A 228414-nucleotide genomic window follows, 5' to 3' on the forward strand; every position below is an offset into this window, starting at 1 on the left:
TGGTTCCTGGGATCCCCTTCGGAAGACAACCAGTATTTCTGGCGCTACCCGGTTCGACAGAGTAATAAGCCGGTTTTGGCGCAGGGGGCAAAGCTCACGTGTTAAAGGAACAGTTAGAGATCATTCCAGACGGGGCGATAGAGAAAATACCGATTACGGAATCCTCGGATAAGATCGACAGCCTGTTCGCGCGGGCTGTCAGGGAACTGGAGGCCAAAAGGCGGACGTTCGCCAGGCTTCAGGAGGATCCCGAACTGATACTGAAAGAGCTTTTCGACCCGGCGCGGGATAGGCCGTACTATGCTTTCCCGTTTCTGGTGTTCGAGAGGTGCCGCGAACTGGGGCTGCCAGGATGTGAATATCACTGGCTCCAGGATTACCTTGTGGGGGTGATTTCCCGACATTTGCAAGGAATCGATCCGGACATAGAAGTTGTGGCCCAGGGTCAACTACCCCGTCCTGAAGGACGGGGCTTGCAGGCGGGGGCGTACTGTCTGTGAGTTTCCCTTTTAGGGAGGTAGTTGAACGCGGGTGTACCGCTGCGGGACCTGACGTTTCAGGGCGACACTCCCAGCTCTGAGAGACACCGGTGCAATCCCGGGGCCTGACGCGTGGTGCGGCGGTACGCCTCAGGGAGACCCACCACCTTTTGGTGCCCGGATCACAGGGCTCCTTGTGGGAGGTATCCATATGGTGATATTTACTGTAGACAGGAATGGGAACCCCGGTCATCCGACCAGGAGATTTGACATGATCCGGAAGCTGAGGAAGCGGAAGAGGGTAAGGATTATCGGCGGTGGGAAATCGGGCAAGCCGCCGGTTGCAGTCTTTCTGGACAGGGAATTTGACTATTCGCGCACTGTAGGGAGAAAGCTGGTCATAGTCCTAGACCCTGGTTACCGCTATATAGGTTTTGCCGTATGCGAACCGAGGGGTGGAAAGCTGATTGTTTACTGCCGCGGTGTCCTCCGTACGCGGATTCCTGAGATCAAAGGGCTGATGTCCGATAGGAGGTCCTTCCGCCGGTTCAGGAGGTATCTGTCGCGGTACAAGAAGAAGCGCCTTTCTGCGAGGCAGTGCAGGGTGCTGACCAAGTTCAAGGCACCGAGGGACGTGAGGTCGAAGGACAGGAGCAATGCCACCCTCAGGCACGGCGTAGAGACGCACCTGAACCTTTACCGGAAGCTGCGCAGGTTTTTCCCTTTTCCGGCGCACCAGGTAGAGTTTGTCATGGAGGACAACGTATTCGACGTCAGGGCCATGACCTGGGGCAAGGTATACGGAGCTGATTACCAGGTATCGCCCCGCGCTCCTGAGGGTGAAAGAAAATGCATTCTGTGTGGTTCGCAAGAGGACCTTCACCGGCACCATCTTGTTCCGCGGAAGAGCGGGGGCACAGAAGTCAGGGAGAACAAGGTGTACCTCTGCGCGGGCTGTCATGAAGAGGTCCACGCCGGCAGGGTGTTTCTTCCGGTCAGGGGCATCAAGCAGTGGCGCGAGCTGGGGACGATGAACGCTGTTATGGGGGTACTGCGTGAGGTGCCGTATATCAGCTTTGTGCCTGCGCCCGAGGTGGTCCTCAAGAGGAGGGAGTTGGGCCTAGGGAAGGACCATGCTGATGACGCTCTTGCGGCAGCGGCCGCTTTCTGCGGCTGTACTGGTTTTGACGCCTCTGTGGAACGCCGTCTCATGCTGGTCAAATTCAGGAGGCACGCCAGGGCGAGGGTACACGCTCAGAAGGACAGGCTCTACAAGGTAGACGGAGTGATCATAGCGAGGAATAGGCGGAAGAGGGGGGACCAGAATGATCCTTCCTTTGCCGATGTGTTTCCTCTTTCTCCAGAGCAGCAGAGAGGCCTGAAGGTATACCCGGGAACCAAAATACTCAACCCGTTCAGGAACGATGTTTTAACCATCGGAGGCGACGTGTGGGTTCATATTCCGACCGGCAGGCGTTTTGTAGCGACCGGTGTGATATCGGAGAAGTACCTGTACTCCCCGATGCTAGAGGAAATTACAGGAAAGCCATACATTCACCCCGATCAATGCCGACGGGTGATCCGCAGTGAAGGGATAGTAGTATGGAGCTAGCCGCCTTTCATCTCCGCCCTGAAGGGCGGAGTCTTCCCGGCGGCAAAGATAAAGCAGGAAAACGTTCTGGCAAAAGGGGTGGTAGTAATGTTTTGGTGGCGTTTTCCCTGGTGCCGGGGAGGCTTTGGCCGCGGTTGGCGGCACATGTATTGGGCCACGGGCTTGCCGGGCTGGCTGCGTTTCGGGTGGAGCCCATTGTTTGCCGCTGGTGGGGCAGTCTCAGCTTGGCGACGTGATCTGTACGCGGAATGGCTGAGGGGATATGCTGGGTTCTTGGAAAGCCAGCTCGATGCGCTCAGGGCGCAAATTGGGGCTTTACAAGGAAACAGTAAGGAACAGCAATAAGCACAAAAATAAGGCGTACGCGCGTACCAAGTATGCGGGTGATGTCCTGCATGATGAGGAGAAGCTGTGGTACGGCAGAGCGTACCAGCGAACGTATCGGAGAGTAGCGGCCCTACCAGTTTGGAGTGGTAGGGCTTGTTTTTGTGTATTTAACTGAAACTGTCCGTTAAGGTTTCATCTTCGGGTTTTCCTTTTGAGAAGGTTCACAAAAGAGAAGGGTCTGCGTAGGTTGCGGCTGTGGCCAATCTTTTTCCGCGACCGGCGGGTAAAGGTGTCTGCGTGGTGGCTATTGCGAGCGGAAAATAGTAAGGTTACCATTTACCATAATGGGGTGAAATAGATGCGGGTAATCAGGCCGTATGTATGCGTTCCGGCCGGGGTCGACGGCGAAGCAATACTCCGCCGCATCGAGCGCGTCGGCCGGGTCTGCTACAAAAGCGAAGACAGGATTACTGAGGGCAGCGCTCGCCAGTTCGTGGCCTCCCTGATCCGCCGGGGCCACGAGTCCGTACTCGAGCACGAGAAGCTGACGGTTAGAATCGTCTGCGACCGCGGAGTAAGCCATGAGCTGGTAAGGCACCGTATAGCTTCTTACAGCCAGGAATCGACTCGCTTTTGTTCTTATGCCAGCGAACGGTTCAAGGAGGAGATCACGGTTGTGGCCCCCTGCCTTTCCGGGGGTCCCGAGGCGTACGCAGCGTGGCACAACGCCTGCCTGGCGGCCGAGCAGGCGTACCTTTCGCTGGTCCGCATGGGGGTGCCTGCCGAGCAGGCCCGCTCCGTGCTGCCCCACTCCCTTAAGACAGAAGTGGTGGTAACAGCTAACCTGCGGGAGTGGAGGCACATTTTCAGGCTCCGGGCCGACCGCCACGCCCACATAGAGATGCGGCGGATAATGGTGCCGCTGCTTCTGCACTTCCGGAGGGTCATACCAATCGTTTTTGACGATGTCGGGTACGACGAATCGCTTCCACACGAGCTGTACGCAGAAGTTTTCGAAGAAGCATGGTAGGGAAAGCATACAAGGGAGGCTTTGCTGTGCCGAGAATTAGAAACAAAGCAGATAAAGTTATCGTCGACTACTGCCGCCCTTCCGGGGGTGAAAGGCGGTCATTTGCCCTCTGTCTTACACACCTGAACGGGTATGAAGCCGCTTTTACACTCGTCGCGGAAAGGCGGCCTTCAGGCGCCTGGAAGCCGCTCCGGGCGGCAGTTGACGTTGATGAAACGGATGCGGACCCGGACGAGGTCGCGCGGGACCTGGCAGACCTGCGGTGGTACATATTCCCTGCCAGGGAGCGCGGGCGCGTCCTGCCCCCGGTTATCGCCGTGTGGGAAGAAGGGGATTTGGTGGTGGCGGCGTGCCTGTCGGACAGGTACGGCGGGAAGCGGCTGCCTTACGCGGAGCAGGAGCGGTGGTCCGGGAGCGACGCTGAAGGAGAAGCTCCAGACCCCGGGAGGTTCCTGTGCTGGTGGCCGGACCCAGAGGCATGGGACGCTTCGAAAGAAGCGGCTGAACACCTCAAGCTGGTGCCCGTAAAAGAAATAGCGGTAAACTTCTTCCCGTTCGGCGAGTGGTTCAAGCGCGCGGACGTGATCCGGGAAATGGAGGAGTACCGGACAGAACTGGAGGAGGCAGAAGACGACCCGGAATTGCTCGCTGAAGTGCTGGCAGACATAAGAGCGGAAGAGTACGCGCGGTACCTTCGCCGGGTGCGTACCATGCTGCTTTACTGTCGGGAAAGGAATATCTCTGCAAAGGTAGTCGTTGGCGACGTCCGGCGGGCGGAGGCGTTTTTTAAGGAAAAAGGGCTTGACGCGCTGGAGCCCCCAGCCTGGGCAGCCGCTTCTGCCGTATTTGAGCCGATGCCCGATTTTCTGATCGAGGAGTTGGGCTTCTGCGGCCCGCTGGGCGTGGCGGCCTCGGGGCAGAAGCTCAAGGCCGCGCTGTCCCTCATCAGCCACCTGCCGGGCGTGGCCCCCGCGCCGGATGCGGTCGGCGCGGTCGTGCACGCAGGTACCAGGCACGTTGCCAGCCTTGTAGCCTGGGTCAACCCTTTAGGCGGGTGGGAGGCCGTTGAGGGGGCCGTGGACGCGCTCGTCGAAGAGCTCTCCCGGCGGGGCGTAAAAGAGATGACGATGATAGACGGGCTTCTCCCGTTTGAGGCGTGCCCCTGCTGTGGGAGGCTAAGCCTGCGCGTGCCTGACGACTGGTTGAGGCCGGAACCGGTCAGGGCGAAAAAAGTCGGGCGCAACGAGCCGTGCCCGTGCGGGAGCGGGCTGAAGTACAAAAAGTGTTGCGGAAGGTCTTTTTGAGGATTTTGACTGGAACAGGAGCGAACGTAAATGGCCGGTGTCGGCTGGGTGCTAATATTGCTGTCGCTGTTTGCGTGGGTCTTCATCGGCAGGGGAGACAGCCCCGTCTTTGTTGCCCTTACCTGGCATGCCGCGGTACTTGGGGGGTTCCTGGTTGGAAGGGGCTGGCGGGAACGGCGGCTGTCTCGACAGAAGCAGAAGTGTGTAGGGTCGGAAATGTTGGGAGAATGATAGTTGCCCTGGGTTTCGTCTTATGGAATGGAGTGGCGTTGGCTTCTATAGTCCGTTTTCTTAATTTGTTTTAATGAAGAAGTGAGGCGGGTGTATTACAATGAAACCAGTAAAGATTTAAGGAGCCACAACGGAAGGAGGTGTATAATTTGCGCAGGAGCAGGAAAGTTTTAGCCATAATGGTGGTGTTTGCTCTTTTGGTGCTGGTCGGGGCGGGCACAGCGGCAGCCGCTACCGGTATTGGCTCGGTTGCAAAGGGTTCCCTGTACCAGACTTTTATTTCTCAGTTGGCGGCCAACCTGGGTATTGACCAGGCTAAGGTTGAGCAGGCGTTAAAGCAGGCTGCCGTAGAAACAGTGGATGAAGCTGTCAAGCAGGGGATCATCCCGCAAGACAGGGCGTCTAAACTGAAGGAGGCCATAGAAAGCGGTAAGCTGCCGCCATTCGGCTGCATGGTGGGCAGGGGCGGTTTCGGGCCCGGTAAGGGCGCGGGTCCCCTGCATGATGAGCTGGCTTCCGTTCTCGGCATGACCGCCGAAGAGCTCCATAACGCCATACGGAGCGGCAAGACGCTGGAAGAGATCGCCGCTTCCAAGGGCTTTACTCTGGACCAGGTCAAGGAGCAGCTCATCGCGAAGGTGAAGGCAGTACTGGACGAAAAGGTGGCCCAGGGGCAGCTTACCGGCGACCAAGCCCAGCAGATCCTTTTCCGCCTCCAGCAGGTCGACCTGAGCAAGATAGGCAGGTTTGTGACGAAGCAGTTTGGGCCGAAGGCTGGCGGGATGGGGAAGAGTTGGGGACGCGCTTGGCCCCCGCAGCAGCAAGGCCAGTAAGCAAGCAGGCGCTATACCGCACGCCGGAAGATGGCCGGTGTGCGGTTTTTGTTTTTTTGAAGTGGAGGGGTGCTTCTTCACCTGGAACAGGCGTGAATTTGCGGAAGCAACCTGTTACTAGCAGATAGTGCAGGGATGAGGGTTTGGGGGTCAGTGCTTGTGGGGTGGAATATTTTGTGGCAAAATATAGGCATCAAAGTTTGAGAGGGATGAGGAACCCTTTACCCACCCTTGGTGCAGTTGCCAGTCTGAAAAAATATGCTGGATTGAGAGATCAGAATGATCATTACGACTGCTCCTAGCATAGAAGAAAAACCTGTTCGTGAATACCCGGGAATTGTGAGCGGAGAAACCATTATGGGAACCAACATTTTCTAGGACATTCTTGCGGGTATCAGGGATATTATTGGTGGTCGGTCGCGTGCCTATGAGAAAAAACTTTCCGAGGCCCGTCAGATAGCCCTTAGGGAAATGATAGGCAAAGCTATGCGGCGAGGGGCAAATGTCGTAATAGACGTAAAAATTGATTACGAAGTTATACAGGTCTGCTGATGGTAACCGCAACCGGTACGGCAGTTAAAGTCTGATTCGAGACGGGCCAATGCTTCGAGTTCGTTTCCTGGTTGAGATTGTTCCCGAAAGGGATATTTGTTTCCTCGGCTACTTAGGCAGATTGGAGGGATTTTGTGGAAGAGGTGCAGAAAGTGTATTCATCCCTGGTTGAGGCAGTGATCAATGCTCAAACCCGAAATTTTCTGGCCGAAGACAGGCTGGCAAACTTTATCAAGCGGCAAGAGTTCCCGGAGGAGTATATAGTGCAAATTTTTAACTTCTTCACTGATGTGCCCGTGCCAGCAGTAGTTAAGTTCCTGTCAAGACATGGAATAAGCGTAAAGGAATTGGAAAGCTACTACAGGGAGTACGTACAAGATATATATCCCAACCCGGAACTGGAGCAGCTCTTTTTGTAATGGATACTAGAAATTTGCTGGATTTTTTTTCTGGCGACCAATGGGAGATATTTAATAGGCGGAGGATTTTTGCTGTAGAAAGCAACACTTTGGCAGTAAGAAGCTACTGGCGTTTTAGCTCCGCCACGGGTTGGACGGCGCTTTGTTGAGAAATAGCTTCACAGATGCGGAGCCCCAAAAACTTTCGAATGCGGAGGCGACCGGCCTCTGCCGCGATACGAGTAGAAAAATGTCAACGATATCAACTGGAAGGCAGGTTCGCCGGGATGCTTACTGTTCAAGACTTGTTCAACAGGGTTTCCTGGAGCGATGTGGCAACACAGCTGGTTAAACTCTACCCTGACCAGGAAGAAAACCTGCCGGGGTACGAGAAGGTATTCCAGCAAGTCCGCTCCTGCGTGCCACTCCCGAACGACGACGGCACGGTGGTTCACGTTGAGCTTAGAGAAGAAGATGATGGGGAGCGCTGGTACGACGTTTACGGGCGCAAGCCCAGGGACGACCAGGGCTATGCGCTTGAACTGTGCCTGTTCAGAGAGTGGGCGGGTTTCTATGTGGACCCCGAGCTAATAGAGCGGATGCCCCTTCCGGAAATAGCTGCCCACGTGCTGTGGGAGATGACGTTCTGCGGCTATTCGGAGGAAGAGATCCTGGCCCACAGGCGGGAAATAGAAGAAAGGATGCGAGAGTATCAGGAGCACCCGGAGCGGGCGGTGCCGTTGAGTGAAGTTCTGGGAACGCTGGGGCAGGAATGAATTATCACGTGTTTCTCTACTGCGGACACGAAAGGGGAGGTTTAAAGCATGAAGCTTGCCGAAGCCTTGCTGGAAAGGAAACGCATCAAAGAAGAGATCGCGGCCCTGCGCGAGCGTGCTGAGCGCGACTCCCGGGTTCAGGAGGGCGACAGGCCGGCCGAAGATCCGGAGGTGTTGATGGGCAAGATTTTGGAACTGGTCGAGAGACTACAGCGGCTCACGGTTGCAATCAACAAAACCAACATGGCTGTAAAGTTGCCGGACGGCCGGACGCTGATGGAGGCCATCGCCGAACGGGATATGCTGAAACTTCTACATGAGGCGGCCAAAGAGGTGGCCGACGCGGCGGTCGGCGCGCGCGAATGGCGGGTGACCCGTTCGGAAATTAAGTTCGTGCCGACGGTGGACGTTGCGGCGTGGCGCCGCCGTGCCGACGAGTATGCCAAGAAGTACCGCGAGCTTGACGCCGCCATCCAGGCGGCCAACTGGGCGAACGACTTGGTGGAAGAGGTTTAGCGTGCTCACTAAGGCGTAGCCGGGGGTGCCGCTGAGGGCGTCCCCTTGGCCGAGGGGTCAGATCGGCCGTTCTTACGTTGGGCAGCGGAGGCCCGACTCCGACACGGTGAAGGGGTACCGTGTACAGGGTACGCGCGTACCGTGCATTGCTTAAAGAGTACTACCTGGCGCTGGCGGCCTTCCGGTGAGGGCGGGATAGGGGTATATTCATAGTGTTTGTAACCACGATTGCTATGTACTGCTAGAGAAGGAAATTGATTATGCGAATTTAGTGGTGGGTGCAGATGATTACCTTAGAAATCTTGAGCTTTCTGCGAAAGACGAGAATATATCCCGTTTCCCCCGAGGTCCTCGCCTATGAGCTCGGCGAGGGCCTGTCATCAGTGAAACGCGCACTACGTCGTCTGGCGGTAGCAGGCATAATACCGGAGCTATACCGGGGTTTATACTGGAACCCGTTTGTGGAGCCGGCAAACAATTTATGCCTTCACCAGGTTATCGCCCCAGCTTCATATGTGTCTATGCTGACCGGGATGTGGTGGCACGGGATAATAGAACAGCGTCCTTTTGTGGTGACTTGTGTGACATGGAGCGGCAGGGGTTTTTCCTGTGAAAATGAATTTGGGCGGTATGAGTTCGTGCGTTTGCCCAAGAAGTTTATTTTTGGCTTCCATGATGTGCCGGAACACCTGTTTGCTGTTGGAGACCCCGAAAAAGTTCTGCTTGACTATTTTTATGTTGCACTGCATGTAAAAAAGCGGAAGCCGCGGCTTGTGGAGTTAAATCTTGAAGACCTCGACGTGCAGAAGCTAAAGGAGTACGCAAAGATAATGGGGCTTACTTGGTTTTTGGAGGAGACGGGCTTGGCTAATCCTGATAGGTGGTCAGAATTTGCGCCGCGCGGCTGTTGAAGAGGTTTTTAGCGTCTTGCGTTAGCGGTTCCAGGAAAGGATAAGTCTTGCTGCAGTTTGTAATTTAAGGCGTAGCCGGAGGTGCCGCTGAGGGCGTCCCCTTGGCCGAGGGGTCAGATCGGCCGTTCTTACGTCGGGCAGAGGGGCCTGAACCCCGACACGGTGAAGGGGTACCGCGTAGAGGGTACGCGCGTACCGGGTATTGTTCAAAGGGTACTACCAGGCGCTGGCGGTCTTCCGGCGAGGGCGGGAGAGCGGGTATGAAAGTATGAAAAGCGGGGCTGTGCCTGCAAAAAAGAAAAACTGGCACGCCCTGCTTTTATGTTTGGCGGTGCTACGGGTTTTCGTCATGATGCGCTCAAGAAGAAAGCCACAGGAAGGGGATGAGTGCACTTGTCGCCAGCTGGCAGGTATCTCAGACACGCGTGGCAGGCGTTTCTTAAGAACGCGTGGGTTTTAGTTCTCGTGGTAGCAGCGGAAAAATTGCTGGAGGCAGGGATAAAGAAAGCGGGTTCTTTTCCAATGTTAGCGCTGTTCCTGGCAGCCTATTTTGTTTTGGAGCCCGGGATAGTCTCCATGTTTTTAGCGGCGGAACGGGGCGAGAAGCTGAACGCCGGAGACGTCCTGGCCGGGTGGCAGTACGGGCTCAAATACTTTTTAGCGTCTGCTGCTAATATGGTTGCCGTTGCCCTGGGGTTGGTATGCCTGATCCTGCCCGGTGTGTATGTTTTTTACCGGTTCCGGCTTTTCCCGTACTTTTTAGTCGACCGCAACTGCGGCATTTTGGGTTCCCTGGGGGAGAGCTGGGCCGCCACCAGCGGACGGGTGCTGCAGATGGTTTCCTTGGACCTGTTGGGGTTGGTGGTGTACGCGTTGGGGGTGTTGTGTTTAATAGTGGGCATCGTACCTGCGTCCGCAGTATACCGCTTGATGTGGGCGAAGTTTTACGGGGAAATCACGACAGTCCCGAGAGCCGGACTGTAGGTTCAGCTGAATATAACCCTAGTACGGGATTGGTCGGTGCGTTACGTTCTTCCGGATAACGAAAGAATGGGAAGCAAGCCGGCTGTCCGGTGCCTGGCCCGGTTGGGAAAAAACGGTTGCTGTGCTGCCGGGAGGGTGGGGAGAAACGTGGCTGCAGTATTTTCCAACACCAGACATATAGAAACGTTTCCGGACTGCTTGCAAAACAGCATCTACCAATATGATTACCCCAACAGGTGTGATGGCAGGGATCTTCTGAGAGCCATTCGCGACGCCTCCGTACCCTGCGCCTTCTTCGATCCGCAGTACCGGGGTGTTCTCGACAGGCTCGCTTACGGGAACGAAGGGAGGAGCCGTTGCGCCAGACGATCCTTCCTCCCCCAGATGAGCGAGGAAACTATCAAGGAATTCATATCCGAAATAGCGCGGGTGCTGATTCCCAGCGGCCACCTGTTCCTTTGGGTGGACAAATTCCACCTGTGCGAAGGTGTCTCGGGCTGGCTCCCCCAGTCTTTGCAGGTCGTGGACATGATAGTGTGGAATAAACTGAAGATGGGGATGGGTTACCGGACGCGCCGACAGTGCGAGTACCTGCTTGTAATTCAAAAACGGCCTATCCGCGCCAAGGGAGTGTGGGCTGTCCACGACATCCCGGACGTGTGGGAGGAGAAGGCGGCCGGCCGGCACCCCCATGCCAAACCGGTCGGCCTGCAGAAGCGGCTGATCGAGGCGGTGACCAACGCCGGAGACGTGGTGGTTGACCCGGCAGCCGGGGGCTATTCTGTCCTGGAGGCCTGCCGGCTCAGCGGGCGCCGGTTCCTCGGGGGAGACCTGGTTTATGGTGTCTAGTAAGTACGCCTGATGCCAGACGGGAAAGAGGGTCGCATTTAAGTTATAGTTTGCAGGATTATTGAGGAAGGTTCTTCTTATAGGTGGTTATGATGCTGATCCGAAGGGGCAAGAGGGCGTATCCGGTGCCTGAATGGGTGCAGGTCACGACACCAGTCCAGTTGCTCTACCACCTGAACCGCGGAGAGGTCGTTGCCTGGAGGTTCGAGGGGGGTGAGGCATTCCTGCGTTCGGTGCCGTGTGAAGGCTACTGTGTAATCCTGCAGCCGCGCTTTGGCGAAGGAGAAGAGTTTTGCATAGAGGACGCACGGAAAGTAGCGACGATGTTCGAGGAACTAAGGAAGCGAGGGGTATCTTTCTGGGTCAGCCCGGGTGCGAAACTGTTTACCCGGGGAATCTCCTGGTGGGAGCGGCTGCTGGCAAAGCTTTGGCAGCTGTTGTACAGAACTAGCTGAAATAGGCCCGACAATCAAAGTTTAGCGGAATAGCATACCATGCACTGCCCCGGCAGTGCATTTTTTTGTCTCCTCTTTAGGAAGGTATAAACGACGAGAAACAGCAAGGAGAAAGGCAGGAAAAACGACCATGGTAGAAATCGCCCCTCTGAAGGGCAAAGCGGCACTCCTGACGGACGAATTTGTGGTAGCCAAGGCAGCGAAAATGGCCGGGCTACGGCCGGTAGTCGAAGTCACGGAAGGGAGCGTTGCAGGGATAGAGCCGGGGCGGCCGGTGTTCTGGCTCTTTATGGGTCCGCCGGAACGCGTGTGGGCCATCGCGGAAAGAGCTGGCGGCAACTGTGACGAAGCAAAGTCAGGGGACGAGGTTGCCGTGCAGTGTCCTGGAAGGAGTGGTGGCTGTGCCGCAGGGAAATTACAGATTCGCACGCAGGACAGGAGCCCCGATGGAGCAGGCACTCCCCCCAGAGGGGTGTGCCCTGGTAAGGCTGTTCCTGCGCGACTTGGTCGCCTACGCCCGTGCGGCCGGGGGGCCGGTTGATGTTCGAGGATTCATGCACGAATGGCGGGCACTCAAGACCGCTGCTTTTGGTCGGGGCCGACTAGGGAAGGGCATAAACAATTTGAACGTATCGCTGCGGCAGAAAGAAGAATTGCGGGACGCAGGTGTTGATATTGGAGATGGGCAGGGCGAAAGATAGACCTGGTACGTGCTGCCTATATTGTGTCGGCCTTTTGCGCGGAAGGGCCACCAATTCGTCTGGAAGTACCTGGGGGCGGTAGATACCGGAGAGGCGGACCCAGGGACGCGGGGGAAGACGGCTTTCGTGGTTGCGGGATAGATCCAGACGCGGAGGCGCCAAAAAGGCAACCCATTGGTGGGCGTGGCAGGTGTTAGTGTTTTAAAAAGCGGCAGGAGTGGGTGGCGATGCTTATCTTTTTTTCTTTCCTTGTAGCCCTGATTACTTTTTCAGCGTTCCTGTCGTTTTTGGAAGACTGATTAAGTATTCGTTGCCCTCCTGGAGTGCCAAAACAGGTGTTCCGCATTTTCTTTCGATGTCTTGAGCTAGGAGCAGGATTTCGTCATCGGTCCTCCAAGGGGCATGGTGGATCGGGGCAAAAAGGTTTACTTCTGCCTTTTTGGTTATTTCGGCCACTGCTCCCACCCAGGAGTGTTTTGCCCTTGCCGGGACGCCGTCTGCTTCGATACTGTGTTCCGCCTCTTCGTCGGTTAGCCAAACTTCATGCATAAGGAGGTTTACCCCCCTGGCGAACTCAGCTGTTTGCGGGTCAGCCACAGTATCCGTGATGTAGGCGAGGTAATCTCCAACCCGAATTCCTACGGAGCTGCCCGGGTGCTGCTGTGGCCGGAATCTGAATTCTAGCCCGGCAATTTCCTTTCGGGGTTCTGTGACCGCCTCGATTTCCAGGGGCAGATCATTTAATCTGAGGGGGTAGAGCGGCGGGCCCAAAAGTTTTTCGAGCGCCTGAAGGGGGTCAGCCTCCACCAGAGGATAGCCGGGCGCGTGGCACACTACCTTCCGGTTAGGCCAAACGCCTGTTAGGTAGAAAAGTCCACTGGTGTGATCGAGGTGATAGTGCGAAAGTATGATATGCAGTTCTTGTACTTGCTCCAGCTTTGCCTTCACTTCTGGCTTCAAAAGTCTTATTATACCTGTTCCTGCATCCAACAAGAAAGCAGTGTTTGAAGAAGGCATGACTAGGTAACAAGAGGTATGCCTGTTGTTAAAAGGAAAGAAGCCGTTAATTCCCAGTGGTATAAGTAGCACAAATTACCCTCCTGTCTTGTGGAATTTCTTTAGTGCAAGCCCTGTTATTATCCAGCAGTCTTCAGGGTGTTCCCAGAAGTCAGATTCCGCTTTTTTTAGCATTTGACTGCCCCTAATTGTGTTAAGGAAGAAAAGTATAATGGCCGCCAGGCCACTTATTAAAAGAACTATGGTGTGCTGGAAAGTTTTAAACGATAGACTCCCCATAAGCATTATAATGCCCGCGTTGCACAGCTGAACAAGAATGAAGGAGCGACTGGTGTAGAGAGAAGGGAGAAATGGGTGGCGTTTTTCTTTAGGAATTGCTTGTGGGGAAATGCACAAGTCTTCTGTGGTAAGGGCAGCTTGGATCAAAAGATGTACATTAACATATTCGGCATGCCATTTTCTGGCGCTGATCATTGCAAAATACACTGCCTCTCCAAACAGCAACGCTATTCCAAGGATTGAGTTAACAATAACGAGAGTAGTAGCATTCCACGATACGTTTAAAAATTCTAGGCCTGCGGCAGCAGAAAAAAGTGTAAAAACTAGTTTTAAATATAGTTCTAACAAGTGATCTCGTTTTTGGTCTGTGTCGCGAAGATGGTTGTGAACTTCTTGGTCGGTGAGGAGCAACAATTCCCTTAGAAAGCCTTTTTCGTCCATACTACCCCACCCTCAGTAGTCTTTAGCGATGAATAAGAGGTTTGCTTATGTCACTGTAAATTTCTTGTGGTCGCAATTTATCCACCGAGATAGGTGACACCGGATTTTAACAGAAATGGCTCTTGTTTTGATTGAAAGATATATTCTTTTCATTAAGGCGCTTCTCCTTCTTTGAATGCATGATTTTACACGACCGCCGTGAGAAGGCCGTATCCTTTCAAGGGTAGGGATGAAAGCAGCGGTGGGGTAAGGAAGAAAGGGTTGGTCTGAGCCCTGATCAGACCCTGGGGTTGGACCGGCCCAAAGTCAGAGGAAAAAAGAAAAGTTTATAACAAGTATGGAGTGCTAAAAAAGACAGACAGCCTCAGATAAAGTTCAGTTTTAGAAACGTTTTTACAGAGCCCCCGCGGGAAGGCCCTACCCCTTTAGGGGCAGGGATGAAAGCGGCGGTCGGGTAGGTTAAAGTAAAAAGGCTCGGCCTGAGCTTTGGTCAGGCCCCAGGGCTGGACCGGTCCGAAGTTAAGCGTCTGGAGAGGAGGGCCTCTGCGCGGGCGTCTCTGCATCCATGTAAGCCGCCTCGATGAAAGAGGAAGCCCTACGCCTCGAGGCGTAGGGAGGAGGTCACAACCGGCATTAACACCAGGTGAAAGATGATGCAACAGATGGGGGGTGAGAAAATGGGGAATCGCAAGGTGGACCTTGTTCAGGCCCAACATGCGGTCTGCGAGGTGCTGAGCAGGAACATACATGCCACCAACAGCGAGCTCGCGGCTGCTCTGGGAGTATGCGCTACAACGGTCCGCAGGGTGCTCAACAGGCTCCTCCAGTGCGGATCAGAGGATACGAAGTTGCTCATCCAGAAGCGCAATGAAGAGGTCCGGATGCGGTGGTGGTCGCGCAAGGAAATTGACCCCGGGGAAGTACTTCGAGAGCTGCGGCTGCTGGCTGAAAAGCTCGGAAGGGTGCCGCGTGAAAACGATGTGCCTTCTCTCCTTTTTACCAGGGCCGTAAACGTGTTTGGCTCGTGGAACGCTGCCATTCGGGCTGCGGGGCTGGGGGTCAACAGGTTCCGACTGCCGCGCGACCGGGAGCTGAAGCGGGAGCTGCTGCTCGATGCCCTGCGGAAGGTCGCAGAGAAGTTGGGGCGCGTGCCCAAGCAGGGCGAGTACAGGGAAGTAGCGCAGGAGCTGGACGCGCCACGGGATCCGTCGATATACGTCCGGTTCTTCGGGTCGTGGGAAGAAGCGCTGGGGCAGGCGGGCCTAATACGCACCCGGGAGGACGTTATCCAGGAGGAAGTGGAGAGGCTCGCGTCGCTCGGCAGGCGGTATGTGAGCGTGAAGGAGCTCCCGCGGCTCTCTTCCGGGGCCCGCAAAGCACTTAAAAAGGCTCTGGGGCAGCGGGGTATAACGGTCGTGCATGTAACCCCCAAAGTTGCGAAGCTCCTGTCGGCGGCTTTAGAACGCGGCTTTCCGGTGATTGACGGCCTCGACAGGGGGAGAGCGTTCGCCATAAGGCTGGCGTCGGGGCGGACGTTCAGGTCGATAGCGGCCGATGCCGGCATCACGGGCGAAAGGGTGCGGCAGCTTGCCATGAAGTACCTGCGGGCGGCTGCTGGGTCAGGGAAGGTGCGCCGCCGTCCTGTGAGGCCGTACTCCAGTGCTTTTTCTAATGCAGTGGGGGAGAGCGTTTCGAGAGGGGGGATCGGTGATAGTGGGCAGGCACGGAGGGTCGCAGCGTCCTGCGAAGCCACCGGCATTTGAGCGCCTCCACCGCGCGATGCGGGGCGAGGTCGAATTTTTCTGGACGTCGTACGGGTCCGGCGGGTTGCTCTTCAAGGCGGTGTGCAGTGACGCCAGGAAGCTTAAGGAGTGGCTGTGCTCGGTGGGGTTGTCTGGGGTGAGAGTATTCGACCCGGGTACGGCCCTGCCGAGCGCCACCATGACCGGGAGGACCGCACGCCGTGCCCTGGCGGCAGTGCTGGGTAAGGAGGTTGCGGCCGGTGCCGGAGAATAGAAAGAGGGCGGCTATTCTACTGGTGGTTGCCGGCCTGCTATTATCCTTTAAAGGGGACGCAGTTCATGCTTCCAAAAAAGTGTTTGGGGTTATCATCGGAGAACCTGGGGTTTTCGCTCCCGAAAGCGCAGTAGAAAGGAAGGGGGCTGTCTCTTTGGAGGGCAACGAGGATGGCGGGTCTTTCGGGGGAGCAATGGGCAATCCGTCCGGGAACCCGGCGCATAGCAGTGTCGCTCACCGGCACAACCGGATTCTGGCTTCGCGCGGTGGGTTTTCAAAGGGTGCTGCGAGGATAGTAGAGATGGAAGTTGTGGCCACCGGGTATTCAGCCAGCCGGGAAGAGGGGACCGAAAAAGGCATCACGGCTATCGGGACGAAGGCCCGCAGGGGCGTGGTCGCCGTTGACCCGCAGGTGATACCTCTGGGCTCGGAGGTGTACGTCCCCGGCTACGGCTGGGCCCGCGCAGAGGATACCGGGAGCGCTATAAGGGGGCACCGTATTGACCTGTTCTTTCCCACGCGGGAGGAGGCGCAGCGGTGGGGCGTAAAGAAAGTGAAAGTGATAGTACACCTGTCTGGTGGCAGGGCTTGGGCAACATTTAAGGATTGAGAGGAGGAAAGCGGATTGTGCGCAGATTTCAGGAATAACAAAGTGAAGTCACCCGGGTGCGAACGTGGGAAAAAGAGATTTAGATTAGGCGCCCAGGTCTTAGTCAAGCGGCTGGTGCCGTATTTCGTGAAAGGCGAGAAGCAGGGGTTTGTGGTGGATTGGGAGTCCTACTGGGAGGAAGGCCGGACGGTCGAAGTCGGCGTGGTTGCGGTAAGGAAGAAAAACGGCAGGTGGAAGGTTGTGGAACTGGAGCTGCCGGGTGATGTGCCGGAAGAGGATGCCGAAGACATCCTGCTGCGCCACTGGTACGTCTTCGACAAAGATGATAAGCGGAGAAAGTGCCCGCCTCTGTATGCTGTGTGGGGCTTCGATGACCCTCCTGTATGGGTGGCCGCCTGCGAGAAGCCTACCCATGAGGAGCAGATACCGTTCGCTCAGAGGTTGAAGGAGCTCGAAGAAGGGCCGGACATTGCTTGGGAAGGGATAAATCTTGTTGATGCTCTGCGCCAGCTAGGCCCCGGGATATGCACCGTTGTTTCTGACCTTACGGTGTTTGATTTTGATATTCTTGATTCCGGAATTTTTGCGAAGCGCGGGTTCTGCCCGGGATGCGCCGGAGAGGCAGGTAAGGCAGCAGACGAGGAGATAAGGCACCGGCTGGCGCAAATTCTGGCCGGCAGCCGGGCGGCGGGGGTCACGGTGCGGACGTTTACCCAGGATACCGTGTGCGTGAGGAACGAGCGTTCTGAGCTGGTTCGGGTTCCAGTAAAGGAAATCCGGGGCTTCCTGGTCAGGAATGCCGGGTGTCGTGAAGGAAGAGTGGTGCTCGAATGCGAAAGGCTTTCGCCGGAGGCGGTCCGCGACGCATACTGTTACGACCCGGCGACCGGCCGGTATATCGGGCTTATTGTTGATGAACGCGACCACCGGTTTGTGTGATGCGTAAGGATGATTGACGGACTGGCGGGATGGTTTTTGGGAGAGCTCTATTTGCGGGCTGCTTCGGGTGTTGTGCCTGTCTTGAGTGTTTGACATTTTTTTGGCATTTTGGTGTTAGGGAGATTAGGGGGGGCGGGTTACTGCAGAAAACCTGGTGGGAAATTCACTCAATATAGAAAGTCACTCAATATAATAGAAAGTCACTCAATATAGTGGAAAGGTTCTATGTGGTATTGGTGTATGTCGCGACAAGGCATCTTTCCTGAGTAAGATAGAAAGGAGATTTTTCGTGGAACGGTTTGACACTGCGAAATTAGAGAAGATTATTGAAGAGGTCGTACAGGAAAGAAGAGCGGAGATTATTGAGGATCTATGTGCGAAAGTGGCTTATGCGGTTCTTTACGGGACGGAATACAGTCTTACCCACCGTTACGATCCGCCTTGGGACCATAGCGGACGATTGGCGGCAACAGGTGGGTTCGACGTGGACGAGCACTCAAAGGTAGAAGATTTTCTACGGGAATACAACGGAAGCAGCTGGCCCACTTATCAAAGCGGTATGGGTATGGCCTACAATACTTACAGCGACGATTACCGCGAATGGATAGAAGACGCCATTAGGGATTGTTGTTGTGAAGCTGTAGAAAGGCTGCGCACGGAAGATTCTGAGTATTTTTCGGCCTTAATCGCTTGTCTGAATACTGGCTATGACTTGCTCGACACCAACAGCGAAAGCGGAGAAATTGTGAACGAAATTATTTTTTCGGGTATCATTGACGATTTTCTGTGGTGCGACCTGGAGTATAAGATCTGGCCGTGGGTGGCGGAGATGAGTCTTCGGCAGGCTGTCGAGATGGGCCGCGGGCTTGCCAAGCAGTGGCGAAAAGAAGAGCTGGAGGAAGCAGAGCGAAGACGTCGCGAATACGAAGAAAAGAAGCGACGTGCGGAAGAAACATGGGGAAAGATAGAGTCTGCTTATAAAGTTGCCGCGGGAAGACCCGCCCCCTTTAGGGGGCGGGATGAAAGCGGCACCCAAACTCATCCCTGCCTTCCGTTCCGTCAAGACAGCAGTTTCTGGTATAATTGTCTAAAGGCAACTACACTGGAAGGAAAGGAGGTGCCGCCTTGGCGTGGAGCAGCAAGTCCCACCCCCACAGGCTCCTGCTCACCAAGCAGTTCCCGCTGGGCCTGGAAATGCTCGCGCTCTTCCAGCCCGTTATGCTCGCAGCAAATAAGATCTGGAATTCCTGCGTCTGGCACAGCAGGGAGACCTATAAAACTGAAGGCCGCTGGCCCTCCGAAACGGAACTTAAAGCGAAGTTCAGGGCTTTTGCCGCGTGGAAAGAGCTCCACTCACAGTCCGCCCAGGCCACAGTCGAAGAGTACTTCGAAGCCGTCTCCTCCTACCGCAAGCACAGGAACAACGGCCACGGGGAAATGAACCCCCCGGGGTTCAAACCGAAAAACTGCCTCAGGACTGTGACCTGGAAGCGGCAGGGCTTCGCCGTCGAAAACAACACCTTAATACTCAAGCTCTCCCGCACCAGGGAGCCCATCATCCTCCCAGTGCCCGAAAACTGGGACGTAATCACCCTGCCGGACGGGACCAGAGTTAAAGGCGCTCCCGTCGAGGCCAAAGTAAAGGCGGTCGTCCGCCGCCGCAGGGTGGAAAACCTCGTGCTCCACGTGACCTTCGACCTGGGAGTGATACCCGTCCGCACCGAGGGGCTGGTATCGGCCTACGACTACAACTCAGCGCTGGTGGCCCGCACGGTCTCCAATGGCACCCAGGACCTCTTCGTCTGCCGCGAGCTCCTCGCCCTGATGCAGTACCGGAACAAAATAACGGCAGAGTTCCAGGCGAAGATGAGCCGCTGCAGGGAAGGTTCACGGCGCTGGAAGAAGCTCCTGGCCGCTAAGCTCCGTGCACTCAGGAAGCTCGACCGCCGCATCAAGCAAATGGAGCATGCCCTGACGAAGCACCTGGCGGAGCTGGACGCGGCTGAAGGGGTCGCCCGGGCCGTGGCGGGAGACCTGAAGGACCTGCGGCGGTCCTCCCGGACCGGCATGAAGAACAAGGAGGCCAGCCAGAAAATAAACCAGATGCCCTACCACAGGATGCAGGCCGGGCATAAGTATAAGAGCATAATGCGGCGCGTACATTTGGATGCCCGGACGGAAAAGGGCACTTCGGTCACCTGTGGCGTTTGCGGCGCTCGCAACCCCGCCTGGCGCAGGAAACGGGGCCTCTGGGTCTGCGGCAGCTGCAAAACGACCATGCAGGCCGACCTCAACGGCAGCACCAGCTTTCTCAAAAGAGTGCTGCTGGGAGACTGCATTGGCAGGCAGCTGCCCTTCGCCCTGAAACCGCCGAGGGTGTGGCGGTGGGACAGAAGGCTTAACAGGTTCGTACAGGTATCGCCGAGGGCTGCGGCCTAAAAAGCCGGGCACCTGGCGTAGTCGGGACGGAGTGACGGTCCCCTCCGGGAGGGCCGCCGGCAACGGCGCACACGGCCCGCTCGCACCGGTGTAACCCGGCAGGTGCGTGCACCTGCCGCCAGGAAGCCCTGCCCCTTCAGGGGTAGGGAGGAAGTCACTTGACCCGTTACGCCAAGCAAATTCCTCCCAAGTTAGAGAAGGGGAACTACCGCCTTTTCCGTCGGTTGCTCGACGAACTGGACGTCCCGGAGGATGAGATAAGAAACCTGGGAACGATGTTCGCTCATCGTTTTTCTAAAAGCGTAGCCGCAGAAATCAAAAGATACAAGCGCGAAAAGCAAACAAAAGTAGGATAAGAAAACTGTTTTTGACGGATGTTCGGTGGGGTTGCTTAACAGTTAGCTCTTTTGCTGACTTTTGTCTCTAAGTGTGCTTTCTCCTTGCGCATTCAGGGGTAGTAAAGAAGTCGCGGCCTGCGGTATCTGGATGCCATTGATGGAACTGCGGTTCTGCCACGGTTAAAAACCTCGCCGCGTTGAGTCTGAAACGAGAGGAGCAGGCTTCAGAAGAGGCATGTCGGGTGGAGGTGGTTTTGGCGGTCCCTGTAGAACGTAAAGAAGCTATCGCAATCAGGTGAGTAGACTATGTGCGGGAGGAGAAACTCATTACTTATAGAGCTGCCAAGAAGTGGTTGCTGGAGGAACTGAGCATAGGGGGAGAGGTACATGAAACCCAGGATACTTGCCTTTCTCCTGTCTTTAGTCACTTTGGTCGGAATTTTGTTTTTATTGCCTCTACCTTCAAGGGCGGCGGAGCAGACAGCAATATTTACGATAGGGAGCAATGTTTACACGGTCAACGGTCAGCAGTTCCTTATGGACGTTACCCCATACACTAAGGATGGCCGGACCTTTATTCCCCTGAGGTATGCTGCCCAGGCCCTGGGCGTCACCCCGAAGAATATTCTGTATGATGGCGGTAAAGTCACCCTCATCAAGGGTAATAAGGTTATCCAGCTCACCATCGGCAGCAACGTTATGACAGTTAACGGTACTGCTACGGCCATGGACGTGGCCCCGGAAGTTATCGGTGGCCGGACCATGGTCCCCTTCCGGTGGATGGCCCAGGTCTTTGATGCCCGGATAGAGTGGAACCCAGAACGGCAGCAGGTGGTCATTAGGCTGGACGACCAGCCGGCCACTCCGGTATCCGATAATCAGCAGCAAAAACCTCAGGCTCCGACCGGGCTGCACCTGGTAAGCATTAGCCCGGCAGGGGTACCTAACCACTATGTAATAACCCTGGGCTGGGACCCTGTAAACAATGCGAGCGGGTACAGGGTTTATGAGACCCATTCTTGGACACCCCAGGGGCCCGCCTTCATAGAGACCAATACTAACAGCTACACCAGCACTTTTGCGGGTACCTCCTGGGAGTTCTACGTCACCGCGGTAAATTCAGCAGGGGAGAGCCCGCCGAGCAATACCATATCCGTCTCTGCTGGTGCGTCAGTTGGGAACAGGCTTGAAGCACCGACCGGGCTGCATCTGGTGAGCATCACTCCAGAGATAAGCGCCACCTCTCAGCGCATTATAGGGGCCAGTGTAACCATCTCCTGGGATCCAGTAAATGGGGCTACCGGGTACCGGGTGTATACACTGGTAAGCACTACAGAGAGCAGCAAATGGGTTATCTGCGGATATCCTACCAATCCCACTTTTACCATCCGTTATCCCCTCATGGTTAAAAACAACGTCACCGAAGCATTTTACGTGACGGCGGTTAACCAGGAGGGTGAGGAAAGCCCTCCCAGCCAAACATTGCAGGTGACGCTTCCTGACTGGAATGTTGTAGGGAACGTCAACCAGGCGGCTAGTCAGCCGTCCAATAATCAGGCCCCCAAGCCTGAGGCCCCTACTGGATTGCACGTGAACCTTAGCCCGATGAGCAGCTCTGGTATGTCCGGCTTTTGGGTGACCATCTCCTGGAACCCGGTAAACGACGCGGCCGGCTACAAGATCTATACTTCTGATTACCTTGATCAAAACGGCACGTGGACTCCACCGCATGAGCTAGCCTTATGTTCTGGGAACAGTTATTCTTATTCTTACGCTGCCTTCCCGGTTAGCACCACCCTCACCAAAATTTATGTGACGGCGGTGAACCAGGCGGGAGAAGAAGGCCCTCCGAGCGAAACAGTACAGATATCCTGGACAACGAACAATGTTTCCTACGGGCAATCCTCGGCCTCCAAGGTGGTGGTCCTTCCTCCCCTTCAATACCCTGGGGGCCTGGAGACAATCCGTAATACGTACACCTGGTACTACGAAGGAAAGCAGTTCAGCTGGACCATCGAGGTGCCTCAAGTGCTCGTGAAATACGAGCAGGGCCAGAAAATGATCAAATGGCCCCTCTGGTACGTGTTTGCAGCTTCAAACCCTGCCATGTGGTTTGCCAGCCTGATCGCAACGGGCTCTCCCATAACCATGGCCCAGGAGATCCTGAATAATATGCTGGTACAGGATAGGACAAGCTCGGAGTACATAGGCTGTGTGGCCGATCGTTTAAACCGTGCGGCAGAAGCCCAGGGCTACGACGTTTTCCGCAAGGCCGAATTTATCGCTGCTTTTGTCCAATCCATACCCTACAAAATCATCTTTCCGACCAACACGGAGTACCCGCCCCAGGTCATTGCCCACGGCGGGGACTGCATCAATAAGTCCGTGCTTCTGGCAGCCATCTTAAGGAAGCTCGGGTACCGGGTGGCCATTCTGGTCTATCCCCTTCCTATCGCCCATGCCGCAGTAGGTGTGGCCTTCTCCGTGGATCAGATACCGAGCGATAGGCTGACAATGAACCTGCGAGGCTACTTCCGGGGAAATACGAACTACTACTTCATCGAAACCACTGAGCCGGGGTGGAGGATCGGGGAGCTGAGCGTCCCCGAAACTGCCAGGCCCGCCATCTGTGAGATTTGGTGAGGGGTCCGGGAGCCGTTAACATTTTGACGGAGCTGGCCGGGAGGATTGGGATCAAACATTGCAAAGGGGTCAAAAAATGACTTTGTTTTGCGGTAGGGGAAACTAATGGCGTTAAGTAAGACAGGACTTTGCAAACTGGACCACATCCGGAAAACGACTTTTCCAAAGTCATAATGCGCGGGCCACTGGGTCGTATCCGGACGCCAGCTGCGGTGGAACGGCGACCAGGCTTTTCGAAGGCCAGTGCTTGAGGTACAATCGAGTCAGGAGGTGAACAGGCGCATATGACGAAGGCCGAGCTGGTCAAAGCTGTGGCCGAAAAGGCAGGAATGAGCCAGAAGGACGCGGGGCGCGCTCTTGATGCGGTGCTGGAAGCCGTCCGGGAGGCAGTAGCCCGCGGGGAGGATGTGCGTCTGCCGGGCTTCGGTGCCTTTGTAGTAAGGGAGCGCGCAGCACGTAAGGGGCGCGACCTGCGCACGGGGAAGGAAATCACAATCCCGCCAGCTAAGGTTGTGACGTTCCGCGTTGGAAAGCTTCTGAAGGCCGCAGTAGTGAAATAATCCTCAAAACAGGTAAACGGGGGGGTGCGAAAACCGCACCCCGTTTTATTTTCATTTCAGAACTTATAGGAACCGCCGCCGGAAGGCTCTGCCTTTTCAAAGCTGGAATGAAGACGGCGAATGCGGTAAACTAGCCTGAACTTTAATCAGGTGGCAGGACCGGATCGGCCCGAGCTGCAGCTCCTGGGAAGGAAGTCCTCTGCATGGATATTAGGGGACAATCTCTGTATCAGCGTAAACCTTCCTTTGAGAGAGCAGAAGCCCTGTGTCTTCAGAGGTGGAGAGGGGCCATTACGAGGGGGAGGATGAGGTTGGCGAGAGTAGTGCGGTTGGAAGCGGTATCAGTTCCCGGCGGCCCTGAAAACCACGATGCGTTCGGTATTTCTGGGGATTTGTTCTGGGTTATCGACGGGGCTACACCACTTTGTGGCGATGAGGAAGGTGAACTGAACAGGTTTATATCTGATGTGGACAGCGGTCTCAGGGCCAGAACTTTTTCGGAGAAGCCGTTGTCAGAGATCCTGGCCGAAGTAGCGCGAGAAATGCTGCCCAAATATTGCGGCAACCGGGAGCCGTGGGAGCAGCCGAGCTGTGCCATAGCCGTGGTACGGCTTCTGGATGGGGCGGTAGAATATCTGGTTCTGGGGGATGCTACGGTAGTAATCGGCAGCGGCAACGGCAATAAGATTTTTGTTCTCGAAGACAAGAAGCTCAGGCCGCTAGATGAGAGGGCAGTCGAGGAAAAGACCCGCCTGCAGCGAGAGAAAGGAATGACCTCCCTTCAGGCGAGAACAGCCATTACACGGCTTTTGCGGGAGCACCGGAGGTTAATGAACAGGCCTGAGGGGTACTGGATTTTTAATGCAGATCCGAAGGCCTGCTGCCGTGCCAAAACAGGAGTAATCAAAAACGTACGTGGTATTAAAGTGCTGTTGGCAACGGACGGTTTTGCGCGGCTGGTGGACACGTTCGGTTTTGCCACATGGGAGGCTGTGATGCGCAAGCTGGCAGCTTATACGCTCAGGGAACTGGTTGCCGTGCTCCGTTCTTTGGAGGTGGCGGACCAGGAATGCCTGGCATACCCGCGGTTTGCCACGTATGATGACGCGACCGCAGTATATGTTGAGGTAAGTTAGGTAGGGAGGGAAAGCGCGCATGTCCGAAGGAGAAGGGCGTTATCCCCGTGCGTGGCTGCTGCTGGATGTGGACCGCTGGTGGGACGGCAGGCCATGCGTGGACGTGCTTTTTTCCAGGGAATGTCCGGCGATACCGGGCAGCATAGCTGTAGGAAGCATAGAGCTGGTAGAAGGAAAGCTGGAAAGACGTCTGGGCGCTCCGCTCATGAACCGCTTGCAGAGAAAAGTCTGGGACGCAGTGATTGCCTGGGTCGAGGAGGAACTGCTGAGCGGGTTCAGTGCGTCTGGGGAATAAGCGTCTGGGGAATAAAATAAAAGGTAAAAACAGTACTGGATGATTTCGCGGAAACTGTGGGGTACCCCGGTTGGGTGTGCGGCCATGCTTTTGTAGTACGTTTTATGGGGGGTGCGGTCGGGTGTTGCCTGCTGCTGCTCTGCTGGTAGGTACGGTTATTCTTGCCGTAGCCTTGGTCCTGCAGGTCAGATTTGTTGCACCGGAGTTCTGGCCTCTGGCCAAGTACAACGTTTTGATTTTACCGTTTATGCTGGCGTCTAATATCTTGCTCGGGTACGGTTATGTTTCGGCTACCCGGGCCGGGTGGTATCTGCCGCTGGTGGTGGCGTGCCAGATTTTCTTGTACCAAATTGTGGTATTTATCTTGTCGTGCCTGCTGTTGGGAGGTCATCACGTGGGCCTTCCGCAGGCCGCCCGGGCGGTACTGGCGTTCATGATGATAGCTGGCGGGGTGGCTCTCTTGTCTAAATAAAGGAAAAGACAAAAACGGAAAAAGATGGGGTGGCGGGAACGTTTAAAGTCTTTATAGAACTGCCGGGACGGATTTTAGGTGTTGGATGGGCTGCCCGGCTGTGCTATATTGGTTTTGGTGTTAATCGTTTCTTAGACTTCGCGTTTTGTAAAGCCAATGGCGAGAGAAGGTGGAGGCTGATGTGCGAGCTGTACGTATTGGTATCGTCTTCCGGGGATGACGCGTACTTGAGGGCATTCCGTGCGGTCGTTGAGCTGATGGTGAGCGCGATGGCAGCGGCTAAAAACTTGGAGTGCAGGGTGGTAGAGGCGGGGACGCTGACGTACCTGGGTGTAAAAGGGAGCCCCGAGGAGATCGCGGCGTTTGCCGACGAGCTGAACCGGAAGACCGGGCTGGCGGGCTTCACCGTGAAGCTCGGCAAAAAGGACGACCTCAAGGCGTTAAAGGAGTTGCAACGTTCGGGTATAGTTTGTTGCACGATGGCGTGATCGGATCAAAATGAGGCTAAAGGCCATTCTGCAGCCTGAATTAGATTGTCTCGAAAAGGGGTATTTTTAGCTAGCCCAAAAGTATGGAAATAAATGGATAGCCATTTCCGGCCAGCAGCCCGGTGAAGACCCGGCAGGATATCGCCTGCGGGGTCTTTTTTTGCGTGAAAACTTTTATTCCGGTGGAGGGGAAGTCCTTGCTTTTTCTCTGCGCATCGGACCTTCACGGCTTCGCGCCGGGGGCGCCTGGGTTCGGCGCCACTCCGGACGCGCTACTGCTTTTAGGGGACCTGGAGTGGTCAGCCGGGAGGCTCGTGGGAATGTTCCCGGACATCCCGGTTTTCGGTGTGCCCGGGAACCACGACTATTCCGTGGACCCTTTTTGCGGCACGCCAGTGGAGAACCTGCATGGCAGGGCAGTGGAGTTCGGGGGAGTCAGAATAGGAGGGCTGGGGGGCTCCCTTCGTTACAAGCCCGGAGACGACTTTCTTTTCTGGGATGCCGAGTACAGAGAAATCCTGAGAAAAATGCCACCAGTAGACATTTTCATTTCTCACTGTCCGCCTGCAGGGCTCCCATGGTGCGACACACCGAGTGAGGAAGCGCCGTGGCACGGGGCCCACGAAGGCTCCGCTGCACTGGCGGAGTACATCTACAGGATGCAGCCCGCAGTAGTCCTTTGCGGACACCTTCACCTTTCTGCAGGAAAAAGGATGGGGAAGACGCTGGTGCGTGTGGTATATGGAGTGGAGATGTTTGAGTATTCTTGCGGCCTAGAGCGGGTGTTTCAGCATAAAGGGGGGTTAAGCCGTGCGGACTGGGCAAGCCAACCGGGGCCGGCCACTGGAAGAGCTGATTGAGCGGGCGTTTGCTGGGCTACCCGGCGTGCAGCTCTTCCGCCAGGTGAACGTGTGGGTTCCCCTGAAGGGCGGGAAGAGGGGGGCCTTCCCGGCGAGGGGTGCGCCCGTGGACTTTGTGGGCGCTGTGCACGGCGTTCCGGTGGCACTTGAGTGCAAGGAGGTAGCGAAAGGGGAGAGGTTCCCGCTGAACGGGAGCCGACTACCGGAGAAGGAAGTCCAGGCCATGAAAAGTTTTGAAGAAGCGGGCGGCAGGTCGTTCCTCCTGGTGGCGTTCTGGGAGCCGGGTCTGCTTGCGGTTTACCCGTTCGGGACAGTTGAGGCGGAGATTGCTTCCGGCAGCCGTTCGCTTTCGGTGGAAAAAGGGAAAATGCTGTCGCTTAGTGGGGAAAATGGTGTGCCTGCATTTAATAGCCTTAACTTAGTGAAGTTGCTGGTGGAGTGCAAGGCCGGTGATTTCGGTCCCAGCAATGCTTAAAATAGGAAAAAGCCGATGGTTTTAAGGCTTGTACCAAGCAATATGGCTTTTCTTACGGTGTATGTGGAAGGGGTCCGGGCAAAAGTTCCCGGGCCTTTTACGTTTTGGTGGAGCCCCCAATTCTGGCGGTCAACAGGGAGGGATTGCTGTGGAAAAGAAATGTGAGTTAGTGGATTTGCCGGTTGCGCTTCTGCGGCACAGCAGGTTTAATACCCGAAAAACACGAGAGGCTGCGGATATACAGATGCTGGCCGAGAGAATTAGGCGGATAGGTTATGAGCGCACGCGGGCAGTGTGGGCAGTCCCAGTTGGGAACCACTACGAAGTTTTTGCTGGAGGGACTCGTTTGGAGGCAGCGAAAGTGGCCGGGTTGGATACGATGCCGGTGCTGGTACATTACGGTTACACGGATGAGGAAATATCACGGTTGTCCGACCTGGATAATGAAAACGACGAATACCACCGCCCAGTACCGATTACTGACGTGTGGGCAGAGTACGCCAGGCTGCATGAAGAAGAGGGGTGGTCCCAAAAAAAGATTGCGGCAGCAAAAGGTGTAGCGGAATCTCTTGTAAGCGAACGGATTGCCTGGCATAAGCTGCCAGATAAGGTCAAAAAGCTAGTTCTATCAGGAGATTTAACTGAGGCTCATCTGAGGCGGATATGGGGCGTAATTCTACCGGTAGAATTTACGTTATGGTTAACAACAGAGATGGCGCGGCTAGAATTGGCTGAAAAAGTGGTTTACGACAAGAAAAAGAATGGGGAAAAGTCTGTGCGGGCTTTGGAAGCTGATGTGGCTGCATGGAAGGAATGGATTAATTATGCAGAAAAAGTGTACGGTTCGCTGGAAGAAGAGCTAACTCTTTACGATTTTTCCGTCGACCCTCCGAGGCCTTACCTGTACAAGCCGCGAGAAGAGTTTGTTCGGGAATTGGCTAAAAGAAGAGCCCGTTCAATGGCGGCGGTAAGGGAAGCAGAACTGGTGATCAAACGCATGGTTGCTGATAACCTGGAGCAGTACCGGAAGTACTTGGAAGAGAAATCAGCAAAAGCAGCTTTAGAGAAAGCAAAGGCGGAAAAGGTAACAGAGATAGTAAGCGGGTTTAAGCAGGGCGATGCTCGCTCGCTTGTTGGCGAGCTTCCTGAAGAATCTGTAAGGCTTCTGCTAACTGATCCACCCTACGGGATGGAATACCGGTCCAACAGGCGGTGGGCTTCGCAGGCGCCCGAAGTAATCAGGAACGACCGGCAAGAAGAGGCTTTTGCCCTGCTGGAGGAAGTAATAAAGGCTTCGCTTCCCAAACTGCAGAAAGACGCCCATGTCTTGGTTTTTTGTTCCTGGCGCGGAGAGCCTAAAGTGCGAGAAATTTTAGAAAATGCGGGTCTTACGGTCAAGGGCTCTCTCGTCTGGGTAAAGGAAGAGCACTCAGCAGGGGATGTAAGGGGTGCGTTTGCCCCCAGGCATGAACGTATAATCCACGCTGTAAAGGGCAGTCCGGAGGTATCCCCCAGAAAACCCGATGTATTTTATGTTCCCCGTGCGAAGAGGGAACTGCACCCGGCAGAAAAACCCGTGGAACTTTTAAAGCAGCTAATAGAATGTACCACTGCTGAAGGCGACTTGGTCCTGGATCCTTTTGCGGGGGTGGCTTCTACCTGCGTCGCAGCACTGGAGCTGGGCCGTGTTTTTGTGGGGTTTGAGATTGATGGAGAGTACTACGAAAAAGGGCGTGAGCGGCTGTATCGCGTCGCCCAGGAGAAGGTAGAAGAAATTGTACGTTTACAACCGCCGGCGGCATGAGTTTTCAAGGAAGATGTCAGAAGTCGCCTTCAGCAAAATCTACGTTCCGGTTCTGGGCGCGATCAGCATGGAAAGGATGGATCTGGATCGCGGGGGTCCCACTGATCCGGACCTTCGGGGGACCGACGTTGTACTCACGCTCAGAAGTGGGCGTAAGGTAACGGTATCAGAGAGGTTCCGCAAAGCGGATTATGCTGCCTATAACGATATCACTTTGCGGTATACTTCTCTGGCTACTGGGCGGAAACTCGAAGTAATCGGGCTCAATGCCCAGTACATGCTTTATGCTGTGGCTAATTCGGAAGAAACAGACTTCTTGCGCTGGGACCTGTTGTATGCGACCAGGCTGCTCGAGATAGCTGAAATGGTAGAACGCGCTGAAAAGTACAGGAAGCACAACAAAAATGGTTCCAGCAGTTTTCTTTGTATTCCCAGGCCAATGTTAGTGGCCTTGGGAGCAGTAGCGGCTTCTTCAGAAAGCCGGCCAGGTTTTAAGCATGGATATGGTTCTGGTGGGTCCTCAAAATAACGGAAAAAACCATATAGACAGCTTCTTCGTGTTTTAGGGAGGGGGAAATGTGGCAAGAGCTTCGGAAAGTTTTCCGCGGAACTGGTTGCGGCGGGGTATAGCGACGGTAATTGGTGTCTTACTGGTGCTGTTGGTTCTTTCCATGTTCTTTGTGGTGGTCCCGGCGGGGCACGTCGGCGTCCTCCTTCACTTCGGGGCGGTCAGGAGTTCACTCAGTGAGGGATTGCATTTAAAACTGCCGCTGGTGCAGAAGGTCGTTCTAATGGACGTACGGATTCAGAAGAGCGAGACGGAAGCATCAGCAGCGAGCAAAGACCTGCAGACCGTCAAGGCGAAGATAGCCGTCAACTACCACGCGGCACCTGAGCAAGCAGCCAGACTGTATGCCCAGGTCGGCACCGGCTATGCCCAGACGCTAGTGGCCCCGGCGGTTCAGGAGTGTGTTAAAGCGGTGACCGCACAGCATACGGCTGAGGAACTGATCACGCGGCGCCAGGAAGTCAGCTCGAAGATCCACAACGTGCTCGCAGATAAGCTAGCGCCCTACGGCATCGTGGTCGACGCCTTCAACATCGTCGATTTTGATTTCAGTCAAAAGTTTAACGAGGCCGTAGAGGAGAAGCTGGCGGCAGAGCAGAGGGCACTAAAGGCCAAGTACGACCTTGAGCGGACCAAGACTGAGGCGGAACAGAAGCTAACCCAGGCCCGCGCGGAAGCCGAAGCATTAAAGATACAGCGAGAACAGGTAACCCCCGAACTCCTGCGCCTACGCGAGATCGAGGTCCAGAAGATGGCTGTAGAAAAATGGGACGGCCACCTGCCCAGCGTAACAGGTGGCGGTGTGCCCTTTGTCCAGCTGCCTTTTACAGGGCAAAAGTAGCTCGCAAGGCTCATTGGGCTCCTGTTTCGCTGAGCTAGTTTCATTAGCTCCGAAGGAAATATTACCCCTTTAGGGGTGAAAGTCGGGCACGTGAAAGCAAATTGAGTAATCAGCACGATAGGCGGATACCCCAACTGGTTTTCTAGTTATGCAGCAGCGAAGGTGACTTCCTCCCTACCCCTGAAGGGGCAGGGAGGAAGTCACAGAGGTCCGCCCCGAAAACCTACTCCCTTGTGGGGTAAGATAAGGGGGGCTGATTTGATAGTTCTAGTTTTCTTAGCATCTCTAATGCTTCTTCTTTGCGGGAATAGATGTAAACATCATTTTTGTATTCTGCTACCCATAAGTTTTCAGGTAGAGAACATGTTTTAAAAATCCAATAAAGATCTGTTATGCATGCATAAAATTGGATTATAAGGCGCATTGTAGCAAAAATAGTAAGAATAGGGGAGAGTGAGGGGCCAAGACCTATAATTATTAGAGTGGCTAATACAGTAATTGCGAGAGTAAGTTTAAATGGAGCCCCAAGTGCTTCTCTGTAATCTTTAAGCAAAACGGGTTCAAAGGGTTTTACATTAGGGAGGAAGGCAAGTAATGTTTTCTTGTATACATATCCTTTTCTTTTCAAAATGACCTCGTGGCATAATTCGTGAAAGTAAATGGATGGAAATGCGCATATGAGATTGGCCCCAAGAACTATAAGCCAGGAAACAGGTATTATCTTTAATCGCCAAAGGAGGAATTGATAGAAAATGAAAAAGAACGTCAGAAATGTAGAGGAGATTGAAACTAATGGTGAAGATCGTAGCTTTAAGAGTTTCAGTTTTTCCGACCTCCTATATTTTGGAAGGGGGACTTTAATGCTAGAGATTTTAGCTGATATTTTTTTGTTAGCGTTAATATTAGCAGCATATTTTACTGGTCATCTTCCCAGATAAGGAAATTATTTTGCGTCAGTTTACGATCAACTCTTGTAAAAAGTTCCGAATAGGCCTTTTTCTTTTTTTAAAAAAGGTGAGAACAATGCCATCCGATATTACGCTTGAACTCGAAATACTGGCAGCCGCGGTGCAGGATAAATCAGCCCGCGGCTTTTTGCTCTCGCGGATACTCCCCAGCGATTTTTCGGAGATACAGCACCGGCGTGCGTGGGAAGGCCTGGGAAAAGGAGACACGGCGCTTGCCGAAAAACTGGCGGCCAGAACTACTCCTCCAGTGGATATACCATCAGCGGTATCCAGGCTGAAAGCCCTAGCGGAACTCCGGAAGGTGGAGGCCATAAGCAGGACGGCGCTGAGGGCCCTGTCCAACGGTGCCGTGAAGAGGCCGGAGCAGTTCCTGGAGCAGTTCTGCCGTGCGGCCGCGAAGATAGGTCTGCCCCCTTCAGGGGCTGCAATGCCCCCTGCCGAGTGGATGAAGAAGGGCCTTGAAGAGGCATGCCGCAGGGGCCTGTCCAACCCGGTAATAGAGCTGGGTGTGAGGGGCCTTTCGGGTGCGGTCCTGCCCGAACCGGGTCATCTCCTGATAATTGCCGGGCAGACCGGTAAAGGTAAGACGGCACTTGCGCTCAATATAGCGTACTCGTGCGGCATAGAGCGGTCCATCCCCACGCTGTACGTGAACACGGAGATGGGCTGGCACGAGCTGGCCTTCCGGTTGTTCTCCCTGATGTCGGGCGTACCGGTAACGAAGATACGGACCGGGGCAATGTCGCCTGGCGAGAAAGAGGCCCTGGAGCGGTCGGTGGAAAGGTTTTCCGGAGAGGCGGCGCTGTCGATAACGGACGCCCTCCCCTGGGCGGACATCAACGAAGTGGCGGCCTTGGCGAGGGAAGCGAAGCTGTGGCGGGGGTTGAAAATCCTGGTGGTGGACTACATCCAGCGTCTGGAGGACAGGGCCAGGGACCTGGAAAGCTGGCAGGCGTTAATACTGGCGACCCGGGTGCTGAAGAGCCTGGCCCAGGAGCTGAACATACTGGTGATCCTTCTGGCGCAGCTAAACGACCGGAGGCAGCTCGCGGGCAGCACGGGCATGCTCCGGGAGGCGGACGCGGCGGTGTACCTGGAGGAGGCCCCGGAAGGGAGCCCCGCCAGCCACATGCTGTACGTGGAGAAGGCCAGGCACGCCAGGAGCAACGTAAAGATACCTGTTGACATAGACCCGGAGACCCTGAGGGCGAAGGGGCTGCCGGAGATGGCCGGCGCGTGCGAGAAGCAGAAGGGCAAGAAAAAGAAGGGGAAACAGCGCAAGGCCAAGGAAGAAGAGGTGCTGAGGGCTGAAGCGCCTTTTACGGAGGAGGACTGGAACAGGCTTCCCGCCGTCAGCCTTTTCGGGGATTCTGCGGGCGAAAACTGACGGGGGAAAGCCTCATTCTGGGAGCTTCTGGCTTAGCACAATTTTTGCGTTCTTAAAAGCATCGGTCAAAGGTGCGGGTCCAAAGGCGTCATAGAGTGCGTGTACGGCGCAGACCACGGCAAATGGGGACCAGGGCTTGTGCAGGAACATGAATTCGGCAACAGCCTTGGGGGAGAAGTTAACGAAGTGTAGCCGCTGGTTCTCCCACCTGTCCTTCGGTATTCCCAGGGAGCGTATTTCGAGGATGTCCCTCGAGGTGTGATCTACGTACACCACGCCGCAGAGCGCATATTCGCAAAGCACAGCGTTGGCGCCAAAAGACAGAAATTTAATCTGTTCCGGGCGCACTTCTATGCCCAGTTCTTCTGCTATACCCCTCACAGCAGTACGGTAGGGGTCGGGCCCTCCGTTGTGGAGGGCATCTGTAGGCCTGCTTGAACCCTCAGCCACCGAAGGGAAGAAAACAAAGGAATCTACTGCGGTAGGACCACGCTCGGAGAAAATTATTTTTTTATCATAGGTTACGACCATGAGCCCCACCCCGAAATGTGTGGCGAACTCGGGTACAGGACTGTATGCTAGATTTATGCAAGATGCGTATTTCTCGCGCAGTGTTGTTTTGGTATTGTTGATGATTATTGGTTCATCAAGCCGGTTGTCTGTGACGAGCATAGTGAAGTAATCAGTAGGGCGAAAGTGGAGCTTTAATATCGGCTCTTCGTGTTCTCCCTTGCGGTAGCCGACAAAGAATTTTTCCAGCTGGTACCCTAAACCATTGAAGGGGACAGGTTCCCCTTTGGCTTCCCTACGGTTAATCTCTTTGACCAGTTGCCGGTACAGCTGCTGTATTTCTGGCGGTTTTTTCACTTCGCAGGGGTTGTAAAAAATCTCGATGTTTTCCCGTTTATAGGGCCCGTACGAGCAAACCACCCACGGTACGGTTGTTTTGCCGACCTTGAGGTATCCGGGTTCGTAGGCATGCTGCGCTGGCTGTTTTTGAGTATGTGGCAAAAAATTTTCGAGGCAGCGCCAGTTGCGTTTTTTGTGCCAATTTCCAATGCAGGCAGCAAGGAACGAAGTCGCCATTCCAGCGGGATAAAAGGCAAAATAGCCCGGGAGGTTCTTCAGCAATGAAGTCACCCCGCTCAGTAAAAACGAAAATCGTAGTTGCCTGGATTGCATCTGTTATTTTCATTGTAGCTTTAGCGTTAACTATAGAAAATACGCCTGTTAGTCCTATTGTAGCACACTGCTTATTTTATGGCTTCGGTTTATTCAGCGGTGCGGTGTTTTTAAGGTTAACACGGCACGGTACTGGACCGTTTGATACGGAGGAAGGGGGATAAGCTTTTGCTCAGGCTCCGCGACTACCAGCAGGAAGCCGTGAACGCTGTGGTGAGCGAATACCGGAACGGAGTGACGCGGCAGCTGGTCGTGATACCCACTGGTGGCGGTAAAACGGTAGTCTTCGCTTACATCGCAAAGCTCCTGGGGTACCCGACGCTGGTCCTGGCCCACAGGGACGAGCTGGTGCGGCAGGCGGCGGATAAGTTCGGCATGGTCTGGCCCGAAGCCAGCGTGGGCATAGTGAAGGCACAGGAAGACGACCACCAGGGCAGGGACGTGGTGATCGCATCGGTGCAGACTCTTTCCCGTGAGGAACGGCTTTCCCGTTTCAGCCCGGAGCGCTTCGGCTTCCTGGTGGTAGACGAAGCCCACCACGCTGTAGCGCCCACCTACCTCCGGGTGTTCGACCGCCTCGGCTTTATGGGCGGCGACCCGGGGAAGCTGCTGCTGGGCGTCACGGCCACGGGCTTCCGCGGGGACGGGATAGGGCTCGGCAGGGTCTTCGAGAAAATAACCTTCCAGCGAAGTGTAATAGCGCTTATAAGGGCCGGCTACCTGGTAGACGTAAAGGCACTGGCAGTCCGGTCTCAGGTCGATATCAGCGAAGTCACCATAAGGGGCGGAGACTTTGGCGAAAAGGAACTCGGGTTTATCCTCAACACGCCCACCAGAAATGAAATGGTGGTGAAGGCTTACCTGGAGCACGCTGCCGGAAGGAGGGCAATAGCGTTCACTGCGGACGTGCAGCACGCCAAGGATCTGGCGGCGGCCTTCCGCGACTGTGGGGTGGAGGCCGAGCCGGTATGGGGCGAGATGCCGTACTCCGAGCGCGTGGAAGTGCTACGGAGGTTCGCGGCGGGCAAAGTCCGGGTGGTCACGAACTGCGGCGTGCTGACCGAGGGAGTAGATATCCCGGCGACCGACTGCATCATAATGGCGCGGCCCACCAGGTCCAGGGTGCTGTACATGCAGATGCTGGGGAGGGGGCTGAGGCTCTACCCGGGCAAAGAGGACTGCCTGGTGATAGACGTCTGCGATAACTGTGCGAGGAACGACGCACTGACGCTGCCGACGCTGTTCGGCGTCGAGAGCGCGCGGGACGGCCTGCTGGACGCCATCAGGAAGAAGCGTGCTGCCAGGGAGGAGGCGGAAGTTTCCGGCCGGGCAGGTGTGGAAGTAGCACTGCCGCCCGAGCTCGGCGGGACGCTGCCGCTGGAGGTAACTGTGGAAGAAGTCGACGTATTCGCCCGGTCGGCGTTCCGCTGGGTGGTGGCCGGGGACATAATGCGGCTCCCCGTGGGGCCAGGGGAGTATATTTACCTGGTGCCCCTGGGCGGCGGGCTGTACAACGTGGAGCACCGCGCGGAGGGCGGGGCAAAGGTCTTGAACTCGAGGCCCCTCGACATCGGGTACGCCCAGGGCCTGGCGGAGGAGTACCTCCGGGAGAAGCTGGGGTGGAAGGCGCAGAACTTTGCATCGCGTGAGGCCCCCTGGAGGAAGCTGCCACCCACTGACAGGCAGGTGGAGCTGCTGCTGAAGCTGGGGCTGTACGTCCCCGGCATGACCAGGGGCGACGCCTCAGATGCTCTTGAAAAGTTCTTCGCAGCAAAGCAGCTGCGGAAAGAAGCCAGGCAGAAAGGAGCGGGTATGCGTGCTTAACAGGACTTTTTTGATAGGCCGCCTGGCGACCGACCCGGAGCTGCAGTACACCGGAAGCGGCGTCGCCAGGGCTTTTTTCGTGCTCGCGGTGGACCGGAAGCCGGACGCCGAGGGGAAGAAAGGGACTGATTTTATCCCGGTAGTCCTGTGGCGGAAGCTGGCGGAGACGTGCGCGGCGCACCTCAAGAAGGGGCGGCTGGTTGCCGTGGACGGCAAGCTCCACTCCCGGGACTTCCAGGGGAAAGACGGGCAGAGGCGCCGGGAACTGGAAGTCGTGGCCGAGGACGTGCGCTTCCTGGACAGGCCGCCGGAGGCCAAGGAACCGTTCAACCTGGATGAGCTGGGTACTGAAGTGCCGTTCGACGAAGATGACTTGCCGTTCTGAGGGGGTCGGAGTACCATGAGAAAACTCGCACCGAGTATTAAGGTTGACGAAGCAAGGATAGATACCGTTTCGGTTGCCGTACATGTTATCCGCATTGGTGGGAAAGAGATGACGCTGTCAGTGTTCCGCCAGCTGCCCATGGAGCCCCTCGTAGACCCCAATACCGGGGAACTCGCCGGCATCCCGTGGGGCCGCGTCAACTACCACTGGGGCTGCAATATGGCTGGTACGCGCGTGCGCTTTGGTGCCCCGGGGACAGAGAACCACGTACACGTCGTGTGGCAGAAAGGGGACGAACTCCGGCATGCCGTCGTGTACCGGGGAGAGATGCACAGGTGGCCTGAGCAATACCAAAAACTATTGGAACTGCCCCAGTTGTTCATCGCTGTGTAGGGGTGAACTGGTCGTGGAAGGGAGGGTCGCAGGATCGAGGAGTTGGGCGTGAAGGCAGGGGACTGGGTGCGGGTGACCTGGCCCAAGAAGCTCCAGGACAAGGGCGCGAAACAGTGCTACGGGGAATGCGGCGAAGTGGTGCAAGTATGCCCGAGGTTCATAGCGGTCCGCAGCCCTAACGGGTACGTGTTCTGCGTCTCACGGGCGGACATCGTCGAGGGGGCGCAGCTCAAGGTCAAGGGGAAGGTGGTGTCAGTTTCTTCTTCCGGCTTTCGCTTGATTTTAAGTGCTTAAAAAATTAAATTTCTGCGGGACAGCTGGAACAATAAGAGGTGATGCTCATAGGTTTACAGGGAGTGATAAGGAAGTTTTTACCAAGGGGTGAGTATCCTTGAGAGCGGCAGTTTACGTCAGGGTTTCTACTGAAAAACAAGCAGAAAAAGGGTTTCCTCTCGAAGACCAGATAGAGAGAGGCACGCAGAAAGCGAAAGAGCTGGGGGCTAGCGAGGCTGTGGTCTTCGCGGATGAGGGGCACAGCGAAGCTGATCCGTTGACGCCTTTACAGCAACAACTACTGCACGAAGTGAGAGAAGGAAAATTCCAGCTGGTGATTTGTTTGGCCGAAGACAGGCGGGTGGGGAACCTTGCGGACCAGCTGGCTTTCGCTTCGGAAGTTGAGAAATATGCCCGCCTCGAGTTTGTAAGCTGCTACAAAGAAAATCCAAGTTTGCCGGGGGATCGAGTAGCGTCTCAGGAAGAGTATGAGGAGTATCTCAAGAGCGAAAAGTGGCAAGAGTTTAGGAAAGCTGTAATTGAGCATTACGGTTATCAATGTGTTCTTTGTGGAGAAAAAAAAGGACTTGAAGTTCATCATCTCCACTACGAGACTTTGGGGTGCGAATGCGTTGATGATGTTGTAGTTTTGTGCAGGGATTGCCATGTGCGGGTGCATAGTGAGGGCATAGGTTTTGTTATGGGTGTATCATGGTGCCCTGAATGTATTTTTTACGGTACTCCTCGTTGTAAAGGACAACCTTATTGGTGTATGAAAGGCCACGTCGGTTGTATATACGGTATAAAAGTCGTATACGGTATATGTCCGAGATGCGGCGCGGAAATCGAAGAACCATATGAATCGTTATGTAGCTGGTGTTTAGACCAAATTCGAGAGGAGTAAGTTAATATGGCTTGGCAATGGCTTATCAATGTAGATGGGGGAGAGCCAAAAATATTAAGGCTAAAAGTGGGCAGCCGAGGGCGAAGTTCTAGATATCTTGGTCGTTAGTGATGAAAACCCGAAAGAGGCGGTTTTTCGGTTTGAACCCAGGGGGTTCGTTTCTCGATGGCTGTTGTCGCTGTGCTTTCGGTAGGAGGAGACGGCTTCGAAGTACTCCTCGACTGTGGCCTGTGCGGACTGTGAGTGGAGCTCTTTCCACGCGGCAAAAGCCCTGAACTTTGTTTTAAGTTCCGTTTCGGAAGGCCAGCGCTCCTTGGTTTTATGGGTTTCCCGGCTGTGCTATACGCAGAAGTTCCAGATTTTATTTGCGGCGAGCATTACTGGCTGGAAAAATGTAAGCATTTCCAGGCCTAGGGGGAACTGTTTGGTGGGCAGGAGCCTGTGGGGGTGGGACTTGCTGCTCCAGACCAAGGCGGCACCTGCTTTCCTTCCGGTATAGTTGCCTTCAGGCAATTATGTCAGAAACTGCTGTTTTGCGGAAACGGAAGGTGGGGGGCAAGTTTGGACGCTGCTTTCATTCCGCCCCTTTCAGGGGCGGGTTTTCTCGTGGCTGTTTTATAAGGATACCAGTGGGGGCTCAACTGGTTTTGACCCGTGTGGTAAGGAAGGGGGCCATGCACGAGCTGTGTGAGCCGTGCGCCCGGCGGCGCAACCGCCCGGAATGCCCGGTGATCACTGACCCCGTCAGCGTATGGGAAGCCGGAGGCTGCTGGGCGTTCACGGAGAGTGCGGCTGAAGTGGAGGCGGTGGAAAGGGCTATACAAGAATATTCCGAGCGCTGTTCGGCTTAACCAGCATTTAGTTGACTTCAGAAAAAGGCTGGTGGTACCGGTATGACGCCCGAAAAGCGCGAACTCGTCTTGGCCGTGGTTTTGGGGCTCGCGGCGGGACCGGCGTACCTGCTTGCGGGGCCGGGAAAGTTTTTTGCCTGGTATGCCGCCGTCCTCGGCGGTGGTATGCTTGCCACGGTTCACTGGCTTAAGGACATCAGGCCATCGCGAATCGCATGGCTTACCTGGCTGGCATGGCTCTTTGTATTATTCGCCAGCGCAGTGTTGGCGCTGGCTGCAGCCTGGGTGGTGGCATTTTCGATGCACGGTTGGGATTGAGCTTTTGAGTGCTGTGTGCTAGTATTTTAGTTAAGGGGAAACAGTTTTGGTGTTTTTCCGGCGTGACCGGGAAGCGCGGTAAGGTGTTGCGCCCGGGGGCACGACCCGCCGGGTAAGAACAGTCGGATAATACAGTGTGGCGTAAGCGCATTTATCCGGCGTACGCCACGGTCCAAAAGCTGGGGGCGCAAGCCCGGTTTTAGATGCGGGCCAATCCCCTCGGCCCGTCTCCCTAAATTCCCACAAGGGAAAGGAGGGAGGCACGGGCCAGAGGGGAGCCCGTGCCGCAGGTATGTTCGTACAACTAATGATGTGTGCCCTGGCTGCTGCGGCCCTGCGGTTTGGCTTATGGGCTGCGGTGCGGAGAGTGGATGGGCACGCGCCGGCGGAAGGGGGTGAGCGGTAGTGGACCCCTTCGCCGGTGTATACGAAATGGTTGAAGGAATTTCCCTTATAGAGAAGGCAGTGCTGGGGCTGTCCGTTCTTTGCTTTGTGTTCGGCTTGGGCCAGCTGGTGTTGAAGGCAGCGTTGGCCCCGGTGTGCGGTCAGTACGCCGGCCTAGTAGCCGACAGCCTGGCCTTCTGCGCAGGGTTCCTGGTCCTGGCCGGCGGCCACGGGATAGAAGTTCTCACGTGGGCGGCGGACTTGGCGGGCAGGCTCCTGGGCAGTCCGGAAATGTACCACAGCGGAGGTGCTGTTGCCGAGCTGCGGTGGTTACTGGACCGGGCTGTCTGGCAGCTGCAGAGCGTGCTCTAGGTAGGGGCCTGGCGGTGTGTTCCAGACTCGCACTGCCAGGTCCTTTTCTTTTGGTTTTTCAATAGGTCAACTACTCTCTGGTTAAGTAGGGGCATGCGGTAAGAAGCCGTGTGCACGGGTGCTTCTCCTTTAGGTTGGAGAACAGTGATTGATAAGGTAGGCGGTTGTTGTTAGAATAGAGGCGGGAGGAGTTGAGCACTGTGGTTCAGGAAGTGCAGAGAGAGACCGCAAGTACTAATGAGACATCGCGTGGGTTGATTTCCCAGGAGTTCTTTTTCTTGTTGCAACGTATGGATAGGTTGGATGAAAAGTTTTCCGCTGAGATAAAGCGGATGGATGATAAATTTTCCTCTGAGATAAGGCGGTTAGAAGGGAAGCTTGATCGCAAGCTGGGCAACTTATTTTGGGCTACCATGGGTGTGATTGTTACTCTGGCTGTCGGGCTGGGCGGTATAATTATTACTCTCGTTCACCGTTGATCCTGCAGAAAAGCTCGCCGCTGAAGGTCTGACTTTTAACTGGGACTCCCCGGGAAGCCTCCTTCCTTCAGGAAGGGGCGAAAGGCGGTCTTGATTTTTGCAGAATGGCGCTCCCAGACGTCTTTCTGCTGGTTTTTTAAACGAGTTCATACTTGGCAGTGCTGTTAAGCACTGATGTGTCGAAAGCTAGAGACAGCGGGGCCCATGCGGAAGCATGGGTCCCTTTTTCTTTCAGCGTCCGGTATGAAGGAGGTCATATGCTGCTGGTTTTTAGGGGGGTGGTAGAAGAAGTGAGCCCAAACAGAACAGAGGCGCTAAAAGCTCTGGCGGTCCGGGTCCAGATTGAGCCGGTCCCGAACGTACTGCTTCTGCTGGACCTAGCGTTGACGCATCCCACGTACGCCTTTGAAAACGGGCTATCCGAGCACAACCAGCGGCTGGAGTTCCTGGGGGACGCGGTCCTCAATCTTGTAGTAGCAGAACAACTTTACAGGGAATTTCCCGATGCCTCTGAAGGAGAGCTCACGCAGATGAGGGCGGCCCTGGTGTGCGAGGCGAGCCTGGCGGAGGCGGCCGGGAAGCTCGGCCTGGGCGAGTTCCTGCTGCTTGGCCGCGGTGAGGAGCGCGCCGGGGGGCGTTACCGCCGGTCGAACCTGGCGGACGCCCTGGAGGCCGTTGCGGGCGCCCTCTATTTGGCTGGAGGGCTGCCGGCGGTGTGGCGGCTGGCGGAAGGCGTCCTCGGGACAGGCCTTAAAGAAAAGAAGAGCCTGACTTTGATAGACGCAAAGACCAGGCTGCAGGAACTGGTTCAGGGAAAGAAGCGGGAAAATGTGAGCTACCGGGTCCTGGGCGAGTGGGGGCCGGACCACGACAAGTGCTTCAGGGTCGGAGTGTTTTACCGGGGCAAACTCCTGGCTACGGGCGAAGGGAGGAGCAAAAAGGAGGCGGAGCAGGAGGCGGCGCGGGTGGCCCTGGAAAGGGTGGAGTGCGGGGACCTCCGGTTAGTGTAAGGTTCGGACGTTTGATTTGATTAATTTGTTAATGGCATGATTATTTTGGTGAGGTAGGTAGCAGGAAATAGCGTATTATCCGCGTCGCTATTAGTGAATTTTTCTCCCGAACCAAATACGAGGGGAGTGGTTGACGACTAAACTGCGGAGTCACTTTTACGGGAATACGACGTACAACTTCATCAAGACTGGCGAACTGGGCTGGAGGTAGAAACAGCTGAAATTTGGCGTAACTTCCTCTTTATTTCTGGAAGGGCGGGTTTTTTCGCGGCTGCTTTATAAGTTCGGGCGGTAGTCCTGTTGTTTCTTTCCTTAATCAACAACTTGGGTTTGTGGAGGGGCCACTACATCCGTTACGCTCTGTCGGCACCGCTTAGGGGAAGCGAAAATGTTTTACAAAAGGAAGGGGGAAGCAACTAATGCAACAGAATGACATCGAAAGAGGTCTAAGGATTTGGGGACCTATAAGAGCGCCAATAAGCAAAAAATCTCTCGAACTTTGGGGAAGCGTGGAACCTGAAATTATTATCACTGTTTACAGAACGCTGTACGGGAATTCGGCTGTGCAGGATACGCTGCTCTAAGACATAGGAACGACAAGCGGTAACCTCCACCTGGACAAACTCAGCGGGGGTTCACTTGCTTCGCTCAAGGGATTTATTAAGCCTGGAGCGCAAACTGCTTTAGAGGTAGGGAGAAGTCATAGGTTAGTATTAACGAACACGAGTAGAAATTTGTTAGTTTGAGGGGGGTATTCAATATGTTTTGGCTTTATGATTTGGATGAACTGCCGGAAGACTTGAGGTATGTACTGGAGCGGTCAGGAGGCAACTTACCGCGGGGGCTCCGTAAGGCGATGGGACTGGAAGATCCGTTGGAGGAATACTGGAGGAGGCTAAGGGAGTTGTATCCGGACGTAGTTCCGGAATATTACCCTTACGGTTTGGACCTGTACTAGCAGGTGTTGTAGGAGAGAGCACTTGCTACCGCGCTGCACAATTGATGCAGCGCGGTTTTTTCTTTTGTTGGGGATTTATGCGCTGAAAAGCAGGGATGCCAAAACATCAGGAAGGAGGCATGTTTGCGATGAAAAAGCTTTTCTTTGTAAGTCTAGCGGTTTACCTGCTGGCGCTGATTGCAGCGTACGTCACCGGCTATTCGGGCAGGCTTTATAATTGGGTACTGCTCACGGCGATAATTCTTGCCTATTACTTTAATCGCGCCAGAAAGCAAAGAGAAAGTATAGATTTCTCCGCAGTTATCCGGGCAAGTATTTTCGTTTGGGCTATATTGTTTGGTGTTGCGTCAATTATTTCAGTGTTTGTCAGAGATGGGTATATTTTTGTGAACGGCCTTTGGCTGGCAACAACAATATACGGGATGCTATGCGTGGGGCGCTTAAGGCGCGAAATGAACCGGGCTGCTTACAGAGGAAACAGGTGATGATGCTTGTACCTCTGGGCAAGTAATATTTCTACTGGTTGGGATACACGGCTGGCTCAGGACATGTGCCCGGAAGGGGAGTGGATTGAAAAGCTGATGGCCGGAGGCAGGGTGTGCATGGCAGTATTTCCCGGGGCTGTTGACCTGCTGGATTGCAGAAAAGCTGGCGACAGTGCTAGGGGGAACTCTCAAAGAATATTTTGAGCCGGTGTGCTCTAATGGCACCATTCTGGTTTGAGGAAAGCCATCTGTTTTAAGTAAGCATTCTGGAGGAGGTGAAGGCTGGTACCGGAGATGATATTCCGGTCCAGCGATAAAATGTCAGTAACAGAGCAGGGAATCTCTGTTGATGACTTGAACCTGATGGGGACTACCCGGAGAATTAAAGACCCCAAAACCATCCAGGCGATGAAGAAGCCCTACTGCGAGCTGTGCGGCCAGAAGGCGTATGGCGAACCGCACCACATAAAGACGCGGGGAAGTGGCGGGAGCGACATACCCGAGAACCTGATCCAGCTTTGCTGGGAGCACCATGTTGCCGCCCACTCGGGCAGGCTTTCCCGTGAAGAGCTGGTGGGAATAGTGGCGGCCCGGGAGGGGAAGACGCCGGAAGAGATATGCCGGATAATAGGGCTGAACCTAAGGGTAGACCAGATAATCGTGAAGCGGCTGCCCCCGGCGGAAGCCGGGTTGGAGGAGCTTTTTCAGGCGCTGGTGGACCTTGAGGAAGTGGACGACGATTCGAGGTTCTTGAAGGGCGAGATAATGGCGGAGCTGGCGAGGCGCGAGATCAAGGTTGGCGAGATTGCCACCTATGCCCGCTGTTCGGCCGCCCTGGTCAGGGAATACATAAAGACCTACGAAGCGTTCCCGGATGAGAGCACGCGCGTGCCCGAGCTTTCGCACTACCATCACCGCCTGGCTGCGAACACGCCCGACCCACAGTACTGGATACAGGAGGCGGCGAAGCACCAGTGGTCGACCCGCCAGATGCGTGAGGCTATCAAGGCGGCCATGGGCGAACTTATGACGGAAGAAGAGAAGATGTTCGTGAAGGCGGAGGAGGCCCTTAAGCTTGCAGTCAAAGTGAGGAACTACGGCGGAGAGCCCTGGGAGTGGCTGTCAGCCAGGCTGGAAGAGCTGCTGGCCGGGATAGTACTTCCGGTAAAGGAAGGCAATGCGCCCGAAGCGGCGTAAAGAGGTGGAATTGCTGTTCCCGAAAATGGGAATTTGCAGAGTCTAGAGAAAGAACGATCCGGCAGGAGCGGAAACTCTTGAATTTTTGCTTACAGTTCATTATCATATAGTACAGAGAATTGAGTTCGCGCGGTATCTTCGGCATGATCGGGGGTACCTGGCAAAGGCTATGGGTCCTGGCAGGCGTGTCCTGCCGGAAAGCGAGACGGGGTACAGTGGACGGCGTGAGTTGGAGCGGGGTTACACGTGGTGGTTCATCGCCAGGCGCTGCCTCCTCCGGTTAACACGCCGTGATTGAGGAAACGGGGCGTGAGTGCAGTTCGGCGTACACGTGTTGGGAGAACACGTACGTAAGCAGCCGGCTGGTTTGCACGCCCTTAATTATTTTGTGCCGTTCCGTTTACCGCATTCTGGCGGGCGGTAGGCAGTCAAAAATTTGCCTACCGCCCTTTGTTGTTTTTGACGGAAGACAGTGGCGAAGGTTATCCGCTCTGCCCAGAGACCTCCAAGAAAGAGGTTTGTGGAGAGAGCGGAAGTTTGTAGAAGGTTGTGGTAGTTCACCAAGCGCAGTTTAGAGTTGTGTGCGAAAGGTGGAAGGACCTGTGCTAAACATCGACTTCTGGCGGATGCGTTTCGGGGTGGAAGTGGAGGCGCTGGACGGTCCTGTGGAATGTCCCCTGGGAAGGCGCGGGACGGACCACGGCGGCCGCGTGTACGAGTACAGGCTCGGGCCCCTGACGCTCAGCGACTGGCGGGCCCACCGCGAAGAGCTTTCGCGGTTCTGGTCGCAGCTGGTGGTCGATCCTTCGGGGGACCCCCCGACGGGCCTGCATGTGCACGTGGAAATGCCTCCGGAGGTGCGGGATGCCGGGCTTACCGAGAAGCAATTTTTCGCCCGGCTGGCGCGGTTGTGGGAGTGGTGTGAAGGCCCGCTGGTCGTGTTCCGGAACTCCGCCCGCAGCAGATATGCTTCTTCGTGGGACGAAGAGTTCAAGCAAAAGGTTGCTGGTGCGGTCCGGGAAGGTTTGTACGGAGTGAACCGGTACCACACGCTCAACCTGGCTGCCTATCCAGAACACGGGACCGTCGAGTTCAGGCTGTGGGACGCCACCAGCTCTTTCGAGGAGGCGGAGGAACGCGCCGTGCTGTGCCTGGCAGTGGTTTGGGTAGCGGCAGTGGGCTGCGGAGAGCGGACCCACAGGAGCGCGGTGGAGGAAACACGAGATATTGTAAATGCCGGCCGGAGGGCACTTGCGCTGCTCAGGTTGGGCATGCCTGCCTCTTCGAGAGGCACGCACTTACGAGTGTAGCATGTAAGAACTATCAATGCGAGGAGGAACACAGGAAGTGTCTGTTTTTGACGCCCTGCTTGAAGCTATTGAACAAGAAATGTTTGGGGGCGCAGTGCCCCGGGATGCAACGGGCGTGGTACCGCCGGAAGAGGAAGTCCAGCGGTTCGAGCGCATCATGAGCACTGTGCCGCATGGTGACACAGAATCGCTTGCCCCCGCTTACCAGCGGATGAGGGAGGAAATGGGCAGGGATTTTCTGGCTTTGGGATTGATGGCGGGGGGCTACCCCCCGCGGGTGGAGCCGTTCCTTACGGGCCGCGACCATCGGGTTGTCGTGGCCGCTGCGCTCATGACCTACCCCGAGAGCGGCGGGCTCTGGTGGCGCACGGCACGCCTGCTCGGCTTCCGCCAGATGGCCGCGATGCCGCCGCGGGAAGTCCTCCGGGTAGTGCGCACTTCGAGGGAGTTCCGGCCCCGCGCCCGCCGGTTTGTCAACGGGTGCGTGAGGCGGTACGTCGGCGCCCTGGCGAGGGACCGGGACGCCTGGCAGGCACAGGTGCTGCTGGACGGCCGGTCGCTCGACGAACTCATAAGGTACTGTAACGTTCCCGTACCGGCGGAGCACATGGAGGTGCTCCGCAGCAGGAAGGCCTGGGAGGCTGAGGCGTGGCCGCGTTTGGCCCTGGCCCGGGAGCTTTCCGAAGCGGCACGACAGGGAGACCGTGAGCGGGTGACCTCATTGCTGAAAGAGGCGGGGAGAAACTTGCCCTTGCTGTATGTCGAAGGGCTGGTGAATATCTACGAACCCGGTGTCGCGCCGTACGCCGTGGGGATGATGACCCCGAAGCAGCTGCTCCAAAGGATGGACCGCCTGGCGCGGGGCGGACTGCTGGAAAACTCAGACGTCCGGGAAAAGGTCTTATCTCTGCTGGAAAGGGCAACACGGGACGAGAGGGTGGCACCGGCCGACGTGCGGCGCGTGAGGGAAACGGTGGGAAGCAGCCTGCCGGAGGAATTTCGGGTTGCTCTTGAGCGGCTGGAGGAAGAGAGGCGGGAGCGCCTCGTGGCCGGTCCGATGGGAGCGGCTTCGTGGCGGGGAAAGAGTGTATGTTTGATCGTCGACCGTTCTGGTTCCATGGAGCCCGCCATCGTCGCGGCGTCCCAGCTTGCGGCGTACCTGGCCGACCAGGGGGCCAACGTAAAAGCCGTGGCTTTCGCGGAAAAGGCGTCCGTAGTGGAGCCGGAGGTGGCACCTGACGGCAGGCCAGACTGGAGGGCAACCTTCGCCGGGCTGCGCGCGTCGGGCTGGACGTCCATCGGTTCGGGCATCAACCTGGCCCACCGGGTTGCCCCGGACGCGGACCTGTGGGTAGTTCTGACGGACGGGGCGGAGAACAGGCCTCCATACGTTGACCGACAATCCCCCCGGCCGCAGAACGGGAGGGTTGCTGTCATGTGGTTCAACCGTAGCCCCAGCCGGGGCTTTTTCGAGTGGTGCTCGGCAGTGGGGGCGGAAGAGTTTCACCCGCAGGTTCGGGGAGGCCGGCTCGACTTTGCCGCCCTGGACGACCTGGTGCGGCTGTGTATGGGCAGCGATGCGGTAAGGGAATGGCTGAGTACGGTACCCTCCCACGTAGTCGACGCACTGCTGCGGGGCGCGGATGAAAAAGCGCACGCGGTCGTAGACGCCCTGGTAGCGCAGCGTCCGTCCCGTGGGCTGCACCTGTAAGAACAGCGAAAGGAGGTGAAGGGGCGGTAACGCCTGGTGTTATGGGGGAAGTGGTAAACAGCTTCATCTGCTTGAGGAGCAAGCAGCTGGGCAGGGAAATTGACCCTAATTTGCATGTTAGGGAGCGGCTTTTTCAGGTAGAGGCTGAGTTAAACAGGCTGATGGATATCTATGCGCCGGAAGTGGCCCTGCGCTACCTGATAAAAAACGGCAGGCCGCAGCTAAGCGATGAAGAGTTTACCGCGCTCCAGAAGCGCGTAAGGGAGGTGATGGCGGAAGAAAAGCGGCTCAAAGAAGTCTTGAATAATACTTGTGGGGAAGGAATGGTTTAACCTGCCAACGTTATCTGTCAAAGGAATAAACCCAAAGGAATAAACCTGGGAAGAAGGGGATGATGAATTATGGACCATGAATGGTATTACCAGAAGTTTAAAGAACTCAGCACTCTGCGGGAACAGAAGGCCCGGGAGCTCGAGGCGGACGTCCTGCTGGCATCACAGCTCAGAGACCAGCTGCGCGAGGTGAATTCGCGGGTCGTCCGCAACTTATGGGCCCACGGGGTGGTGCTGCCTGTACAGATGGCGTACATGAAGGCGGCCGGAGACCTCAAGAAGGCAGCTCGAGAAGTAAGAGAGGGGGTGGCAGCAGGATTTGACCGTGCCGTAAGTGTTCTGGATGAAGTAAAAGAGCGTGTTGACGGCGCGGCCAGGAAGGCTGTGGAGCGTGCCGCCGAAAAGGAAAAACAGCTGGCGGAATATCTGGAGAAAACCCGGAAAAGCGTAGCGAACAGCTTTGAGCGCGCAAAGGAAGTCGTAACGCGGGCGGCAACAGAGATACCGGAAAAAGCGGGGAAGGCCGTATCGTCCGCGTTCGAGCGCCTGGCGTCGCGGCTCCAGGCCGCAGCAGGTAGGTGCCGGCAGGTGCTTGCGGGGTACCGCAGCAGAGTAACGGAAGCACTGGAAGGGCTGAAAAAGACGGCGGCAGCAGGCGGAGCAGGAACATCCTTCAGCGGCATGGACGTGTTTGAAGAGGACCGCGACTTAGTGATGGCACTGCCGGAGATGCAGGCCCTGCGCAGCGTCGCCTTCGGGCAACCGTACATCGTGAGGCCGGAGGATGTCATCAGGGCCGTCCAGCGGGACCGCCAGGCTGCCAGTGAGGATAGCTGGGAGGCCCAGCGGTTCAGGGCGGCGAAGGAATACTGGCGGATCGTACTGTGCCAGAAGGCCGAAGAACGGCTGACTTCCTACCTGCCGGAAGAAGAAGCCAAGATGGTCCTTGAGCGGTTGGTGTCCGCGGAAGCCCGTGCCGCGGCCGGAGTTTCAGAAGCAACAGCCGTGCAAGCCGAAGCGAAAAAGCATGCTCTGGTAGACAAGCTCCTGGCGGCGGCAGAAAAGAATTCGCTCCGGGCTTCGCTGTAAAGCCCTATCGGGCTGGTGCAAGAGGCAGGAAAGGAGGGGTATCCAGCATGAAAAGTTTGAGCCGGAAGCGAGTTTTATCGTGGGCGGTATTCGCTGTGGCGGTCTTGCTGTTCTGTGCCCTGGCGTTACCGGCGGTGGCGGTAGAGGCGCCAGCGGGTAGCAGCACGGCAGTGACCGATCCCGGAGGGATAAAGCCGGTATCGCCGGGAGAGTTCGTGGCAAAGGTAAACACCTTCATTGCCGACCTCAACACGGCAGTATCCGGCCTTGTGCTGCCCCTGGCCACCTTCGCGATGCTGGTCAGCATAGCGGTGATAACTGTCGGGTTCCTGGTGGGGCACAGCAATTTGAAGCGGTACGGCTGGGGAGGTCTATTCCTAGCGTGCGTCGGGGTGTTCCTCTACTACGGCGTGCCGCTCATAATCGGGCTGGTCCGGGCGCTCGCCTACAGGCTGGCCGGGTAAGGGCAGGTGTTTAATGGTGCAGCAGTATGGTTTTGAGAACGCCAACCCGGACCTCCTGCTGCAAAAGATAGACTACGTGGTGCGGGAGATAGTCCGGATATCCACTTACCTGTCCCCGCAGGTGGCCTTTGCGGTCATGGTGGTGTGCGCCGTGATGCTCCTGCTCGGGGGTCTGTTTGAAGGGCTTAAGAAGCTGGCCCTGGCGGGTTTGTTGTTTTGCATCATAGGCCTTATTATCGTTTATGCGGCCCCGGTCCTGGTCGGGTTCGTGCTGGGGCTGCTTAAGAGGTAAGCTGCCGAATCTGTGAGAGAAGCTCGGGACTGAGGAGGGTGGTATATAATGAAGAAGTGCTTGGATTTCCTTACAAGAAACGCCGGCAAAATAGCCGGAGCGGTTTCGGCCGCATGGTTGGCGCTTGGCGTGAAGTGCCAGATGGCCTTGGCGGCAGTTAAGATATGGGGTTTTGATGATCAGAGTATTTCTGCCGATGATAGCGCCAAGGCCATAGCGGGCAGGCTAAAGGATTTTGCGGATGCCATCATCGGTTTTGTGGCAGTGGCCGCCGTTCTGGCAATGATCGCCGCGGGCTTTGTATACATCACTAGCGGTGGCAGTGAAAGAAGGGTGGAAACTGCGAAGAACATAGTGTTGTATTCTATCGTCGGAATAGGATTGGCGCTGTTTGCCAAGCTGATAGTGAACTTTGCTGTGTACAAGCTCAGCCCGCCGGCAACGCCATAAAACCTGTCAAAGGGACAGCCTTCCCCAACGGCTGTCTTTTTTGTTTTTTGCGTTGGATGTAATGGTTGTTAGCACGGATGTTAACAGAAGGGGAGAAGGTTCATGCGCGTAAAGTGGCGGCTGGACATTTGGAAACTAATCGTTATCGGTACGGTAGACATCCAGAATTTTCTGCCGCAACCGAGTCAAGTAGATGCGGCCGGGGAAGATGCTGTAGGAAAAGTATTCGCCCTGGTAAACATCCTGAGCGGCCTGATCGGGGTGCTGGCGTTCCTGAGCCTTATCGCTGCGGGGTACCTGTATATTGCGTCTTGCGGTGACGAAAAGAAGGTCGAAGATGCCAAAAAGCTTACAGGGGCGGCTATAGCAGCGATAATCCTGGTCGTTCTGGCCAAGATGATTACAGAATTCCTTCTGTACGCCTGGTAGATACCTTGCCAGGAAGTGTCATCCGAGGTATAATACACAGTGGGACAAGAAGTAGTTATCCGGGGCGAAGCGGAATGTTAACTCTTTGACAGTGACCCGTCTGCGATACATATCAGCGGACGGGTGACACCTAGCGTTAACAAGCCCTGGAGCAGGTGCTGATTTTTGTTTTTTGTTGCCAATTCCATTAGGCCGGTATCAGTTGTGAGCTGAGAGGCAGTACTGGACCCGGGGTGACGCGGGCGTTAACAGTTCCCTGGGGCATCTAGGTACTGCTTTTTGCTTTTTTAGTAATACAACCAGATGCGAAGGCGGGGGATTGCTGGAGTGGCCTGGATAGCAGCGTGGGTAGCTGGCGGTATGGCGGCGCAGTTCAAGGGGTGCCTGCTGGGGCTGCTGGGGGCTGTTGTGTGCGCGGTAGCGTTCCCGAGTACTGATGACCGCGAGGGGCCTACTGTTTTTTCTGCTGTCCATTATGCTGTGGCCGTGTTGGGGACGGCGTGGGCGCTGGCAGCTGTTTTCGGGGTATCCAAGGTAGTAGTGGTATCCGCTGCGGCGTACCTGGCGACGCTCTTCATCTGCGAAGAAATAGGGATTGTGCTGTGGGAAACGGGGCTGCAGCTCCCGTGGATGAAGGCGCCCCTCCGGGGGCTCGCGATAGTTACCGGGCTGGCCCTGAGGAGGCGCGTCCCCGCAAAGCTGTGGGGCCTGCTGGTCACCGTGAGCACGGTCGCTGTTGCGCTGTGGACTGTAGAGTCCGTACTGCGGTGGTACGGTCTCATACCGCCCAATTTGCTCATCAAAGGGGGCCTGTAGGTTGTGTTAAGAATACTGCGTCAGAACAGGGAGCCCGCACCCATTCTGGGTGCTGGTGGCGGCGGCTGGTTCATATTGGGGCTCCTGTGTAGCGTGGCCCTGGAGGTGCTGCTTGCCCGGAGTCCGGGGATGTTCAGCGTAAGTGGTGCCGCGGGGCGTGTGTGGGCGGCAAAGCTGCAGGAATTCAACCGGACGGTCAGCCTGCTGTGGATGGTCACCGGTCTGTGGGGGATGGCCCTTGCGGGGTGGGAGCACAGCAGGTATATCTTTGCCGGGGGCATGATGGTGTTCCTCAGCCGGTATATCGTATGGGACCGCCTTCCTGCATTTCACGCCTGGTTGGGGCGTTACGTTCCTGCTGCCGCGACGCTGCTGTATGCTGATTATAAAGCGTTCGGGCTGGTGAACCTCGTGCCGCTCTTTGCGGTAGCGGGGTATGTCGCCTACCACGTGCAGGACCGGCTGTGGAGGCTGACGGGCTGGGAAGGGCACGCCCGGAGGCAGTGGGAAAAAGAGAGGATGCTGGCGGCCACCGGCCCTGCTCAGGCGGGGTACGGACAGGTGGCGGCGCAGGCCGCCCAACATGCGGGGCTGTCCATACCGGGCGTGAGCGTGTACCCCAGAAAGCAGCCGGACCCGAAGGCGCTGGACAGGATAGTGGGGTTGGATGAGGCCAAGAAGCTGGTAATGAGGACCATGCGGGCGGCGCTGGACACGAGCGGTGTTTACGCCCAGTACGGCTTGGCGCCTCCCGGGGGGATACTGCTGTACGGCCCTCCCGGGACTGGTAAAACATCCTTCGCCAGGGCTTGCGCCGAGGCCCTGGGGTGCACGTTTTACGTGGTGAACGCTTCGGCGGTAGTGGGGTCCCTGGTCGGCCAGACGGAGAGGGCGATAAGCTACCTGTTTCAGCACGCCAGGGCGAACAGGCCGGCGGTCATCTTCTGGGACGAGATAGATGCAGTGGCGCGGAAGCGTGACAGCGCCAACCTGAACCGGCCCAGCGACCTCGTGCTCAACGTGCTGCTGTCTGAGATGGACGGGTTCCAGTCGAAGGGCGAAAAAGGGGTGCTGGTGATAGGCGCTACGAACAGGATAGACGTGCTCGACCCGGCCATTTTAAGGCCCGGGCGGTTCGACCACAAGGTGGAGGTAGGGCTGCCCGATGCCAGGGCCAGGGTTCAGCTACTCGAATTCTTCTTGAGGGGCAGGAAGACCGCGGGTATTGACGGGAGTGTCCTGGAAGAGTTAGCTGCGGCCACGGAGGGCTGGTCCCCGGCCGACCTGAAGGCGCTGGTGGACGAAGCTGCGTGGGCCGCAGTGGAAGCGGGCAAGCCCATTGACCCCAGGTTCCTCAAGCAGGTGCTGGAGAAATCCCGAACGGTTAAGGGATAATCGTTGGAATGTTTAAAAAGAGGGGGGTGAAATAAGTGCCCGCACATGCAGCAGTATTAGACGTGTTGGGGCAGCAAATCAAGCAAAGAGGTGTGGTGTTAAGCGGTGACTTGGGTCTCGAGGGGCTTTTTGTCCGGGAAGCCCTGCGGAGGCATTTTGGGCTTCAGTACCTGCCCGTAGAGGAGAATGCGACCGGGAAAATCATCTTCGGACGTGTCAACGTAGGTATTAACGATGAGGACTACCGTGGTCCAGTAACGGTGCTGCCAGACGGCACAATAATTATCTCTGCTTCTTTGGGGCGCAAAGGCGTACTCGAAGTCCTCCGGGACGACCTGGGAGTATACGTTCCGCAGCAGGCCGTTGAAGCGGTAAAGACGCCGGCCGAGCAGGTTAACGTATTAGACTACCGGAACACCTTCAATCTTGTGGGGTACCTCACGCCGGAGCAGCTGTGGGACCTTGCCGAATGCGGGTTGCTTGGGAAGTCGCTGACTGACGCGGAAATCGCAGCTTTCGGCCTGCGGGAGGCGGTGGAAAAACGGAAGGCCGACCTGGACAGCGCCGCAGTCCGGTTGAAGGCGGGCAGGGTGCCGGGGACCGGCGTAACGGTAGTGGAGGAACCCATCCCGGATGGCGAGAGGGTAGCCTTTGCCCTGGGATACGATTATTTTGTGCGTGTTAACAGCTACGCGCCGTTTAGCTTGCTCGGCTTTGAGGTCATAGCCCGGCCGGGCAAAAGGATACCGGGCCGCCTGATATCGTGGGCGAAGGGCCTGGAAAACGTGGAAAGGGCAGGGTTTTATGTTGATCCGGACGGGAGGCGCCTTTGGGTGGGTGAAGCGCCCCACCTGGGCTCGGGGGTGCGGCTAAGTCCGGAAGACGTCAGGAAAGCGGTTGCCCAGGCAATGATCGAAGAACAGAAGGTGCGTACTGTGGACGGCCTGCTTGCACGGTTCGAAAAGCCCGGAGTAAGCGAAGAAGCTAGCGGAAACGTCGTAAAAAGAGAAGCTTTGTTTCGCCTGAGGCCACCGCGCCTGGGGCTGAAACTTTAGGAAACGGTAGGGGGAGTGGGATGAAGAGGACGGGTCAGGTGCGCCAGATTTGTAGGGAAGTTGCAAAGGGAAAGCTGCCGCAGTCAGTTTTCGAGTCCGATTTTAACCATGAGAGGCAAATTAACGAATCAAGGTATTTTGTTCGTAAGGTTCTCGAGCGAGGAAGGTCTAAATGGGAGGATGGTGGCTTCCTACGAACCGCCTACATGTTTTGAAGCAAGTTATTGCAGAATTTGGTAACGTAGATAAGGTAGAATCTATCTATGGTCGTGCTAGGGATAAGGAATACACTTTCTTTGTATTTGTATTTGTAAGAGTTTCGAAGTACGATGATGAGTTAATTACAAGACTAGTCAAAAAAGAGATTGCCCTAGAAGACAAGTATCCTTCTATGCGATTTGTGTTCCATTATTTACCTGCGAAAATTGATAAAAAGGACGTGCTGTCTCCGGAGTTTAGTTGCTTGATGAGCTGTCCCAAACATTAATAGCATCGAATCAGGGGTTTAAACACTACGTTTACAGGCCGCCTGAATATTCTAAGGCGGTCTTTGTTTTTTCGGTACAGCGCTGAGCTCCTATTGGGAAATTACGGTACGCGCGTACCGTACCGGAAGACGGGATAAACGAGGTAAGAACCAAGGAGGGGGTCGTGGCTGTGGCCTACAAGACGCCTGTCCAACTCATTGAAACCGTGGATAAACCAATAGGCGGGTACCTTACTTTCAGGCAGTTCTTTTACATCCTTGGAGGAGTGGCCCTGGCGACGGTACTGAGCCGGCCCTTCTGGGGCACGCTCTCATTCGGGACGGCAGTGCTCACGGTGCTGGTGTGCCTGGCGCCTGCGTGCGCCTTGGCTTTTTACAGGGTGGGGTCCCTTGGGCTGGACGACTATCTCTGGGGTGTACTGCATTTTTCGTTGACCCCTAAGCGCTGGCCCGAGCGATAAAAAATACGGGGAGGAACGGTTTGGTGTTGCTAACCGGTATCCTGTTCGTGCTTTTACTCATCGCGGGAGCCATATTTTACATCATGAACAAGAAGGTTGCGCAGAAAGATTCCGGTGGGGGGAAGCGCGACCTGTTTGAACTGGTGTGCCCGGTAGCCGGTGTAGAGGAGATGCCGGTAGTCCGCGGGTCGGGTGAAGTGGAGCGCTGGGGTTTATTGGTTCTACCTGACGGGGCGTACCGCGTCATTCTTGCCCTGCGGGGGATAAACTTCAATCTTCTGACGGACGAAGAGAAGGCCAGTATAGCGGCTTCCCTGAGGGGCACGGCCTTTGCGCTTGGATACCCGGTCCAGTTCTTCACCACGACCCAGATGCTGGACCTGACCAGGGCCGCCCAGGAGATAGCGGAGCTCGGCCGGGACCTCACGGGGCCCCTGGCGGAATATGCCTTTATGCAGATACAGTACTTCGAGGCACTGTCCCGGACCAGGCAGGTCACGACGAGGCGCGCTTACGCCGTCCTGGGCGTGTCGGGGCACACGCGGGAGCAGGCCGAGCGCGAGCTGTACAGCCTGGTCTCGCGCTTTGCTTCGGCGGTCGAACCCGTGGGCGCAAAGGTGCGCGTCCTCACGCCCGAGGCAGTATACGACCTGCTCTTTTCGCTGCTGAACCGGGACAGGATCTTCAGGCCGTCGCTGTCCCTCGAGAAGGGCGGCCTGTCGCTGTACAAGAAGGGGGTGACGCCTGTTGCTGAGGTGGCTGAAGAGGTCACAGCGTTCTAAAGGTAAAGAAGCGGGACCTCCGGCGGTTGGAGCGGATGCCGGGAGGGGTATGGAGCACGATCCAGAGGACCTGGACCCGTTAGAGAACGTGCCGGCGCCCTTCAGGCTGGTGTCGCCGGACGGAATTGAGCTGGCGCCGCGCCACGTGCGCCTGGGGGATTACTACAAGCGCGTTTATATCATGAGGATTGTGCCGGAGTACCTGGACGTGGGGTGGCTCGATGAGCTGTGGAACGCGCCGGGTGTGGAAGTATGCGTGTACCTGGTGCCGCCGCCCCCGAGGTCGGTCACCAAGAAGCTTACCAGGAAGATGGTCGAGCTGACCTCGCAGTACAACCTTGAAGTTGTCAAGCGGGGGTCCGTTACGAACAAACCGGAACTGGAGATAGCCATTGAGGAAATAGAGGGCCTCAGGCGGATCATCCACGGCGGCGAAGACAGGATGATATACGCCTGCCTGCTGGTGAGCATCACTGCCAGGACGGAAGAGGAGCTCCGGCTTAGGTGCCAGCAGGTGGAGGACGCAGTAGCTGCCGCCGGTGCCAAGCTGGAGGTTATCGAGTTCTGGCAGGAGGAGGCGCTGCGGCACCTGATGCCGTTCGGGATGGTGCCGAAGGGCGGGCTGAAGAGGTACCAGTACCACAACCTGCTTACGGGCGGGGCGTCGACCCTCATGCCGCTGCTCACGGCCGACTTCAGCCATGCGGGAGGCATATTCTGGGGGTTCAACCGGCACACGCGCGCGCCGGTCTTCGTGGACCTGTGGCGTCCCGACCTCATGAACTCCCACATGTTCATTCTCGGCCGCAGCGGGTCCGGTAAGACGGTGACCACTATGCTTATGGCGCTCAGGCAGGCGGTCAGGGGCGTCATGGCAGTATTCCTGGACGTAGAGGGGGAGTACTTCAAGCTGGCGCGGCAGTTCGGCGGGTTCCACGTAAGGCTGGATCCCTCTGCGGAACCTGTGTTCAACCCGCTCGACATAAGGCCCGAGTGGGATGAATACGAGAAGAGGGAATACGTGGACGTGCCGGGGAAGGTGCGGGAGGTAGCGGCGCTTTTAGAAGCCGTCCTCGAGAACAGGGGCGAAAAGCTGGACGTGGAAGGGGTCACCGCGCTGGAAGAGGCGCTGAAGGCGGAGTACACGGAGAGGGGCATAACCAGGGACCCGGAGAGCCTGTACCACCCCGGAGGAGAAAAGCTGCCGGATGGTACTTTTGCCGTAGGTAAGCACTACAAGAGGATGCCCACTCTGAGCGACGTTGCCGCGCGGCTGGAAAGGATGGGGGCCGAAAGGGTGGCCTTCCTCCTCAGGCCGTTCCTGCGGACGGGCACCCTGGGGTTCTTCGACGGGGAGACGAAGGTCGACCCGCGGGACGCCCGGATACTCGTCTTCGACCTGAAGGCGGTGGAGAAGGACGCCTTCCTGAGGTTCTACGCGACGCAGGTCGTTTTCATGTGGCTGTGGGAGCACCTGGTGAAGGGGCGCAGGCAGCAGAGGAAGCTCCTAGTAGTGGATGAGGCGTGGACGTTCCTGCGGCACGCCAACTCCGCTACGTTCCTGCTCAACGGCACCAAGCGCGGCCGCAAGTACAACACGGCCATGGTCCTCACGACACAGTCCTTCAGGGACTTCAACAGCGAGGAGGGCAGGAACATACTGGCGCAGTGCCCGACGTGCTTCCTCATGCGGACGGAACCGGCGGAGGCGAAGATGGTGGGCGCGGCGCTGAACCTGTCTGAAGGCTGTATAGACTTTATCACCCGCAGGGAGTGCGGCAAGGGCGACGGCATCCTGTACGTGGAGGGCGAGGTGGCTGCCGTGCACTTTGACCTTGCCGAGTGGGAGCGGGAGTTGCTGGGGCTGCAGCCGGCGGAACCCAGCCAGTTCGGGACGTTGTAGTATCTACCAGGTGGCGCCAGGGCTCTTTAGGGAAGGAGTGGTAAGCGTGTGTGTGACCACAGGGTTTAATAGGAGGTGGGTGTGGCTGCGGAGTGTTTTAGCAAGGCTTGTACTTTTAGTTTCTGCGGTGCTGGTCTGTGTATCTTTCAGCGGCATAGCGCATGCCGCGGGCCTCGACGTGCTCGGCTTCGGCCAGGAGACGCCGTACGACTATGCGGCGCAGCTGGCTGAAAAGTTAAAGTCGTTCGGCCACCTTGCGGCGGGCTTCGTCGGAGTGGCGGCGTTCGCGGTCTTCATCGCCGCGGCGTACATGTTCATCACGGGTGGGGGCAATGAGGGCCGGGTGGAGAAGGCGAAGAAGGCCATGTTTTTTGCCCTTGTGGGCATAGGTGTGGCCCTTATGGCTGAACTGGCGGTTCAGTTCATGGTGGGCGTGCTGGCACCCGGCAGCGGGCAGGCTTCCCTGCCCCCGTACCCGCAAGAACAGCCGCAGAAGTTCGGCCAGCCTCTTCCTGCCTGGCAAGATGTGATGAGAAACGAGTTTGCCACCATTCTGGGCAGCATGTTCGGGAAGATCGCGGCCATCCCCATCCAGCTGCTGGCCTGGCTCCTCTTTACGCTTATAGGGGCGAAGTACCCCTACGTGCTCATATACAACCAGCAGGACGACCCCCGGCACAAGCTCTACTACGCGGGGCCGTTTTCGGATTCTGAGTGGGTGCTTATCGGGAAGTGGTATGTCATCTTTTCCGGCCTGGTGGGCGCCTTCATAATGCTCGCGATAGTTATATCTGCCTACCGCCTCCTGGTGACCGTGAAGGACAACCCCGGGGAGTACGCGGAGGCCAAGATGTCAATCCTCTACTGCATAGCATCCCTCTTTATGGTAATGTGCGCTCCGCTCATGTTCAAGGTGGCCGGGGATATCAACAACGGGATAGTGGAGTTCCTGTACCGGCTTGTTACTTCTGTGCCCGCAGTTGGAAAGGTTCCGGATCTAATCAGTCCCCAGGACATTATCAGCTGGAACCAGACGCTGGTGAACAACCCGATAGGGTATGCGTTCGTTGTGCTGGCCGCAGCCGGCCTGACGCTTACCATAAACGTGATTTACATTGTGAGGCACTTCGTCCTGCTGGTCTTTCTGGTGATGACGCCCGTATTTGCGGCAACGTATGCGGTCAGCCGCAGCAAAAAAGTGTTCAACCTGTGGATAGGAGAGATACTTACGAACTTGTTCATGCAGACGGTGCATGCGTTCGTGTGGACTCTCTTTATAGTATTCCATAAGTTCTGGGCGGGTCCCCCTGTCGCCCCACCTTTTCCACCTAACGCTCCACCTTTTCCATAGGTTTGCCTCTTTATAGTGTTCTACAAGTTTTGGAGGGGCACTTAATGGTTTGCCTGAAAAGTGTACTCAACAGACGGGGAGGTGAAAGGATATGTTAGATATGTTCACCCCAACGAAGTCTGATCCCATGGGCACAATGCTTTCGGCCCTGACGCTGATGACCCTGTTTTTCCCCCTGTGCAGGGCTATCAGAAATATAATGATGGGCTTTCTCCAGTGGATAGGTGTAGACGAGGAGGGTGTGGCCGGCAAAGCGGTGACGACTCTGGCCGCACTTGGGGCTTTCGCTCGCCTGGCCGGCAGCGGCTGGGACACCAACGTAAGGACGGGTACGCTGCCGGGACTAGGGAAAGGGCTTGGCGGAAGCAGTCCGGGTGTGGTGGGTGGCGGCAAAATCCCTCCTGTTGGTGGAGGCGGTGTAGTAGCAGAGGGCGGTCCGGGGGGAATACCCGGGGTAGGAGCAATAGAAGGGGCAACGGGTGAAGAAGGCCCCGGCGGTGCTCCCGTTGCCGGACCTGCGGTAAGGATGCCCGGGGCAGGAGGTGTTGGGGGGGCTGCGGGAGGGCCCTCTACTGAGGGGCCGGCCGGAACGGGAAATGTTCCCCCGGTACCTGAGCTTGCGGCTATTGGCGGTCAGGGCGGGCCACTGCGTACACCCCTGGAGCGGGACGTGATGGACGCCGACCGGACGGGCGGCATCAAGTTTGCCAGGATGTCTGCATTTTTTGCCCCGGCTGACCATTTTGCTCCCGGTGCCAGTTCCATGTACGGCGCCATGTGGGGCAACATTACAGCAGCGGGCCGGCTGGGCGTTAACATGTTCAGGAGCATATCGGAGATAAGGAAGCAGCACCGCGGTGAGGGCGGCCGGGAGCTGACGCTGGGCGAAGCTTTCAAGCTGTATACGCGCAGCCGTTCGGTAGCGGGCGCCGCGTTCAAAGTGGGAACCGTGGTGGCGGGGACGGCCCTCGGCTTCGGGCCTCCGACCGTGAGGCGGGTGCAGTTTGCGGCCGAAGCACCCGGTAGGGCATGGAATTATATTAAGGGAATGTGGAAGAGCTAATGCACTCGCAATAGCTCTAGACCAGCATGGCAGGTGGGAGCAAAAGTGGATGATATTTTTGAGCGTGCGCGGCGGCAGGCGGTGAGTGCGGTAAGAAGTTTTCTTTTGAGGAGGCTCCTGGCGTCCCTACTCTCTTACTTGGCGCCCTACCTGCTGCCAATAGCGGCGGCAGTGTTTATGGTGTTCACCCTCCTGCTGCTCGTAGCTGCTGTGTACGAGGTCATGGCCCCCATGCGCCTGCTCAGCGGTGTTGTGCCTGCGGCCACTGATGAAAAACTCGTCGAGCAATACCAGAAGCTGTGCGACGAGTATAACGTGAAGGAGACCTGGCTGGTGCCCGGTGAGGCGCAGGAAGGAAAAACTTACTATCCAGGAAAGGGCATTTCCCATATTGGCAGGCTGGCCGACCGCTATCATAACGACAGAAAGCTGGCTCTCACCTGGGGTGCCATTCATGCGCCTTCTCTGTACTGGACCTTTGCAAACGGAGCCGAAGAAATACCGGACCGGATTAAAAAAGTTGTCGCTGAAGAATTAAGACCCTATTTTTATTACAAGACATCGGAGGTAATCGTTATATCTAAAAAGACTGGCGATGTGGTGTCTCGGCAGACAGTGCATCTGTTGGTAGAGGCCTGCACTTATACCGGTCTTTACCAGTACTATTATGAGCCGGCAGAAGAAGAGACCGACGAGTTTATTATCAAGTACGAAAGGCTGCTGGATGTCAAGCAGGTGTGGGAGAACCCCTTCCAGCGGCTGGATGAGTTCTTGAAGGAACATTTTGGAGAAGGGGACAGGAGCATCGAGCTGGCGCGGACCGCCATACTTGAGGCCGGCCAGGCCTTTAGCCGTAAGGAGAAGCGCCTCGCATGGCTTATCAGTACCGGAGCGAATAGTATACTGGCTGTATCTGCGGCCATGGTGCCGCCAGAGCTGATGCCTTTCTTTAAGGAGGCGGAGAAGAAGTACGGCATACCGTGGTGGTTCCTAGCTGCCGTGGCACTCAGGGAGTCGTCCTTTGACCCGAATGCAGTCAACAAGGACACGAAATGCTTCGGGGTAATGCAGGTCAGCCCCGATAACTGGGCGCATTACGCCCCACTATTGGGGTTCGACCCGGAGAAAGACAAGTTTAACCCGCGTGCCCAGATAATGGTGGGCGCTTATCTATTGTACGAGCAGGGGCTAAAAGACGTCGACTGGAACGGGAACTGGCAGGAGCGGGCAGCCCCGGTGCTGGCGTTTTACGTGGGGGCTGGGACCGGAGAAGAGGCGGTGCAGAAAGCATATGCCATGGGGTATATCCCCGACATATATGCCTACGCTGAAAGGTTCCGTGTGTTCAGCACAGCAGTCTGGCCGGTGCCGTCGTCCAGGGAGATAACGGACACGTACCATCCTGAGGCGACGCTCTTAAGGAGGGCGCACCACGGGATAGACATAGCGGCCAGCCTGGGTGCGGATGTGGTGTCTGTATCGGCTGGTAAGGTGGAGACTACCGCCTGGGACGATACCTATGGGTACTATATTGATATTTCGGACGGGATTTACAGGTACCGGTACGCCCACCTGTCGTCCATACTGGTGAATCCGGGGCAGGATGTTTCGCCTGGCGACGTCATCGGCCTAGTGGGGTCAACGGGGAAATCCACGGGGCCGCACCTGCACTTTGAGGTGCATGATCTGGCGGTTGGGCACACTATAGACCCGCTGCTGGTGCTGGTGAAGTAGCGCATTGCCCTGGGTCGCAGGTCTTATCAGTGGCGGGTGTTTTTAAACAGCGACTATGAAACGTACCGAAAGGAGCTTAGAAATGGAGAAGAGCTTAGAAAAACAGATAGCCCGGATACGGGAGAACTTCTTTGGCGGGCGGGTTTACTTCCCCGCCGTTCTGGAGCTTCCGCTCCTCGAATCGGCTGCCGGCGAACCGCTGACCTTTATAACTTTGCTGGAGTGGCTGTCGGCGCCGTGGCCGGACTTTTGCCCGGGTGAGGAGTGGGTGGCGGATCCGCAGGGGGCCGCCCTCAGGGAGGACAGCGCCCTTTTGGGCCTGTGGCTGTCCTGGCGGGCCCGGTTTATGGGCGTTGTGCTTTCCATGAGGGACGCGGGCAAAGAGGTGCGGATAAGAAGGCTGTCGGGGGAGCGCGTCGGGAAGCACCTGGTGGAGGAGGTCCTGAGTCCGGAGGCACTGCTTGGTCAGGATGCTGACATTTTCGCGACGATGGCCGTGCTGAGAGATCCGGTGTTCGGTGATTGGGCCTGCGTTACGTGCACCCTGCATGACGCCGGGGGTTCGGCCTACGCGGCCGCGGCGGGGTGGAACGCCGGGGTTGTCGACTTTGGTGAGACGTTCGGTGAACTTTCGGAATGGGCAGAGAGGACGGCGCGGCTGGCGGGCAGGTTCATAGTGTGGGAGGATACCGCGCACCTCAAGCCCTACCCCCTGGGGGTCGAGCCTGCTACGATGATCACTTTGCCTTACGCGGAGGCTGGCTCCGGGGTGCGGCGGGACAAGAAGGGTTCCCGGGGCGTTAAGGGAGGCACGGTGGTCCCCTTTCCGGCCAGAAGGGCACCCCGGCAGTAAATGATATATTATGATATGACGAACAACAAAGGGAGACGTGGTGGAATATATGGTCCGAAGTGTTGTTAGGTGGAAGAGTTTTACGGCCCTTCTGGTGTTTTCCTGGGCTTGCGTCTTCTTGCTTGCCGGTTGCAGTTCACATGCAGAGAAGAAGGGGCCTTACGTAACAGAATTGGGACCTATAGCGACCAATGTGGCGGAGGAGAAGCGGTATGTGCGGGTCACGCTCGTTCTTGAAACCGGTAACGAGCCGCTACCGGAGACCGAGGTACCGAGGATCCGCGACGCAGTGATAAGCCTGTTACGCAGGAAGTCTGCGGTAGAGCTGGCGGATACGGCGACCTTGAAGCAGGAACTTCTGGAGGTAGTCCGCCGTGCTGTGGGCGGGCGGGTTTATGTCCAGGGTGTGTATTTCCGGGAACTTATTGTCCAGTAGGTTTTTTGCTATTTATCTGGCCGGGAACTGCAAGGTTTGAAAGCGGTAAAAAACCCCCGGATTGGAGACAAAATGAACATGTAGCGTACCAAGTACAGAAAACTCTTTCTTGAGATAGCAGAGGCGTGGGCAGTACAAACCCCGAGAAGTTTTAGTATGCAGGAGTGCTGACAGCAGTAGAGGAGAGATTTCGGTGTCAAGAAAAGCAAGAAAAGCCCTTACGACGCAGGCCGGCGTACCGGTGGAAGTCAAAAAGGCGGTAAGCGCTCTCCGGCAGAGCCTGAGGAAAGGCAGCGTTAACTTTGCGGAGCTTGCGAACCTTCCGGCGCTTGAGATGCTGGTGGGTAGTACGCTTACGTTCATTCCGCTAACGGAGTGGCTGGATTTTCCCTGGCCTGATTTCTGTCCGGCCAGCGAGTGGGAGAAGAACGCTATGGAGGCCGCCCTGAGGGAAATGAACATTCTGTACGGAATGTGGCTCGTATGGCGCGCGCACTTTGTGCGGGCGGCTGCTGCTTTGAGCCATGAAGGGAAAAAACTCAAGGTCAGACTTCCTTCGGGGCAAACGGTGGGTAAAACTCTTGTAGAGGAACTGGGCCGGACGGAGTTGCCGCCGAAGGAGAAGCTTTTCGTGACTTCGGCCCTCCAGAGGGATCCGGTGACTGGCGACTGGGCGTGCGTGACGTGTATGGTGCACGACAGGGAGGGTGCCGGATACGCGGCCGCGGTGGGGTGGAACGCCGCGGTAACAGATTTTCAGGCGACGGTCGAAGAGCTCAGGAAGTGGGCCCAGGAGTTCGTACCCTCGGTAGAGATGTATTCTGTGTGGGAAGACCCTGAAAACCTGCGGCCGTTCCCCCTTGGGGTCAGCCAGGACACGCTGATAACGCTTCCGTATATCGTCATCAGGTCGGAAGGGGCGGCCAGGCCCGCAAAACGCGGCGTGGTTATCCCGTTCCCTGGGGAGAAGGCCCGTGTGGAGAAGCGTTGATGTAACATTGTTCTCTAGACGTTTACGTCTGGTTGGGGGTGGTAGAATTTTGGAATTTCGGTTAAAATAACGATGAGATCACCGCTAGCATTCTGCGGGATATCAAAAAGCTACGAAGTCGAGATTTTTAGCGAGGGGGTCAGCGGGGTTCTTTGGGTTTTCCCAGGACAGGCCTACGTATTGCGATGATTGGAGACAGGGAAAATGGAGCTTGCAATAAAAGGGAAGGGAATGTTACAAAGCGGTGGTTCTACAAGGAAATTTTCTGGGACCAACCCCATGTAGCGCGCATGTCGCCGGAGGAACTGAAAGAATATATAGCGGCCCAAAGAGGTTGCCGGTGTGTTCATGATGATATTTTGCGCCGGTTCATCGAGCGAGGTTCGCTGACGGAAGCTGTTCAATTTTTTCCGCTGGAGGAAATAGAGCGGGGGCTCAATACATTCAAGTTTTGGGTAAACGTACCCGAGTGGCGGCTGCGGGCGTGGCGGAGGGCAGTAGAGTGGTTAAAAGATGAAAGACGTAAGACCGTCAGAACATAGAGAGTGCTATGCTTCGGAAGCGCAAAGGCGGGTTTTGTCGCGGTTATTTGAAACGCCCTTCATCCGCGATAACTTCTTTTTAACTGGAGGAACCTGCTTGGCAGTTTTTTACCTTGGACACAGAATTTCCGATGACGTAGAGCTCTTTCTTTTGCGTGAGATAAACTTGCTTGAATATACGGCGTTGTTTAGGGAAGCTGAAAAGGTGGAACGCGTAGTAGCTGAAAGTACTGGATACTGTTCTTATTTCTATGAAGGAAATGTTAAGGTGAATTTTGTTTGGGATAAATTTTCCAAAGACAGTGTTCCTTTAGAGTACGGTATTGGAAGCGGGCTAAAGGTGAAATTGGATAGTATTTCCAATATTGCCGTCAATAAACTTTGTGCCTTGGTAAGCAGGTTTATTCCACGCGATATAGTCGACTTGAGTGTGCTGTTCAAAAATAAAGTTCTCGTTCCTGAGGACTTTGAGCATATTTACGCTGCGGCTGCTCAGAGAGAAGCCTCCCTAGATGATCTGCTTTACGTTATGGGGCTTTTTGATGAAATATCAGCTGCAAACGAGAATATAGTTTCTGCGCTTAAGCCAGCACTTAAGATAGAACTTTCCGGGGAAGACGTAAAAGTTGTATTCCAAGATCTCGGAAGGCAGCTTAAGAAAATGTGCGCATGTCAGACAATGAAAAACCTCTTATCGACCCGAAACCGGCTTAACTTTAAGCTTTAGGTAGATATTTTGCGGGGCCCGGTACAAAAGGCGTACCGGGCTTTTCTTTTTGGCGGAAAGAAACAGATCCGGCTTGAGGTGCAGGTTTAACTGAAAAAAAGGGGGATGGAATTCATGAAGCAGGGAGACTGTCTGCAAGGGCAAGGTTTACCCGAAAAGATAGTAAAGCGCGACGGCAGGGTTGTCCCGTTTGACGCCATGAAGATAACTGCCGCAGTCCAGAAGGCCTTCAATGCGACGGGTACGGATGGAGATGCGTGGGAGGTAACCCGCCGTGTTATAGACCAGCTTGTTCAGGGTTCCAGCGGGGTGCCTTCAGTTGAGCAGGTGCAGGATTTGGTAGAAACGGCCCTAATGGAGCTCGGATATTACCATGCTGCGAAGGCGTACATCCTCTACCGGGAGCAGCGCAGGCGCATCCGCGAGATGAAATCCCTGGTGTCCCAGGACCTCATCGACCAATACCTGGAAGAAGCCGACTGGCGAGTCAGGGAAAACGCGAATATCGGTTATTCCCTTCAGGGCCTTAACAACTACCTAGTTGGCTCTCTGGCTGCCGAATACTGGCTGGAGCGCATTTACCCGCCGGAAGTGCGGGAGGCCCACAGGAACGGCGACTTTCATATCCATGACTTGAACCTTATGGCACCCTACTGCATGGGTTGGGACCTGGCGATGCTCCTGCAGGAAGGCTTTAACGGCGTGCCTGCCCACGCGGAGGCGAGGCCCCCGAAGCACTTGCGGTCTGCCCTGGGACAGCTTTACAACTTCCTGTACACCTGCCAGGGTGAGGCAGCGGGCGCTCAGGCTGTTTCAAACTTTGACACCCTTATGGCGCCCTACGTTCGGGCTGACAGCTTATCGTATCAGCAGGTGAGGCAGGCGGTCCAAGAGTTCATCTTCAACCTCAACGTACCTACCAGGGTTGGCTTCCAACCGCCGTTTACCAACGTGACTCTGGACGGTGGTGTTCCGGAGTTCATGAAGGCGGAGCCCGCAGTCGTGGGCGGACGGGAAATGCCGTTCACCTATGGGGACCTGGAAGAAGAAAGGGCGATGGTAGCCCGGGCCTTCTGCGAAGTGCTGCTGGAAGGTGACGCCAGTGGAAAGGGTTTTACTTTTCCGGTTCCCACGGTGAACGTCACGCCCGAGTTCTGGTCGAGACCTGAGGTGGACATCATATTCGAGGTGACTGCGAAGTACGGCTCCTTCTACTTCGGAAACTTCATCAATTCGGATCTGAGGCCCGAAGACGTGCGGAGTCTCTGCTGCCGCCTGCGGTTGGACAACCGGGAGCTCAGGAAGAGGGGTGGCGGTCTGTTCGGGGCCAACCCTCTTACAGGCTCCATCGGAGTAGTTACTCTCAACCTGCCCAGGCTAGCCTACCAGGCAGAGGACGAAGACGACTTCTTCTCCCGCCTGGCCCGGTTGGCGTCTGTAGCGGTCACGGCCCTGGAGCTGAAGCGGAAGGCTTTGGAGAAATTTGCTGACATGGGGCTTTATCCCTTTGCGGCCCGGTACCTGGCGGGCGTGAAGAAGCGCTTCGGGAAGCTTTTTGCCAACCACTTCTCGACTATAGGGGTGGTCGGCGGCAATGAGATGTGCCTCAACCTGCTGGGCGTGGGCATCGGCCATCCCGAAGGTAGGGCGTTTGCGCTCAAAGTGCTCGACTTCCTGAGGGAGTTCTGCCTCGGGGCCCAGGAGCGGACGGGGAACCTGTACAACCTCGAGGCGACCCCGGCGGAGGGCTGTTCCTACCGCCTTGCAAGGATAGACAAGATGAAGTGGCCGGATATAGTCGTGGCGAACGAACCGGCGTGGAAGAAGGGGGCGGAGCCGTACTACACGAACTCCACTCTTCTTCCCGTGGACGCCACGGATGATCCCGTGGAGTACCTGGAGCACCAGGAGGAGCTGCAGTGCGCCTACACCGGCGGCACGGTGGTCCACATCTGGCTCGGGGAGGAGAGGCCCGACCCTGGGGCCTGTGCGGAATTCGTGAAAAAAGTCTTCACGCAGTACCGCATTCCGTACCTCACGCTCACTCCGGTATATTCGGTCTGCCCTTCTCACGGGTACCGCTTCGGGAAACACGAAGTTTGCCCCGACTGCGGGGATCCCTGCGAGGTGTTCTCCCGTGTTGTGGGTTACTACCGGCCAGTGAGCAGGTGGAACGCCGGGAAGCAGGAGGAGTTCCGCGACAGGAAGATGTTCAGGTTGGGGGCGTAGGGCGTGATTATTGGGGGTTTGCTCAAAACGTCTTTTTCGGAGTACCCCGGGAAGGTGGCCGCAGTGGTGTTCACCATGGGCTGCAACTTCCGCTGCCCCTGGTGCCACAACCCGGGGCTGGTAGACCCCATGAGGTATGTTCACGAGGTTCCGGTAAGGGACGTGCTGCAGTTCCTGGAGGGCAGGCGGAAGTTTCTGGATGCGGTGGTCGTTTCCGGGGGCGAACCCACGCTGCAGGCAGACATTCTGAGCTTTCTCCGTGAACTCAAGTCTATGGGCTACGCGGTCAAGCTGGACACGAACGGCTCCAGGCCGGATGTCCTTGAGAAGCTCCTGGGGGAGGGGCTGGCGGACTGTGTAGCGGTGGACTACAAGGTGCCGTTTGGTCTTTACCGCAGGGTTCTAACTTCAGGATACACCGGCGCCGGCCCCTGCAATCCAAACCAGGTGAAGGCGAGCATTGCTGTTGCGCTGGGGCATTCTGAAAGTTACATCCGCACGACTGTAGTCCCAGACATCCATACTCCGGAGGTGCTGGGGAAGATGCGTAATGACCTGGAAAAACTGGTGCGCCCGGGTGTTACCGTTCCGGAACCGGGGTCGGGGAAGTGGCGGCTTCAAGAGTTTCGCGACACGGGAGACCTCCTCGGCCCGCGCGTGTGGGAAAGGCCGGGGTTTCTGGCGTGGTTCCGGAGGCAGTCTGGCAGCAGGAAAGCCGGCAGGGTGGCATGCGGGGTGAGAAGGTAATGAAGAACGCCGCGAAGGAGATTTCGCTCAAGCCCAGGCCTCCTGTGAAGTGGGCCGGGGGGAAGAGACAGCTGCTGGCGCAGCTCGAACCTCTCTTTCCCCAGCATTTCAACGTCTACCATGAGCCTTTCGTGGGCGGCGGCGCCGTGTTTTTCCACCTGCTTCCCCCGAAGGCCGTACTCATCGACAGCAATCCGGAGCTTATCAACTTCTACCTCGTCGTCCGGGACAGGCTGGATGAGTTCCTAAATGATGTCCGGAAGCACAGGAACGAAGCGGGTTACTACTACCGGCTGAGGGACGTTGACCCGGAGACTCTTTCCCCGGTGGAGCGGGCCTCCAGGTTCCTCTACCTTAACCGTACAGGGTACAACGGCCTCTGGCGGGTAAACCGCCAGGGCAGGTACAACGTTCCGTTTGGCAGGTACAGGAACCCGAGGATAGCGGACGAAGAAAACCTCCGTCTGGTGAGCGCCGCGCTGAAAAGAGCGGAAGTCATATTGGGGGACTTTTCGTTAGTTCTGGAGCACGCCAGGGCGGGCGATTTTGTGTACCTGGACCCGCCCTACGACCCGGTCTCGAAGACCGCGAGCTTTACGGCGTACACGGCCGGCGCGTTCGGCCCGGAGGAGCAAAAGCGGCTAGCGGAGGTGTTCAGGGCGCTCGACCGCCTGGGCTGCTTCGTGATGCTCTCCAACTCGGGCACGGAGTTCGTCCGGCGGCTGTACGAAGGCTACGATATCCGGGCCGTGCGGGCGAAGCGGGCGATTAGTTGCAAGTCGGATGGGCGGGGTTCGGTAGGGGAACTGGTCATTAGAAGTTACGCTTAAACAGATGTGGTCAACTTTCCTTGTGCCCATTGATTAGAAAAAATATGAAAAACTCGTTTAGGTCGGCAGGTATTGACTGTCTGGCATCGAATTTTTAAGCGGTAACGTTATCTATTTTGGCAGAGACGATAGACAAATTTGAGAAAACCAGGGAAGACCTCAGATAGAAATAGAAATATACGTTTAGCTGGTATACATAGAAAAGATTGCCGAAAGCCTTATTGGATAGGGTTTTCCCGTCTTGTTACCATGAAGTTGTGAAGAAGGAAGGGATTTTAGTGCAGAGAGGATCGGTGTTGGGGATAAGTTTTACTGTTACAACAAGAGAGAGAAAAAGCCCTTTTGTTCGCCTATTTACCAAGACACCGGCTGGTGTCATTTGCCCGCATTTTTATGAGCTAATTCTTTCAAATGGATGTCCGTACGATTGCGCATACTGCTACTTGCGACTTACTTTTCGCGGGAAAAAGGATCCAGTACTTTATACCAACCGATGGGAGAAAGTTGAGGATGAAATAAGGATGGCGGGACCAGGAGTTTTTTCGACCGGAGAACTAGCCGATAGCCTTGCTGTTTTGCCCCCTTTGTTGCCACGGGCTATAGAGTATTTTAGAACTCAGAAAGACAAGTATTTGCTTTTGACTACAAAGAGCTGTAATACAAAACTGTTTGAGGAGCTTTCTCCGACTCGACAGGTGATAATTAGCTTTTCAATAAATGCTCCTGAAGTGGCCTCAAAGTATGAACGTTTAGCTCCATCACCCTTTGACAGGCTGAACGCTGCAACTAGATTATTAGAACTTGGTTGGAGGGTTCGGGTCCGAATAGATCCGGTAATTATTGAAGGTGTTCAGCATGATAATATTTCTATATACCGCAAAATATGCAAGATAGTCGGACAACTCGGTGTTGAACGCGTGACAGTGGGAACGTTACGACAGTATCCTGGGTTGCATCGCTTTGCACCGAGTGCGCCAAGGGGTGGCCTTGTTAAGGCACCTGACGGGCGCATGAGGTATTCTTTATCCGTGCGAGTGAGAACTTACAATATGATAGCTGAGTGGCTCGGATTTGAACCGGCTTTATGTAAAGAAACATATGAGGTTTGGGAGATGCTAACTTGGAGATACCGGGGTTGCAATTGTACAGTCTAATCTGCGAAGGAAATAAATGTTCCCTCGGGGAAACCTCTATTTTTGCCGGGTGGCCTTTCTACACTTATCTTAGGCGGTTGACTGCCAGCTAGAATTGTCAAGGCGGGCCGTACATGGCGCTGGAGATATGGAGTTTCACAAATAACGAAATGCTCTATCTGCTCAATTGAGAGTTTTTGTCCCCGAAATTTGCGCTCAAGTAGAAATGCCAAGTTATTACGATGGATATCGTCTGGATCAAAGATGGAGAGCTGGCCGGCATGGTGTTTGGAAGTTTCAAAAGCTGAAAATCGAAAATAGCCTGTCTCATCTACTTTCCACATAGCATTTTTCATCTCTTTTAGGCCCTCAATCCTGTTTGTGGAGAAGATTAAGAAATATTTTGTTCGGTTGTTTTTGTCTTTTATCTCGAAAGAACGCACGTACCGATGTCCGGTAGCCTTTTGTAGCTGGGACACGTAAAGGTTTGTTAAGAATTGTTTTCGCTCTTGGGGACATGTTAGTGAAAGGACTTTTTTCCATTCGTCGGTACCAAACAGGAGGGTGGTTTTATTTTCATGTGTTTCACACCATCTATTGACAGCGTCATACATAAAATTAAACAATACTTCACAGCTGGGATAGCGTAAAATCTTGGCTATTAACTGGAGTGGAACACCAGATAGTCCGAACGGGTCTACAAAAACGAAAGATGGCGCTAGTGTTTGTTGCTGTTTTTCCAGCTCGGAAAGTACAGTTTCCATTACTTCTTCGAACGAAGATGGGATTACACTATAGTGGATTCCACTGGATTTCAGAGATGAGGAAGGAAATCTTTCTTCACACAACTTCTGTAAAAACGTAGCTCTTTCTGTGTCACTTTCAATAAATAACATTCTGATTTCAGCTCTGAATTTATGACGAAGTACGTGTTCCGAAACAATCCTTAAAGCGATTAAAGGAGATCCTTCTTCGCCAGTACTGTACAATCCTGGACCGGCAAATCCGTCAATGTAAACAATCCGTTTAAATTTTTGCCCCAATATAGGGAACCACGCCTTTAGATACTCCCTAAGAACAGTGTGTTTTGCTTTAGAGTGCTCCTCTAATGGCCATATGAGGGTATCCATTTAACTCCCTCCAAAGAAAATGCTCGTCATAACTTATATTCTACTTATTTCTGCAATTTCCTTCCAAACCTAGCAGTAACTTCTGTTATATGCTCGTGCAGGAGTTTTTAGGATGTTGGACTGGCGGGGTTACTTCGTGATACCTTCGAATTCGGATAGAAGGTTCATCCTGCATCTGTGCGAGAGCTACGATATCCGGACCGTGCGGGCGAAGCGGCCGATCAACTGCAGGGCTGATGGACGGGGCCCGGTGGCGGAGCTGGTCATCCGGAATTATTCATGATATGCTTCAGGCGGGTGGCAAGGTTGAAAAAGGGGGAGCGTTTGATGTCGCAGTGGCTCCAGTGCTATCTCCAGCTGGCGCCGTGGCTGACTTTTGCGATATTTGTTCTGGGACTGCTTCCGGGATACTTCTGGTGGCTCATTACCGGAAGCCTCGGGGCGGCGCGGGCCGTGCTGCTGGCGTCTTTGAAGGCCAGCTTTGTGGTTGGTGTTCTTAATTGGGCGGTGGCAGCTTTTCTGTTGCCGTTCTGGGCGTTTTCTGGTGTAAAGATTCAGTCTTCCAGCAAGGAGTGCTGGGCTTTCGCGGTTTTAGGTGCGTGGCTGCTGGGCTGCGTGGCAGTGCTCGGCATCGTGCTCGCGACGGGTGACGCGCTGCTTTCTGCTCGGGTCGGGACCGCAGTGTTTTTTGCTGGAATACCTGCTGGCCGGGCTCTTCAGAAGGTCGTCCAGAGGCATCTGGAGAGGGATGCTAGCAGCGGGCAAGACAAGAAATAGTTAGGTCGGCGGGACGGCGTGAAGGCAACAGAGGAGTTTTTATTTTTAATTTTTGCAGGACGAAAATGGTTTTCGGTGCCCGAGGACGGCTCTAAAAGAGGACAAATCGCTTGTGGTGATTTTTTTTGGAATACCGCAGGGGGGAGACCGCATGCAGTACAGGAATTTTAAGGAATTTCTTTATAAAAATCCGCCCCCGAAAACCTACCCCCTTGTGGGGTGGGATGAAGGGGCACATTTGAGCGTTAAAATTAAACATATCAACGAAACTTCTGTTTTTGTAGTAGAACAAGGTTACGGAAAGAAAAATCAGCCATTGCGTATACAACATCAACTACCATATTGTTTTTTGTCCCAAGTACCGGCACGAAGTAATTAAGGATGGTGTCGCTAAAGCAATTAAAGACGTTGTTCAAGGAATATGTGCAACTTATGGTTATGATCTAATCCAAGTGGCCCCAGCGGAGATCGTCAAGCGGCTCAAGAGCATTACGGCTAATAGGATATTCGCCGCCTTTCCCGATATGAAAAAGAAGCATTTTTGGGGCAGTGGTCTCTGGAGCAGGGGCTATTATATCGGCACGGGCGGCAATGTCGCTGCCGAAACCATCCGCAGGTACATTGAAACCCAGAAGTCTTTGGGGAAGGAGGTGAAAGAGAAATGAGCCGGCTAAAGAACAGCGTGCTGGCGAAACGGGGCGTGACCGGGGCTGAAGGCGATGTCCTGGTAGAAAAGATTCCCCTCCGGTTAAGGCCTGAGGAAGAGGCGCTCGCCAGGGACATCCAGAGGGAATCCGCCAGGGTGTGGAACACTGTAATGACCATCCACCGCCTCTTCTGGTTTAAGTACGGCATATGGATAGACGAGGCCATGATGAAGGACTTCGTCAAGGGAAGATTTGAAGTCCATTCTCAGGATGTGCAGGCCATCGTCGAGACCTACTACGAGTGCTGGGAAAGGACGAAGAAGCTCCACGAAGAAGGGCACACGGAGTGGCGCTATCCCTGGCGGCTGAAGCGGTTCTTCACCTCCACCTGGAAGGTGACCGGCATCACCGTAGAAGGGGGATACTTAAGGCTGTCCAACGGCTGGAAGAGACCGCCGCTCAGGATAAAACTGCCGTCAAGACTGAAGGGGTTAGAAATCAAGCAGGTCCAGCTGGTGTGGCACCGCAACGGGTACTGGCTGCACGTAGCGGTGGTGAAGCCCGCCCTGGAGAGAGTACAGGGGGACACCGTGGCAGCAGCGGACCCGGGAGAGGTGCATGCGTTGACCCTGACCGATGGTAAAGAGGCCCTGGTCATCAGTGGGAGGCACCTCCGGTCCCTGCACCGCCTGCGGAACAAGACCCTGAGGAAGTTCCAGAAGGCGCTTTCGCGCTGCAAGAAAGGGTCCAACCGCTGGAGGAAGCTCCTTGAGGCCAAGTACCGGTTCCTGAACTGGGTGGAGGCCCAGATATTGCATGTTGAGCATGCGATCACGAAGCTGGCGGTAGAGTGGTGCGTCCAGCGCGGGGTGAAGAAGGTGTACTATGGTGATCCTCAGGGGGTGAGGGAGCAGGACTGTGGGCGCTACCACAACCAGCGGATGGGCCAGTGGAGCTTCGGGCGGCTGCGTGACCTTCTGGAATACAAGCTGAAGCGGCACAGCATTACTCTGGAGAAGATCGGAGAAGGCGGCACATCCGGGACATGTCCGAAGTGCGGGCACTATACCCGGCAGAGCGGGCGCATATTCCGGTGCGGGAACTGCGGCTTCAGCGGGGTTCACCGGGATGTGGTAGGCGCTTCGGGTATTCTGGACGTAGCGGTGAACGGCCACTTTACTAAAGACCGTGATTTGCCAGGGAAGGTAGTATACTTGCGGCCGCGTGTGCTGGCACCGGTGGGCCAAAAGCACAGGGGGCCCGCAGCAGCCTGAAGCTGGAAACGTATCTACGCTGAGTAGTAGACGCCCATGGACCGGGCCGTCCGGCGCCTGGGGTCTACCTGGGCGCCTGGATGTAGCGCACTGAGGGGGAGTAAGACCTGTCGTCAGGCAGGCATCTCCCGGTGAGGTGCTGAGGACCGCAGGGTTGAGCCGGGCTTATTAAAGAAGCCGCCGGGCTCGCCCCGGCGGAGGTTCACGACCATTTATTTGTGGGTGTAATATTGGGGCTGTTTTTGGCTTTTACTTTTTTTCCTCACTCTCGGACGCGAGTGGTCCTGCAGGACTGGGATCGTATAGTGGCTTAATTTCAGTTCTTACGCTTATTGGCTCAGTGACTAGTCAACTACCTCCTACTGAAGTAGGGGGCATGCGGCGAGGAGCCGTGCGAACCGGTGCTGCTTCTATGGGGCAGCGATCCGGCGGTGTTGACTCGTCCTGGTGAAGCCGGCGGTGCCCCTGTCCACAAGGGCAGCGTTGTCCCAACTGGCTCGCGGCGGGGCGCACCCCTGGGGGCGCAAGCCTTTTAGGTCCGCGCACGGTGGAGGGACTGGGGTATGGAACCCGCGGAAGCGGTGACCGGGGCGTTATGCCCCGCCCCGAAAGGGGCTTTTAGAGCAACAGCTGCGTCATGGTAATGTTTCTGTGGGGGCAAAAGGGGCGGGAGGAGCAGGCGACCGACCGGCACCCGAGGAACCTGACCATTGTCCAGAAGGGGAGGGGCCGGGGGTGGAAGCCTGTGATAGTAGCGGCGCTCCCCTCCTGACTGAAGTCAGAAGGACTCGCGCCGCAGTGTTTTTCTTGGATGCTTAACTGCTTTAATGAAAGAACGGCGTTTGCCAATTGCTTCAGGGGTTGCAGGACGTTCGCTGGCACAGGAGCTTCGCAGTTTAGGCAGAAAGGGCTCTTTGTCTTCAGAATGGCTTCGAAGGTAACTGAGTAATCTTCTCCGCACTTGCAGCAAATTCTGATTTTCATTGTCTCTTCCTCCTCTTTCCCCCTGCCCCTTTTAATGTTGGCGACGGCGATATTGGCGGTGATTTTCCTAGTGGGGGCGGTTATATGAAGCTAGAAAGGTTCTATTTGACTTTGTTGCGAACAATTGGGTAAGAGCGCTTTGTGGCATTTTTTGGAATATACAAAGAGAGCTGTTTGAGATAGTGGTGGCCTTTATTCGGAAACCAATAGTTTATCGGTGATCTTGCGTCAGCAGGAAGGAGTGGCGGTTGGTGATTGAGAGATCGTTCCACTTTTTTTACAAGTGTTTTGGCGTTATAGGTGGCTTGATGATTATTAGTTTGGGGCTAAGACTTGCTGGGGCGGAAGGGGTTGGTATGGTAATTTATTACATTGGACTGGCTATTTTAATAGTGCTGGCAGCCATAGGAGTATTAGCACGTTGAACAGTATTAGACACCAACAGAGAGAAAATATTACGGTGCGTATCGGATATCTGACGGCCGACATTTTTGCCTGATGTTCGGCGAAAAGCAAGAAGTCTTTTATGGTTTCAGCGTTAAGTCCTTTCTGTTGTAAGTACATTTCAGCTAGCTGAGTCGAACTTAATATCGCATCAAGTTCCATTGGGATACTGCCGGCAAGAAAAGTAACGATGAAGAAAAGCTTTAGCGGGAATACCAAAAGAGAAGACCCCGGGTTAAATCCCACAGCCAGTGTAACCAAAAGGAGAAAATACCGGGGAACACAGGCACGGTATTAGATCACCAGGAGGTGATAATAGTGATTGTCCATGATGATTTGGAGAAGTTTCTGAAAGCGGGTTCGAATTTATGGTGGCCCGCTTTTATGACTGATGCGGAGTATATTAAAGATTGGTTACTTCCTTTCGTAGAGTCGTGTCAAAAGAGAGGAATACCCACGTACAAAGCGCTTGTCATTTTAGAGGCTATGAAGCGTAGTATATTGTATGTTAGCAAAGTCGAATTACCTCCAGGGGGACGGTGGTACTGGTAAGTCCTGGTGAGCTGAATGATTGGTATACTGAGTTAAAGAGAGATTTAACTGTATTTTCTAATATTGAATTGTATCTGTAATTAGGCTACCAGATATCAAAGTTACAAGCTGTCGAAATCTGTCGGTCAACTACCCCGTCCTGAAGGACGGGGCTTGCAGGCGGGGGCGTACTGTCTGTGAGCTTCCCTTTTAGGGAGGTAGTTGAACGTGGGTGTACCGTTGCAGTACCTGACGTTTCAGGGCGACACTCCCAGCTCTGAGAGACACCGGTGCAATCCCGGGGCCTGACGCGTGGTGCAGCGGTACGCCTCAGGGAGACCCACCACCTTTTGGTGCCCGGATCACAGGGCTCCTTGTGGGAGGTATCCATGTGCTATTCACTGTAGACAGGAATGGGAACCCCGGTCATCCGACCAGGAGATTTGACATGATCCGGAAGCTGAAGAAGCGGAAGAGGGTAAGGATTATCGGCGGCGGGAAATCGGGCAAGCCGCCGGTTGTTATCTTTCTGGACAGGGAATTTGACTATTCGCGCACTGTAGGGAGAAAGCTGGTCATAGTCCTAGACCCTGGTTACCGCTATATAGGTTTTGCCGTATGCGAACCGAGGGGTGGGAAGCTGGTGGTTTACTGCCGCGGTGTCCTCCGTACGCGGATTCCTGAGATCAAAGGGCTGATGTCCGATAGGAGGTCCTTCCGCAGGTTCAGGAGGTATCTGTCGCGGTACAAGAAGAAGCGCCTTTCTGCGAGGCAGTGCAGGGTGCTGACCAAGTTCAAGGTACCGAGGAACGTCAGGTCGAAGGACAGGAGCAATGCCACCCTCAGGCACGGCGTAGAGACGCACCTGAACCTTTACCGGAAACTGCTCAGGTTTTTCCCTTTTCCGGCACACCAGGTAGAGTTTGTCATGGAGGACAACGTATTCGACGTCAGGGCCATGACGTGGGGCAAGGTGTACGGTGCTGATTATCAGAGGTCGCCCCGCGCTCCTGAGGGTGAAAGAAAATGCATTCTGTGTGGTTCGCAAGAGGACCTTCACCGGCACCATCTTGTTCCGCGGAAGAGCGGCGGCACGGAAGTCAGGGAGAACAAGGTGTACCTCTGCGTGGGCTGCCATGAAGAGGTCCACGCCGGCAGGGTGTTTCTTCCGGTCAGGGGCATCAAGCAGTGGCGCGAGCTGGGGACGATGAACGCTGTTATGGGGGTACTGCGTGAGGTGCCGTCTATCAGCTTTGTGCCTGCGCCCGAGGTGGTCCTCAAGAGGAGGGAGTTGGGACTGGAGAAGGACCATGCTGATGACGGTCTTGCGGCGGCAGCCGCTTTCTGCGGCTGTACTGGTTTTGACGCCTCTGTGGAACGCCGTCTCATGCTGGTCAAATTCAGGAGGCACGCCAGGGCGAGGGTACACGCTCAGAGGGACAGGCTCTACAAGGTAGACGGAGTGATCATAGCGAGGAATAGGCGGAAGAGGGGGGACCAGAAGGATCCTTCCTTTGCCGATGTGTTTCCTCTTTCTCCAGAGCAGCAGAGAGGCCTGAAGGTATACCCGGGAACCAAAATACTCAACCCGTTCAGGAACGATGTTTTAACCATCGGAGGCGACGTCTGGGTTCATATTCCGACCGGCAGGCGTTTTGTAGCGACCGGTGTGATATCGGAGAAGTACCTGTACTCTCCGATGCTAGAGGAAATTACAGGAAAGTCATACATTCACCCCGACCAGTGCCGGCGAGTGATCCGCAATGAAGGGATAGTAGTATGGAGCTAGCCGCCTTTCATCTCCGCCCTGAAGGGCGGAGTCTTCCCGGCGGCAGAAGATAAAATACAGAAGGTGGTATTCGGTGCTTTATAGAACGCATTTTGCAGCCGGTCTCTGTACCGGCTTTCTTATTGCCGCGAAAACGGGTGGGGATGTTGGTCCAGTAGTACTGGCGTCAGCGGTGGGGGCCCTGTTGCCAGACATAGACCAGCCCCGGTCATATATAGGGCGAAAGGTCCCCGTGTCCTACGGGGCATACCTGGTAGCGGGGCACCGTGGGTTGTTCCATTCGCTGGTTGGGGCAGTTGGAATTGCCCTGCTTGCTTTGGTGGCCCTCCAGAAATGGACGCCAGCCCACAGTTTTTTATGGCTCTCTCTGGCAGCTGGTTACCTGTCGCACCTGGCGCTGGATACTCTTAATCCCAGCGGTGTCCCGTGGCTGTGGCCCCTGAAGCTAAGGGCGAGCATACCGCTGGTGAGGACCGGAAGCGTATGGGAGAGACTTTTTGTGAGCCTGCCTCTTTACTTGGTGGTAGCGTTCATGGCTATGCCAGCGTTAAAAGGAACTATGTTGGATTTGGTTCGGGCTGGCAGGAATTTTGCAAAAGTGTTCCAGTTACGCTTTTGAAGACCGTTTTGGGGGATGGAGAAAGTGTCGGTTGCAAGGTATTTGCTGGTAAGAAAATGTTTGATGGTTAGTTTCTTTTTGCTACTGGGCAGTATGGGTGTGAATCTATTCAATTTGACGAATTTAGAAGTATTGAGTATTGCACTTTGGGCTTTGGCTCTGTTGTTTTTGGTAAAGGCCCTTTTGTTATTCTTGGTGCTAGCGTAGGCCCGTGAACAGGTGCTAAACTATGTGGAAGGGATAGCATTGTTTGGAAATGCTGCATTCGAAGGCTCCCGCGGGGTAGGGCGAGAAAGGAAGAGCCCTTTTGTTCGGTTGTTTACCAAAACCCCAACTGATGTTCTGTGCCCTCATTTCTATGAGCTGATTCTCTCAAATGGGTGCCCTTATGACTGTGCTTACTGCTACCTGCGGCTTACGTTTCGCGGCAGGAAGGAGCCCGTGGTGTTCACCAATTCCTGGCAGCAGGTACAGAACGAGTTGGACAGGGCTGGGCCGGGTGTTTTCTCCACGGGTGAACTGGCTGACAGCCTTGCTGTTGTGCCCCCTTTGCTGGGGGAAGCCATAGAATATTTCAGGGGGCAGAAGCAGAAGTACCTGCTCTTGACCACGAAGAGCTGCAATGTAAAGCTGTTTGAATGTAAAGCTGTTTGATAGAATTAAGCCAACCCCGCAGGTAATAATTAGCTTTTCCATTAACGCCCCGGAGATTGCGTCAAAGTGCGAACGGTTGGCCCCCTCGCCGTTTTCACGGCTGGGTGCCGCGGCCAGGTTGTTGGAACTCGGCTGGCGGGTACGTATCAGGTTAGACCCCGTAATTGTCGAAGGCGGGATTGAGGGAATGGAAGCGTACCGCGATATTTGTAAGCAGATTAAGGGCCTTGGCCCCGAACGGGTAACGGTGGGGACTTTGCGGCAGTACCCGGGATTGTACCGTTTTGCGCCTGATGCGCCACGCAGTGGGTTAGGTAAAGCACCTGACGGCAGGATGAGGTATCCTGTGGCCGTCCGTGTAAAGGTATATCGGATGCTGGCTGATTGGTTCGGCTGTCAGTGGCCCCACGGCTGAGGCCGGGGCCTTGCCGGTGTTAGGCCGGCAGCTTCCGCTTTAAGCGTGGGGTGGGATGGCGGTACTCCCAGCAACAGCTGACTAGACGGTGTCTCCATCTTAGGAGGCGCAGTCGCACCGGGGAACTGAGAAGCGGTCCGGGGTATTTCGCAAGCCCCGGGGTACCGCGGCAGAACCGCCTAATGCCTGAAACGTTACCCTGCGGCAGGAGACCGCAGGGGAGTTCTCCGGGCAGCGTCGATGCGACCGCAACCCTTGGGGGCCGCAATCGGCACCCCGGAAGGGGGAAAGCGAAGTGGAGTACGGAGTGTCACAGAACGAAATAAGCAAGGCCTGTGCTCTGTATTTTTCGGAGCGTATTCCCGTGGTGTCGAGGGACGGCAGGCCGCTGATGCCGTGCCGTCCAGCCAAGGCACGGAAATTGCTTTCTTCCGGGAAGGCAGAGCCACGCTGGTCCAAGCTGGGGCTGTTTTACATTCAGCTCGGGATAGACATTAAGTCGGAGTACAATGGCGGCGGTCAGAGCTTCGTACTGGCACACGACCCTGGTTCCAAGTTCGACGGGATGGCCCTGGGGTGCAAGTTCGTCCAGCTGCGGTTTATGGTCATCCTGCCGCAAAAGGTGGCGGGTAAGATGAAGAACCGCCGGGAGCTGCGCCGGGGGAGGAGGTACCGCAACTGCCGCAGGCGCCCCTACCGGCCGAGGAGCCCTGGACCGTACTGGATAGCCCCTACGCAGCTGGCCAAGGTCCTTTTCCGGTTGGCAGTGGTAGAGGAACTATGTCGTTTGTTTCCAATCTCTCATTTTATCGTGGAGGACGTGCGCTTCAACCACTTCCGGTTCCGGCACGGGAAGCACTTTTCCACGGCAGAAATTGGTAAAACACGGTATTATTCAGAACTCTGCAGGCTGGGGGTTTTGGTCCTGGTGGAGGGTTGGCAGACGAAGTTGTGGCGTGAGGGCGCCGGGTTGAAGAAAGTTACGCGGAAGGATGCGTTAATTCCCGGTTCTCATGCGAACGACGCCGTGGCCATGCTTTGGGGACTGGCTGGCTGCGGGGTCAACGAGGGTGCTCCGTTTTACGTACTGCGCCGGCCGGAATTTGCAAGGCGGAGCCTTCACCGGCAGAACTTCCAGAAGGGCTGCGTCCGGTCCCTATTTGGCGGGACCAGCAACGGTAGTTTTCTGCGGAAAGGGGACTACGTAGAAGCGGAGAAGGCAGGAAAAGTGTACCGCGGTTGGGTATGTGGGCTGCCCACGGAGACGACCCCACTTGTGGGGGTTATGGACGCCAGGGGTGTACGCATTGGCCAGTTTGCGCCGGGGAAGGTGCGCCTGCTGCAGCGGGGGCACAACATTCTTTGGGAGAGGGTAATGTGAGCGAGGCGCTTCCTCCTCACGGCTGAAGCCGGGGGACTCCGGCGCTGAGATTTTTGTTGAACCTGCGCTTTGCAAGGAGACGCGTCAGGTGTGGGAGCGTAAAAACAGTTGCTTGATTGGCAGTTCCGTGGATACAATTGTACTTCTTAACACGGAAACTGATGGGGGAGGATTGACCAGTCAGAAAGTAGAAGAATATTCTAGCCAGCAGATACCAAAGCAAACTGGAGCGCTGCTCCCGATATGGTGGAGGGGGATACGCCCATGAAACTCCCGGAATGCCTAAGCCCGCTTTTTAGGAATTATGCTTTTGATTGTTTGGATACTGAGGAACATGCCGAACTCGTGATAAAGACGGTGTTGGTCCGTGGCACCTGGGAACAGGTAATCTGGTTGTTTGACTTTTACGGCTTTGACAGAATAAAGGACGTGTTTCTCAAGGATATTTACGGTCTCCGGGAATTGCCTGATCCGACGGTGAACCTGTGGGGACTGCTGTTTCTGGATGAAAAAGAATATTGGGAAGACAGGAGAAGGCGGGAAAGGATGTCGCGCGCTGAAAAGTTGCGGCCCCGCCGCCTGGCCGGGGGGAACGCCGGTAGCGGAAACCTGGTGCCTGGGCAGTGGGAATAAAGCAACGCTTTTTCATTCCAGAAGAGCTTAAAGCCGTAATTTTAGTGCCACTTCTGGAAGGTCCGGAAGGGGGGTGGTGTTATACGTGTACTCTTGGCTACCGGTATAGAGGAGCTCGACAAAGCCTTGGCAGCAGGCCTGGCTGATGCCGGAATAGAAGTTGCGGGCGAATGCTACGTCCGGGAGTATACCCTGGAGACGGCTAAACAGAGAGGGGCAGACACGGTCGTTTTAGGGCCACACTTGGAGGGGCACTGCGACCTGGTGAAAGACGTTATATTTTCCCTCAGGAGAGCTGGTATGCGTGTGGTACTGTTGTCAGGATCACGTAATGATCGCAATGCTTTAAAGCTAACCGCACGGGCAATGGCCTATGGTGTGTATGATGTGTTATTTGACCCTGTGAGCACGGATAAGCTGGTGCAACGGTTAAAGAAGCCAGGAACTTTAGGAGAGTTGCTGGGCGAGGTGGCCGATCTTGTCAAAGTCCAGGATGTAGCGGCAAAAGAAATAGAAGGGCTGGTTTCCCCTGTGGATGAGAGATGTACAACGGAAGAAGTTGTTCAGGGAGAGAGCGAAATTCATGATACTGCAGAAAAGGTTCCGCTTGTACGTTTGCCTTCGGTAAGGGGACGCATCAAGAGGTTACCGTTGACGAGAAAGCCCGGTTCAGTTGGTAGTTCGGAGACCAGTGCGGAGGAAGGCGGGAACGTTGACGGCGCAGTCAGTGGATATGTTTTTTCAGGTCATGGCGGGGAGGCCGCGTATCTGGATAGTCTTACGGGGTGTTATACAAGGCGCTACGCGGAAGAGGTGCTTTCGCTTGACGGTCGGTACGCGGTAGCGTTTATAGACCTGGACGGGTTTAAGGCTGTGAACGATACGCTCGGGCACGAAGCCGGGGACAGGGTTCTCAGCGCTTTTGGGGACGTTCTCAGGCAAAGCGTACGGAGTATGGACGTCGTTATCAGGTGGGGTGGGGACGAATTTGTGGTAGTCCTTCCCGGCGTGGGGCCCGAAGAGGCTGACGCTGTAATTGAACGGATACGGACTGCCTGGTCAGCTGCTCACCCGAAGGTGGGGGTTTTCCGTGTTGGGTTTTCTGTGGGGGTCACTACGGGAGAAGGGCACGGGCGGCTCCGTGAAGTCATTGAAGAGGCCGACAGGTTGATGTACGCAGATAAAAAAGTCAGGAAGGCCCGGAGAGCATGGGAGGAAAGAAAGAGGTTCTGCTTCCGGCAGCCGAATGGAAGGGTGGGTGTGGCCACGACCGCGCAGCGTACTGTGTTGGCGAATATCCTCAGCCGGGTACTCCTGATGAGCAGGGTAGCGGTCTTGGCGGGCCTGAAGTTTGCTGTTGTGGTGGCAGTAGTGTTCTTTACTGTCTACCTGGTTGATGTTGCGGTCGCTGCTGTGGGGGGATATGCGCCCGTACTGCACGAAGCCGGGACGTTGGTAAGGGAGTTGTGGGTGAAGATTACCCGGATGCTTTAGTGGCGTTACAGCTGATTGCTCTTTAGCATGACAGCCAACCTGTGGCGGAGAGCCGTAGAATACGGTTGTAGGCTGGGAGTTAGTGAGTACGGACCGCACAATCAAAATGGCGTGCGGTCCGTTATTGTTGGTTGAAAGGAGGGAGGAGCCGCTTTTTCGCTTTTAGGGTGATCTGGCGGCGCCGTAATTGGCATGATAGGGGTGCTGTATCTTTTCCTGTCTGTTGTAGCGCTGCGTTTGGGAGTAGGTACGGGTCTGTGCCTCAGCGGTATTTGTCGCGAATACTCACTCGAATTCATGTCAAGATCCCTCTGGCTCTGGGGTGCCCTGTTTTACGCCCTGGTTGGTGTACTGTCCGCGGCGGGCCGGAAGCGGGCTGCACTGTGGGTTGCCGTGATAGGATGCATCAGTCATTACAGTTTGATCGTTTACGGATGGTTAACCGGTATACCGCCGTGTTCCCTGTGCTGGAAGTTTGCCGCTGTGGAGACTGTTTTGCCGGTACTGCTCGTATTCGAGAAAGGGACAACCCGGAGGGTTCTGTTCTACGCCGCATGTTCAGTGCTTGCCGTTTCGGCAGTGCTGGTCGTGGTGAACCCCGGTGCCGGGTACGGTGCACCGGTTAGCTATGCCGGTGGCCCCAGGATAGATCTTCCACAGGACAGCCTTCTGACGGCGGGTACTGTTGAAGAGGGCAGGGGGAAGGCTCCTGGCGACGGGCGCTCTGATGGCAGTACTAGACCGGAGGGTGAGCCTGAAGGAGGTAGAGGAACTGGTGTGCGTGCCGTACCGGAAGTCTCGGGGAGAAAAACTGGTGTACTCGTTGTGTATGGCCCTGATGGTTCACAGACGGTTCTTAATCCGCGGGAGCGGCCCGTGATGTTTGTGGCTGTCTGGTGCCACTTCTGTGCAGAGGCGTTGAAGGCTTTGAAGGGTGTGCCTTTAGATAAAAGGCCCCACCTGGTGTTTACCTACTTAAGGCCGGGAGACGTCGAGAAGGCAGGCGAAAAGCTTGGTCTGTACGGGCTTTCTGACCAGCCTTACTACCTGTTGAACGAACCGCCTGAGGCTGTTCAGGGAGTGCCGTCAGTGTTAACGGTATCCGGGGATGTGGTCATGGGGCAGGCAGCCGTCCGACAATTTTTGTCTCGGCTGCTCTAACCACGGGGCGTACTCTGGAGGCGATACAGCGATGTGGTAGAATTGGCAAAAATATCATCCCATCGGACAGAAGTATTTCCAATGCTATCCATTGCGGTACCGGTGGTGTCATAGACCCCACGGCTGAAGCCGGGGGCTTGCCTTCCGGGTTTCAGCCGTAGGCCTTAAGGCCTGGCTATGACCAGCCTCGGGGCCGGACCTGAAGGACAAGGGGATGAAGGCACTACGTTGGCAGCGGGTCCAGGACCCACTCCGGGATGCTCTTCCAGTTCCGGACCCTGGAAGCCCCGGCTGCAGACAGCCATCGGGGTAAGGGCGAAACGGGCCGGGGCGAGCGCCGGCTGCCAACATTGGCGAGGAGGGTGCCGGGGAGAGTCCGCCCCGGCGCGTCACCAGCCCCGTAAGGGGTTCCCCCGCAAGGGGGAAAAGATGGGGGTGCGGAGCATGATTTTTGTTTTGGACAGGAAGAAAAAACCGCTGATGCCCTGTTCCGAGAAGCGTGCGAGGGAGCTTTTGCGGGAGGGGCGGGCTGCGGTGCACCGCCTGGTCCCGTTCGTCATCCGGCTGAAGGACCGGGTCCGGGGAGAGTCGTCCTTCCAGCCTCTGAAGCTGAAGATCGACCCGGGCTACGAAGTCACCGGCATTTCTGTAGTGCGGGTAGCAGAAGGGAAAGAAGTGGTTATTTTCTTCATAGAAGTGCACCACCGTACGGACATATCGGATGCTCTCAAGGCAAGGAGGGACTACCGGAGGAACCGCCGTAGCCGCAAGACCAGGTACCGCGCACCGAGGTTTGACAACCGGAAGAGGCGCAGGGGCTGGCTCCCTCCCAGCGTTGAGGCCCGCATTCAGGAGGTAATGAGCGTGGTGGAGAAGCTGTGCCGGTGGCTGCCCATTGGGGAGATCGTAGTGGAGTCGGCGAAGTTTGACACCCAGAAGCTGCAGAACCCCGAAATATCCGGTGTGGAGTACCAGCGGGGCACGCTGTTCGGGTATGAGGTGCGTGAATACCTTTTGGAGAAGTGGGGGAGGAAGTGTGCGTACTGCGGTAAGGAGGGTGTTCCCCTGGAGATAGAGCACGTGATTCCGGAGTCGCGCGGCGGGACGAACAGGGTCTCGAACCTTACTCTGGCGTGCCGGGAATGCAACGAAGCGAAGGACGACAGGCTGCCGCAGGAGTGGCTGGAGGAGCTGAAGAAGTCGGAGCGCAGTATTGACAGGAAGCGCGCGGAGAACCTTGAGAAGGTAATGGGCCAGCTGAAGGAGCCGCTTAAAGCAGCAGCTTATATGAACGCTACCAGGTATGCGCTGGTGGAAAGGCTGAAGGCCTTAAACTTGCCGATTTCGACGGCGACGGCTGCCCGCACGAAGTACAACCGTGCCAGGTTCAACCTGCCGAAGACGCACTATTACGATGCGTGCTGCGTGGGGGAAATACCTGGAGGGCTGGAAATAGCTACGGAATACGTGCTGCAATTCCGTGCTGTGGGGCGTGGTAGCAGGCAGATGAGCAACGTAGACGACAGCGGTTTTTCAAGGGGACACCGCATGAAGAAGAAGGTTTACTTTGGGTTCATGACTGGAGACCTGGTGCTGGCCGAGATACCGGGAGGGAAGTATGCGGGAAGGCATGTTGGCTTTGTGGCGGTGCGTGCGAGTGGGTATTTCGACCTGAAAAACTTTTCGGGCGACCGGGTGTGCCAGGGTATTTCATGGAAGCACTTCAGGCTCCTGCAACGTTTTGACGGCTGGCGTTACGAGAAGTTTAAAGTCGCGGCGCTTTCCTCCCCATACCTGAAGGCAGGGGCCTCCAGCGCCGCCTAATTGGTGAAGGGGGGCTTCTTATGTTATCCGGGAGGATCAGGAAGAAGTTTTCAGGCATGGCCCTGGTGGAGTTCGCCATGGTGGCGCCGCTGCTGATATTTCTGACTGTGGTGGTCTTTGACCTGGGGCTGGTGGTATATGACAAAGTGGCAGTTATAGCTGCTGCCCGGGAGGGCGGGCGGACGGCAGCGGTGACGGATGATGCATGGAAGGGGGTGCAGGCGTGTTACAGCATGGCGTCAAGGGCGGGATTGCAAAGTGGCTCTGTCTCGTGCACCGTGTCAAAGCAGGGAGATTTTTACGTTTCCCAGGCGACGTGCAGGCATGCTATGGTAGTGCCGGGCCTTCCTATGCTCCTGGGAGGGGACAGGTGGACGGAGATAACCGTGACGGGGAAGGCCCTGTTCAGAGCAGAGACTGCCGTCTCTCCGTGAGTCTCAGGGGAATGGTGATGCTGTGGGCTGCCGCGTGGGTGATCTGCCTTATGGGTATGGCGGCGCTGGTGCTCGACCTGGGCAGGGTAATGGCGGTAAAGGAGCAACTACAGACATCCGTGGATGCGGGGAGCCTTGCCGCGTCCATGCATGGGATACGTTACGTGAAGGTGCTGGTGCCTGACAGGTGGAAGAGGGTGTGTGATATATGCTGCGGCGAGAAGGGTTGCTACTGTTGCAACTGCCAGTACTACAGGCTGAGTGACTACCTGGCGGAGGGCAGGAAGGACTATGTTTGGGACAGGAGCGGCTGGTACAGGATGGCCGGGTGTGGTTCGTGCGGGAGGTGTTGCCGGGTTTACTGCGGCAGGCCTCAAGTGGTTGAGCAGTGGGTGCAGTTCCCAGGCGACACGGTCGCGGTCGCCCGTCAGGTAGTGGAGTTAAACCTGCCAGACGACATGAAGCCTCCTGCGGGGGGTGGGGTATCCAGCGTGGCCGTGGAGGTGCATTCCGGTGTAGCCGAAAAGCAGTCGGAATACGCCACGCACAGCGATCCCCTGGCCCCTTCCGTGGTTGTAAAAGCGGCTGGTTGGATGCGGTCGCTGCTTGCCGGCGGGCTGTGGAAAGTAGACAGGTTAGAAGTGCAGTCCTGCGGCCAGTCGGGGGTTTTCTTTTTGAAGCTCGGGAGAAGCGGGCAGCAGACGGCGAATCTGAACCCCAGACCCGAACCAGGGTGACCCTAATATTTTTGGGTCCTGGACGGGCCACCAAACGACTATTCCGTTTCGGGAAGGAGGGGTAGTTGCGTGTTGAGGAAGAAGAGCGGGATCAGCCAGGCGGCGGTAGCCGGTATCCCGGGTCAGCGGTCGAGCAGAGAGGCGAGTTCCTGGTTGCTGCTCGGTGCGCTGGTATGCGCCGTGCTGGCAGGGCTTCTAGTTGTGGCATTTTTGAGGGCTGCTGCGCCGTCAGTTGCAGTATTCGTGTTCAAGAAAGAGATGCTGCCTGGCGACAGGGTTACGGCGTCGGTTGTGGAGAGCAGGGTGCTCCCGGCGGTAGCCGTGCCGCGTGATGCCGTGAAGTCGCTGAGCGAACTCGAAGGCAAGCACGTGAGGTTCCTGGTGTCTTCAGGAGACATAGTGAGGACGGCACACCTGCTCGAGAGTTCCGGCAGCTCACTTGCACTGAGATTGGCTTTCTATGGCGGGGAGGATTTCAGGGCCGTGGCCCTGCCGAGGGAGGCGTCCGCCGGGCTGGCCGTAGAACCCGGTGACCTGGTCGATATTTACGCTTATGTCCCCGTACAGGGTGCCCCTGCGGACACGGGCCAGCTAGTGGCGTCATCGGCTGTAGTGGTGAGCGGGCCAGACCGGAACAAAGACACCGGGCAGGAGACGGGCATCACTGTGGCGGTGCCGCGTGAAGCCGCCGCCAGGATAGCGGCGATCCTCGGTATGAACGGCAGACTCCTGGTAGCCCTGGCGCCGCCCAAAATGGGAAAATAACGGTGTATCGCAAGCTTAGTTTTTGCAACAGTTGCCGGGGAATATCCTCCCTTTAAGGAGGGGAAAAAGATGTATTACCGTGAAGATAGCCCTGACCTTATCAGGCTTGTGATAGCCGACTCCGATCCCCAGTGGCGGGAGCGGATGAGGAGGCTTTTTGATGGCCATCCGGTCATAAGGGTGACTGCTGTAGCGGGTACTGGTGAGCAGTGCCTCAGGCTGGTGAGGGATACGCTGCCGGATGCCGTCCTTCTGGACTATGCGCTCGGTGATATGGACGGCCTTACAGTAGCGGAGCAGATAGCAAAACTGGCCCCCGGAACAGTGGTGATAATGTATACTGACCATCCCAGTCAGGAATTGGCCAAGCGCTCTGCCAGCCTGGTACACAAGCTGATACGGAGGCCCATAAGCCTCCAAGACGCGGCGGGTCCGGTGGAGCACGAAGTGTCCGAGGCGAGGCGGAAGTTCAGGGAGATGGAGGAGCTGCCCGTTGCGCCGGCCGGCACGGGCCCGCTCAGGGCCAGGTTTGGCAGGCAGGTCCAGGAGCGCGGACGGGACAGGGCAGTGGCCGTGCCGAGGCAGGTCGTCCTCGTGTGCAGCCCCAAGGGCGGGGTGGGGAAGACGTCCCTCACGGTCAACATGGCATGTGCCGCTTCGTCCCAGGGCATCTTCAAGCCCAGGGTGGCGGTGGTGGACCTGAACGAGTTCGGTTGCGTCACGATACAGATGAACCTTGGGCCGCCGGACCCTGAGGAGGCGCTCATAGACGGGAGAGTCCCGAGAACGATCCTGTCGTGGAGGGAGGTAGAAGGAGAGGTCACCGATGAAGACCTGGCGTACCTGATGGTGCAGCACGGGCCGTCGGGGGTATGGGTCGTCCCTTCCGTGCCGGCCCCCGAGATGCTGGAGGAGGTGACTGAGGAGCTCGTCCAAAAAGTAGTGCGGGCCCTCAGGCGGCATTTCGACCTGGTGCTGATCGATGCGCCGCCGAGCGTTAACCTGCATCCAACCTGGCTCGGGGCCCTTGAGGCGGACAAGATACTGGTCATATGCACGCCTGACGTCCAGGTGATACCCGGCCTGCACCAGCTCAGGCGCGTGTTCGAGCACCCGCAGCTGGCGGTCTCCCAGAGGTGCTACCGCGTGGTGAACCAGTTTGACATGCCTTACGGCCTCTCCATGAAGGACCTCGATTACTACGCCCCCTGGCCGTGCATCGGGATGGTACCCGACACCCCGGAGATAAGGGAGTATATCAAACGGGGCGAGCCGTATGTTCTGGCAAAGCCCAACAGCGCTTATGCAGCAGCAGTTAGGTCAGTGGTCAACGAGTTTTTCCCGGTCTTTGCTGCGGAGACGTTGCGGGTGGAAGCCTACAGGGAAAAGGCGAAGGGAGGGTTGTTCGGCAGGCTGCTCCGGCTTTAATGCCAGGCAACAAGGAAGGGGGTGTGACCGGTGAACCTTTTTCTCTCACAGCAACACAGCCTGCGGAGGAGGCTGGAGGAAGGGTGGAAGCAGGGGGGATACGGCGAGGGTTCGCCTTCTTTGAGCGACGAAGAGCTGTACTCCCTCCTGCGCGAGCCGTGCTCCAGGATGCTCAGACAAAAGTTTACGCTGCAGGAGCTGGCTTCATGGCGTGACCCAGCCCAGGGCGAACGGATAAGGCGTGCCATGGAACTATTTGTGGAGGATTTTCTGGCATCCTACCGCGACGACCAGGGGAGGAAACCGGAAGTGACCATGGGCCAGCGGCGCCGCGTGGTGGACAGGCTGGTCAGCGCCTGTCTCGGGTACGGGCCCCTGGAGAGATTTTTCTCCGACCCGATGGTCATGGAGGTCGTCGTCGTGAGATGGGACAACGTTTGGCTGGAGCGAGGAGGTGAAAGGATACGGTTGCCCAAGGAGGAATGCTTTGAGAGCGAGGAACACTGCCGTGCCGTACTCGAGCGGATGCTGGAGGGATCTGGCAGGCAGATTGACCTGGCGAACCCCAGGGTCGATGCCAGGCTGCCTGACGGCTCGCGGCTGAAGGCCCACATTCCCCCGGTGGCTGTCGACGGCACCACCATAACCGTCCGGCGCTTCAGGAAAGACATCACCGGTGAAAAGCTGGTAGAGCTGGGTACGGTCTCACGGGAACTCCTGCACTGGCTGGGCGAGTGCGTGAGGGGGAGGCTCAATATTGTGGTATCCGGCGGTACGGCTTCCGGCAAGACCACCCTTTGCAACGTGCTAGCGGGCTTTATCCCCAAGCACGAGTGGCTGGTGACCATCGAGGACCCCGCGGAACTGCAGTTCGACCACCCCTGCGTCCGGCGGCTGGAGGCCAGGCCCCCGAACACGGAAGGCAAGGGGGAGGTGACCATGCTGGCCCTCCTCATGGACGCTTTGAGGATGCACCCGGACAGGATCATCGTTGGAGAAGTGAGGGGCCCGGAAGCGTTCCTGGCGATTAACGCCATGAACACGGGCCATGACGGCAGCCTGCTGACGTTGCACGCTAACAGCGTGAGGGACGCCCTGGCGCGGATGGTCAACATGGTCCTCATGGCGGACACGGGTCTGCCCTATGAGGCCATTGTCGAGCAGATCCGGAGCGCCCTGGATCTGGTAGTTCATGTCGAACAGGACCGCGAGTTCAGGAGGCGCATTGTGGAGGTTGCGGAGGTGCTCGGTTCCGATGCGGGCAGCCCCGGAGAGTTCCTGCTGCAGCCGCTTTGGAAGTTTGACAGGGGTAGCGGCACCTGGCAGAGGGTGGGTTCCCTGACCGAAGCGGTCAGGTCGAGGCTGGCACGCTGGGGGGTGAACGTCGAATGAGCGTTTACCTCTTTTTGGCTTTCTGGATGTCTTTTGGCGCCGTTTTCTTCGCCGTGACGGGTGTCCACAGGAGGAAGCGGGAGCGGGACTGGAGGTCCGTGCGGGCATCCGCTGCGGCGGGCGGTAGGGAAAGCAGCAGGCGGCCGGCGGGTATGTTGGGCAGGCTGGTTTCAGAAGCCGAAGCTGCCGGCATAGAGGTCAGTACGGGACAGCTGGTGGCGGTACTCCTGGCGGGGATCCTGGCCGGGGCGGCCGTGGGGCTTGCGGCCACGGGTGCCCTGCCGTTTGCACTGTTCGGTGCGGCCGCCGGCCTGTTCGTCCCCGGGTGGTGGTTGCGCAGGAAGATAGAGGGCCGAGCCCGGGCTTTCGACGAACAGCTCGAGAAGGGGTTGTCCGCCATGGTGGCGAGCCTGCAGGCGGGTTCCGACACCATCCAGGCGGTGGAGGAAGCGGCGCGGCAGGCAGCGCCCCCGCTGAAGGAAGTCCTGGATGCCGCACTTAGCTATCTCCGGACGGGGGACACGCTGCCGGAGGCGCTGGAAAAGGCGGCGCGGAAGGTCAGGTCGCGGGACATGGAGCTGGTGACTGCAGCCATAACCGTCAACCTGCGCACGGGGGCCAGACTCGTGACGGTCCTGGAGGAGGTGGCCGAGTCCATAAGGGAGCGCAAGATATTCCGTGCCCAGGTGGCGGCCAGGTGCGCTCAGGCGAAGGCCGCGGGGAACGTGCTTGCCGCGGTGCCCTTATGCTTCCTTATAATCTTCCGGTTGATGAATCCGGAGTATATGAAGCCCCTGACTTCCACGGCAGCCGGGCAGGTAGTCCTGGCCGTGGCATTTGTTATGTTCGGCGCGGGATGGCTTATTGTGCGGAGGTTGCTCAGCATTGAGGATGTTTAGGGAAATTGGAAAAGAAGTAAAAGGAGGTGGTGCAAAACTGACAATTGATGGAATTCAGGTTTCTAATTAGAATAGTGGTAGCAGGACAAGCGACCTGTTGCTTTTGGAGGAAAAACAATAAAATCTGAGGAGGAGTGGTGCTATGGGCAAGAAATTCACGCTTCTAGGCTTTGGTGTGTTAACTATAGTGGCATTGGTAATATCAGTGCTTATTTTCCCTGCTATTCCGGCGCTGGCCGAGATGGAGTACCGCTTTGTCGATAAGGACAGCATTGAGACCGACTTTGCCTGGGGCAAGAACGACATCATAGAGGCCATCGACTTTGAGCTGTACAAGGGCTATCCGGACAGCACCCTACGTCTGGGCAACGACATAACCCGCGCGGAGTTCGCGGCTGTGCTGGCCCGGTGCATTGACGTGTCCGGCGACCCAGGCCCGAACTGGTACGACTCTGCCGTGGACGGCCTGGTGAAGCTGGGCGTCATCCCCGACAAGGGCGGCGATTGGAACGCCCCGATAACGCGGCTTGAGATGGCCCAGTGGCTCGGCAGGCTGGCCAAGGTGTACAACCTGCCGGAGAAGGATTTGGGTGCGGCGTTTAGCGACACCTACGACGAAGACGCCCTCAGGGCTGCCCGCGCGGGTTTGGTGAAGGGCGTGTCCGCCGGGGTGCTCGGCGCCGATCAATACCTGAACCGGGCGCAGGCCGCGGTGCTGCTCTTCCGGGTAGCGAGGAGCGTGGACACGAATTTGCCGACCGACGAAGAGCTGATCCAGGCCCGGAAGGAAGCCTTGGAAGATGTTAACGCCAACATTGTGGATTTCGAGACTCGTCGCAACGTGGACCTGAGCTTCTACGACAAGTTGCCCTATAAACGGGTCACCAGGACGTACTTCGAGGGCGAGCGGAAGTTCATGTACGCGAATAAGGACAACGGGAGGAAGAATGTGCGGATTATTTTGAAAGAGGCACGGATAGCTGAAAAGCATAATTCCATTGCTTATGTAGTCAGCGATATTGAGAACGAGAAGGGCTACAAGGGTTATGTCGTTTCCCGTTTCAAGAAGATAGACGGCCGGTGGATGATGACCCAAAGCAGTTCCCCGCAAAATATGACGGAGTGGAAAATGGTCAAGAGCGTTGGTTGGTAAACAAAAATAACTTTCAAAAAGGAGTGGTGCTCCATGCGTAGAAAAGCCTTTTTCGGGGCTTTTCTCTTTTTGTCCTTTTTTCTGTTGCTTATGACGGTGACCCCAGCCTTGGCTTTTGAGGGAGGGGGCGGGGCAAGTCAAGGCGACCCCCGCGACAGCCGGGCACCGCGGAGCGAGGAGGGCGTCACCTGGTACGTCCGCGCGGTGCCGGTACTCCTGTACAACCCCGGCTCCCTGGAGATAACCAAAGGCCAGGGAGCATGGCCTCTGGCACTTAAGTTCAGGGACGTGGACCTGGTGTGGGGCGAGCTCTGGACCAAGCCGGGATGGGCCAGAGAAGAGACGCGCTTCGGCCTGAACCAGCTTTACATCCCCATCGACCCCGGGATGAGTCCGGCTCCTCCTTCCGGCGACAAGGAGATCCTTGTGCCAGCGGGGGGCTTGGAAGAATACCAGGAAAAACTGTCGCAGTGGGTCCACATTAGGCCGCAGGTGAGAGTCATAGAGGGCGGGACCGTCTGGGCCTCGGACGCGTCCAGCGCGTTCTACGTTTCGGTGCCGCTCCCCTCGCGTGAAGACTTCCTGGCGCAGGCCGCAGGCATGAATGAGGCGCTGGCCGAGAAGTGGAAGGTTTATTTGGCCAGCGACGACCCGAACGCTGATAACGGCCGGATCCCGTCTGCGGACGGGAGCAACAGGAAGTACTACCGCGCCCTGGACGCCTTCAAGCGGGGTGCGACCTACTACTACCACCTGCTCCTGAACCCCGGGCCGCAGTCGGGGAACTGGGCGGTGGCCGCGGAGATAACCCCTTACTACGACGAACCCTCTCCCGACGGGAAGGGGTTCTACCGTGGCAAGGACTGGGCGCAGCATCTGGAAACCAGCCCCGGGATGGTCCCGGGCTTTATCGGGGCTATCACGCCCTGGGCCAACCTTAAGCTGGAAGGGCCTACCGAGGTGGTGGGTGTTCCAGGCGAAGAAAAGGAGGCCCAATTTACAGTCACGTGCGAATATAGTTATCCGTTGAACTTTAATGTAGGGACTATGCGTGAAGGCGAGCAGGCGTACACGAAAGTAAGGGAAGGGCTACAGGTGCCTGCGTGGGGGAAGGTGCCGGTCACCCTTAAGTTCAAGATAGAGGACAGGCCTTATAGGGTGCGGGTCGGTATTTTTTCGCTAGGCGTGTTTGAAGAAGATTATAAGGACAATGATGTTGATGTGGTGGTGAAGCCGGTCCCGCCGGACTTCTACGCCAGGATAGAGCCCGACCGCGCGGAAGGCGAACCTGGGGAGGAAGTGTCGTTTACGGTTACCTATGGTCTCAAACCTGAGTACCCCGTACCGTGGAAGGGGCTCCTAAGGGCATTCCACGTAGCTGGTGGTGAGCATCCTGTTGCTTTAGAACCCCTGGACGGTGCACCTGACCCGGGCGGTCCGGTGGAGTTTCAGCCAGGGCAGGAGTACCGGTACAGGGTGAGGGTGCATGTACAGGAGAGCGCGAGCGAAGTGGTAGCGAAGGTCAACCCGGTGGACACTTCTGAGGATGCGGACTGGAGCGACAACAGGGCGGTTGCCAGGGTGGAGCCGGTATATCCCTGCACGGACATATCGGTGGAAGTATGGGCTGACGAGGTAGGGGTGGACAGCGGCGGCAGCGTGACGGTATTTGTGGTGGTCAGACGGGGCTACGACGGTCCCAGCCGTGAGGTTCCGGTTGATGTGAAGCTGACTTCCGGTGCGGGGGGCACCAAGACGTGGGTGCTGAGCCTCCCGAAAGGGGGTAAGGCGTCCCTGGAGGCCACTTATACTTTGACGGGGAACGGGACCGTGGTGTTCACCGGTGAGGCGTGGCCGCGGGGAGTGGAGGACTGCGTACCGGGGAACAACCGCGGCAGGGTCAGCGTGACGGTGGAGGAGCTCGACCTGCCGGAACCTGAGGACAGGGGGATATTTGTAAGACTGATAAGCTAGAGGCCTGCCGGGCACGGGCCGCACGGGGTTTCGGTTGTGCGGCCCGTGCTTATCTTAATTGAAAGGAGGTAGGACAACTGGGATGGCTGATGCGGCTTTCTTTGCGGGGATACTGACTGCAGGTGCGGTTTTTCTCGGGGGTGCCTATCTTGACGCGCGGGTCAGGGGCAGGTTTTCTCTGGCGAAGCTGTCCGTGGAACGGTTGCAGAGTAGTGTATCGGAGAGCAGGAGTGCTGCGGTGTCCTTCCTGGCTCACACCTTTGGGCCAGCCGTGCTGGTGGTGTTCCCAGATGACGTGAGGCTCAGGACCAGGCAACGGCTTATTCAGGCTGGAATTTACCACATGGATGCCGCCGACTTTTTGGCGCTGAAGCTGGCCGGGTTGCTGGGTATGGTTCTGTTTGTAGTGACCCTAGCGGTAGTTTCGGGCCGGTCCCCTGCGTGGAGCGTCCTGTCGTCGGGTATTGGGTACGTTTTGCCCGAGGTGTGGCTGGACGCCCGGCTCAAGCGAAGGCGTGCGGAGATAGAAAAGGCGGCCCCGGATTTTGCCGTGCTGTTGTCCGCCGTTTTGGCCGCCGGTGGCGTGGGGATAAACGAGGCGCTTAAGGAGGTCGGCGAGAGGATAGGCGGAGAGCTGGGGTTGGAAGTGAAGCGTACGTTTATTGAAATAGCGTCCGGCAAACGCCGGGGTGAGGCCCTGGAAGCGATGGCGGAAAGGTGCGGTGTGGCGGAAATTTCAGAAGTGGTGCGGTGCATACGCTCAGCCGAGCGGTTCGGTGTCCCCATAGCTGAGGCGTTGCGGGATATGGCGGCTCAGGTGTACCAGATGCGGAGGGCTCGGGCCGAAGAAAAGCTGGGAAGGGCGCAGGTGGCAGTGATTGTTCCCATGATGCTGTTTTTTATTCTGCCGCTGCTTTTGATGCTCTTTTTCCCGGCGATTGTCAAGTTATCCGTTGTACTACACACATAGATGGTTGCGGAAAGGAGGTGAACTCCGGTGCTGGGACAGGTGAGGTGGAAGGTACGGGGAATGACTATGGTTGAATACGCACTGCTCGGTGTAGGCATTGCTATTTTCGTGTTTGGAATGGTCATGGCGTTGGGAGGCAAACTAAATGAAGTGTTTCAAACGATAATAAACAAGCTCAGCCAGCTCCGTTAAGAGGTGAGTTTACTATTGGAAAGCGCACCTGTTGTTCGCGGGTGCGCTTTTTTGTTGGCCTGCTAGCCTCAGCGTAGACCAGCAGGTGCGTGTGCTTCCTAGCAGGGACTTGCCTTTTCAGGGTAATGGACGATGAGGCGAGCCCGCGCGGTAGAAAATAGCGGTTTTCCGGCGTGGCTGTTTCAGTCTCCTGTGTCTCGTCGCACGAGGAGTCATCGCACCCCGATGTCACTGGATCGGAGGGGATAATCGTTGCTCTGTTTCACTTTTGGTACCAGATTCTATCAAAAGATAGCAACCCGGCAACAAAGCAGGCCCGAAGTTCACGCTCTCCGAGAGGCCGGGTTATATCCCCACCTGTACGGCTGGCAAAACAGGTGGACCGCGGCTTCTGGAGTCCCGCCCGAAACAGTCGCACACGTGCCCCCAGGGGCATCAACCGGCAGCCCGAAGGCCACCGTCCTCCCCAGTGAACACGTGCCTTCCAAACGGCGGAGTGGTCCGAACGCCCGCCTGCAGGGCTCCCACCCGGAGAGGATTTAGGAAAGGTTGGCACCACTGCCAGCGTGCCGCTGCGCATGCACTCCCAGCAGGGCACCCGGCGGTGCTCAGGGCCCTTAAAGGCCCCTCATCGTTAAAGCCTGCCTTCGCGTGCGCCCACCGCCAGCCAGCACACGTTCCACCAGCACTTTCTCCCGCCGGGCCTCCCCTACCTCCCACGCCCCGTGGACACCCGGGGCAGAACAAATACTGTTAAACTGCGTTCTTTTCGTAATAGCGGCGCAGGAGTATTTCTTTGACCTCCCTGTAAGGCGTGTACCTCGTTATCTCTTCATCGTGCAGCCTGCCCTTCACGTTTATGGCATTGACCTGGTCCGCATCAGCTGTAAAGCCGCACTTGCGGCACTTGAAAACGTCCCCGTCCCGGTTCAGCGGGTCCACCCAGTGGCACACCGGGCACTCCTGGCTGGCATAGGCCGCATTCACCGGACCCGGGTCCGCCACCGAGTTAACGTAGCTCTTGTATTCCAGGTGCTCTTTAGTTATGCGGCGCATCCACAGACTGACCTTCCTGGAAAGACCTTTGCTCTTCGCCTTGCCACGCAGGTGCGACAGGTCTTCGTAGGCTATCACCTTGGGCCTGCGCACCTTAAAGAGCTCATTGAAGGCACGGTTGATCTCGTTCTCGCACCTGCGCCTGTACTTCCCGTGCTTCCTCCTCTGCTTGGCAAAGCCCAGGTTGTTCTTCCTTATGCGCCGCGCCCTTGCCGGGTCCTCTTCCAGGTACCTCCGGTAGAGCGCCCACAGCTTCTGTCGCTTCCTTCCCTTGTCCAGTATGCAGTCCGACATCTCCTGGAGGGCTACGCCGTACTCCGGCCGGTACTTCCTGCCAGCGTCGTCGGTAAACACTTCCGTTATGCCCAAGTCTATGCCCACTTCTTCCTCTCCGGGAGGGTACACCCGCGGGTCCCGGCTTATGTGTACTTCTACCGCCCGCTCATCGGGCAAAAGCACTATCCTCAGGTTGCCATCTACCGCATGTATTCCCGCCAGCGGGACGACCACCCGCTCCCCGGGAGTAAGGGTGGCCACGGCTATGTACTGCCGGTCTTCCGTGCTGAAGACCCGGTACATCTGCTGGTCCACCGCAAAGCTCCGCGCCTTCCTCACCCGGGGCCTCCTCCCCAAAACACGCCGGAAAACACGCCTGAGGTATTTCCGCACCCTGCTCCTCCCGGAGGCGTCCAGGTCTATGTTCTCCCCCGTCACGTCCTCCCCGGTGAAAATAGCCTGTATCCTTCTCCAGTCACGGCCCCCCTTCGGGGGCTTGTACAGCAGCCAGAAGGCATAGTGCTTCTCTTCCCCCGTGAGCCCTTCATGACGGGCGACCAGGTCCTTTACCGCCTCTATGGCGGCCTCCCACTGCCTCTCGAGTGTGTAGAGGGCGTCCTCCAGCGCAAGCTTCCACATGCGGGCCTGCAGCCCGAACGGGCTGGTAAAGCCGCGGGAAACCAGCTCATCACGGAGGGAGCGCTTGTCCCCGAGATAGTGCAGGTATTTGATATGCGCGTACTCCACCAGAAAGGCGTCCTTCTGCCGGGCATACGCCTCAGCGGTCTCCACCAGCTTCGCCCACTTACCGCTGTTCAGGGGCAGGCTCTTCTGCCTTACGGTCCGCTGCACCAGCTATCGCCTCCCGCACCTTTTTTACCAGCTTGCGTGCCTTGTAAGTCCGCTGGCCGTAAAGCTTGGCCGCAAAGTGCTGCACAATGCTTATAAGGTCTTCTGCTAACTCCTGTGCCGGGGACGCGTCCTCCGCCCGGTTGACTACCAGTATCTCGCAGCCGAACTTGGCAAACAGGTCTTCGAAAAACTCAAACCCAAACCGCACCAAACGGTCCTTATAGGCAACGATAACAGTCTTGACTTCTCCCCGCGTCACCATCCCGCAGAGCTTTAAAAAATTTTTGCGCCGGTAGTTGAGGGCAGAACCGACATCTGTGAGTATCTCATCGATTGGTATCCCTCTCCCGGCGGCAAATTCCTTGAGATAGTTCAGCTGGTTCTCCAGGTCGGACTTCTGCCCCGCCGAAGAAACCCTGGCGTAAAGCACAACCTTTTTGGGCTCTTCCCGCTTTTTTAAACCCAACGCGCGGTACAGCATCTCTTCGGTGTACCGGCGCTTGCCAGTGGGCGTCCTCAGGGCCACCAGCTTGCCTTCCCGGTCCCATGCACGTAGTGTAGATACGCTTACTCCAAGTTTCTCGGCAAATTCACGGATGGTATATAGCCTCATGTGTAGCACCACCTGATATCAGTGTATATCAGATAGTGCCATTTGACAATACAACTATTGTCTAATAGTTAACCCGGAAAAAACTGTTGTTACCTCCCAGGACGTAACGGATATATTCGTGGGTGCTTTAATGTCGTCAGTGAAGCGCATTGTAGCGAGTGTGGTAGGATTGCTAGTTCTGCTAGCAGGCTCCATCTTGGTGTCGCGATGGTTCCAATTGGTCCTGAGCGCGCTGGTTGTTTCTGGTGCTGTATGGGTGGTCTGGATAGCTGTTCAAAAGTAGTGAATCGGAGGGGGTATGTGGCGTGCAGTACGTGCTTTATGCCGCAGCCATAGTCTGCCTGGCTTGGGCCGGCTGGTCGGACGCCAGGAGGATGGAGGTACCGGTATTACCGGTGGCAGTGCTTTTCTGTCTTGGTTTCGTAAGGGTAGCATTGTTGCGCGAATGGTATAGTCTTGCAGTACCCCTGGTGACCGTCGTGCTGTGTGTGCCGCTTTATTTGCGCCGTGGCATGGCGGAGGGAGACTTGCTAACCATGCTGGCCCTTACGGGATGGTTTAATGGGTCGGTGTACGCTGTGATAGTGGCGGTTAGCTTCGCTGCCGGAGCGGCATGGGGGGTTATCAGGCTGCAGCGCGCCGGGGAACTGGGCTCGTGGCTGAAGAGAGTAAGCGCAGGCGTATGGGCGGAGGTGCCGGATACAAGCGAGAATGGGTTGAAATGTCCGGCATGCGTTCCCATGGTAAGTGCGATCGCGCTGGTTGCCGGAAGCGTCATGATTGTTCGCATGCTCGGGATGGCAGTTGGCACCCAGCGTTAGCGGGGTGAGGATGTTGAAAGCTTTCTGGGTTGGAGTTGCATTCTTGTATGGGGCGCTCACTGGCAGCTGGCTAAACATGCTGGCGTACCGGCTAGCCCGCGGCATGTCTGTGTGGCGGCCTTCAAGATCTTTCTGTGATGGTTGTGGCAGGACAGTGGGGTTGCTGGAACTGGTGCCGATACTGGGATGGGTTGTGCTCAGGGGAAGGGCCCGCTGCTGCGGGGTGAGGATCAGCCCGGTCTATCCTTTGAATGAGCTGGCGTGGGGGTTGCTGTTCTGTGTAATGTTAATGACACTCTGGTGACATTTTTCCCGAGAGGGCCCTGGCTGCGGCCACCGTATACCGAGAACATTGTAGCAAGATGAAGGAGGGGAAAACGGGTGTGGATGCTCGTTGGGCATATTTAATTGGCTGTCTCTTGCCCTCTCTGGTCGTTATCTATACTGATGCCAGGTACTTTGAGGTCTCAGACAAAGTGGTTATGTTTATTTTGCTGTCAGGTCTCTTGTGGTCAGCGCACGCCGGGGTGCTGTCCGATGCCCTTCTGGGAGCTGGACTGGGGTTTATCTTGTTAATTGGGCCGTGCCTGATGAACCTTGCGGGCGGGGGAGACCTGAAGTATGCCGCGGCATTAGGGGTGTGGTTTGGCCCGGCTGGGCTGGTCCGCATTCTGTTTTGGGCCGCAATCCTGGGGGCTGCGTGGGGCATTTTGTTGAAGCTGCGCCGGGGCAGGTTCCGTGCGTGGCTTGTGACTTTTCTAACGGGGCTGTGGCTTAGGGTCGCCTATAACGTGAGGGGTTCAGTACTGGTGCCGGTCGTAGCGGGGACCCAGTCGAAAAATATACCGGCGGAAGCGGTGCCGTTTTGCGTGTTTATGGCGTTGATGGCATGGATCATCTTTTGGTGTGGGGGTGTTTAAGTTGCGTTTCAGTGTGAAGTCGCCCAAATTTTATGCGTTTAGAAATCAGGTGCCTTTAATAGTTGCGATAGTTGTCGGCCTCGCTGTGGCTCTGGGCAGCGCCCGGTTTTTGCTTGGGTACGCCAAAACGCAGCACGAGACGGTCAGGGTGCCGGTGCCCGCCAGGGATATTGCGCCGTACACGGTCATTTCACCCGGTGACATCACGTGGCGGGATGTAATAAAAGGGGCTGAAGAAGCCGGCGCCGTGCGCGATCCGAGAGAAGTTGTGGGGAGAGTGGCTTTGAGCCCCCTTTACCGCGGAGAGCAGATAAGGAAGGAACGGTTGGCCGATCCTTCTTTCGTGACGGGACGACAAGTGGTGGCCGTTAGTATTGACGTGGCGCGCTGTGTGGGCGGGATCCTAGTGGCGGGCGACCTGGTGGATGTGTGGTGGGTGCCGGACCCGGGCCAGCCGGAGAGGTGGGTGCTGGTTGCGACCGATGCCGTAGTGCTAGACGTACGTGATAGTTCCGGCCGCACTGTGCTGCCCCAGGGAGGGCTGGTACAGCAGGCCATTGGAGGGGTCGTGCAGTCTTCTCCATCCAACCCGCCGGCCGTGGCGGTGTTGGCAGTGCGGACTGAGGAAGTGCAGAAGGTTATTGGTGGCGCCTCGCCCAAGTCCCAGTTTGTTGTGCTTGCGAAAAAATTCATCAGCAGCAATGCGGGAGGGATAAGTGCAAATGCAAATCTCAAGGGGAACACTGAAACAGAATCTCCGGCGGGAGCGCGCCGGTAAGATGACCTTTGAGGAAGGTCTGCGTCTAGTGCAGAGCGAGTTCATGGACCCGGAGGTCTTGGGGGAAGAAGAGGCGGCACGCAACAGGAGGGCAGCAGAGGACGCCATGGCGGGCGTGCCGGGCAGTCGCGAGACAGTGATCTCCCTGCTGGTTTCCTTTCTGTCGGACAGGGGGATAGAGATCAAAGAAATGGATATGCAGCTGGCGGCTTATGAAATATACCGTGAACTGTGGGGCCTCGGGCCCCTGGAGGAAATATACTGCGATCCGGAAGTGAACGAAATCCAGGTAAACGCACCCGACAGGGTTTACGTGCTCAAAAACTTGAGATTGGAGTATGTACCCGGAGTGCGGTTCCGGGACGATGACCACGTTATGAACCTCATTGCCAGGCTGGTCATGCACGACCGGGGTGTGGCGCTCAACAGGTCTAACCCCACGGTGGAGTCTATGCGCAAGGACGGTACCAGGATAACTGCTACCTGTCCGCCGGTGTCCGAGCACGTGACCTGTACGCTGCGTAAGCACCTTCGTCGCGTTGTTTCCTTCGAGGAAATGATATCTCGGGGAGTACTGGACGAAAAAGGGCGCGACCTGCTGAGGCTGCTGGTTAAGGGTCGGGCGAACATAGCTGTCATCGGCGGCGTGGGTAGCGGAAAGACGACGCTGGTGCGCACTCTGTGCGGGGAATTCGACCGGCGCGCGAGGATAGTCGTGCTGGAGACCGACCGGGAACTCCAGCTTGCCCGTAATTACCCGGACCGGAACGTGATAGAGCTGGAGGAACATGCAGAAATAGGCCGCACTTTAAAGAGCATCTTCCGCGTGGTGCTGAGGTATTCGCCGACGGTAATAATCGTAGGGGAGTTCCGGGGAGAAGGCGAGGCATCCGAGGCCGTGCAGGCCTGCGAGCGCGGACATGATGGTTCGATCACTACCGCCCACTTTAATTCCGCCCGCCTGTTCGTGTCGGGTACGGCGAGGATGCTGCTAAGGGAGGGGCTGAACCTGCCCAGGGATGCTGCTGAAGAGATGGTGGCTTCCGCCTTCAACGTGGTGGTGAAAATGTTCGGCGATTCCACTCGCGGGGTTATGAAACTGGAGGCGATTACCGAACTGATTCCGGGAACCCCTGTGATCTACCGCGACCTCTTGCGGTGGGTTCCGTCCGGAAGCGACTACCTCGAGGGCAACTGGCAGCTTGTGGAGCGTCCGAGCGAAGAGCTCATATTACGCCTGAACAAGTACGGCGTAAGCCGTGAGATGCTGGAAGAGGTGTATAGGCGGTGCTCGTAACGGCGGCGCTTCTTGCTTTTGTTTGCGGCCTCGCATCCGCTGCAGGTTCCTTTACGCTGCTGCTCTTCAGGCTGTCCGGGAAGGAAGCCCTGCGTGCGCGCTTGCGGAGGCTGGCCGCTACTGGTGTCGGTTTGTCGAGCGTACTTGAAAGGTGGTCCGTTCGCGCCGGTAGGGGCATGCGCGAAAGTATTTTCAGCGTATCGAACCTGCCGTATCTGATCTTGCTGGGCCTGTGTTCCGCCTGCGGCCTGTGGTTTGGAATTTTTTACCTGCGCAACCCTCTGGCCGGTATTATCCTGGCCGCGGGCGGTGTCGTCTTCCCCGAGCAGGTCCGCAGGCTGCGGAGGAGGGCAAGGAGGGAAAAAGTCATTGAACAGCTGGGGGCGGCAGTACGCGTTTTCAGTGCTGAGTATTCCGACACGCCTCATCCGGTGAAGGCCCTGGCGGCAACGGCGGCTAAATTACCCGACCCTGTGGGAGGTATCCTCCGCAGGACGGTATCCGGCCTGACTGCCGCCAGGAATTCCGAAGACGTTGACGTGGCACTGATAAACATGGGGCGGGAACTCGGTGGAGAATATGGCAAAATGTTCGCGCAGTTAGTGCGGCTGTCTTTCGAAGATGAGGCCGTGAAACCCCTCTTTAGTAGGCTCGCGGCACGGATTACGGCACAGCAGGATCTGGTGCGGAAAAACAGGCTCGAAATTTCGGTAGATAGGGCCCTGGCTCTCATCCTCAACCTTGCTGTTGTCCCGGTCTACTTTATAGTGGTGCGGACAGTGCCTGAAGCAAGCGAATTCTTTCATGCAACGGCGGCGGGTAAAGGCGTGATTGCCCTCTGTCTTTTCTCTGCTGTTGTGGGTAGTCTGCTGGATATAGTTATCGGAGGAGTGGACGATGGTTAGGCAGTTGCTGTTGGTCTGCTTTCTCATAGGAACATGGGTAGCCATCGGAGCAGCGGTGCTGCTCTGTGCGAGGTCTCTGGTTGTGCCCGTCCGGGTGCGGTTCCTGGATAAGCACGTTGCTGGTTTGAGAAGAAACGTTATTGGCTTTGTGAGTTCACGTCGATTTCCTGCCGTTTCAGGAAGCAACATGCCTTTTCTTATAGGCGGCGGAGTCGGGATGTGCGTCGCGGCGGTCTCGACCTGGGGGTCCCCGGCTTTCATGAGTTCCCTTGGGATAGGGGCATGTGCGGGTGCCCTCGGGGGATGGCTGGTATACAGCAACATAAGGGAGACGCGGCGGCTGCGCCTCCTCCGGGAAGTGGCCATCCTGTACGAAGCCGTGGACTTTTTTACTCTTGTAGGTTACACCATTCCCCAGGCGCTGCGGCTCGGGTCTATTGCCACTCCTTCCTTGCGAGCCCACGTAGAGAGGTGCCTGGCCCGATATTCACGGGACAGGGTGAGAGCGCTCGAAGAGTTCGCCCGCGAAGTGAACCTGCCGGAGGCAGCACTGCTGTCCTCGGTGCTGGTGCATGCAGAAGAAGCGGGCATGTCCATGAGCCGAAGCGCCCTCCAGGAAGAAAGCCGCAGTCTGGAAGAGCTGCGGCGCAGCCTTTCGGAACTGCGCGTGGTTAGCAAGCCTATATATTTTGCTGTGTACCGGGGTCTGCCGCTGATAGCCGTAAGCAGCCTGCTTGTGGGCCCTCTGGCCTACAGGCTGGTTGTTATGTTGAAAATGTTCAGTACTCTGCAATGAGGAGGTGAGACAAAAATGGAACTGAGATCCCAAAGAAAGGAGGTGAACAGGGTGCGGGGCCTAGTAGCGAAGTTTGTGAGGCTTTTCCGGGACAACCGCGGCATCACCACAGCGGAGGCTCTCATCGTCGCCGCTCTTCTAGCTATACTGGCGCTTGCTACGTGGCAGAATTTAAAGAATTACACGAAGGCTGCAGCAGACACGATTGGAAGCAAAGTCAACAATGCCGTGGGTAGTAACAACCCATCATGGTAAGGCAAGGGATATCCCCTTGCCTTACTTTATTTCTACTGAGTTTCAGGAGGTGGTTTGAACATGCTGGTTTTTTTCGCAAAGCTTTTGCACCAAAACCGCGGGATCGCCACTACGGAACTGCTGGTCCTGACGGGCGGGATAGGACTTTTGACCGTCATGGTATTAAAGGTGGTGATGCCTGCTCTGGCCGCTGCCCACGATACCGTACTGAGCAGGATAACAAACATTGCGGGTTCCGGTTACTGAATGATTGCCGGGGTGGCGTGGTGGACTTTTTACTGGTTGCCATTGTTGTCTTTTTCATGATTTTCGCAGGGGTTGACTATTACATTGTGCTGGCCCAGCACAAAATAGCGGAACACATCATGCATTACTATTTGGAGAGGGTCAGAATAGAGGGGTATCTGACTTCCGCAGACGAAGCGGAAATGATTTCCAAATATGCGTCTGTGGGAATGACCGTAGAAGACATACAGTGTCCCCGGGAGTCGCGGGGCGACAGCAGGGTGCTACGCAACGTGCTGAACCCGGACGCCAGCAGGATAAACTTTACTGTCACCGTGAAGCCGCCCTGGAGGCCCCTGACGGTGGGACTGCTGATCGGGGCGTCTGCAGCGCCTGACACTTTCAGGATAAAGGTGGGAGGGAGCGTGCTCAGTGAGAGGACGAATCCTTAAGGACAACCGGGGCTTCGCGGTGCTGATGGTGTTCCTTCTGCTAGTACCGATGCTGCTGCTGGCTATGGAGGGGATGGTCAACCTTAATACGGCGGTGACCGTTTCGGACGTGGACCTGCAGGAAGCTGTAGCGTTTGCCGTGAAGGCGGCCGCCATGCAGGTGACGCCAGCTTCGCAGGCCAGCGGCCATCCGCGAATAAACGCGGAGCGGGCGCACGCCGCCTTCCGTGAGATTCTTGCCAAAAATTTGGGTTTCGACCCGAATACAATGGTTCCCCTGCCAGGGTTGTCCTACGCTTCGGTGCGGTATACCCTGGTCGTGTACAACGGGTACGATGATTATGTTTTCGAAAATGCCCCCGGTGCGAAGGCGTTCCGCTTTGACGGCGCTGTGGGGACTGAATATGGTTTCCCCTATTCGGGTTTCCCCGCTACCTTTACGGTTACGCCGGCTGACATCCTGTGGGGTAGCGCGGGAGGCAGGATGGTGACGCTGCCAAGTCCTGGGGCGGTGGCCGTGGTTGAAGCGGAAGCAAAGAAGATTTTGGGTGTGGGAACATTGCGGACCGTGAGGTGGGCGGCCGCGCGGATAGTCTGCGTGGAGGGAACATGCTCTGTACGGTAGGTTTTTGCATGTCACGTTGACAAGTAGGGCATCCGCGTTCCTGGCGCGGCTGGTATATCAGTGGGGGATGTACAGTGTCCGGTAGGGTATTAGGGTCCAACAGGCTACAAGGGATAGGTGCGGTCTTGGCAGGTGCCCTGTTTGCCGGGGTTTGTCAGATGTGGACCGCTGACCCTGATGTGTTCTGGCACCTGAAGGTAGGGGAGTGGATAGTTCGGAATCGGTCTGTGCCGGTATCAGATGTTTATTCGTGGACGGCTTACGGCCAGCCCTGGACGGCCCACGAGTGGCTGTGGGAAGCCCTCATGTATACGCTGTACTGTAAATCGGGGTTCTGGGGGCTCTGGCTTCTTGTGTTGGTTTCTGCTGTGACCTGCGGGCTTGTATTGCGGGGAGCCCTGGTAGGTCGAGTGGAAAGCCCGGCGGTAGCTTCACTGGCTGGGAGCTTTGCACCTCTTTTGCTGGTGGTGTGGCTTAAACCGTGGCCCCAGGCAGGAGTTTACATTCTCTTTTCGGTATATCTACTGCTTTCTTTCCGGGAGGCTTGGGGAAAAAAAGAAATCGTACGGGTTTTTTTTCTGGCTATAATATGGAGCAATGTCCACTCTTCGGCTGTTATGCTACCCTTGCTATTGTTGGCAGAAGCAGTGTGGTGGAGGTTTATTGGGGAGAGTGTAAAAGCACGAAAATTGGTTTGGGCTTTCCTGGGGGCCAGTGCCGGGACGCTATTGAACCCTCACGGGCTGGCCTTGTGGGGGTACGCCGTTCGGGAGGGGCTGTTGTCTGGTGAGTACCGGAAACATATAGCCGAGTGGATGCCATTTTTCTTCGGTGATTATGTGCTGGCGGGGGCTTTTCTGGCCTGCGTTTTTGTGCTGTTTATCGGTGTTGCGCAGGGGAAAGCTAACACGCTGGCCTTCTGGAGGGCGGCAGGTTTCTGGGTGATGGCCCTGAGATCCAGGATATATATGCCTTATGCGGTTTTGAGCACTATGGCCTTTGCGGGCGTTTTGGAGGTCAGGGTCCGGGAACAGCTTTTAAGAATAGTTGTCGCGCTTCTCGTGGCCTGGTCGGTTTTTGTGGTAGTTGCTAGGGGCGTTCCCAGCAGTTTAGAACAGGTGGCGGAAAAGGGACGTTTTCCCGTAGCCGCGGCGGAGTTTGTGAAGGCACGGGGATATCAGAGGATCTTTAACGATTATGCCTGGGGAGGATACCTGATTTTCAAAGAGATTCCCGTTTACATAGACGGGAGAGCTGACCTTTACAGGTACAAGCGGATTTTTAGTACTTACATGCAACTTCCGGACACTGAAGAAGTGGGACGGTGTATCGTGGAAACCGGAGCGGAAGCCGCGCTGGTGATCAGGGGCTCTTTCGTTGACCGTGTACTGGAAGAATCGCGTTACTGGAAGAGAATATATTGGGATGAAGTCGCCGTGGTGTATGAGCCGGTACCAGCTATTCGCTCAGATTAGGACACTAGAAGATCTTGCTTTGGAGTCTTGCTGGTCGGCATTTTGTCCGGCCTTTTGTTTTTTATTAGGGGGGGGATTCTCATTGTTGAGCATAGTGATACCAGCTTACAATGAGGAAGGCCGCCTGGCGGGCACGTTGAAAGCATTGCGGGTGTACTTTTCTGGCCAGCGGTACGAAATCGTTGTGGTAGACGATGGCTCCTATGACCGTACAGCACAGATCGCTAGAAGCTTTGGTTGCCGCGTGGTGCAGCACTCATGCAACCTGGGCAAAGGTGCAGCAGTAAAGTCCGGTGTGATGGCGTCCACCGGGGATCCGGTACTGCTAACAGACGCGGATTTGGCAGCTCCTATTTCGGAATTTCCGAAGCTGGAGGCAGCGCTGGCAAGAGGTGCGGATATCGCTATCGGTTCCCGTGAGGCGACTGGTGCTAAGGTATGTAGGGCTTCTTTCAGGCGGAAGCTGGCGGGAAAAGTGTTTAACTTGATGGTTCGGTCGATTACTGGGCTTCCCTACCGCGATACCCAGTGCGGGTTCAAACTGTTTCGGGGGCATGTCGCAAGGGCGCTTTTTTCTCATGCAAAGTGCAGCGGATATTGTTTTGACGTGGAGGTTCTGGTACTGGCTCGTGAGATGGGGTTAAAGGTAGAGGAGGTAGGCGTGGAGTGGTACGACATGCCAGGTTCGAAGGTGAGGATGTTAAGGGATGGGTGGAGAATGTTTGTGGAAGCAGTCAAGATCCGGCGGAGTTTCGCAGGCGCCTCTTTGCTGGAAACAATTGGTACTTCCGTGCAAGGAGACACTTTTTGGCCGGGCTAATTTCCCGTCACATGCCATCTGGTTCACAGATTTTGGACGTAGGTTGTGGAGATGGTTGGCTCGCAGAGGAATTGCCGCAGTACTGTTGGAAAGGCGTAGAGTTGGATCCGGTTTTACTGAGGAGAGCCCTAGCGAAAGGCATAGCGGTGGTGGCGGGTCGAGCTGAGGAACTGCCGTTTGCGAACGGGTCTTTCGATGGTGTGTGCCTCCTGGATGTGCTGGAACACCTGGTAGACGACCGGAAGGCAGTGGAGGAGGCCTGGAGGGTTCTGAAGTGGGGTGGGTTGCTGTTTGTTTCTGTCCCGCTTCATCCAGCACTTTGGTCGGCACACGATGAAATGTGCGGCCACTTCCGGCGCTATCGGAAGAAAGAGCTTAGGCGCATGTTGGGAGAGTGTGGTTTTCGAGTTGTTGCCGAGAAGTATTTTGTTTCGCTTCTGCAGCCTGCAGTCTGGGTGATACGGAAACTCGGTTGCAGCGGCTCGGCAAGGCTACCCGGGATTTTGGACCGACTAGCAGAGATAGTTTTGCTGGCTGATGCGGCATTAGGGCTCCCCTTCGGTTTGACGGAGGTGATCGTTGTGAGCAAATACCCTTAAGCCGCTGGGAGCCACTTGCTTTTTGCCTTGCTTGCTACATCATTTCTCGTCTTTTCGTGGTGGGAGTAGCTTATGCCATCTTCTACGCCCATGAGGAACCCCCAGCACCACCAGGGTATGCGGAAACCCAAGGCCCTCTGGACAAGGGGCTGTTAAACGTTCTGTTTTTCTACGACGCAGTGCACTACTTGAGGATAGCTCAGGAAGGGTACTCTTTGGAGGAAACACCCTGGTTTCCTCTGTACCCGTTGCTGATCCGGCTCTCAGGGGGAACGGCGGCTTCAGCAGTCACCATATCAAACATCTGTTTTTTTACGGGGCTCGCTGCCATTTACAGGCTGGGGCGAAGAAGGGCCGTGTTGCTGGCTTGCGTTTCTCCCATCGGGATCGTCTTTTCGGCAGCCTACGCGGAATCGCTGTTTTTCTGCCTGGCCGCCTGGTTTCTCTTGTTTCTTAGAGAGAAAAAGTGGTTTTCAGCGGGATTTGTGGCGGGATTGGGGGCGCTGAGCAGGCCGCCTGGCTGGGCGCTGGTCGGAGCACTGTGCTTGAGCGCTCTGCACAGGAGGGGTCGTGCGGAGCTTGGTGCGGCAGCGTTGGCTTTGGGGCTAGCTGCTTTGTACCCGTTTTACCAGTTTATTGTTTTCGGGAATCCATTTATGAATTCGGTCGTGAGCGAAGCCATTTTTTCGCGCCGTCTGATGTTCCCCTTATGGGGTACTTTACACGATGTGACCCGGCTCCTGTCGGGGGCGTTCGATCCCGGGATGGCTACAGTTGTATGTCTCAATTTGCTGGGTTGGTTGTGGTTAGGGGCCGGAATGGTGGTGCCAGACGTTGCGGTTCCTGGCGCTCTATACGTCATTTTTGTGCTCTCCTTCCCTATCACGAAACCTGGCTACATGCACGCGACCCACGCACTGCTCCGATATGCTTGTGTTTGGCCTGGTGCGTACTTGGGGTTGGCAAGGGCTTGCCGTACTGCTGCCTGGGTTGTCTCGGCAGTCGCGGGTTCGGCCGCGGTGGCTTTGTTTGTTTCGCTCCTCGTGGCGTATAAGTGCTTTGTTTTTTAACCACAAGCTGCGGACCCTGAGGCGGCTTGCGGTGTTGAAAGGAGTGTTGCCGCGTGTGGACGGGGTTATTTCGCATCAGTTGCAATAACAGCAGGGCCAATGTAACAGGTCGAGTTTCATCAATTGTCGTCGTAGGCACCATACTTGTTGTCATTGTCCTCATGGTACCCGGGGTTACTTTCCGTTTGAAGGCGGGTGGCGCGTCTGTCACGGCCGAGGCTTATCTTCGCGCCGTGGCCGAGGGTGAGGTTGCTGTTGCCCGACAGATGTCTTTAGGCAGAGTTGCAGAGTTTGCTTCTAGGCTGGAGGACAAAGACTTAGCAGCTAAGGTAGAGGAAGTGAAGGCTGAAGTTGTGGCTTTGTCTGATGCCTGGGCCAGGGTAGAGGCAGTGGTAGAACTTACCTTGAAGGATGGCACTGCAGACGTAGGATGGTATGAGTTGGGACTGTTGAAGGAAGGCGGGGTGTGGAAGGTTTATTCTTTTAGGGAGATAGGTCCGCGAATAGAAGGGAGTTGGGTTGGCAATCAAAAGAAAGAGGACTTGTATGAGGTGGAGGCAATATTCAAGGGTTACATGGATGACCTCGCCATGGGGCGTTATAAAGAGGCGGCCCGTTGGCTGGCAGGGCCGGCTTTGAGGGAGCACCTGAAGGCAGAGCCGGTGCTGGGCAGAGGGAAAATCGTAGACCGGGTAGAGGAGGTGAGTTTCAGGGTTATCGGCCGCAGGGGAAAGCTTATGGTCGTGGAAGCCCGTTACCGTGTGGGAGGCAGGGACGTCCGGGTAGCGGTTACCGCGTACCGTACGGTAGTCGGGTGGAGGATGGTTGAAATAGCTAAAGTGTGAAAAAGTGGAAAAAGCATGAAAAAATTATGCAAAAAGGAGTGGCTTTCATGTATGCTCTGCACAGATCTAAAACTTTGAACGCAACTGTTGCTTTTTGCTGGTATTTTTCTGGGTTGCAAGTTAGCGCCGATCGTTTCCAGAGTAGTGGCGCTGTAGCTGATGATATGAAGGCAATAATAACGCCTTTGTAGCTGTCCTATGTCACTGAACAGATTACCTAGCTGAAGGCTGGCTACACTGGCACTATCACTGAGATGACCGTTCAATAATGGCAAGGTGCTTAAGTAGTATAGGGAGTTGGGGTAGTTAACTTTGCAGGAGGACCGTGGTGACGCAGGGGGTACTGTGGGCAACACGGCCCTTTGTTTCTTGGGTTATTTTTGGGAAAGGAGTGAATTATATGCATGGGTTGTCCAGAAAGGTCACGAAGGTGAGCATTGCGGTATTGCTCGCGCTCTTTATGGTGCTCAACTGTTTTTCTATTGTTAGCTTGCAAATGGCCTATGCTTCGGTAGTTCAGCCGATGATATCGGCTGGAACCTACCATTCTCTCGCACTAAAGTCTGACGGCACCGTTTGGGCGTGGGGGCAAAATTCCTATGGCCAGCTAGGAGACGGCACGACAACCAACCGTTATACGCCAGTTCAGGTTCAGGGCCTTTCTGACGTTGTGGCTGTAGCGGCTGGTGGTGGTCATTCTCTTGCCTTGAAATCTGATGGCACGGTGTGGGCGTGGGGGGCAAATAATTATGGCCAGTTGGGCGACGGCACAACGGCCAACCGTTATACGCCGGTGCAGGTTCAGGGCCTTTCTGGCGTGGTGGCTATAGCGGCTGCTCTTGGTAGTCATTCTCTTGCTTTAAAATCTGACGGCACCGTATGGGCATGGGGATACAATTACTATGGCCAACTAGGAGATGGCACGACAACCAACCGTTATACGCCGGTTCAGGTTCAGGGGCTTTCTAACGTTGTAGCTATAGCGGCTGGGGGTTCTTATTCTCTTGCTTTAAAATCTGATGGCACGGTATGCGCATGGGGATACAATGGCCAGGGCCAGCTAGGCGATGGCACGACGACCAACCGTTATACGCCGGTTCAGGTCCAGAACCAGAACCTTCAATCCAGCGTGGTGGCTATTGCGACGCATGGCAATCATTCTCTTGCTTTGAAATCTGACGGCACCGTATGGGCGTGGGGAGCAAACGCCTATGGTCAGCTAGGAGACGGTACGACGACCAACCGTCTTACGCCGGTTCAGGTCTGGAACCTCTCCGGCGTAGTGGCTATAGCGGGTGGCGGCAATCATTCTCTTGCTTTGAAATCCGACGGTACCGTGTGGGCGTGGGGATATAACGGCGCTGGGCAACTCGGCGATGGCACGACGATCAGTCGTTACACGCCGGTTCAGGTTCAGGGCCTTTCTGGTGTGGTGGCTGTAGCGGGTGGCAGCAACCATTCTCTTGCTTTAAAATCCGACGGTACCGTGTGGGCGTGGGGGCAAAATGGCTATGGCCAGCTGGGTGACGGAACTACAACGAATAGGACTACTCCGGTACAGGTGTTGAATTTAAATCTTGGACCCTGGATAACGAGTATCACGGTAACGCCTTCTCCGGTGAACCTCCCGAAGGGCAGGACGCAACAACTCACAGTGGTGGCGAACTATTCAGATGGTTCGAGCCAGGACGTTACAAGTTCGGCCACTTATAGCTCCATGAACCCCTCGGTAGCGAGCGTGTCTTCTTCCGGTCTGGTCACGGCGGTGAACACAGGAAGCACCGCTATCACGGTAAGCTACGGGAGTTTGTCAACCCAAGTACCCGTTACGGTGACCGCAGCGGTGGTAGACAGCCTTACGATAACCCCGTCTTCTGTGACTCTCCCGAAGGGCGGAACGCAGCAGTTGACGGTAACGGCGAACTACTCGGACGGTTCTAGCCAGGATGTGACCGGTTCGGCGTCTTACAGCTCCAGCAACCCATCGGTAGCAACGGTATCTTCTTCCGGGCTGATATCAGCGGTTGAGGTCGGCAGTGCTGCTATCACAGTTAGTTACGGTGGGAAGACGAGCGAAGTACCTGTGCAGGTCACAGCTGCCCAGGGTGGTCCGCTGATTAGCGAAATTAACGTTCTCGGCGGGGTCGCTTATGAGGTGAACGGCAGAGAGGTATGGTACGTGAATAGTGACATAGTCTCCATTGAGATTTCTTTTGTTCTGAGCGGAACTTATCACCTGCGATATGACCCGGGCAATGGTTCATGGCTGGGTTGGTACACCCGCAACGGATCCGGAGTTGTGGAAACTGTGGTTCTGGCCAAGGGGATAGGCGCTAACCTGGTGAGGATAGAGGCCGAAAAGGACGGTAATACCGACTACAGGGAGTTAATCATAGTGGTGGACCAGGTATCCCCAAGTATCCTTAAGCTGCGGGGGTTCAGAGGGGCTACGGCTACTAGTGATCCGAGTGGTACTGCTATTTTGGAAATCAATGTTACCGACAACCTGCCCGGTCAGCTTTATTACCAGTACCAGATAAACGGAGGCATTCCCTCTTCTTGGTTCTCGTTAACTGGTGGAACCATAAGTATTCCTGGTCTCAGTCCTGGAGCAAATAGTATAACAGTGAATGTAAAAGACCAAGTGGGCAACGTGTCTTCGGCTACCATAACGATATTTCGCATTTAGTTTTGCCTCAGATCTGCGACGGTTTTTCAGGTTGGAGGGGTTGCGTTAAGGTGTAAGAGATATTTTTTGGTGCCAGGTTTATCGTTTGGGAATTAATTGTTTTTGTATGGAGGTGATAAAAGATGACCAAAAGTGGTATGCGTACGCTTTTTCTTGTAACGTGTTTGATTTTATCTTTTGTAACGGCATGGGGGTTGGAGCCTAAAACGGCAGTTGCGGCAACATCCGTTACGTATAGTTCGCCAGTTGCGGATCAAGTATGGGATACTTCTCCCTACTTTCCTCCGAATCCCAACGCTGAACCTTTGTGGGTGTGTGCTTACCATTATGCTTCGACTTTTCGATATGTTAGGTCAGGAATAAAGTGGAATACCTACCCGTTCAATACTGCTGATACATCGTGGTATGAAGTGCAATCGATTAAGGTTCGTCTCTATTCCACCAAAGCGTATGCATCAGACCCGTCACATATAAGTTTTAGCGTGAGCAGTATTAGCACTGATTGGTCGGAAAGCTCGGCACAGCAGTTACCCTCCACTGGTGCTTCAACTCCGGTTCCTTTGCCAACTCAAGCTAATACGTATTATGAATGGTCAATAGCTGACTCGTGGGATCAAACTAATCGCAAGAACGCGGTCAAATACGGGGTACTGTTATTTGCAGGTGTTAAGTATTACAGCGGTGTCTTGCAGGGCAGCGACACTGCGGAATATTCTTTTCCTTCTAGAACGAACGCTAATTCAGCTTATCATCCAAAGCTTACCTTTACCTTTACCATCGTCAAAGCCCCTTTTGTGGCGGGTGCTTCCGCGACGCAGAACTCCATTACCCTGAATATCAACCGCAATGGCATTCCCAGCGGTGTTAACATCCATGTCTACCGAAACGGAAATTTGGTGGGAACAATAAGCGATGCCAGCAGTGTTTTTACCGACACCGGTCTTCAGCCAGGTACATCTTACACTTATACACTGCGGGCCGAGTATTTGGGAGAATGGGGACCTGTGTCTCCTGCTTTCTCCTACCGTACCGTTCCCCCTACTCCTTCTGCGCCTAGTGCTTCTACAAGCATTATTCGCTGGTCACAGACGGTTGGCCGCGGTCGCGTGGTTCTAACCTGGCCTGCTGTCAACGGTGCCACAGGGTACAAGGTCTGGGTGTTTGACGGCAACACCTATCGGGGTTTTGATGTGGGTAACACAACTACTTGGGATTCTTCGGCAGCAAAGATTTACCCTGATCCCAACTGGCTTGGCGTACAGCCGGATAACAGCATCAGCTCTGATCCGTTCAACCATCAGGGAGCAGGCTTCGACCTCCAGGATGATCCGAACCTTTTGTACCGCAAGACAGTGGGCACAGCTTACGATAATGCTCATAATTATTGGTTCAGGGTTTCCGCCTATAACGAGTCCGGCGAAGCACCCATGAGTGGTGCTTGTACGGTGGCTCTTCCTCTGGCCACTGACCAGGAGCCCCCATCCGTTTCCGTGAGCGCTACATCCAAGCAGGGGTTCAAGAAGACATATACTCCCGACATCTATGTGGCGGTAAGCGCCTCAGACTCTTTGTCGAAACTCAGGAGCATAGAGCTTTCTAATGACGGTGTGAGTTATACCAGACTCTATGAAGTGCCGCTCAATCCAGACGGGAGCACTTCTGTTGGTAATTATTCCGGTATCTTTGAGTGGACTGTCCTGCCGGGGGCTGAAACGAAGATTATCTACGTGCGGGTTGTGGACGCCGTGGGCAACAGTACGGTTGCCACTGACGCCGTTGTTTTAGCTGAAGATGTGCTGCCTCCCAGTGTTCAGCTAAAGATTAATGGCGGAGCTGAGTTTACCACACAGCCCTTGGTTACCCTTACCCTTTCTGCTTACGATAATACTTCACCAGTTTCCCAGCTGAAGATGCGGTTTAGTAATGATGGTAATTTGTGGTCACCTTGGCAACCGTTCCAGGAAAGTATGCTGTGGGACATAGCGAACGGCCTCTACGGAGGTAGTGGCTCCGCTGGAATAAAGAAAGTGTACGCTCAGGTTGTGGACCAGGCAGAAAATGTGGCCTTGGTTGTAGCACAAATTGGATATAATCCGAACCCGCCGAATGGTAGCGTTACTATTATGAATGCTCGTCCCGGGATCTGGGAGGGCGAGCTTGCATTTTTTATCACAACGGACAAGCCCTCAATTGCTCTAAACATTCCCGGTGCTGTCCAAATGCGTTTCGATTTAGGAACCGGAACCTACTCTGACTGGGAAAGCTACGCTATCCAAAAGACAGTCCTTCTGCCCAAGTACCAGGGCGCAGTTAGACTTCGTGTTCAGACAAAAGATGCTTATGGAGTCATTTCGAAGGCTTCAGACCTCCTGGTAGTGGTAGATTCAGTGGCGCCCACTATCCAGCGCTTGCGCGGTTTGAACGGGGCCACGGCGACGACTTCTTCCAGCATAACGCTAGAGATAAGCGCGACGGATAACCTGCCCGGGCAGCTTCAGTACCAGTATCAGGTGAATGGTGGTAGCTGGTCTTCTTGGGCTAACCTTTCGGGAAACACAATAAATGTTTCTGGCCTTACCAGTGGGGCCAATAGGATAGCTGTAAATGTAAAAGATCTGGCGGGCAATGTATCTTCAGCTACTGTGACGATATTCCGTATATAGCTTTACCCCGGCACTGCCGGGGTTTTTCTTTTGGTTGGAGGGGGTGTTGTTGACGGCACGGAAAATACTTCTCGTTTTGGCCCTAGCGGGGCTTTACTTTTTCTTGCGGGAAGGACCGGCGGTTGCGGCCACCTGGGGCTACGGCATAACTGTTTCCAACACTCCTGGCACTATTGGCAGTTCTGCCACGCATTTGAAACAAATTGGGATTGGGGCTACTTGTATGCCTATGTAAACGGCAATTGGCAACAGGTGGCCTGGAATAGCGGGTCGTGGGACTATTAGGTAGATCTCCCTGCTAACACTAGCCAGATTAAGATCAAGCTGACTACCAACTTCAGCTACTTATCGATCCCTACTTACGTTGCGGAAAGCTATCTCCGGGCTTTGGCGGGTGAGGATGTTGCGGCTGCCAGGGAGGTGTCCGTAGGCGGTGCCGCGGACGTTGCTTCTAGGCTGGAGGTCAAGGACCTGGCGGCCCAGGTTGTGGATATGAAGGTGGAGGTCGGAGCCTATTTCAGCAGTTGGGCGAGAGTTCTTGCTACCGTTGAGCTGACCTTGAAAGACGGCAGTCTGGATGTAGGCTGGTACGAGCTGGAGCTGGTGAAAGATGGCGGAGCATGGAAGGTGTACGGCCTGGGAGAAGCTCCTCCCGCGGTGAAGAGAAACATGGGCGTACTGTTCGAATGGGCACGTTGGTTGCCTCTACTTGGTAATAGTACAGAAGAGAGGGTACTTCAGGAGGCCGGAGCAGTATTCAGGGGTTACCTGGACGACGTGGCCGCGGGGCGGTATAAGGAAGCGGCACGGTAGCTGGCGGGGCCGGCTCTGAGGGAGCACTTATCAGCTGAAAGTGTCCTAGGGAAGGGCAGGCTGTTGGAACCTGTTAATGAGTTATCTATGAAGCTGTTGGGGAGAGACGGTAACCTGTTTGATTTTCTGTGCAGTTACTGGACTGAAGGAAAGAGCAACTCTGTGGTTGCAAGTTATTACAGAACAGCTAAAGGTTTTAGACTAGTCCAGATTACGAACGTTAGGGGGTAAGCCGAAATGCAGGTGTTGAGTAAAAAGTTTTATCTTTGGCGGACACTTTTGGGGGTCAAGGCGGGTATGGTACGGAGGATATGTTTCGGATTATTATGGGCATTCCTGGCTTTGGCTCTATTGTTCAGTGCAAGACCAGCATACGCGGGTACTTGGGTACAGAGCCCCGTCGTTTTATCTGGTGGTGTGGCGGACGCCAGCGGCAGGCTGTGGGTCTCCGGCGGGTCAGTGCTCAAGTACTGGGACGGGAGTGCCTGGCAGAGCACTCCTACGTGGCCCGGAGGAACGAGCTATACTATTCAGGCTATTACCATAGGGAAAGACGGCAAGGTATGGGCAGGCGGAACCGGAGGGTATACTGCCTACTGGACGGGCAGTTCTTGGGTCAACACGGGCAGGATCTACGAATATCCGGTATACAGGACCATCAACGCAATGACTACAGCTCCCGACGGCACGATCTGGATGGCCGCGGACTATTTCCTGTATTACTGGAACGGGTCGAACTGGGTAAAGTGCGGCCAGCACCCCAATAGCAAGACAATCTCTCTCCTTCAGGCAGGGCCGGACGGCAAGATATGGATCTCTGGCTCCGGGGTTGGTCTCTGGTACTACAGCGGCGGTTGGGTAAGCACCGGATTGGGGGATGTCAGCCAGATACTTGTGCATCCTGACGGCACGGTCTACTTTATACCTGTATATGGTAATACTAGCGCTCCAAATCCGGTGTACTACTACCGCGGTGGCTCCTTTTACTCTTTTAACGTCCCTTATGGGGCAGATTACGAAAGCAGTATGCTGTATTTGACCGCAGTTGTGGCCCCGGATGGGAAGCTGTGGTTCGATCAACGATATACGAGTACTTCTAGTATTGTCGTATGGAACGGGACCACTACAGTAACCCTACCCAAGCCTTCAGGTCGCGGTGGTGAAGCATCTAAAGTCCTTTTCGTTTACAACCGTAAGGTTTACTTCTACCGGAGCTACTATGGATACGTTTCCCCGCCTGATGACTGCTACTATTATGATGATAGTTCCCCGCTGTACCTCATACCTTCTCCGAACGGGACTACAGGCCAGTTAGTTGTTAAACCTGCGGCTTTTGGTGCCCAGGGCTTGCTCACCAACCTCTATTACTCTTACGATGGCTCCACCTGGCAGGATCTAGGTGTTCTTCAGGGCAATACTGCCGTGCTGACGCCTCCTCCGGGCAAAACGGCGGTATACTTTAAGGCCCTGCTCAGGTATCCCTTGCCTGGTCTCAGCTTTACTTCGGAGTACAGCAACGTGTATACAGTCCCCCTCGTGACCAGTGTGAGCGTGAGCAGTACCTCCGGAATCGTTCAGTGGGACCAGAGCCGTGGCCGGTCATATATCCGGCTGACCTGGCCTGCGGTGCCCAATGCGACCGGATATAAGCTGCACGTATTTGACGGGTATGCCTACCGGACTAAAGACTTGGGAAACGTTACTTCCTGGGATAGCAGGACGGCTAAGATATTCCCTTATCCGTCGGAGTTGCCCGAGAATAACTCGGTATCTACGGATCTCTTCCGCTGGGATGGTTCAGGCCTCGATTTTGAAGACACTCCCGTCAGGCTTTACAGGAGTACTGTGGGAACCGGTTATGATAGCAGCAATACCTACTACTTCAGGGTAACAGCCTATAACCAGTGGATGGAGAGCGACTTTAATGCTTCTTCTTCCTGGTGCTTTACGGCTTTACCCAGTGCGACCGATACTCAGGCTCCTTCGGGTTCTGTGGCTGTTTTGTCTTCGGAAGGTTTAAAGAAAACTTATGACCAGAATGTTAAAGTAACTGTCAACGTTTCTGACGGACAATCGGGTATTTATCAGATTTTCTTCTCTAACGATAATGTGAGCTGGACTTCCGTTTATACGGCCACCAAAAACGCTGATAACGGCACATCCGTAGCAAGCTACACTAATACCTTTTCCTGGCAGGTCACTCCTGGAGCGGGGACGAAAACAGTTTATGCTAAAGTGGTAGACGCTGTAGGAAATGCCAAGGTTCTATCTGACTCCATTGCCCTGGCCGAGGATATGCTTCCGCCCAGCGTCACGTTGCAAATAAACGGCGGTGCTGAATCCACTACTTCGCCCAACGTTACCCTAACCCTAAATGTTCAGGACAACGCTTCCACCACTTCCCAAATGCAGATGCGCTTTAGCAACGATGGCAACCTGTGGTCGCCGTGGGAGCCTTTCGCCCAAACTAAGACCTGGGATCTGACTGCTTCTGCCTATGGTGGCAATACCAGTCCGGGCGTAAAGAAAGTCTACGCCCAGGTGTGCGATCAGGCCCAGAACGTGGCCCTGGCGGTTGCGGAGATAGGCTATAACCCGAACCCGCCGGTGGGCACTGTTACCATAGTAGGCGGTTCTTCCGGTACTTGGAACGGCAAGGCTGCTTTGTTTACTGCCAGTGATGCGCCGACGCTAAACCTCAATTTCCCTGGAGCTACTTATGTGCGGTTTGATCCCGGCACAGGCATATGGGGTGATTGGGAGCCTTATGCCTCTCAGAAGACGGTCTACCTGGTCAAGTCTTCCGGTGTTACCAGGCTCCGGGTGCAGGTGAAGGATGCCTACGGGGTTGCGTCAGCGCCGCAGGAGTTCCTGGTGGTAGTGGATCCAACGCCGCCGGTTATCCAGTACCTGCGCGGCCTGAACGGAGCTACGGCGACGACTTCTTCCAGCATAACGTTAGAGATAAGCGCGACGGATAACCTACCCGGCCAGCTCCAGTACCAGTATCAGATTAATGGAGGGAACTGGAGTTCGTGGGGAACTTTATCTGGCGATATGATAAACGTCTCCGGTCTTGTGAGTGGGGCAAACAAGATAACAGTAAGTGTTAAGGATCAGGCAGGAAATATATCTTGTTCGAGTGTAACCATATTCCGGCTCTAACTTCTACTTACAAAAATATTACAGGGTGGGAGGGCCATGACAAAATGTTTGTGACGCTCCTTAACATAAGAGGTAAGGCTAAAAGGGTATTGTTGAAGTTTTTATGTATTTTTGTTTTGGGGGGCATAACTTGGTTATCCTCGCAAGCTGTTGCTTCAGCTTATGCAGTTGGTGAAATACAGGTTCAGACTTCCACCGTAGATTTGTATCCGTACTCTTATCCCTCGGTAACACTATCTCAGCCAACTGCACTTCATAAAGGCTACTACATTTACGCGCGGGGAGTTCAGTGGAATGGTTCCTATTTCTATACAGATGTGCTTAAGAATGGTCAGTGGGTTACTTATAATTTCGGTGATGTAAATTTGTATTTTGGTCCCGGAGATAACGTTACCGCAGTCAGGTTCAGAATTAACGGTTCAAGTGGGTATTGCAGGATAGAATACAACATTCAATGGGGTATGTTTACCTACGATTATTACGAGTCCTCTACTATGGCAGCAAATGTGCTCTCTACAAAGACGAGCGCAGATAATGCTTATAGTGCCGCCAGTACGGCTGCTACCTATGCCCTAAACGCCTATGACGCTGCTAATGCCGCTAAAGCTTCCGCGGACCAGGCCGCGGCTAACACCACTTATAACGGCCAGTCCGCCGCCTACTGGGCCTACCTGGCAGCCCAGGGTGGAGTAGACACCACTCCGCCGATGATCCAGAAAGTAGGAGGCCAGAACGGGGCTACTTGCACTACCACCGGAACTTTCTATGTGGTTGTACAAGCCACTGATAATAGAACTGGACAGCTCCAAGCCCGTGTCCAGGTGGACGGTGGCGCCTGGACTGGCTGGTACAATATCCCCCAGAGCGCTATTCCTGTGACCCTTTCCACAATAGGGGCGCATACGATTACCGTAGAGGTGAAGGATGTAGCCGGAAATACGTCCCAAGCTACGATGACTGCTTTCCGTGTCTAATCACCCAGCTATTACCCCGGCACTGCCGGGGTTTTTCTTTTGGTTGGAGGGGGTGTTATGACGGCACAGAAAATATTTCTTGTTCTGGCCCTAGCCGGACTTCACTTTTTCTTCCGGGCAGGACCGGCGCTTGCAGCCACCTGGCAATATGGGATAACCGACGCGGACACTCCCACCACTATTGATAGAGCGGCCACTACAGCGGTTGTGGACACCACCCTGCACGAGATCCGGCTTCCGAAGTATAACGCCCATGCGGCCTCCTTCTGGCCTGACGGCGGGCCGGACTATGTGGTAATGGCTCCGAATAAGGTGCTCCACTTTTCCTTCGACGGCACGTGGATGGTGGAGAACCCCATAGTGAGCATCACCCTGCCGTCGAACCCGCTGGCCGTGGCTGCCGGATGGCAGTACCCCGACGTGGTGGTAGCCCTGCCCGATAAGCTCTACCACTACTCCTTCACGGGCACGGGCATGGTGGAAAACCCGGCCCTTTCGGTGGCAGGCCTGGCCGGGGCAGCAGCCGTGGGTGTACGTGAAGGAGAAGTGGCGGGCCTAGTGGGGAAGTCAATCAAAGACTTCATGTTTGACGGTACGGGCATGGTAGAAGTACCCTACCTGGAGCCTTCTGGCCTGACCAATCCCATTGATTTTGCCTTGATGGCCGGAAGCTATGATGTGGCTGTCCTGGACGGAAACCAGGTGAGGTACTATAACTTTACCGGCTCCGTGCTAGTCGAAAATCCTGCTTTAGCTATAACCGGGCTTTCTTCTCCCGTAGCTATAGCTGCGGCAGGGGAAAAAGATTTGGTAGTGGTGGACGGAAAGCAGGTAAAGCACTTTTCTTTTGACGGCTCTGCTTTCCGGTACAACGCTGCTCTTTCAGTGACTTCGGGGCTCAATAACCCCGTCTGCGTGGCCGTAAGGCCGGGAACTTTCGACCGCATCATTATCGACGGCGACCAAGTGAAGTATTACTCGTGGGATGGCACCCAATTGGTGTATAATCCCAATATGTCCGTTACTGTAACCGGCCTCTCTAATCTTGGAAGCTACGCCCCTTCGGCGGTGGCGGTGTCACAGGCGAAAGACCCGGGCAACAACGTTGATTACGTCCGGGTGCGGGCTTATGTTAGCGTGCCCGATAAGACTTCAATAACCTTTTCGCTGACCGCCGACGGCAGTAATTGGGTGAAGGTCTGGCGGGTGAGGGGCACGCCTTCCGGTCCGGTAGCTGAAGTTACCTCCGATAACGGCGCCACCTGGACGGCCATAGGCGATAGTCAGGCCGTCAGCCCGGCTTCCGCCGATACCAGGCTGTGGGCGAAACTCCCCGCAGGCCGGGCCGTAAAGTGGAGGGCTGACCTGGCCACTTCCGACACGGGCGCTACTCCCAAGATAGTGGCCGTGGGTGGAGTAGCGGTGGTTTGGGACACGAATGCGAAGCCCAACCCGCCGGTGATCGACATTCAGGAAACATGCTACACCACAACGACGCCCACTCTGGCCTGGACCTTTAGTGACCCTGACCCCGGCGATGTTCAAAGCGCATACCAGCTCCAGATTGTCCGGGCTTCTGACTTCCAGCCGGTGCTGGATACGGGGAAGGTCACGAGCGATAGCGCTGAGTACAGGGTTCCTAGTAGTGGTGTGCCTCATGTGCCTGGCCCGCTGTGGGATTCCGGCGACTATCGCTTTAAGGTGAGGGTGAAGGTGTGGGATCAGGCGGGAGTGGAGTCGGACTGGTCTGCCTGGGCCGATTTCTGCGTCATCGCCTTTGAACGGCCTAGAGTGGCGGGAATAGCTAGTCCGCCTCCGGGGCAGGTAGCTCCGGATCCAACTAACCCTTCAACGCATATCCTCATAACTCCGGGAATGACCGCGGCCCAGCTCCCGAAAGTAAAAGCGGGAGCTAAGGTGACCCTGCTGGTGGATAGTGTGGGGCCGCTGGATACGGTTACAGCGGTTTTCCCTTACGGGGCAGGACACCAGGCCACGATAGGGTCTGGGCCTGCGGCTGTTACGGTCAACGGCACCAATAAGACCTGGCAGGTGGAGTTCTGGACTGACCCCAGTTTAGAGGTTACGCCTGAGGGTACTGTGGTAGAAATGCGGCTTTCCGGTACGGGTCCAGAAGGGAGTGCAGCCCTGAATGCTCCCGACTACGCAGACGGCGTGGTGGTGACCATAGGAACTGTTTATAATGATTGGTTTGTAGTGTTGCAGGGAAGAGACACTGGCATCTAGTGAGGCTGGTGGGACACAACGGATTTAACTGAGGAACTGCGGTTTGGGAAGGCAGGTTTCGTACAGCATAGGTCGATGCCGGGTTTTTAGTTTCTTAAGAAATTTCAATGTTCTGTGGTGGTCGCCATGCGTATCCAAAAAGGAACAAGTTTAGAGTTCGGGCATGCTTGCGCGGTGTGCGGTCGCCCCACGTTGGGGGAGCTGTGTCCGGCGTGCTGGGCGGAAGACGAACGTGCTTTCAGAAAAGTGAAGGGTTACCTCAAGGAGCGGCCGATGGCTACAGTCGCAGAAGTCAGCACCGCGACAGGAGTGGAGGAGAGACGCATCGCCCGCTGGGTGGCCAAAGGGTGGCTGCAGCTGTGCTGCTTCTGCGCCGTGTGCGGCCGGCCGCTCAAAAAGGGTGAAGTGTGCCCGGAGTGCACGGCGGGGCTTGCCCCAGAAATAAAAAAGCCAGCGACGGAGTTTTCCAGGGAACACGCCCCGGTCCGCGTAATGGGGGTGGTGCGGAACGTAGAGGGCGGCATGGGCCGGCTGAAGTCGGCGCTCAACCTGGCCGAGAAAAAGTCGCAGAAGTAAGGGAAGGGGGGTGCTGGTAGTGGACGTTTTGAAAGTGTTAGAGACGCGTTTAGACCTGGCGGCGGCCCGGCAGGCGTGCGCGGCAGCAAATCTCGCCAATGCTGAAACGCCGGGGTACCGGCGCTTTGAAGCTGTATTGCGTGAAGCGGAAGGCCGCTTGCCGCTGGCGTGCACACATCCGGCTCACTTGCCCGGGAAGGGCGGAGGAGAAACCGTAGCCGTCATCAGGGACATGCGTGGCCCGTGGCGGGTAGATGGCAATAACGTGGACGTGGATGCGGAACTGGCCGGGGTTGTGCGCAACCAGGTTCTGTACTCCGCTTTGACGCGTGCCGTTTCGCAGCGGCTTGCCCTAGCCCGGCTGGCTGCAACAGAAGGGAGGAGGTAAGAGATGCTTCTGCAGTCGTTCAACATCAGCACTTCGGCGCTGACGGCCGAGCGCCTAAGGATGGATATCGTGGCCGAGAATTTGGCCAACGCTGAGACGACGCGGACGCCCGAAGGGGGGCCTTATAGGCGGAAAGTCCCAGTGTTTGTTCCCCTTACGGACGGGGGTGTTGGGGTTGCGGCAGTGGTGGAAGACCCTTCGCCGCCGCGCCTTAAATTTGATCCCGGGCACCCCGATGCTGGGCCGGACGGCTACGTTCGGATGCCCAACATAGACGTGGCCAGGGAGATGGTCGACCTGGCCGCAGCCTCGCGGGCGTACGAAGCTTCCGTGGCTGTCCTGACGGTGACGCGAGCCATGGCGCTGCGGGCACTGGACATTTCGTCGCGTTAGACGCTTATCCGTTTCATAATGCTGGGTAAGTGAGGAGGCGGTCTAAATGCTTGACGGAGTAACGCCGGTGGGCGGAATACAAGAAACTGCCTCCCGGGCACAGGTGAAGCAGCCTCTGGCGAAGTTCCTGAACGTGCTGGAAGAACTCTTGGGGGAAGCAGAACGTAAGGCTACGGCGTTTGCCCGGGGTGAGCCGGTCGATATTCACAGCCTGATGATTGCTTCTGAGAAGGCCCTGATAGGTCTGACGCTGGCCCTTCAGATTCGCAACCGCGCGCTGGAGGCGTACCAGGAGATCATCCACATGCAGGTCTGAAAGGTGGTGGTAGCCGTTGCCGTTGAAGGAGAAAGTTCAGGAGCTGCTCGGCCGCCTGCGGCAGCTGGCCTCCTACCTTTCGGGACCGCGGCGGTGGTGGGTTTATGCAGTGGGGGCCGCGGTTTTTGGCCTGGTGCTGTGGGCGGCGTGGCACGCTGCTACCCCAGCATATGTAACGCTCTACTCAGGAGACTATTCTGCGGTGGCCGAGGTAACAAAGGCGCTGGAATCGAAGAAGATACCCTACAAGCTGGATGAAGGGGGAACCCGGGTGCTTGTACCTGCCGATCAGGTGGCCAGAGCGCGCGTGGAGACACTGGGGCGGGGCATTCCGCGGCAGGGCAGCGGGGGTTACGAAATTCTGGAGAAGGTGCCTTTCGGCCTGACGGAATCGGACAGGGCTGTACGCCACCGGCAGGTGCTGGAAGGTGAGCTGGAGAAAACGATCAAGGCGCTGGGGTCGGTGGAAAGCGCCCGGGTCCACCTGGGACTGCCCAAGGAAAGCCCCTTTGTTAGGGAGAAAGTCGCCCCCACAGCTTCCGTAGTTGTGACGCCGAAGCCGGGTGCCGAGATCGGGCCTGGTGATGCGCGGGCCATTGCCAACATAGTGGCAGCGGCGGTTCCAGCCCTGACCCCCGAGAAGGTGGTTGTGACTGATGACCGGGGGAGGCTCCTCCGATGGGACGGCTCTTCTGAGAGCGGGGAGCTGGCTCGGGACCTGGAGCGGGCGGCTTTAAACGTGCTGACTGCCGCATACGGGCCGGGAGTGGCGGTGTCAGTGAGGGTGGAGCTGGACCCCACTACGGAAACGGTAACAGAGGAGCAGGCGGGCGCACCGCTGACCAGGAGCCGGCAGAACGTATCAGAAAGCTGGCAGGGTAGTGGTCAGCCCCCCGGGGGTGCTCCCGGTACGGGTTCTAACGTACCGGGATATTTTTATTCTCCGCCCGGTGGGACCGGCCAGTGGCAGAAGCAGGAGACCACAGAAAACTATGAATTCCCGGTGACCCGGCGCCAGGTTACACGGCCTGCGGGCGCGGTCAAAAAGATTACGGTGGCGGCAGTGGTTCCGCGGGAGCTCGACCCGGAAGAAGAAATCCGCGCTGCCCGCCTGCTCGCGGCAGCCGTCGGGACGGATATTGCCAATGTAAGCGTTTCGGGGATTCCCCATCGCGAAGCAGAGAGCGTGCCGCCCCGGCGCATCTTTGAGGGAAAGGAGGGCTGGCTCGTGGCGGCTGCTGTTGCCGCGCTGGCAGTGTTGATCCTTGTGGTAACGATTGTGCTGTTGCGGCGACGGTCAAAGCCCGCTGTTCCCGAAACTGTTCCTGTTCCTGAGCCCTTACCTGAAACGGTGATGCCACGTCCCAGGAGTCTTGTCGAGGAGCTGTCCGACATGGTACAGCGTGATCCCGTGGCGGCGGCCAACGCATTGCGTGCCTGGCTGGGAGAGAGCAGTTAGGTCGGTTCCTGTTTCTGCGCTGTAGCCGCCGCTTAAATTTAGTTGGAGGCGAAAGGTGGTGTTGGGCTTGACTGGTCCAGAAAAAGCGGCCGTGGTTGTGACCGCTTTACCGCAGGACGTGGCGGTGCTCATCATGAGAAACCTGACTGAGCAGGAGCTGGAGACTTTGACCCTGGCGGTGGCGTCGCTGAAGCCGGTTTCTCCCGAAACTACCCGCGCGGTCCTTGAGGAGTTCCGGGAGCTCTGTGCGGCTTCCTTGGCGGTCGCGCAGGGTGGGCTCGACCGGGCGCGGGCACTCCTGGAGGGGGCTCTGGGCCGCGAGCGTGCCGCGGCGGTGGTAAAGAGGCTGGCGGCGGGGCTTGTGGTGCCGCCGCTGGACACGGCCCGGCGTGCGGACCCGGCCTGGCTGGCGGCGTTTCTGGGGGGAGAGCGTGCGCAGATAGCGGCGGCCGTGCTGGCCTACCTGCCGCCCGAACAGGCGGCTCGCGTGTTGGAGGGGCTACCGGAGGAGAAAAGGCCGGAGGTTATTTACCGAATGGCAACCCTCCGACGGTTGAACGCTCCGATTTTGGCGGCTCTCGAGAGATACCTGGAGAGGCAGGTGTTTCTGCCCGGGGGTGAGCAGGTCTCCGGTAGTCCCGAGGCTGCGGCCCGGGTGTTGGGCAGAACCGGGCAGTCGCTTCAGGAGGATGTGCTCCGGTGGATAAACGAGCGGGACCCCGGGATGGCAGAGGAGATCCGGAGGAACATGTTCGTTTTCGAAGACCTGCTGGCGGTGAGCGACCGCGACTTGCAGCGGGTACTGCGGCACGTCGATATTTACCGCGATCTGCCTCTTGCTTTGAAGGGTGCTCCGGCGAGCATGCGGGAGAAATTCCTGCGCTGTCTCTCTTCTGACGCAGCGGCAGTCGTGCGTGACGCCATGGAGGCGGGCCCCGTTCCGAAGCAGCAGGTGGAGGAGGCCCGGAGGCGCATCATAGAAGCGGCGCGGAAGCTGGAGGCCGAAGGGAAAATAACTCTGGCGCGGCGGGGAGAAGAGGGATATGTGGCGTAGGATAGTTCCTCCCGCTCGGGTTGTCCGGTCGCTACCTACCGCTTCAGAGGAGGAGAGGCCCGTTGCTCCTGTCCAGGAGCAGGAAATGGCACAAGAGCCTGTGCCTGAGGTAGCGGTTTTTGATCAAGTGCCGGTTTTGGGCGAGGATTTAGGGCAGCCTGACCAAGAGGATGTTCAGGAAGGGACGACGCTGGAAAAGGCTGTTAGCGCAGAAGCGCGGCATATACTGGTGCAGGCCAGCCAGGTGCTCGCCCGCGCGGAGGAGGTTCTGAAGGAAGCTGAGGAGGTCCTCCAGCGGGCCAATGAAGTTGCCATGGAAGTGCGGGAGGCGGCCGAACGCACTGTATCTGGTATAGGGGATTTCATTATCGAAGCAGTCCGGGTTGCGGCCCTCCGGGAGGTAGACCCGGAGACGACACTGGCCGCCGTCCGTGCCGCCGTGGCCCAGGCAGTGGAGCAGGGCATGGCGGGAGCGGAGGCTAGAGTCATCGTGGCCGCAGAAGCCGTCGAAGAGGTGCGGCGTTCACTGGAAGAAACGGGGCGTCTGTTGAAGGTAGAGGCCAGCGACCTGCTGGACGAGGGGGACTGCGTGGTTGATTGGTACGAGGCGGTGGTTGACGGACGGACATCTGTGCGGTTGGAAAAGGCCCTGAAACAATTGGAGGAGAAGCTGAGTGGTCGTTCGGTTGAAGAAGAGGCGGGCCCATAATGATGTTGCCCGTGGGAGGTGAAGGAGGCGAAGGAGGTGTTCGAACCAGGTGAAGGAGATGGTATTGCCAGTTTACGGTAAGGTAACGGAAGTATCGGCTCATGCGATGCGTGCGGTGGGCCCTGCAGGTGCTCTGGGAGGCATCTGCCGGGTGTGCCCTCCCTTGCGAACAGAAGAGGGGCTGATAGCAGAAGTGACCGCGTTGTCCGAGAAAGAGGCAGTACTGGTGCCGCTCGAGCGCGCGGCCGGGGCCATGCCCGGGTGGTGGGTGGTCCCTGTCCACGATGGAGGTGTGCCCGTGGGAGACGGCTTAGTCGGTAGGGTGATCGACGGGCTCGGGAGACCGGTGGATGGTGGGCCCCCACTGTCGCGAAGTGAGCGCCGCATGGTGGACGGCAGTCCGGTGCCGCCGCTGGCGCGGCCTCCTATCCGCGACATTTTCGTCACGGGGGTCAGGGTTATCGATGCGGTGCTGACGTGCGGGCGGGGCCAGAGGGTCGGGATTTTCGCCGGGAGCGGCGTCGGTAAATCTACACTCCTGGGGATGATTGTAAGGAATTCTGCGGCTGACAGGTGTGTGGTAACGCTGGTAGGCGAGAGGGGACGGGAGATCCGCGACTTTGTTGAAAAGGTTCTTGGATCCGAAGGCATGGCGAGGAGTGTGGTGATTGCCGCGGCGGCAGACGTGCCTGCTCCTCTCAGGATACGGTGTGCGAAGGCTTCGGCTGCTATCGCAGAATTCTGGCGCGACTGTGGTTTTCATGTGTTGTGGATTATCGATTCCGTTACGCGGCTGGCCCACGCATTGCGTGAAGTGGGGCTTGCGGCCGGAGAACCTCCGGCAGCCCGGGGCTACCCACCTACAGCTTTTTCTTTTCTTTCTTCGCTTGTTGAGCGTGCGTCTCCTTCCGAGAAGGGGTCCATCACCTTGTTCTGCACGGTCTTGGTAGAGGGTGACGATATGGCTGAGCCCGTCAGCGATGTTATGCGCAGCGTGCTAGACGGGCATATCGTGCTATCGCGCGACCTGGCAGCCCGCGGCCACTATCCAGCGGTGGACGTCCTGCAGAGCGTGTCGCGCCTGATGCCCGAGATAGTTGATCCCGAACACCTTGCAGCGGCCCGAAAGGCGCGGGAGCTGCTGGCAAACTATGCTGCGGTTCAGGATCTCGTACTGGTGGGGGCCTACGCAGCCGGGAGCAACCCGCAGCACGACGAAGCATTGCGGCTGGCGGGGCCCTTGATGGACTTCTTACGGCAGGATGTGAGCGAAAAAGCTGATTTTGCGGGTTCGAGGTCGGGGCTGATGGAGGTGGTTGGGTTATGAGGTACAGGAGGCTGGCGAGGGTGTGGGGCGTTCTGGAAAGGGCTGCGGTGTCCCGGGCGTGCAGGGCTGCCGCTGATGCAACGCGCGCTGAAAAAGGTGTTGAAGAGTTGCGGACGGCGTGTGCATCTCTGCCTTGGGAGGCCCGGCCTTATGTGGGGGTGTGCACGCGGGCGGTGCTGGTACGGGCGGAGGAGGCGGCCCAAATGCGGCGTGCTGCGGAGGTGCTGACGAATGCGGCGGCAGCAACGCGGCGTCTGGCAAAGGGCATCGAATTGCTGGCGGAAAAAGAGGCGAGGGCGTTGCTGCGGGCAATATCGAAAAAGGAGGGGGAAGAGCTTGTCGACCTTGTGTGTAGCCGTTCCGGCTTTGGAAACTGTGGAAGTTGAGGCGTCGGAGGCTGTTTCGGGGGACGATTGCGGTTGCAAAGGAGTTTCTAATATCGTGCGCGAAGAGGTGTTCGGGAGCATTTTGGCAGCCTTGCTAGCGGTATGTGCTGACGTGCAGGAACCGGGTTTTACCACTGGTCAATTGGCCAAGCGGGCGGGGGATGAAGCCCATTGCGGAGTTGCTGAAACCCAGATACCCGCATGTTCCGTCCGGTCTGATACAACCTTATTGTACCTTGCGCCTTCTGCACAGGCCGAGGTTTCTGGGAGCGCCCCGGGGGCCGAACCTGGACAGGGGTTCCGCGTGACCCAGCATGGTGCCAGTATTCTTCAAGCAAAGAAAACCGCATCGTGCTTCCCAAACCGATGGGATGAGCCGCAGCAGAAAGTTGACCAAGCGGAAAAGGCAGCTGGTACCGGAGAAGCTGATGAAAAAGGCAGCACCGGGACGGCGGTTTGTGGGACCGCTTGTGAGGAATCAGCCGGGCGTGAGCCTTCAGGTCTTGTGGCCAGCAGTTTTGAAAAGACGTTCGGAGGGGGGCGGACTCCGGTTGGGCAATACGATTTCAGCGGAAGGGGACAGCGGTCAGGGGTCGTTGGGACAAAGACTACCGATTGGAACGGGGTAGATTTCGGAAGCAGGACGGATTCCCAGGAACGACATGTTACTACGGGGGAGAAAGTAGGGTACGCGTTACCGGAAGAAGTAACTGGTGAGGGTGTACTATTTGGGCAAGCGGCAGAGCAGATAACTGGAGCGGAAACGCAGGTAACCGAAGCGCGAACGATGGATGTTTTGCCCCGAAGAGTGTTGGAGGTGCCGGAGGATGATGGCGCGTTCGTCCAAAGGAGCGAGCGTGTAGCGGAGAACTTCTGGGAAGGGGGTGAGAGTGGGCTGTATGTTCGCTTTCCCGCCGGGGATAAGGTTTCCCGGGCAGAACGCGCAGTTCCAGTGGCTGGAGGTGTTTTTCCCGGGGGGCCGGAAGATGCCCGTGCGGTGAGGCTGGTGGTGCGGACGGAACTACCGGGAGGAAGCGATATCTTGCTAACGGCGTCCGCCAGAGGCGGGAACCTCGTCCTGACGGCGGTGGCCGGGAGCACCGTGGCAGCTATGACTGCCAGGGAGGCCCTAGCGGCCGCGGCGGCAGCTGTGTGGCAGGAATGGCGAAAAGTGGAGACTGTTGTACTGGAGCCGCGGGAGGCTTCAGATCCCGACAGCAGCGAGCGAACGTTCGATTCTTCGGGTGGTATATATTGCTGACTATCCAAAGCAAAAAACAAACAAAACCCGGAAAAGAAATAAAACTAGAGGAGGTGCTGGTGCCGTTCCGGTATTCCGGGAAATGGCCGGTAAACCGGTCGGCAGGTTTTATGGCGGACATTATGCTGAACAATGTTTTGGCAACATCTTCTGGCGGAGTGGAAACAACGGCAAACAATGTTCTCGGTAAGGATGCTTTTTTAAAAATTCTCATTGAAGAGTTACGCCAACAAAACCCATTTCGCCCGGTTGATACGAAGGACTTCGTGGCGCAACTGGCACAATTGCGCCAGCTCGAAGTTTTGGAGGAAGTGCGTGACATACTGACACAATTTTTGGCAAAAGGGAGGTCGGTTTAATTGCTGAGAAGTCTCTTTTCAGGAGTGCTCGGATTGCGGGCCCATCAAACGGAACTCGACGTGGTGGGCGACAACATAGCAAACGTAAACACTCCCGGCTACAAAGCCTCGCGGGCTGTTTTTGAGGAAATGCTGTCCCAGGTCCTCCGCCCGGGAAGCGCGCCCGGTGGCGGCATAGGGGGCGAGTTGCCGTTCCAGGTCGGTCTTGGCGTGGGGGTAGCGGGCACAGCGAGCGACCCCACCCAGGGAGGGCTGATGGTGACGAACAATCCCACGGACCTCGCACTGGACGGTGATGGCTTCTTCGTCCTCCGCGACGGGGACAAGCTTGTGTTCACGCGCGCCGGTGCGTTCCGGTGGGACGCCGAAGGCAACCTGGTAGACCCTGCTGGACGGAGGGTGCTGGGGTGGGCGGTCGGTGAGGACGGGACGGTGGCCGATCCTACGCAGTCCGCACTGCGGCCGATTTCTTCTAAAGAACTGCTTTCCATTCCGGCAGTTCAGACCACCAGGGCGGAGCTCGCACGGAACCTTACCGGTACCGATAATGGTACTTTTGTTCCGCTGGAGAACACCACGCTTGAGGTCGTTTTGCCATCCGGCCGGACGGTTCCGGTTTCGCTGGCGCTGAAGCCGACGGCAGACTTCAACTGCTGGCAGTGGTCGGCCGCCGCGGGTTCGGATGCCGCTATCGTGCCGCCTTCAGGTTACATCTGGTTTGGCCCGGACGGCACAATCGAAAAAGTGACCGACCTGGCCAACAATCCCATTACCGACGTGGCAGTAAACTTTGGTGGGGAAACCGGCAGGTTCACGATTTCGGGATCCAGGTCGGCGCTGCAGTTTATAAGTGGCGCAGAAACTGTGACATTTCAGTATCAGAGCTGTACCTACACTGTAGAGTTTGGCGCCTACGGTCCCAAAGGCGAGCTTTACACTGTGGATGTGGTCTTTGAGAAAACCGACAACAACGTTTGGAAGTGGGCGGCGCGGGTATATGACCCGTTCGGGAATATTGTGCCGTGCTCGTCGGGCGGCGAAGTGCGGTTCAATACTTCCGGCAGGGTGGCTGGAATAAATGGCGACACGGTGGCGTTTACGACGGCTGACGGTGCGAACGTGGAGATCGGGTTGGACTTTTCCCAGCTTACGCAGTACGCGGGTGCAAGCACGGCAGCAGCCGTGGAAGTTAACGGCAACGCTCCGGGCGACCTGGTATCGGTTAGCATAGATGGCCGGGGTACAGTCGTCGGCTCTTATTCCAACGGGCTGACGCGGCCGCTGGCGAGGTTGGCGCTTGCTCGGTTCCGCAACCCAGCCGGCCTGTTGCGGGTCGGGGACAGCTGCTATGCGGAGGGACCCGCTTCTGGATCGGCCGTTCTGTGCGAGCCCAGGTCGGGCGGCGCCGGCCGGGTCGTGGCCGGAGCGCTGGAGATGTCCAACGTGGATTTGGCCAAGGAGTTTACGAGGCTGATTGTAGCGCAGCGTGGGTTCCTAGCCAACGCACGCGTTATTACGGCCAGTGATGAAGTGTTGCAGGAACTGGCTAACATGAAGAGATAGCTGGTCGGTCAGGGGCGTCCCTAACGTAGCGGGTCGCCCCGGCCTCATCAAGAAAGGGCGTAACGACAAAGGAAGGAGTTGGTGTTCCGTTGGACCGCTCGACTGTTATCGGTTTCCTGGTGGGTATCGCCGCTGTGGTGTACGGGATCAAGATTGAGGGGTCACTCAGGCTTTTTTGGCATCTCCCCGCCGCCCTTATCGTCTTTGGCGGTACTTTCGCGGCGGTGCTCGTTTCCTACCGGGTGTCGGACATCCTGCAGGTAGGAGCGATACTGCGCCAGGCTTTTGTGGAACGGCGGGAGCCCCTGCCGCAGGTGGTGGAGACGATGGTGGCCCTTGCGGACAAGGCCCGGAGGAATGGTTTCCTTTCTCTGGAAGAAGACGCGGCGCGGGCGCGGGATCCTTTTCTTGCGCGCGGGCTAAGGCTTCTGGTTAACGGCCACGATGCGAACTACATCCGCGACGTGCTGGCCGCGGAAATTCTGTATTCCCGCGACCGTCACCGGATAGGCCAGGGGATTTTCGAGCTGGCGGGCGCGCTTGCACCAGCCTTCGGGCTGTGCGGTACTCTGATAGGCATGATCCAGATGCTGTCCCGTCTCCACAACCCGCAGGAGGTGGGACCGGCTTTCGCGACCGCGATGGTGTGTACGTTTTACGGCGTGGTGTCCGCAAACCTCCTGTTTCTGCCGATAGCTGGCAAGCTGCGGCTCAGGTCGCAGGAGGAGACGGTGGCCAAGGAGCTGATGCTGGAGGGCATCCTCGCCATGGCCTCGGAAGAGCACCCTGTACTGGTTCAGCAGAAGCTGACCGCGGCCTTACGGGAAAAAGAGGGGGTTGTCCGCCGTGAAGCGGTGGCGGGACGGTGGTAAGGAGGAAGGTCTGGACTTTATCCGGCCTTCGCCGCACTGGCTGGTGACCTATGCGGACATGATAACCCTACTGCTGTGCGCGTTCGCCCTTTTTTTCGCGATGAGCACCTTTTCCGAGACACGGTTTTATGCCGCACGGGAATCGGTGGCCCGCACGTTCGGGATGGAGGTCGCCCCGCGCGCGGTGGAGAATCCCGTGCCGCAGGTTCAGTGGGACCTGCCACAGCTGGAGTCCGTGGAAGAGTCGTTGCGGCAGTACCTTGAGGAGCATGGCATACCGGCGGACATGGTGAGGCAGGAGCGCGGTCTTGTGGTGCGCTTCAGCGAGGTCGCGCTTTTCGACCGCGGAAGCGCGGACCTGCGGCCGGAGGGCAGGCGCTCCCTTTCGGCGCTGGCGGACTTTCTGGTGGGAGTACCAAACCACGTCAGAGTAGAAGGGCACACGTGCGATCTGCCGATCCATAACGCCCGGTACCAGTCGAACTGGGAGCTGTCGACGGCCAGGGCGACGGCCGCGCTGCACGTTCTTGAAGAAAAAATTCCCCAGTGGCGTTTATCAGCCGCGGGTTACGGCGAGTTTAGGCCTGTGGCACCGAATGACAGCGAAGCCAACCGCGCGAGGAACCGCCGCGTGGACGTGGTGATACTCCGGCTTTCTCTTACGGGCGCGGAGCCGGAAACGCGGCAATGAACCGCAGGTGACGCAAGCCTATTAAGAGGTATAGCGGTCCGACTTTTACGGGAAGGAGGTGCCGGCATATTTTCCCTCCCAGTAAGTTGGGAGGGTCAGTTTATTATGAAGCAGTTGCTGCCTTTGGTCAGGGAATTCGGGAAGAAGGAATTGCCCTCCTGGCTGGCGCCGCGGCTGGCACGAGTGCTGAGCAGCCGCTTGGGGTTTTTGCTGGGGCGGGTGGTGGAAGCTGTGCCGGCTGACGGAACGGTGCTGGGGCCAGGTACCTTCGTGGCAGCGCGTGGTATGGCAGACGGGTTCTCAGCGTGGATCGCCCTTACTCCCCTAGGGTTCGTGCATGCGGTAGCTGACACTCTTCTGGGAGGTGAGCCGCTGGTCCCGGATGACAGTTCCCCGGTGACAGAAGGGGAGGCGACCGTTCTGAGGGAGTTCTTCCAGGCTGCGGTCGAAGCTGCCGCTGAGGCGGTCGGTGTGGGAAACCCCGCTGAGGTGGACGTAGTGGAAGCGGTTTTCCGCGTGCCCGAAGGGGAGTACGGGACAGTAGACGTGGCCCTTGATGTGTTTGGGTTCCCGCGGGGCATTCTGCGTGTTGTCTTTCTTGCGCCGCTGAGGGAGGGCGGCGCCCAGACGCGGCCGGTGCTGGACGCAGTGCCCCTTACGGTAACAGTGACGGTTGAGAGCGTACCGGTCACAGCAGGTGAAGTGGCTTCCCTTGCTCCTGTATATTTGGTTTTGCTGGATACGGCGGATCCTTTAGCGGTGAAGATTAGTGTTGAGGGAACGCCGGTGTTTGCAGGGAGGTTGGGGCGCCGGGGCTACAGCTTTGTGGTCAAAATAGAAGGCCTGTTGGAAGGAGGGTTAGCTGTGCAGGAAGGAAATTTTGTGCCGCTGGAAGTTCCCGAGGTTCTCGGGGATGAGGCCCCGACCGGTGAGCCCCTGGGAATGGGGCGTCTCCACCGGGTCCCGCTGCAGCTGACAGTGGAGGTTGGACGTGTGGTGAAAACGCTTGCCGAAGTGGCCGAGCTGAGGCCGGGGGACATTATCCACCTCAATAAGCCTTCCAGTGCTCCGGTAGACCTTTTGGTGAACGGTGTTGTTGTGGCCCGGGGTGTCGTTGTGGACGCTGGCGGCCGCTATGCCGTGCAGGTGACCGAGATATTCCGGGGCGCTCAGGAAAGGACGGCACAGTAGCTGCGCGGGATTTCCCGTACAGAGGGTGGTAGCGAGAAATGCTGGCGGGAATTAAGCTTTTTGTTATTTCGGTGGCTCTTCTGGCCGCGGTGTGGTTCTTGGGACGCAAGCTGGCACCGGGGGCCCGCTGCGGCCCCTTACGGGTACTAGGGTGGGCACGAGTTGATAGCGCGCTGATCGTGCTGATAGAAGCGACCGGGAGCCGGTTCCTTGTTGTTGCTTCACGTAATGCCGTGGCGGTAGAGAAGCTTTGTGAAGGAACGAAGGAGGGATTAGAAGAGTGCTCAAAGGATTCTACACCAGCGCTTGCGGGCTCATGACCGGCTTACGCCGGCTGGATGTGGTTGCCGACAACGCCGCGAACCTTAACACGCCGGGGTTTTTGAGGCGGCGGTACGCGATACAGGCAGGGTTCGGGCGTGCGCTCGAAGCAGTTGCCGGCGGGTACAGTGCTCCGGTCGGTACTGCGCGCCCGGTTGTAGTGGTGACAGATGTCCCTTGCGCGGCCGGACCGGGAGAACTGAAGCACACCGGCCGGCCGCTGGATGTGGCCGCAGAAGACGGCCTGTTTTTTGCTGTAATGCAGGGAGGAAATGTGTTCTACACTCGGAACGGGCATTTCCAGGTGCTGCCGAACGGCGTACTGGCGGACGCAGCGGGCAGGCCGGTGCTGGGGACGGACGGCAACCCGGTGGTGGTGGGGAGAGAGGACTTCCTCGTTTTGCCAGACGGTACCGTGACCGCCCCGGATGGCGTAACTTTGGGCCAGCTGGGGCTCTGGCGGGTCGAAAACCCGGTTCCGGCCGGCGGCGGGCTCTATCAGGGGCTGGCCGTAACCGCTACGGGTAGGGTACGCCAGGGATGGCTGTGCGGGCCGAACACTTCGCTGGCTCAGGAGAGTGTCGAGCTGGTGGCGGTCCAGAGAGCGTTCGAATCTGCGCAGCGTGTCTTGGTGGCGGAAGACCAGGCGCTGGGGTCGCTGATCTCAGCGGTCAGGGCTTAAATGTTTCTGTCTGTAGAAACTGGAGAACAACAAGGAGGGTGGAAACAGCATGCGTGCGATGTGGACGGCCGCGGCCGGCATGTCTACGCAGCAGGCCGCGGTGGACGTGACGGCCAACAACGTAGCAAACGCCAACACGCCCGGGTTCAAGCGGGCTGTAGCGGCAGTTATTGAGCTGGCCCGCGAGGAAGCGCGGCCGGCGACCTCCGAGTTTCCGGCGCTAGAGGTAGGGACGGGTTCGGGAGCCCTTGCTACTCTGTCCGTGGTAACCCAGGGACCGCTGGTGGAGACGGGGGTACCGACGCATCTGGCGCTCGAAGGGGACGGCTTCTTTGTGCTGGAAGGACCGCAGGGCCCTGTGTACACAAGGGCGGGGCAGTTTCGTATCAGCCCCGACGGGTATTTGGTCTCAATGCATGGGTGGCGCGTGCGGGGTGCCGGGGCCATTCCGCGTGAAGCCGTCGGATTGGCGGTCGGGCGCGACGGCCGGGTGCTGGCGGTGATGCCGGACGGCACCCAGCGGGAAGTGGGGCGGATCGTTCTGGCCCGCTTCAGGGCGCCGTCAGCGCTCGCGTCAGCAGGCGACGGCTGCTACCGTGAATCCCCGGCTTCCGGTCCGCCGGAGGAGGTCCGCCCAGGCGAGCGCGGCGCGGGTGTGGTGTTGCAGGGGTTCCTTGAGAGGTCGAACGTGGACCTGGCCCAGGAGATGGTTTCCCTCATCGCCGCGCAGCGGGTCTACGAGGTGTGCGCCAAAGTCATCCAGGTGGGTGACGAAATGCTGGCCACGGCAAACAGCATCAAGCGCTAAACACTTTTTAGGGGGTGATCGGAATGGCGCAACTAGATATCTCCCTGGCAGCAAAGGTGGCCTCCGCGTGCGCGCAGGCCCGGACGGCACAGGCGGTTTCCAGTACTCTTAGGGAAACGGGGACCACAGGCAGCTTTTGGGTTATTCTGGCAGAGACGCTGTCGCGAAAGGACACCAGCGGTTCCGGCACAGTGAACGGAAGCGACCCGGTCATGGGCGGGCGGCCGGAGTGCGGTCAGGGCCGGTGTCCGCCGGGCCTGCGCCCGATATTCGAGGCCGCCGCCCGCGAGACAGGCCTGCCTGTCGCGCTTCTCGAGGCTGTCGCTGAGGCGGAATCGGGTTTCAACCCCAGGGCGGTTTCTCCGGCGGGCGCGGCAGGATTAATGCAGCTGATGCCGTCGACGGCGCGGGCACTCGGCGTGACAGACGTGTTTGACCCCTGGCAGAACGTTCTGGCCGGGGCGCGGTACCTGCGCGGCCTCCTGGACCGCTTCGGGAGCCTTGAACTGGCCCTGGCAGCGTACAATGCGGGGCCCGGCGCGGTGGAAAAGTGGGGCGGCGTGCCCCGTTACCGGGAAACGCGGTCTTATGTGTCTAAAATTTTGGCGTCGCTGGGCCGGGATCCTGGGGGTGCGCCGCCTTGTTCGGCGGTGCCAGCAACGAAGAACGCGGTATGGGTCTGGTCTCGCTGAAAGGAGGCAGGCTGAGCGGTGCCGCGTTCCTGGGGGTGAGGCCGCTGGCCTGCCTCCTAGCGGCTCTGGTGGAGGCGGGTTGCTGCCAGGAATTTACCAAGTGCTTTTCCGAGGTTCTTACGCATACGGAAAGGGTTGATTGCAGGCTGTACCGTGCGTCAGCTAAAGAGCTGGCTGCCCTGGCGCGGCGGGCTATTTCGCAGCTTAACCCGGTCTTAAAGCCGCACACGGCGCTCGCCAAGGAGATACTGCTGTGGTTTCTGCGGCACAGAGGGGAGGTGGTGCTGGGCTGGCGCTTTCGCGTTAGCGAAGCGTCCCGGGATGTGGCAGTATTGGTGGTGCGTAACGGAAAGGGCGATATATCTGACGCTTTGGGAGAGGGAGTAAAGGTGTGACGGGAATCCTGTGGTAATGGACTGCCCGCCATAGCAAGGCCCAAAGGCAACATTAGTTAACATTACTTGGAAGGAGGTAGGATGTTTTGAGTAACTTGTTTGCGGCTATGGAAGCGGCTTCGCGGGCCATAGGGGCCCACCGGGCGGCACTCGAGGCGCGGGGACAGAACGCTGCTAACGCTACGACTCCTGGCTACGCCCGGGAGCGGGTACAGCTCCGCAGTGCGGCACTTTTGACCCCGGCCGGAGGGCTGCCGGTACTTGTGGGTGTCGAGGCCACCGGCGTGGAAAGGATGACTGACTCCTTTGTTGATGCTGAGTCGCGGCGTGCCTTAGGTGCCCACGCGCGCTGGCAGGAGGCGCTGCGTGTTTATGAGGAGTTCGAAAGCGGTATGGGCGGGCCGGGTGACCCGAACCTGGAAGAAGCCTGCGACGCACTGTGGGCGTCCCTGCAGGACCTGGTTATGCAGCCTGAAAATCGTGCGGTACGTGCGGTGGTTATACAGCGGGCCGAGGCTTTCTGCGATGCGGTGCGACGGACTGCGTCGTTCGCGAAGGATATGCGGCATTCTCTTGATGGCCGCGTCAACGCCCTGGTGGAACGGGTTAACGGGTTGGCGGAACAGATTGCGAAGATTAATGGGGAGATCCTACAGGCGCGTGCGGCGGGGCGGGAAACCCCTTCTCTGCTTGACGAACGCGACCGGCTGCTGGACGAACTGGCGGAGCTCGTCGGTGCTAGCGTTCTAGAACGGCCGGACGGCACGGTTGTGGTAACTGCCGGCAATGGAGTGCTGGTCAGCGGGCCGGTGGCGAACCGAATGAGATACCAGGGCGGGCGTTTGCTTTGGGAGCGCACTGGCGCGGAAGTCCGCCTGGAAGAGGGTACCGTGGCCGGGGTCTTCGAAGGCGCGGCCGCAGTAGAATCCTTCCTGGCACAGCTCGACGCGGCGGTGCGGGGGCTGAGGGAGGCGGTCAATGCGGTACACCGGAATGGTTTCGGTCTGGACGGGTCCACAGGCCTGGATTTCTTTGCTGGAGGTGCACTCGATCTGGAGTTAAATCCGCTGTTGAGGGAAAGGCCGGAGCGGATCGCAACAGCGTCTTCGCCCGCCGGGATACCCGGCGATCCTTCCAATGCGCTCGCGCTGGCACGTGCCGTGGACAGCGCACCGGTTCTTGGGGATCTCCCCTTCCGGGAGGCCGTCCGCGCTCTGACGGTCGGGGTGGGTACAGCGGCGGCAGGGGCCCGTGATGCGGAGAAGCTTGCGGCCGCTGTACGGGATTCCGTGTTGCGGCAGCGCGACCAGATCCGGGGTGTGTCCCTGGACGAGGAGACGGTGGGCATGGTGCAGCACCAGCGCGCTATAGAAGCAGCCGCCCGGTACGTGACCGCCGTCGACCAGGCCATAGAGGCGCTGTTTGAAATGGGTGCCGTTGGCCGCTAAATGGTTCGATAAAGCGTTTCGGGAGGTGCGTTGAGAGGTGCGTGTAACAGAAAGTGTCATTGTGGGGACCGTGCTGCGCAACATCCAGCGCAGTTTTGAAACCAGGGAAGAACTGCAGCGGCGCCTGGCGACCGGGAAAAAGGTCGCCCTGGCGTCCGACGGGCCGGCCGACGCGGCGGAAGCTTTCCGCCTGCGGTCGGCGGTGAGGCGGGAGGAGCAGTACAGCCGCAATGCGGCTATGCTCCGGGAGTGGCTCGACGCGCAGGACGCCGCCCTTTCCCAGGCCTGCGATGTGCTGCAGAGGGCGCGGGACCTCGCCGTTCAGGGGGCGAGCGACACAAACGATTACGCCTCGCGGAGGTTCCTGGCGCTCGAAGTGGCCCAGCTGTTCGGACACCTGCTCCAAATAGCCAACAGCAGGTTCGGGGGGCAGTTCCTGTTCGGGGGCAGCCGGACCGAAGAGGCCCCGTTCCTGCCGGACGGTACCTATGTAGGGAATGCTGACCGGCTGGAACGGGAGGTGGGCTTCAACCTTACGGTTCCCGCAGGTCTCGATGGCGGGGCTGTCTTCGGTCCGGCCTTTGCTGCCCTGGTGTCGCTGCGGGCCGCGCTGGAGAGCGGTTCCGGTAGCGATATTTCGGACCGCATCGGCGACATCGACGCGGCCCTTGACAACATCCTGGCGGTGCGGGCCGAAGTGGGGGCACGGCGCAACAGGGTGGACGACGCCGGCCGGCTGGCGGACGAGAAGGTGTACACGGCACAGCGGCTGCTTGCCGAAGTGGAAGACGCGGACCTGCCCCTCACGGCTGTACAGCTGTCCGCGGCCGAGGCCGGTTACCAGTTTGCCCTGAAGGCGGGAGCGTACCTCGTGCGATCTTCCCTCCTGGATTTCTTACGGTAAAAGGGAGTGATTTCGTGGCGACCGTAAGTCTCTGCATGATCGTGAAGGACGAGGCGGAGAACCTGCCGCGATGTCTGGAGAGCGCCCGTGGGGCTGTGGACGAAGTAGTGGTGGTAGACACCGGATCGTCGGACGGAACGCCGGAGGTGGCGGCGGCGTTCGGTGCGCGGGTGCTTCACGTATCCTGGACGGACGACTTTTCCGCCGCGCGGAATGTGTCCCTTGACGCAGCACGGGGGGACTGGGTGCTCTGGCTGGACGCGGACGAGGAGCTGGTGGACCCCGGTGCTGTGCGGGAATCAGTGGAACGCGCCGGGGAAGTCTCCGGTTTCCTGCTGACCGTGGTGAACTTCATCGGCACCGACACGCCTGGTCCGGATGCCGTAGCAAACCCGTCCCTGCGGCTGTTCCGGAACAGGCCGGAACACCGGTTTTCGGGGGCCATTCACGAACAGATAGCGGCGGCGGTAGCTGCTACCGGCCCGCTGGGTTGGTGTCCAGCTAGAATCAACCACTATGGTTACTTGCTTCGGTCCGTGTTAAAGAAGGCCAAGGTGGAGCGCAACCTGGGGATACTAGAACGGATGGCAAGAGAAAACCCGCGTGACTCCTTTACGCGGTTCAACCTGGGGGTCGAATATACGCGGCTCTGCAGGTGGGAAGATGCGCTGCGGGAGTTCCAGGCGGCGTTTCCCTCTTTACCGGCGGGATTGGAAACAGCTTACGCCCCGGTGCTGCTGAAAAACATCGTCCTCTGCCTCCGGGAGCTAGGGAGGTACGACGAAGCGATGGCCGTGCTTCGCGACGCTGAGGCGGCGTACCCGGATTACACCGACCTGACTTATGCCCGGGGTGCAGTATTACTGGCCGCAGGTTGCTGGTCGGAAGCGGTGCGGGCGTTCCGCGAGTGCCTCCGGAGGGGTGAATCGGGGCAAAGGCACATTACGGAGCTAGGGGTCGGTGGATACAAGGCGCTGACTGGCTTGGGCTTCGCGCTCTGGCGCATGGGCGACCGCCAGGGGGCCGCCGTTTCCCTGGCGGAGGCTCTCCGGCAGGAGCCCCGCTGTGCGGAGGCCGCATGCGCGCTGGCAAATGTGCTTTTGGACGGCGGTATGGCGCCGCGGAACGTTGCCGCAACAGTGGCACCCCTAGCGAAAGGCGCGGCGGTGCGGGCCCTGGCGGGTCTTTTTCTGGAGCGGCGCTGTCCCGAGGAGGCCCTGGCGGTCGCTGGTGGGGACAGGGTGGTGCGCGCACGCTCCTTCTGGCAAAAAGGTGATGTTGCGGTAGCGCTGAATGAGCTCGAGGGGGTCGGCACTCCAGAAGCAGCCTGGTTGCGCGGTGTGTTTTTGGCTGCGAAAGGCGATTCTGCAGGGGCGGTTGCCGAATTCGAAAGGCTACGGGAATTGCTGCCGGAACATGCTGAGGCAGGCCTCGCCTTTGTGGGTCGCGGAGGGAAACCTTCTCCCGTGGCCCTCGGCGATCTCGCTTTGCTCTTGGCTGAAGGGGGGTGGCGCGAAGGGGCCGTAAGGGCAGCGGAGCTTTGCAGCGACCCCGTCGCAGCGGGGGATGTGCTGCGGCGGGCCGGATTGCGTGAGGAAGCTGCACAGCGGTACACAGGTGCGTGGCTGGCGGGAGCGGAGCTCCACGCAGAAGCATTGGACTTTCTGGTGGCGGTGGCTAAAGAGCATGGCATGGTAGAGGAAGCGGTGTTGCTGGCGGAGGCCGCATGGCAGAAAGCTCCGACCCCGGCGCGATGCGTCAGGCTGGCAACCAGCCTGGCGGCCGCGGGGAGGCCGGGCGATGCACTTGAGGTCCTGCGGGAAGGGGGGAGGATGTTTCCTTACGCTGAAACTATGGAGCTCGCATACCGGGCGATAGAAATAGCCCGGAATATATCGCAAGTTTCAGAAGAAAGCGGAAAAAGGGGGTAACAGTGGTGGCTTATATTGCGCCGTTTCAGTTTACAGGGTTGGCCTCTGGGTTCGACTGGAAGGCGGTAGTCGACCGCCTGATGGAGATCGAGCGGCGTCCCGTAGATTTGCTGAGGATGAGGCAAAAAGCTTTTGAGGACAAGCTCTTTGCCTGGCAGAGTATAGCTAGCGTGCTAGGCGACCTGAAAGCAAAACTGGAAGAGCTCGGAGTCCCTGACGCGTTCTACCGGTTAGCGGCTGTTTCTTCTGATCCTGCTGTGCTGTCCGCGTCTGCCGGGTCGGGTGCCACCGCTGGGGTCCATACCGTCGAGGTAAGGGCCCTGGCGCTGAACCAGACAGTTGCGTCGGATTCGCAGCCCGATGGTTCTCTGGGGCTTTCGGGTACCTTCGAAGTCAATGGCCGGCAGGTAGAAGTAACATCAGCCGACACGCTGGCGGACATAGCGGACAAAATCAACCGTGCCAATGCGGGTGTAGTCGCCTGGGTTGTGGACGGCCGCCTGGTGGTCAGGAGCCTCACACCGGGCACAGCGGGTGCTCTGAGCATGCGCGACGTGTCGGGGACCGTACTCCAGACCTTAGGAGTGCTCGGTTCGGGCAACCTGGCTTTCAGGGCTTCGTACCTGAAGAGTGTGGCGCCGGACCCTTTGTATCCGGACGGAGGCGGAGAGTTTACTGATGGCCTGGAAGGCACGGACATTACGGACGGCCTGAGTTTCGGATATTCGGGAACCGACCTGGGGGTGCCCGGTGGCGGTCCGGCTACTGTAGAGGTTACCGTTGACCTTGGCCAGGTGGCGAACCTGACTGGGGTAAAGTTGGTCTCGGGAGGGGGTCCGAACTCGAGTTACTGTGCTGATTCTCTGGAGGTACTGACAAGCACAGATGGAGTTAATTTTGTGTCGCAGGGGAGCGTTTCGGGAGCGAACGCACGCCAGCTAACTTTGGCTTTTACGACCCAAGCGCGGTACGTGAAGTTCCGGATCACCAAGAACTTTGCCCCGGCAGATCAGCCTGGCGACTGGTTGTTCTTGGACGAGGGTTACGTCTACGGTACGGGATTTAAAAACCTCCTGCAGCCCGCCCAGGACGCTTCCGTGGTGGTGGACGGGATAGATGTGAAGCGGGGTTCTAATGTGATCAGCGATGCGGTTCCGGGCGTTACTCTGTCTCTGAAAGGGACTGGCTCAGCTACGGTGACGGTCCAACCTGACGTGCAGGCCGTAGCGGGAGAAATAGAAGCGGTGATCAAGGCTTATAACGCAGTTCTTGATAGGTTGGGGACGGTACTGGCGAAGGGGGCCGTGCTTCAGGGGGACACCTCAGCGGTAGGTATACAGGTAGCCCTGCGGAGGCTGGTCTCAGGGTACGCCGATAAACTGAGGGAGCTGGGCATTGCTTCTGCGCTGGATGGCAAGCTATCCGTTGACGCAGGAAAGCTGGCCGATGCGTTGCAGCGTGATCCTGCTGCCGTCCGCGCCGTGTTTTTCAACAGCGAGCGTACGGGCCTGGGCGACAGGCTTTTGGCCATGCTTGGTGGATGGATTGGCATAACAGGCAGCATCCAGTCTACTGAAAGCAGCCTCAACAGGACGATAAGTTCCATCCGTGAGCAAATTGAAACCCTTGAGCGGCGGTTGGAGGTTCGGCGTCAGGTTTTGACGGCACGGTTCCTTGAGATGGAGCGTGCGCTTACTTTGTTACAGTCCCAGGTCGCTGACCTGAGCCGCCTGGCGGTACAGCAGTAAACACAGAATAGTGTTATTTTAGTTCTGCGGGAGGGAGCCATTTTGGAGCAGCAAGTTTTCGACTACCTGGAGAACAAGATACAGACTGCTTCACCGGGCAAGCTGCTGCTTATAGCGTACGAAGGAGCATTGCGGTTGCTTGGGCAGGCCGAACGGGCGTTGCGGGAGGGCAATTACCCCGCGGCAGTCCGTTCTTCGGTGCGAGTCCAGCAGCTCATGGCCGAATTAACCAAAGCACTTGACCCGACGGTAGCCCCAGACCTGGTGGAAAATCTAGAAAAGCTTTACGACTGGGTTTCCCGGGAAACCGCGGACGCCGTCAGTAAGCAACAGCCAGAGAGACTGGAAGGACCGAAGAAGGTAGTGGAGGAGCTGTATTCGGCGTGGCGGGAAGCGGTGCTGAAGGCAGAATCGTGCAGCTCAGCCGGCTCATCAAAGAGGCCGTCGAGCGTGGCGAGATAAGACAAGCGATAGAGCTTCTTGAGGAGCGCCGTCGTGAGATAGCGGCGCTACCTCCCGATCCTTCGGAGGCGGCCGCGGCAGTGGCGGTGGACCGGGAGACCGAACGGGTGCTCCGGCAGGCTCTGGAGGAAGTGTGCCGGGAGCTTGTGCACTCGCGGGAAGTGCTGGAAAAGGTAGAGGTACTGCTGGGGACGCTCTCCGTTTCCGAAGGGAGGGGAGACGTTGGTTATTTTTGCTGAGGTTTGCAGAAGTTAGAGGAGGTGCAGGGTGTGAAGGGGCTTATTCTGGCCGGTGGCAGGGGCACGCGGTTGCGGCCGTTGTCGTATACGACGGCGAAGCAGCTGATACCCGTGGCCAACCGGCCTATCCTCTTTTACGTGATGGACGCTATTGTGAACGCCGGCATTACGGAAATCGGTGTGGTCGTCTCTCCCGAGACCGGTGACGCTGTGCGGCGCGCACTGGCCGACGGTGCTCCCTGGGGGGCAAAGCTGACTTTCATCCAGCAGGATTATCCGGGAGGTCTCGCGCATGCCGTCCGCGTGGCCCGCACTTTCCTGGGAGACGAGCCTTTTCTCATGTACCTGGGGGACAACCTCATTCAGGGCGGTGTGCGGGAGCTGGTTGAGGCGGGGCGGTCAGGACCCCAGGATGCCCTGATACTGCTTAAAGAAGTTAGTGATCCCCGGGCGTTCGGTGTGGCTGTTTTAGACGAAGAGGGGCGCGTGGTGCGATTGGTGGAAAAGCCGGAAGAGCCCCCGAGCAGGCTAGCGCTGGTAGGCGTTTATGTCTTCACGTCGGCCGTTCACCGGGCTATAGAGCGGATCCGGCCGTCGTGGCGGGGCGAGCTGGAAATAACAGACGCCATCCAGGAGCTCATTTACATGGGTTGCCGGGTAGAGGCCCGCCTTCTGGACGGCTGGTGGTTGGACACCGGGAAAAAGGACGACCTGCTGGAGGCCAACAGGGTGGTTCTGGACGAGTACGCGCGTACGCGCGTAGAAGGAACCGTGGACGGGTCCAGCCGGATTATCGGACGGGTAGAAATCGGTCCCGGAAGCCAGGTAATTAACAGCGTTATCCGGGGGCCGGTGATTGTCGGGACCCAGGTGACGGTCTTGGACTCCTTTGTTGGGCCCTATACGGCCATAGGTGACCGTGCCGTGCTGAAAGGCGTGAGCATTGAGCATTCAGTAGTGCTGGACGGGTGTCATCTTGAACGAGTGGAGCACATCGAGGACAGCGTGCTGGGCTGTAACGCGCGGGTCTTGGGCGGTGTTTCCAGCCGGCGGGCCCTGAGGCTGTTTTTGGGAGATGACAGTGAGGTGATTTTATAAGTAATGAGTAATGAATTTGTGCATGGCGAAATAGATGGTGTCGTGGTAAAAAGTCTGACCAAGCACGTAGACGAACGTGGCTGGCTCTGCGAGCTCTTCCGGCAAGACGAACTCCCCCGGGAGGTTCACCCCGTGATGAGCTACGTTTCTCTCACGTTGCCGGGGGTAGTGCGCGGCCCGCATGCTCACCAGCAGCAGTGGGACTACTTCTGTTTCGTAGGGCCTTCCAACTTTAAAGTGTACCTGTGGGACAACCGGCCTGGGTCTGCCACCTTCGGCCGCATGATGGTGCTTTACGCCGGTGAAGACGCTCCGAAGGCGGTGGTCGTGCCGCCGGGCGTGGTGCACGCTTACAAGAACGTGGGCTGGCGGCCGGGGCTGGTCTTCAACGCCCCGAACCGGCTTTACGCCGGGTGGGGCCGGAGCGAACCGGTAGACGAAATCCGCTGGGAGGAAGACCCGGACAGCGTTTTCAGGGTGGATTGACTGTGCGGTACCTCATCTTGGGTGCTGGGGGACAGCTCGGCCGTGCCTTCCGGCAATTTTTAGAACAACAGGGGTACGAAGTAGTCGCTTGCGGGCGCGCTGAGGTGGACGTGAGTTCTCCGGGGGCGTTGCGGAGGGTGTTTTCTGCCACCCGGCCCGACGTGGTGATCAACTGCGCTGCGTACAACCACGTGGACCTTGCCGAGCGGGAGTGGGAGCAGGCGCTTTCGGTTAACGGCACCGCCGTGAAAAACCTCGCGTTGCTGACCCGGGAACACGGTGCTGTGCTGGTGCACTACAGCACGGACTACGTCTTCGACGGCGAGAAGGGGGCCCCGTACATGATTTCCGACCTTCCGCGGCCCCTTTCGCGGTACGGTAAAAGCAAGCTCATAGGTGAAGAGTTCTTACGAGCCCTGGGGGACCGGTACTACCTTATCCGCACCAGCTGGGTTTTCGGCCCGGGGAAAGAAAACTTTATTACCAAGGTTCTGGCATGGGCGGGGCAAAGGGAAGAACTGCGCATTGTGACCGACCAGGTGTCCTGCCCTACTTACACCCGGGACCTGGTGGAAGGCACGCTGAGGTTGTTGGCCACCGGGCGCTACGGTGTGTACCACTTGACCAACACCGGCTACTGCAGCCGTTACGAGTGGGCCCGGTACATCCTTGAGAGGGTCGGCTGGCGGGGCAGGCTCGTGCCCGCAAGGAGCGCAGACTTCGGGCTCCCCGCACCGCGCCCGCACTTTTCGGCGCTCGACAACTCGCCCCTGCCGGAATTGCTGAACTGGGAAATGCCGCCGTGGCAGGACGCAACCAGGAGGTTCCTGGCGGAATTGGGGTTTGCGGAGTAGCGGGGCCCCACCCTTGAAAGGTGTGGGGCCCCGCTCTCTTATGTGGGGGTGGCCGCTGGGTCCGTCCGCTGTGGCGAAGTGGCCTCAGCGGCGCGCTCTTTGCGGTTTGGTGCGTTCGTTCTCGAGTTGCGGGTGCATCTCGGGTTTTCCGACGGCATGGAAGACATTTTCGGAGAAAGGAGGGAGCGGTGTCCTACCCTCGGCATCCAAAAGCATGGGCAGGGGCACCGCGCGGGCTAGTGAAACTGCTTGTTACCGGTGGTGCAGGCTTCATTGGGAGTACGTTTGTCCGCATGGCCGTTGCGCGCGGTTACGGGGTGGTCGTGCTGGATAAGCTGACGTATGCCGGGGACACGGAGCGGCTTCAGGGCACCGGTGTTCCTTTCTATAGGGGTGACGTGAAAAACCGGGAACTCGTCGAGGCTGTTCTGGAGCACGAGAGGGTGGATGCCATTGTCCACTTCGCCGCGGAGACGCACGTGGACCGCAGTATACTGGACGCGTTCCCTTTTGTCGAGACCAATGTGGGGGGCACGCAGGTGCTGCTCGATGCGGCCCGCACGAGGGGAATAGGGAAGTTCGTTTACGTGTCTACCGATGAAGTTTACGGGGAACTAGGGCGGGACGGAATGTTCACGGAAGAAAGCCCCATGCGGCCCAATTCCCCTTACGCAGCCTCCAAGGCGGCCGCTGATATGCTGGCCCTGGCGTATCACCGCACATACGGCGTGCCCGTTTGCGTGGTGAGGCCGTGCAACAATTACGGTCCGTGGCAGTACCCGGAGAAGCTCATTCCGGTGGTGATTTACAAGGCGCTGGCGGGGCAGCCGGTCCCCGTGTACGGCAAAGGGGAAAACGTGAGGGAGTGGCTGTACGTGGAGGACTGCTGTACGGGGATTCTGGCGGTGCTCGAGAAGGGGCGGCCAGGTACGGCGTACAATCTGGGCAGTGGGGAGGAAAGGACCAACCTGGAGGTAGTGCGGAGTATCTTGGGGTTATTAGGTAAAGACAGCGGGTTGATAAAGTTTGTAAAGGACCGTCCGGGGCACGATTTCCGCTACCGGGTGGACTTCTCGCGCGCGGTACGCGAGCTGGGTTTCAGACCGCGGGTGGCTTTTCCGTGCGGCCTGGAACTCACCGTGCGTTGGTATCTGGAGAACCGGAAGTGGCTTTTTGAAAAGGCGCGCCAGCTCGAAGCCCTGTGGAGTAGCGTGTACCGGGAGGGTGCCGCGTGCTGAGGCGGAAAAGAACATGGGTCCTTATGGCGGTTGCCGCGGCCGCAGCAGTGGCCTTTGCGGCGCCGGCGATGGCGGCCGAAAGCCTCAGGATACCAGACGACCTGGCATCCCCGCGCGGATTTTTGTACGTGACCGGTGTGCTGACGGCGCTGGCGATGGTCCCGCTGATCCTGGTGTCGCTAAGCTCCTTTACGCGGATAGTGGTGGTGCTGTCCTTTTTGCGGAACGCCGTCGCGACCCCGCAGATACCGCCCAACCCGGTAATCATCGCGCTGGCCCTCTTCCTTACGGCTGCGACGATGGCCCCGACCTGGGAGCGCGTATACTCGGAGGCCGTGCGGCCGTACCTTGCAGGCGAAATCGGGGCGGCCGAGGCGGTGGCCAGGGGAGAAGCCCCCTTGCGGGAGTTCATGCTGCGCCACACCAGGGAAAGTACGCTCAAAATGTTTCTGGACTATCTGGACGTTAAGCCGGAGACGCCCCAGGACACCCCTATGCGGGCCCTAGTACCCGCGTTCATGGTGAGTGAGCTCCGTACCGCGTTCGAGATGGGGTTTATGCTTTACCTGCCGTTTCTTGTTATTGACCTGGCCGTCGGGACGGCCCTCATGTCGTTCGGCATGATTATGCTGCCGCCAGTGATGGTGAGCTTACCCCTCAAGCTCTTGGTGTTTGTGCTTGCTGACGGTTGGGACGCCGTGGTGAGCTCGCTGCTGGCAAGTTATCATTGACGGGGGTGATGTTTTTGACGCCCGATGGTGCCGTATATCTGCTACAGGAAGCATTGAGGGTCCTGCTGGTGCTGGCCGGCCCCCTTCTGGTCGGCGGGCTGGTGATCGGTTTGGTTGTCAGCCTTGTCCAGGCCGCGACGCAGATGCAGGATATGACCCTTTCTTTTGTGCCGAAGCTGGCGGGCGCCGCTGTTTTGCTTGCGCTTTTTGGACCGTGGCTTCTTCAGGTAGCCGTAGACTACGTGAAGCGTATGCTTTTATCCTTGGGGGCAGGCATTCCTTGAGCGAGGCCTATTCTTTCCTGACGTGGAAGTTTGCTCTGGTTTTTTGCCGCGCGGCCGGCCTCGTGTGGGCGGCACCGGTCATCGGGAGCCCTATGGTGCCGGCTCCTGCGCGCGCGGCCCTTTCTCTTTTTCTGGCGCTGGCGGCGTACCCGCTGGTCCCGGAGTCGGTTGCCGCCGGGCCGTTGGCCGCCGCGGGCGAAGTGATGTTCGGCCTTGCGGCAGGGACCGCCGCAAGACTGGCGCTGGAAGCGGCGGGCTTTGTGGGAGGGGTGTGGGACGTACAGGCCGGCCTGGGGATGGCGAACCTACTGGACCCTGCTACAGGGCAAGGGGTGTCGCTCCTCGGTGGGCTCCTGACGTTCGGTTCTGCGGCGGTGTTTGTGGCCGGGGGTGGCGTCGAGACAGTGCTGGCGGGCCTTCTTTTTTCTTTTGAGGCCCTTCCCCCCGGGGGACCGCCAATGGTCTCCGTGGCCGAAGTCTGGCTGAGGGTGGCCCCCGCCTTTTTTGCCCTGGCGGTGTCGTCGGCACTGCCGGTCGTGCTCGTTTTGTTGGTTGTCGATGCTTTTCTGGGCATAACCGGGAGGACCGCTCCGCAGGTCAATGTGTTTTCTATAGGGTTTGCACTGCGGCTGGCGGTGCTCTTTCTTGTTCTGGTGGCGGTCCTGCCTCACGTGCTGCACGCGGTCTCTGCGGCTGCCCTGGAATGGGCTACGGAGTTCTGGAAGGGCTTTGCAGGCTGATGTCTGGTGGCCTGGTACGGGGTGACCCGTCTTTTAACGGCAAAGGGAGGGGGAAGATAGGTTGTCTGATCAAAAGGTGCCAGCGACGCCCAGAAAGCGGGCTCGTATGCGGGAGCGCGGCGTCGTGCCGCGGAGCCCGGAACTGGCCGGGGCGCTCGCCTTCCTGGCGGGTCTTGCCGCCGGGACCGCATCGCTACCGGGGGCCCTTGAACGCATAAGGGATTTGCTGTGGGGGAGCGGGGGCGGGGGCGTGTCAGGGGCGGCCCTTGCGGCGGGTACTACGTTTATAACTGTTGTGGGCCCGGTCGCGGTTGCTACGGCGCTCGGTGCGGCCGCCGGAGTGCTGTTGGGGAGCGGGGCTTCGCTGGCTTGGCGTGTGGATGCAGGAAGGATCAACCCTGTCGCAAACTTGGCGCAGGTGTTTTCGCGGCGGGCCTGGGCGGAGGCGCTCAGAGCGGCGGTCAGGGTCGCCACCGTGGGGGTTGCGTCTTGGCTTGCAGTCCGCCGGGTCCTGCCGTCGCTTTTGGGTTCTCCAGGCGCCGCCGGTAGGGGCGTGCTGTCCGCAATGTGCTGGATTGCCTTAGCTGCTGTGGCTGTAGCGGTTCTGGACTGGTGGTGGCGGCGCTGGGAGTACGAGCGCATGATAGCGATGACGCCCGAGGAACTGCGCGAGGAGACGAAGGAGACGGAGGGCAACCCGGAGGTGCGAAGGCGTTTGCGCCAGTGGATGCGCAGGCTAGCCCAGTCCCGCTCTTCACTGAGGAACGTCCGGTCGGCGTCGGTGGTAATCACTAACCCTACGCGGTACGCGGTGGCACTCCGGTACCGGCGAGGGTCTGACCCAGCTCCCGTGGTGGTAGCAAAGGGTACGGGCCGGTTGGCGGAGCGCATACGTGCGGAGGCCCTGCGCGCGGGCGTGCCCGTTGTCCCCAATCCCCCCCTCGCGAGGGCGTTGTACCGGTTAGAGATAGGGCGTTTTATCCCCCCGGAACTTTACAGGGCCGTGGCCGAAGTGCTTGCCCAGATCTGGCGGCTATCAACGTCGGACAAAAGGTGGTGATCGGTGCGTATGCGGTTTAACGACGCGGGATCGCTGGTGCTCCCTGTTTTCGCTGGCATCGTGGCCGCCACGATCATCGTGCCGCTGCCATGGCAGCTGTTGGACCTGCTGATAGCGGCGAACATCTCTTTGAGCCTTGTGCTCCTTTTGCTGGTGTCAACGGCCCGGGCGGCCGAGGTTACCGTGTTCCCGACCGCGATCCTCCTGGCCACCCTGTTCCGCACGGCGCTTAATGTGGCATCGACAAGGCTTGTACTATCGCAAGGGTACGCGGGGCAGGTTATACAGCGCTTTGGTGAATTCGTGGCGGCGGGTAACCCTATATTGGGGCTGGTAATGTTTGTGATCATTACCGTCGTGCAATTCGTAGTGGTGACCCGGGGCGCGGAGCGCGTCGCCGAAGTGGCGGCGCGGTTCACCCTGGACGCCATGCCGGGCAAGCAGATGAGCGTCGACGCGGACCTCAACGCCGGTCTCATTACAGAGGAGGAGGCCAAGAAAAGGCGTCAGGAGATACGCCGCGAGGCGGACTTTTACGGCGCCATGGACGGAGCGAGCCGCTTTACGCGGGGCGATGCCGTGGCGGGCCTGGTCATTGTGGGAGTTAACCTGTTGGGCGGATTCGCGGTCGGTGTGCTGCAGCAACAGCTCAGCCCAGCTGAGGCCTTCACGCGCTACGCTCTCCTCACCATTGGGGACGGCCTGGCTTCGCAGATACCGGCCTTGCTCACGGCCGCGGCTACCGGCGTAGCCGTAACGCGGGCTGCCGAAGAGGACGACTTGGGGCGGAGCATGGTGGCGCAGATCGCCGGCCAGCCGCGGGCTGTTCTCGGTACGGGGTTGCTGATCTGCTGTCTGGGCCTCGCCCCCGGGATGGCACACCTGCCGCTGCTGGGCGTTGGTGCTCTGCTGGTGGCCGCGGGCCTGGCGGCGCGGCGCCGCACTCCTGAAACGCCCAGGGTGCCTGAACTCCAGGCACCTGCGTTCGAGGATATATACCGGACAATGGTCCCCGACAAGCTGGTTGTCGAGTTGGGAGCGGCCGCGGCGGCCCTTGCGAACCCAGATTCGCCGGACGGCCTGCCGGCGCGGATCGGGGGGCTCCGCAGGCACCTGGCCAGGCAGATGGGCGTCGTGCTGCCGCCTGTTCGGCTGAGGGAGAGCGCGGAGCTTAAGGCCACCGGGTACGCGATTTTGCTACGGGGGGTAGAGGTCGCCCGGGGTGAAGTGCTGCCGGGGCACCTGTTGGCCGTCGCGGCCGGAGAAACGGGCGAAATACCGGGTGTGCCGGCGCGCGACCCTGCGTTTGGCCTTCCTGCCCTGTGGATTGAGGAGGCCCGGCGCCACGAAGCGGAGGTCGCCGGGTGGACGGTGGTCGACCTCGCGTCCGTGATCATTACTCACCTGACCGAAGTGGTGCGGCGGCACGCGGACGAACTGCTGGATCGCGAGGAGGTGCAGCGGATGCTGGAAGCTGTCCGGCGGGAGCATCCTGCCCTCGTGGACGACCTGATACCGGGGACGCTGAGTGTGGCGGAAGTTCAGGAAGTCTTGCGGGGGTTGGTTCGGGAGGGAGTGCCGCTAACTGATCTGCCAGGGATACTGGATGCCCTGGGACGGGCCGCGAGGACGACGAAGGACTGCAAGGCACTTACGGCGGCAGTGCGGCGGGCACTGGCCCGGCTGATTACAAAATCGGCCGGTCTGGACCGTGGCGCACCCGTGCTGGTCCTCGACCCTGCCGTTGAGCAACGCCTGGTTGAGGACGCGCTGCGTACTCCTGGTGCGTTGGACCCGAACCTGGCAGAAAAGCTTGTTTGTGCCCTGGCAGACAGAATAAACGCGGTAACAGCCTCGTCGCGGCAGATGCCGGTCGTGGTGTGCGCCGGGGAGATCCGCGAGACGCTGCGCGCCCTCGTTGAAAAGATTTCCCCCCGCGTCGCAGTGCTGGCGTACCACGAGGTGGCGGTCGACGTCAAACCCACGGCGGTGGTGAGGTTACAGGATGCGTAAGGACACCCTGATGACGGCAGCGGTGCTGGGTTTTCTCGACATGGCGGAAGCGATAGCAGCGCGAGTACGCTTGCGCTCCTGGTGGGACCGACAGGACCTGGCAGCGGCGGCCAGAGAAGGGCTGGTCCGGGCGGTCCTGGCTTACACCCCTGACAGGGGACCTTTTGCGGCGTTCGCCGTCCGCTGCGTGGAAAATGCGGTGGTGAGCGAGGCACGGCACCTGGCCCGGGAGAAAGCCGTCCCTTCCGAGCAGCTGCCCCGAGAATACGCGGGGACGGACCCCGAGGAGGCGTGTCCGGGGTTACCGCTTGAGCTGAAAGGCAAGGACCGCGCGCTGGCCGAGCTCCTGCTTGCAGGCTACGACAAGGGCGAGTGCGCGCGGCTGCTTGGGGTTTCGCCTTCCTGGGTCAGCAGGAGGTGCCGGGTTCTGGCCCGGAGGCTGGCCGCGCAGAAGAGGCGGGAAAGGGGGTAGCTAAAGGTGGCGGACGTAAGGCTGAACGGCCAGCTGCAGGTGACCCGATCAGCGGAGGTGGCGCAGGCCCACCGAACTGTGCCGGCCGCGGCCGGTTCCGGCGTGCTGCAGGAACAGCCCCTCAGGGTGCGGAGGGTGCGGAAGGCCCGCAGGCCCGAAAAAAGCCGGGAAACTAAGAAAAATGGCGTGTGGGCCTGATTTCTGGGTTATATTCGTGTGGAACCGCCTATTATGGTCTGTCACGGGAAGCAAAAAATGGGCCGGGTGTCCGTAGTTAACCTTATGGAAGGAGGTGAACAGGAAAATGTCGCTGCGGATCAATACCAACATAGAGGCCATCAACGCCCACCGGAACCTTTACCAGACGAGCGTCCAGCTGCAGAAGGCGATGGAGAGGCTGTCGTCCGGCCTCCGGATCAACCGTGCGGCCGACGACGCGGCGGGGCTGGCGATCTCCGAGCGGATGAGGGCGCAGGCCAGCGGGCTCGACCAGGCGGTGCGGAACTGTAACGATGGCATCGCTCTGGTGCAGACGGCCGAGGGTGCATTAAACGAGGTCAACGCGATGCTCAACCGCATGCGCGACCTCGCGGTGCAGGCGTCCAACAGCACTTTGACTGATAACGACCGTTTGGACCTGCAGTACGAACTCAACCAGCTGCTCCAGGAGATCGACCGGATCGCCAATACGACCGAGTACAACACGATGGTCCTCTTGGCCGGGTCGTACGCCACGGTGCCGATCACGATCCAGGCCGGTTCGGACAAGGGGCAGCAGGTTGCAACGACCATCGGCGCGGTGACGACCGGAGCGATGGGCCTCAGCAACTTGTCCATCACTTCGATCAGCCTCGCCAACTTGGCCATCGGCACTATCGACGCGGCGATAGACTACGTCACCCGCATACGGGCGTGGCTGGGCGCCTTCCAGAACCGGTTGGAGCATACAATCGCCAACCTGCAGGTGGCCTACGAGAACATCAAGGCCTCGGAGTCCCGCATCCGCGATGCAGACATAGCTATGGAAACCGTAAACTACACGCGGCTGCAGATCCTCCAGCAGGCCGGTACTGCCGTCCTCGCTCAGGCCAACCTGGCGCCGCAGGCGGTCCTCCAGCTGCTGCGGTAGCGGGACGGAAGAAGGCCCCGCTTTCAGCGGGGCCTTCTCATTTTTTTTGACGCCTACGAGTGCCGTGGTTCGAATGGGAGATGGGGTAGGATGCGCGTTTATTTTGTTGGTTCGGGTGTTCCTCTAATCCACAGGACCATAGACTGTTTTGTTGCTTTGGCCCTGGAGCGTGTTGGGGCTGAAGTGCGCAGGGCGGAAATCTGGGAGCTGCTGGAGTTCTGGCGTAAAGGCGCGGAGGCTTTGGCTCTGGGCAGGGGCGAATTTGAGGACGAAGCTCTTTTGGAGCGGGTTTTGGGGTGGCTTTACGAGGACGTGCGGCGGTTCCGGCCTCACCTTTTTCTTGCGATGCACGGCCGGCATGTCCCGTCGTCGCTTATTGCTGCCGCGAAGGAGGCCGGCGCGGTGTGCGCCCTCTGGGCCGTGGACGACCCTTACGAGATAGACCGGTCGCTGGAGTACGCGCTCCGGGGGTACGACCTGGTGTTCACGGTGGAGGAGGCGGCCGTGCCCGTGTACAGGGAAGCGGGCGTCGAGGCCTTTCACCTGCCGCTTGCCTGCTGGCCGGAGTTCCACCGGCCGGTGGCGGTCCCGAAACGCTACTTTTCCGAGGTCCTCTTTATCGGGTCGGGGTTCCCTTCGCGCATCTCGTTGCTGTCGGCGCTGGCAGGGATGTTGGAAGGGCGAAAGATAAAGGTTCTCGGCCAGTGGTGGGGTGGTCTGCAGGGGGCTAACCTGGACGTGGAGGAGCGACTTGTTTCCCCAGCCGAAGCGGTGCGCTGGACGTGTGGCGCCAGTGTTGTCCTGAATCCTCACCGTGGGGCGGGGGAGACGGCGTACGACGACGCCAACAGCCAGCGGGTGCCTGCGCTGTCGGCGAACGCCCGCTTTTTTGAAGTGGCGGCCTGCGGAGCATTCCAAGTGTGTGATGACAGGCCCGGGGCGGTGGCGCTGGGGGCCGTGACTTTCCGGACTCTGGAGGAGCTGGCCGAAGTTACGGAGCGGGCGCTGCATGACCCTGTGTGGCGGCAGGCGAAAGCGGAGGAACTGCGCCGAGCGGTGCTTGGGGGGCACACGTACGAGCACCGGGCCAGGCAGATTTTTAAGTTGGTTGCCGGAAAGGAAGCGAGGCCGGTTTCCGCGCTCTACAGGGGTATCGGGTACTACCGCAACGTGAACCGCGCGGTACTGGACGTTCTGGGGGAAGTGCTTTCCGCGGGCAGGGCGCGGGTTTTGGACGTGGGGTGTGGCAGTGGAGCCCTGGGGGCGGCACTTAAACAGGTCCGCCCCGGGACGGAAGTTTTCGGGATAGAGGTGAATCCTTTCGCCGCACGCGAAGCGGCGTGCGTTCTTGACGGCGTAGTCGAGGGGGACGTTGAGGCGGTGGATCCCGGGTTTGGGGAAGAGTCTTTCGACTGTCTGGTGCTGGCGGACGTACTGGAGCACCTGCGCGACCCGTGGGGTACCCTCGGCAGGCTGGCCCGGCTATTAAAGCCGGCGGGTGTTGCCGTGGCGACCCTGCCTAATGTTGGGTACGTGGGTGTGGTGGAAGGCCTCCTGGAGGGCAAATGGGAGTATGTGGACTCGGGCGTGCTGGATTCGTCCCACCTGCGGTTCTTTACCCGGGATACTGCGGTGCGGCTTTTCGAAAGGGCGAAGCTTAAGGTGGAAAGAATTGAGGGTTTGATGTGGGACCCGGGAGACGCCGCAAGGGCTGCTTACCTGAGGGCGTCCGTCGGGCGGAGTTTGCCGGACGCCGAATATGTGCAGTTCTTGCTGGTGGCCAGAAAGGGGGGAGCCACGTGCTCGTGAGCGTCGTGATACCTGTGTGCGGGAATCTGGAATTGACGCGGCTGTGTCTGGAAACGCTAGAGGTGTTTACCAGGCCGGAACACGAAGTCGTGGTCGTGGACAACGGGTCTGCGGACGGTACGGAAGAGTTTTTGGCGGAAGCGGCGGAAGCCGGAAAGATAAGGTTGATCCGCCACGAGCGCAATTTGGGGTTTGCAAAGGCCGTGAACGACGGGATTGCCGTTGCTCGGGGTAGATATGTTGTCGTTCTGAACAATGACGTGATTCTGACGCCGAGGTGGCTTGACAACCTGCTTTATTGCCTGGAGGCCGTCGCAGGCGCGGGGATGGTTGGCCCGGTCAGTGCCAATGTGAGCGGCATCCAGCGCGTGGACGCCGATTTTTCTTCGTTGGAGGAGCTTTTGGCTTTTGCGGATATTTGGAACAGACCCGACCCCGCGAAGTGGTTTGAAACGGAGCGGTTGGTGGGTTTCTGCCTGGTTGTGAAGAGGGAAGTGTTCGACCGAATAGGGCTTTTTGACGGCCGTTTCGGCCTCGGCAATTTTGAAGACGACGACCTGTGCCTGCGGGCGAGGTTGGGCGGGTACCGGTTGGTGGTCGCGGGCGACACCTATGTGCACCATGTGGGTTCAGCGACGTTCAGGTCCCTTGGCCTGGACTACGCGGGACTAATGCGGGTGAACGCGCGGAAGTTTGCCCGGAAGTGGAACCTGGCTTTCGACCCGTACCGGGCGTTCATGGGCAGGCTCGCGCTGGACCCGTGGGGTAATGTGCGGGCGGAGGACGTTCCGGTGCCCGGGCTTTATATCGTTCCGCACGGGACTGACGGGGCGCCACGGGAGCTCGAGGAGCTCGCCGACGGGGTGTTCAGCGCAAGCTGCTATGCGGGGGGTGGGGCTTGGTTGCTCCACGTGGGGTTAGGGGAGGAGTGGTCTGGTATCGGATCCCTGCGGGCCGCGCTCGACGGCCCCAGGGAGTCGGGTCTGGTGGCCGCGGTGCACAGGACGCCGTTCGGGGAGGCAGTGTGCCTTTCGCCGCGGCTGGAGTGGCCGGGGACGGTGGCTGTCAGAGTGCTACCGGGGGTTTCGCTCAGGTCGGAGAGGGCACCATTCCCTACCGGGGTTCCTGTGCCAGACGAGGTCGCACTTCTTGAGCGCGGGGTGGCCTGGCTGTGCGCGGGCCGATCCGCCCGCGCCGCGGAGTGCTTCGGCCGGGTTTTGGCTTCGCGGAACGAGGTTATCGTGCGGGCAGCCCGGTTTAATCTTGGCTTGATTGAGCGGAGCGCGGTACATCAACGAACTAGCTGAGTGGAAGTTATGCGAAAAGTACCCAAGTATGTAAGAAAGGGGGGAAATGGCGTCTCTTGCCCGCGCGTGGGGCGGGGCATCCGGCGCCGCAGGAGTTGGTCAAGATAGGCATCAGTGGTACGTTCGGCGTGGGAAAGAGCGTTCTGGCACGGTTGCTGGGTGAAGAACTGCGGCTGCCCGTTATTGGGGGAGCGGCTGCCAGCGTGGCTGTCAGGCTGGGCGTAAAAGATGTTGGTGAATTCGTACGGGACAAGAGCTTGGCGAGAGAGTTCCTTATACACGTCCTTTCGGAACAGGTGGCTGCTGAAAACGCTTGCCCTGACGGGTTCGTCAGCGATGGAACAGCCCTGGACTGTCTGGCTTGCTGGCTTGCATGCGGGTTGAACGGTTCGGAGCTCGGCAGGACCTACCGGGCACGGTGTCTGTCCCGGCGCTATGACGTTGTGCTTTATGTTCCACTATCGCAAAACAGTCGCGAAAGGCAGGAGGAGTTTGCGAGCGATTTTCAGAAGTTCAGGTTCCGGGTTGACCAGGCACTGCGCATGGTCTTGTTCCGGTTTAAGCTAGTTGAAAGCATAGTGGTGGAGGGAAGCGCCCGGGAAGGTGTGGCGTTGACCGGGACAGTGGCACGCGTTATAGAAGCGGTGAGGAAGGTGCGGCGGACATGACTTTGAGGGAACTGCTTCGCGGTCTTTCGGAGAGAAAAGACGGATACCTCCTTGTACATCAGGCCGGGGTTTGTTTTTACGCCGATATGCTGGTCCAGGAAGTGGCACCACGTTTGAGGCCTGTAGTGCTGACAGCTGCGGCGTACCATGATGTGGGCAAGGCACTCCTGCCAGATAATTTGCTGTTCAAAGACGGGGACCTGACTCCGGAAGAATGGAAATACGTCCGCCTTCATCCCGTTTCGGGAGCAGATCTGTTAAAGCGGGGAATTCTGGGAGAAGCATGGCAGAACGGGAGCTGGGAACAGGTGGTCTTGGCCGTTAGGCACCACCATGAGCGCTGGGACGGCTCGGGTTACCCGGATGGGATAAAAGAAGAGAAAATACCCCTCGCGGCACGGATTATTGCTCTGGCTGATGCGTATGATGCGATGACTACGGACCGTCCCTACCGCAGAGCCCTTTCTAGGGAAACAGCCCTGAAGAGAATCGTTGAATCTGCGGGGACGCAGTTCGACCCAAACCTGGCGCAAATTTTTGTGAAAACCCTTTCATCTCTCGAGGACCGAAACCTGCGCGACCAGCTGGCAGACTTTTCGGCGAAGTTCTCCTATCCCGATTTGGGGCGCTGGGCCGCGTCCGGTTAAGTACAGGTGCGGCGGAACGGAGGAGGGCTTGCGTGGTGAGACACGTACGGACGGCAGCAGCCGTGCTAATGGCGGTTTTGACAGGATATGCGTGTCTCGGCTTTTACGAGCAGCCTGTGCATATAGGCGGTGGGACCCCACGAGTTAGCCTTGCGGACACGGTGCTTTCGCCGCCCCCGGTAAGGAAGGGAGGCAGGGTTTTTGTACCGGTAGAGGCAGTTTTGCTTGCTCAGGAAGGTGGGAAATGGGAACAGAAAGCGTTTGCCTGTGTGGGAAGCTACATTCCACTGGGGCAGGCGCTGGATTTGCTGGAAATTTTTTCTGTAGAGGAAGGAAGGGACGGCATGCGGGTTCCGGCCTGGGGGGCTGATCCGGCAGGGCGTTCGCACTACCGCATCTACCCGCTTTATGACGTGGTAGCGCATGTTGATGCGGTAGAAGGCGTAATCAAAGGGAATGTTACTGTTAGTTACCGGAACCCATACTTTAGTCGGCTATCGGACCTCCAGTTCTTGCTTCCCGGTAACGGCTTCGCGTGGGGTGGCAGTTTGATAAAGGTAGACGGGGTGCGGGTTGACGGAAGGCAGGTGGAATTTGCAGTTGTTGGTAGCAGGTTAGAGGTACCACTGCCCCGTCCGGTGGCCCCGCTGGAGGCGGTGTCCGTAGGGATAACCTTCACTACGCGGCTGCCACGCCGACCGGGACGGCTGGGGATCTTCGATGGGATTATAGTAGCGTCGGGGTGGTACCCGCTGCTCTGTCCGCGGCAGGGCGGCATATGGGTGGGAATGGCGGAAGGCGCGGCTTTTGGCGACCCTTATTTTTCGGACGCGGGATACTACCGGGCGGCTGTTGAGGTTCCAGCAGGGCTGGCAGTAGTCGCAAGCGGGAAGGTCAGCGGAAGGCGGGAGGGAAACGGCAGAACAGTATGGTTCTTTACAAGTGAGAAGCCCGTACGCGAGTTTACGTTTGTGGCCGGAACGGGGTGGAAAATGAGCACCGGTTGCGTAGGGCACACGGAGGTGATGTTGGCATCACGCAGGGACGCGGATTTGCCTGTGCTGGCGGGGGCGGTGCCGGCATTTTCATTTTTTAGTGACTACTGGGGGCCTTATCCATATACATACTTGCATGTAGTGGTGGCTCCCCTTGAGGATGGTCTTTGGGGGATGGAGTACCCCGGCCTGGTGCTTGTGAACGCAAGAAAGGGGATTATACCTCATTTGGTAGTAGTGCACGAGGTGGCGCACCAGTGGTGGTACAACTTGGTTGGGAACGACACCATACGTTCCGCCTGGATAGATGAGGGCCTTGCGGAGTACAGCGCTTTGGTATATTGTAGGGAAAAGGGACCGGAACTCTACGGCGAGATACGGGCCAGGGTTACCGCTGGAGGAAAAGTACCGGAGCGGGAAAAAGACCTGCGGCTCTACGGTACGGAGGAGGAATACCGGCAGGCGGTGTACGGGGGAGGTGCCCTTTATTGGCTGGAGAGGGAGGAAGTGATGGGTACCGGCAGGCTTCGTGAAGCCCTGCGCTGGGTACAGGAGTATTATCGGTACGACAGGGTGGACGCTGGCGACCTCGAAAGAATATTGGCGTTTTTCGACGTTAACGGCAGTCAAGCGCCTAACCGACAGAAAACAGCAGGCGGTGCCGAATAAATATAGTGGAAAATCCAGTACTAAGAGAATTAGCCAAGGGGGGAGGAATTAGATGAAGAAGTACAGAGTATTTCTTGCTGGCGCCCTAGCGTTAGCATTTCTTTTCGGTACGCTCGGGACAGCTTACGGAATGGAGCAAGCAGAATCCATGAATGCAGGTCCGGCGACTTCCGGAGTACAGGAAGGCTCTGTCGTCCAAGATGTGTACCAGCACCAGGAAAGGAGGGAGTTTGAAGTCAAAAACCGTGTCCGTAACGAAGGTGAGGACTACCAAGTAAGAGTGGAGGAAAAACTCCAGCAGCAGATAATGGAAGGGATCGAAGACCAGGAGCTAGCACGGCCAGGAGCAAAAGGTCTTGAAAGGCGGATTGCAGAATTGGAAAGGAAATTGGCGAAAAACCCCGACGACCAGAAGGTGCTCTGGCGATTGGCAGTTGCTTACCGCAACATAGGTGAGTATGACAAGGCTATCGCGGTTCTGAAGAAGCTGGAAGGCCTCCTGCCGCACCCGACAGCTAAAGTGGCAGTACTGCTGGCGCAGTGCTTGCGGGCAAAAGGGGATAAGGAGGCTGCGCTCGAGGAGCTGGAGAAGCTAGCTGAGTCGGCTGACACTGTGGCGGGAGCTGTCTACGCTTACAGGGCCATCCTGAAAGAAGAGCTGGGTAAGGTTGGTGAGGCTGCAAAGGATCTGGAAAAGGCTATAGCCGAACAGCCTAAAGAAAGGGATTTCTATAAGAAGGTTGGCGAGCTCTACAGCAAGGCAGGTAAGAAAGGTATTAAGGTGTTTGTTAAGGGTAAGAAGCTCAAGTTTGATGTGGAGCCTTTTGTCGAGAATGGCCGCACACTGGTGCCGGTGCGGGCAATCGCTGAGGCGCTTGGGTTGCAAGTTGATTACAAGGAAGGCGTAGTTACCATCACAAATCCAGCAAATGGCAAGATTGTTGTTCTGCATACCGGGCGTGCCGAAGCTGTAGTAGATGGGCGCAAAGTAGGGCTTGAGGTGCCCGCCAAGGTTGTGCCGCCCGGGCGGACGGTTGTTCCGCTCCGCTTTGTGGGCGAGAACTTTGGCGCGGACGTGGAGTGGTTTGAAAACGGCCAAGTGGTGGCTGTAAACGAAAAATAAATTGTGGCGGAGCCGGGCATCTCTTTTGAGGTGTCCGGCTTTTTGTTTTTAGAGATAGCGGAGGACATGACCAGGGGACGTAAAAAACCGGGTACTGTTCGGTGCAGTACCCGGCAATTGCAGGCCGCGGCGCGTGAAAGGGGGAAGCTTATGCGGAAGGGGCGCCGCGGCATAGCTAGACGTGTTGCGGGTGTTATATTTTGTTGAGGTGGCAGGGCGTTGAAGAGGATCAGCCCCTTCTTCTGGTAGGTTATTATAGCAGGGTGCGCTACAAATAGCAAGAACTAGGGAAGCAGTGTGCCCGGGCGCGATGCCCGGGCTTCCTTTTTTGTGGGGGGCTGCGTTCTGGCAGAACTCTTCGCTGAAAAATTTGACAAGGAAAGGAGGGGAAGCTGAGTGGCAAGAAAGTTCGGGGTTGGCGTACTAGCCTTGCTTTTGCTTTTAGCCCTGGCATGGCCAGCCGTAGCCGATACGGTCACCGTAACAGTGACGCCTTTAGACCCGTCAGCAGCTTTTGCCATTGATACTTCTTCGCCTCCGCCGAGCAATCTGAACATCATAAAGGGCAGCTCAGGGTCATTCAATGTTACGTTGAAGAATGTTGCAGCTGAGCCTCTCTACCTTTACGCACGGACCCCGGGACAGGCGACGCCGGTTAACCCTTCTGACACTCCGTGGTCGCTTACGACCGATAGTACTCCATCTGGGAACAGTTACAGTTTATGGGCTACGACTGGCAGTTTGGGTGGTTATATATCAATCGTTGGTACCAAGGTGAGCAGTTCTAGCGTAGATAGTGGGAGCACCATCCAAGTTGTAGTAAAGGTCAATCTTGGCGGTGTCGTAGGGGGTCCGCAGAAAATTAGCATCGAATTCTACGGTTCACGGAGCTAATGGGGGGGACGCAGCGCCCCCATTTCAGAAAAGAGAACGCGGAGCACAGTAGCCTTCCCATTTTACTAGAAACGAGGGTATTGCTTCTGTGTTGTGCGACGCATCAGACTGGGGGGAGGGAAATATGAAGGGTGTACGTGGTTTGTGTGTGTTACTAGCTGGACTAATTTTGTTCATTGCGGGAGCCTGGTTTTTACCGGCAGCAGCCGAGGGAGGTGAGCACCGATGGCTCGCGGCTGGGCTCTCTCCTGTTAAGGTTGAATTGCGCATGCCATTGGCCTGTGCTGAGGAGAGGAAGGTATTTCTGACGGCAGTCAACCTGGGGGATGTGCCGTGCGAAGTAGAAATACGGCCTGTACACCCGCCGACCGGTGTTCTGCCACAGGGAGAAAGAGTCGCCCCGCTAGAATGGGTAGAAGTTTCCCCCGAGAGCGCATATCTGGAGCCGGGGAGGTCGGAATACGTGGCTGTAACCTTAAAGCCGGCTGCTGATGCTCGGGGAAGATACTTTGCAGTTGTAGCGGCAAAAGCCAGTCTTCCTGGTGGGACTTTTGACGTGTCTACAGTCTCGTATTCTACTATCGGGTTCTCTGTCCAGCCGGGAGCGCAAATTAAAAGGCTGGCTTTAAAATATGGGCCTCTGTTTGTGCTGGTTTTCGGGACAGGTTTGTACTTTGCCCGGTTCGCGCCGAGGAAGCTGATATCTGGTAAGGAAAGCCGGAAGGCGGGGTAAGGATGTGGCGTGCGGTAAAGTTTTTATCTGTTATAGCTCTTAGCACTGTTATGGGAATTCTTTTTTCTGCCGTCGGGAGAGCCGGAGAGCAGCGCTGGCTGGCGGTGGGGGTCTCTCCGCAGGTCGTGGATGTCGGAACGGTTAGGGAAGGTGAGACTATCCAGGCCAAGCTGGCCGTAGTTAACATGGGTGATATGCCTGCCAGAGTGCAAGTTGCGCCGGAAAATCCCTTTCAGTGGTCAGGGCTAAAACTTCCTATAGGCCTTCTATCGGTGGAACCGGCGTGGGTCAGCTGTGAGCCCAGGTTGCTGGTGCTGGAAAAGCCGGGGGATGTTGCAGAGGTGACCGTAAGAGTAACAGTACCACCAGGTACGCCTGGTGGAGTGTACGGGACGGTAGTGGTTGCCAGGACCGGTATAGAGGACGGGAAAAGCGGCGAGGTCGGAGTTTTGGTGAATACTTCATCTGTTGCGTTGGTGACTTTTACGGTGGCAGGTGAAGGTTCCGCGTTTTTGGACGTGGGCGGTCATTGGGCCGAAACGGAGGTAATGTTACTGGCGTCCAGGGGTATTGCCAGGGGTTATCCGGACGGCACCTTCAGGCCGGATATCCCGGTAAGTCGCCTGGAGGCGCTGCTGTTCGAGGCCAGGATGCTGAGGCTTCCCGGTGAACCCGCGGCGTACCTTTCCCGGTTTGCTGACTGTCATGAAATACCGGAGTGGGCGATTTTTACCGCCTCGGCGGCCGCTAAGGCGGGCCTAGTCGAGGGGGAACTTGAGGGCGGAAGGGTGTTCTTCAGGCCGGGGCGGCCGGTAACCAGGGTGGAGGCGGCTCTGTTTGTCCTGCGTGCGCTGTCGCTTGAGGAAAGGCCGACTGCTCCGAACACATTGCTGTTTACTGATGCCGGAGAAGTGCCGGCATGGGCCGCAGGGGACCTGGGCCGCGCGGTAGCGGCGGGGCTCATCAAAGGATATCCGGACGGGACGATCAGGCCGGGTGCGGCGGTGACACGTGCTGAGCTGGCGGCCATGTTGGCCCGGGTACTGGCCAGAATAGAAAACCGGACAAAGTAGCAGAGCAAGGGGTGTTGTGACTATGGGAAGAAGGAAGGAGGGTTTAAGTGCGGAGGAGTGTGCTGTGGGTCGCCTTGGCAGCCGCTGTTTTTGCCCTGGGTGGGGTTGCTGGGGCTTTTTACCTGAGTAAAGAACCCTGGCAGTTAGTCCCGGTTACGCAGGCAATGGAGCGCCACATGAGGCTAATACCGGAAAGCAGGATTTTGTTGTTTGGATTTATTCTTAGCAAAAACGTGCTCGCAGTCACACTGGGTTTATTTGCGGAGCAAATACTTGTTGCGGTAAACAGGTTACGGGTACAGGCGGCCGTGAGGTTGCGGTTCCCACAGGTATTCACTAAGGACGGCTCCGTTCCGGCACTTTTTCTGGGGAGGCTTGTGCCAGCGGGTGTGCTTGCTGTAAACGGCGCTGTTTTAGCCGGTATGTGTTATCTGCTGCGGAGCGCGGGGACGAAGGTAACCTGGCTGGCCGCCGGCTTGGTACCGCACGGGGTACCCGAGTTGCTTGCTCTGTTCTTGGCGTGCGGTGCTGGTATAACTGGGACTGCGCCGGAGGAGAAATTTGTGCTGTTGCGGCGTGCTGTGCTCCCGTTGTTGACAGCAGCCGCATTTATTGAGGTGTGGGTTACTCCGGAGGTGATGCGGTTGGCTGGGTAAGTTATCGTGGTGTAAGAATTGAATATCTGCGAATGATATAGTTCCTTTACAATCATATCTATGGAGGGGGAATACTTTAATGGAAGTACTCAAGGTTTCATCAAAGACGGATGTGAGGAGACTCGGAAGGGCTCTGTATCATGCACTGAAGGAAAATGGCGGAGAAGCAGTCTTGCAGGCGATGGGTGCCGGGGCGATTAGCCAGGCGGTGAAAGGTGTGGCTGTCGCACGGGGTCTGGCAGCTCCGGAAGGGGCCGATTTAAAAGTGGTGCCGGGTTTGACGCGGGTCACTGTCGACGGGGCTGAAAGGAAAGCGATGCAGTTGCGTGTATTTTGGCGCTAAATGCTAATAGGCCGGGTGTTCTTTGGGGGATGCCCGGCCTTTTCTACCGAGTATTTTGCGGGCCGGTTTGCATGAGTTTGCCCGATTGCTGTCTGCTACGCGACGACGGGTCCGACGCACGGCTGGCGGTGTGCAGTTTAGTGCAACCGTGGTAGAGTACCCTCAGTGTAACTTTGTCTTCGTTGCTCAGAGAACATTATCTGGGTTTGGATAAGTTCGCAATGAAAAACCCGAGGTTTTGCCATAATGCTCGTTTTCTGAGAAGAATAACAACTCGTGAAGAGTATCTCTTGACGAATATAGCGGGGGGGTAAAGGTAAGATGCTGCTGGCTGTTGACCAGGGATACGGCTATACAAAAGCTGTCGCAGGGGGGAAAAAGGTAGTTTTCCCGTCCGTAATTTCACCGGCTGGTGAGACCGACTTGGGTCTGGGCAAAATTTCTTGGGGCCACCTTGTTACAGTGAGGTCCCAGAGTTCAACTGTTAGGCGCCAGTACTTTGTCGGCGACCTGGCCTTGAAATGCGGTGTTGCTGCCCAGTTGACTCTGGCGAGAAACAAACTGTCGAGGGAGATATCTGACCTGCTCCTACTGACGGCGGCCTACCTGGCAGGTGCTGAAGGCCAGGTGACTCTAGCGTATGGCTTGCCCATAGCTTACTACCGGCACCAGCGGGATGAGGCCAGGCGTTCCCTTCAGGGAATGGCTGCTTATGTCTGCGTCGATAACGGACCGGAAAAGTATATTTCCTTTGGGCATGTTGCCGTATTTCCTCAGGGGGTCGGTGCCCTGTTTAGCGTGGACAGGTTGCCGGAAGAAGGGCTGGTCGGGCTGCTCGACATAGGGTTTTACACCACGGACTACCTGCTGGTAGAGGTGAGAAAAGACCGGGTGGACCCCCTGCCCAATTACTTCGGCTCCATAGAAATCGGCGTCAGTTCGGCTATGAAGGCTTTTGGTGAGCGTTTCCTCAAGGTGACCGGCAGGCCTCTTAGCCTTGTAGAAATACAGGAGTTGTGGGGCAGGTCGCGAATAACTTTCGAAGGCGAGAAGCTCGAGCTGGAGCCGATGCAGAACGAGAGCCGCATCGCCGTGGCGCAGGCGATAGTGGAGGGTGTAAGCGCTGCGTGGGCACAGAAGTCAAGTTACGTGGATGTGATATACCTCGCGGGCGGGGGTGGGCTCGAATTCTTGCCCGTCCTGCGGCAGATGCTGCGGAAAGACGTAATTCTGGTGCCCGAACCCCAGTACGCTAATGCACTCGGTTTCTGCAGGATGGCGTTGAGGCAGCTGGGTGTTGACAACAGGTCTGCTGGCTATATTTGATGGTTCGGGTGTGTTCGCCTGAAATGCCTTTAAAAATAAAGGGTAAAAGGGAATTTGCCAACGCAGGTGAACACAGTCGCTCCCTGCGATTGGAGGCTGTGTTCACCTGGGCAGTAAAGCAAATCGGGAAGCTGTGTGGCAGAAGGCGGGAGGGGTGAACACAGCGCTATTTGGACTTACGAGTAGCCAGGGAAGTGAAGTGAAATGACAATGGCTAATGGAGGAAAGCACGGGAAACGCAGGGGAAACAGGCAATTACAGGTCCGGCTGCCTGCCGACCACTGGGTCTGGACGCTGGATTCTGCCACCAGGAGCCAGGAAGTAAAAAAGGCCCTGGAGTTCTACCGGAATTACCGGGAGCTATTAGAGAGCATTCGGGCAGATTTGGAGCATATAAAGTCACTCCTTGCTTCGGGTGTTGCCAGGGTTCAGGCAGAAGGGGTACAGAATGAAGGAATGCAGAGGGAGGATGCAAGACTAATGAACACACTAGAAAAGTTCCTTGACTTTTGACCAGTGTCGGTGAAGGAGGTGAGGGAAGGTGGGTGAGAAGAGCGAGTTCGTACCGCTACGTGTTAAGTGGATGCTGGACCTAGTACCCCAGGGTGAAATAATCTGCATCCCGGATAAGCACCTGGTTATATACAAAGTCAGCCAGGCGGAGATTGAGAGGTTGGAGGAGTTCTGGACAAAGAACAGGATGGGCGATTATGCCCGGGGATACCTTAACGGGAAGAAGCGGGGCAGAGGGCAGGCTGTGCCGGACGCACTCCCGGAAGATGAAAGGGAAATGAGCCTGGCGGAGGCAGCGAGATTGCTGGCACAGAAGGAACTCAATAGCGAAGAGTGTAACTCCCGCCCCAAGAGAACGCGCGGTCGCGGGCGGTACAGGAGCACCGTTATTGAGGGCGAAACGGATAGTAGGCAACCGTCGGAGGATTCGCCGGAGGAGATGGAGTATGACGGAGAAGGCTAGCAATGACGTCCAGGAATTCAGCCCTGCTTTAAGCGAGGCTGCTGCCGCTCTCCTCGAGGAACTGGACGAACTCAACTTCAGGATGGCGTCGCTTTCCGCCCAGGTGGCGTCCTTCGAAAAGCTTTTATCAGAGTGCGTTGCCGTCCCAGGTAGTCCTGCTTCCGGTTGTAAAGGGTTTTACGACCCTGGGCCTCCGGGACAGTTGTACTTGTTCATTCCCGTAGCGCCGCCTTATCTCAGGGTGGCGTGGAACCGCTGGCCTTCGCAAACCAACTACCGCCAGGTAAGGCAGCTCTGGTACGGTTATGTGAAAGAGGCCTTGAAAGGGATTGCTCTCCCCTTGGAGCCGTTTCAACAAGCAGTGGTGGTCTTCAAATTTACATGGGGAGATACCAGAACGCACGACGTGGACAACTATGCTGTAAAGTTCATAGTTGACGCTTTGGTGAAAAATAACGTGATTGCGGGGGACAGCTGCGAAAAAATGTCTCTGGTGGTGCTGGGCGAAAAGAGAAGTTTTTGGTCTACCCAGGTCCTGGTGACCCCGCAGGTCGGCCAGCTGGCGTCAATAAGAGAGATTATTGAGTGTTGGGAAAAGATAGCGATGCCAGACGATACCAGAAATGGAAATAATGAAGCCCAGCAGATTGAAGATAGGCCACAAAATTTAGTGTAACATATTTTGGGACATTTTAGTCTGCCCCATTGCTTGAGTTTCAAGGGTTCCCGCCTGGTTGAAAGGTCGAATTTTAGAAAGGTTAGGTGCTCATGGGCGCGTACGTGTCTTCGTTTTCCAAGTGTTCTGGCTTCGAAATAGGGCGGTTAGCGCCATACAAGGTTTTGGGGGCGCTCAAGGGGAAATTAGCGGGCTAATGATAGCAGAAGAAAATTTCCAGTTAATGTTCCGGAAAGGCAGGTGGGTAAGGGGGCTTTTGCGGTGGAAAGGCCGGCAGATGTGCTAATGCAGTGGCTGAAAGCAACAAAAGTAGTGGACTTTAGTGATTTCAGGGATATAGCGTGCGGGGGAGACAGGGTACGGGCCTGGAGGGAAACCAGCAAGCTGATAGAAGCTGGTATCGTGCGGGCTGCAGGGCATCCGGGGGACGGCAGAAAAAGGTGCCTGGTGCTGACGGCCAAGGGTGCCCGGGAGCTTGGGGTGGAAGTAAGTGCCCACCGGGTAATCAGAAGTTCGCAACTTGGGTGGTTCATTTTGCGCAGCCGGCTTTATGTGCGGCTTTTGAAGGCAGGCTTTGCGCCAGAAGCTATACTGGGACGAAAAGAAGCGCTGGAGAAGTACCGGTTGGACCCACAGGAGACGTATCTGGCCTGGGTGATTGCCGACCCCGGGCCTTATTGTTTGTACGTCCCCTGGCCTACAGGCTACGGTTCTAAAGTGTACCGGTCGGTAAACAACACGGAAGGTCGGGGTATCTGGTTTGAAGGCCATGTGCTGGTACATGACACGCTTGAGAGCTGGCGTTATGACCGCAGGCGGTTTTTGCGGAACTGTCCCCCCGGCCGCTTCCTATTGCTGCGGTACGACCAGCTTGGTGAGCTTAAAGTGGCCCCCGGGGAACGGACGAGAGATGTGGGAATACTCTTCGAAGCAATAGCGCCCGGTGGCAGGCTGACCCGTGCTCCGATAGGAACTCCCCTCCCCCTGGTGTACACTCGGAGGGGGAGCATGCTGGTAGGAGACATGCGGCTGGATGATATAAGCTTGGCCGCCAGGGTAATAGCGCTCACGGGAGAAATGGTCGGCGGGTGGAACGGGGTTACTCTTGTTATGCGTGACGAAGCGCACGCTGCTGACTGGGCGCGTTTCTTTGGGAACAGGAGATGGCTGTGGTACCTGACAGCTTCAACGCTTGGCCTGTACCAATACGATGGCAAGCGGCTTTTATATGTTGGAGGTGCCAAAAGGCGTGAGAGTGCAACCAGGTAAAAGCTCGCCTTTTTTCACAGGCGCTCTTTTCTCTCGGCTTCCAGAAATTGAAAACAAGTTGGAAGAACTGGAGCGCCGTGTGCTTGGGGTTTTGCAGGCGAATTTGCCTCTGGCAATGAGTGTAGGTTCGGTAGCCCTCTCAGTGCTGGCTATCTTGCTGCAGGCAGTCCGGCCTAACAGCGGTGTTTATGCGGCTGTTCCAGCGTTGGTGTTAGGGATGGCGGGTGTGGTCATCGCTTTTGTTGGCAGACATCCGGAGGGTAGAAAAGCAGTTATAGCCGGGCTGGTAGGGGTAACGCTTGCCGCATCCGTTCTCATTGGTGCCTGGCTGGTAGTGTTGGCTAGTGGTGCTATCGATGCGAGCATGGTGGAACCCCTGAGCACAGCAGCTCACCGGGCGGTAGCCAGAAAAGCGGTCGCGCTTCTCCCCCCGGCGGTTACAGTGGGCCTGCTTCTTATCATATTGAAATACATTTTGGGCGGAAACAGGTACGGGGTGTCTGGAGGAGAATTGATGGAGATGGCCGGCAGGGTACTGAAAGCACTATTGGGTAGGGACAGCGCAGGGAAGGGATCATTTGATGTCACTATTGCGCCCGGCGCTGTAATTTTAGGGGAGGACCGCTTCCTGCACACCCTCATAGTTGGCACGACGGGTACCGGGAAGACCAGCCGGGTATTGAAGCCCATGATAGAGCAAGACCTGTTAAGGATAAAAAACGGAGAGCGCATAGGGATAACCGTAGTTGAACCGAAAGGGGACTTCAGTGCGGACGTGGCGGAGATGGCCCGCAGCCTGGGCATCCCGGTGATATTTATCAACCCGGAGGATCCGGACACGCCGCGGTTCAACCCCCTGGAGGGGGATCCTCTGACGGTGGCAGAAATCATGAAGACTGTGCTGCAGTCTCTATTCGGGAAGCAAGAAGCGTTCTTCCGGCAGGTCCAGGAAGTTATGGCCCGGAACACAGTATTGCTGCTCAAGGCGGCATACGGGGACAACCTGGATATCAAGATGATGACAGAAGTGCTGCGGAACGAGGAGCTGCTGCTGAATTGTATGCAGGCAGTGGAGCAGAAAGAGCGCGGTCCGTCGTCCCTCACCCAGTACTTCCGGCAGGAAGTCTTGGGCAAAAACAAGGAAGAAATGTTCCGGCACGCGCTGGGCTTGCGGCTTCAGCTGGAGGACATAACCGGTAACGCCCTCCTGAACAGAGTTCTAGTGGGAAAGAGTGACGTGAACCTGGACCGCCACCTGGAGGGTGGGGGTGTGCTGGTTGTGAACACGGCCATGGGAAGGCTGGGAAAGCTTGGGGACGTCTTCGGGCAGTTCATTATCATGCACTTTCAGTACGCGGTTTTCAGGAGGCCGGGCAATGAGCACACCAGGCCCTACCACGTGCTCTATGTGGACGAATTTCCTCGGTACGTGAACCCGGACTTTGAGCGCCTGCTGGCGATAGGCCGGTCGTTCAGGTGTGCGACAGTGCTGGCACTACAGACTACGGCGCAGCTGTTACTGGAGAGCAAGCCTGCGTTCAGGGACATAGTGCTGGAGAACTGCCGTAATAAAATAGTGTTGAACCTGGGCTCTGCTGAAGATGCTAAGAGGCTGGCGGCAGAGTTTGGGGAAAGGCAGGTAGTACAGAAGTCGCGGACGTACAAGCAGGAAGGGCCGATAGCTCTGCATCTGTATCCGGATTCGATAAGGGAAGATGAGAAATTTGAACCGCGCTTCCGGTATACGGACCTGATGGAGCTCAAGCCCTTTCATGCAGTAGTGAGGCTGGTGGAGAGGGGGCAGCCCCTTCTTCCCAGGGTTGTAAAGCTTGAGCTTTCAGAATGGGACAAGAGAAAAATGGGAATCAAATCAAAGATATATGATGGGTATCGTGAAGAAAATGGAGAGGCTGGGAGGAGCCAGCCGGCGGCAGAAGTAGGGGCACAGAACACTGAAAGAGAAGACGCGCTTAAAGAAGAGGGAAGCAATAAGTACTCTTGCGGTAACGGGTCTAGCGGGACGGCGGTGCCTGGATGGATGCCGAAAGTGCTGGAAGAACTTTTGAAGGAGCTGCCGGAGGATGAAAAGCCCAGACTGCTGCAGAACGTTATCCAGTCCTTCCGGGATGCCGGAACGGGTACTGGCAGTGATGGAGATACCAACCGGGATGTTGCAGGGGGAAACAGAGCGGAAGAAGCTAAACCGGCGGTAACGGAAATAGAGGAGGCAGGTATGGAAGACACGCAGAGCAGCGCCGATACAGATGGAGGAGACCGCCAGGAAAACACTGAAGGAAAAGCATCCGGGAATTCGTTCTTCCCCATCTGAACTATCCATTCACTGGTGGCGGCCCGAAATGTCCTGCGGGGGATAAGCGTCAACAAGAAAAAACCATCTCAGTTGGGAAGAACTGTTATGGGTAAGGCTGAGGGTGTGCTAAAGTAGGTTGTAAGAAGCAGTGTTAAGAGAAATGGGGGAGAAAAAATGCGCGACATGCTGCCTTTGAGTGAGAGGCTTCTCTACGCGGGTCTGGCAGGGCTGTTATCACTGGGCGGAGGGTTGTTTCTGATGGACTTCCGGGCCCTGAAGTCCCTGCCTCTAAGTGACCGCCAGTGGGCAGCCCTCGCGATGTTCCTCGTTCTATCTTTCATGCTGGCGGGGGCTCCCGCGGGGTGGGTGGCGGGTAAATTTTCACGTGAGACGATGCTGCCCTTTGGCCTGGCGTGCGCTGGCGCGTACGTGGTGCCTGTAGCGATCTGGTTTGCGGGCTTTGGGCCCGGCTGGCCCGCGTGCTGGGTCTGGGGCTGGTTGCTGGCTTTTGTGGGCGGGGGGCTGGGCCTTGGGGTAGGCCTGTTGGTATGGCGGAAGAAGCGAGGCCGGAGCAGGTGACCTGCCCGGCGTGTGCTTTTGTGACGACCCCGACTGGGGCACAGTGGTCTGGCCCAACGGGGCAGATATATGGCTGGACGTACTGTACACCGATGCGGTAGCGCTTAGGTTTCCACTGAAAGCGACCTCAAGAGGTATATGGGCATTGAGGCAGAAACAACATAGAGGAAGCCTTTCCAAAGGGTGAGGTAGAATTCAGGGCCGGGAATATCCCTCACCCAGGCTTTTTTTCAGGGCGACCTTCGGCACTTTGTCTGCCTTTGGCTGTGAGCTATGTTCTTCCAGCTCGGCTACTTTCTCCTTCAGGGCCTGGCGGGCCCTGTTTAGCCTGGATTTGACCGTGCCCAAGGAACACCCCAAAACCTTGGCTATGTCCTCGTAGCTTAACCCCTGGAATTCCCTTAGCACCAGCACTGCGCGGTACTTTGGGGGCAGGCTGTCCAGGGCTTGTCGTATGTAGCTCTGCTTTTCCCTGTCGGCCAGGACTTCCTGGGGGTCAGACCCTGTGGTTGCTAAATCCCGAGTGATCTCTCCCTCCTCTGTGAGGAGCGGTTCATCCAGGGAATAAGCTATATTGTCTTTTTTATTTTTGCGCCGGGAATTGAGGTACAGGTTAACCGTTATACGGTGTAGCCAGGTGCTCAGGTCAGCTTCAAAGCGGAACTTCTCCAGGTTAAGGTAAGCTCGCACGAATACTTCCTGGGCCAGGTCCTGGGCGTCGGCGTGATTGCCGGTTAACTGGTAGCTGAGAGCGTATACTTTGTCCTGGTAAGCTATCACTATCTTTTCAAACTCTTTTTTCTTATCGCCAAGAGTCAAGGCCAACACCTCTGGGGGTTTGAAAAAGTCGCCGATTAAGGTGTGATGCGCTGGGGGGCTCTCCCCAGCACTTTTCTTGCCGATGTTGGCGGGCGGCCCTTGCCCCGACCTGTTTCGGCTTTACTGCGGTGGCTTACCTGCAGCCAGGGTTTTCGGTGAGAAAGGCCCAAGCTAAAGCAGCCATGGCACAAACCTTCATATATAGATATTCGGCAGGAAATAGGTGGAGTCCTTCCATTTGCCAGTGGGCCTAGAAAAACTGATTGGGAAACGTAAGGGTTTTTATGGCCTGGAGAAAGGGGTACACGAACTAACGCAAAAGGTTTGTAGCCAAATGTTAACCTGGGCGCTAGACAGATTGATAGCTGGCTGATGAATGAACGTAGCCGGAGCCTTTGGGAAGTGGTAGGATTTCGGGCCAAGACAGCTTTAAGCACCTTTGGGGAATTTATTTACAGGAGGCGCTTGTACAGGAACAAAGAAACTGGGGAGAGGAAATTTTTTGTAGACGAAGTTTTAGGCTGGCCTTCTCGGGCGAAGGTTACCCCAAGACTAAAGGAGCTATTTCTAAAACCGGGTAGTGAACTATCCTTTGGCCGGGCAGCGGAGATATTGGGGTATCTTGCACCTGGGGTAAGCGGCATGAAAGTATGGCAAGCCCTGCAAGAAGTGGACGAAGCTTTAGAGCAGGAAGGGGAAGAGGGCAGGAGTTTCTGAGAATGGTGAAGTGCCTGGAGGGAAAGAAGTGGGGCCGGAGCTATGTATAGAAGTTGGCTGAGTGATAATACGGCTGCAGAAGGAAAAGGAGAAGCGAGGGGAAATCGAGTATGTAGTGAGCTACGAAGAGGAAGAAGAGGCAAAACGCTGTGAAGAAGTCTTAGTGGTCATGGATGAAACTGTGGAGGAGATTGGCAAAAACTTGTACAGGGCAGCCTAAAAACTGGGGGCGGAGGCATCGCATTTGTTGCTGCCGCCATCAGACAACCGTGGGGAACCGTCCCAGGTAGTAGCGCAAGACATGCAGGGGCACAGGTAGTAGTGATGCTGACTTCGAAATTCCTTTTCCACACTCGGGCCAGGCGCCAAGCCTGTGAGGCTGGGGCACGCATAGTCAGTCTTTTCGGGGCGACGGTTGAGATGCTGGTGCATGTTCTAAATGTGGATTACGGAAAGATGGCGGCGGAATGTGGCTATTATGCCCATCTCTTAACGGAAGGCCGGCAGGCCATGCTGTACACTCCTGCAGGGACCGAATTAACGTTTCCCCTGAAGGGCGTCGGGGATACGTTGATAGCGGCTTATATACCATTCCTGGCAGCTTTGGCAATCTCCTAGCAGGCGAAGCCTGCATTGGTGTAGGCGACAAGCCGAGCATAGGCGGTAAAGTAGAAGCACCCTGTCACCTGGGTGCGGTACTGCCAGAGCCCGTTCTTTGAATCGACGGACAGGCTGTTCTGGGGGCAGAGGGGCCTGGGGCAGGCGGATCATCAAAGTTGTAGCAGTCTGGGCAGGATATAACTGGTTAATGTCGAATAAATTATCTGGGGTGAGGGCAATGGCGACGGAAGAGCTGGAGGCAGCCATCGCAAGTACGGCGAAGAAAATTCATGAATTGCTAGAGCAGATAGGGGCGACCAGCGACCCGCGGGAGAAGCGTCGTTTGGAACGCCGGTTGAAAGAACTTCCGATTTTGCGGCTCTGGCAGTTGGGACAAATAAGTTAAAGTGCGACCGGGGGTATCGGGATGAGGAAGGAACTCCCGCGTGTGTCAGGGGTTGCCCAACCGGAGCGTTAGTTTATATCGAAATAGAGGGATACAGCAACCAGCGCCGGGCAAACTTTCTTGAACAAATGTTGCAAAGCAGGTAGAAAAGAGCGTCCGGGAGGTGCTTTTTAATGAAAAAAACTGCAGTGTTAATTCTGACTGGAGCAATATTAGCGTTAATTTTGCCATTGCCAGCTTATGCTCAGATGGAATACCTCTTTGTAGATAAGGATACTATCGACCAGGATTTTTCCTGGGGAAAAAACGATATTATTGATGCGATAGACTATGAGCTATATAGTGGCTATCCTGATGGTACTTTACGATTAAACAACAATATAACGAGGGCCGAATTTGCCGCCATATTAAGTCGGGTAATAGATGTTGTCGGCACTCCGGGGCCAAACTGGTATGATGCCGTCGTAGACGGTTTAGTGAAGGCAGGAATTATACCCGATAAATCCGGGAATTGGGATGCGGCTATTACCCGGTTAGAAGCTGCTAAATGGTTGGGTAGGCTGGCCAGGATTTATAGCCTGCCCGTAACGGATCCGGAAATCGTTTTTAGGGATACGCAGGATGTTGATGCCCTGTATGCGGGTAAAACCGGGCTTATTAAAGGCATAGAGGATGGAGTACTTGGGATAGACCAAAATCTCAATCGTGCCCAGGCAATAGTACTTTTAAACAGGATAAATAAAGCGATTAATATAGATTTAGCTTCCGATGAAGATTTAACTAATGCCGCTCGTGAGGCTATAGAAGATCTGAATAAGATTGTTACCTCATTTGATGCTCACCAGGACGATATAAAAATTTCGTACAAAGATTTACCCTACCGACGGGTTACTCCTAGTCATTTTGAGCTACGCAGAAGGATGTTTTTGGATTTAGATCTTCCCAACAGATTTGGGTTTTTGCATACGGTTTCACGAAGATTCCCTTGCTCTATAAAAGGCGTTACGATAGCGCAAAAGCACAGAAATACGGCAGTAGCTTACGTTAGTGTGGATTTGAACGTAGGTTTGGAGGAAAAATATATAACCAGCGATGAGGATAGAAAAATGTTATTGCGCTCGAGTCCTATTTGGCACATAATCCATAAGATGTTAAATCAAGGATATTTGACTGTTTATTTGAGAAAAATGGAAGGAAACTGGAAAGCTACGGTGATATATTTTTATAAAGTGCCGCTAAACAGTTAGTATGAAGTTAAGGATGTAGCGGGCAGGAAATCGATAATAGAGCGGGCTTAGAAGAAGGCTCGGGACTAAAATCTCGGGCCCCTAGTTTTATGTAGGAGGGGTGGCACAGGGGGTTGCAAGAAGGCCTACAGCAAAGCCTACAGCAGGGGTCACAGCAAAGGCTCCAGCAGGGTCTGGAGGAGGCCGCAGGGAAGTATTTAACAAAGGTTTTAAAGAAGCGTTTAGGTTTCCTTTCTTCGGAGGCAGAGGAGAGGATAAAGTCTTTTTTCTTGAGGGAGCTTGATGAGCTGGCGGAGAAGATATTTGAGGTGACCAGTGGAAGTGACCTAAGGAAATTCCTGGGTGTGGAGCATTGAAGAAGCTCCACATCCACATGCGCGGTCGGGCTCTAGGGGTTTACTTTTGTAAAAATCTTTGAGATGATTGCCGATGGGTAGTAGTGCTCCCGAGGGCATTCGAACTCTAAAACTGTTTGTAAGACTGGCATAGATGTGTAATCCGAATTATTGGTGGTTTTTCGGCGTAGACGAGGGGAGGCAGGCGATAAGAGATTGGCCTGGACTGCTAAATTATCGGGTTGCTGCGAGACATGTACTGAGGGCGGGTTATGGATGATTGTAGGAAGGTAAAGATGGGTATGCGCTTACGCGGCGCAAAGGAAAGGGGAAGTAAGAATGGCTGAAGAAGCTACAATATCTCAGTGGCAGGTCCTTTACAACCTGGCCCAGGCCTTTCGGGAGGTAGGCCCCTGGCAATGGATGAGTGAGGACAGTCTATTTGGCGTTCAGGACCCGGAAACTGGAAAGGTAGGCTACTGCGCCGTAATTGGAGAGTTAAAGGAAACCTATGGGCTGGTAGTTTATCCGGGCAGCGAAGGGTTGGTTTCTTATGTCATGATGAAGGAGATTCAAGACCCCCGGGACTTACACTTTATGTCCCACCAGGAAGCTTTATCCCTCATTTTTGCCAATAGCAATGAAGTGAGCAACAAAGACAAGGCATTGATAAGAGAGTTGGGTTTAAAGTTTCGGGGGAAGAATGCCTGGCCGGTTTTCCGGAGCATGCAGCCATGGTATTTTTTTCAGCCACACCTTCAGATAGCAAAACTCACCAGGGGTAAGCCCTTTTCAGTACCTCGGCCAGCCTGCAAAGGCGCTTTACAGCCTCGTGGGGTAATTTTTTACTCTAGAAGGAAATAACTGGCTACTAGATTGGCCCATAGCAGAAGTCGAAAAGATACTTACCGACCCCTTCCAGATTTATTAATGAAAACAATCGGTAGCTCATCCGCCCCGGCTGGAGGAGGGAAGTCAGATATTGGCCTGTCGCGAAAAAGTCGATAGAAGCACTTCAATGCCCTAGTTGCTTTTTAAGGCTTTCTATATCTGCCAGGCTAAGCCCTGTAGCTTTGGTAATAGTGTCAAGGTCAACATCAAGAAGGAGCAAGTTTCTTGCTACTTCCAGTTTAGCTTCGATCTTACCCTCCAGTTTACCCTCAAGTTTACCTTCAAGTCTGCCTTTTTCTTCACCTTCTTTTAATCCTTTTAACCAAGCCTCCTGCTGCATTTCTTCTAGCACCAATTCCAGGTTGCTTATTATCTTTTTCACCTCCCAGGGATAACTTACTGCCAGGATGTCCTCAAGTTTTACCGGTGCGTCCGTAGGTTGTAATATGGCCCTAGTGTGCAGCCTAACTGTCTAGAATACTTTTGGGTGGTACTGCTTATTTATGCTTAATTGATGTTGTTAAGCGGGTTCTCTGTCTTCCGGGTCTTCTTCATTTTGCCTGAATTCCATATCGTAATTTTGGAGGAAGTTTAGTTCGGCTTCGCTTAATCCGTAATGGGGTGCCAGAAATGCGTCGATGCGGAGGATGAACGGTAGCGATTTTCTGGGGTGTATTTCGTCCATTTCGATGGTTACTCCTTTTACTTGGAGTTTCTTGCGCAGGGCACTCCTTTGATATTCTTTCATCAATTCCTCAGTCGCTTTTATCAACTGCTCATCGGAAAGCACGCTTTCGGGCAACGGCATAGAAAGCACTTCGTTATTGAGTACGTGAAATTCATCAGACTGGATAATCCACCAGAAGTAGAAAAGGTTGGAGTTCAATACGGCGACAATAGCTTTAGCAGCTTTAGGAGATGTTGCCACAAGTTGCCTCAAATTCGTAGAAATTCCGGGGATTCCGTTTCTGGTAAAGTAGGGAATGAAATCATAAGCCTTGAGCCAGTATCTGCCGACAGAGTGGTAAAAAACTGGGTAACCTTTGTTGTCCTCTGTGAGGTAGTCAGCGACAGTCTTTGTTATGGCGTTAAATTTTTTGTAGACAGAAGCTCCTGTATCATCCGCTACTCTAGGGATAAAACCCTCACTGAGCACGCCCGCACATCCCATCACCGGGGTAAATATTACTTTTTCTCTATCACAGTGGTTGAAGCGGTAGAGTCTCGACGATTCTACGACACACGGCCCTTCGCCTTTATTCCGTGCGAAGAAAATCGTAGTCCTTTGCTCTGCTTCCGGAAATATTTTTGATGGTCTTATGGAGTAGTGGGCGGCTTTTAAGTTTCCATAGTTTTGGTATATAGCTCTCCGCACTTTTTCAAAAGTGCTTCCGCAGGAGAATGAAAGTGGGACTATGAAGGAGAGGGCGCCGCGCTTTTTATTCAGTTGGATTCCCTTTACAATGAAATGAGCGAACAGGTTTCTTGTCCCGGCTGCGTCGGAAAGCTTGTGGAATGGCGATTCCTCAAAGACGTCATAAGGCGGGTTCCCGATGATACCGTCGAACCCGGGGTCCTCTTCGGGGTCCGCTGCGTCATTAAAGTAGCAGTAGTGAAAATTCAGAGGGGCAAAGAGAGGAATTGAAGGGGCCTGTCCGTATTCTGTTCTAAAAGCCGCCGACAGCTCCGCCAGCAAGGTGTTCTTTATTTTCTTGTACTGTTCGATTATCGAAGGGTTCCACGGGTTTGAGAGGTAAGAGTTCCTTAATTCCTGCATTTTCCTGATACTGTCTCTATACTTTGCAAGCAGTTCGTAACACTTTTCTGTCGGCAGGTCGATTAACGTGTCCGCGTTGATAAAGTTAGACTCGAGATCCGGCAGAACATGGCTGACATTCCGGGGCAGTGCGCTGTACCTGAAGTGCTCTGGGGCCAGCTTCAGGGCTTCTTTCCAGATGTTGACCTTGGCTACATCCAACGCCTTCCCATCCAGGTCTATACCGTGCAGGTGTCTCAAGATTAACAGTGCTATGAGACGGCGACCATCATGGGACTCTTTTCCCAGGCCGAGGATTTCCCTTACTTCTATTGTTTTTTCCCTTGGCAGCCTTATATGGTCAGGTTCGAATATTGTCTGGGAAGTCGTGTAATCAACCGCCCAGAGTGTTTTTTGGTTAATCTCCTGATACACGTTCCAGATATGCCGTAACACCTTTATCAAAAAGCTTCCAGAACCGCAGGCGGGATCAATGATCCGGATTTTGGACAACCTGAGTGCTAGGTTTTTTGCCTGTTCGTAGTCTTTTGCTTCGAGGGCATTCAGGAGGTCGTTCTTTATAGGCACAAAAAGCTCTGCAACTATCATCCGGCTCATGTGCTCCGTAACATCAGCCGGAGTATAGTATATTCCCTGCTGTTTCTTCTGTTCTGCGAGAAATGTTTCATAAGCTTTTCCAAATATATCTTCATCAATGCTCCGGTAGTTGTAGTATAGCAAGCCAATTCCGAAGGTTGCAGACCATTCGGAGAGGCCGAGTACCCGTTCGATGGCAGCCCGGAACCTGGCAAGGTTCTTTTCTGTTTGGACCAAGTAGCGGAAGGTGTCTTCCCGGAACAGTTCGGTGTCGTAATATTCGTAGCACCACTTATCGACTTCTTGGAGAAACTCTGACAGGACCTTCGCGTACCCTTTTGCTTTCCACTTTTTTTCTTTGTCTGCGAAGGTGTCTTTCAAAAAATTGAAAGGGATAAGGCCGTAGTCTTCGAGTGTTTTCACAAAGATAAATTTGCTTAGGATGCGAACAATTTGCTCTTCTTTGCTGGATGTGAACTCCACCTCTTCCATTTCTGCATACCACTTTTTAAGGTCTGCGAAGAAGCGCTGGTCAAGGTCGTGCTTGGGCGTGATGTCTTCCTTACGTCTTACGACATCCCATAAGTCAGGGTTCTTGGTTAAATCTTTCACCAGATTGACAAATGGTTCCTTCAAGAACGGTTTGAACTCAAAAATGGCTTCCCGGTTAAAATAATAGACTTCCTTCAGGTTGGTAAACAAAACGTAGTCATAATCCCGGAGGTACTGCTTGACCTGGTTTTTGTCGTCCTGGAGCAAGCGCAAAAATTCCGCTTCCAGCTGAGAAAGTACGATTTTGCCAGCCCTGGTCACATGCAATGGTTTCAGTTCAACCGCGACAGGGTTGCCTGTGTAATGCTGGATCAGATAGTCTACCCAGCCTTTGCCTGCTTTTATTTGCGGGCTAAGGTTGAGGGAGAGGTACTCTTTTCCTTCCAGGAGAGGACGAAAAACATATTCGGAAAGGGCTGTTTCTGGTTTCCCTCCGGCAAGGATTATATCTACGTACTTCTCTGCATCAGGAGTTCTAAGTCTCTCTTTGAGTTCACTGAATTCATCAGGGGACAAGGTTTTTACACTGCCGAGTAGTTCGATATCGGCCAATAAATCGTCTATTCTGTTGAACACATTGCATCACTCCATTTTGCAAGAGCTGACAATACGGGAGGCGAGGAGAATGAAAACAGTAGTTACCGGGGCTTCTACAGCATACGAAACGTCATGGCCAATGCCAGTATATCACAAGGCGGCCAACAATCCAACACCTTCTTAAATGCTTTCTCCCTATTTGGCTGACCTGTACGACAAAGCCATACTGTCAAATGGTGGGGTCTCATCCGGAGAAATTCTTTCTAGACGCACCTACTGTATCTTGACACGGACTTGGAGCCTGCGACTTGTTGACGACCACTAAAGCTTTTGCTAGACTCCATCTCGAAAGCGAGGAAGTGCATGATTGCTGAAGTTTTCTCGCCAGCGTGATCGGTTGGGATGAAATGCGAAATGTGCGTCTCGGTACGACCGGCAAGGGTAATAGGCACTACCTGGGGGAAGCCGGGCTTTTAGTTACGTTCCAAAGGGAGGCAGGTGGAAAATGCGGGCAGTAGGCAGGATATGTTGCAACCCTGAAGTGATGTTGGGACAACCGACAATAAGAGGGACGCGGTTAACGGTTGCATTTATTTTGAGATGCCTAGCTACTATGGACATTGAGGAGGTTCTGGAGCAGTATCCATTTTTGACCAGAGAAGATGTTGCTGCGGCACTCGAGTATGCAGCAGAGGTTTTAGAAGGTGGAAAGGGAGATAATGAATTTTTGTTGAACGAGAATGTTAGCAAGCAGGTAGCGAAAGCTTAAAGAATTTAGGCCACGAAGCTGAAATGGTTAGAGATGCATTAGGTCTCAGTGTTCCGTTTGCTTCCTAAGGTCCTCTATTTCTTCTAAGCTGAATCCCGTAGCTTTGGCAATGGTGTCAACGTCGACATTGAGAAGCAGTAAGTTTTTGGCTACTTGCAGTTTGGCTTTACGTTCGCCTTCCAGTTCGCCTTCTAGTTTACCCTTCTCCAGTCCCTTTAACCAAGCCTCCCGCTGCATCTCTTCTAGCACCAATTCCAGGTTGCTTATCATCTTTTCCACCTCCCAGGGATAACTTACTGATAGGATATTCTCAAGTTTCACCTGCGCATCCACAGGTAGCTTGGGCCTTATAACGTTCAATAGCCACGCCTTTAGGTAACGAAACTCATCAGGAGTAAGAGTCTTTATTACCCTGGCCAGTTTACGAAGGCGCTTCACAAGTTCTTGGGGACTAATTCTTTGGTCTAGCAAAAAACACTGGCTATCAAATTTGCCGCGTTAAGAAGCTCTTCTTCGCTGTAGCGGTTTACATCAAAAAGAAGATAGCGGAAGTCGAGAAGGTATTTAGCAAATTCTTCGTAACCGGCCTGCATTTCTTTAAAGGTACGGGCGGCTGTCCATTGAGTGGACCCATTATACAGAACTGCTGGGATGATGGGCGGTAGCCGAAAGTCCTTACGTTCCCGTTCAGCTTGGGGAGTGTTGTGGTAAACGTCCCGCCAGACTTCCACCATATATAACAGCAGCCTGAAAGGCATGAGGTAGTCTACAGTTGATTGGAGTTCCAAAAGGATGTAAAAGATAATGCTCCGGTCTTTATTTTTAAGCATGTAGATGATGTCGGCTTCTTTTTCCTGAAAGTCCTGGAGGATATATGATTTGTTCACTAAGATAAGGCTGTTTTCGTCTATTGTTTCTACCCAGTGTTCGCGGACGAAGGTTTTCAGGAGTTCGAGGAACACCTTTTTGTAAGCCAGAAGCTGTTTGTAACCTTTATCGTGCGGGTGGTGGGGTAGTTTGGGCTGCTGTTCATGTCCAGGCACGGGACCACTTCCTTCTACGGGAATTATAGCATTGCTTCGAAGGGAAAAGGAAGATGCGACCCAGCTATAGAATACGTTTAATGTTCGTTGCCGGGGGTTAGGGACAAAAAGGTAAAACGTTGGGGGTGGCGGTTTCCGTGCTCGTGCGGACTTAAGGGAAAAAGGGCAACTTAAGAACCAAGATGTCGGGTACATGATTCTTAACTGGTCGGCTAACAGAGTATTGGTGGCACAAGGTCCGTTGAAAGGGGTGGGTGTAGTTAATGTCCAAGCAAATGATAATTGAGCACTCCGAACCCGGTTTTGTCATTACCTTAACCGATGACCTGGAAAACACTTTACGCAATCTTTCTTGGGAGCAGGTAGAAAAGCTGCGGCAGGAGCTAGTGATTCTTGCACGCCAGATATCAGCGGAGTGCGGCCGTGCTCTGGAGGCTTTTCACGTTGAGGTTCCGAGCGAAGTTGGAGCTTCCATTCCCTCTTTAGCCACGTTGGAAGATGTCGACAAGACATATGTTGAACAAGTGTTGGAGCGGGCAAAGGAGCAATTCGGATGGAAGTTTAAGCTCTACATGAGCTATCTCCTGGAAGGGAGATACTCACGCCGGGACTACATTGAGGACATCAGGGATGAAATCATGCACGGCGACTATGGGGACCCCGTTCTGCCTGCTGAACTAAGGGAGCACCGGCGGCGCCTGCTTGAACAGAGGATACCGCCAGTATGTAAAGGGCTTACTGTGGATCACTATCTGGTCGGCCACTGGTGGGTGGAAGAAGAAACCAAGCAGGTAGAGAAAATATTCGAGGAAGTAGACAGCGAAATTCGGGCTGTAGGGCGGTATCTGCTGGAGACGATAACTCCTTCAGAAAAAAACGAAGAAGAACTGTTCTACTGGTGCGTCTTTGCTTCCCAGACGTGCCACGACCGGTTCTACGAGCTTTACGGGGCTCTAGAAGAGAAAGTGCCTTACCTTCACCGGAAAGCCCACTACTGCTGGACGCTTTACCGGACGGGGCGGTGTTTCAGGGACTGGCTTGTGGGGAAGATGAAGGAATACGTCGAAGAAGCACGGAGCATTTATATTCCGGAGGGGATTGAGGCCCTGGAAGGGATACTTACAAAGATGCGGGACGAACTTTCCGGCCTGTTTGCCGATGAGAGCGGGGGCGAAACTGAGAAACAAGAAGAAAGGGATAAACCATGAAAGTTGCGTCAGTCGAGATAACGACCGCCTGCGACCTGGCGTGCGGGTACTGCCAGCAGGCGCACACGGGCGAATTCATGGACGAAACCACCTTCAGGCAGGTTCTCGGAACATGCAGGGAGGCGGGGTACCGGGCGGTGGCCCTTGGTGGCGGTGAACCGCTGCTTCATCCCGGTGTGAACGACTTTTTACACCTTGCCCGGCAGGCCGGTTTTACCACCGCCCTGACCACGAATGCAACCTTACCTGAAAGGGTATACCGGTTGAAGAACCTGGACTACCTGGGAGTGTCCTGCGGTAAGGGGGAGTGGGAAGCTGTTCTGGACTGGGGGAGAGAGGCCCCGTTTGCTGTCACGGCGGTTGTTCTCCTTACGAAAGGCGGTCTAGAAGCGCTGAGAAACCAAGCTGTCAAGGCGTATTCCCTTGGCTGCCGCAGGTTCATGTTCACTTCATACAAAGGGGACCAGCAGGAGTATTATCCTTCACGGGAAGAACTGGCACTGATGCTGGCGGTGGGTGCCTACCTTGGCAGGACTGCTGGTGCGGTGGTGGGAATAGATGCGTATACGTACCGGCGCCTTGGGCTGTTGAAAGAGTGCAGGGGTGATTTTGTCCGGTTCGACGTTTACGGCCGGCAGCAGCCCTGCTGCTTCTCGGCATGCGAATACTATCTATCAGTATCTCGTGCGGTTGCGGATTACCCCGGGGATAGAGCATGAGCTGGCCGGACGGGAGAGGTCGAGAATGTGCGGCGGAAGTATTCAGAGCACAGGCCATGAGGTCCGCAGCGTGTACCCTGTTGGGAACCATCACCTGATTCTGGAATTCGAGAATGGGGAGTACCGGGTGGTTGATATCCGGCCCTTTATAAAGGGGCCGGTATTTGAACCCCTGAGGGATCCGGCGTTTTTCCGCCAGGTGAGAGTTGATCCTGACGCGCGCACTGTGGTCTGGCCCAACGGGGCGGACATATGCCCGGACGTGCTGTACGCTAAGAGCGTCCCGCTTGAGCTGCCGAAGGAGATTGGAGCATAGAGTAAAAGACTGAGCGAGCTTTCGTGAGCGGCCTGGAAAGACAGGCCGCTTTTCGTTTATACGGGCCAACAGCCGGCCCGCCAAGACCATTCCACCAGAAAGGAGGGAGTGGGGCGGGCCGATAAGGGCCCGCCCTCAGTACAATGAAAAGGCTTGCGAACAGCAAGGACCAAAAAGTGAGGGAGCTTTACAACAGGCTCATTGAAGGCGTCAGAGAGGTGCTGGCCGAGGGCCAGCTGGCGGAGTTCCTGAAGTTCATCTCCCGCTTCCGGGAGTACAGCCTGCACAACACCCTGCTTATCTACAGGCAGCGCCCGCACGCGACGATGGTGGCCGGGCTGAGGACCTGGAACTCCCTGGGCCGCAGGGTCAAGAAGGGTGAGAAGGGCATAGCGATATTTGCCCCCACAATCAGGAAGGTTAGAGTCGCAGTCGAAGAAACTGACCCTGAGACCGGGGAGGTCCGGGTAGTAGAGCGCGAAGAGGAGAGGGTCGTGGGCTTCCACGTGGCCTACGTCTTCGACGTGTCCCAGACCGAAGGCAAGCCCCTGCCGCAGCCGCCGGAGGAGAAGAAAGTGCCCGGCGGGAAGGCGGCCCGGTACATATGGGACCGGCTGCTTAAGGTCAGCCCTTTCTCGGTCAGGTGAGGCTGCCTGATACCCGGGGCCAAGGGAGAGTTCGACCCCGTAAGCGGAGAAATACACCTTGACCCCACGTTGGACGAAGGCATGCGGGCGAAGGTCTTACTCCACGAAGTGGCCCACGGCCTGGCCTGGCGGATGGGCGTGGACGGCCCGGAGGTCAGGCAGAAGTACGGGGGAGACGCCAGGGCGCGCGGAGAAGCCATAGCCGAAGGCGCGGCCTACATCGCAGCCCACCACTTCGGCCTGGACACGTCCGGCTACAGCTTCGACTACGTGGCCGGCTGGGTCCGGGACGCTGAGAAGCTCCTGGAGTGGGGGGGCGGTGAGGAAGGTGGCGCTGGAGCTGATACGGCTGATAGAAGGGGCCGGGCGGGAGGAAGAGGCGGCGTAAAGCGTAAGAGGGGCCTGGGAATCCGGCCCTTAAATATTTTCTGGGAGTGCTGGAAAAGATATGTCTTTGCCGGGTATAATACTGACAGGAGTAATTCAGGACTTGGTTTTAATTATCGACCGGCGGAAGCAGGATGTTTGACAAAGAGGGAAGGTGTACATGGTAGGTGGTTTGACTAAATCCGATCCCAAGGCGCTTAGGGGAAAGCCTGTGATTGCCGGGACCAGGATACCCGTAGAGCTTATGTGCTAAAAGTCTTCAGAGTAGGTTGCTGCCGCCTATTAGATTTCCTACCTTCCTTGCTGCTGGAAATTTAGAACTGGGAATGCGCCAGACCATAACAGACTTGCCCCTGCAATAATTCATTGATAAACTTAAGATAGTAGGTGGTGGTTTAACTGCAGCCGAAAAGCGGTAACAGGTACGATATCACCATCAAGGACCTTTTCGCCGACGAAACTCAGGAACTCATCAACTACTTTGGTCCCCTTGAGGTCAGGGTAACTGGCGACTTGAAAATCGAATTTCCCCATATAGAAACCAGGGTTTCCGACCTGGTAATAAAAGCTGAAAGCCTGCAAGGACCTGTGGCCGTCCACCTGGAATTCCAAAGCCGTAATGACGATGAGATGCCCTACCGTATGTTGCGCTATGCCCTGGAAATCTACAAAACCTACCACCTGCCGGTCTACCAGCTGGTAATCTACTTTGGCCAGTGGCCTGCGACCATGACCAGTCAACTTGAGTATCGACTGAGCGACCAAAACTTGCTGGATTATCGATACCACCTTATCGATGTGGGTAATATAACCTATGAAGAACTAAAAAACAGTCCCCACCAGCGATTGCTTTCCTTGTTACCTGTAGTAGACAGGGAAAAGCGCCAGAGAAGTGGTAAAGAATTCCTGCGGCGCTGTGCGGAAGATATTCTCAGCAGCAACCTGGACCCGGAAACTAAAAAAACCGTATTGTTGCGGGCGGAGATATTCGCCGGCCTAGTTTTTGACCAAAAAACAATTGACCTTGTTTTCCGGGAGGTGGAACAAATGCTTAACATAGAGGAATCCGCCGGCTACCAGCGGATATTTGAAAAGGGTATGGAAAAGGGTATGGAAAAAGGACAGCAAGAATCCTTGATGGACGTAACCATCAGGCTCTTAAGCAAGAAGTTCCGCAAAATACCCCGGGAGTATCTGGTCCGAATTAAAGAGCAGGACGTTTATGTCCTGCAGCAGATTATCGACAACATCTTTGATATCAATGATATCAAAGAACTGGAAGACTACCTGCAGTAAAGTATATCGTTCAGGTATATAGCAAACAAGTGCCTGGTCTAGGAAGGAATAAAACCGCCGCAGGGAGTTATTCCCCAGCGGCCTTTTTATTTAGCACTAGGCCGTCTACACTTAAAAGGCAACCCCTCAAGGCAATGTTCCTTGCCTTGATGAAATGGGGCCGGAAAAGGCCGGGGGAGGGCCCGGAGGCGCCCGCTAAGGCCCCGAAAAGCGCTCAAGGCAACGCGGAAGCGGGTCTTTTCTGAGGCAGCTGGGGAGCATATATACATCAACTTTCCCCTGGTCCTTCCTGACCCATTAAGTTTTGGTGCGGTATACATCGATGTATAAAAAACTCCTGCGGCGGGGAAGACTTGTTCCCACCTTCACAAGCAGGTTGCCTTGCGTAAAAGACAGCTGATGAAAGAAAAGATGTATTAACTGCATAATTTCTTAATCTCCCGAACTCCTCCAACTGTCGTTTGGTGCAAGCTGGGTGTCCCTACCGGCGGTACTTACCCTACGTACCCCCACCCGCGACGCGCTCTTTTGGCCTTATTTTTTTGGGTGGATAAAAGCGGTAAAATAATCAGCCCTAGAAAATCAAGGCAAAGCGGGTTGGAATAAATTAGTAAAAATCGGGGTCTGCCCTGCCTGGTGCCAGAAAACAACGACCGCAAAAGTGCCAGATTCTGGGGTTTACGACGTAAACTGTTGCGTTTACGGACTTTTTAAGGCGGCGGTCTACGGAGACGTGAGAGTCCGTAAACGCACCGGCTGAGGTGGGCCCAAAAGGTCCGCTTCAGAATGCCAAATTCTGGGGTTGACGTCGTCAACTGGTGCGTTGACGGACTTTTGCCGGACCACGGTGCGTGAGATGGTGTATGTCCGTCAACTACACTGTGAACCCCGGCATAATCCGGTTGCGCTCCCGGGCGCAGGCGTATATAATAACCCCCGAGGACTACAAGCAGGTCATCACCCAAGGGGCCCCGGAGGGGTGAGAAACCCTTCCGGGGCTTCCGCGTGCCGCAATTGGCAGAAGTCCGTCAACAAAGTGTTAGACGCCTGTTAAGGGGTTGTTCATTCAGGGTCGGTAGCAAGAATGGGTTTGAGGATCTTATCGACCGGCGTTCACTCGAGTGAACATGGGCTTCACCTTGCGCTCCCGGGCGCAGGCGTATATAATAACTTCGGGGACTACAAGCAGGTCATCACTCAGGGGCCCCGGAAAGGCCATTCGCCTCTCCGGGGCCCCCGCTTTTTTGGCAGCCTTAGAACGGTGATATGAAACTCAGTTCTGCAGCAGGCAAAAGACATCGTTCTATTTCTCTAGAACGTTCGTTCTAAAACCAATATGCTGCTGGCCGCACAAACGGAAAACGTTTTCACGCTAACCCGTGAGTCCGTGAAGAAAGGCAGCGGGGGTCCGTGAAAAAATTTTTCACGGCCGTGAAAGGCAAAATTTGGACGCTTTAGGGGAGCCTGCCTGATTCCGCCATCAGGATTCCGCTCGGAGCCTTCTACCGGGATCAGCCATTTTGTCCGCTTGCGCGGACAATTTTGTCGCGCGCGTGACAAATTCACCCGCCGGCAGCAGTATCGCTATGATATACTTTTAGATGACAGAGCCCGCCGCGCCTCTTGACGTGGTGAGCGTCAATGCAGACCAGGGCGGGACACCTTCATAACTCCTTACCCCCTTTTCGGTCCCCGGGGAGTTATAAACTCTCCCGGGGTTTTTGCTTTGTAAATCAGTGGTGGCCTTTTGAGGGGTTATTCCGGTCTGGGCTACTACCTTACGAACTGGTTAGTATTTGCGTCCGAGGCGGAGTTAAGAAACTCCTACACAGAGCAGGCCTCCGTCTGAAGGGCACTTCCCGCGGGCAGTTCTATCAGGGAGGCAAACAGAGGGCTGCCAGGGCAGGTCTCCAGGCGCAGTTCTACCGGTAGAAGTTTTTGAGCACTTCGGCAGCCAGTACTGTATTTCAGGGCCTTGTTTTAATTAAATCCATGAAAGGAGTGAGCTTAAGTGAGCGAAACCTTTGACCGCTACTTTTCCCACCTGAAGGACACTGGCTCCTCCGCGCACACCGTCTCCGGCTACCGCAAGGACCTTTTAGCCTTCGCCTCCTGGTACCGGGGCACTTTCGGGGAGGACCCGGAGCCCGAGAAAATCACCAGCATAGACCTCCGTGAGTACCAGGGCTGGATGCGGAACGTGAAGGGGCTAAAGCCCAACACGGTAAACCGCCGAATGAAGGCGGTGAAGTCCTGGCTGTCCTGGTGCGTGAACCAGGGCTTGGCCCCCAGGCTCCCGGACTTCCCGAAGGGCGTCCCGGAGGCCAGGCGGGCGCCCCAGGCCCTGGAGAGGGCCGAGGTCAACAGGCTGCTCAGGGAGGTCGAAAGGGAGGGCGACCCCAGGGACGCCGCACTGATAAGGCTGATGCTCTCCTGCGGGTTAAGGGTGTCCGAAGCAGTATCGCTGAGGCTGGAGGACGTGGACGTGGGGGAGAGGCACGGGGTAATCGTGGTCCGGAGCGGGAAAGGGGGCAAGTACAGGGAAGTACCTGTACCGCCCGCCGCAAGGAGGGCCCTCCGGGAGTGGCTGGCGGTCAGGGAAAAGAAATATCCCAGGTCCCCCTGGCTGTTCCCCGGGGCCACAGACGACAGGCCCCTCACGCCCGGGGCCGCCTGGCGCATTGTGAAAAAGTACGCCTGGAAGGCCAGGATATCGGATTTACACCCCCACACCCTGAGGCACACCTGCGCCACGAACATGCTCCGGTCCGGGGCAAACCTGGTCGAAGTGGCGTCGGTGCTGGGCCACGCCAGGCTGGACAGCACGGCGGTCTACACCAGGCCCTCCGTAGCGGACCTCGCCCGGGCGGTGGAGAGGGGGGAGGCGTAGCCTGGCGTGAAATGTCCAGTCAGGCATCCCTACTGGAAGGAACCTGGGGGTAATTACAAAAGGTGTCCAGTCGACTGGACATTTTATTCTTCAAGGATTTCTCGCAAAGCAGCCTTTATGCTTAATTAGCGGTTCATTCCACGCGGAATACTTTTCACCCCCGGCCTATCGCAGGGTCGGGGGAAAGGAGTATTTCATACCTCAGGGACTTTTACGGAGCAACTTCTGCGCTTAATTACCCACTTTATACATCGATGTATATCTTCCGAGGCCGACCTGGCCCAGGCGGTGGAAAGGGGGAGGCGTAGCGGAAAGTATCGCGCGCGCGATACTTTGGCCGGCCTGGCCCGGACGGGGAGGGCGAGGGCTGCTGTTTGAAATTGCCTGTGAAAATCGGCAATTTTGCCGGAATGCATAAACAATTTGCTTCCAAAAATTACCCGCAAAAATCGGTAATTTTGCCGAAATTTGCGGTAAGGAACTTCCAGTACTGGTAAAAGGTGTTTATCAAATTCGGCAAGATTGTCAAAATTGATAAAGTAACAATATTTTTCAACTTCAGGGGCTAAAGTGTTACTCGAGTAACAAAAAGTATTACTCGAGTAATACTTTAGCCGCGAAAAGGTATTAGCCGAAAGTATTAGCCGGCCAATAATGGGGACGCCTGGCAAAAAGTTTGAGCGGGGCATGTTGACTCAAGTCAACTGCGTCTACAATAGCCTTCAAATACGTCTTTGATAACATTTCCTGAGTCAACACAGCCCACACATCAGTAATCGGTACCGGACGGTGCTATTCGTCGTTTTTAAAGTCTTAAAATTTATCGCCCGGGCAATAAATTTGGGTTAGGTGAGTTCGGAGAGGGGTGTGACACAGGTGAGAAAAAGGCTAAAGCTAAAAAGCGCACTGCTCATGGAAGCCCTGGCGCGCGGCGTGGTTTCCGTGGGCGGTCTTGACCGTGCAGTCTACGGCGGGTCGCCCGGGGACCGGAGGGCCAGGGGTAGGGTCGCGGGACTGCGATATGATACGATAAGGCGAAGAAAGCGTTCGGATAAGTCTCTAGAAAAGCAAGCTATTGGGTTGATAGTAGAGCATTGATTTTTTGGGATGGTTCGAATATAATTGAACCTGAGCGGAGTAAGCGAAGCCCGGGGGTGACATCAAGCGTTAACAGGTTTCCCAGGGACGGTTAGGTACTGCTTTTTGCATTTTTAAAGCCGAAAGCAGGTCGCACGCACGGCCCCGGGAGGGGGTGACATTGGGCGTTAACACCTTCCGGGGAGAGAGGTTTTTGTGTTTTTTGACGTCGCTGTAGCGGCGGCTTTTATTTTTTTTGTAAAAGGGAGTGGCCTGTGTGGCTTCTGTGCCTGTACGTTTTCGCTCTCTTTTTTGGGACACCGTGCCCGAAAGCTTGGACACGGAAAAACACAAAAGGTACATTATAGAGCGCGTGCTGGAATTCGGCGACGAGGATGCCTATCGGTAGTTATTTGCAACTTATACAGACGAAGAGATTGTTGCGGTAGTTAAATCCAGCAGGCAGATATCTCCGCGGACGGCAGTTATGATGGCCAATTTTTACGCTATTCCTTGGGAGCAAGTTACATGTTTGCGGAGTGTATTTCTTCCGAGGCCCTAAGTTTGCTGGAGACGTTAGAGAAAGCAGAAAGTTTTCGCTCTATGGGATTTTACCTTGCGGGCGGTACAGGTTTAGCGGTGCAACTCGGTGACTTTCGAAGAGCTGAAAGGTATTGTCGAGCAGAAATACTCTGGTGTACGTTATAACTGGCTTCATTTGGTTCGGAGTCTCGGATACTTTGTCGATGCCGAAGAAGATCCCATGCCGGTACTAACAGTGTCGGGCGAGATGAAAGAAATGACTGCGCAAGAGTGGGAAAAAATAAAGCAATTTTTTACGGAGCTCCAGAGGGAGGCTCTTCTTGAGATACGGCAACGGGGACTACGTTTTTAACTGTTTTGGGGTCTGTTCCGAAACGCAGGTGCAATTTAAGTAGCCCCAAATCGTCTGGTAGCTACCAGCAGACTGGTAGCGTTGCTTGTTAGTAAACAAAAGTTAGTGAAGATTTTGATAACTAAAGAAGGATATTCCCCGCGCACCATGAGTTGTTCTGCAATGGCTTTTAAGCTGGAACTGGATTTTTATGGGTGTTCTTAATCACTGGCTGAGCGGCAGGGAAAATTATTTTTACGGCTGTTGGTGACCTGGCCAGGACGCCTGGGACGCCGCGGGGCAGTCGGCCTGGTATTCGGCCTGGTGTATGGAAGAGATTACGCGTTTGTGAAATACGTTACTCCCGAGGGCGCAAGCAGGAAAGCTCAAAGAGAAAAGGGGGGGTAAATGAATGAATTTTTCGCAATTGTCATACACTGAAATGAAAGTACGACTTGATGAGCTTCGGGAGAACCCGTGGAACTTTTTTCGGGCGGCAGACCCGGAGGAAGTGAGAGAGCTGGCGCTGAGCATAAGGGAGCACGGGCTGCTGCACCCGATAGTGGTGCGGCCTGTGGAGGGTGGGTATGAGATAATATCGGGCCACCGGCGGAAGCAGGCGCTGGAGTACCTGGGTGTCAAAGAAACGACTGTAAGGGTAGTTGAAGTAGACGACGTTGAAGCGGAGTTGATGCTGATAGATGCTAACCTGGAGAGCAGGGCATTATCTCCGATGGAGGTGGCCAGGGCGATAAGGCGGAAGAAGGAGCTGATGGGGGAGAGGAGGGGAAGAAAAGAGCGCAATAATTGCGCTAATTATTCGGGGAAGACGAGTCAGTTGCTCGCATCAGAATTTGGTTTAAGTCCCCGGCAGATAGAAAACTACGACAAGCTCAACGACCTGATTCCTGAACTGCAGCTTCTGGTAGAGAGGGGCAAGCTGAAACCCACAACAGCAGTCCACATAGCGTCCTGGCCCCCGGAGGCGCAGCGCGACCTGTACGAAGCCCTGGGGGACGAGATAGCGGAGCTTAAAGTAAAGGAGGTGATGAAGCTAAAAGAAGAGAGCGAGAGGGGATACTTTGTATTGAGAATCCTGCAGAGGAAGCTGGAGGAGGTGGAAGCGAGGCTTGCGGAATACACCCAGGCAGAAGAGTTGAAGGAGAACCTGAAAGAGGAGATAGCGCGCCTCCGGCTGCAGAAGAAGCAGCTGGAGTACGACATCATCGACCGGCAGAACGCCCTTAAGGCCCTTGAGAACCGGGCGGTGAAGAAGGGGGCGGCCCTGATAGAGCTGCTTGAGCGTTTGTGCCGTCCGGTGCAGGCGGCCCTGCCGGACATAGAGCACTACCTCGGGGAGGGTCTGGAGGACGAAGCGTTCCGGGCCTATGCCCTGAGGTGGGCGGCTGTGTTGAGGCAGGCGGCGCTCTTAATAGAGGAGCGCCTTCAGTCTAAAATGAGGCGGGTCAAATAGTTATCCGGGAGTGCTGGCCTAGTGCTGGCGCAGAAAAGTGTAACAAAACCCGGCAACAGAACAAATTATGTTTGATGGAGGGGGATGAGCGGTATGATACTTTCTGAAGGCTACACTGGCGTAAAGAAGAAGCTTGAGGCTGTTGAGGAGCAGTGGGACGAGCTTTATGCCGCCCTGCAGCAGAAGAGCATACTCCAGGGCAGGGTGACCGGTGTTGAGGAGAACGAACTGGGCGAGTGCCTGGTGGTGAACCTGGGGGCGGTGAAGGGGATAATACCGCCCGAGGACATGGGGCGCGTCCCGAAGAGGCTGTCGGCCATGATAGGCTCCGTGGTGGCCTTTCGGGTGAAGGCCATCGACAGGGCCAAGGGCGTAGTCTATCTCGACCGGAACAGCGCCCTGAGCCAGATGGCTTCGGTCACCTGGAAGGAACTTGAAGAAGCGTCTGCTGAAATCGAGCCGATACTGGCGAAGATAAACGAGCTCACGCAGCAGCTGAGCGAGACTTCCGATGCGGAGAAGATGCGGGAGCTGAGGGTCCAGCGGTCGGCCCTGTGGGAGGAGGCCAAGCAGAAGGGTCCGGTGCGCACGTGCACGGTGAGGTGGGTGGTGAAGGAAGGCGCCTACGGCGACATCGGCGGCGTCATAGCGTTCATACCCGTGCGCGAGCTCAGCTGGAGCATGGTGGAGGACGCTCGCGATGTAGTATCGCCTGGGGACAGCTTTGACGTGCGGGTGTACTACCTGGACAGGGAGAACGGCGTTGTGAGGGCCAGCCACCGCGTGCTTCTCCCCGACCCGTGGGAGAAGGCGAAGACGAAGTACGTGAAGGGCGGTGTGTACCTGGGCAGGATAGCAGGCACCAGCCCGAAGGGGTATATAGTGGAGCTTGAGCCCGGGGTGCGGCTTACGGCCCCGTTCCTGTACTTTGACCGGCCGGAAGTAGGTACCGAGGTCATGGTGGTGGTCGGCTATGTGGGGAAGCGCGGCCTGGCCGGGAAGATAATAAGGGTGCTGGGCAAGAAGGCGGTGTAGCCCATGGGCCCTTTTTCCCGGGCCTTTTACGAGCTGCGGCGTGAGAGCCACGGGGGCCGCGGCGGGGTAATAAGCAGCGGGCTGGAGGGCGGTCTGGTGGAGCTGGCGGGCAGGTGGAAGGTTTACAGCGGCAACCAGGCCGCCCTGGCGCTCAGGGCCGGGCGGGAGAAGGTGAGGGCTGCGCTGTCGAAGCTGGTGCGGTGGGGGTATTTGGACAGGCTGGTGACGGGGTGCACCCCGCCGCTTTACACTCTGGGCCCGGAAGGGAGCCGGGTTTTAAGGCTCCCGCTGGAGGAGTGGGACGCACCGCGGGCGTTCCGCCTGGTGATGGCGCACCAGCTTTATCTCAGGCTGCCGGAGATATTTGAGTACCGTGCCGACCCGGGGAGCGGCTGGGACGCGCTGCTGGAGGTAAAGGGGATACAGTATCCGGTTGTGTGCCCGCGGGCTGGGGAAGCGGAGGTGGACCGGTGCGTGCTGGTTCTGGGGTTGGTGCCTGAGGGCAGCCGGCCAGTCGTGGTGGCGGCCACGGAGGACGAAGCGGTGAGAGTGGCGTCCCGGATAAGGGCCGGGCTTCAGGCCCGGTATGTGTGGGACGACCTGCTGCGGGAGGAGGAGTTCTTTTTCTACCGATGGACTGGTTCGCGGCTGGAGCCTTCCGAGAAGGTTTCGCGCTCCGGGATAAAAACCCTTGACAGGGTCCCGCGGGCGTGCTAATATGGAGTTAGCCGCCCCTTCAGGGCGGCTAAGGGTGTTTACGGACGATTCGTGGCTTTTGGTGGATAATACTGCGCATGAGCAGCGCACGCGCGTACGGCGCGACCGGGGCGCGGATGAAGTTTCGGTGCGTAGTGGGTATGGACTTTGGTGTTGCCCATCGTTGGCAGTGAAAATCGTTGGGATTGAAAGAAAAGAATTTTTTAGCGAGCGGCCATTCTGGTGGCGGCCGCTGCGGGGAAGGGAAGGCCGTGCTGGCTGCGGTATGTTTTTGGGTGTGCAGCCGGCGCGGCTTTTTGGCTTTCTTCGCTGCGTTCCTGTGCTGCTGCTATGTACACCCGCAGTTATCAGGTAAAAGCTGGTAAAGAAAGGCTGGCGGGCAAGATACAGGCTTTGTTCGGGTTGCCTGGTACAGAGGGCAGCGCCGGCTGACAGGATAAAAAGAGGGCTGCGCTTGCTGAGCAGGGGGAGCAGGCGCAGCCCTTTTTCTTTGGCTATCAGGCTTGCGCCCTGCCCCTAGAGCAATAGACCAGATTGCTTTTGGGGGAGGGCGCAAGTCCAGGTCTTGGTAGTACTGGTGACACGACCACCAGTGCTGAGGAGAAAGAGTAAGGCTGCGGGCGCGACTTGCGGCCTTCCGGAAAAAATGGCGACTCCGAGGGGTCAACCTGAGGGGTCAAAAGGGGGGAGGGAGAGTCGTGCGGAGATACCGCAGGTATCAAAAATGTGGTCAGTCCGCGGGGCGCGGCTACATAGTTGCGGTGAAGGGGATTTACCTGAAGGATAGTGGAAAATACGCGGATAGCCGTCAAGAAGTTGAAAAGGCCGGCTACCCGGAGGCCTGGGCGCTGCGGGAGTTTTTGCTGGCACAAGCGGAGATATAGCGGGCACAAACAGAGATACAGTTTTTCGGGGGAAGGAGCGGAGGGGGTGCCATGTACCTGTTCAATCTATCGGGCCACTCGGTTCCGGCGAAGAACGAAAGGTACGATGTCATAATTAACAGGGATTACCCGACGATTCCGCCGGTGCCGCGGGCGATACGGAAGCAGGCTATTGAACTTGTGGACAGCCTGCCCAGGGACGTCCTGGAGAGGGGCGACTTTGAGGTCATCCTTCCCGGGATGACTCCTCTGGCGGCAGCGGTTATTGCCGTGCTGGACAACCGGTGCGGGGCGCTTCCCTGCATCAGGTTTGCGGTGAAGCAGGCGGATGGGACGTACAGACTGAGTGGGCCCATCAACCTACAGCGGATACGCACGGAAGGGCAGTCGAAGAGATAACCTCTCGGGGGCTGCCCTTAAAAACAAAAAAATATCTGAGGCCGCAACGGCCTAAAAAACCCAAAAAAGAAGGAGGTATAATACATGATTCAAAACATCACCAGCAGCCGTCGGTGGACGGCAGAAGAGGATAAAAAGGTGTTGGAGGGGATGGCCCGGGCAACGAACAAGGTGCTGGCCGTCCAGAACTTGGCTGCCATGCTGGGCAGGACGCCCAAGGCAGTAGAACGGCGGTACTATCGCTTATGCAAGCGGATGCACATGACGGGCCAGGCCGCCGGGGTAGCGGGGAAGATGAGCAGGGTGTTCGAGAAGCTGATGGCCGCGGCGGAGCAGAGCCCGACGGGCCGTTTGACTGCTGCTCAGTTAGAGAAAATAGCGCGGGAAGAGCGGATGAAGTACCCCCAGGTCCTGTCATTTTGGGGCAAAATCAATAGCCACGAGTTTTGGTTAGTCAAAGAGATAAGGGGGTTACGTAACCAGGTGATTGTCGTACAGGAAAAGCTGCGTCAGCTGGAGGAGGAAAGAGAGCGTTTGGAAAACGCGCTTCGCGAGCGAGAAGAGATGGTTGCATCTATCCGCAAAACGCTGGAAGAGCTTCGCGCGGTATTTGCGTTTTAGGCTGTAGTGGTAAGAAGGAGGCCCTTAACGGGTCTCCTTCTTCCTTTCTACAGATTGCAAGGCTTTGAGGAGTGGTACCATGCTGCCGGAGATAGGGGTTTCAATTCCTCTTAGGTAGGCTGGAAACGAAGCTGGAAGTTTTCCGGTACCTCTGCGAGGAAGCGGTTTCAATTCCTCTTAGGTAGGCTGGAAACTCTCTCATGCCAATTATACAGGGCCGGAGGGAGAAAGTCAATGCTGTCGGTTGTGTCTACTGCAATTCAGGCGTTCAGCGTGCTGGCGGGATGCTTTTTTGCCGTACGTTACTTTTTTGTGCGGAAGAGCCATCCCGAAGAGAAGGTCGTATGTATGGCGTTTATAGCGATGTTTGCGGCGGTTACGGTTGTGTTCGGCGGCCCCAGCATTAGCTTTCCACCAGTCACGTGGGCTTTAAGGGCAGTCGGGGTGATAGAGGCAGCGGGCGCTGTGCTGGCTGTGGTCCGCCGGGAGAGTTTCTGGAGGCAGGTTGACAGGGCGGTAACTGCGACGGTGTTTTTCTTGCTGTCCATGTTTTAATCCGAGGGGGTCATCGTTGTGCTGCGGAAGGTGGACGGGGCGCAGGCGGCCCCCGATGCTTTACAACAGGGCGTGGAGAAAGACGTTTGGCTGGATCTGTGGGAGCGGTTTGACGCCTGGGTGGAAAGGCGGTACATATGGTTTTTCTATTTTGCGTTTGGCTACCTGGCGGTCCAGGTAGTCAGGGCACTGGTGGACTAGAAAGGGCGGCAGCCCAAAAATCAAAAAAGGAGGGCGGTCCAAGTGATGGACCTCAAAAACAAGGTGGCCATAGATGAAAGGGACGGCCACTTTCTCGGACGGCTCTGCTGGTACACGATACACGAACAGCTCAATCTTACCAGGCAGCAGCTGGAAGACTTGTTTGAGCAGAGCGGAGTGGACAAGAAATTCCTGCCGCCCCCGGTAAAAGAAGTGGACGTTTTCAGGAGGGCTACCAGCAGGGTAGAGAGGAGCGGGATACCGCTGGACAAGGACCGGTCGATGAACCTGCTGGTACGGGAAGTGAACAGTACGAGGGACGGGGTAGCCCGGCAGATAGTGATAGAAATAGTGGACGCCAGGAACGTGCGGCTGGATTATAAGCCTGCGGTCACGCTTCTATTTGTGCGCAAGACAGGGCGGATAAACACGCAGGTTCACGTATCCGACCCGGCTGCGGAGGGGGCTGCGCGGCAGGCGGAGGAGCTGTACGAAGCGCTTCTGGGCAAATATGAAGGCGACCATGTCCGCCGGATGGTGAGCAGCATTTTATCTTCCATGAGGCCGACTGGAGTGCGCCCTTCAGGCGGGGTTTACTTCGTCCCGGAGAAATACCGGGAGGAACTTTTTGCCCTGGAGCGGCTGGTGCGGCTGCTGGGGTGCGAGTTTTTCACCATTCCCGTGGTGGACAGCGTGGACACCAGGGAGATGGTGAAGAAGAAGCTGGAAGACCAGGTGCTCGCTGCGATAGCCAGCCTGGCGGACGCCCTCAGGCAGGAAGACCTCACCCAGAAGCAAGTAGTAGCGCTGATGGAGGAGACAAAGAAGCTGATAGCGGACGTTGAGGAATACGAAGCATTACTGGAAAAAGACCTGAGCGACCTGCGGCACAAGGTGGGACTTTTGAAAATGCAGGCAGTGGAGCTTTTAAATAGAAAAACGGCGGCATAGGGGAGAAACGACCGGGAGGAGCGGGGTGCTAACCCCGCTCAAAATCTTTTAATTGGGAGCGAGCCAGAATGGACTTTTTGAAAAAACTCGGTGAGGTACGCGCGTACCTCAACAGCAGGTTTGTCCAGCGTGAAGAGCTAATCGATGTATGCTTGACTGCTCTGGTGGCACGCCAGCATGTCCTGCTTTTAGGTCCCCCGGGGACGGCCAAGACGCAATTAATATCGGAGCTGGCGGCCTGCCTTGACGGGGGCCAGCACTTCCAGTGGCTGCTGACGCGGTTCACGACGCCGGAGGAACTTTTCGGGCCGGTATCCCTTTCAGCTTTAGAGAGGGACAGCTACCGGAGGGTGACCGCCGGGAAGCTCCCGGAGGCGACCACCGCGCTGCTTGACGAAGTATTCAAAGCCAACTCCGCGATACTAAATACCCTGCTCAGCATTATAAACGAGCGGATATTTTACAATGACGGTCAGCCGGTAAAGGTGCCCCTTATCACTCTGTTTGGTGCTTCCAACGAAGTGCCGGAAGGTGAGGAGGAGGCGGCGCTGGCGGCCTTTGCAGACAGGTTCTTGTTCTGGTACCAGGTAGAGTACCTGGAGGAAGACGGAGCTTTTGCGGAGATGCTGCGGCTGGACGGTTCGGGGTCCCGGCCTTCGGTGAAAGTGGACGAGATAGCGGTAGCTTCCATGGCAGCGGAGCAAGTAGAACTGGGGGACGACATAATAGACGCGATGGTTGAGCTGCGGCGCAAGCTGCGGGCCGAAGGGATAATCGTATCCGACCGCAGGTGGAAGCAGTCGCTGTCAGCGGTGAAGGCGAAAGCGTTCTTGAACGGTGGTTCCCGGGCGGAAGTCCAGCGGGACATGCTGGTCCTGATGCACACCCTATGGACATCGCCGGAGCAGAGGGACATCGTCCAGCGGGTGGTGCGTGCGACGGTCGACCCATACGGTCAAGAGGTAGCGGAGCTGATGGCGGAGGCGAGGGAGGTCTGGGAGAACGCAGTTAACAGTGGGGACACGAACGTTGGGGTAGAGGCGCACGGGAAGCTGAAGAATATAGCCAACAGGCTGGACGAACTGGAGAAGTTGAACGTGGACGTGCAGGCCCCCAAAGAGAGGATACAGGCGTACATCAAGGACGTTCTTACAAAGTGCCTCAGGATTACTCTATAGGAGGCATGCATATGTGTCGTTATGGCTGGGAAGACATTACGCGAATTACTTACCTAACGTCCAGCATTGGTGAACCTATCAGTTGTCTGCCGGATAGCGTTATTCCTGTTTCCGAAAGCGAAGGTGCGTGGTTGCAGAAGCTGGAGGAGAGGATTTCGCTTTTTGCTTATGCTGTCCAGCTTCCGGACGGAAAGCGGGGGATCCTTCTGGCTATAGAGATAGTGAATCCTGAGTCCGAATGCCCAGAGGACGCCCGAATAGCGCGTGAATGGGGATTTGTGACGTCAGGGGATGCGTGGCGGTTCGCGGAAACCGTTTTGAAGAAGTGGCGGGAGCACGGCCTGCGGGTGTTTGGCGGCTACGCCACGGGGCCGTTCGGGCGCCACGAAATAGGTGCGTTTGTTGGGTTTGACGAACCGGACGTTTTAGAGAAATGCGTGCTGGCTGACAGGCTGGCGAGCGAAGTGGACAGTGTGACAGTGTAAGAGAAGGGGCGGGGCGCGTGCCCTGCCCGTGGTCCGGTGAAAGGGGCGCCGGGTCACGGGGAGGGTATGGGCCTCGGAGTGCCGGGGTGCGCGACAGCCCGGCACGCATGCGGAGTAAGGTCCTTAAGGAAAGGTAATAGAGGTCTTTGGGTTGTTTGGACGCAGGTGTTGTGGTAAAATAAGGTAACAAGTTGGCTGAGCGGGCAGAAGGGAGCGAGTGATATGAAGGTTATAGGCAGCAGGAGACCTCCTCAGGGACAAGATTTGTGGGAGCAGTGGGACGAATTTTGCGAACTGGCGTGGAGCTTTCGCAAGGATCAGGTATTTGTGCCGAAGGGAGTTTACCGGTTTAAAACATTCGAGAAGGCGGAACAGTGGAGGATAAGAATGCTTCTCGGGGAAAGGCCTACAGCAGGCTTCCCGGCAAAGAGGACATAAAGAAGCTTTGTGAGGCGCTAAACGAAGCCGGGGTAAAGTATATTTTGGTCGGGGGGATCGCAATAAATTTTCACGGGCTGCCACGCATGACGCATGATATTGACCTGCTGATAGACTCTTCTCCTGAAAACGTACGGAAGATAAAGGAAGCTCTGGCTTATCTGCCTGATGGGGCTGTAAGAGAGCTCAGGGACGAGGATGTACAGAACTACACGGTAGTAAGAGTCGCAGATGAAATTGTCGTAGACCTGATGGCGAAGATTGGAGATGTTACTGTAGCAAACGCTGGTACTGAAGCACACGAGATAGACGGGGTAAAAATCGTGGTGGCTGATCTGGACACGATGATACGTACGAAGCCGGGACTGCGGGAAAAAGACGTGAAATACTTGCTGGCTAAGAAAAAAGCGATAAGCGAAAGGAACCGCCTAAAAATGTAAGAACGCGGTTCCTTGCTTTTTTCAAAGATTCCAAGGGGGTGCAGCGAACTGCACCCCCTTTGCATTTTAGCCGGGATGCACTGGGCGACATTATGCCCGCCCTGTGCAAACATGTAAGAAGGGGGTCTTGTTATGGGTCTTGAGGCCTATGTGGATGCTGCCGACCTGTTTGTGAAGATAGGCAGCTACGGGTGGTATCACAGCTTCCGCAGCACCGTTTGCGACAAACTGGAAGACGGGGACTGGGGCAGCCGGTTCCCGCTGCTTCAGAACCATTCGGACTGCGACGGTGACTACTCTCCGGAAGAGGCAGTGGAACTGCTGGAAGAGCTCCGGACCATCAGGAAAGAATTCGAAGGTGTGATGTATCCGGTTGTTTTGTACTGCGACGGGCAGGGCAGCGTCCTCGACTACCGCGAGAAGTACTCTGAAGCGGGTATTTTCATTTACGGCAACGGCTTTGGTTTTGGCGTGACCGAAGAAGGCCTGGTGGTGCAGTCGGAGGACCCGACCAGGGTTGACCTTCCGGTGGACGGCATAAGGCGGGACATATTCGGCCGGCCTGAATACCGGTGGTATTTTGCCTTGATGGAGTGGAAGGGTGGGAACAGTTGGGAGTGCAGGCGGGCAAACGGCGCCACAGTAACCATAGAAGGGCTTCCGACCGGGGCTCCTCCGGGATGCGTCGTCATAAAGAAGGGTGAGATGCCGGCATCGGAAGTATTCAAGGAGCTCATCGACACCATGGAGGAACTTTGCAGGGCATCGGAAGAAACGGGGGACCCGATAGTGTTTTGCTGATTTTTACTGGCGCGGTACGGTTGAGCCATGTTCGGAATAGGGGGTCAAGCTATGGGAATTGAGGCATATGTGCACGCCGCCGGTATTTCTGTAGTGCTGGGCACTTATGCTTACTGCGACGCCTTCCGGGAGGTGATATGCGGAAGGTCGGAGGACGGCACGCGAAGGAGCAGCTTTCCCCGGTTAGAGAAGTTTTTTAGCGGGGAATGTTCTGCAAGGGATGCGGAGGGACTGCTGCAGGAGTTGGAAGTCATTAAGGCGGAGTTTCAGTCCGTAATGCATCCGGTTGCGCTCTACTGTGCTAAAGACGGCGAGGTATTGGGTTTCCACATAAAGCATAGTCCAAACGGCGTATTATCCGCGGGCGACCGGGGTATTGTTTTCGGGGTAACGGAAAAGGGGCTGTTCGTGGAGTCGAAGTTTTCCAATGAGCTTCCGCTGCCGGCAGACGAAAAAAGGGTAGACATACTGGGCGACCTGCTGTACCGGTGGGTATTCGCTTTCATGAGGCGTGTTTGCGAGAAGACGTGGACATGTTGGCGTGACGACGGGACTGCGGTGACGGTGGCGGGGATAAATCCCTGTGCCCCTCCGGATTGTGTGGAGGTGAGGGCTGCGAGGATGCCGGTCGTGGAAGTGTTCCGGGAGATTATTCATGGTTTAGAAAGGCTGTGCCGGGCGTCAGCTCAAACCGGCGACTCAATAAAGTTTCGCCGGGTAGTAGTGTGTCGCTAGGAAGACACTTGCTGCCAGAGCGGTTTGGGGGTGAACTAAATGGCCCCTGAAAGGGCTGATACGGTGCTGAACACGGACCGCTACGACCGACGGCTGTACGGGGAAGTATACCGCCAGGCGGAGCGGCTGCGGGAAGTAGAAAAAGAGCTTATGGAGAAGGTGCCCACGGCAGATGTCCTGCTGCGCGATGTGTGGGCCGGGCTGTACAAAGCCCGGCCCGAAGTACTGGAAGAGGTGCCGCCTTCTCTCAGGGTGAACCAGGCCATCATGAAGGAAGTGCTGGGCCTCCCGAAGGTGGAGGACCTGCGGCAGACGACCAGGTTCGACGAATGGGGTTCAGCGCTGGGGGCGGTATCGTTGGCGCCGGAGCTTGCCAGGTTGATACCTGAAGAGGCGAAAGAAGCCTTCCGGTACGAACAGGAAGCCAGCGAGTTCCTGAGGCAGGCAGCCAACCTCCAGATGGCTGCTGAGGCAGCACAACAGGCGGGCCAGAGACAGGCAGCGCAGCAGATGATGCAGCGGGCCCAGCAGTTGAGGCAGAAAGGGCAAAATCTGATAGCGCAGGCCGAGCGGGCTGCTTCGGCTGCGGTGAGGAAGATAAACCCCGACCGGGTGAGGGTGGTCGCGGGCCGTGCTGCGGAGAAGGCGCAGGAGAGCCTGGAAAGCGTGAAGGCGTTTAGCTGGGGGACGTCCCCGGGGCAACCGCACCTCTTGAAGAATTCCCGGGAAAAATTTGAGCTGGCTCAGAGGATGGCGGTTGATTACCGGCTGAGGGAGATAGCGCGCATGGCCGGCAGGATAATCAGGATTGCCCTTCACAAGAGGAAGACCAGGAAGCGCCAGGAGCCGGCCGAGCTGGTGGGCATCACGCTGGGGAGCAGCCTTGCCAGGGTGCTGCCTTCGGAGCTGTGCTATTTGGGCCATCCCCTGCTGAAAAAGGACTTTCTGCGGCGGTTTACCGAAGGGAAGCTGCTCCAGTACGAGCTGCGGTCGAAGGAGAGCGAAGGGCGGGGCCCGATAGTATGCTGCCTGGACAGCTCGGGCAGCATGGAGGGCGTCAAAGAGATTTGGTCCAAGGCCGTGATGCTCGCACTGTTCCAGGTGGCGGTGCGTGAGAGGAGGGCTTTTGCCTGCATCCACTTTGGGAACAAGGAGGAGCTGAAGGTCTTCGAATTTCCTGAGCCCGGGAAGGCGTCTCCGGTGGAGGTAGCAGAAGCGGCCCTTTTCTTTTTCGGTGGGGGCACCGATTTTGAAGCCCCGCTGGGCAGGGCAGTGGAACTGATGGGGAAAAGCGCCTACAAAAAAGGCGACATTGTCTTTATTACTGACGGGCTGTGTGCCGTGAGTGAAAAATTTATCACCCGCTTCCAGCGTGTCAAGCAGGAGAAGGAGTTCAGCGTGTATTCGGTTGTTGTAGACGAAGACCCTGGCGGTGTGCTGCCCTTCAGCGACCGGGTGGCGCTGTTTAACAGTGCGAAGGGGGACGACCGTGAGGCACTGGAGGTGGTGTTTGGGAGATGAGGCTGGCCAAAGTGGCTGTCGTGTTTGATAGGGATGTCCCCGCCGGGCTCTATATCGGGAGCCGAGCGGAGCAGGCAGTGAAGGAATATACCGGGCATTGCAGGGTGGCATTGTACGAAGTCGACACCGGAAGAATATATGGGCTGGAAGAAATGCTTCCGGAGGGCGGCCGGGTGCGGGGGCCGAAGCTCTGGCCGCCCTCTTCAGAGTCCCTTTCCGGGCTATTGCCGGAACTAGACAGGGAAATTGACTGGCTCGGCGAGCGGCTCAGGAAGCTCCGGGAGCATAAGGAAGAAATCCAGTTCTTGATAGGCGTGTTCAAGCTGCTCGAGCGCGGGGTAGTGGTCACGCCTGACGGCGGCTACGGCAGGTGGCCGGAATGGAGCCCTTGCTTCAGGCCGAAGGACGGCACGCTTCACTTCCTCTCGGCAGGGGTCGGGGATTACACCAGGGACGTGCCCTTTCTGCGGGGGCGCAGCGCTTATGTTGTGCCGCGGGAATACTTCACCGGTGTTGACCCCCGCATGGAGCATGCACTGAAAGTGCCGGTGGTTTCTCTTGAGCAGGTAAAGCACGATACGTGCCGGTACTGTGGGGAACCCCGCCCCGTGATGGAGTGGTACCAGGAAGTATACGGCTCTCCGGATGGTGACTTGTGCGAGAGGATCATCTTCCTGGCCTGCTGTGGCCTTCAGGTGCTGTACAGGCAGGAGTTCAGCTGTTAGGACGCCTTTGCGATGCGATAAGAGGATGAACCATTCTGTGTGCTACCGGTAGGGTTACCGCCCTGTTGTCCTTCCCGACACTTTCCCGGAGGGAGCAGCAGGGCGGTGATGTTTAAAATCGGGGCTGCTTGCCAATTTTGGTGAATTAGGGCAGGCCCTGAGGAGGAGATGGGGGATGGAATCCGGCAGCACGAATCAGTGGAAGGGGCCGGCGGCATGGGAGGACCTGGAAGCGGAAGCGCTGTCCCGTGCCGGCCGTACAGACCTTGAGGTCTGGCAACAGTTTTTCCAAATATTCAGGGCCAGGAAAAAGAAAGGCCAAAAAATAAAGCTGTTAGAAAAGCTCTGTGAGAACAAATTCCCCTTTACAGCCGAGATAAGAAATTTGGCTGACTATCCAGTCGTTGAAGATGTTTTTATGCGAACCGGGAAGCTCTTCACGCGGAGAGACGTGGAAGCTTTATGGGACTGCAAGTACCTCGTACCCAAGTACTGGCTGTTTGTTTATGCGAAATACCTGCACGGACATGTCAGGGAATACGCTACCGCGCTACTGCGGGAGCACCAAGAACTTGTTTTGCTGTTACTGTTATGGAGCCTATATTGGGATGATTCGGGGGTACGGCTTGAAGTAGGGTTGAAAAACAGGCTGGACCACGGTTCTGCCTGTCTGTGCAGAGATTCCCTGCGAAATATCGTTCTTAACGAATGGGACCGGGTATTGGACGTATTAAAAACAAGCATCAAATTTGGCGATAAATGGGACCAGAAAAACTGGACCACTTACATTCATACCCGTGCGGGCAGAATTAGGAAATGTTTAGCTGAATATGCAGGGGTGACCTTGGCTGATGCCGCGCAGAAACCGGCCGGCAGCAGACCGCTTGCCGGGCCTGATGGCAGGAGTCGGGAAAATAGGCGAGCTTGCGAAGAGGGGATGCCTGCCTGGAGTAACGGACAGGAAAGGAAACTGGATGCAGGGAGCGAGGGAAAGGCAGCGCAGTCAGGGAAAGGCAGAGACCTGCTCAGGCCCGATGTTCCGAAGATGTGGCTGGAGCTGTTTTCACGGCCCGTGAGGTGGATGGAACTGGACCCTGCTGTAAGGGAGCAGTACCTAAAGAAGGCAGAAGAGGCGGCTGTAAGCCAAAAGGCGGCGGAGGTCAAAAGGATACTAGAGATGCTGGCCAGCGGAAGCTTCCCGATTCTAGTGAGCGACAGCGAGGCTTACAGCCAGATGTGGCAGTTTGCAGCGCTGCTGTACCGGAGGTTTTGGCGGGTCTGGCTTGACGCTCACTGCTTCAACGTCTACAGCGGTAGCCGGCAGGAGGATTTGGGCAGCAGGGAGGCTGGGTACTGGGACAAGCTGTTCAGGCAGGCGGTTTACAGGCACGGGCCAGAATACGTGCTGTCGGCAATCAGCCGCAACCCTGGCAAAGAGGGTATAGCCAGAGCGGGAACATACCATGTGCTGAGGCACTGGTTCCAGAGGACGAAGGCGGGAGTGGTAGGGTGCGGGACGCCGGCGGAAGCGATAGGCGTCCTGCAGTCGCTCAGCGCAAAGGTGCGCGGCGTCAGAGGGGTCCTTGCGGCGGCCGGGTTTCGGGCGGAGGCAGTCCTGGGCGGAGTTTTTAAGGACTTTCATAACGGGCGACTTTTGAAGCTCTTCGACGCTCTGGTAGGGGACGTTTTGGAGAAGGTGCGCGCCCTGTGTCCGTTCAGGGATGCGGGGTGGGCGCTCGACCGGGTGGCGGCCGTGCTTGCGGACATGGAAGAAGCCGGGCTTCCTGTTGGAGTAGAGACCGCCGGACGGATAGAGAGGGAGCGCGGTCTGGTGAGGTCCCTCCTCTGCCGGCTGGCGGCTCTGGCCGCGCAGGCGTACCGTCTCAGGGAAGAACAAGAAAAATGCCGGAAGAAAGAGGAGGCTGGCTTCAGAGAAACGCTAATACAGCTCCTGTACTCTAATCCGTACACCGGGCGTTCGGTGCGCCGTGCGTGGGGGGTGTGCCTGAGGGCCTGGCTCGGGCGTGAGTTCGGGCTGCCGCCGGAGGGGATAGTCGCCCGGGTGGCCAGTTCGTTCTTGAGGGCATGCGGTTACGTTGCGGTTCGCGTGAAGCAACAGGGCGGTATGCTGCTTACCAGGTGGTGGTTGAACGGCGGCGGGAGCACCGGTTTCAGGTTCGTCCCAGCGCGGGATCCGAGGTGGAATAACCCACTGGAGGAAATCCAGGCCCTGTACGCTCTCGCCGTGGCGGCAGACGCCTGCTGCAGGTTCCTTCCGGGAAGGTCCGGTGGCGGCAACAGCACACGTGAGCGCTCCCAGGGTAGCCCGCCGGGGTCACCGGCAAGGAAGGGTGGCTTTGCGGCTAGCGCGTTGCGGCCCCGGTATCCCCGGAGCGCGAAAGTGCAAATAGATGAAGGCCGGTCGGGGTACCGGTGCGGGAACGGGGAACAGAAGCAGCGGGCGCATCAGGTGTGCGGCCACTTCCGGAGGCTGCTGCCGGGGCAGAAGGCGAGTGAGAAAGCGCTGGAGAACGCGCTCCTTTATGCGGGGCTTGTTTTCCTGCCGGAGGGGTTTACCTTCGTGCGGCCCCACGTGCGCGGCGGCATCCCCCCGGGGCCGGACGTGTTTTCGGCGACTGTGTACGCCCAGAGCGTTGCGTACCTTCTGGACCTGTGTGCCGCCGGGGCGGCGGCCGGGCGGGGGATGGACCCGAAGGTATTCGGCTTCGAGGTGCGGGTCAGCCGGTCGGGGCGGTACTACGAGAGCTTCAGGCGCGTGGGCGACCCCTTGAAGGCGGCGGACGGACTGCGCTGTTCGGGGCATTTCGGGGCGGAGTAAGGCAGTTGTTTGTAGGGGCTGGCGGGGCTCTCCCGCCTTTCCCTTTCCCCTGTGGGGTGCACAGGGGAGAGGGGAAGGCGGGAACGCCTGGTGGAGGGGGCTGCACGACAGCCTTCTCCTTGCCAAAAAGCTGTCCTGGGAGGGATAGGCATGAGTGCCCGGACGGTGGAGTTCACCCGGGCGGTGCGGCCCTTGGGGCCAGCGCTGCAGCCGACCGCACGTGGGGGACGAAAGAAGAAGCGGGTGCTGGAGAAGTGCTGCAAGGAAACCTGGAGGGACCACCTGGCTGAGTGGGTATGGAACGCTCCTGAGCCGGTGTTCCGGCTGGTGCTTCTGCTTTTGCGTGTGAGCTGGTGCATGCGTAAGGTTGCAAGGGTCTTTTGTGTGCGGTAGTCGGGGTGCCCGTTGATGGGCCGCAAAAAACTGACCGCCCGGGAGGGAGCGACTGTGAGCGCAATAACGCTTGCGGGCACAAAAAGGAAGTTCAGGCTGCCCAGGTCGCTGTGGCTGAGGAAGCCGGCGACGCGGGTGGTGCCGGACAGAAAGAAGGAGGAGAGCCGGCGCGCGTGCCGGCGGAAGGAGTGGGAGAAAGAGCTGGAGGACATGAGTTTCACTCTCCCAGAAGATATAGGGAGAGGACACCGGGTTCTACTGGAAGTCCTCTTCGCGGTGTGCGTTAACGACTTTTCTTTGTGAGGAAAAGAAAGCAGCCCGGCATGCGCTGGCCTGCCAGCTTTAACCAGGGCATGCCGGGCAAAAAAAGGAGGGCGAAAAAGCGTGTTTGCCCTTGCCGAGCTGATCCCAGAGGATGTAAGGGAAGCGATGTTCCGCCTTTGCGGTGGTGGCCGTGCTGGCCAGCCAGCTGAGCACGTAGATGGTGAGGCTGCGGCCTACCGGAGCGATGGTTCCCGGGTGCCGCTGGAGGCCGCTGTGGAAGTCCTGGTTCAGGACAGGCGGTTCAGGGGTGCGGCGCGGCGCGGCCGGGAGCCGTACGGGCTGGCGCGGGAGGTCCTCCGCAGTGCCGGCATCCGGGTCCCGCGGAGGCACTTCCGCAAGGTCATGTTGGAGGCGTCGAGAAAGGTGCTGGCTAGTTAAGGCGCTGCCCCGCGCGGACTGTCCGTGCGGGGCGCTCTAACAAGGGGGGTATAAAATGGGCTACATCGTGATGACGTTCGAGGAATTCATAGAGGGCCTGGACCGCATAATAGAGGAAGCCAAAAAGATAGTGAGACTTCTGACCCACAGTCCAGTTTATGCGCCGTGGTTCAGGGGGCTGTGGGAGGCAGACGGAGATGTGTATGATTTTTATCCATTGGCCCGGGAAATCAGCTGGAAGGTGTGCGGCCGCGACCTTTCTCTGATGCAGTGGGAGAAGGCGTGGCAGTACCGGACTGTGCTGGCGAACGAGTTGAAGGTTGCGCGTGAAGAGTTCGCAAATGCAGTCGTTGGCTGGTATTAATGTACCAGAACCGGGGAGGTTGCGGTCTTATGGTTATAACACTTATCGAAGAAGTAAGCCCCGGAGATGTAATAAGGTTTGAGGAAGCAGAAGAGAAGCTCTGGAACAGCCCTCCTCCGGTAGAGGCGCGCTACCGCCTGGCCGGTGGTGATGAGGGGAGGATAGACCGGGACACCTGGAACAAGCTGAACAAGCAGTACTGGGGCGAAGATGTCCTGGAAGAGTTCGATATGTTTTTTGCCTTGCCCAGGTGGAGGCTGTTTGGGGATGCTCCTGATATTCTCCGTGCTGCCGGGTACGACGTGAACGTCGTTACTCTGGAAGAGCAGGCCGCGGAGCGGCGGAGGCGGTACATGGCCGCTGTCGAGGAGCAGAAAAAGAGGGAGGAAGAAAGACGGCAGCAGAGAAAGCGTGCGGAGGGACTGATTGAGCAAGAAACATGCGGTTTAGTCAAAGCCGGAGAAGTGGCCGGTTTTTATGAGTTATTTGATGAAGAATATAGCGTACGACCCCTGGGGTTCTACCACAGCGGCCTGGACTTTCTCTCCGTCGGCCGTTCGCGCTTAACGAGGAAGAAGATGGTCCTGCACGGCTACGGCAACGCCGTAGACACGTACTGCGACCCCGAGACGGCTGAAGAACTCTTCCGGCGCACGTGGGAGTTCCGGGTAAAGGTCCATGGCGGCGGGGAACTTGGTGTCGCGCGTGCGGGATTCAGCGCTTTGATCCACGCGCGATTTTATGGCGACTGTCACGGGGCGGAGGCTAGTAGGTGGATAGTGGGAAATCTTATGGACAAGTTCCTGCCGCTGCTGCAGGAGAAGTGCGTCGTGTGCGCTTGCAGGAACGTGTGGAAGGGCTTCGACATTGAGCAGGCCCGGCAGGTGTGCCAGGAACTGGGGATACGCTTCAGGGAGGACCCGGAGCGCCACGGCGTATTTCTGCTAGAGCAACAGCCTGGCTGCTGAAGGGGGCGGATTTTGATGAAAATAGCGTGCCCTAAGTGCGGCAACAAGGATTATTTCACCCTTGTTTTAAGCTACCTGCGTCTCAGCGTGGAGCGCGGTCCGGACGGCGGCTACGTTGCTCGCTGGGACGAGGGCGAGTGCGAGACTGCCTACTGTGGGGTCTGCAATACCCAGCTGGAGCTGGACCAGGCGGAGCATCTTTATGCTCACTCTACAATTGAGTAAGGGGGCAACGCTGGTGAACATTGATGGTTTCTATCTATGGCACTGTGGTGTCTGCGAGAAGAGCGTGCCGGAATCCCCTAACGAAAACGACCCGTGGGGATACGGCAACCTACTGCTCCTTGAGGTGGATGGAAAAGTAAAACAGGTCTGCAGGGACTGCATTTCCGAACTTGGAGAAATGGTCCGGGGTAAGGGTGCCGGGTTCATATGCAATGGTATTTCCTACACCGGTCCCCGGGCCCGGGAATGGGCCAACGAAATAATTGACGCCCTTTTAGGCGAGGGCGACATAGAGGAATTTGGCTGCGGCTGGCCGGTGATGGCCATGCTTTACGGAGCTGAAGAGAAGCCATATTACACTTCACTTGTGGCGCTGGTAGAGGCGGCACAAAGGTCGTGTGGTAGTGGGTGCCCTGAGGAACCGGACCGATGTCCGGTGGCCTTTTGGGCGGCAAGACTGGAAGTTCCTTTTCTGTGCCGGAAGCGGTAGGGCGGGACGGCGGGGCGCTGCTGCCCTGCCTTCTGGGCGGAGGGAATAGCCGGACAGAAGGCAAGGCAGCAGTTCTGGTGTTCCGGCAACACGTGATGTGCCGGGACGAGTAAGAGAGCAGGTTCTGGCGTGCCGGAACCGCAAAGATTAAGAGGAGGGGGAACGTGGCTGTTCCAGGAAGACGTTGTCTAGAGCCCGCTTGTGAAGGATTCACAAATGCGGTTGTGGGGTGGTACTGATGGAAGCGACCTCCATTGTGGTAAAATAAGTTAAACGAGTGTTACGGTTGTACTCCAAAGGTGAGAAATCATGAAAAGTTCCTTAGTAAAGAAACTTGAAATGGCCTTCAACCTAAAGAGAAGACTGGACGGCCTCCGCCCCTTGTCAAGTGCGCAGCTGGCGAGGCTCCGGGAATACTTCACAGTAGAATGGACGCACCATTCGACGGCACTCGAGGGTAATACGCTGGACCTTAGGGAGACACGCCTTGTGCTCTTGGACGGTTTAACGGTCGGTGGTAAGACGCTCAGAGAGCACCTGGAAGTGGTCGACCACCGGGATGCGATTTTGTGGCTGGAGGAAGCTGTACGGAGCAGAACCCCGTTGACTGCAGGGTTGGTGCGTGAGGTGCATCGTCTGGTAGTAAAGTCGACGCTCCCGGAGGAAGCAGGCCGGTACCGCCGGGGTGGGGTGCGAATAGCAGGCAGCGAACATGTACCCCCGGCGGCCTGGGATGTACCTGCTTTGGTAGACAGGATGGTAGAGGAGTACGCGGGGATGGCGGGTGAACACCCGATAAGACGCGCCGCCTGGCTACACTGGCGGCTGGTGTGGATACACCCGTTTATGGATGGCAACGGGCGGACTGCGCGGCTGCTCATGAACTTTTCCTTGATGACGGACGGGTATCCGCCTGCAGTAATCAGGAAAGAAGAGCGGATGCGGTACCTAGAGACCCTTGAGACAGCATCTGTGGGCGGAGACTTGGGACCGTTTGTAGAACTGGTCGCGGAGCGGGTTATTGAAAGTCTGCGAATATATTTGGAGGCAGCTGGCGAGCCTGTGTAAGCCGCTGCTTTCCGGGACTTATAAAAGGCAGGCACGAGGTTTTAGGTACAGGCAGGAAACCAGTGTTTAGTGGCAATAATAAATATCGCGGTCTAAAGAGGTCGGCATCCCATACTTAGCCGACCTTTTATTTCATTCTTGCTTTAAGTTACCTGCGTCTCAGCGTATATCGTGGTCAGGACGGCGAGTACGTTGCCTGCTGGGACGAGCGCGAGTGCGAGACTGCTTGCTGCGGGGTCTGCAATGCTCAATTGGAGCTGGAGCAAGCGGAGCATCCTGTGGATGACGCCGTAATGGACGACGTCTGGACTGGCGATTGCCTCCCCGAAACCCGAAAGGCGGTGGTCAGCTGGCTGAGAAGGCAGGCAGAAAGAACCTATAACCCTTTTATGGACTCCTACAAGATTGAGGGATGGCGGCCCGACTATACAGGGTTGGCGGGGAGAACATGCCCCGACGTATTACCGACTCTACAGAAGGGAGGAGGTATTGGGGGATGACTGGATTTAAGCAGTTAAGTGGAGAAATAGTTTCAGAGTACAACATCCTGATCACCAAAGAGCCCGTTGTAGGCTTTCTGGTAACTGCAAACCGGGAAGTGGATGGTAATTGTTGGATTTCCGTGCGGCCACTTGAAGCAAATTGGGAGGGTGGAGATTTTTTCTCTATCCACTTAGATAAAGAAGAAAAAATAGTTGGCATAATTCCTGCTCCTCATGGAAGCTATATAGTTCGCGGACTAATGCCCGACGATACTTACGAACTTTTGGGATACGAATTTCCCGGTGCTTACCATCCTGATTGGCTGGACGAGCTGATAAAAAAAACGTAAACAATGGGGGGAGAAAGCTGGCGAAGGCAACAAATAGTTTGGTAATTGAGCGCCACGGGTTGTTGGGTGCAGGGGAGTAGCTCAGCGATAGAGGGCCGGCTGTTAACGATGTGTCGTAGGTTTGCCCCCTGACTCCCTGCCACCCGCAGAAATAATGGCCCCAGAAATCACATTTGAAGCAAGCGCTTTTATCATCAGTGTATTGTAATACCGTTGACCGGCTTTTTGATATACAAGCTGGACATCCATTGGGTTTCACACCGTGTCCTTTTGACGCACTGGAGTGTAAGAATTTTCCTTTGTATGGCAAAGTGGACTGCTGGCTAAAAGGTTTGGACAACACGGTTAGAGCTTCACGTTGGATAAGTAATAGCAACGTTTTTTATGAAGCACCTGCTCTCGGCATAGCAAGTCTGGCTGAGACGCTGGGAGAAGCAGCGCAGAAGGTGCGTGAGGCTATCAAATATCGTGAGCAGGGACCTGCTAAGCGAGAAGAGTCGCTGCTACAGGAGTAGGCTGGCAACCGGAAGCGCCAGCCTCTTCTGTTTCATTTTGGTCTTAGAGGGGGGCGGCAGATATTTGCCAGCCCCACAAAGACTAGGGGAGGGATTTTATGCACGCCCTGCACTGCTTTCTTGTCGAAGTGGGCGCGCCGATTGACGTGTCCGCCTTAACTGCTGAGGAGGTGGACGAGGTAAAGTGGGAAGTCCGGCAGAAGGCACTCGAGGTTTTGGATTCCTACGAGGGCCAGGTATTTGACTATTACGAAGAAGAAGGGGCCGGTGGTTGGGAGGACGAATTTCCCGGTCGGGGTGTTGTCCTCGGGGCGGAAGACCCTGAACGCTTTAAGGAACTGCTGCTGGAGTTCAAGGACATGCCTTTAAAGAGGGCGCTGAGCCTGATGGATTTTGTGGAGTACTGTGATTTGAAGTGGCGTACCCGGGAAGAAATCGAAGGAGACATTGAAGTGCTCCAGCAGGAGGAACCCGTAGATGTAGTAAACGCTTCTGGCCAGCCTATTTACTGGAGCGGGCGGCGCAGGGCTACAATTGGGGTTACGCGGAAGCTAATTGAAGAGATATGGGAGAAGGGCGGCAGCGTATACGACCACTTAGCAAAAATATTTAGGCTGGTTACAGGGGAATACCTTTTCGAGTCGGGGTTTTACAGCGTTCCGGATTACAGCGCTAAAATACGGGCTTCGACACTGGAGAATGCGCTGGAAAATCCGGCGAAGTATGCACTTGTATTTGTGGACTGTCATTTTTGATTTGGCGGCTGGGGCCGGCAAGTCCGGCCCCTTTCAGCAAGTTTTTGCGTGTTCTGCCCTTTGTGCCGGATGGCGGGCCTTTCGGTGCGAAGGGGAGGACACGAGAATGTCGTCCGGCGCGGCATGACCGCCGCCGGACAGCAAAAAGAGGGGCCGGGCAATCTTTCCGGCCAAAAACTCTTTGTGGGGAGGGGTAACAATGCACGCCCTGCACTGCTTGCTTGTAGAGGTACCTGTCAAGATTTCTCCGGGAGCCTCAGCCGGGGAGCTTGACAGGGTCAAAAAGGAGACCCGGGCGGTGGCGTTGAATGCGATGAACCGCTACAGGGGGATCGCCTTCGACTGGTGCTCCCGGGACGATGCTGGGCGGTGGAAGGACGACTTCCCCGGCAGGGGTGTTGTCCTGGGAGCAGAAGAACCCGAACGGTTCCGGGAGCTGCTGAATGAGTATAAGGACGCCCCGCTCAGGGCGGCGGAGGCCCTGCTGTGGGACCTCAAGATAGAAGTGTGGGCGGAAGACTGGAAGTGGCCTCTGGTAATGGACGCGGTAACGCTCGAACGGATTTGGAAGACCGACGTGCTGGACGGCTACGCTGGATGGTGCCTGAAAACGGCTCTAAAGCTTGTGACAGGGGATTATATTTTCGACGCCCGGTTTTTCAGCGTACCGGATGACAGCACGAAAGTTGGGCGGGAGACGCTGGAGAAGGCCCTGGCGAACCCCGAAAGGTACGCGCTGGTGTTCGTGGACTGCCACTTTTAATTGTCGAAGGAGGATGCTGCCGTGTCTTACTACCTGGAAATGCGGAGCAAGTACGGGTTCAGTGATGGGGAGCTGGTGCCCGCGGAAGCGGAAGTGGTGCGCTCCATTCTCGTGGAAGCCATCAACGCATATTTGGGCCCGGACTCAAAAGTAGAGGCATACGAGTATGACCGGCCGGGGATGCACAACCCCTGCTTGATAATGTACCGGGACAAAAAGACAGGAGAAGACGTTCCTGAGCCGGAAGGGGTGGAAGAATTTGCGCTGGCGTTCGAAGAGGATGCTCTCGGAGCGTGTTACGAAGTAAAAGCTTTTCGGCTTCCGGGGTGTGAAGACGTAATCAGAAAATTTGTGGCTGCATATCTTACACAGGCCGGCACTATGAAGCTTAAAGAAAGCGGTGATGTTGGTGGGACCCGAAATTTTGGGTGAAGAGTTAAGCCTGGTAAAAAATGCGAAAGTGCGTCAATTTGTAGAAGCCTGTTTAAGGGACGCGCCGGAGTATTTCTGGCGCGTCCCCGCTTCTTCCTCCGGGAAGTATCATCCTGGGTGGGCGCAGGGGGAGGGCGGGCTGGTGAGGCACACGAAGGCGGCCGTCAGGGTGGCTCTAGACCTGCTGCGCGCATACCCCCACTTAGAAAAGAGCCGCGACTTTATCGTCGCGGCCCTGCTCCTGCACGACACTCTCAAGCACGGGACAGGCGAAGGGCGTACGGTGAAGGAGCACCCTTTGCTGCCGGAGCAGTATTACAGGGCCCACACGAAACTCATAGGCCGCAGGGCGTATAAAAAGGTAATGGCCCTTATCAGAGGGCACATGGGCATATGGGGGCCGGTGAAGCCGCGGATAGGTTTGTTTTCCAGACTTAGTGTGGTCGAGCTGGTACACTTGGCGGACTACATAGCAAGCCGGAAGTGGTGCTCACTGGGAAAGAGCGGCCAGGAAGGAGAGTGACGGTGGTGGAACGCACGCAATACCGGTCGTTTCTGGCCGGATCAGTGAGGATGAGTGAAGAAGCCTGCAGGAAGCTGGAGCTAGCACTGGTGATGACCAATGAAGGTCCGGTAGGGGTTTCAGAATATCTGGAGCTGACCTACTGCAACGGCAGGGTATACGTCCGGGGGTGGTGCGCTACGCCTGACGACCTTTATCGCGCAATGGTAGAAGAAATAGCCCGGCACAAAGACGTGGACGACATAGACGAGCTGGACTGTACGCAGTATTGGAACGGGGTTCTGGATGCCTGTGGCCGGTATTATGTAGGCCGCGGGCGGTGGTGCTACGTCGCAGGGGAAGTTCCTCCGGCTCCTTCTGAAGGTGGTCTGTGCTGGCAGAAAGTGGGACTAAAGGGCGAAAACAAGCTGGAGCTCCTGGGATGGTGTACTGAGAAGGCGCTCCGGGAACTGGGCCCCGGTTCTGTTGATGACGCCGTCGACTGGGGAGACCTGCACTGTATAGATGCTTTTATGTGCAGTGAGCCTGACAACGAACGCTGGGTCGTAATTGTTGCAAAGACCGCTCCGGATGCCTGCCGGTTGCAGTTCGCTGTCCGCGAGAAGCTGGCTGCTATGGGCTTTGAAAATGTGGAGGTCATCACGGAGTGGTAATTCTCTGGTCGAGTAGATGGTTAACAGACAGATTGGTCGGGGGGAGGTGGGGCGCTCCTTCAGGGGCGCCGCAGTAATGAATTTGAACCTGAACCTGGCGGAACTCAGCCTGGACGAACTGAAGGCGCTGTCGGCTGCTGTAGCGGAAGAAATAAAACGCCGTTTAAGGGTCGGAGAAGGAATAGAAATCGTGCTGGAGACTGACGGGTGGTACGACCCGCGCAAGAACGGCGGGGCATACGTGGCAATTGTCAGGGACAGGCCCGGCGGCGGAGTAGAAAGAGAATTTGTAGACCCAGTTCAGAAGGTGTATGACAGCAAGCGCCGGAAGTACCGCGCCAAGTGGGTGTTCAGGGCGCTGCCCGGGACACGGATAGAGGCGCGCATCAGGAGCGGGTCGTGGAGAAACGAGCACCGCGACTACTACGTTGTGGGCCCGGACGGCTTGCGGGAAGCATCACAGGGAGAAGTCTTGGGGCTGTAAGTCTTTTAGGGGGGACCTTAAGGATGGGGTGCTCTTACACGCTTTCAGGGAAGATCAAGATGAGCAGGTGGGCGTGCGAAGTTCTTAAGGAAAGTACAATCGGCTTTCCCGACGACCCTATTCCGGTAGTTGAGTATGTCAAGATAGAATATCTCGACGGCCAAGGGCAGGTATATCTGTTCAGGCAAGGCACGGAGTGCTGGGATGAGTGGCTTGACGAGGAACTGGTAGCGCTGATAGCGCGGTTGAAGGATCGCCCGGGTATAGACTTCCTTGATTGCAAAGGGAAGGATCTTGAAGATTTTGGGCGGTTTTATATTGACTGTGGCCGCTGGTGCTACGTGGGGGCGGAAATTCCTCCGGTTCCTCCTGGAGACGATCCGCGCTGGCAGAAAGTTTAGGGAGGCATTCTGAATGCCAACGACGAACCTGATGGGTTACCGTTCTCTGCTGGGCGGGACAATCAGAATGACGAAAACAGCATACGAAAGGCTTAGAAGGGCTATTAAAAGAGAAGTCGTAACGCCCAACGGATCCACTGGGGTAGGGGAGTATCTTGATTTTGCGTACCGCGATGGGGTGCTGTACGTCCGCGGCAGCAATACTACCCGGGATAATCTTTTTGATAGGGTAGTAGGACTTCTAGCGCGCTGTAAAGATATAGATGGCATAGATAAACTTGACCATATGGACCTTAATGATGGCATTCCGGGTCGGTTTGGGCGGTACTACGTTGATTGCGGGCAGTGGTGTTATGTGGCGGGTAAAATACCCGGGCCACCGCGCGCTGGTAGCCGCGCGTGGAATGAAGCAAAACTTCCCAAGATGATCTTTTTGGTGAAATGGAGGTAAGGCTAACAGGCTGATACGGGAAGGATGTTCTGCATGCGGGGGCGCTGCTTGAGTGGTGGAGGCGGCGCCCCGCATGCTGTAAAAACAACCAGGAGGGGAGCAAACTGTCGTGCACCTTAAAGACCTTAAGGTTAAAAACCTGTCGGCTGCGGCCATCTATGCCCAGCCGGCGTATTACAACTGGGACGAACACGACGGGGAGTGGTACGTAGTATATCCGGTGTACGGTGAAGGACTCGAGGACGAAAACGTTTACGAGCCGATGATGAACTATTATTATCCACTCCCGCGTGTTGCAGGAGACCCGAAGCGGCTTGCAAATATCCTGCATCAGAAACACCTTCCGTTAGCGCTGGTATGTTTCCCAGAAACCAAGAGCTATGCGTTAGCCCTCACGGCGGGCGGTATGGATCTCACGTGGGAAATTTGCTTCGGATACATTCTGGCGGGCTATTTGCCACCATTTTATTTCTGTGATTTACCCCAATATCCGGGAATGAGAGCAAATGGTTGGCGGCGGCTGGTGCTGAGCGCCTGCCGCAGGACGTGCCAGATTATAAAAAGGCAGGCTGCGTCCAGGCTTTATTATCTAAAAGCTGAACGTTTTTTCGGGAACACAAGGAAGAATACCGAACGGGAGGTGATGGCACCCGGGGCTTAAAACCCGGGTGCCGGTTTTATGGGCCGGTTGAGGAAGATGGGGAGGAACCCCTATTTCGGCCGGTGGCCGATGGATGACGACCCGGCTGACTGTTTTGAGATAGGGCCGGGCAACCTTATGTGGGACCTGCGCACGACCGAAAGGAAGGTCCTGCCGTGCACCGTCACAGTCGGGGGCTTTGTGGTTAAAGATGTGTACTTCCCCCGGGAAAAGACAGCCGCCCGGATAAAGGAGATGGCCCGGGAGGCAGTGGGGGTCTACGGGCGCAGGAGCCCTGAAGAGTATCCGGTTCCAAAAGGCGTAAAGGAGCGGTATGTGCAGTACTTCCGCTACTGCATAGCGAAACTGCTTGCTGGTGAAGGGGGCGGGCTGCGTTGAGCGACGCGCTGACCGATATTCGAAGGGATGAAGTGCTGGCCTCCCTGAGAAGGGAACTCCGCAGGAAGGAAAGGGAGTTCATGGCGGAGCCTTCTCGTGAAAAAGCGGAAGAGCTGTTTTTGCTGTGGAAGAAATATTACCGGTCTCCGCACGGCTACTGGAGCGGCCCCAACAGGATGATGGCGCTCGAGCGCCTGGCCTTCTATCACGGGTGGACGCCGGAGAAGGGGCTGGGGCCGCTGCCGGCGTACTACCGGCCGAAAGATGTTGCGTTTATAGAGTTCGGGGCGGGGTTCATTTCAAATAGCTCCGCCCTCGAGGACCTGGTGGCGGACGCTATAAGGCGTGCATTTGGGGGGCCGGTAAACTACGCGAAGTATTTGGTAAAAATCACTGTAGAACCGCTCAAAAAAGTGTCGTGCGGGGAATGCCGGCTGTTCAGTGATTACTGCGGCTCCCTGCACTGCGAATCCAAGAGCCTTGACGAACTGAGGAAGAGGATTGCGGACGCGAAGTCCGCGGAAGGTCTTGTAAGGTAAAGGAGAGGTACTGTTGCTGTTTAATGTCTATGTCATGGGAAGCATTCAAGTTGAGGTTGAGACTGCCGAGGATGCTATAAAACGCGCTCGTGATGAGTTTGAACGCCGTCTTCGAGAAAACCTTTCTGCGTTTATGCAGGCGATTACTGTCGAGGAAGATACTCTCCTTAACCGTACCGATTACTATGATTTGCTCAACCGATGAACCGAGAGACTTTCCCTCAAACAAACATAAGGAGGTGAGCAGCGCTCGGGTTAATCCCGGGCGCCCTGCTTGTGGGCTATACGCATTACTGGTACCGACCCAAGGTTATAGGGAAGAAGGCCTTCAGTGCAATCGTCAGGGATTTTAAAAAGATTATCCCTGCGCTGGAGAAGGCCGGGGTAGTGCTTGCGGGACCTCTGGGCGAAGGGGAACCGGTAATCACCACAGATATCGTTAAGTTCAACGGCTCGCGGCACTGCGGGCACCCTGCCGAGCACGAGCTCGTTATCCCGTGGCCGGCGCCGGGCGCTGGTGGGGTGTTTGCCGGGGAGCCGGTGGCGGGAACGTGGTTCGCGGGGCACCTGTTGATGACGCGGGCGTGCCCCGGGGACTGCTCGTACGAAACGTTTTACTTCCCGCGGGTGCGTGAACTCCTTTATGAAGGAGAACAGCCGGAGGAGAACGGGCTCTGGTTCGATTTCTGCAAGACCGCGTTCAGGCCGTACGACCTGGCGGTGACTGCGTTCCTAATTATAGCCAAGCACCACCTTAAGAACAGAATTGTGGTACGCACCGACGGAGAAGATGCCCACTGGGCAGACGCCAGGCTGCTGTGCGCCATTGAGCTGGGTTACGGCTTGGGCTACGGGATTAACGAACAAAGGGAGCTCTGCGCCCAGCAGGCATCCCGTGTTGGTACGTAATACCCGCGTTGGAGGGGACGCCGGTGAAGGATGTTCTGGTTACGACCCCTGTCCAGCTGTTCTACTGGCTGGACAGGGGCGAGGTTGTAATGGCGGACGCTCCGCTGTTCAAGGTGCTGTTCTGGCGCTCGCAGGGGAGGTACCACATGGTGGTACAGCCCGGGTTCGCCACGGCGCTGGAGGTAACCACTCCCGAGCGGCGGGACGTGGAGCGGATGTTCAAATTCTGGTCGGACAGGGTTGAGTTTTTTGTGTCTCTGGGCGCGCGGGTAGGGAGCGAACCTGCTCCCTGGTGGAAGAAAGCTGTGGGGCGGCTGTGGTGGAAGCTCATGGGGGTCTGACTGCACAAGCCGCCTTCAAAAGGAGGCTATAGGGGATGTTTATAAAAAGTTTGGTCCTGGAGAACTTCAAGGGCACCCGGCAGGCCAGCTATGAATTCGGCCGGGTGAACGAAATAACCGGGGACAACGGGACGGGAAAGACCACGATAGCTGAAGCCATAGTTTTTGCGTTGTTTGGTACGACCCTCAGTGGGTCGAACAAGACCGAAGCCCTCATCCTGCAGGGGGAGGAGAAGTGCAGCGTCAGCATTGCGTTTGTTGATGGTGCCGGCAGGGAGCACGTCCTGACCCGGATCCGGGGGAAGAGCAAGCAGCTCTCCCTGACCTTAGACGGCAGGGCGGTCACCCAGCCGGACGTGGACGCCATGATAGGCGACAGGAAGGCCTTTATGGCGGCCTTCTGGCCGACGTACGTGCTGGGCCTTTCCGATGCCGAGGCCAGGGAGTTATTCGTGGGCCTGCTGCAGTCCGTGCCTTTTGAAAAGGTCCTGGAGCAAATGGAACCCGAATACAGGGATGCCCTGGCCGGACTTGGTTTTGACGACCCGCAGAAGGCAGCTGCGAGGGTGCGGGAACAGATAAAGGCGGCCGAAAAGGAAGTTGCCAGGCTGGAGGGGGCACTGAGCGAAGCGCTGCGCGCGGCGTCGGTAGAGGTACCGGAAGGAGTAGCCCCCGAAAAAATCCGGAAGCTGCAGGAAGAATATGAGGCGCTGTCCGCTGTTGTCCAAACGGGAGCACAGGAAGAAGTTGCAGTGCTTGAGCGGGAAGTGGCAAGGTTGGCCGGTGAGTTCAAACACTTAAAAGAGCAGTACAAGTCGCTCACTCCGAGGTGGAAGCCCGGTGATAGGTGCCCGACATGCGGGCAGGTAATAGGTCCGGAAGCTCTTGCCGCAGCAGAAAGGGCCCTGGAGGCTGCGAAAAAGGAGCTTGAGCAGAGAATACGGGAGGTCGGCACCCGTGGCAAGGCCCTGCAGGAGCAGCTTAAGGCACTGAAAGAGAAACGGGGCCAGGACACCCGGGAACTGGCGGTCAGACAGAGAGAACTCCTGGAAAAGATTACAGCCGCCAGGGAACGCAATGCCGCCAGGGAAAGCATCCTGCGGCAGAAGGCGGAGGCGGTGGAGAAGGCCCGGCAGTATCAGGAGGAGCTGGAGCGCGAGGAGAAATGGCTTGAGGAACTTCGGGCGCGGCTGCAGGCCATTACCCAGTATGCTGCAAGGCAGGCCGAACTGATGGCGTCCCAGCTTGCGGGCTACCTTAAAAGGGTTTCCGTCCAGCTTTTCGACGTGGTAAAGAGCACCGGCGAGATCAGGCCGGTGTTCAGGCTTTTATACGACGGGAAGCCGGTACAGGTGCTGTCTGCTTCGGAAAGGGTCAAGCTGGGTCTGGAAGTGGCCGCGGCAGTGAAGCAGATAACCGGCAGGGATTGACCCACGTTTGTGGACAACGCGGAGAGCGTAACAAAGTTTGGCGCCCCTCCCGGCCAGCTGTTCACGGCGCGGGTGGAGGCGGGCCAGGACCTGGAAATCGCCGTGGTGGATGCGGGGCCCGAGGAGTTGAGGGAGGCTGTGTAGGGCCCCGCAGCCTAAAACCGGACAGGAAATTTTACTGGCGGGAGGGGATAGGCCGTGGCGGTAAAGCCCTGCAGCGCTCCCGGTGAGGAATTGCCGGGCAGGTGTCATTACCGCAGCCCTGATGCGGTCGGGGTCCTTGGGGGAATGCTTCATCGTTACCTCGAGCGGCTCGGCTGCTTTGACGGGCGGCTGCTGGCAGTAGTCTGTGTGGGCTCGGCGGCCTGCCCGGGCGACGACCTGGGGCCAAAGGTCGGCAGCATACTGTTAGGGCTAGGTAGTCTGCCATTCGCGCTGTACGGTACTGCCAGCGACCCGGTCCACGCCGTAAACCTCGGGGAAAAACTGGCAGAACTGGAGCGCAAATGTCCGGGTGCGGCAGTGGTAGCGGTCGATGCCTGTCTGGGGTGGCCCCGGGACGTGGGTATGATCACCGTGGGTCCGGGGCCGCTGGTGCCCGGGAGGGGGACGGGAAAGAAGCTGCCTGCTCTGGGAGACGTCTCGATAACCGGAACAGTCGGGGCATATGTTCACGATGCGTTCTTCAGCCTGTTAATAACAGACCCCGTTCTGGTCAAAGACCTGGCTGAATGTATTGCAAAGATCATTTGTTTTGGGGTGGGTTTGGGCCGTGCTGCAGGCGAGTGCGGCATGGCCGCGAGTAGCTAGAAAGGAGGGCATGCCTGTGGCGGACTCTATCAGGCGGGTCTTGCTCGGGCAGGTGGCCGTGGATTCCGGGCACCTGCTGATTATGGACCCGCTATATATTAGCAGGCTTGAGGAAGCGGCGCGTGGCACCGGGAAAACGGTGTCGGAGGTAGCGCTGGACATAGCCTACCGGTGTGCTTCCGGGAAGCACCTGGGGGGACAGGTGAACTTCCCGAACGGAGTCTCTGGGATGGCGGTTGCCTTCCAGTCGGGTATCGGAGACGGCGTTTACCCGGTGATAGGGCACGTTAAAAACCTGCGCGGGTGGGGCGAACGCCTCATAAGGGTGGAGATAGGTCTCGGGCACGTGCTGATGTAACAGACGCGGCGGGGCGCTGTGCCCTGCCCGGGGTTCCGTACTCAGTGGGGCCGCGGGGAGGGCACAGTTGATTGTGCCGGTCCGCACGCGATGCGGGCGGCAGCCCAAAAATTTGGACCGGTCTCCCGTGCGGCGGAGACTGGCCAAACTAGAAAAGGAGGAGGTAGAAACATTACAATGAACTTCGCTGAGAGGGCGTTCTGCAGGTTTTACAGGTGGGCGAACCCGGACGTCACAGAGCGGGAACTCGCCTATTATCTGGAGTACGCACGGCAGGAGTTCTGGCGCGGCATAGTAGAGGACGACCAGCTTCTCAAAGCATATATTGCGCTGCGCCTTTCCTTTGAGCAAATATGTGCTGCCTGCCAGAAGGGCAGGGCCGTCTTGATGCAATTTTGGAGCAGCCTGAAAACTGCTTAAGGAGGTTTTGATTGTGCGCCTTTACCGGGACATGGGGACCGGAGAACTGCTGGAACTGTACAAAAGCGCACTGGAATCGTTCAGAGCGGAATGCTTTGGCGGTTCCGACCTTAAGGTTCTGGTCGGGACGGCCCGGGAGCTCCACAGGAGGGGGGTTGACGCCGGGCGGATGGCGAGGAAGTACCCGCGCTGCCCCGCGTGCGGGCACAGGGAGAGAAAGCCGGCTGCCGTGGCTGGTGTGCACGAGTGCTTGAGATGCGGTGCCCTGTACGGCGTCTGCGGGCTGGAGGAAAGCCTTCTCCTGGTGAAAGAGCGGTGGGGTGACGCCCCGGAGGACCCCGCCGATGAGAGGTACTTTGATTTTACCTGCCCTGGGCCGTCAGGGGTTGTCCGCCGGCACGGGTGGTTTAACAGAAAAACGGGCGAAATCGTGCAGGCGGGGTAGCCCGCCCTGAACGGGGCTGGCGGCTTTTCAGCTTTTTACCGGGAGGGATTGAGAAAAGTGATCGGTACTCAGGGCCAAATCAGATATTTGCGCTACTGGCGGTACACCAGGTCCGGGCGGCCGGTGTGTTTGACCCTCCGCTTCCGCGGCGGGAGGATTCTCCCGGAAGACGCCCGGAAGTGGGCGCGTTCGGTCGCCCGGGACTGGGGAGACATCAACTGGGAAAAAGCGGTAAGGGTAAAGGGCTTGCCTGGCCGGGCGTGGTGGTTCTCCTGCTCCGGACACGGAGGATATATCCTCGTTGCGCCGGCAGCAGAAGTCCCGGAGATATTTCAGCGTTTTAAATGGGAAGACCTGGGTGAAGCATATGGGAACTTGGGCGTTTACGTTTTCGAAGAGGACTGCGACTGGGCCGTGTTTGTGCTGGCTTTCCCGGAAGTCGCCAGGTGGGAAATTGACAACCTCAAGGTGTGGCCTTCCGACCTGCCCCGGGATGCCGGTATAGAATGTGCAGCCCGGGGCCTGCTTGAAAGGGCAAGGGAGAGCGTGCGGCGCTGGAAGTCACCGGAAGTGGCTGCCGCGCTGGGCTTATAAGAAAACACAATGAGGAGGTGAATGGCAGGCGCATCTGCCTGCCGGAGAGATGGCTAAAATTATCTGCGTGACGGTCAGGGACAAGACCCTACCCGAGGACGAAAACTACGTCGGGTGGGGTGTTGTGGTCAACGGCCGCCTGGTGGCCCTTGACGACACCCATTACAGCTCGTGCATGAGCGAAATAGCCGAAGGGCTGGCGGCCGCGCTGGAGGTACCGGTGGAGGATGTTGTTGTGGACGTAGACGGTCCCGGGTGGGACTGGCACAGGGACGTTTTGCCGAAGGTTGCCGCTCCATCGGGGCCCGAAGTGATTTTGAGTGTGCAGGGGGATATTGAAGAGTTAGTCGGGAATGATGGCCGCAGCGCCCTCCCGGAAAAGGTGCGCCGGGCAATCGGGGCTGGTCTCGTCACGCCCCAGGTGATCCGGCGTGCGGCGGAGATCGCCCGGGATGCCATTCTTGAAGGGGGCTACTGGGACTACCTTCGCGCAGCGTTGGAGTGCGCTGTCGAAGAGACCGAAGAAAGGGATGGCGCTGATGTGTGAGCTTTACGTGCTGGTCTTCAGTCCTGGTGACGGCCCCCATCTGAGGGCGTTCCGCGCTGTAGTGCAGTTGGTGGTCACTGCGATGGCAGCAACCAGAGGCCTGGATGCCGAAACAGTGGAATTCGGGTCTCAGGTCTACCTGGCAATTAAGGGGGATACGCAAGAGATTGCGGCGTTTGCTGAAGAGCTGAACCGTCAGACGGGTCTGGGCGGATTTACCGTTCTCCTCGGGGGAAGAGGCGATGTCAGTACCTTAAGGAGGTTGCATCGGCGCGGTGTGGTGCGCTGCGCCATGGCGTAACCGGGGTGGCGCCGCACTGAATAGTTAACAGCGTAGCCCAAGGGATGCGGGGTGAACCGACGCGACTTAACTTTCAGGTTAGAGAGAAACTGGCTGATGAAAGCTCGGTGTTCAAGGCGCGTAGTCCAGGTATGCGTATTTGGTAATGAAGAACACAAGAGGTTTTGTGGTATAATAACTTCGGAAGTAGCTATAGTTAAGGGAAAATCGACATCGTTTTCTATGGGGTGGGCAGCATGAAGTTTATATTTACGGTCGAAGAGATGGATAATGGTAGGTACCTTGCGACGTGCGATGAACTGAATGCTGTGGCTGATGGGGAAACAGAAGAAGAAGCTGTAGCTAACCTTAAGGAAGCGGTACGAGAGCTGCTAAGAAACTATCCATTACAACACGAACGGCCGGGAAAGCGCCTGGTCGTAGAGGTAGGTGCGTAGATGCCGCACTTGCCAGATATTAGTTACCGGGAGCTGGTGAGCCTTCTCCGTGAGTATAGCAGGGAACTGCGCGGAGAAGGCTCACCTGTTATTGTCGGAGTAGGTCGCGATGGACGTTCCTTTACTATTCACCAGCACCCCTCCCAAAAAGTGTACCGTCAAAAGCTAGCGAAAATACTTCGCTACGCTGGGATAACCGAAGAAGAGTTTTGGGAATGGTATTACGAAAAAAGATAAGTTTTGGTGTGGTCAGGGCGTTCTGCCCTGCCCGGAGCCCGTCCTGTAAAGCGGGGGTTGCGGGTAGGGCAGAATTTTTTGCGCTGGCTGTCGCCTGATGACAGACCAGAGAAAAGCAAACTGTACCCGAGATCAGTGGAGTTAATAAGCACGGGTTCCCCAAAAAGACTTGCTGCGTGAGTGCATTTTTGCTGTGACAGAGGCTTTGATGCGAGCAGCGGCTGGCATGGCGTCAAAAAACAAAGAAAGGCGGGTGAACCGTGGTATACCTACAGTCTTTTTTCTCTGAACCGCGTGCCACGCCATATTCTGTGGCGCGCTGGCAGCCGCGGGGTTACAGGTACCCCGAGCTAAGGGTGCTTGCGCCGCTGCTGCCGGACGGACGTCCGATAAAGAGGGTCTCGCCGGACAAGTATCTAGACCTGTACGCTGGGGCGCTGGCCTCCAGGTGGCAGGACGTAAAGAAAACTGTATCCTGGCTTAAGAAGGTGGACGCGGCCCTGTGCTGCTGGTGCAATCCGGAACGCCAGAAGGGGTATGAGAAACTGTTCTGCCACACGATACTGATTGGTTTCCTGCTGGAGGAGGCGGGTGTGCCGGTAGTGTACCTGGACGGGAGGGAAAAGCCGGTGTGGGATGAGGCCGACCGGGCGCGGTTTCTAAAGATTCTGCGGGCAGAGGTTCTGAAAAGGCAGTAGAAGGCACCTGGCGGGTGCCTTTAAAAATTTCCGGAAGGGGGCGTGGTTTTCATGCCGACCTTAGAAGAACTGGCACGCCAGAAAATAGAAAGGGGGAACGCCAGGAAGAGGGAGCCCGAGTTCGATAACGAGGAGGAGCTGGGGGCTGTTCCTAAAGGGAACAGGCAAGCGATAGTGATACGGCGCCTTACGAAGGGGGCGCAGGTCTACTACGACCTTCGGGTGTTCTACTGGGACAAGAATGAAAACGTGTTTAAGCCCAGCCCCAAGGGGGTGATGATGAGCGTGGAGCAGTTTAAACAGGTGATAGACTTGCTGAAGGGCATCACCATTTAATGATCTGACAGTGCAAACCGTAAAGCTGCGTCCAGGAGAAGGTCGGGGTTGCTTCCCGGCTTTTTAATTTACGGGGGCATTTATCCCCATCAGAAAACATTTCGTGAGGAGGGGTGTTTATATGATAAAAGGCTGGAGCGACGTAGTCAGGATTCCGAGGCTGGGCACTATTGCCCTGGGGGAGAAGGACGACAGGGGGACGCCGCGTTCCCTTGACTACTTTGTGGTGCCGCCGGAGGTCCAGGAAGTGTATGGCCCCCAGCCGCGGGAGCTCGACATCATCCTTCCCAGCGACGACCTTGAGACCGTTTTTCCGGCATACCTGAAGCGATACGGCGACCAGTTCGGGCTAATCTGCCGGGGCGACGGCGAGACAGCCACGGTCAACGAACTTTACGCACGGAGCAGCGGCATGGAATACGGCATAGCGTACCGGGACGGCCAGTTTGTAGACGCTGCTACCGGTGAGGTGCTGTTGGTCGAAAGGTCCGGCGACAAAGGGTGGGTGCGCATACCGTGCCCCTATAAGAGCTGCCAGCACTACATCAACAAAAAGTGCCGGGAGGTGGCGGTGCTTTCCGTGCTTCTACCGCGCGTGCCCGGGGTGCTGGGAGCCTACAGCATCGACACCGGGTCGTTCCACTCGTATACGAACATAATGAACAGCCTGCTGATTTTGAAGCAGATGCTGGGCCGGATCAGCTTCATCCCGCTCAAGCTGAAGGTCCGCATGCAGGAGGTGCACCCTGAAGTCAATGGCAAGCAGATCAAGCGGAGGGTTCCCATTATGTACATCGACATGGGGGACCTGACGCTTGAAAAAGTGCTGCAGCTGGCGCGGGAGC

266 protein-coding genes and 4 pseudogenes (1 of these 270 cut by a window edge) are annotated in these 228414 nt (G+C 56.7%); 257 read left to right on the forward strand and 13 right to left on the reverse strand.

The window, feature by feature from the left end:
* Positions 1-98: 98 nt before the first annotated feature.
* From B9A14_RS07100 to B9A14_RS07180, 17 genes and pseudogenes are all read left to right on the forward strand, one after another.
* Entirely contained in the window at positions 99-500 is a 402-nt protein-coding gene (locus B9A14_RS07100; protein ID WP_084665022.1) for a hypothetical protein, read from the forward strand.
* A gap of 190 nt (positions 501-690) precedes the next feature.
* The gene (locus tag B9A14_RS07105; RefSeq protein ID WP_084665023.1) at positions 691-2091 is read left to right on the forward strand and encodes an RRXRR domain-containing protein; all 1401 of its coding nucleotides are present in this window, start codon (positions 691-693) and stop codon (positions 2089-2091) included.
* Positions 2092-2169: 78 nt separating this feature from the next.
* Positions 2170-2436 carry a DUF5320 domain-containing protein gene (locus B9A14_RS17035; protein ID WP_157109814.1) on the forward strand — a complete coding sequence of 89 codons (267 nt, stop codon included), beginning with the start codon at positions 2170-2172 and terminating at the stop codon, positions 2434-2436.
* Between the two features lie 340 nt (positions 2437-2776).
* Positions 2777-3448 (forward strand): FAD-dependent thymidylate synthase, encoded by a 672-nt coding sequence (gene thyX / locus B9A14_RS07120; protein ID WP_084665026.1) that lies wholly within the window; start codon positions 2777-2779, stop codon positions 3446-3448.
* A gap of 1211 nt (positions 3449-4659) precedes the next feature.
* A pseudogene (locus tag B9A14_RS18255) lies at positions 4660-4752 on the forward strand (SEC-C metal-binding domain-containing protein); the annotation flags it as partial.
* Positions 4753-4757: 5 nt separating this feature from the next.
* Positions 4758-5057: a hypothetical protein gene (locus B9A14_RS17045; protein ID WP_231967960.1), complete on the forward strand. Its 300-nt coding sequence runs from the start codon at positions 4758-4760 to the stop codon at positions 5055-5057.
* 75 nt (positions 5058-5132) lie between these two features.
* Positions 5133-5816, forward strand: coding sequence for a hypothetical protein (locus tag B9A14_RS07135; RefSeq protein WP_084665028.1), 684 nt, complete (start codon positions 5133-5135; stop codon positions 5814-5816).
* 279 nt (positions 5817-6095) lie between these two features.
* Positions 6096-6403: pseudogene (locus B9A14_RS07140) on the forward strand (YbjQ family protein).
* A 99-nt stretch (positions 6404-6502) separates the two neighbouring features.
* The gene (locus B9A14_RS07145; protein WP_231967961.1) at positions 6503-6787 is read left to right on the forward strand and encodes a hypothetical protein; all 285 of its coding nucleotides are present in this window, start codon (positions 6503-6505) and stop codon (positions 6785-6787) included.
* A gap of 266 nt (positions 6788-7053) precedes the next feature.
* Positions 7054-7542, forward strand: a complete 489-nt coding sequence (locus B9A14_RS07150) for a DUF6557 family protein (RefSeq protein ID WP_084665029.1) — start codon at positions 7054-7056, stop codon at positions 7540-7542.
* A gap of 48 nt (positions 7543-7590) precedes the next feature.
* On the forward strand, positions 7591-8058 hold the full coding sequence (locus B9A14_RS07155; RefSeq protein ID WP_084665030.1) for a DIP1984 family protein: 468 nt from the start codon (positions 7591-7593) through the stop codon (positions 8056-8058).
* Between the two features lie 284 nt (positions 8059-8342).
* The gene (locus B9A14_RS07160; protein ID WP_084665031.1) at positions 8343-8969 is read left to right on the forward strand and encodes a type IV toxin-antitoxin system AbiEi family antitoxin domain-containing protein; all 627 of its coding nucleotides are present in this window, start codon (positions 8343-8345) and stop codon (positions 8967-8969) included.
* A gap of 81 nt (positions 8970-9050) precedes the next feature.
* The gene (locus tag B9A14_RS17050; RefSeq protein ID WP_157109816.1) at positions 9051-9233 is read left to right on the forward strand and encodes a hypothetical protein; all 183 of its coding nucleotides are present in this window, start codon (positions 9051-9053) and stop codon (positions 9231-9233) included.
* Positions 9234-9434: 201 nt separating this feature from the next.
* On the forward strand, positions 9435-9953 hold the full coding sequence (locus B9A14_RS07165) for a hypothetical protein (protein WP_157109817.1): 519 nt from the start codon (positions 9435-9437) through the stop codon (positions 9951-9953).
* Between the two features lie 36 nt (positions 9954-9989).
* On the forward strand, positions 9990-10802 hold the full coding sequence (locus B9A14_RS07170; RefSeq protein WP_197686581.1) for a DNA methyltransferase: 813 nt from the start codon (positions 9990-9992) through the stop codon (positions 10800-10802).
* Positions 10803-11094: 292 nt separating this feature from the next.
* Positions 11095-11253, forward strand: coding sequence for a hypothetical protein (locus B9A14_RS17390; RefSeq protein ID WP_172839072.1), 159 nt, complete (start codon positions 11095-11097; stop codon positions 11251-11253).
* A 134-nt stretch (positions 11254-11387) separates the two neighbouring features.
* A complete protein-coding gene (locus B9A14_RS07180) occupies positions 11388-11798 on the forward strand; it encodes a hypothetical protein (protein WP_084665035.1) in 411 nt (136 codons plus the stop codon).
* A gap of 421 nt (positions 11799-12219) precedes the next feature.
* Here the strand turns inward: B9A14_RS07180 and B9A14_RS07185 are convergent, their stop codons facing one another.
* Both B9A14_RS07185 and B9A14_RS07190 read right to left on the reverse strand, forming a co-directional pair.
* Positions 12220-13047, reverse strand: a complete 828-nt coding sequence (locus B9A14_RS07185; protein WP_084665036.1) for an MBL fold metallo-hydrolase — start codon at positions 13045-13047, stop codon at positions 12220-12222.
* 3 nt (positions 13048-13050) lie between these two features.
* Positions 13051-13695, reverse strand: a complete 645-nt coding sequence (locus tag B9A14_RS07190) for a hypothetical protein (protein WP_084665037.1) — start codon at positions 13693-13695, stop codon at positions 13051-13053.
* 650 nt (positions 13696-14345) lie between these two features.
* Between B9A14_RS07190 and B9A14_RS07195 the strand changes: the two genes are divergently transcribed.
* The 17 genes from B9A14_RS07195 to B9A14_RS07280 all read left to right on the forward strand — a co-directional run bounded on the left by B9A14_RS07195 (position 14346) and on the right by B9A14_RS07280 (position 30179).
* On the forward strand, positions 14346-15458 hold the full coding sequence (locus B9A14_RS07195; protein WP_157109820.1) for a homing endonuclease associated repeat-containing protein: 1113 nt from the start codon (positions 14346-14348) through the stop codon (positions 15456-15458).
* 121 nt (positions 15459-15579) lie between these two features.
* The gene (locus B9A14_RS17950; RefSeq protein ID WP_269456765.1) at positions 15580-15711 is read left to right on the forward strand and encodes a hypothetical protein; all 132 of its coding nucleotides are present in this window, start codon (positions 15580-15582) and stop codon (positions 15709-15711) included.
* Positions 15698-16321 carry a 3D domain-containing protein gene (locus B9A14_RS17955; protein WP_084665040.1) on the forward strand — a complete coding sequence of 208 codons (624 nt, stop codon included), beginning with the start codon at positions 15698-15700 and terminating at the stop codon, positions 16319-16321. Before B9A14_RS17950 ends, B9A14_RS17955 begins: the two co-directional genes overlap by 14 nt.
* 15 nt (positions 16322-16336) lie before the next feature.
* Positions 16337-17260: a hypothetical protein gene (locus tag B9A14_RS07210; RefSeq protein ID WP_084665041.1), complete on the forward strand. Its 924-nt coding sequence runs from the start codon at positions 16337-16339 to the stop codon at positions 17258-17260.
* A gap of 1125 nt (positions 17261-18385) precedes the next feature.
* The gene (locus B9A14_RS07220; RefSeq protein WP_084665043.1) at positions 18386-19699 is read left to right on the forward strand and encodes an RNA-guided endonuclease InsQ/TnpB family protein; all 1314 of its coding nucleotides are present in this window, start codon (positions 18386-18388) and stop codon (positions 19697-19699) included.
* A gap of 158 nt (positions 19700-19857) precedes the next feature.
* The gene (locus B9A14_RS07225) at positions 19858-20055 is read left to right on the forward strand and encodes a hypothetical protein (RefSeq protein ID WP_084665044.1); all 198 of its coding nucleotides are present in this window, start codon (positions 19858-19860) and stop codon (positions 20053-20055) included.
* A gap of 369 nt (positions 20056-20424) precedes the next feature.
* Entirely contained in the window at positions 20425-22680 is a 2256-nt protein-coding gene (locus tag B9A14_RS07230) for a stalk domain-containing protein (protein ID WP_084665045.1), read from the forward strand.
* A 284-nt stretch (positions 22681-22964) separates the two neighbouring features.
* Positions 22965-23240, forward strand: a complete 276-nt coding sequence (locus tag B9A14_RS07235) for an HU family DNA-binding protein (RefSeq protein WP_084665046.1) — start codon at positions 22965-22967, stop codon at positions 23238-23240.
* 311 nt (positions 23241-23551) lie between these two features.
* Positions 23552-24376 (forward strand): hypothetical protein, encoded by an 825-nt coding sequence (locus B9A14_RS07240; RefSeq protein ID WP_157109822.1) that lies wholly within the window; start codon positions 23552-23554, stop codon positions 24374-24376.
* 19 nt (positions 24377-24395) lie between these two features.
* Complete coding sequence (locus B9A14_RS07245; protein ID WP_084665048.1) at positions 24396-24671, forward strand: hypothetical protein; 276 nt, start codon at positions 24396-24398, stop codon at positions 24669-24671.
* Between the two features lie 121 nt (positions 24672-24792).
* Positions 24793-25143, forward strand: coding sequence for a hypothetical protein (locus B9A14_RS07250; protein ID WP_084665049.1), 351 nt, complete (start codon positions 24793-24795; stop codon positions 25141-25143).
* Positions 25144-25172: 29 nt separating this feature from the next.
* Complete coding sequence (locus B9A14_RS07255; RefSeq protein ID WP_231967963.1) at positions 25173-25631, forward strand: hypothetical protein; 459 nt, start codon at positions 25173-25175, stop codon at positions 25629-25631.
* Between the two features lie 182 nt (positions 25632-25813).
* On the forward strand, positions 25814-26491 hold the full coding sequence (locus B9A14_RS07260) for a metallophosphoesterase family protein (protein WP_231968006.1): 678 nt from the start codon (positions 25814-25816) through the stop codon (positions 26489-26491).
* Positions 26442-26966, forward strand: a complete 525-nt coding sequence (locus B9A14_RS07265; RefSeq protein ID WP_084665052.1) for a Holliday junction resolvase RecU — start codon at positions 26442-26444, stop codon at positions 26964-26966. Before B9A14_RS07260 ends, B9A14_RS07265 begins: the two co-directional genes overlap by 50 nt.
* A 148-nt stretch (positions 26967-27114) precedes the next feature.
* The gene (locus B9A14_RS07270) at positions 27115-28770 is read left to right on the forward strand and encodes a DNA methyltransferase (protein ID WP_172839074.1); all 1656 of its coding nucleotides are present in this window, start codon (positions 27115-27117) and stop codon (positions 28768-28770) included.
* A gap of 13 nt (positions 28771-28783) precedes the next feature.
* Entirely contained in the window at positions 28784-29299 is a 516-nt protein-coding gene (locus tag B9A14_RS07275) for a hypothetical protein (protein ID WP_157109824.1), read from the forward strand.
* Positions 29300-29423: 124 nt separating this feature from the next.
* A complete protein-coding gene (locus tag B9A14_RS07280) occupies positions 29424-30179 on the forward strand; it encodes a prohibitin family protein (RefSeq protein ID WP_197686582.1) in 756 nt (251 codons plus the stop codon).
* A gap of 223 nt (positions 30180-30402) precedes the next feature.
* Here B9A14_RS07280 and B9A14_RS07285 read toward each other — a convergent pair whose 3' ends face one another.
* Positions 30403-30807, reverse strand: coding sequence for a hypothetical protein (locus B9A14_RS07285; RefSeq protein WP_084665055.1), 405 nt, complete (start codon positions 30805-30807; stop codon positions 30403-30405).
* A 124-nt stretch (positions 30808-30931) separates the two neighbouring features.
* Here B9A14_RS07285 and B9A14_RS07290 point away from each other — a divergent pair, with 124 nt between their 5' ends.
* Both B9A14_RS07290 and B9A14_RS07295 read left to right on the forward strand, forming a co-directional pair.
* Positions 30932-31117 (forward strand): hypothetical protein, encoded by a 186-nt coding sequence (locus B9A14_RS07290; RefSeq protein WP_084665056.1) that lies wholly within the window; start codon positions 30932-30934, stop codon positions 31115-31117.
* A gap of 85 nt (positions 31118-31202) precedes the next feature.
* Positions 31203-32534 carry a DnaB-like helicase C-terminal domain-containing protein gene (locus B9A14_RS07295; RefSeq protein ID WP_084665057.1) on the forward strand — a complete coding sequence of 444 codons (1332 nt, stop codon included), beginning with the start codon at positions 31203-31205 and terminating at the stop codon, positions 32532-32534.
* A 12-nt stretch (positions 32535-32546) separates the two neighbouring features.
* On the opposite strand, the gene B9A14_RS07300 is transcribed toward B9A14_RS07295, so the two are convergent.
* Positions 32547-33665 carry an NUDIX hydrolase gene (locus tag B9A14_RS07300; RefSeq protein ID WP_084665058.1) on the reverse strand — a complete coding sequence of 373 codons (1119 nt, stop codon included), beginning with the start codon at positions 33663-33665 and terminating at the stop codon, positions 32547-32549.
* A gap of 192 nt (positions 33666-33857) precedes the next feature.
* On the opposite strand from B9A14_RS07300, the gene B9A14_RS07310 reads away from it, so the two are divergent.
* The 40 genes from B9A14_RS07310 to B9A14_RS07520 all read left to right on the forward strand — a co-directional run bounded on the left by B9A14_RS07310 (position 33858) and on the right by B9A14_RS07520 (position 69182).
* Positions 33858-35540, forward strand: a complete 1683-nt coding sequence (locus tag B9A14_RS07310; RefSeq protein ID WP_084665060.1) for a DEAD/DEAH box helicase — start codon at positions 33858-33860, stop codon at positions 35538-35540.
* On the forward strand, positions 35533-35925 hold the full coding sequence (locus B9A14_RS07315; protein WP_084665061.1) for a single-stranded DNA-binding protein: 393 nt from the start codon (positions 35533-35535) through the stop codon (positions 35923-35925). Before B9A14_RS07310 ends, B9A14_RS07315 begins: the two co-directional genes overlap by 8 nt.
* 15 nt (positions 35926-35940) lie before the next feature.
* Complete coding sequence (locus B9A14_RS07320; protein ID WP_084665062.1) at positions 35941-36318, forward strand: hypothetical protein; 378 nt, start codon at positions 35941-35943, stop codon at positions 36316-36318.
* 391 nt (positions 36319-36709) lie between these two features.
* The gene (locus B9A14_RS07330) at positions 36710-37495 is read left to right on the forward strand and encodes a recombinase family protein (protein WP_084665064.1); all 786 of its coding nucleotides are present in this window, start codon (positions 36710-36712) and stop codon (positions 37493-37495) included.
* 629 nt (positions 37496-38124) lie between these two features.
* Positions 38125-38346 (forward strand): hypothetical protein, encoded by a 222-nt coding sequence (locus B9A14_RS07340; protein ID WP_157109827.1) that lies wholly within the window; start codon positions 38125-38127, stop codon positions 38344-38346.
* A 42-nt stretch (positions 38347-38388) separates the two neighbouring features.
* A complete protein-coding gene (locus tag B9A14_RS07345; RefSeq protein WP_084665067.1) occupies positions 38389-38664 on the forward strand; it encodes a hypothetical protein in 276 nt (91 codons plus the stop codon).
* A 432-nt stretch (positions 38665-39096) separates the two neighbouring features.
* On the forward strand, positions 39097-39420 hold the full coding sequence (locus B9A14_RS07350) for a hypothetical protein (protein ID WP_157109828.1): 324 nt from the start codon (positions 39097-39099) through the stop codon (positions 39418-39420).
* A 191-nt stretch (positions 39421-39611) separates the two neighbouring features.
* Complete coding sequence (locus tag B9A14_RS07355) at positions 39612-39899, forward strand: hypothetical protein (protein ID WP_157109829.1); 288 nt, start codon at positions 39612-39614, stop codon at positions 39897-39899.
* Between the two features lie 257 nt (positions 39900-40156).
* Entirely contained in the window at positions 40157-40909 is a 753-nt protein-coding gene (gene rnc / locus B9A14_RS07360) for a ribonuclease III (RefSeq protein ID WP_084665070.1), read from the forward strand.
* 760 nt (positions 40910-41669) lie between these two features.
* Complete coding sequence (locus tag B9A14_RS07365; protein WP_084665071.1) at positions 41670-41867, forward strand: hypothetical protein; 198 nt, start codon at positions 41670-41672, stop codon at positions 41865-41867.
* A 95-nt stretch (positions 41868-41962) separates the two neighbouring features.
* Entirely contained in the window at positions 41963-42352 is a 390-nt protein-coding gene (locus B9A14_RS07370; RefSeq protein WP_172839075.1) for a hypothetical protein, read from the forward strand.
* Between the two features lie 318 nt (positions 42353-42670).
* Positions 42671-43549: an HNH endonuclease signature motif containing protein gene (locus B9A14_RS07380; protein WP_157109830.1), complete on the forward strand. Its 879-nt coding sequence runs from the start codon at positions 42671-42673 to the stop codon at positions 43547-43549.
* Between the two features lie 85 nt (positions 43550-43634).
* Positions 43635-43847 (forward strand): hypothetical protein, encoded by a 213-nt coding sequence (locus B9A14_RS17065; protein ID WP_157109831.1) that lies wholly within the window; start codon positions 43635-43637, stop codon positions 43845-43847.
* 304 nt (positions 43848-44151) lie between these two features.
* The gene (locus tag B9A14_RS07385) at positions 44152-44859 is read left to right on the forward strand and encodes an amidoligase family protein (RefSeq protein WP_084665075.1); all 708 of its coding nucleotides are present in this window, start codon (positions 44152-44154) and stop codon (positions 44857-44859) included.
* A gap of 37 nt (positions 44860-44896) precedes the next feature.
* Positions 44897-46570 carry a vWA domain-containing protein gene (locus B9A14_RS07390; RefSeq protein WP_084665076.1) on the forward strand — a complete coding sequence of 558 codons (1674 nt, stop codon included), beginning with the start codon at positions 44897-44899 and terminating at the stop codon, positions 46568-46570.
* A gap of 41 nt (positions 46571-46611) precedes the next feature.
* Positions 46612-46902: a hypothetical protein gene (locus tag B9A14_RS07395; RefSeq protein WP_084665077.1), complete on the forward strand. Its 291-nt coding sequence runs from the start codon at positions 46612-46614 to the stop codon at positions 46900-46902.
* Positions 46903-46971: 69 nt separating this feature from the next.
* On the forward strand, positions 46972-47991 hold the full coding sequence (locus tag B9A14_RS07400) for a hypothetical protein (RefSeq protein WP_084665078.1): 1020 nt from the start codon (positions 46972-46974) through the stop codon (positions 47989-47991).
* A 95-nt stretch (positions 47992-48086) separates the two neighbouring features.
* Complete coding sequence (locus tag B9A14_RS07405; RefSeq protein ID WP_157109832.1) at positions 48087-48455, forward strand: hypothetical protein; 369 nt, start codon at positions 48087-48089, stop codon at positions 48453-48455.
* A 16-nt stretch (positions 48456-48471) separates the two neighbouring features.
* Complete coding sequence (locus tag B9A14_RS07410) at positions 48472-48747, forward strand: hypothetical protein (protein ID WP_084665080.1); 276 nt, start codon at positions 48472-48474, stop codon at positions 48745-48747.
* A 48-nt stretch (positions 48748-48795) separates the two neighbouring features.
* A complete protein-coding gene (locus B9A14_RS07415; protein ID WP_084665081.1) occupies positions 48796-49197 on the forward strand; it encodes a pilin in 402 nt (133 codons plus the stop codon).
* 102 nt (positions 49198-49299) lie between these two features.
* The gene (locus B9A14_RS07420) at positions 49300-49626 is read left to right on the forward strand and encodes a hypothetical protein (RefSeq protein ID WP_084665082.1); all 327 of its coding nucleotides are present in this window, start codon (positions 49300-49302) and stop codon (positions 49624-49626) included.
* 327 nt (positions 49627-49953) lie between these two features.
* Positions 49954-50442, forward strand: a complete 489-nt coding sequence (locus B9A14_RS07425) for a hypothetical protein (protein ID WP_084665083.1) — start codon at positions 49954-49956, stop codon at positions 50440-50442.
* 3 nt (positions 50443-50445) lie between these two features.
* Positions 50446-51837: an ATP-binding protein gene (locus B9A14_RS07430; RefSeq protein ID WP_084665084.1), complete on the forward strand. Its 1392-nt coding sequence runs from the start codon at positions 50446-50448 to the stop codon at positions 51835-51837.
* 35 nt (positions 51838-51872) lie between these two features.
* Positions 51873-52892 (forward strand): hypothetical protein, encoded by a 1020-nt coding sequence (locus B9A14_RS07435; RefSeq protein ID WP_084665085.1) that lies wholly within the window; start codon positions 51873-51875, stop codon positions 52890-52892.
* Between the two features lie 172 nt (positions 52893-53064).
* The gene (locus B9A14_RS07445) at positions 53065-53379 is read left to right on the forward strand and encodes a hypothetical protein (RefSeq protein WP_172839076.1); all 315 of its coding nucleotides are present in this window, start codon (positions 53065-53067) and stop codon (positions 53377-53379) included.
* Positions 53380-53549: 170 nt separating this feature from the next.
* Positions 53550-53840 (forward strand): PrgI family protein, encoded by a 291-nt coding sequence (locus B9A14_RS07450; RefSeq protein WP_172839077.1) that lies wholly within the window; start codon positions 53550-53552, stop codon positions 53838-53840.
* A gap of 20 nt (positions 53841-53860) precedes the next feature.
* Positions 53861-54622, forward strand: a complete 762-nt coding sequence (locus B9A14_RS07455) for a hypothetical protein (RefSeq protein ID WP_157109834.1) — start codon at positions 53861-53863, stop codon at positions 54620-54622.
* 49 nt (positions 54623-54671) lie between these two features.
* A complete protein-coding gene (locus B9A14_RS07460) occupies positions 54672-56525 on the forward strand; it encodes a VirB4 family type IV secretion system protein (RefSeq protein ID WP_157109835.1) in 1854 nt (617 codons plus the stop codon).
* Positions 56526-56577: 52 nt separating this feature from the next.
* Positions 56578-57876 carry a pilin gene (locus tag B9A14_RS07465; RefSeq protein ID WP_157109836.1) on the forward strand — a complete coding sequence of 433 codons (1299 nt, stop codon included), beginning with the start codon at positions 56578-56580 and terminating at the stop codon, positions 57874-57876.
* A gap of 91 nt (positions 57877-57967) precedes the next feature.
* A complete protein-coding gene (locus tag B9A14_RS07470; RefSeq protein WP_084665092.1) occupies positions 57968-58939 on the forward strand; it encodes a hypothetical protein in 972 nt (323 codons plus the stop codon).
* A gap of 45 nt (positions 58940-58984) precedes the next feature.
* Entirely contained in the window at positions 58985-60673 is a 1689-nt protein-coding gene (locus tag B9A14_RS17960) for a M23 family metallopeptidase (protein ID WP_084665093.1), read from the forward strand.
* 55 nt (positions 60674-60728) lie between these two features.
* Positions 60729-61526 carry a hypothetical protein gene (locus B9A14_RS07480; protein WP_157109837.1) on the forward strand — a complete coding sequence of 266 codons (798 nt, stop codon included), beginning with the start codon at positions 60729-60731 and terminating at the stop codon, positions 61524-61526.
* A gap of 94 nt (positions 61527-61620) precedes the next feature.
* The gene (locus B9A14_RS07485) at positions 61621-61962 is read left to right on the forward strand and encodes a flagellar basal body-associated FliL family protein (RefSeq protein ID WP_172839078.1); all 342 of its coding nucleotides are present in this window, start codon (positions 61621-61623) and stop codon (positions 61960-61962) included.
* A gap of 193 nt (positions 61963-62155) precedes the next feature.
* Positions 62156-62953 carry a hypothetical protein gene (locus B9A14_RS07490; RefSeq protein WP_084665096.1) on the forward strand — a complete coding sequence of 266 codons (798 nt, stop codon included), beginning with the start codon at positions 62156-62158 and terminating at the stop codon, positions 62951-62953.
* A gap of 152 nt (positions 62954-63105) precedes the next feature.
* Positions 63106-63495, forward strand: coding sequence for a hypothetical protein (locus tag B9A14_RS07495; RefSeq protein ID WP_084665097.1), 390 nt, complete (start codon positions 63106-63108; stop codon positions 63493-63495).
* Positions 63467-64222, forward strand: coding sequence for a nucleotidyl transferase AbiEii/AbiGii toxin family protein (locus B9A14_RS07500; RefSeq protein ID WP_084665098.1), 756 nt, complete (start codon positions 63467-63469; stop codon positions 64220-64222). The genes B9A14_RS07495 and B9A14_RS07500 overlap by 29 nt, the downstream gene beginning before the upstream one ends.
* Before the next feature lie 114 nt (positions 64223-64336).
* Positions 64337-66451, forward strand: coding sequence for a ribonucleoside triphosphate reductase (locus tag B9A14_RS07505; RefSeq protein ID WP_084665099.1), 2115 nt, complete (start codon positions 64337-64339; stop codon positions 66449-66451).
* 3 nt (positions 66452-66454) lie between these two features.
* A complete protein-coding gene (locus B9A14_RS07510) occupies positions 66455-67198 on the forward strand; it encodes an anaerobic ribonucleoside-triphosphate reductase activating protein (protein WP_084665100.1) in 744 nt (247 codons plus the stop codon).
* A complete protein-coding gene (locus tag B9A14_RS07515; RefSeq protein ID WP_231967964.1) occupies positions 67180-68028 on the forward strand; it encodes a DNA adenine methylase in 849 nt (282 codons plus the stop codon). Before B9A14_RS07510 ends, B9A14_RS07515 begins: the two co-directional genes overlap by 19 nt.
* 257 nt (positions 68029-68285) lie before the next feature.
* On the forward strand, positions 68286-69182 hold the full coding sequence (locus tag B9A14_RS07520; RefSeq protein ID WP_172839079.1) for an SPL family radical SAM protein: 897 nt from the start codon (positions 68286-68288) through the stop codon (positions 69180-69182).
* On the opposite strand, the gene B9A14_RS07525 is transcribed toward B9A14_RS07520, so the two are convergent.
* Positions 69179-70291: a three-Cys-motif partner protein TcmP gene (locus B9A14_RS07525; protein ID WP_084665103.1), complete on the reverse strand. Its 1113-nt coding sequence runs from the start codon at positions 70289-70291 to the stop codon at positions 69179-69181. The genes B9A14_RS07520 and B9A14_RS07525 overlap by 4 nt on opposite strands.
* 306 nt (positions 70292-70597) lie before the next feature.
* On the opposite strand from B9A14_RS07525, the gene B9A14_RS07530 reads away from it, so the two are divergent.
* The 12 genes from B9A14_RS07530 to B9A14_RS17080 all read left to right on the forward strand — a co-directional run bounded on the left by B9A14_RS07530 (position 70598) and on the right by B9A14_RS17080 (position 83094).
* A complete protein-coding gene (locus tag B9A14_RS07530; RefSeq protein ID WP_157109839.1) occupies positions 70598-71068 on the forward strand; it encodes a hypothetical protein in 471 nt (156 codons plus the stop codon).
* A gap of 308 nt (positions 71069-71376) precedes the next feature.
* Complete coding sequence (gene tnpA, locus B9A14_RS07540) at positions 71377-71733, forward strand: IS200/IS605 family transposase (protein ID WP_084665106.1); 357 nt, start codon at positions 71377-71379, stop codon at positions 71731-71733.
* Positions 71730-72989, forward strand: coding sequence for an RNA-guided endonuclease InsQ/TnpB family protein (locus tag B9A14_RS07545; protein WP_084665107.1), 1260 nt, complete (start codon positions 71730-71732; stop codon positions 72987-72989). Before tnpA ends, B9A14_RS07545 begins: the two co-directional genes overlap by 4 nt.
* 2350 nt (positions 72990-75339) lie before the next feature.
* Complete coding sequence (locus tag B9A14_RS07560) at positions 75340-76737, forward strand: RRXRR domain-containing protein (protein WP_084665110.1); 1398 nt, start codon at positions 75340-75342, stop codon at positions 76735-76737.
* A 73-nt stretch (positions 76738-76810) separates the two neighbouring features.
* On the forward strand, positions 76811-77356 hold the full coding sequence (locus tag B9A14_RS07565) for a metal-dependent hydrolase (RefSeq protein WP_084665111.1): 546 nt from the start codon (positions 76811-76813) through the stop codon (positions 77354-77356).
* Between the two features lie 441 nt (positions 77357-77797).
* A complete protein-coding gene (locus tag B9A14_RS17395; RefSeq protein ID WP_172839080.1) occupies positions 77798-78010 on the forward strand; it encodes a hypothetical protein in 213 nt (70 codons plus the stop codon).
* A gap of 76 nt (positions 78011-78086) precedes the next feature.
* On the forward strand, positions 78087-78425 hold the full coding sequence (locus tag B9A14_RS07580; RefSeq protein WP_172839081.1) for a radical SAM family protein: 339 nt from the start codon (positions 78087-78089) through the stop codon (positions 78423-78425).
* 295 nt (positions 78426-78720) lie between these two features.
* On the forward strand, positions 78721-79806 hold the full coding sequence (locus B9A14_RS07585) for an RRXRR domain-containing protein (RefSeq protein ID WP_197686583.1): 1086 nt from the start codon (positions 78721-78723) through the stop codon (positions 79804-79806).
* Between the two features lie 264 nt (positions 79807-80070).
* Entirely contained in the window at positions 80071-80439 is a 369-nt protein-coding gene (locus tag B9A14_RS07595) for a DUF6922 domain-containing protein (protein WP_231967965.1), read from the forward strand.
* A 93-nt stretch (positions 80440-80532) separates the two neighbouring features.
* Complete coding sequence (locus B9A14_RS07600; protein WP_084665116.1) at positions 80533-81933, forward strand: GGDEF domain-containing protein; 1401 nt, start codon at positions 80533-80535, stop codon at positions 81931-81933.
* Between the two features lie 257 nt (positions 81934-82190).
* Positions 82191-82559, forward strand: coding sequence for a hypothetical protein (locus tag B9A14_RS17400; RefSeq protein WP_172839082.1), 369 nt, complete (start codon positions 82191-82193; stop codon positions 82557-82559).
* Positions 82513-83094, forward strand: coding sequence for a hypothetical protein (locus tag B9A14_RS17080; protein ID WP_157109845.1), 582 nt, complete (start codon positions 82513-82515; stop codon positions 83092-83094). Before B9A14_RS17400 ends, B9A14_RS17080 begins: the two co-directional genes overlap by 47 nt.
* Positions 83095-83258: 164 nt before the next feature.
* Here B9A14_RS17080 and B9A14_RS17405 read toward each other — a convergent pair whose 3' ends face one another.
* Complete coding sequence (locus B9A14_RS17405) at positions 83259-83399, reverse strand: hypothetical protein (RefSeq protein ID WP_172839083.1); 141 nt, start codon at positions 83397-83399, stop codon at positions 83259-83261.
* A 139-nt stretch (positions 83400-83538) separates the two neighbouring features.
* Between B9A14_RS17405 and iscB the strand changes: the two genes are divergently transcribed.
* The 11 genes from iscB to B9A14_RS07660 all read left to right on the forward strand — a co-directional run bounded on the left by iscB (position 83539) and on the right by B9A14_RS07660 (position 94862).
* The gene (gene iscB, locus B9A14_RS07610) at positions 83539-84918 is read left to right on the forward strand and encodes an RNA-guided endonuclease IscB (RefSeq protein ID WP_084667080.1); all 1380 of its coding nucleotides are present in this window, start codon (positions 83539-83541) and stop codon (positions 84916-84918) included.
* A 20-nt stretch (positions 84919-84938) separates the two neighbouring features.
* On the forward strand, positions 84939-85352 hold the full coding sequence (locus B9A14_RS07615; protein WP_084667081.1) for a TadE family protein: 414 nt from the start codon (positions 84939-84941) through the stop codon (positions 85350-85352).
* A gap of 17 nt (positions 85353-85369) precedes the next feature.
* The gene (locus B9A14_RS07620; protein WP_172839084.1) at positions 85370-86089 is read left to right on the forward strand and encodes a Tad domain-containing protein; all 720 of its coding nucleotides are present in this window, start codon (positions 85370-85372) and stop codon (positions 86087-86089) included.
* 69 nt (positions 86090-86158) lie between these two features.
* Complete coding sequence (locus B9A14_RS07625; protein WP_084665119.1) at positions 86159-86854, forward strand: CpaB family protein; 696 nt, start codon at positions 86159-86161, stop codon at positions 86852-86854.
* 69 nt (positions 86855-86923) lie between these two features.
* Positions 86924-88282 (forward strand): CpaE/TadZ family protein, encoded by a 1359-nt coding sequence (locus B9A14_RS07630; protein ID WP_084665120.1) that lies wholly within the window; start codon positions 86924-86926, stop codon positions 88280-88282.
* Positions 88283-88312: 30 nt separating this feature from the next.
* The gene (locus tag B9A14_RS07635) at positions 88313-89674 is read left to right on the forward strand and encodes a TadA family conjugal transfer-associated ATPase (RefSeq protein ID WP_084665121.1); all 1362 of its coding nucleotides are present in this window, start codon (positions 88313-88315) and stop codon (positions 89672-89674) included.
* On the forward strand, positions 89671-90573 hold the full coding sequence (locus B9A14_RS07640) for a type II secretion system F family protein (protein ID WP_084665122.1): 903 nt from the start codon (positions 89671-89673) through the stop codon (positions 90571-90573). The genes B9A14_RS07635 and B9A14_RS07640 overlap by 4 nt, the downstream gene beginning before the upstream one ends.
* A 142-nt stretch (positions 90574-90715) precedes the next feature.
* A complete protein-coding gene (locus B9A14_RS07645; RefSeq protein ID WP_084665123.1) occupies positions 90716-91726 on the forward strand; it encodes an S-layer homology domain-containing protein in 1011 nt (336 codons plus the stop codon).
* Positions 91727-91759: 33 nt separating this feature from the next.
* Entirely contained in the window at positions 91760-93700 is a 1941-nt protein-coding gene (locus B9A14_RS07650) for a hypothetical protein (protein ID WP_084665124.1), read from the forward strand.
* A gap of 193 nt (positions 93701-93893) precedes the next feature.
* Entirely contained in the window at positions 93894-94670 is a 777-nt protein-coding gene (locus tag B9A14_RS07655) for a type II secretion system F family protein (protein WP_172839085.1), read from the forward strand.
* Positions 94671-94697: 27 nt separating this feature from the next.
* Positions 94698-94862 (forward strand): Flp family type IVb pilin, encoded by a 165-nt coding sequence (locus B9A14_RS07660; RefSeq protein WP_084665126.1) that lies wholly within the window; start codon positions 94698-94700, stop codon positions 94860-94862.
* A 753-nt stretch (positions 94863-95615) separates the two neighbouring features.
* On the opposite strand, the gene B9A14_RS07670 is transcribed toward B9A14_RS07660, so the two are convergent.
* Together B9A14_RS07670 and B9A14_RS07675 are read right to left on the reverse strand one after the other, a co-directional pair.
* The gene (locus B9A14_RS07670; RefSeq protein WP_172839208.1) at positions 95616-96941 is read right to left on the reverse strand and encodes a zinc ribbon domain-containing protein; all 1326 of its coding nucleotides are present in this window, start codon (positions 96939-96941) and stop codon (positions 95616-95618) included.
* A gap of 58 nt (positions 96942-96999) precedes the next feature.
* The gene (locus B9A14_RS07675) at positions 97000-97659 is read right to left on the reverse strand and encodes an IS607 family transposase (RefSeq protein ID WP_084665129.1); all 660 of its coding nucleotides are present in this window, start codon (positions 97657-97659) and stop codon (positions 97000-97002) included.
* 305 nt (positions 97660-97964) lie between these two features.
* Here B9A14_RS07675 and B9A14_RS07680 point away from each other — a divergent pair, with 305 nt between their 5' ends.
* The 82 genes and pseudogenes from B9A14_RS07680 to B9A14_RS17105 all read left to right on the forward strand — a co-directional run bounded on the left by B9A14_RS07680 (position 97965) and on the right by B9A14_RS17105 (position 172528).
* On the forward strand, positions 97965-98480 hold the full coding sequence (locus B9A14_RS07680; RefSeq protein ID WP_084665130.1) for a prepilin peptidase: 516 nt from the start codon (positions 97965-97967) through the stop codon (positions 98478-98480).
* A 10-nt stretch (positions 98481-98490) separates the two neighbouring features.
* Positions 98491-98784 (forward strand): prepilin peptidase, encoded by a 294-nt coding sequence (locus B9A14_RS18260; RefSeq protein ID WP_084665131.1) that lies wholly within the window; start codon positions 98491-98493, stop codon positions 98782-98784.
* A gap of 58 nt (positions 98785-98842) precedes the next feature.
* Complete coding sequence (locus B9A14_RS07690; protein WP_084665132.1) at positions 98843-99400, forward strand: prepilin peptidase; 558 nt, start codon at positions 98843-98845, stop codon at positions 99398-99400.
* Between the two features lies 1 nt (position 99401).
* On the forward strand, positions 99402-100178 hold the full coding sequence (gene cpaB / locus B9A14_RS07695; protein ID WP_172839086.1) for a Flp pilus assembly protein CpaB: 777 nt from the start codon (positions 99402-99404) through the stop codon (positions 100176-100178).
* A complete protein-coding gene (locus B9A14_RS07700) occupies positions 100123-101475 on the forward strand; it encodes an ATPase, T2SS/T4P/T4SS family (protein WP_084665134.1) in 1353 nt (450 codons plus the stop codon). Before cpaB ends, B9A14_RS07700 begins: the two co-directional genes overlap by 56 nt.
* Before the next feature lie 176 nt (positions 101476-101651).
* On the forward strand, positions 101652-102380 hold the full coding sequence (locus tag B9A14_RS07705; RefSeq protein WP_157109846.1) for a type II secretion system F family protein: 729 nt from the start codon (positions 101652-101654) through the stop codon (positions 102378-102380).
* Between the two features lie 259 nt (positions 102381-102639).
* The gene (locus B9A14_RS07710; RefSeq protein WP_084665136.1) at positions 102640-103176 is read left to right on the forward strand and encodes a hypothetical protein; all 537 of its coding nucleotides are present in this window, start codon (positions 102640-102642) and stop codon (positions 103174-103176) included.
* Between the two features lie 15 nt (positions 103177-103191).
* Positions 103192-103431: a hypothetical protein gene (locus tag B9A14_RS07715; protein ID WP_084665137.1), complete on the forward strand. Its 240-nt coding sequence runs from the start codon at positions 103192-103194 to the stop codon at positions 103429-103431.
* A 60-nt stretch (positions 103432-103491) separates the two neighbouring features.
* Positions 103492-103677, forward strand: coding sequence for a hypothetical protein (locus B9A14_RS07720; protein ID WP_084665138.1), 186 nt, complete (start codon positions 103492-103494; stop codon positions 103675-103677).
* A gap of 20 nt (positions 103678-103697) precedes the next feature.
* Positions 103698-104108, forward strand: coding sequence for a hypothetical protein (locus B9A14_RS07725; RefSeq protein ID WP_084665139.1), 411 nt, complete (start codon positions 103698-103700; stop codon positions 104106-104108).
* Positions 104089-104733, forward strand: a complete 645-nt coding sequence (locus B9A14_RS07730; protein WP_084665140.1) for a hypothetical protein — start codon at positions 104089-104091, stop codon at positions 104731-104733. The genes B9A14_RS07725 and B9A14_RS07730 overlap by 20 nt, the downstream gene beginning before the upstream one ends.
* A 74-nt stretch (positions 104734-104807) precedes the next feature.
* On the forward strand, positions 104808-106208 hold the full coding sequence (locus B9A14_RS07735; RefSeq protein ID WP_084665141.1) for a hypothetical protein: 1401 nt from the start codon (positions 104808-104810) through the stop codon (positions 106206-106208).
* Positions 106209-106302: 94 nt separating this feature from the next.
* Positions 106303-107028 carry a dolichyl-phosphate beta-glucosyltransferase gene (locus B9A14_RS07740; protein ID WP_231968008.1) on the forward strand — a complete coding sequence of 242 codons (726 nt, stop codon included), beginning with the start codon at positions 106303-106305 and terminating at the stop codon, positions 107026-107028.
* On the forward strand, positions 107016-107627 hold the full coding sequence (locus B9A14_RS07745; RefSeq protein ID WP_084665143.1) for a class I SAM-dependent methyltransferase: 612 nt from the start codon (positions 107016-107018) through the stop codon (positions 107625-107627). Before B9A14_RS07740 ends, B9A14_RS07745 begins: the two co-directional genes overlap by 13 nt.
* 59 nt (positions 107628-107686) lie before the next feature.
* Positions 107687-108697 carry a glycosyltransferase family protein gene (locus B9A14_RS07750; protein ID WP_172839087.1) on the forward strand — a complete coding sequence of 337 codons (1011 nt, stop codon included), beginning with the start codon at positions 107687-107689 and terminating at the stop codon, positions 108695-108697.
* A 53-nt stretch (positions 108698-108750) separates the two neighbouring features.
* Entirely contained in the window at positions 108751-109542 is a 792-nt protein-coding gene (locus B9A14_RS07755; RefSeq protein WP_157109848.1) for a hypothetical protein, read from the forward strand.
* Positions 109539-109733: a hypothetical protein gene (locus tag B9A14_RS07760; protein WP_084665146.1), complete on the forward strand. Its 195-nt coding sequence runs from the start codon at positions 109539-109541 to the stop codon at positions 109731-109733. Before B9A14_RS07755 ends, B9A14_RS07760 begins: the two co-directional genes overlap by 4 nt.
* A gap of 269 nt (positions 109734-110002) precedes the next feature.
* The gene (locus B9A14_RS17410) at positions 110003-112231 is read left to right on the forward strand and encodes an RCC1 domain-containing protein (RefSeq protein WP_422938472.1); all 2229 of its coding nucleotides are present in this window, start codon (positions 110003-110005) and stop codon (positions 112229-112231) included.
* A gap of 794 nt (positions 112232-113025) precedes the next feature.
* Positions 113026-114894, forward strand: coding sequence for a fibronectin type III domain-containing protein (locus B9A14_RS07770; protein WP_157109849.1), 1869 nt, complete (start codon positions 113026-113028; stop codon positions 114892-114894).
* A gap of 43 nt (positions 114895-114937) precedes the next feature.
* The gene (locus B9A14_RS07775) at positions 114938-115129 is read left to right on the forward strand and encodes a hypothetical protein (RefSeq protein WP_172839088.1); all 192 of its coding nucleotides are present in this window, start codon (positions 114938-114940) and stop codon (positions 115127-115129) included.
* 185 nt (positions 115130-115314) lie between these two features.
* A complete protein-coding gene (locus B9A14_RS07780; RefSeq protein WP_157109850.1) occupies positions 115315-115707 on the forward strand; it encodes a hypothetical protein in 393 nt (130 codons plus the stop codon).
* A 237-nt stretch (positions 115708-115944) separates the two neighbouring features.
* Positions 115945-118872: a ligand-binding sensor domain-containing protein gene (locus tag B9A14_RS07785; RefSeq protein WP_084665151.1), complete on the forward strand. Its 2928-nt coding sequence runs from the start codon at positions 115945-115947 to the stop codon at positions 118870-118872.
* A gap of 317 nt (positions 118873-119189) precedes the next feature.
* Complete coding sequence (locus tag B9A14_RS07790; protein ID WP_157109851.1) at positions 119190-119846, forward strand: Ig-like domain-containing protein; 657 nt, start codon at positions 119190-119192, stop codon at positions 119844-119846.
* 57 nt (positions 119847-119903) lie between these two features.
* Positions 119904-122093 carry a glycoside hydrolase family 78 protein gene (locus tag B9A14_RS07795; RefSeq protein ID WP_231967966.1) on the forward strand — a complete coding sequence of 730 codons (2190 nt, stop codon included), beginning with the start codon at positions 119904-119906 and terminating at the stop codon, positions 122091-122093.
* A gap of 114 nt (positions 122094-122207) precedes the next feature.
* Complete coding sequence (locus B9A14_RS07800; protein ID WP_157109852.1) at positions 122208-122669, forward strand: hypothetical protein; 462 nt, start codon at positions 122208-122210, stop codon at positions 122667-122669.
* A gap of 19 nt (positions 122670-122688) precedes the next feature.
* A complete protein-coding gene (gene flgB / locus B9A14_RS07805) occupies positions 122689-123057 on the forward strand; it encodes a flagellar basal body rod protein FlgB (protein ID WP_172839089.1) in 369 nt (122 codons plus the stop codon).
* A 3-nt stretch (positions 123058-123060) separates the two neighbouring features.
* Positions 123061-123450, forward strand: a complete 390-nt coding sequence (flgC, locus tag B9A14_RS07810; RefSeq protein ID WP_084665156.1) for a flagellar basal body rod protein FlgC — start codon at positions 123061-123063, stop codon at positions 123448-123450.
* A gap of 46 nt (positions 123451-123496) precedes the next feature.
* Complete coding sequence (gene fliE, locus B9A14_RS07815) at positions 123497-123766, forward strand: flagellar hook-basal body complex protein FliE (protein WP_084665157.1); 270 nt, start codon at positions 123497-123499, stop codon at positions 123764-123766.
* 16 nt (positions 123767-123782) lie between these two features.
* Complete coding sequence (gene fliF, locus B9A14_RS07820) at positions 123783-125225, forward strand: flagellar basal-body MS-ring/collar protein FliF (RefSeq protein ID WP_084665158.1); 1443 nt, start codon at positions 123783-123785, stop codon at positions 125223-125225.
* Positions 125226-125292: 67 nt separating this feature from the next.
* The gene (fliG, locus tag B9A14_RS07825; protein ID WP_172839090.1) at positions 125293-126279 is read left to right on the forward strand and encodes a flagellar motor switch protein FliG; all 987 of its coding nucleotides are present in this window, start codon (positions 125293-125295) and stop codon (positions 126277-126279) included.
* Complete coding sequence (locus B9A14_RS07830; RefSeq protein ID WP_084665160.1) at positions 126269-126988, forward strand: FliH/SctL family protein; 720 nt, start codon at positions 126269-126271, stop codon at positions 126986-126988. The genes fliG and B9A14_RS07830 overlap by 11 nt, the downstream gene beginning before the upstream one ends.
* Positions 126989-127037: 49 nt before the next feature.
* The gene (locus B9A14_RS07835) at positions 127038-128315 is read left to right on the forward strand and encodes a FliI/YscN family ATPase (RefSeq protein ID WP_197686586.1); all 1278 of its coding nucleotides are present in this window, start codon (positions 127038-127040) and stop codon (positions 128313-128315) included.
* Positions 128316-128335: 20 nt separating this feature from the next.
* The gene (locus B9A14_RS07840; RefSeq protein ID WP_157109853.1) at positions 128336-128701 is read left to right on the forward strand and encodes a hypothetical protein; all 366 of its coding nucleotides are present in this window, start codon (positions 128336-128338) and stop codon (positions 128699-128701) included.
* Positions 128652-129962, forward strand: a complete 1311-nt coding sequence (locus B9A14_RS07845) for a hypothetical protein (RefSeq protein ID WP_157109854.1) — start codon at positions 128652-128654, stop codon at positions 129960-129962. The genes B9A14_RS07840 and B9A14_RS07845 overlap by 50 nt, the downstream gene beginning before the upstream one ends.
* On the forward strand, positions 129956-130321 hold the full coding sequence (locus B9A14_RS17090) for a flagellar hook assembly protein FlgD (RefSeq protein ID WP_197686587.1): 366 nt from the start codon (positions 129956-129958) through the stop codon (positions 130319-130321). Before B9A14_RS07845 ends, B9A14_RS17090 begins: the two co-directional genes overlap by 7 nt.
* A complete protein-coding gene (locus tag B9A14_RS07855) occupies positions 130322-131884 on the forward strand; it encodes a flagellar hook protein FlgE (protein WP_084665164.1) in 1563 nt (520 codons plus the stop codon).
* Positions 131885-131973: 89 nt separating this feature from the next.
* Positions 131974-132756 carry a motility protein A gene (locus tag B9A14_RS07860; protein WP_084665165.1) on the forward strand — a complete coding sequence of 261 codons (783 nt, stop codon included), beginning with the start codon at positions 131974-131976 and terminating at the stop codon, positions 132754-132756.
* Positions 132731-133447: an OmpA/MotB family protein gene (locus B9A14_RS07865; protein WP_197686588.1), complete on the forward strand. Its 717-nt coding sequence runs from the start codon at positions 132731-132733 to the stop codon at positions 133445-133447. The genes B9A14_RS07860 and B9A14_RS07865 overlap by 26 nt, the downstream gene beginning before the upstream one ends.
* A gap of 105 nt (positions 133448-133552) precedes the next feature.
* Positions 133553-134638: a FliM/FliN family flagellar motor switch protein gene (locus B9A14_RS07870; protein ID WP_084665166.1), complete on the forward strand. Its 1086-nt coding sequence runs from the start codon at positions 133553-133555 to the stop codon at positions 134636-134638.
* A 38-nt stretch (positions 134639-134676) separates the two neighbouring features.
* Positions 134677-134958 carry a hypothetical protein gene (locus tag B9A14_RS07875; protein ID WP_084665167.1) on the forward strand — a complete coding sequence of 94 codons (282 nt, stop codon included), beginning with the start codon at positions 134677-134679 and terminating at the stop codon, positions 134956-134958.
* Positions 134919-135641 (forward strand): flagellar hook-basal body protein, encoded by a 723-nt coding sequence (locus B9A14_RS07880; RefSeq protein ID WP_084665168.1) that lies wholly within the window; start codon positions 134919-134921, stop codon positions 135639-135641. The genes B9A14_RS07875 and B9A14_RS07880 overlap by 40 nt, the downstream gene beginning before the upstream one ends.
* A gap of 49 nt (positions 135642-135690) precedes the next feature.
* Entirely contained in the window at positions 135691-136449 is a 759-nt protein-coding gene (locus B9A14_RS07885) for a flagellar hook-basal body protein (protein ID WP_084665169.1), read from the forward strand.
* A 212-nt stretch (positions 136450-136661) separates the two neighbouring features.
* Positions 136662-137141, forward strand: a complete 480-nt coding sequence (locus B9A14_RS07890; protein ID WP_231968010.1) for a lytic transglycosylase domain-containing protein — start codon at positions 136662-136664, stop codon at positions 137139-137141.
* The gene (locus B9A14_RS07895; RefSeq protein ID WP_157109855.1) at positions 137090-137536 is read left to right on the forward strand and encodes a hypothetical protein; all 447 of its coding nucleotides are present in this window, start codon (positions 137090-137092) and stop codon (positions 137534-137536) included. Before B9A14_RS07890 ends, B9A14_RS07895 begins: the two co-directional genes overlap by 52 nt.
* A 107-nt stretch (positions 137537-137643) precedes the next feature.
* Entirely contained in the window at positions 137644-138984 is a 1341-nt protein-coding gene (flgK, locus tag B9A14_RS07900) for a flagellar hook-associated protein FlgK (protein ID WP_231968011.1), read from the forward strand.
* A gap of 37 nt (positions 138985-139021) precedes the next feature.
* Complete coding sequence (gene flgL, locus B9A14_RS07905) at positions 139022-139888, forward strand: flagellar hook-associated protein FlgL (RefSeq protein WP_084665173.1); 867 nt, start codon at positions 139022-139024, stop codon at positions 139886-139888.
* 35 nt (positions 139889-139923) lie between these two features.
* Complete coding sequence (locus B9A14_RS07910) at positions 139924-141819, forward strand: TPR domain-containing glycosyltransferase (RefSeq protein ID WP_084665174.1); 1896 nt, start codon at positions 139924-139926, stop codon at positions 141817-141819.
* A gap of 80 nt (positions 141820-141899) precedes the next feature.
* Positions 141900-142280: pseudogene (locus B9A14_RS18265) on the forward strand (flagellar cap protein FliD N-terminal domain-containing protein); the annotation flags it as partial.
* Positions 142281-142364: 84 nt separating this feature from the next.
* Positions 142365-143567: a flagellar filament capping protein FliD gene (gene fliD, locus B9A14_RS07915; protein WP_231967968.1), complete on the forward strand. Its 1203-nt coding sequence runs from the start codon at positions 142365-142367 to the stop codon at positions 143565-143567.
* A gap of 42 nt (positions 143568-143609) precedes the next feature.
* The gene (locus tag B9A14_RS07920; protein WP_172839091.1) at positions 143610-144029 is read left to right on the forward strand and encodes a flagellar export chaperone FliS; all 420 of its coding nucleotides are present in this window, start codon (positions 143610-143612) and stop codon (positions 144027-144029) included.
* A gap of 80 nt (positions 144030-144109) precedes the next feature.
* Positions 144110-144268: a hypothetical protein gene (locus B9A14_RS17415; RefSeq protein WP_172839092.1), complete on the forward strand. Its 159-nt coding sequence runs from the start codon at positions 144110-144112 to the stop codon at positions 144266-144268.
* Positions 144269-144298: 30 nt separating this feature from the next.
* Positions 144299-145366: a glucose-1-phosphate thymidylyltransferase gene (locus tag B9A14_RS07925; RefSeq protein WP_084665177.1), complete on the forward strand. Its 1068-nt coding sequence runs from the start codon at positions 144299-144301 to the stop codon at positions 145364-145366.
* Positions 145367-145369: 3 nt separating this feature from the next.
* Positions 145370-145852 (forward strand): dTDP-4-dehydrorhamnose 3,5-epimerase family protein, encoded by a 483-nt coding sequence (locus B9A14_RS07930; protein WP_084665178.1) that lies wholly within the window; start codon positions 145370-145372, stop codon positions 145850-145852.
* A gap of 2 nt (positions 145853-145854) precedes the next feature.
* On the forward strand, positions 145855-146706 hold the full coding sequence (gene rfbD, locus B9A14_RS07935) for a dTDP-4-dehydrorhamnose reductase (protein WP_084665179.1): 852 nt from the start codon (positions 145855-145857) through the stop codon (positions 146704-146706).
* A gap of 239 nt (positions 146707-146945) precedes the next feature.
* A complete protein-coding gene (gene rfbB, locus B9A14_RS07940; protein WP_084667084.1) occupies positions 146946-147944 on the forward strand; it encodes a dTDP-glucose 4,6-dehydratase in 999 nt (332 codons plus the stop codon).
* Positions 147938-148675 (forward strand): flagellar type III secretion system pore protein FliP, encoded by a 738-nt coding sequence (fliP, locus tag B9A14_RS07945; protein ID WP_197686589.1) that lies wholly within the window; start codon positions 147938-147940, stop codon positions 148673-148675. Before rfbB ends, fliP begins: the two co-directional genes overlap by 7 nt.
* A 14-nt stretch (positions 148676-148689) precedes the next feature.
* Complete coding sequence (gene fliQ, locus B9A14_RS07950) at positions 148690-148959, forward strand: flagellar biosynthesis protein FliQ (RefSeq protein WP_084665180.1); 270 nt, start codon at positions 148690-148692, stop codon at positions 148957-148959.
* Positions 148956-149699: a flagellar biosynthetic protein FliR gene (locus tag B9A14_RS07955; protein ID WP_172839093.1), complete on the forward strand. Its 744-nt coding sequence runs from the start codon at positions 148956-148958 to the stop codon at positions 149697-149699. The genes fliQ and B9A14_RS07955 overlap by 4 nt, the downstream gene beginning before the upstream one ends.
* Positions 149699-149917, forward strand: coding sequence for a hypothetical protein (locus B9A14_RS17715; RefSeq protein WP_231968034.1), 219 nt, complete (start codon positions 149699-149701; stop codon positions 149915-149917). Before B9A14_RS07955 ends, B9A14_RS17715 begins: the two co-directional genes overlap by 1 nt.
* Entirely contained in the window at positions 149824-150759 is a 936-nt protein-coding gene (locus B9A14_RS07960; RefSeq protein WP_231968012.1) for an EscU/YscU/HrcU family type III secretion system export apparatus switch protein, read from the forward strand. The genes B9A14_RS17715 and B9A14_RS07960 overlap by 94 nt, the downstream gene beginning before the upstream one ends.
* 9 nt (positions 150760-150768) lie before the next feature.
* Positions 150769-152772, forward strand: coding sequence for a flagellar biosynthesis protein FlhA (locus B9A14_RS07965; protein ID WP_084665183.1), 2004 nt, complete (start codon positions 150769-150771; stop codon positions 152770-152772).
* A complete protein-coding gene (locus tag B9A14_RS07970; RefSeq protein ID WP_084665184.1) occupies positions 152765-153244 on the forward strand; it encodes a sigma factor in 480 nt (159 codons plus the stop codon). Before B9A14_RS07965 ends, B9A14_RS07970 begins: the two co-directional genes overlap by 8 nt.
* A 39-nt stretch (positions 153245-153283) precedes the next feature.
* Positions 153284-153442, forward strand: coding sequence for a hypothetical protein (locus B9A14_RS07975; protein WP_157109858.1), 159 nt, complete (start codon positions 153284-153286; stop codon positions 153440-153442).
* A gap of 112 nt (positions 153443-153554) precedes the next feature.
* The gene (locus B9A14_RS07980) at positions 153555-154373 is read left to right on the forward strand and encodes a flagellin N-terminal helical domain-containing protein (RefSeq protein WP_084667086.1); all 819 of its coding nucleotides are present in this window, start codon (positions 153555-153557) and stop codon (positions 154371-154373) included.
* A gap of 90 nt (positions 154374-154463) precedes the next feature.
* Positions 154464-156182 carry a glycosyltransferase family protein gene (locus tag B9A14_RS07985; protein WP_084665186.1) on the forward strand — a complete coding sequence of 573 codons (1719 nt, stop codon included), beginning with the start codon at positions 154464-154466 and terminating at the stop codon, positions 156180-156182.
* On the forward strand, positions 156173-157489 hold the full coding sequence (locus B9A14_RS07990; protein WP_172839094.1) for a glycosyltransferase family 2 protein: 1317 nt from the start codon (positions 156173-156175) through the stop codon (positions 157487-157489). Before B9A14_RS07985 ends, B9A14_RS07990 begins: the two co-directional genes overlap by 10 nt.
* 128 nt (positions 157490-157617) lie before the next feature.
* Positions 157618-158157 carry a hypothetical protein gene (locus tag B9A14_RS07995; protein WP_172839095.1) on the forward strand — a complete coding sequence of 180 codons (540 nt, stop codon included), beginning with the start codon at positions 157618-157620 and terminating at the stop codon, positions 158155-158157.
* Positions 158154-158804: an HD-GYP domain-containing protein gene (locus B9A14_RS08000; RefSeq protein ID WP_084665189.1), complete on the forward strand. Its 651-nt coding sequence runs from the start codon at positions 158154-158156 to the stop codon at positions 158802-158804. The genes B9A14_RS07995 and B9A14_RS08000 overlap by 4 nt, the downstream gene beginning before the upstream one ends.
* A gap of 35 nt (positions 158805-158839) precedes the next feature.
* Positions 158840-160468, forward strand: a complete 1629-nt coding sequence (locus B9A14_RS08005) for a M1 family metallopeptidase (RefSeq protein WP_084665190.1) — start codon at positions 158840-158842, stop codon at positions 160466-160468.
* Between the two features lie 52 nt (positions 160469-160520).
* The gene (locus tag B9A14_RS08010; RefSeq protein WP_084665191.1) at positions 160521-161591 is read left to right on the forward strand and encodes a tetratricopeptide repeat protein; all 1071 of its coding nucleotides are present in this window, start codon (positions 160521-160523) and stop codon (positions 161589-161591) included.
* 42 nt (positions 161592-161633) lie between these two features.
* Entirely contained in the window at positions 161634-161798 is a 165-nt protein-coding gene (locus B9A14_RS08015; RefSeq protein WP_172839096.1) for a hypothetical protein, read from the forward strand.
* An 811-nt stretch (positions 161799-162609) separates the two neighbouring features.
* Positions 162610-163218 (forward strand): hypothetical protein, encoded by a 609-nt coding sequence (locus B9A14_RS08025; RefSeq protein WP_084665194.1) that lies wholly within the window; start codon positions 162610-162612, stop codon positions 163216-163218.
* A gap of 2 nt (positions 163219-163220) precedes the next feature.
* Entirely contained in the window at positions 163221-164291 is a 1071-nt protein-coding gene (locus tag B9A14_RS08030; RefSeq protein ID WP_084665195.1) for an S-layer homology domain-containing protein, read from the forward strand.
* A 47-nt stretch (positions 164292-164338) separates the two neighbouring features.
* The gene (locus tag B9A14_RS08035) at positions 164339-164947 is read left to right on the forward strand and encodes a stage II sporulation protein M (protein ID WP_084665196.1); all 609 of its coding nucleotides are present in this window, start codon (positions 164339-164341) and stop codon (positions 164945-164947) included.
* 79 nt (positions 164948-165026) lie between these two features.
* Positions 165027-165290, forward strand: coding sequence for a stage V sporulation protein S (locus tag B9A14_RS08040; RefSeq protein ID WP_084665197.1), 264 nt, complete (start codon positions 165027-165029; stop codon positions 165288-165290).
* 321 nt (positions 165291-165611) lie between these two features.
* Positions 165612-166616 carry a ParM/StbA family protein gene (locus B9A14_RS08045; protein ID WP_084665198.1) on the forward strand — a complete coding sequence of 335 codons (1005 nt, stop codon included), beginning with the start codon at positions 165612-165614 and terminating at the stop codon, positions 166614-166616.
* A 204-nt stretch (positions 166617-166820) separates the two neighbouring features.
* Positions 166821-167129 (forward strand): hypothetical protein, encoded by a 309-nt coding sequence (locus B9A14_RS08050; protein ID WP_084665199.1) that lies wholly within the window; start codon positions 166821-166823, stop codon positions 167127-167129.
* Positions 167130-167157: 28 nt separating this feature from the next.
* Positions 167158-167592 carry a hypothetical protein gene (locus B9A14_RS08055; protein WP_084665200.1) on the forward strand — a complete coding sequence of 145 codons (435 nt, stop codon included), beginning with the start codon at positions 167158-167160 and terminating at the stop codon, positions 167590-167592.
* A complete protein-coding gene (locus tag B9A14_RS08060) occupies positions 167576-168268 on the forward strand; it encodes a hypothetical protein (RefSeq protein ID WP_084665201.1) in 693 nt (230 codons plus the stop codon). Before B9A14_RS08055 ends, B9A14_RS08060 begins: the two co-directional genes overlap by 17 nt.
* Positions 168269-168529: 261 nt before the next feature.
* Entirely contained in the window at positions 168530-169537 is a 1008-nt protein-coding gene (locus B9A14_RS17100; protein WP_157109859.1) for a hypothetical protein, read from the forward strand.
* Positions 169538-169595: 58 nt separating this feature from the next.
* Positions 169596-171866: a type IV secretory system conjugative DNA transfer family protein gene (locus B9A14_RS08070; protein ID WP_172839097.1), complete on the forward strand. Its 2271-nt coding sequence runs from the start codon at positions 169596-169598 to the stop codon at positions 171864-171866.
* Positions 171867-172261: 395 nt separating this feature from the next.
* Positions 172262-172528 (forward strand): hypothetical protein, encoded by a 267-nt coding sequence (locus B9A14_RS17105; RefSeq protein WP_157109860.1) that lies wholly within the window; start codon positions 172262-172264, stop codon positions 172526-172528.
* Between the two features lie 94 nt (positions 172529-172622).
* Here the strand turns inward: B9A14_RS17105 and B9A14_RS08080 are convergent, their stop codons facing one another.
* Positions 172623-173255 (reverse strand): sigma-70 family RNA polymerase sigma factor, encoded by a 633-nt coding sequence (locus B9A14_RS08080; protein ID WP_084665205.1) that lies wholly within the window; start codon positions 173253-173255, stop codon positions 172623-172625.
* Between the two features lie 192 nt (positions 173256-173447).
* Between B9A14_RS08080 and B9A14_RS17720 the strand changes: the two are divergent.
* From B9A14_RS17720 to B9A14_RS08105, 6 genes and pseudogenes are all read left to right on the forward strand, one after another.
* Positions 173448-174111, forward strand: a pseudogene (locus B9A14_RS17720) (UPF0236 family transposase-like protein); the annotation flags it as partial.
* A 176-nt stretch (positions 174112-174287) separates the two neighbouring features.
* A complete protein-coding gene (locus B9A14_RS08090; protein WP_157109862.1) occupies positions 174288-174581 on the forward strand; it encodes a hypothetical protein in 294 nt (97 codons plus the stop codon).
* 211 nt (positions 174582-174792) lie between these two features.
* Positions 174793-174969, forward strand: a complete 177-nt coding sequence (locus tag B9A14_RS17420) for a hypothetical protein (protein WP_172839098.1) — start codon at positions 174793-174795, stop codon at positions 174967-174969.
* A 173-nt stretch (positions 174970-175142) separates the two neighbouring features.
* Entirely contained in the window at positions 175143-176216 is a 1074-nt protein-coding gene (locus tag B9A14_RS08095) for an S-layer homology domain-containing protein (protein ID WP_084665208.1), read from the forward strand.
* 113 nt (positions 176217-176329) lie between these two features.
* The gene (locus tag B9A14_RS08100; RefSeq protein WP_084665209.1) at positions 176330-176572 is read left to right on the forward strand and encodes a DUF4351 domain-containing protein; all 243 of its coding nucleotides are present in this window, start codon (positions 176330-176332) and stop codon (positions 176570-176572) included.
* A gap of 318 nt (positions 176573-176890) precedes the next feature.
* Positions 176891-177415, forward strand: a complete 525-nt coding sequence (locus B9A14_RS08105) for a DUF7309 domain-containing protein (RefSeq protein WP_084665210.1) — start codon at positions 176891-176893, stop codon at positions 177413-177415.
* 151 nt (positions 177416-177566) lie between these two features.
* On the opposite strand, the gene B9A14_RS08110 is transcribed toward B9A14_RS08105, so the two are convergent.
* Both B9A14_RS08110 and B9A14_RS08115 read right to left on the reverse strand, forming a co-directional pair.
* On the reverse strand, positions 177567-177824 hold the full coding sequence (locus tag B9A14_RS08110; protein ID WP_231967971.1) for a hypothetical protein: 258 nt from the start codon (positions 177822-177824) through the stop codon (positions 177567-177569).
* 138 nt (positions 177825-177962) lie between these two features.
* Positions 177963-180923, reverse strand: coding sequence for an Eco57I restriction-modification methylase domain-containing protein (locus B9A14_RS08115; RefSeq protein ID WP_084665212.1), 2961 nt, complete (start codon positions 180921-180923; stop codon positions 177963-177965).
* Positions 180924-181389: 466 nt separating this feature from the next.
* Here B9A14_RS08115 and B9A14_RS08120 point away from each other — a divergent pair, with 466 nt between their 5' ends.
* The gene (locus tag B9A14_RS08120; RefSeq protein WP_084665213.1) at positions 181390-181653 is read left to right on the forward strand and encodes a DUF433 domain-containing protein; all 264 of its coding nucleotides are present in this window, start codon (positions 181390-181392) and stop codon (positions 181651-181653) included.
* Between the two features lie 45 nt (positions 181654-181698).
* Here B9A14_RS08120 and B9A14_RS17725 read toward each other — a convergent pair whose 3' ends face one another.
* On the reverse strand, positions 181699-182091 hold the full coding sequence (locus tag B9A14_RS17725; protein ID WP_231967972.1) for an RpnC/YadD family protein: 393 nt from the start codon (positions 182089-182091) through the stop codon (positions 181699-181701).
* Between the two features lie 26 nt (positions 182092-182117).
* Complete coding sequence (locus B9A14_RS17730) at positions 182118-182696, reverse strand: Rpn family recombination-promoting nuclease/putative transposase (RefSeq protein WP_231967973.1); 579 nt, start codon at positions 182694-182696, stop codon at positions 182118-182120.
* Positions 182697-182959: 263 nt separating this feature from the next.
* Here B9A14_RS17730 and B9A14_RS08130 point away from each other — a divergent pair, with 263 nt between their 5' ends.
* The 69 genes from B9A14_RS08130 to B9A14_RS08475 form a co-directional block, all read left to right on the forward strand.
* Positions 182960-183904, forward strand: coding sequence for a hypothetical protein (locus tag B9A14_RS08130; protein ID WP_084665214.1), 945 nt, complete (start codon positions 182960-182962; stop codon positions 183902-183904).
* Positions 183901-184623, forward strand: coding sequence for a radical SAM protein (locus B9A14_RS08135; RefSeq protein WP_084665215.1), 723 nt, complete (start codon positions 183901-183903; stop codon positions 184621-184623). Before B9A14_RS08130 ends, B9A14_RS08135 begins: the two co-directional genes overlap by 4 nt.
* A gap of 70 nt (positions 184624-184693) precedes the next feature.
* On the forward strand, positions 184694-184939 hold the full coding sequence (locus B9A14_RS08140; RefSeq protein WP_231967974.1) for a DUF2442 domain-containing protein: 246 nt from the start codon (positions 184694-184696) through the stop codon (positions 184937-184939).
* Between the two features lie 143 nt (positions 184940-185082).
* Entirely contained in the window at positions 185083-185586 is a 504-nt protein-coding gene (locus B9A14_RS08145) for an ArdC family protein (RefSeq protein WP_084665217.1), read from the forward strand.
* A 69-nt stretch (positions 185587-185655) separates the two neighbouring features.
* Positions 185656-186153, forward strand: coding sequence for a hypothetical protein (locus B9A14_RS08150; RefSeq protein ID WP_172839099.1), 498 nt, complete (start codon positions 185656-185658; stop codon positions 186151-186153).
* A complete protein-coding gene (locus tag B9A14_RS18270) occupies positions 186134-186226 on the forward strand; it encodes a DUF433 domain-containing protein (RefSeq protein ID WP_084665219.1) in 93 nt (30 codons plus the stop codon). Before B9A14_RS08150 ends, B9A14_RS18270 begins: the two co-directional genes overlap by 20 nt.
* A gap of 260 nt (positions 186227-186486) precedes the next feature.
* A complete protein-coding gene (locus B9A14_RS08160; protein WP_231967975.1) occupies positions 186487-187269 on the forward strand; it encodes a DUF4351 domain-containing protein in 783 nt (260 codons plus the stop codon).
* 2011 nt (positions 187270-189280) lie between these two features.
* A complete protein-coding gene (locus tag B9A14_RS08175) occupies positions 189281-190159 on the forward strand; it encodes a tyrosine-type recombinase/integrase (protein ID WP_084665223.1) in 879 nt (292 codons plus the stop codon).
* 876 nt (positions 190160-191035) lie between these two features.
* Positions 191036-191257 (forward strand): hypothetical protein, encoded by a 222-nt coding sequence (locus B9A14_RS08185; protein ID WP_084665225.1) that lies wholly within the window; start codon positions 191036-191038, stop codon positions 191255-191257.
* Positions 191258-191513: 256 nt separating this feature from the next.
* Positions 191514-191645 (forward strand): DUF6922 domain-containing protein, encoded by a 132-nt coding sequence (locus B9A14_RS17965; RefSeq protein ID WP_269456767.1) that lies wholly within the window; start codon positions 191514-191516, stop codon positions 191643-191645.
* A 240-nt stretch (positions 191646-191885) separates the two neighbouring features.
* Complete coding sequence (locus B9A14_RS08195) at positions 191886-192131, forward strand: hypothetical protein (protein WP_084665226.1); 246 nt, start codon at positions 191886-191888, stop codon at positions 192129-192131.
* 391 nt (positions 192132-192522) lie between these two features.
* The gene (locus B9A14_RS08200; protein WP_084665227.1) at positions 192523-193584 is read left to right on the forward strand and encodes a ParB/RepB/Spo0J family partition protein; all 1062 of its coding nucleotides are present in this window, start codon (positions 192523-192525) and stop codon (positions 193582-193584) included.
* 93 nt (positions 193585-193677) lie between these two features.
* Complete coding sequence (locus B9A14_RS08205) at positions 193678-194619, forward strand: S1 RNA-binding domain-containing protein (protein WP_172839100.1); 942 nt, start codon at positions 193678-193680, stop codon at positions 194617-194619.
* Between the two features lie 96 nt (positions 194620-194715).
* Entirely contained in the window at positions 194716-195336 is a 621-nt protein-coding gene (locus B9A14_RS08210) for a hypothetical protein (RefSeq protein WP_157109865.1), read from the forward strand.
* A gap of 1 nt (position 195337) precedes the next feature.
* Positions 195338-195691: a hypothetical protein gene (locus tag B9A14_RS17120; protein ID WP_172839101.1), complete on the forward strand. Its 354-nt coding sequence runs from the start codon at positions 195338-195340 to the stop codon at positions 195689-195691.
* 343 nt (positions 195692-196034) lie between these two features.
* Complete coding sequence (locus B9A14_RS08220) at positions 196035-196220, forward strand: hypothetical protein (protein ID WP_084665231.1); 186 nt, start codon at positions 196035-196037, stop codon at positions 196218-196220.
* A gap of 51 nt (positions 196221-196271) precedes the next feature.
* Positions 196272-196619, forward strand: a complete 348-nt coding sequence (csx15, locus tag B9A14_RS08225; RefSeq protein ID WP_084665232.1) for a CRISPR-associated protein Csx15 — start codon at positions 196272-196274, stop codon at positions 196617-196619.
* Between the two features lie 84 nt (positions 196620-196703).
* Entirely contained in the window at positions 196704-197240 is a 537-nt protein-coding gene (locus B9A14_RS08230) for a hypothetical protein (protein WP_084665233.1), read from the forward strand.
* Between the two features lie 234 nt (positions 197241-197474).
* The gene (locus B9A14_RS08235) at positions 197475-197795 is read left to right on the forward strand and encodes a hypothetical protein (RefSeq protein ID WP_084665234.1); all 321 of its coding nucleotides are present in this window, start codon (positions 197475-197477) and stop codon (positions 197793-197795) included.
* Between the two features lie 18 nt (positions 197796-197813).
* Positions 197814-197996 (forward strand): hypothetical protein, encoded by a 183-nt coding sequence (locus B9A14_RS08240; protein ID WP_084665235.1) that lies wholly within the window; start codon positions 197814-197816, stop codon positions 197994-197996.
* A gap of 45 nt (positions 197997-198041) precedes the next feature.
* Positions 198042-198947, forward strand: coding sequence for a DUF6744 family protein (locus tag B9A14_RS08245; RefSeq protein WP_340631047.1), 906 nt, complete (start codon positions 198042-198044; stop codon positions 198945-198947).
* A gap of 68 nt (positions 198948-199015) precedes the next feature.
* Positions 199016-200125 (forward strand): AAA family ATPase, encoded by a 1110-nt coding sequence (locus B9A14_RS08250; RefSeq protein ID WP_084665237.1) that lies wholly within the window; start codon positions 199016-199018, stop codon positions 200123-200125.
* A 5-nt stretch (positions 200126-200130) separates the two neighbouring features.
* Positions 200131-200610 carry a hypothetical protein gene (locus B9A14_RS08255; RefSeq protein WP_157109868.1) on the forward strand — a complete coding sequence of 160 codons (480 nt, stop codon included), beginning with the start codon at positions 200131-200133 and terminating at the stop codon, positions 200608-200610.
* A gap of 222 nt (positions 200611-200832) precedes the next feature.
* Positions 200833-201048, forward strand: a complete 216-nt coding sequence (locus B9A14_RS17125) for a hypothetical protein (RefSeq protein WP_157109869.1) — start codon at positions 200833-200835, stop codon at positions 201046-201048.
* Entirely contained in the window at positions 200985-201488 is a 504-nt protein-coding gene (locus B9A14_RS08260; protein WP_172839102.1) for a nucleotidyl transferase AbiEii/AbiGii toxin family protein, read from the forward strand. Before B9A14_RS17125 ends, B9A14_RS08260 begins: the two co-directional genes overlap by 64 nt.
* 132 nt (positions 201489-201620) lie before the next feature.
* Complete coding sequence (locus B9A14_RS08265) at positions 201621-202289, forward strand: Imm70 family immunity protein (RefSeq protein ID WP_084665240.1); 669 nt, start codon at positions 201621-201623, stop codon at positions 202287-202289.
* A 51-nt stretch (positions 202290-202340) separates the two neighbouring features.
* Positions 202341-203024 carry an Imm70 family immunity protein gene (locus B9A14_RS08270; RefSeq protein WP_084665241.1) on the forward strand — a complete coding sequence of 228 codons (684 nt, stop codon included), beginning with the start codon at positions 202341-202343 and terminating at the stop codon, positions 203022-203024.
* Positions 203025-203063: 39 nt separating this feature from the next.
* A complete protein-coding gene (locus B9A14_RS08275; protein ID WP_084665242.1) occupies positions 203064-204545 on the forward strand; it encodes a vWA domain-containing protein in 1482 nt (493 codons plus the stop codon).
* A complete protein-coding gene (locus B9A14_RS08280; protein ID WP_084665243.1) occupies positions 204542-205270 on the forward strand; it encodes a hypothetical protein in 729 nt (242 codons plus the stop codon). The genes B9A14_RS08275 and B9A14_RS08280 overlap by 4 nt, the downstream gene beginning before the upstream one ends.
* Positions 205271-205445: 175 nt before the next feature.
* Positions 205446-208109: a hypothetical protein gene (locus tag B9A14_RS08285; protein WP_084665244.1), complete on the forward strand. Its 2664-nt coding sequence runs from the start codon at positions 205446-205448 to the stop codon at positions 208107-208109.
* Positions 208110-208160: 51 nt separating this feature from the next.
* Positions 208161-208502: a hypothetical protein gene (locus B9A14_RS08290; RefSeq protein ID WP_084665245.1), complete on the forward strand. Its 342-nt coding sequence runs from the start codon at positions 208161-208163 to the stop codon at positions 208500-208502.
* A 15-nt stretch (positions 208503-208517) separates the two neighbouring features.
* Positions 208518-208805 carry a hypothetical protein gene (locus B9A14_RS08295; protein WP_157109870.1) on the forward strand — a complete coding sequence of 96 codons (288 nt, stop codon included), beginning with the start codon at positions 208518-208520 and terminating at the stop codon, positions 208803-208805.
* 81 nt (positions 208806-208886) lie between these two features.
* On the forward strand, positions 208887-209204 hold the full coding sequence (locus B9A14_RS08300; protein WP_084665247.1) for a hypothetical protein: 318 nt from the start codon (positions 208887-208889) through the stop codon (positions 209202-209204).
* A gap of 55 nt (positions 209205-209259) precedes the next feature.
* The gene (locus tag B9A14_RS08305) at positions 209260-209568 is read left to right on the forward strand and encodes a hypothetical protein (RefSeq protein ID WP_084665248.1); all 309 of its coding nucleotides are present in this window, start codon (positions 209260-209262) and stop codon (positions 209566-209568) included.
* A gap of 29 nt (positions 209569-209597) precedes the next feature.
* Positions 209598-210536, forward strand: a complete 939-nt coding sequence (locus B9A14_RS08310; RefSeq protein ID WP_084665249.1) for a hypothetical protein — start codon at positions 209598-209600, stop codon at positions 210534-210536.
* 15 nt (positions 210537-210551) lie between these two features.
* The gene (locus tag B9A14_RS08315) at positions 210552-210761 is read left to right on the forward strand and encodes a hypothetical protein (protein WP_084665250.1); all 210 of its coding nucleotides are present in this window, start codon (positions 210552-210554) and stop codon (positions 210759-210761) included.
* 13 nt (positions 210762-210774) lie between these two features.
* Positions 210775-211251 (forward strand): hypothetical protein, encoded by a 477-nt coding sequence (locus B9A14_RS08320; RefSeq protein WP_084665251.1) that lies wholly within the window; start codon positions 210775-210777, stop codon positions 211249-211251.
* On the forward strand, positions 211236-211364 hold the full coding sequence (locus tag B9A14_RS17970; protein ID WP_269456768.1) for a hypothetical protein: 129 nt from the start codon (positions 211236-211238) through the stop codon (positions 211362-211364). The genes B9A14_RS08320 and B9A14_RS17970 overlap by 16 nt, the downstream gene beginning before the upstream one ends.
* A 376-nt stretch (positions 211365-211740) precedes the next feature.
* A complete protein-coding gene (locus B9A14_RS08325; RefSeq protein WP_231967976.1) occupies positions 211741-212319 on the forward strand; it encodes a Fic family protein in 579 nt (192 codons plus the stop codon).
* A 496-nt stretch (positions 212320-212815) separates the two neighbouring features.
* On the forward strand, positions 212816-213151 hold the full coding sequence (locus B9A14_RS08335) for a hypothetical protein (RefSeq protein ID WP_084665254.1): 336 nt from the start codon (positions 212816-212818) through the stop codon (positions 213149-213151).
* Between the two features lie 311 nt (positions 213152-213462).
* Complete coding sequence (locus B9A14_RS08340) at positions 213463-213666, forward strand: hypothetical protein (protein ID WP_172839103.1); 204 nt, start codon at positions 213463-213465, stop codon at positions 213664-213666.
* A gap of 98 nt (positions 213667-213764) precedes the next feature.
* Entirely contained in the window at positions 213765-214421 is a 657-nt protein-coding gene (locus B9A14_RS08345) for a hypothetical protein (protein WP_084665256.1), read from the forward strand.
* 217 nt (positions 214422-214638) lie between these two features.
* Positions 214639-215184 carry a hypothetical protein gene (locus tag B9A14_RS08350; protein ID WP_157109871.1) on the forward strand — a complete coding sequence of 182 codons (546 nt, stop codon included), beginning with the start codon at positions 214639-214641 and terminating at the stop codon, positions 215182-215184.
* A 21-nt stretch (positions 215185-215205) separates the two neighbouring features.
* Positions 215206-215616 (forward strand): hypothetical protein, encoded by a 411-nt coding sequence (locus B9A14_RS08355; protein ID WP_084665258.1) that lies wholly within the window; start codon positions 215206-215208, stop codon positions 215614-215616.
* On the forward strand, positions 215594-216139 hold the full coding sequence (locus tag B9A14_RS08360; protein ID WP_157109872.1) for a hypothetical protein: 546 nt from the start codon (positions 215594-215596) through the stop codon (positions 216137-216139). Before B9A14_RS08355 ends, B9A14_RS08360 begins: the two co-directional genes overlap by 23 nt.
* Before the next feature lie 5 nt (positions 216140-216144).
* Entirely contained in the window at positions 216145-216792 is a 648-nt protein-coding gene (locus tag B9A14_RS08365; protein WP_157109873.1) for a hypothetical protein, read from the forward strand.
* Positions 216793-216868: 76 nt separating this feature from the next.
* Positions 216869-217276 (forward strand): hypothetical protein, encoded by a 408-nt coding sequence (locus B9A14_RS08370; protein ID WP_157109874.1) that lies wholly within the window; start codon positions 216869-216871, stop codon positions 217274-217276.
* 23 nt (positions 217277-217299) lie between these two features.
* Entirely contained in the window at positions 217300-217677 is a 378-nt protein-coding gene (locus tag B9A14_RS08375) for a VOC family protein (RefSeq protein ID WP_084665262.1), read from the forward strand.
* A gap of 67 nt (positions 217678-217744) precedes the next feature.
* Positions 217745-218128 carry a hypothetical protein gene (locus tag B9A14_RS08380; protein WP_172839104.1) on the forward strand — a complete coding sequence of 128 codons (384 nt, stop codon included), beginning with the start codon at positions 217745-217747 and terminating at the stop codon, positions 218126-218128.
* Between the two features lie 109 nt (positions 218129-218237).
* Positions 218238-218789, forward strand: coding sequence for a hypothetical protein (locus tag B9A14_RS08385; RefSeq protein ID WP_084665264.1), 552 nt, complete (start codon positions 218238-218240; stop codon positions 218787-218789).
* Between the two features lie 18 nt (positions 218790-218807).
* Positions 218808-219167, forward strand: coding sequence for a hypothetical protein (locus tag B9A14_RS08390; RefSeq protein ID WP_172839105.1), 360 nt, complete (start codon positions 218808-218810; stop codon positions 219165-219167).
* Complete coding sequence (locus B9A14_RS08395; RefSeq protein ID WP_084665266.1) at positions 219164-219706, forward strand: hypothetical protein; 543 nt, start codon at positions 219164-219166, stop codon at positions 219704-219706. Before B9A14_RS08390 ends, B9A14_RS08395 begins: the two co-directional genes overlap by 4 nt.
* A gap of 13 nt (positions 219707-219719) precedes the next feature.
* Positions 219720-219911 (forward strand): hypothetical protein, encoded by a 192-nt coding sequence (locus tag B9A14_RS08400; RefSeq protein WP_084665267.1) that lies wholly within the window; start codon positions 219720-219722, stop codon positions 219909-219911.
* Positions 219912-219982: 71 nt separating this feature from the next.
* Entirely contained in the window at positions 219983-220615 is a 633-nt protein-coding gene (locus tag B9A14_RS17425; RefSeq protein WP_084665268.1) for a hypothetical protein, read from the forward strand.
* Between the two features lie 23 nt (positions 220616-220638).
* Entirely contained in the window at positions 220639-220956 is a 318-nt protein-coding gene (locus B9A14_RS08410) for a hypothetical protein (RefSeq protein WP_084665269.1), read from the forward strand.
* A 35-nt stretch (positions 220957-220991) separates the two neighbouring features.
* Positions 220992-222386 (forward strand): AAA family ATPase, encoded by a 1395-nt coding sequence (locus B9A14_RS08415; protein WP_084665270.1) that lies wholly within the window; start codon positions 220992-220994, stop codon positions 222384-222386.
* Between the two features lie 9 nt (positions 222387-222395).
* Positions 222396-222530: a hypothetical protein gene (locus B9A14_RS17975; protein WP_269456769.1), complete on the forward strand. Its 135-nt coding sequence runs from the start codon at positions 222396-222398 to the stop codon at positions 222528-222530.
* 54 nt (positions 222531-222584) lie between these two features.
* Entirely contained in the window at positions 222585-223196 is a 612-nt protein-coding gene (yyaC, locus tag B9A14_RS08420) for a spore protease YyaC (protein WP_084665271.1), read from the forward strand.
* Positions 223197-223212: 16 nt separating this feature from the next.
* Positions 223213-223554, forward strand: a complete 342-nt coding sequence (locus B9A14_RS08425) for a hypothetical protein (RefSeq protein WP_084665272.1) — start codon at positions 223213-223215, stop codon at positions 223552-223554.
* A gap of 177 nt (positions 223555-223731) precedes the next feature.
* Positions 223732-223974 (forward strand): hypothetical protein, encoded by a 243-nt coding sequence (locus B9A14_RS08430; protein WP_084665273.1) that lies wholly within the window; start codon positions 223732-223734, stop codon positions 223972-223974.
* Between the two features lie 13 nt (positions 223975-223987).
* The gene (locus B9A14_RS08435) at positions 223988-224419 is read left to right on the forward strand and encodes a hypothetical protein (RefSeq protein WP_084665274.1); all 432 of its coding nucleotides are present in this window, start codon (positions 223988-223990) and stop codon (positions 224417-224419) included.
* Between the two features lie 57 nt (positions 224420-224476).
* Positions 224477-225013, forward strand: a complete 537-nt coding sequence (locus tag B9A14_RS08440) for a DUF7007 domain-containing protein (RefSeq protein ID WP_084665275.1) — start codon at positions 224477-224479, stop codon at positions 225011-225013.
* Between the two features lie 316 nt (positions 225014-225329).
* Entirely contained in the window at positions 225330-225560 is a 231-nt protein-coding gene (locus B9A14_RS17430) for a hypothetical protein (protein ID WP_172839106.1), read from the forward strand.
* Complete coding sequence (locus tag B9A14_RS08450) at positions 225544-225861, forward strand: hypothetical protein (protein WP_084665277.1); 318 nt, start codon at positions 225544-225546, stop codon at positions 225859-225861. The genes B9A14_RS17430 and B9A14_RS08450 overlap by 17 nt, the downstream gene beginning before the upstream one ends.
* 236 nt (positions 225862-226097) lie before the next feature.
* Positions 226098-226298 carry a type II toxin-antitoxin system HicB family antitoxin gene (locus B9A14_RS08455; protein WP_084665278.1) on the forward strand — a complete coding sequence of 67 codons (201 nt, stop codon included), beginning with the start codon at positions 226098-226100 and terminating at the stop codon, positions 226296-226298.
* Positions 226299-226535: a type II toxin-antitoxin system HicA family toxin gene (locus B9A14_RS08460; RefSeq protein WP_084665279.1), complete on the forward strand. Its 237-nt coding sequence runs from the start codon at positions 226299-226301 to the stop codon at positions 226533-226535.
* A 311-nt stretch (positions 226536-226846) separates the two neighbouring features.
* Entirely contained in the window at positions 226847-227233 is a 387-nt protein-coding gene (locus tag B9A14_RS08465) for a hypothetical protein (protein WP_172839107.1), read from the forward strand.
* A 51-nt stretch (positions 227234-227284) separates the two neighbouring features.
* On the forward strand, positions 227285-227569 hold the full coding sequence (locus B9A14_RS08470; protein ID WP_084665281.1) for a PC4/YdbC family ssDNA-binding protein: 285 nt from the start codon (positions 227285-227287) through the stop codon (positions 227567-227569).
* 121 nt (positions 227570-227690) lie between these two features.
* Positions 227691-228414, forward strand: the 5' portion of a protein-coding gene (locus B9A14_RS08475; protein ID WP_084665282.1) for a recombination directionality factor. The gene runs 605 nt beyond the window's last position; the window shows 724 of its 1329 coding nt (coding positions 1-724); its start codon is at positions 227691-227693; its stop codon lies off the right edge, out of view.

It is taken from the genome of Thermanaeromonas toyohensis ToBE (genome assembly GCF_900176005.1).
GTDB classification, from domain to species: Bacteria; Bacillota; DSM-521; order Neomoorellales; family Neomoorellaceae; genus Thermanaeromonas; species Thermanaeromonas toyohensis.

Excerpts from the sequence above, each read along its gene's own strand:
- B9A14_RS07640 (WP_084665122.1), top strand. The coding sequence starts at position 89,671 with ATGAGCGTTTACCTCTTTTTGGCTTTCTGGATGTCTTTTGGCGCCGTT.
- B9A14_RS07525 (WP_084665103.1), bottom strand. The coding sequence starts at position 70,291 with ATGGATACCCTCATATGGCCATTAGAGGAGCACTCTAAAGCAAAACAC.
- B9A14_RS07350 (WP_157109828.1), top strand. The coding sequence starts at position 39,097 with ATGGTTGAAGGAATTTCCCTTATAGAGAAGGCAGTGCTGGGGCTGTCC.
- B9A14_RS08345 (WP_084665256.1), top strand. The coding sequence starts at position 213,765 with ATGCACGCCCTGCACTGCTTTCTTGTCGAAGTGGGCGCGCCGATTGAC.
- B9A14_RS08280 (WP_084665243.1), top strand. The coding sequence starts at position 204,542 with ATGAGGCTGGCCAAAGTGGCTGTCGTGTTTGATAGGGATGTCCCCGCC.
- B9A14_RS07545 (WP_084665107.1), top strand. The coding sequence starts at position 71,730 with ATGAGCCGGCTAAAGAACAGCGTGCTGGCGAAACGGGGCGTGACCGGG.
- B9A14_RS08270 (WP_084665241.1), top strand. The coding sequence starts at position 202,341 with ATGGGAATTGAGGCATATGTGCACGCCGCCGGTATTTCTGTAGTGCTG.
- B9A14_RS08335 (WP_084665254.1), top strand. The coding sequence starts at position 212,816 with ATGACTGGATTTAAGCAGTTAAGTGGAGAAATAGTTTCAGAGTACAAC.
- B9A14_RS08255 (WP_157109868.1), top strand. The coding sequence starts at position 200,131 with ATGCATATGTGTCGTTATGGCTGGGAAGACATTACGCGAATTACTTAC.
- B9A14_RS07785 (WP_084665151.1), top strand. The coding sequence starts at position 115,945 with ATGCAGGTGTTGAGTAAAAAGTTTTATCTTTGGCGGACACTTTTGGGG.
- B9A14_RS07700 (WP_084665134.1), top strand. The coding sequence starts at position 100,123 with ATGCAAATCTCAAGGGGAACACTGAAACAGAATCTCCGGCGGGAGCGC.
- B9A14_RS07155 (WP_084665030.1), top strand. The coding sequence starts at position 7,591 with ATGAAGCTTGCCGAAGCCTTGCTGGAAAGGAAACGCATCAAAGAAGAG.
- fliE (WP_084665157.1), top strand. The coding sequence starts at position 123,497 with ATGCTTGACGGAGTAACGCCGGTGGGCGGAATACAAGAAACTGCCTCC.
- csx15 (WP_084665232.1), top strand. The coding sequence starts at position 196,272 with ATGTACCTGTTCAATCTATCGGGCCACTCGGTTCCGGCGAAGAACGAA.
- B9A14_RS08275 (WP_084665242.1), top strand. The coding sequence starts at position 203,064 with ATGGCCCCTGAAAGGGCTGATACGGTGCTGAACACGGACCGCTACGAC.
- B9A14_RS17405 (WP_172839083.1), bottom strand. The coding sequence starts at position 83,399 with ATGGCTGTCTGCAGCCGGGGCTTCCAGGGTCCGGAACTGGAAGAGCAT.
- B9A14_RS07795 (WP_231967966.1), top strand. The coding sequence starts at position 119,904 with ATGACGGCACAGAAAATATTTCTTGTTCTGGCCCTAGCCGGACTTCAC.
- B9A14_RS07985 (WP_084665186.1), top strand. The coding sequence starts at position 154,464 with ATGCGCGTTTATTTTGTTGGTTCGGGTGTTCCTCTAATCCACAGGACC.
- B9A14_RS07470 (WP_084665092.1), top strand. The coding sequence starts at position 57,968 with ATGTTAGATATGTTCACCCCAACGAAGTCTGATCCCATGGGCACAATG.
- B9A14_RS17125 (WP_157109869.1), top strand. The coding sequence starts at position 200,833 with ATGAAGGTTATAGGCAGCAGGAGACCTCCTCAGGGACAAGATTTGTGG.
- B9A14_RS08145 (WP_084665217.1), top strand. The coding sequence starts at position 185,083 with ATGAAAAGGCTTGCGAACAGCAAGGACCAAAAAGTGAGGGAGCTTTAC.
- B9A14_RS07190 (WP_084665037.1), bottom strand. The coding sequence starts at position 13,695 with ATGGACGAAAAAGGCTTTCTAAGGGAATTGTTGCTCCTCACCGACCAA.
- B9A14_RS08130 (WP_084665214.1), top strand. The coding sequence starts at position 182,960 with ATGTCCAAGCAAATGATAATTGAGCACTCCGAACCCGGTTTTGTCATT.
- B9A14_RS08095 (WP_084665208.1), top strand. The coding sequence starts at position 175,143 with ATGAAAAAAACTGCAGTGTTAATTCTGACTGGAGCAATATTAGCGTTA.
- B9A14_RS07275 (WP_157109824.1), top strand. The coding sequence starts at position 28,784 with ATGTCAGAAGTCGCCTTCAGCAAAATCTACGTTCCGGTTCTGGGCGCG.
- B9A14_RS07460 (WP_157109835.1), top strand. The coding sequence starts at position 54,672 with ATGGAGCACGATCCAGAGGACCTGGACCCGTTAGAGAACGTGCCGGCG.
- B9A14_RS07180 (WP_084665035.1), top strand. The coding sequence starts at position 11,388 with ATGGTAGAAATCGCCCCTCTGAAGGGCAAAGCGGCACTCCTGACGGAC.
- B9A14_RS08025 (WP_084665194.1), top strand. The coding sequence starts at position 162,610 with ATGAAGGGTGTACGTGGTTTGTGTGTGTTACTAGCTGGACTAATTTTG.
- B9A14_RS07105 (WP_084665023.1), top strand. The coding sequence starts at position 691 with ATGGTGATATTTACTGTAGACAGGAATGGGAACCCCGGTCATCCGACC.
- B9A14_RS08285 (WP_084665244.1), top strand. The coding sequence starts at position 205,446 with ATGGAATCCGGCAGCACGAATCAGTGGAAGGGGCCGGCGGCATGGGAG.
- B9A14_RS08460 (WP_084665279.1), top strand. The coding sequence starts at position 226,299 with ATGCCGCACTTGCCAGATATTAGTTACCGGGAGCTGGTGAGCCTTCTC.
- B9A14_RS07645 (WP_084665123.1), top strand. The coding sequence starts at position 90,716 with ATGGGCAAGAAATTCACGCTTCTAGGCTTTGGTGTGTTAACTATAGTG.
- B9A14_RS07650 (WP_084665124.1), top strand. The coding sequence starts at position 91,760 with ATGCGTAGAAAAGCCTTTTTCGGGGCTTTTCTCTTTTTGTCCTTTTTT.
- B9A14_RS08060 (WP_084665201.1), top strand. The coding sequence starts at position 167,576 with ATGACGGAGAAGGCTAGCAATGACGTCCAGGAATTCAGCCCTGCTTTA.
- B9A14_RS07415 (WP_084665081.1), top strand. The coding sequence starts at position 48,796 with ATGAAGAAGTGCTTGGATTTCCTTACAAGAAACGCCGGCAAAATAGCC.
- B9A14_RS07500 (WP_084665098.1), top strand. The coding sequence starts at position 63,467 with ATGAAAGACGTAAGACCGTCAGAACATAGAGAGTGCTATGCTTCGGAA.
- B9A14_RS08135 (WP_084665215.1), top strand. The coding sequence starts at position 183,901 with ATGAAAGTTGCGTCAGTCGAGATAACGACCGCCTGCGACCTGGCGTGC.
- B9A14_RS07290 (WP_084665056.1), top strand. The coding sequence starts at position 30,932 with ATGAAAAAGAACGTCAGAAATGTAGAGGAGATTGAAACTAATGGTGAA.
- B9A14_RS08050 (WP_084665199.1), top strand. The coding sequence starts at position 166,821 with ATGACAATGGCTAATGGAGGAAAGCACGGGAAACGCAGGGGAAACAGG.
- B9A14_RS07365 (WP_084665071.1), top strand. The coding sequence starts at position 41,670 with ATGTTTTGGCTTTATGATTTGGATGAACTGCCGGAAGACTTGAGGTAT.
- B9A14_RS08450 (WP_084665277.1), top strand. The coding sequence starts at position 225,544 with ATGGCGCTGATGTGTGAGCTTTACGTGCTGGTCTTCAGTCCTGGTGAC.
- B9A14_RS07615 (WP_084667081.1), top strand. The coding sequence starts at position 84,939 with ATGTTATCCGGGAGGATCAGGAAGAAGTTTTCAGGCATGGCCCTGGTG.
- B9A14_RS07445 (WP_172839076.1), top strand. The coding sequence starts at position 53,065 with ATGGGAGGATGGTGGCTTCCTACGAACCGCCTACATGTTTTGAAGCAA.
- iscB (WP_084667080.1), top strand. The coding sequence starts at position 83,539 with ATGATTTTTGTTTTGGACAGGAAGAAAAAACCGCTGATGCCCTGTTCC.
- B9A14_RS07930 (WP_084665178.1), top strand. The coding sequence starts at position 145,370 with ATGAGTAATGAATTTGTGCATGGCGAAATAGATGGTGTCGTGGTAAAA.
- B9A14_RS17410 (WP_422938472.1), top strand. The coding sequence starts at position 110,003 with ATGGTGCTCAACTGTTTTTCTATTGTTAGCTTGCAAATGGCCTATGCT.
- B9A14_RS07715 (WP_084665137.1), top strand. The coding sequence starts at position 103,192 with ATGGAACTGAGATCCCAAAGAAAGGAGGTGAACAGGGTGCGGGGCCTA.
- flgC (WP_084665156.1), top strand. The coding sequence starts at position 123,061 with ATGCTTCTGCAGTCGTTCAACATCAGCACTTCGGCGCTGACGGCCGAG.
- B9A14_RS08470 (WP_084665281.1), top strand. The coding sequence starts at position 227,285 with ATGCCGACCTTAGAAGAACTGGCACGCCAGAAAATAGAAAGGGGGAAC.
- B9A14_RS07505 (WP_084665099.1), top strand. The coding sequence starts at position 64,337 with ATGAAGCAGGGAGACTGTCTGCAAGGGCAAGGTTTACCCGAAAAGATA.
- flgK (WP_231968011.1), top strand. The coding sequence starts at position 137,644 with ATGGAAGCGGCTTCGCGGGCCATAGGGGCCCACCGGGCGGCACTCGAG.
- B9A14_RS07400 (WP_084665078.1), top strand. The coding sequence starts at position 46,972 with ATGGACCATGAATGGTATTACCAGAAGTTTAAAGAACTCAGCACTCTG.
- B9A14_RS07910 (WP_084665174.1), top strand. The coding sequence starts at position 139,924 with ATGATCGTGAAGGACGAGGCGGAGAACCTGCCGCGATGTCTGGAGAGC.
- B9A14_RS07885 (WP_084665169.1), top strand. The coding sequence starts at position 135,691 with ATGCGTGCGATGTGGACGGCCGCGGCCGGCATGTCTACGCAGCAGGCC.
- thyX (WP_084665026.1), top strand. The coding sequence starts at position 2,777 with ATGCGGGTAATCAGGCCGTATGTATGCGTTCCGGCCGGGGTCGACGGC.
- B9A14_RS08250 (WP_084665237.1), top strand. The coding sequence starts at position 199,016 with ATGGACTTTTTGAAAAAACTCGGTGAGGTACGCGCGTACCTCAACAGC.
- rnc (WP_084665070.1), top strand. The coding sequence starts at position 40,157 with ATGCTGCTGGTTTTTAGGGGGGTGGTAGAAGAAGTGAGCCCAAACAGA.
- B9A14_RS07230 (WP_084665045.1), top strand. The coding sequence starts at position 20,425 with ATGAAACCCAGGATACTTGCCTTTCTCCTGTCTTTAGTCACTTTGGTC.
- B9A14_RS08230 (WP_084665233.1), top strand. The coding sequence starts at position 196,704 with ATGATTCAAAACATCACCAGCAGCCGTCGGTGGACGGCAGAAGAGGAT.
- B9A14_RS07720 (WP_084665138.1), top strand. The coding sequence starts at position 103,492 with ATGCTGGTTTTTTTCGCAAAGCTTTTGCACCAAAACCGCGGGATCGCC.
- B9A14_RS07705 (WP_157109846.1), top strand. The coding sequence starts at position 101,652 with ATGCGCGAAAGTATTTTCAGCGTATCGAACCTGCCGTATCTGATCTTG.
- B9A14_RS07710 (WP_084665136.1), top strand. The coding sequence starts at position 102,640 with ATGAGTTCCCTTGGGATAGGGGCATGTGCGGGTGCCCTCGGGGGATGG.
- B9A14_RS08305 (WP_084665248.1), top strand. The coding sequence starts at position 209,260 with ATGGGCTACATCGTGATGACGTTCGAGGAATTCATAGAGGGCCTGGAC.
- B9A14_RS17715 (WP_231968034.1), top strand. The coding sequence starts at position 149,699 with ATGTCTGGTGGCCTGGTACGGGGTGACCCGTCTTTTAACGGCAAAGGG.
- B9A14_RS07420 (WP_084665082.1), top strand. The coding sequence starts at position 49,300 with ATGCGCGTAAAGTGGCGGCTGGACATTTGGAAACTAATCGTTATCGGT.
- B9A14_RS07875 (WP_084665167.1), top strand. The coding sequence starts at position 134,677 with ATGCTGGCGGGAATTAAGCTTTTTGTTATTTCGGTGGCTCTTCTGGCC.
- B9A14_RS08000 (WP_084665189.1), top strand. The coding sequence starts at position 158,154 with ATGACTTTGAGGGAACTGCTTCGCGGTCTTTCGGAGAGAAAAGACGGA.
- B9A14_RS08265 (WP_084665240.1), top strand. The coding sequence starts at position 201,621 with ATGGGTCTTGAGGCCTATGTGGATGCTGCCGACCTGTTTGTGAAGATA.
- B9A14_RS08380 (WP_172839104.1), top strand. The coding sequence starts at position 217,745 with ATGACGAAAACAGCATACGAAAGGCTTAGAAGGGCTATTAAAAGAGAA.
- B9A14_RS08375 (WP_084665262.1), top strand. The coding sequence starts at position 217,300 with ATGGGGTGCTCTTACACGCTTTCAGGGAAGATCAAGATGAGCAGGTGG.
- B9A14_RS07630 (WP_084665120.1), top strand. The coding sequence starts at position 86,924 with ATGTATTACCGTGAAGATAGCCCTGACCTTATCAGGCTTGTGATAGCC.
- B9A14_RS07150 (WP_084665029.1), top strand. The coding sequence starts at position 7,054 with ATGCTTACTGTTCAAGACTTGTTCAACAGGGTTTCCTGGAGCGATGTG.
- B9A14_RS07395 (WP_084665077.1), top strand. The coding sequence starts at position 46,612 with ATGGGGGAAGTGGTAAACAGCTTCATCTGCTTGAGGAGCAAGCAGCTG.
- B9A14_RS08415 (WP_084665270.1), top strand. The coding sequence starts at position 220,992 with ATGTTTATAAAAAGTTTGGTCCTGGAGAACTTCAAGGGCACCCGGCAG.
- B9A14_RS07380 (WP_157109830.1), top strand. The coding sequence starts at position 42,671 with ATGTCAGTAACAGAGCAGGGAATCTCTGTTGATGACTTGAACCTGATG.
- B9A14_RS08040 (WP_084665197.1), top strand. The coding sequence starts at position 165,027 with ATGGAAGTACTCAAGGTTTCATCAAAGACGGATGTGAGGAGACTCGGA.
- B9A14_RS07675 (WP_084665129.1), bottom strand. The coding sequence starts at position 97,659 with ATGAGGCTATATACCATCCGTGAATTTGCCGAGAAACTTGGAGTAAGC.
- B9A14_RS08010 (WP_084665191.1), top strand. The coding sequence starts at position 160,521 with ATGAAGAAGTACAGAGTATTTCTTGCTGGCGCCCTAGCGTTAGCATTT.
- B9A14_RS17120 (WP_172839101.1), top strand. The coding sequence starts at position 195,338 with ATGGAGTTAGCCGCCCCTTCAGGGCGGCTAAGGGTGTTTACGGACGAT.
- B9A14_RS07160 (WP_084665031.1), top strand. The coding sequence starts at position 8,343 with ATGATTACCTTAGAAATCTTGAGCTTTCTGCGAAAGACGAGAATATAT.
- B9A14_RS08315 (WP_084665250.1), top strand. The coding sequence starts at position 210,552 with ATGAAAATAGCGTGCCCTAAGTGCGGCAACAAGGATTATTTCACCCTT.
- B9A14_RS08390 (WP_172839105.1), top strand. The coding sequence starts at position 218,808 with ATGGGCCGGTTGAGGAAGATGGGGAGGAACCCCTATTTCGGCCGGTGG.
- B9A14_RS07595 (WP_231967965.1), top strand. The coding sequence starts at position 80,071 with ATGAAACTCCCGGAATGCCTAAGCCCGCTTTTTAGGAATTATGCTTTT.
- B9A14_RS08310 (WP_084665249.1), top strand. The coding sequence starts at position 209,598 with ATGGTTATAACACTTATCGAAGAAGTAAGCCCCGGAGATGTAATAAGG.
- B9A14_RS08370 (WP_157109874.1), top strand. The coding sequence starts at position 216,869 with ATGAATTTGAACCTGAACCTGGCGGAACTCAGCCTGGACGAACTGAAG.
- B9A14_RS18270 (WP_084665219.1), top strand. The coding sequence starts at position 186,134 with ATGGTAGGTGGTTTGACTAAATCCGATCCCAAGGCGCTTAGGGGAAAG.
- B9A14_RS07295 (WP_084665057.1), top strand. The coding sequence starts at position 31,203 with ATGCCATCCGATATTACGCTTGAACTCGAAATACTGGCAGCCGCGGTG.
- B9A14_RS07830 (WP_084665160.1), top strand. The coding sequence starts at position 126,269 with ATGTGGCGTAGGATAGTTCCTCCCGCTCGGGTTGTCCGGTCGCTACCT.
- B9A14_RS18260 (WP_084665131.1), top strand. The coding sequence starts at position 98,491 with ATGTTGAAAGCTTTCTGGGTTGGAGTTGCATTCTTGTATGGGGCGCTC.
- B9A14_RS07235 (WP_084665046.1), top strand. The coding sequence starts at position 22,965 with ATGACGAAGGCCGAGCTGGTCAAAGCTGTGGCCGAAAAGGCAGGAATG.
- B9A14_RS07515 (WP_231967964.1), top strand. The coding sequence starts at position 67,180 with ATGCGGGGTGAGAAGGTAATGAAGAACGCCGCGAAGGAGATTTCGCTC.
- B9A14_RS08430 (WP_084665273.1), top strand. The coding sequence starts at position 223,732 with ATGAACTTCGCTGAGAGGGCGTTCTGCAGGTTTTACAGGTGGGCGAAC.
- B9A14_RS08030 (WP_084665195.1), top strand. The coding sequence starts at position 163,221 with ATGTGGCGTGCGGTAAAGTTTTTATCTGTTATAGCTCTTAGCACTGTT.
- B9A14_RS07370 (WP_172839075.1), top strand. The coding sequence starts at position 41,963 with ATGCCAAAACATCAGGAAGGAGGCATGTTTGCGATGAAAAAGCTTTTC.
- B9A14_RS08205 (WP_172839100.1), top strand. The coding sequence starts at position 193,678 with ATGATACTTTCTGAAGGCTACACTGGCGTAAAGAAGAAGCTTGAGGCT.
- B9A14_RS08295 (WP_157109870.1), top strand. The coding sequence starts at position 208,518 with ATGGGCCGCAAAAAACTGACCGCCCGGGAGGGAGCGACTGTGAGCGCA.
- B9A14_RS08045 (WP_084665198.1), top strand. The coding sequence starts at position 165,612 with ATGCTGCTGGCTGTTGACCAGGGATACGGCTATACAAAAGCTGTCGCA.
- B9A14_RS07690 (WP_084665132.1), top strand. The coding sequence starts at position 98,843 with ATGAAGGAGGGGAAAACGGGTGTGGATGCTCGTTGGGCATATTTAATT.
- B9A14_RS07870 (WP_084665166.1), top strand. The coding sequence starts at position 133,553 with ATGAAGCAGTTGCTGCCTTTGGTCAGGGAATTCGGGAAGAAGGAATTG.
- B9A14_RS07890 (WP_231968010.1), top strand. The coding sequence starts at position 136,662 with ATGGGCGGGCGGCCGGAGTGCGGTCAGGGCCGGTGTCCGCCGGGCCTG.
- B9A14_RS07965 (WP_084665183.1), top strand. The coding sequence starts at position 150,769 with ATGCGGTTTAACGACGCGGGATCGCTGGTGCTCCCTGTTTTCGCTGGC.
- B9A14_RS08245 (WP_340631047.1), top strand. The coding sequence starts at position 198,042 with ATGGACCTCAAAAACAAGGTGGCCATAGATGAAAGGGACGGCCACTTT.
- B9A14_RS07320 (WP_084665062.1), top strand. The coding sequence starts at position 35,941 with ATGAGAAAACTCGCACCGAGTATTAAGGTTGACGAAGCAAGGATAGAT.
- fliD (WP_231967968.1), top strand. The coding sequence starts at position 142,365 with ATGCGCGACGTGTCGGGGACCGTACTCCAGACCTTAGGAGTGCTCGGT.
- B9A14_RS08105 (WP_084665210.1), top strand. The coding sequence starts at position 176,891 with ATGGCTGAAGAAGCTACAATATCTCAGTGGCAGGTCCTTTACAACCTG.
- B9A14_RS07970 (WP_084665184.1), top strand. The coding sequence starts at position 152,765 with ATGCGTAAGGACACCCTGATGACGGCAGCGGTGCTGGGTTTTCTCGAC.
- B9A14_RS07245 (WP_084665048.1), top strand. The coding sequence starts at position 24,396 with ATGTCCGAAGGAGAAGGGCGTTATCCCCGTGCGTGGCTGCTGCTGGAT.
- B9A14_RS07345 (WP_084665067.1), top strand. The coding sequence starts at position 38,389 with ATGACGCCCGAAAAGCGCGAACTCGTCTTGGCCGTGGTTTTGGGGCTC.
- B9A14_RS07480 (WP_157109837.1), top strand. The coding sequence starts at position 60,729 with ATGAAACGTACCGAAAGGAGCTTAGAAATGGAGAAGAGCTTAGAAAAA.
- B9A14_RS07195 (WP_157109820.1), top strand. The coding sequence starts at position 14,346 with ATGATGCAACAGATGGGGGGTGAGAAAATGGGGAATCGCAAGGTGGAC.
- B9A14_RS08120 (WP_084665213.1), top strand. The coding sequence starts at position 181,390 with ATGCGGGCAGTAGGCAGGATATGTTGCAACCCTGAAGTGATGTTGGGA.
- B9A14_RS08090 (WP_157109862.1), top strand. The coding sequence starts at position 174,288 with ATGCTGACTTCGAAATTCCTTTTCCACACTCGGGCCAGGCGCCAAGCC.
- B9A14_RS08200 (WP_084665227.1), top strand. The coding sequence starts at position 192,523 with ATGAATTTTTCGCAATTGTCATACACTGAAATGAAAGTACGACTTGAT.
- B9A14_RS08235 (WP_084665234.1), top strand. The coding sequence starts at position 197,475 with ATGCTGTCGGTTGTGTCTACTGCAATTCAGGCGTTCAGCGTGCTGGCG.
- B9A14_RS08455 (WP_084665278.1), top strand. The coding sequence starts at position 226,098 with ATGAAGTTTATATTTACGGTCGAAGAGATGGATAATGGTAGGTACCTT.
- B9A14_RS07620 (WP_172839084.1), top strand. The coding sequence starts at position 85,370 with ATGCTGTGGGCTGCCGCGTGGGTGATCTGCCTTATGGGTATGGCGGCG.